Genomic DNA, 201452 nt, shown 5'->3' with positions numbered 1-201452 from the left:
GCGTCCGGGCAGTGACCGCCGCCTCACGAATGCCGTCGATGCGCCGGATCGCCGCTTCGATTTCTCCCGGTTCAATCCGGTAGCCGCGGACTTTCACCTGTCCGTCTGAACGGCCGAGCCATTCGACAAGGCCGTCTTCTGTCCAGCGTGCGATATCGCCCGTCTGATACATGCGCTCTCCCGGATAAAACGGATCATCGAGAAAACGCTCCTCCGTCAGCTCGGGCCGGTTCAGATAGCCGCGGGCCACCCCTGTCCCCGCGATGTACAGCTCTCCTGCCACGCCCGCAGGCTGAATGGTTCCTCCGCTATCTAATACATACAGACGGGCACCCGGAACGGGTTTTCCGATCGGAAGCCTTGTCCGTCCGCTGTCCCGTTTTCGGTCACAGACGTAAAACGCCGCATCAACCGTCGCTTCTGTCGGTCCATAGCCGTGAATAAGCATGGTCTCCGGCAACAGATCGGCAAACCGGGCAGCCGTAAGTGGGGAAAGAGCTTCGCCTCCGGCAAACACGCGTGTCAGTGTTCTGCCGAGGCGTGTTCTTGTTTCCTCAGGCTCCGTTTCCAGCGCGTCTAAAAAGCTGTTGACCATTGCCGGAATAAAATGCGCAGTCGTCACCTTTTCTGAGGCAAACGCTTCAATCATCCGCACAGGATCTTTCTCCCATCCGGCAGGAAGCAGATACACGGAGGCGCCTGACATCGTCCACCAAAACAATTGCCAGATGGAAGCATCGAAAGAAAAGGATGATTTCAGCACGATAATATCCTCTTCCGTTAACGGAAACTGCCCTTGCATCCCTGATAAAAAGGCGGCGGCCTGACGGTGTTCAACAGCTACTCCCTTCGGTGTTCCCGTCGAACCGGACGTATAAATGATATAAGCGAGCGAATCAGCATCCGCTTCTTCAGAGACAGCCCCTGTCTCCGTCTCGCCTGTCAGAGAAGAAAGAGACACTTCTAGCGTTTCTCCGGAAAAACCGGAAACGGATAATCCCGGCTGTGCAAGCAGGAGACAAGCGCCGCAGTCATCGAGCATATAGCGCAGCCTGTCCTCAGGATACTCCGGGTCAAGCGGCACGTAGGCGCCGCCCGCTTTTAACACGGCAAGCACTGAAACCACCATCTCCGGCGAGCGTTCAGCGAGTACGCCGACCATACTTTCTTTGCGGATGCCTTTTTGGCGGAGCCGAACGGCGAGCCTGTCCGTGTACTGATCAAGCTCGGCGTACGTCAGCATACCGCCCGGAAAACGGAGCGCCGGACGATGCGGCGAAAGCTCGGCGCGGCGGGTAAACAGCCCGTGAAGCGTCGGGGCCGGCGGTTCAGCCGTTTCTGTACGGTTAAACGCAGTTAACACCCGTTTCTTTTCTTTTTCATCCGCCATATCAATATGCCGAATCAGCTGGTTTGGATTTCTAACGGCATTTTCAACGATCGTCAGCAAATGAGTTTGAATTCGTTTAATCGATGTTTTAGTAAATAAAGCGGATTGATAATCAAAATTCAGCTCAATCAATCCCGTATCTGTCCGCTCCTTAATTAAAATGGACAGCTCATTTGCCGTATGCCCGCTGAAAAACATCGCCGTTTCATAATCGAAACCTTCTGCCTGACGCCACGCGAGAGGCTGGTATTGCATCGAAATCCCGATGATATTTTGCAGGTCGTGATGAATCTGCCTTAATTCATTGACAAAAAGATTGTAAGGATATTTCTGGTGCCGCATAACAGACAGCTGCTCTTTTCCTACGCTGCGGACAAAGGACAGGAACTCCGCATCAGGATCTGCCGTCATTCTGATCGGCAGTGTGCTGACGAACATGCCGAGCATATCCTTTTCGAGCCTGGAGCCCCGGTTTCCGTAATAAGTACCGATGGCAATATCCTTTTTAGCCGTCAGACGGCTGATGCATATGTATAACGAAGCCATAAACAGAGAGATGATGCTGACATTATGATCTTTGCAAAAACGCCGGATTGATTGTTCTAAGGAGTGGGAAAGAGTGATTGTATCTCTTGAAGCCGCAGTGCTTTGTCTAAGATGAGAGGTTCGTTCCGCCAGTGAAAGGTGTTCCGGAACGGTTCGGTATGTTTCAGTCCAAAATGAACGGTCTTTTTGAAAACGGGAAGACTGTAAGTATTGCTGTTCTTTTTCCATGTAGCTGAGATAGGAAGGGCTTTGGTGTTCGGCCAAATCCTCGCTTCGCATGATTTTTTGGTAGATTTCAATGAGCTGATTGCCAAGCAGATTGAGCGAGATGCCGTCCATAATAATATGGTGAAATTTTGAATAAAGCCAAACTTCTTCGTCTGACATGACAAGCAGAGTAAATTGATACAGCGGTGAATGAAACAGCTTGAACGGAACACGCGTCTGTTTGTCAATCCATGCCTCCCGCTCTGATTGATCAATATGAGTAAAATCAACGGTCTCTAAAGAAATCGGCCGATGCCCGGCCAGATACAGCTGGGGTTCTGAGCCGTCCCCTTCCGTCAGTTGAAACCTGAGCGAATCATTTTGCAAGATAGAGAAATCTAAAGCACGGCGCAATACGTCAAAGTCGATATTCCCCCTGAATTTGACGCACGCCGCGAGATTGCAGATACTTGTGCCCGGCTCGAGCAGCTCTGTAAACCAGACTCTTCTTTGGGCGTGAGTTAAAGAATAAACAGTGTTCTTCAATGGAATCCCTCCATTTCAATTTAAGAGGATAAGAAAGTGAAATAATTACAATTAAAATTCGACAGCATATGACTAAATCATCCATATAGCATTATTTTAAAACATATTTTAGAAATCACAATAAAAAATTAAATTTTCTCTAACATTTTTTAGAATATAGTATATATTCCTCACTTCATTTATTCATTTCTATAATCTTTATACCATGTAAAACGGTATGTATGCACACTGTAAACTGGTTCTTAAACACTATAATAAGGAATAAAATGTATAATTAATTGCACTTTTAAAAAGGTTTTGCCTTCTGAAAAGAAGTTTTACGTTTAAAAATGAAAAATCGGTGTCATGTAAAAAAAAGGAAGTATATTGCCGTATTACTTTTTGAAAAGATTGATTCATAATCGCAATATAATGTTTTACAGACATCAAAAAAAGCCGAATCCTCTAAGGATTCGGCCCTTCTTATTGATTTGCCAGCACGACTGCGATTTTGTCTTCAATGTCTTTTCCGTCATCTTCGTCAAGCAGCCCGTTTTGAAGCACGGAAAAAATAAGCGTATCTCCTGTTTTTGTGTCTGCATAGCCGGCAATCGAACTGACTGATGTTAGTGACCCGGTTTTCGCTTTAATTTTGCCTTCCGCCGGGGTGCCCTTCAGCCGATTACGAAGGGTTCCTCCCGTCATTCTGTCGCTTGCGCCGGCGACAGGGAGCGAACGAAGGAAAGCCGGGTACCACTTTTCTTTCTGAACCGCATACAAAAGCTCTCCGATTTGGCCGGCGGATACGCCGTTAATATGAGAAACGCCGGATCCGTCTCTTGCAATCAATTCATCCGGATTCAGCCCGAACGATTTGAGCTCCGATTTCATCACGTCCAAGCCCTCTTCCCAGCTGCCCTCCCCTTTTTTCACTTTTCCCATTTCCTTGATCAGAATTTCGGCGTGCCCGTTGTTGCTCAGTTTCATAAACGGGATCAATAATTCTGAAAGAGGTATGGATGTACGGAATGTGACAAGCTGGGTGCGGTGCGGCATTCGCCCTGTTCTGACTTTCCCTTTTACAGTTATACCTTGTTTAGTAAGCGCTTGTTTCCATAAATCTAAAGCATAGGACGACGGGTCCCACACTGCCGCCCATTCTTTTGCCTTTGCCGAGCCGGCAGGTATGGTTCCCTTTATCGTAATCACATTGCCACCGTGCTCCCGTTCAACCGTCAATTCTTTCTTTTCATCAGAAGCGACGGTTTTCACTTCATTTTTCACACGAACGATGTCCGTATGGGGGGAAATCGAAATGCGCGGCTTTTTACCAGGCTGTTTCGCCGGACTGATTTCCGCAATCACCGTTCCGGTATCATAATCCTCATTTGGGGAAGCGGTAAGAGCTGATACTTGCGCGCCATAATATTGGCCTTCATCGCTCCACGGAAGATCAACTGAATACCTGGTATCGTCATACCACGAGTCATCCCCGACCAGATCTCCTTTAATGACATGGATGCCCCTGGCTTTGACCTGTTTAGCCATCTTCTCAAAATCAGAAACCAATAGGGTCGGATCACCTTTTCCCCTGAAATAAAGGTTTCCGCGCAACTGTTTTCCTTTTACGGCGCCGTCTGCCCGTACTTCTGTCTTAAAGGTGTAATCTTCTCCGAGAACGGAAAGCGCCGCAGATGCCGTCAGCAGCTTCATCAGTGATGCGGGCCTAAGCCGCATATCTTCCCGGCTGCCGAACAGCACCTCCCCTGTTTTTGCTGACCGGACACTGACGCCCGCTGAAGCCCCCTTTAAAGCAGGCTCTTCATCCAGAATGTGTTCCAGCTCTTTTTGCAAAGTATTTTTTTGTTCAGCCGCCTTAGCCGCATCATCAATATAAGGAACTGCGGCAATGATCAAAAGCAGAATCACCGCGCTCAAGCGTTTCACATATGTTTTCAATGTTATCCCGCCTCTTTCCTATTCTTCGTCATGCAAAATGGTGATCCTGGATGACGCAGCCGCTTCTTCGCCCGGTTTCAGAATCTGAAGCCCTGTCAGTGATGCAGGCTGATTCAGATTAAATGCATCTGTAACGGAAGTATAAGGCTCAAGACTGACAAACCCCTGCTTTCCGTCACCGTTATATACCACCCAATGCTTGAAAGACGTGTCTGCCTGATACAAAACGGATAATTTCTCATCCGGATGATAAATAACAGCTTCGTTATTGCCGCCGTTCCGTCCGGAAGAAAGAAAAACATCGTCAAACTGTTTATTTTTCAAAGACATCCCATGACGGAACGCTTCTTTATCAGGCACATCCAATAAACGGCCCGTCGGCACGAAACGTTCATTTAATTCCCACATGCGGTCAGCCGTCAAAAATAGACGAGAACGCTCTTCATTGAAAACAAAAGTTGAATGATAGCCGAGCCCCCAAGGAAAAGCCTCCGTTCCCTTGTTGATAATCAGCGCCCGCTGCGTAAACACATTGTCTTTTAATGTATAGGTCATCCGGACAATGACATCGTGCGGAAATTGTTTGTGAACACGGGGAATCTTTGAAAGATCAATTTCTGTTTCGACTGTCATTCCATCCCCCTCTTCTTTCGCTGCCGCCGCTTTCCAATGCTGATTGTGAAGAAAGCCGTGAATATGATTATGTTTATCCTCTTCGTTTATCTCAAATTGATACGCGCGGCCGTCAAAACGAAACGTCCCATCCGTAATCCGGTTCGGCGGGAATAAAACGGGAATGCCGTACAGCATCGGTTTTGCGCGGAATTGCTCCGCAGTTTCCGGTTCTCTAAGAAGCCGCATACCGGTTCTTTTATCCCGAAGCGATATGACATTTGATCCCCACTCCGGCACAATGATGCATTCAGCCTGATCAGTCTCCGCTTTAATGGCTGAAACCCCTAAATAAGTCGTATGTTCAATCGTCATAAGCACCTGCCCTTTCCTTGTTTTCTAGCATGTATAGGAATTCCATTTTCTAAACTCATTTTCCTTCTCTAAAAAAACATCGCCCGTATGAACTGAGCGATGTGCGGTAAAACCTTATTGAATCAGCCGGGTAATCTGTTTTTTCTTCCATACAAACCGGTAATATCCGTATTGCAGCAGCAGGCTGACGACAAAAGCCGCCGGATAACCGACCCAAATGCCGAGAATGCCGAGATTTGTATAATGAGAAAGAATAAAGGCCACAGGCACTTCAATTCCCCAAATCGCAAAAATGCTGATAATCGTCGGCCATAACACCGTACCGCTCGCCCGCATTGTCGCTGAAACGATTTGAGCGTGACCGAAAATCAGATAGCTCCAAAGGGTAATCATAATCAGATTGCGGGCAATGTGGAGTGTATCCTGATCGGTTAAAAACAAAGCCAGTATCTGCCGGGAGAAGGTGTAAATCAGCACAATCAACACCCCGCCAATTAAATAATTCAGGCCGATGCCGACTTTGATGACCTGTTTCAGCCGGCCGAATTGATTGGCGCCAATGGATTGGGCGGCAAAAATTGAAACGGCGATACCGAGGCTTACCGCCGGCATCTGCACATAACTCGCTACTTGGTTGACAACCCCGTAAGCAGCCGTCGCGTTTGATCCGTAATGATTGACAAATGAAATGACCGCAATTTCAGAAAGTGACACGAGAATCATATTGATGCTCGACGGAATACCGAGACGGAGTAAAAGCGCAAGCAGCTTTTTGTCCATTTTAAGAGAACGGAGCGCAGTCCGGTCAAATGCCAATGGATGTTTCCTTTTCCGCAAATAAACCATGAGTACGATAAATGTCACGATGTTTGAAATTACGGTTGCATACGCCGAACCGTAAATGCCGAACTTCGGAAGTCCGAAAAGCCCGAGAATCAATAAGGGCAAAAGCCCGATGTTTATGACTGTACTGACGATTAACGTATAAAACGGAGTCTTTGAATCTCCCGTTCCGCGTAAAAATGTCGTATACGCAAAATATAAAAACATCAGCGGCATTGCGCAAAACAAAATGCGCGCATATCGGACACTGACATCTATTACGTTTTCCGGCGTTCCCATCAGCCGCAGAATATCAAGCGTAAACACACTGCCGACAACTGCCAGAACAACACCGATCATAAAGGTAAAAGTCAGTGTAGTGCCGACAATCGCCTTCATCCTCTCTTCGTTTTTCGCGCCGTAAGCCTGCCCGATTAGAATGGAACTTCCCGAACCGATTCCGATCGTAAAGGAGATCAGCAGAAAAAACAGCGGAAAAAAAGACGATACGGCGGCAAGCGCATCGACTCCGAGCCACCTTCCGACAAATACCATTCCGACCAATTGGCCGACAGATTGCAATACATTGCTTAAAAGCAGCGGCACTAAAAACAGTGACATCGATCGCCAGACAGACTGGCCGCGGCCTTCCTCTGTTTCTAAATGATCTTGTACTTCCATATGTAGGACTCCTTTTTTGATTTTCTTCCATTTTATTATTCAGCAGACAGCTTGTAAAAACCTTTTGTTCAATGAAACTCTTTATCTTTTTCTCACGTCTTACATGGAAATAAACCATAAAAATAAAAAGTCCGGAAAATATTTCTGAAAAGGTATTGTAATCTTACCGTAATTATTGTAACATTTGTAACATAAGAGAAAGAGATTGATTGAAGGAGAGATTATATCATGAAAAAATGGCTATTATTCCTCACTACTATTACATTGATTCTGTCATTGGGCACTGCGGCGACCGCAAAAACTTCACCTAATGACCTTACACAAAAACAAGCACTTCAGCTGGCTCTGTCAGCGAGAGAACATTTCTGGAACACAATGAGCGGCGGTGCGCTTAAATCAAACGCAAATTGCACATCTGAACCGTTTGAATATCAAAATCTGCAATATGTATTTATGTGCAAAGACCTCGGAACAAAAGCGAAAGCCGTAAAATATCTGACACCCGCTTTTACAAAGCAAGCGATTGACAAAGGGTTCAAAGATTACCACTTCACTGTAAAAGACGGCAAATTGGCTGTTCCTGTCGGCGACGGAGATAACCTCCTGAATTGGAAAAAAGCAAAAATGACTCTTCTTTCTAAAAAAGGAAGCGCTCAAACATACCGCTTCACTGTACCGACTCTTGACGGTTCTCCGTCAGCAAAACGTGATGTAACATTCGTAAAAGAAAACAACGCTTGGAAAGTCAATCAATTTGATGCTGTCATATAAGAAAAAGCCCGCTTGCTTACAGCGGGCTTTTTTCACATCATTTCCACGAGATTCTTACAAAATATTCAACTCAAAACCCCCTTGTATAACAAAGGGGGTTTTGTTTTACCGACATTATTAAGCTGCACCTATCTCATACAAAAAACGCTCTAGGAGAACGTACAATATACCTCTATATACGTTGATATATAAGCTTTTTTAACAATGCTTGTGCTAAATTTGTGAAAAATATTTTAAGTGTTTTTATCTGTGTGAATTTCGAATTCTTAAAGATATTTATTTTACTCCGAGTTTCAACGTGGTAAAATTTTGAATAACACTTTATCGCGAAAGGATATGAGCATGAAAATCTTTGAAGCAACCACCCTGCTTTCTGCCGCTAAACAACGCGCAAACGAATATAAAGAACTCCGCGGCCAGATGGTTAACCTGAAAAAAGCATTTCAAGGCATGGCTGATCTCGGTGACGGCGATTTCTCTGGCCGGGGCGCAGATAACATCAAAGCCTTTTTCCAGGACCACGCCGGCGTCACAGACAGCTGGCTTGATCTGATCGATATGAAAATCGCATTTCTCACAAGCCTTCCCGGCAAAGTCGAAGACGCAGGCCTTTCCGAATCTCATGTAGAAGAATCTTTTCTGGAGCACGAACTCACCCATGCCCTCAGTAAATCAAAGGCGATTATGGAAGAGCAGAAAAAGGACATGCGCTCCATCCTCGGAGAGATCGAAGACATCATCTCGCTTGATCTGTTTTCAACCGAAAACACGGATCAGAAGCTCTCTTCAGCTGACAAAAAAAGAAGCGAAACCATACATAAGCTCGGCAAGCTTGATCACGATTTAACGAAAGAATACGCAGAAACCGAAGCGAACGAACAGTTCATCCAAGCTGACTTCCAGCAGCTTCAAAACGCCACGGGCAAAGGAAAAAGCGCAACTCCGCTTCATTACAATGCCAAGGCGTACCGTGAAAGCGACATCCATAAGAAAAAAGGCGAGATTGCTAGGCATTCGGATGCTTACCTTACGATTAAGAAAGAAGAAGCAAGAGAACGTGAGGTTGAAAAACTAAAAGAAAGGCTAAACAATTTCGACTATGCGAATGCCGATGAGTTCTACTCAATGGCTAAAACAATCGGCTATGAAAACCTGACAAAAGAACAGCAGCGTTATTTCACTCAAATTGAAAACACGCAAGAACTCACAGACGGTTTCAAAGGGGTTGCAGTCGGCCTTTATGATGTTGGGAAAGATACTGTGTTAGGTCTGAAAGACCTCGCTGTCGGCGCCTGGGACTTTTATCAGCTCTCTGATGAACAAAAGGTTGTTAAAACGATTTCTACCGTATTGAATACTCCGTCTTACGCAAAAATCATATGGACAAACCTAGCCGATTCGTGGAATGATCAAATGGTGAATGGTGATACGTACTCTCGAGCGCACTATGTCTCCTATGCGGTGGGCAGCCTTGTCGGCCTGAAAGGTGTGGGCTCGACGGTTAAAGTATCAAACAAACTCGCAAAAACAGGCTTCTCCAAGGTGGGAAAATTATTGGAGCCTGGCGCTGCAAGCCATGTACACACAGGAATAAAAAACGGAACAGACTATATCAACTCTTTATTGAAAAATAAAAACGAACCTGCCCTTGTTGGAATAGCAAAAGATATTGAAAACACCCATAATGTAAAAAACACCCCGCTTTTAAAGAAAGAAATTCAAAAAAAGCAAGATATGCTGACACAGGCCGCGCCGTTCACACATAAAGATGCCTTTGGAAATACAGTAACAACTAACTTAAAAAATGGTCATTTAAAAAATGATGTGCATCCTATAACAGGTATACCCTATGATAAAGATGGTTTTCCAATATTTGAGTCCGTTGCAGAAGTGAAAATTGATAAGTCATTATATCTTGAAAAAGATACTGTACAGTTTAAAAAAGCAACCGAACTCCTGTTGCAAGAAATCAACAAAAATCCCGAGTTGAAAAATCACTTTACAGAAATGCAGTTGAAGCAAATTTTAAAAGGGAAAAAACCAAAAGGGTTTACGTGGCATCATCATCAAAATGAAGGTATAATGCAGCTAGTTGATTCAGATATACATGGTAAAACAGGTCACACTGGTGGAAGAAACATCTGGGGCGGAGGTTCCGAATACAGATAAAAGGAGAGTAATAACATGGTTGAATGGGATTTCGGAGAACATCCTATCAGTAACGAAGAAATTCAAGAAGTAGAAAATACGCTACAAGTAAAGTTCCCAAAAGATTACTTAGAATATGTCAAAAGTTATTCTGGCGCAACACCAACTCCTGAGACTTTTGATTTTGAAGGAAGAAAAGGGATTGCTTTCGGATACTTACATAGTTTTCATGAGGATAGTGAGTCATACATAATTAACGTTTCTAATCGTTATCGAGACGGCAGAATGCCTGATAAAGTAATTCCTATTGCGGATGATGTGTTTGGTAATGAGATCTGTTTCGATTTTAGAAAGAATCATAGTAATCCCCCTCTTGTTTTTTGGGATCATGAAATTGCATTTGAAAATCCAGAGGGTGCTCTGAGTCATATATGTAATTCGTTTACGGAATTGGTAGATAAGCTCTACGAAGAATAGAAACAAAAAGTCCATATAAACAAAGCCCTTCCCTTTTGAGAAGGGTTTTTTGTTATTTCAATAATATTTCCAGTATTGCTTTTGTCTTCGGTTCGCAATTCCAATCATTATCAAATCCTTTACAAAGCATAGAAATGAATCCTCCTTTGCTTTAAAATGTAAACGTTCGTTTTAAAATAAGAGGGGGATCATATGATTATTCTTGGTATTGTTGCAACATTAGCAACCTTTGTCTTTATTACAGCATTGATTTTTATCTTCTTTGAAAAAACTAAGAAAATAGGTAAACAAATAGCTCCAATAAGCCTTGTTTTGGCTTTATCTCTTTTTTTCATTATGGGTGCGTTGAATCGAGAGTCTCACGAAACCAAAACTGAGGATGTCACTGCTGCCACAGAAAGTACAGAAGAGGAGCCAATGTATTCTGAAGACGAGGAAGACTCTGACGTCCGGAGTGTTGAAGATAACCAAAAAGAATTTAACTTCAGTCCTGAAGAATTTGTACAGACTTTTAATGAAGCGACTCGAGATATTGAAAGTGATGAAGATATTGAATCCTCTGGTCTCAATCGTATTAATAAAGATAATATCGGAGACTTTGAACTTACCGAAGCCAAAGATGGTACAATTTACACCAGAGAACTGAAAACAGAAACTGATAACTCCGGTGGAACTTTCACTTTGGAAGCATGGTATGACGAGAATCATAAATTCTACCGTTTACATTTATCCACTTCTGGTTCAGATAATATGGCTTCTCAAATAGGCCTGGTTAATACACTTACGGTTTTTCATGCTTTAGGAATTGATATTAAGCATGTAAACGATCTTCTAAAAAGCGAGCAAAATACACTTGAGGTATTTGATGGTGACTATCTTGTTACACTAGCTAAAATTCCTCAAATGTCGTTAATTATAAATATTGAACCAAAATAAAAGCCCCTTTTGGGGGCTTTTTCATTATTTCAAAAGCGTTTTACTTAAACCATTTCCCCATATTGTCCAGACACATACCGCCGTTTGCCGTCGTGGATGACTTCCCAATAGCCTTTAGAGTTGTTTGAACCTTTAACAGAACCTGAGATGTTAATTGTCTTGCCGAGACCAATCGTATCCACATTCTTGGCATTTTTACGGTCTGGTTTGTCCATAATAATGGCTGCACTTTTAACACCAACAATTTTAATTTTGCCTACAGACTTAATACCCCCGCTAGTCTTGTTTGAAGGTTTAGCAGGAGCAGATTTTGAAGAGGTTTTCCCTAACTCTGCATCACTCTTGATATATCTTACGTTAACGTAACCGCTGTATGTGGCTTCTTTAGAATTGGTATATTTAATGTAACCCCAACCATTTTGAGTCGATCCTTTTTTATATTGGACAGTCGAACCTTTAGGAAGAGCAAGCACAATAGACGAGTTGGCATTGCGTTGAGTTCTCACATTAAGGCTGTCAGCAACAACTGTATTTTTAATATAAGATTCTTTTGTTTTATCAACAGGAGAATTTACCGTTTTAGACGGGGCGCCGCTGATACCTGCTTTAAAGGAGTCCCATCGATCAAGCAGCTTGCGCGGACAATACTTGCCGGACCAGTGCTGGTGAGGGACCACGTTTGCAAAGGAAATGCCCTGCTCCTTCATGAGCTTTTTGATCAGCCATTGAGCATTTGCCACGGCTTTCTCAAAATCCCCATCGCTATTCTCGCAAATTTCAATGCCGATAGATTTCCGGTTGCCAGTTCCGCGGTTTCCGTCTCCCGCGTGCCATCCGTTTTCATTCAATGGCAGATGCTGATAAATCTCTTTGTCGTCTACTGTAAAGTGCCAGCTGGTGGGTGTTTCCGGATTTTTCTCATAACGGGCGTGCATAGCTGCGCTTGCCCCTTGTGCCGTGTTTGCCGTGTTATGAACTGTGATGTATGCCGGGTTCATTGCGTATCCCGGTCTGTTATTGTGCCCCGTTGGAATAAAGTCTTTAGTGATTTTCACCATGTTTCATCGTCTCCTTTTGAGTAATAAAATAAGCCGCTGAATTTACTCAGCAGCTTTTTCCTCTTTTTCTGTTTTCTGATCGTTGTCGCTTTCAATCACGTGAAGCCGGTCAGTGATGACGGCCGGAATTTTAACACCGATCTGCGCTAAATTCTCTGTGATGGAAAGGCCCTCATTTGCAATATAAAAAAGAACGGTCGCAAAGGTCAGGACGCCGTTCAGATCCATAATCGTATCAATAGCATTCGCCACGATAACCACAAGAAAACTAAGCATCTTACGCACATAGCCGAACCATGCGCTACGGCTCCGAAGCTCCTTGAATTTCCATGCCTTTATCACACCGGTAATGATGTCAATGATGTTCAGCACCAGCATTAAATCAAGATATTTCACCTCCCCAAAAAGATATGCTCTTGCGATCTGTAAGCTCTCAAAATTCATCCACACGTATATTCCCTCCAATTGTTATCACCTCCTTCGAGGCAAAATAAAAAACACCTCTCCGGGTGTTGATCAGTTTGCGGCGCCGCCTAAATCCACACTGACAGGTTGTTTTGTCATCGGATAGGTCAAGCCGGTTATTTGTTTGTATTCATCTTCTGTAATTCTTCCCCACTCAACAAAACGGGCCACGTCTGCATTACTGTAATACTGCGGTCCCCATCCGTAGATGGTTTTAACGCTTTTAAACCAATCCATCATACCCCTTTCCCTCCCTCCGCCAGCATTAGATAAAGATTTGCAATCATTTGCGCTTGTGACTCGGCCAGGCTCTGTGCTTCCGCAAGCTGCGTTGTAACGGCCGCATTCTGAGCTTTCAATTCATCGACGGGAGAAGGAACGCGTCCGCTTTCAATTTGCTTTTCCAAGGATTTTTTCTCTTCCTCTGTGGCCGCCTCCGTCCATATCTTCTCAGCTGGATGATACATCGCCTTTATAAAAGAAGGAGGCTGGATGATTGTGCAATTATCAGGAATTGTATAGTTTCCTTCTTCATCAGGCTCAATCGGAACGGGTTTGGTCAAAATGAAATTTTCATCGTACTCATAAACCTGAATCATGCTGTCCCTCCTTCCTGAAAGCCCACGACCACATCCAGATAGTAGCCTCCGCCCATCTTACTTGAGTCCGCCGGGTCCGGGTATTTTATTTTCAAGTCTCCATCATCATAAATGATCAAATTTGCTGTGCCGCCTGTACCACTTAACGGCACTGTTATAACGGAACCGCCAGCGGGCGCGTATGCCGCGGGGATGGAGCCGAATATGATTTCGGCGTCTGTTTTCACATGCCCCCGTAAGATTAAAAATGACCCCCACTTTGCATACATCGGTGTCCGCGTCCCTGCTGCGGCTCCGTTCTTCAGCATGATATTGGCATATGTGACAGCTCCGTTCCATGTCTTCCGCTCGGCTGCAGATATATGCCTTTCTTGATTGTAGTTATGCGCTTTGAACTGCCGGGTCATGTCATCCCAATAAGCTTGATCTTCGGCCGTAACGTGAATGTCCGTGTTACTTGCATGGATATTGACTTTATCTCGCGCTCCGTCTTCTGTTTCCTTACTGTCCCAAGCTTTCCGATCAGCTGCAGAAACATGCTTTTCTTGATCGTTCGCATGGGCGTCTACTTTCTTTTGCGCGCCGGAGGGGGTTTCCTTGGCATTCCACGCCTTTCTTTCGGCAGCCGCAATATGCTTTTCTTCATTATTCGCATGTTCATTTGTATAAGCCTTGGCCTTTTCCTCTGCAGCATCCGCTTTTTTCTGCGCGCCCTCTTTCGTTTCAATAGCTTCCAGATCGGCAAATTTCTTCTGTAATTCCTCGACAGTCTGACTGATTTCTTCGACGATGTGGTTTATCCCGTCTCTCAGCGTTTCAAAATCATCAATGTAATAATCAGCTGTCGGAACGATGTTCTGATCCTCTAACGTTTTGGCGATAGAGAAAGTAAAAAATGAAGTCGCCAGCGCTTGGCCGTTCGTGTAATATAGTTTGATTTCCGCCTTAACCGTTCCGTAATGCTTGAGTTCTGCATTGGACAACACATATTCCGCTGTGCCGTTTACCTTGTCAGTGATGGTGAGGCTCTTTTTATAAAACGATCCATCATCATACAGTAAGACAATTTTTGCATCTACGGCTGACAGAGGCAACGGTACACCATCCTTTGTAAAAGAAAAAAACAGCTTTGCGCTGCCCGTGTCTTGCGTCATAAATTGTATATTTGTACTCCGGCCATTGATTGGATTTGTATTAATGTTGATCGGCACGCTGCCCGTTTTATACATCGTCGCTTATCCCTCCTTAGTGCTGCGGTGTAACCATCATTTGCGCCATACCGTACCCTTTTTCCGCATCGTACGGGGATTCAAATCTCATCACGGTTCCGTATCCGCCGCTTTCCGCCTTTGTCGCGATGCCGTCAACTGCTGAAACACTGTCACCGACGTTAACGGTATCATCAACGCGCACGAACACTTGACCAATCAATCCAATAATATGCCACTCGTCTCGTTCCTCTCGTGGCTTGTACTCAGCTTCCGGATCATAGTTCGGGTTCTCAGCTGGAATCGTAATGATGTCGTCACCGTCAAATACTTCCCGGTAGATAATGCCGCCAAATTCATCACGAAGAAAACGCTCATTCCAATAGAAGGCAGCTCCGCCAAGCACAACGCCGGCAGTCTTGGAAACGACGCCGAGTATCTTGTCGCCTTCTTGCGCTTTTCGGATTTTGTCGCCCTCTAACGCTACAAGATAAGACGCCTCTATCTTTGCTCCGTCAGCTGATTCAAAATACTCCGCCAAGTCTTTTAAATTCGATACGCTTTCTATTGCGCCCGTGGCCTTGACTGTTCCGCCCTTTGCGTTAAATTCAATTTTTTTGTTGGCTTCGGAGGCTTTACCGTTTCCATGGCCTAAAACCATTGTGTAAGATTTGCTGTTCTTAGTGGCCTTGGAGAACATGACACCCGAGGACGGCCCGTCTCCTGTTGTATGAGAATCGTATGAAAACATGACACCGTTGCGTGAGCCTTCTGAGGAAGAGCCGCCGGCGTTCCCTGCAAGCAGGTTGCGCTCACCTTTCGCGTACGTCGGCCCCGTACACGCAATAATCGCACTGTATTTCGTAAGTGCATGGCCCGAGCCGGAAGCTGCTCGAAATCCTCCCTTGACGTTATTCGGAACGACTGAATGCTTTTCTCCAGCAAGGACAGCCGCATCTTTATAACCGTAAGCTCTGACAAGAAAAATATTGGTCTGAGTGTTCGGAGAGGTGATGCCGGCCGTTCCGCTTGCTACATGTAGAAGGCCATTTAACAAGTTGACATTACGCACGCCGCCCCCTATCGCGATGCCGGTTCTTGCGGAATCATGGATAACAAAATCAGAAATAAATACATCATCGGTCATCTGATCGCCTCCGGTAATATAAATGTCACAATCAGCCTTTTTAAATCCGGTTATATGCAAGTTATTTACTGTTATCTTCCTGCTCTTATACTGGAAGGCAATGATCGACCCGTCTTTGTAGTCATATGTTGGATCGCCAATCGCTTTAAAACCGATTATCTGAACACGCTGGTACGCCGAAACGACAAGGGCTTTCGGAGCTAATCCTTCATAAAGCGAATTATAGACGGGTTCACGGGATGTGCAGTCTACTAACGTCACATCACGAGCCGTCTCGCTCCAAGGGTCTTTTACAAGATGGTGATCAATATGCCGTAAATCAAATGAGCGAACGTCACGAAATGATTCATGACCGCGAATGTGAACGTCACTCGGTGCCGGCCATTCCTTATGAGCTTTTACCTCTACGCCCCGCACATTCCCCTCCGTATAATTATCTATAACCCAGACATGCTTAGAGCCGTCGTCCACTTCAATTCCATTTGAATTGGCTCCGCCTTTACGGTGTGCAGTGCCACGCGGATTCGTCATCACATTGTTTGTGATGAAAACATACTCGCTGTAATGGGTCGTAATGCCGTCGTCACCATACCCCGAGCCGACACACTTGTCGATCCAAATATATTTGCTCCCCGTTGCCGTGTAATCTTTTGCTGTGATGTCATAAGAAGGCGCTGATACATCAAAACAATGTAAGCCGGGATTAATGCCTTCAACACCACGTGCAATGCCAAACTTTACTTGCGCAAAAAGCAGACAGCTTGAATGTACACCACCGGTTGCACTTACGCCGCCCTGGCGATCAGGGTTCCAGTCAAGCGACATACCCTCCACTACGATATTCCGGTTACCTTTCGCATGATCAGCATTTGTGACAACCCACTCACTGGCCGGCGTGTCCTCGTGCAGCTTTAGAGTGGTGACGCCCATGCCCTGGCCGATCAAATACGTCCATGACGGCAGCTTGATGCCCCTTATGACATATTCGCCGGCTGATAGATTGAGCCGCACCTTTCCGTTTCCGATCGCTCTTTTGAATGCTTCTGTGCTGTCTGTCTCCCCGGTAGGGTCGGCCCCGTAGTCGTCTACGTTAACGTTTCTGGTGATTTTACGCAGAAGTTTGTTATATTCCTTATCGAGACGCTCTTTCAGCAATGGGGCAATTTCCCCATCAGCATTAACACGGGCGTCCACTACTTCTTTTACATTTGTTCCATCGGCATTAAGAATGAGATTGCGCACCCGATTATAGAGGCCGTCAATATAAGTTCGTAAGGAAAAGCCTCCGTGATCAATTTGCTCAGATGTATGTGCCGTAGTAGCTTTCTTATGACGTGTAATTTCACTTTCAAGCCCGTTTATGCTACTCTCGATAGCTTCCATATCACCAGATAGCTCATCCTCATAACGAGAGTTTCTAGTGGTATCATAATTTTTTTTCAACCTCAACACTGTATTCACTCTCCTTTTCGACAAAATAAAAAACGCCTATCAAAGCGCTGTCAGTATTTGATCAATATATCGTTTTTGTTCTCTCAGCTTCTTCGCTTGATTCACCGCGATATCTTGTATATCTTTTCTGAAATTGGCAAAAGTCAGCTTCGGGCTGCTGTATGGATTTAGCGGATTGTATTGGATCGTTAAGAGCCGCACATCATCCTCATAAGTCGTTCCGTCTGCTGTGTCGGCTAAAATGTGGACTGTATCGCCTTTCCAGAACGGCTTTTCAATTTTGAGCAATTTTGGTTCGTATACATATTGATAATCTACACTTACAACTGTTTCTGGGTATGGATTCACATGTTTTTTCAGCGCAGAAACCATGCTGCCCGACTTTTTTATAGTTTCGTCTCTGATCGGGTCGGCCCACTTCGGCTTACCTTCCCGCAGGAATTTCTTTTCCTCTGGATGGATATACAAGATTGGCTCAAATACGTATTTCGGTTTTTTGTCATTGCTCTTACTGTCTTTAGACATCGCGCCGTATCCCCATGCACGAGTAGAACAGTTTTGCGAGTTGGTTTTGATACTGATGCCCGGCATATTATAACGAGAGTCAAATGTGAAAGGGATCTCTTTCCCCATTTTCTTATAGACATGAATTTTATAATTATCCACGTCAAGCTCTAACTCATAATCATTTATGAGCTGATCTATTAATTCGGTAGAGTTTTTATCACCAAAATTCTCTTCTTCGGCGGTGGCGAATTTGCTTTGTGGCTCTTCCAGCACATATGAAAAATCAGTACCTTTTAACGCAATGTCAAAGGCCTCTTTTACGGTCAATTTCTTCGTTACTGTATCATCCACTCGATTCTCAGCAAGTAAAACGGTAAATATATGATTGGCCGTGATTGTTTTTGTCAGGACGTTTTTAGCCTGCTTCAAGTCTACATCTGTAATATAGTATTTTTGTTGTTTGAATCTTCTTTCGTCAATGTAAAGAATATTGTCGTTGACCAGTAAATCGAATTCAGTCGCATTGCTCTCTGTTTTGGTAATTGTAAAGGTAAAGCTCTTTTTTCCGGTAGTATCGTCTGTAAGATCAACGATCACGCCTGTTACTTCCACAACGTCATTTCCGTCTTTCGTGGAAACATGCAGCTGAGGAAAGTCCACATCTGACGGCAATTTTTTATTAAGAGGGATGTCGTTACCCGCGTATTCTTTACTCGGAAAGCTCGGTTCCTCTTCCGGGGTCTCCGGGGATTCTGGATCATCAGGCTCGTTCGGCAATTCTGACGCATCGTCATATTGCATCAACTTATACTGTTCAATCATGGTAATTAATTTATTAGCATAGTTGATGTCTGTTGCATAGCCAGCTTTTTGAACGGCTCGGCATGCTTTTTTATAATCCGTTTCCCCTACCACTGCTTTATACCGATCAAGACGATTATATAAGCTTCCCAGATCGGCCAAACTCTCAGCGTATGAAGGGTACTTTCTGAATTTAGCTTGTACCCTCTCAACATTTCCGTATTTGTCCTGCTCGCTGGTCCACATCAACACGTATTTTCCGTTATAGGTCCCTTTTATCCCAAACAAATTGAAAGCTTGTTTGGAAAGGCCGCTCGTGCCGAACCCACTTTCCAGACAGCCTTGAGCAATGACAAGGCTGGCAAGGACATTATATTTTTTCCGTACCTTTTGCGCCCCGGGTACCAGGCTTTTAATAAAGTCAGCCGCAGCCATGTCATCCCTCCTTACTTATAATAAAAACGAGTATCAAATAAAATTTCAAAGTCATTTGAGTTTATAATTTCAAAATCGTTCCATCCTACATCCAGTGTCGGCAGACGGCCGGATGTTTTCAGACGCTTATCCCCGATTACAGTATACTGCCTGATGAATGTGACTTTTTGCGGGCGTTTAAGCTCCTGCTCAATTTTCAATTTTTCCCCGTTCGTTTGGTTCGCAATGGTTACGTTTGTCCCTTTGGCCCACAGAAAGACGTTATAATCATGCTGCAAAGTGTTGACCGCGGCGCCGCCGGGGTTGTAAACGCTGAATCGTTTTTGGTTCTTGAAATGATATTCAAGATCATCTCTCCGAAGGATTCCCATGCCGGGACTCCAGTGCTCTCCATTGAAATTCTGGATGGTAGAAGAGGTATATTTCGACTCGGCAAGCCCCAGAATGTCCGTGAAATCCACTGTAAATGTGGCATGATTTTTCTGTTTGTCCTTAGGGATAGAAAAATTCCCGTCACACGTAACAAGAAATCGACGGTTAGGCAGAAGGTCCGTCGAAATATAATAAGGAAACGGCTGCACTAACAATGAATATAGTTCATGCCGGTTTTGATAAAAGGTTTCGGGAATGATGGAATCAATTAAAAATTCAACCTTGATGCTTCTCTCTTTGTAAACAACGTCCCGAGGGTGCTGCGTTGGCACTAAACCATTTATCCTCTGAAGTGATGATGTTTCTCGTTCAATATTCGGTGAGTCAGGCGTGAAGCTGCGCACCTTAAAACGAGGGAGAATGCGTGATAAGCTTTGTTCTCCCATACCGTTATTAAAATCAATATATAAATCTAGCATTATGATCTGACACCGCCTTTATAGGCATTCTGGTTGTATCGGTCTGCAGCTTTCTGGTCAAGTATCCTGCCATCTCCTTTTTCAAAAGCGATCGTCGCAATTTGTTGGCCGTCCATATGCACCGCAGCCGGATGGATGATAATAGGCTGCTGAGGTATCGCGGCCTGGCCTGCCCCGCCAGACTGTTGCTGTGACAGAAGTGTGATTAGAGCGTCGAGTTTTTGGTTTAAGGCAGGCGTGTCAACTTCATTCCGAACAGTAAGCTCCGACTTCATTGAAATGAGCTGATCAGCAGCCCCCTTTATGTTGAAAGCCATCTGATTTAATTCCTGCTTAAACGAGGTCATCGCGTTCTGTGCCATAAAAGCAGCGCTTTGTTTTACGTTTTTGGCCTTGTCCTCTATCCCTAACGCAAACCCATCAGAAAAGTTGTTTCCTTCCGCTTTTGTTAGTTTGGAGGGAGAATGAGAGTCAATTGACTTTTTTAAGGTCCGCAAGGCGGATTTCCCCAGATTCCATGCCGCACTGAAGAGAGAGCTGTTTTTTGATCCCATTCCATTTATAAAGCCAGTAACAAAATCGGTACCGACACCTTGTGTCTTAACGCTTTTCAGCCCTGTTTTTGCGCTGTTTGCAACACTTTTTCCGGCGCTGTTTGCTGAGCCTTTTTTGCTAAGAACGCCGCTGGCTAATTCAGTTCCGGCCTTTTTACCGCCTCCGCCGTCTGAGGTTTTGGCTAAATTGCTCGTTACCGATGAGCTAAGAGAGCCGGCCGCAGATGTATTGGCGCCTTTGGTAGACGTTAAACCAGCTTTATGCTTATTTCCTTTGTTTTGTCCTGCTGCATTTGCTTGCCCGCCGCCTTTCCTCATCTCGCTTAAAGCAGATTGGAGTATAGACGCCCCCGCTTGTGCATTACCGGGCTTTGTAGAATTGATACCTGTACGAAAGGCATTTCCTTTATTTTGTCCGGCCTGTGCGGGCGTGGCATTATCTGCGGAAAGCGAATTGTTAAGGGCTTGCTGTAAGACCGTTCCCCCACCAATCACTGCTGGTGTGGACTGCTTCAAACCGGCAGAAAAATCCTCAGCAACCTTCTTCCCTGATTGGCTGGCGCTTGTCGGCTTATCTAATTCCCCTTCAACATTGGCAACCATCTGACTTGCTTCTTCACGGGCTTGTTCTTTGGTCATCCCCATACCTTGGTAAAACTCTTCTAAAGCCTGTTGGGTTGTCTCAATCGCTTTTTCTTTGGACTGCCCTAATTTTTGAAGATAGTCTATTTGCCGTGCCGCCCATCGTTCTTGATATGCGGCCTCCTGTTCTTCAGCTTGCGACGCTATTCCCATAGAGTTAGTAGTAAACTCCGTTTGTCTCTCAAGAGCCTTTCCTGTTTCTAAATCAAGGAGTTTCCCATCTCTCGACATTTTAGAAAACAAGGCTCTCGAGTTTTTTTCGTAGACATCGGTATTTTTGGTTAAAGCTGTATTATAGTCAGCTGTGCTTTTGCTCAGTAATGATCTTCTTTGTTCAGCCTCTATATATCCCTGCGCAAATAACTTCTCAATAACATCATTTCTGTATTCCATGTCTTTCTTGGCGGCTTGTTTACCATCGTCATAGACTTTTTTAATGTCGTTGTTGTACTTCTGAGCTTGTTTAAATGAAAGCTGTCCTTGCTGATCCGTTACTACTTTTTGCATTGCTAATGCTTCTTTTTGATTGGCCGCAAATTTACTTGTAGACAATTCAAAATAGGAAACAATGTCATTGAATTGCTTCTTTTGTGAGGCATTCATGTTGGAAGTGACGAGGCCCGTCTCTTTTTGTAGAGCATTTAACTGTTTCAGTTTATTTCTAGCCTCTTGCATATCTTTATCAATTGCGCCAACCATCTTGTCAGTCATCTTTTCGCCGGCTTTTTTTGTTTTCTCATCGGTGTCCGCGTATAGCCCTTTTAAGACAACCAGAGCATCCTTTTTAAGTCCTTCAAGTTCTTGTATCAACTGGTCGCGCATGCTGGCATATGTTTCAACTAATTTAGCTGACATCTTTTGAGCTTCTGAACCAGATACCCGCGTCAATTCAAACAGCTGCAGTTCTGCCTTTTCCCTTAAATCCACATAGGCGGAAGCAGATTTTTGTGTTGCTTTAGAAACGCCATCGCCGTAAAGCAAGGCGGATTCCCGCGCCTCTTCTTGCTGCTTTTTCTGGTTCTTCAATTGCTCAGTGTAAGCGTAAGTAGCAACCGAAATACCGCCAAGCAACGCTGTGCCTCCCACAATCGCAAGGCCGACAGGACCGGTAAACGCCAAAAGCGCTCCTATTCCAGCTGTAAGGGTGGCGACAGCTGTCGTAACCCCTAATACACCTGTTGCCAGAACGGCTGTTTTCGCTATGGTTTGCACGGTGCCGGAATCCAGATTATTAAACATCATAATCAAGTCGCTGCCCTTGTTTGCTAAATCGCCCAGGGCAGGCAAAAGGCTTTCCGTCAGTTTGATTTTTGCCCCTTCAAGTGCTGACTGAAAAGCTACTATGCTTCCGTGTGCATTATCCAGCATCGTATCCGCCATCTTTTTGGCGGCTCCATCTGATTTTTCAAGCGCCTTGGTATTATCCCCCAGAGCCTTTGAACCTTTTTGAAGAAGGACAGCCCAATGTTTATATGCTTCAGCGCCCACAATCGTTTTTAATGCGGCCGCTTGTTGCTCTTTGGTCATGCCTTTCAGACCTTTTTCCATTTCCTCAACGACTTCCGGCATGCTTTTCATGTTTCCGGCTGCATCGAAGAAATCAAAACCTAATTTTTTGACAAGCTTCGAAGCCTTCCCCGTTGGCGAAGCGAGACGGATCAAGGATGTACCAAAAGCCTGCCCTGCAATTGAACCTTGCAGACCTGCGTCACCAAAAGCCATAATGGCGGCCGCTGATTCTTCCATTCCCCAACCAAGAGAATTAGCGTTCGGCGCCAAAAACTTCATGGCTTCGCCCATCTGTTCGACGTTGGTGTTTGCGTTGGCTGCGGCGTAAGCAATGACGTCCGAGGCGTGTCCTGACTCTTTTGCTTTTAGAGCAAAGGCAGACATGATATTTGATGTAATATCCGCGGCTGCACCTAATTCCAGTTGGCCGGCTGCCGCCAGACTGAGCATCCCGGGCATTGCATCATAAATGTCATTAACCTTAAATCCGGCCATTGCCAAAAAACCCTGTGCATCCGCTGCCTGACTTGCTGTAAAGACAGTGGTTGCACCGAGTTCTTTTGCTTGCTCTCTCAATTTCGCGATTTCTGCCGCCGATCCGCCGGAAATGGCCTGGACCTTACTCATTTGCTTTTCAAAGTCAATACCGACCTGAACAGCATCACGTAGGGACAGAGCCAACGCACCAAAGGCGATGCCCGATGTCATAGCTACTGACGAACCAACGGAACGCATTTTTCCGCCAATTGAATCCATTCGTTCGCCCATGATCCGAACGCGGGAGGAAGCTCTTTTCGCTGCCTCCTCTAACGCTTTTATCCTCTGAGTCGTACTATTTAGCGCGTTTTGCGTCTTATTCATTGCGGCAGTAGCATTATTTAAACGGCGGGCGAGGGTTTGCGTTTCTTTTATGTCTTTCCCTTTTTTTATAGCCGCGTCTGCGTAAGCTCTCTCAAGCGCCTTTACTCTGCGTTTATGTGTTTCCAATTGTTGTGTTAATGTTTTTTCGGTTACTTGAGCAGTTTTTAATTCGTTTCCCCACACACCCACTGCCGTACGGTTTTTTTCAAATTCCGACTTCAAATTTTTCATTTGAACAGCACAGGCGCTCATTTCTTTTTTAAACTCAGATGAATTCGAATACAGCCTGACCTTTATGTCTTTGCTCAATCGGGCACCTCCTTATCCGAGAATTTGATCAATATACATAGGTTCATCATTGTTTTTTGCCTTCGTTCGTGCCTTCTCTTGTGATTTTCTCCGAGCCAGTCTTTTCAGATGATAGACAATGTCCATTTCGTCAATTTGATTCTGCGTATATCCTATTTCCTCAAGGGCGTTGTACATATCAAGGACTGACTCAGACAGACTTACTCCCCCGGCTCTTCACCATTGGAAATTTCTCCGCTACTTAAAAGAGCCGTTGCATCTGCAATGTTCCCCAACACATACTGTGCAGCAGCAAAAATTGTCCTTCCTGCTAACCGGGCGTCAATCCCTTCTTCAAACTCATCAGGCGTGAATTTCTGGCCAAAGGTATTACAGACGAATTCAATTTGTTCATCAGTAAAAAGACGTTCAGAATCTTGGGATTCAAAATCATCAGTAATTTTTGCAGCCTTCCGGAACAATAAACCTGTAATATGGTCAGGTGTAACAAATTTTTTATCTTTGCCATCAAGCCGAAGTGTAATAGACAATGCTTCCATGTAAGTTCCTCCTTTTCCATATAAAAAGAGCGCTCTTAGGCGCTCAATGAATTATTTACCAACATCAACGACAGGCGGTTCCTCTTTTGTGATGTCCTTATAGACAACTTGTTTAAACCATGTTTCGGCGTTGATTCCGTTGCCCTCTTCCGCCTTTGCTTCCCATCTTTTCTTTCCTTTTTTCAAATTTGTTAACGGGCTGAATTTTATTTTGACTTGGGTAGGTTGAGGAGAAGGTTTTCCTTCCTCTGTTTTATGTTCAACAGGTACTAATTCTGGTTTTCCTTTCAAGGCCCAATAATAACGGTATCCACCCGTTGAGATTTTGGCGCGGAAACCCAATGCAATTTCAAGAGTCCTGTCATCTGCACTAGAGAAATGAATACCACCTTCAACTGTTTTCCCGAAAATTTTCGCCTGCATATCAAGGGGTAAATCCGCAACTTCCATTTCCCCGTCAATGTCTCCTAAGCTGCTTAACTGTGCAAACGCACCGTTATCTGCATAGAAGGTTTCTGTTTCAGATTTCGGATCAAGTTTCATACTAACTGCGCCTGGCAATTCATCTGGAACCGAAAATTCAAGTTCATCTTTCGTGTCTTTCAATACTTCGGCGATATGAAACATATCCAAGCCGGATAATACTTTCCCCATCTAATTTACCTCCTGATAATAGGTTTTTTTATAACGTCTGGCCTTATGAAAGACCTTTGTGTCTGTTTCGTATAAATCTTGAGAATCATACCGGCTGTAGCCGATTCCCCGCATAAGCCTGTCTATTTCGGCAGCAATCGTTGTTTCTTTGCCGCGGGTGCTCGCTTGAGTGAATATGCTGATCTGATAACGCACCTCAAACGAATAGGCCTTGTTGTCTGCAAAGTCCTCATCAGCGTCTTGAATCTCTGAAAAAACTACTCTTGGAAATGCGCTGACATCATTCGCACCGAGGTTATGAATTCCGCCAGATGCCAGGCCTTTTAATAAGGCACTGGAATTAAGTGTGCTCACCAATTCAATTTTAGGAGAGTAGGTCATTTGATCGGCGCTGTAAGTATTCGCTCCATTAATTCCACAGCAGGCCCCTCCCCTTCTTTCCCGCCTTTTTCTATGAACGGTTGCGGCGGCATTTTTGAAGTTCCCCACTCCAAGAAACTCCCGCGATACGCTACCTTTTTATTCGGACCAACAGCCACAAACCTCACTCCGTCCTTGGATTCTCTGACATTGGAGACTGTGATGTTGTCCTGCATATGAGGTTGTTTTTTATCACTCCGGTTAACATGGGAGCGTTGCCGTTCAGCGATAATTTCACCGCCGGCCTTTAGCGCTACGGGTTCCACCTTTTCGATGTCTCCGCCGATTTTTTCAAAATACTGCGTTAGATCATCTATGCCGTCAAAGCTCATATCAGCCATTGATTCCCACCTCCTGACAAAGAATCTCAAGCTCTTCCCCTTGATCATCCGGATCGTTAGTGTCCAAAATATCAAAAACGCGTTCCGTCTTTTCTTTAGGAACGCGCTTAACAATCCGCATATTCGGTTTTATATCCTTCCGGTAACGCACCGTGATTTTTTTGGGGGTCTTGACTCCCAATGCTCCGGCAATCATAGATTCGCTATTCCCAAGAGAACCAGCCCCCTCCACAGCTCCCCAGACCGTGAATAAGTCCACATAGGTTGCATTCCAGTTACCTTCTTCATCCTGTGTCTCGGTTTTCTTTTGAAAGGTCAGACGGTGCCGGAGTTGGCTGATCTTTTTTCTCATTTTCTAGTTCCTCCACAGATACATAACGCAGCTGCGTCAATATATTTTCAGCAGTAAAAGGGATAGACGAGCCGGTTTTCCCAGACTCATATATCCCTTTGTTTTCATACCAATGTTCAACAAGCATTTGAAGTACCAGCTCAAATTGCGGGTGCCCTTCAATATACCGGCCTATTCCATTGATGATATGACTTTTGGCCGCCGCTATTTGATTCAAGAGCTGGCGATCATCCTCTTCATGCTCGACCTTTAAATAGTTTTTAATAGCCTCTAAATCCATTCAGGACACACCGCCTATTCTGTCGGTTCTTCTTCGGTTCCTTTCAAAGCAGCCAGGTCACTTTCAAGGTTATTCATTTTTTGTTTCAATTCATCAAGCACTTTTGTAATTTCGCTGTTTAGATGCTCCGGCATCACGCTGCCAGTTCCGATGTTTTTACTCCGGACGGATTTTTCTGCAAGCATTTCATACGTAATGCTGCTTTCTTCAATAACGGCCGGATCACCCTTGTCTCCTTTCTCACCTTGCGGGCCTTGCTCGCCAGTATCTCCCTTTGGTCCGGCCGGTCCCGGTTCACCTTGTGGTCCCTGTTCCCCGGGTTCCCCCTTATCGCCTTTTGGTCCTTGCGGGCCGGGTTCCCCCGGTTCTCCTTGAGGACCTTGTTTACCGGTATCGCCTTTGTCTCCTTTCTCACCTTTTTCACCCTGCAGTCCTTTTACAAAAAGCGGATTTTCTTCGCTGTTTTCTTTGAGATAGACCGGCGTTATCGCCTTGCCGTCTTTTCCTTTTTCAGATGAAGTTTTGATTCCATTACTTTCATATAAATAATCTTCAGCCATCTGTAATCATCCTTTTCCTTTTATTTTTTATTCCGTTTTTCCGTCAGACTGAGAACCGGCAAGCTCTTTCAATTTATCTTCTATAGCCTTGAGACGATCTAAAACAGATGAATTTAAGTGTTCTTCCATTACACTGCCGGTGCCGATATTCCTGCTGCGGACCGACTTATCCGCCAACATTTCATTGGTTACGCTTCCGGGTCCTGGTTCAGATTGGTTGCCGCCTAAACTGACCTCTTGTCCATCTTTAATGACCTTGCCCCCGGCAATTTCTAAAATACCGCCGATGACGGTACGATTTCCCCCGTCGGCGGTGTAGTTTTTTGGTATACGCATGGTGCCCCCTCCTTTTACGCGTCATCAAGTGTTAATTGACCATATACAACGGCTTCTGAATCCCACAGCCTTACGTCCTCGCGCTCGATAGCACGTACTTTTGTTGTGTTCGTTTCAAAGGCGCCAGCTCCCACGTCAGTAGAAGCAATAGATTGCTGCTGGCGGTCAAATAAAACGATAGCCTCCTTCAAGTCACCAATAATCATTGGTGCTTTTCCAGAGACTGTCTTTAGGACTTTATTTGAAATAACCACGACACGGCGGCCGAACAGCATTTTGTTTGTTGGTTCACTTGGAATATCCTTCAAGAGATACTTTCCATCTCCGTCTTTCAGTTGATCAAGGTAATCAAATCCGTCTTGGTTCGTCATGATAATAGCTCCGGCAGAGATAGCAGGATCAAGGGTTACGTTAAGTGTCTTCTTAATGTTATCCAGGCCTTTGAATTGAACCTTTTTCAAAGAATCAAGGATTGAAAGAATTAAAGCATTCCGCGTTGTGATTGATTTCTTTACAAACCATCTGGCGACATAAGACATAATAGCCTGGTCGGTATCTTGTAAAAGTGTATTCGATAAAGGCAGGATGCCCGCATAATCAGTAATTTTGTAAGAAAGCTTGGTAAACCTCGGTTGATCTGTCTCTGCAATTTCGTCCATTTCTTCTAAGACGGCAAACGGCGTCATGTCACTGTTTTTCTCAAGCATACGTGTACCTGAACGGGTCGCAACTGGCTCAACTGTTACATATTGTTCAAGCTGTTGCTCTTGTTCCCGTTTCAATTCCTTGATCGTTCTCGAAATATCTTCCGGAATTAAAATGCCGCCGTCTTCTTCATTTTTACCGGACATCGCACGAAACTCTTCACTTTCAAACAGATCGCGCTCTTCCTCCGTTAAGCGTTTGCCGCGGAGGGATTTCATGAAAGCTTGAGTGAACATTTTTTGTCGTTCTTCTTTTGCCCCTGTATCGCCGGCCCTGCCCTCTGGGTTGCGCTCTTGTTCGGGCACAAAGTTTACACCGCCCGGTAAATCCGGGACATCAAGTGAACGTCCCTCGGTCATCAATTCGATTTGATTTTTAAGCTGTTTCACTTCATCAAGCAATGCACGCGCTTCATCGGTATTGCCCTCCTGCAGCGCCTTATCTGCTTGCTGCTTCTTTTCAGTAAACTGTTGTCTTAATGCGATTTCTTTCTTGCTCATTTGCATTGGCATAAAATCATTTCCTCCTTGTTTTCTGAACTAAAAAAGACCTTACTCCGGGAGTACAAGGTCTAATAGTTCCAATTCCATTTTTAACGCTTCATCTGATGAATTACGTCTTTCTTTCAGCTGCTCAACCTTTTCTAAACTGCGGGCACCTACAACCGCCTCAGTATCGCTGTAAGCAGGCGTAGTAACGAGCGAAATGTCAAAAATACGATTGATTTTATTAATTCGTCGCTCGTAAATGTCCTCATCTTCATTGATACGCCATTCATCTGCCTCAGCATCCCCATAATCAAGTGAAAAAGCAAAAGAGCATTGATTGATCACACCGCTCCGGACATTCTTTATTAAATCACGCGCATATGACGTGTCTGAGGGCTTAAATCGGAATTTGAGGCCTATCCCGTCTATTTCTAATTCAAGACGGCCAGTATCCTCGGAAACGGTATTTCTCGCTAAGGGAAAATCTTGCTTATGATTAAAAAGGGCGATGACGTTAGACATGTCAGCTGAGTCAAGGGCCGTTCTGCTGATTATCTCTTTAAACCATCCCAAACGTTCTGACCATTTTTCGAATTTGAGAGCGTACCCTTCGATATATTCACTCTGCCCCTCACCTTCGGAACGTAACTCAATCGGCGTCGTCAAATGCCGAACCTCTTTATCCTTCATTCTTGTTGTCACCCCCCTTCATGGCGCCGCCAGCTTTAAGCCGCTGATATTCTTCCACAAAATCGAGGAACACATAGTTTAAGCTGGAGATATATTTGTCGCCGTTTTCAATAGGGTTGCGCTCAAGTAATTCTCTGATTTCGTCTTTATTCAGCACTCCTGTTTCATGAAGTGTTTTCAAATACTCCGCTTGCGTCTTACTGTCGCCGCGCAGCTCGCTATCTATATTGAATTTCACGTAATGGCCGCTTTTCTGATCGTGATCTAAGAACAATTTAACGTTTAGTTCTTGTTCAAAATTCACAATCCACGGCTGCAGCGTGTTTCTGACATATTCAATGGACTGATGCTCAATATTTGAAAATGTCGCTTTATCTAATTCGTTCAGCTTATGCAACGGCACTTTATAAATCATGGAAATCTGTGCTTTGTTAAACTTCATAGACTCAACAAATTGAGCTTCTTGCAGAGGCATGGAAATAGATTGATATTCCAGTCCGTTATCTATAATGGCGATATTTTCACCTTGATTCACCCGTTTCCACTCTTTGCGCACGTTCTCTTTTGGTTTTTCATCCAGGAACGCCGGAACTTTCAATATCCCCCGAGGAGTTGCCTCGTTCTTGTACAGTTTGGCGTTATACTTTGTGGCAGCCGCTTGCGCCCCGATATGCTCCCGCACAACGCCAATAGGTGATTTACCATGTATTCCGTCAGTCGAAAGCCCTTTAAAATGCAGTACTTCGTAGTCGTATAATTCAACGGCTGTCCCGTTTATCACAGTTTGATACCACAGCATGCCTGTTGTCGGATGAACGTAAGCATTCGTGTAATCAGGGCGCAAGGGAAAGAGCGCTTCCGGGTAACCATGTGGTCCGAATTGAATATAGGAATATGCATTCCCCCAAGTCAGAACATGAGTCATCATGAGCTTTTTCCACGTGAAGGCTGTCATGTAAGGATTCGGCCGAGCATAAACAGCATGCGCGGACATGTGCTCGGGTTTCCGCTCTATGCCGCTGTCCGTTCTTTTATATGTGTGAATCGGCAGTTTGGCAATGTCATCCGATAATACATTGACACATGCAAATATGTCCGGCTGCACAAGTGAGTTGCTTTCACTCACTCTCTCACCGCTTGCTGTTTTCCGGCCGCCGAACATATTTAATAAAATGTTGTTAAAACCATCTTCATGATCTGACGAGCCAGAACGTTTCTCAAACATTCGTTCAAGCAGCATTTATATCACCTCGCTTTCTTTGATATGAGGTACGCATAAAACATTAAAAAGACACCCGTCAGAATAAGACCGATGTTTGTGCTCCATCTATAGACAGCTGTCAGAATAAAGGCGGCTCCCGCCATAAACAGCAGATCATTTATTATCAAGCAGAAAAAAGAAAGCAGGGCTTTCATATACTTGGGGTGAAAAAACCACTTAAAAAAAGCTTTGATCTTTTTCCTGACTTTTTTCATTTTCTCACATCCTAAAAACTGAAATTCCCAGAGCCGAAGTGATTATTTAAATCTACTCTATGGTTTGTGTCATGATACATCGCTCTGGCGTAAGCATTTATAACAGCCGCAATAGGGTCGATTCTCTGCGGTGATTTTGCTTTATCCAGCATGATATTCTCTTGCGGGTCCATTTTCGTAATTGCGTTATTAATTGCCCATGTTAAAACCGGATCATCGCCATGCACGACTTTCCTTTCAAATACCTTTTCTCGAAAGCTTTTTGTTGGTAATGAAAGATGATTGATTCTCTGCGGCAGTTCCACCATTGTATGCCCTTTTGATTCAAGCCGCTGCGCTAAATGAAGAGCATTCCACTTGTCATATGCTGTCTCTTGTAGTCGAAAACGGTTTTTATGAATAAATTCAATAATCCATTGTTCAACTAATTGATAGTCAACTGCTTCGCCAGATGTATAAGTGATAAATCCCATCTCTCTCCACAAATCATATGGCACTTTATCCGTCGCCATTTTTTCTTTGGCTCGGGCTTCAGGCATAAAGGAATGTTGACCGACATAGAAAAAGCCGTCTTGCATGGCCACATATCCAACGGAGGTTAAGTCTGTTGTCATTGATAAATCAAGGCCCAAATAAACGGGCAGTCCTTGCAAATCAGGAATTTCCCCGCTGCAAGCGCGCCATTTTGTCATCTTCATATAACCATTGTCCTTCTGGTCAACCCATCGGTTCATATTTTTGGTGAGGAAACTGCGCATCTTTTCAGGCACTTCAAGAGCCACTTTTAAAGCAGAACGTAATGACTCCATCCCCTCGGGGTATGTTGCCACAATCGGATTCGCCTTGATCCAGTTTGATTCATCTTTTATGTCATCTTCCGGGTCCAGTTCACAGATCATAACAAAATAATCATCATTCTCCGTGTCAATGTCTGGATCAAGAATTTTACTCGTATATTGATATTCCTTAAAGCATGGCCGCTCCATGTTGAAACCCGCTGTCGTAATAACAGCCATTAACGGACTGCGCCGGGCGACCATCCCGCTGTCCAGGACATCGTAAATCTCACTTGTTTCATGTGCGTGGTATTCATCCACAATTCCCAATGATGGGTTTTTACCATCCCCGAGCTTCCGGGCCTCACGGGAAAGAGGCTGGATAATGGAGTTTGTTTTATATTTTTTCACGCGGCCATTAGCAGAGGTGTATTTCCCTTTGAGTATCGGCGCGTGATGCAGCTGCTCAAGAATTGCTTGATATACTTCATCTGATTGTTCGCGGGACCAGCCTGCGATAAATACCCGGTGTTTTTCTTGTGTCGGGAAAATCTCATACGATGCTATTAAAGCTAAAAATTGCGATTTCGCATTTTTACGGGCCAGCTGGATATAAGCTTTCCGGAACCGGCGGGCGCCATTTTCTTTTTTATAGAATCCGTATATATTGGCCGCAATAAAAAGCTGAAAGTCTGTTAATTCAATCGGCTGCCCTGCAAGTATACCTTCGACATGATTAAATTGCTGCGACCATTCATAAAAATCCACCACAGCTTCAGCATCAAAGTAATAAGGGCAGTCATCTTCTGCGAGCCGGTCAACATCTTTAAAAAATCGCTCTACAGCCCATTTTTGCTTTTTGCCTGCCTTAATTTCTCCGGAGCGAATTTTCTCAGCATATGACCAAACCCGCTCAATGAGAATTTCGGCTGTAATCTCTTGCATTACATGCGGCCCCCGAACCGTTCTTCCTCTTTTGACTTCGGTTTCCCATCATCTTTTTTCGGGATAACAAGTTTACAGCGAGAGGAAATGGTCAGCCCTAAATCACTAGAAGCTTGCCGGCATTGTTTGAACAGCTTGTCTTGATTGATAAGCAAATCACTGTATGTCTTGTTCGCTACTTCAAATTTATTTCCGTCATCATCCTCAACTAATGCAGTAATGGGCGTTTCGAGTAAGACTTCGGTCATTTCCAAGTATTGTTTTTGAGCAAACAAAAAACGGGCAAGCGCGTCCACATCTAAATTAGTCATAATTCCGATGTTTTTTAGCTCATCCGCTATCTTTTTAAACTCTCTTTTTAAGTCTTTTGGCAAATATGATGGAGCTTTTACTTTGTCGTTTGGTGCCTTTACTTCCTGTGCTCGACGCTCCTCAATCTCTTGCTTTGTCAAGTTTTTCTTGCCTTTCACCAGTAGCAAGTCAACAGGTTGCCGCGGTCTAGCCATTCCCTCACCTCCTTCCGAATTTTCATTTAGGGAATTTATCAAAATGGGGAGGGGAGCGCGGTCTCCGGCAAACGTCCTCTAGGGATTTAAGGGTGGGGGGTCTCCATCTCCTTCTTCAGCTGGCTCATGGCTGCTTGAATTTCAGTTTGTGCTGCTTCTATTTTCTTAGAATATAGATCAACAGCTGATTCCTTTTTCATGTTACGACGCAAAGCAAACATCTTTCTTATTCTGTGTTGCATTCGTCTGATGTCCTCGTTCGTATAGAAGGATGTATACTCAGCCTTGCAGCGTGGACACTTGATATAATGCTCTTTGATTCCGTTGACGTGCTTCCTGATCTTTGAACAGCCTTTGATAAGCAGTCTGGTCATACATTGATCACACACGCACGCTTGATGTTCTGTTCCCAAATCCTCCATCCTCCTTCGCTGTCTTCCGGCCGTGGCACGGGGCACATAGGGGCTGCCATTTACTTGAATCCCAGAATAGTTTCATGTCTCCTTTATGTGGAACGATATGATCGACAACTGTCGCCGGGGTTCTTCTGCCTTGCATCAAGCAGGCAGCACATAACGGATGCTTGGACAGGTAGCCAGCGCGGGCCTGCCTCCACTTGCTGTTATACCCCCGTTTGGCAGCAGACTCCCTGTATTGATCATAGGCCGGCTTGGTTCGCCTGTGCTGTTCACAGTAGCCCTCTCGCGACAAATTGGGGCAGCCTGGTTCATTGCAAGGCCTCAAAGCTTTCTTCATTCCAATCCCTCCAATCATATTTTCTTTCTAAACTGCGCCCGCACTCAAGCCGTTAACCAACGATTGTCTATCCTGAGATTTACCGGACGCAGTTTACAGAGGACACAAAAACGCCTTCCAAAAGGAAAGCGCAGAATACTAATTATGCCTTAATCCTGTTTATCAAAAGGTTCTCTATCAGGTGACTTCCATGAAGTTTTGAACTTCCCATCTTTCACATCAGTCTCCGTGATGATAACTGATTCTTTAGTATCTTTTCCAACGTGTCGTTTCGCTATTTCAAACAACCGATTACCAATACTATTCGTTTTTTAAAAAAATATTATATGTCTCCACATCAGGTGCATTCCTACGCCCTAGACTTTTCCTCAATTTTGAATAACCTCTGACTATTTCTTGTACCAAAAGTGTTTCTACTTTCACTTTTTCTTTAGTTATTTTATCAAACAAGTCCTTTTCTTCTTGTGTAATGCCATCTTTTTTAGCCTCTTCTAAATATACAAGTACCTTATATTCACCAATTAATCTTAGTAATTCTGATGAAGCGAGTCCCTTGTCCGTTTGTTCAAGTTGCTCTATAAAAAAATCTCTATGTATTATACCTGCTTTTTCTTCATCATCTATTGTAATAATATGAGATATAACTGGGACATCTGGAAATTTTTCATCGTCATCTCCAAGCATTTCTCTAAATGTTTCTTGGCTGCAAATTAATTGATAAAGAGGAGCATAAACACCATTTAAACTTCGTTCGGCCCACTCTCTATCTTTCTGATTACGATATGAATTAGCCCCGGTAACAGCTCCGTATAAAACTCCTAAAGCTCCTAATAAACTAATTAATATGTTCCAATCAAATCCATTGTCTACTAACTCGACTAAAATAGGGTACATCTTCTAAACCTCATTCTTCATAATTTGTATGATAAAAAGCACCCTGTAGGATGCTTTTTTTGTTCAAAGAAATTATTAAAAATCTAATTTACCTGGGTTCTTGTACTTGTTCAGAATTTTTTCGATTGTGTCTGTAGCCACTTGTATTGCTGCGTCTTTATCATTGTAAAAAGTCAGTTCAACTCCAAAAGGCTTTAATTCATCAGAACCCGAATGCAACTTTTTGAGCAAATAAGATGGTACTTCACTCCAAAAAGATTTATTCTCTTCAATGTGAAATGCAAATGCCGCATTTTCCCCAGGCACATCAATAATTTCTATTTCAGCCGCATGTATTCCACGAAAGCGAAATATATAATTTTCTTTTTTATAAACAAGGCTGCCCTTTTCATGTGTATATGGGTAATTACTCATTATGTCACCTCCTCTACTTAACTTATCGACGAAAAAGAATGCGTTTTAATCATTTGCAGAATTTGTCGAACTTTTGTCAGTACAAATACATAGTAAGGTTTAAAGATTCAATTTGAAAAAATACATAAGTAATAAGAGATTTTTTACTTTCGAAATGCTTTTTGTAATTCTTCAATAATTTCATTTTGCTCTTTTTGTTTTCTGTCAACAGCTGTGTTGCCTTGATCGCTTGCAAGGTTCATGATTTTCCTAATTCTTCTATGAGTAAACATTCTTAATATTTTTGAAATCTGCTTAACTGGTTTACTAAACTCCTTCAAATGTTGGTTGTTGAATTGTAAATTAGTTTCTGTTATATGAAAATTATCAAAAAAATCTTGACTTACCAAAATAGCACCAGAGATTTGATCTTCTGTTTCCTTTTTTTCAAAGACTATTTCTAAAACTCCTGTTTTCTCGGGTTCTAGAGTTACTAATGGTTTAGATAAGTAATGTTGATCTCCCTTTTTATTTCCACCTCTTACGGTGATAATTAAAAAGGTTTTTAAAGCTATCCCTTTTCCATAGTTCTTCACTTCAAAAGAAATAGTCACTTTTTGATTCTCGAGTCTCTTTTTTATATTGCTAGCTATTAGACGGGGAGCATCGTTAATTTGAAGATTTTTACGTGTTAAGAAATAACTAGATAAAGATATAAGAGCTGCAAAACTACTTATAATGAGAGGTACTATAGCCAAATTATTCATCCTTTTTTTATTCATTATACATAAAAAAGGAACTAAGAAACAATAACGTCCTCACTATTGAAAAAACAGCCTAATAATGTTGGTTCTAACCTCTCCCAGCTCCATCAGAAGCCGCTCTCACCTCCCACCTATAAAAATCGCCTTCCTATCAGACGACGCTACATGAATATTTAATATATCTTTCTATGAGTGATTAATCTTGCTTTAATATTGTTCTTCTTGGTTTAGAGCCATCCCACGGAGAAACAATACCTTCCTCTTCCAACCGCTCTATAAGTGTTGCAGCATTCACATAACCGATTCGAACTGCCGTTGCAAGATAGACTTATTCCGTTTCCGCATGGATCAAGCATTATCCATTGTTTTACTTCTTCGTAAGACGGCTTTCCAATGCCGCTCAATATTATCCCTACAATAGAAAAAGCGCCCTCCCGATTGGGAAAGCGCCTGCCTGTTTATTACCTATTACCATAATAACTTATTTAAAACAAAATGGTGTGCCGTTATCCTGCCAAGTTTGTGCCATTTCAAGGTCTCCATTCAACATCACCCATCAGCTCTTCCATAGGTGCATTTTCAGACAAACTGAACTTTAGAGTGCTTTTAAGTTCTGACACAAGCTCATATAAATATTCTGCCGACTCCTGATAATCGCCGACTCCTGCATCATAAAAATGGATCTCATCCATTAACCAATGTTTTTTTAAAAAATCATTATACAATTCATATATTTGTTGTATTGTTACTTGCTCATGAATTGTAAAGTACTTTGCCATTGTTTCATTACTCAGACCAACTTCTCTCGGAACTTCTTTTATAAGCTCTTCTTTTTCACTTCTCTCACCAAGTTGATACACAAGAGCCAGTAGCATGGCGTTAATTCTTTTATCGGCCCAGTGACAATAGGTTCTTCTAAACCTTAATTCCTTTTCATTATGTATGTCTTTCTCAATTTGCCTAATTTCTTTTACAAATTCAAAATTTTCTTTAGATAATTTATTGCTATTGATTGTTGCCTGCCAGACTAAAAAACTAAATAATCCAGTAACAGTTATTCCCGCAATTTGAATCCAATTGTCCACGCTCAACTCTAATATTCCCCCTCAAGTATATAGTCTCTTTATCTCATAGTTTACCACATAAATTGACAGAAAAATCAGCTATCCATATTATCCGCGAATTACCCATATGTTATATACTGTGCAACTGCCCGAAGTGCCGTCAGCCCTTGCCATCCGTGTTTTCAAACAATATCCCTAAAATGAATTCCACGTTTGCTTTTTGAAGGGAATCAATAAAAATATGCAGAAAAAAAGACTCATCTTGTTTATGAGATGAGCCTGCTTATATCTTGAATTTCTTCATGGCGTTGTTCATGGCATCCTGATTGATTCCAATGTATCGAAGGGTTGTCCGCTGATCTGAGTGATTAAAAATCTCCTGCAGCATGGCAACGTCTTTTGTTTGCTTGTAAAAATGGTACCCGAATGTTTTCCTCAGCGTGTGCGTGCCTATATCATCTAAATTGACATACTCAGCAGCAGCCCTCAGAATCTTATAAGCCATCGACCGGGAAATGGGCTTGTTGATCCCTTCGCGGCTTTTGAAAAGATATTCGTGATCTTCTTTCCCCTCAATATATGCCTTTAATTCTCTTTGAAGTTCCGGCGTCATTTCAATTCTCTTTTTCTTTTTGGTTTTCTTCTCTATAAGGTTGAAATACGGCCGTTTGGCGTCCCTTACTCTCAGTTCCAATATATCTGATATGCGGAGACCTGAATTTATCCCGGTGACAAATAGCATGTAATTCCGCTCGCTCTGTTCTTTTAAAAACCGTTTGATATAGAAAATGCATTCCGGGTCTCTTATCGGCTGAACAAAATTCATTCCGGCGCGCCCCCGTCCTTATAGACTTCCACGCGAAGGGCAAAGGCCAGCCGGTAAAATGCTTTTGCTTTCGTCCGGTAGTAGCTCCGCTGACTGAGTCTCATCTCTGCATAGACTTCATAATCATACATTTCTTCATTCTGCATATAGAGCATGACAAGTATTTGCCGCTCCTTTTGGGAAAGCCGGTTAACCGCTCTTTGAATTCTCTTTAAAAACCGGTCCCTCTCAATCTCCCAATCCATGCGTTTTAATGCTGCGTCTTCTGTGGAGGAATGAAATTCATTCGAAAAGCTGGGCGGAACAAGGCTGTATGTTGCGGTCAATTTCGGCAAAAAATCCTCAGGCACTTGTAACAAGTACATGCGATATTGTTCGAGCAGCTTTTCTGCTTTCGTTCTCGTTGCTTCTTCGTCAATTTGAGGTATATTCAATCTCAACTGATCCATTTTGTTTTCATTGTTGTTTTTATCTTTTTTATTCATAGCATTTCCCTCCCATTATTATTGCTGTCTAAAAGCTCCACCACGACCTCTTTTATATGTAGGCCTGTTTACACCCATGAGATTCTCCAAATCTCTCTCAGTAAGCTTCTGTGGCTTTTTTTCGATACTCTTGCGTGACGATGGCTGTTTTTCTTTAAAACCAACGTTCTGCGCGGCGTTTTTCATCGCTTTCATACCGTCCCTCCGTTCAAATAAAAAACGGACACCAATCAGAGCACAGTGATTCTGTGCAATGATTGGTGTCCGCAGGCTTTCCCTCTTGGACTTATTTTTTGTTACTACATTCGCTAATACATACGTCGAGTATTTCCTCAATTATAAGGTTTCTTTTTTTATTTGTTACTGAATCAGATATAAAAAACATAAGAACACTTAAGAAAAACAAGACTATAGTTAAAATGTTTGCCACGGTTAGAAACGTTGGATTAATCTCAGCGAAGTCTTTGGGCTTTAGGAATACAAATAATTGTCTATTGTTTATCACAAATAATAACAAAGGTCCTGAAATTATTGCCACTAAAGAGCGAAAAAGCACCTCAATAATATTTCCTGAATTTTTTGTCTTGAAGTATGCCTTTAATAATTTTAGTTTAATTATATCGAGTTTTGCATAAATCAATAATTTTTTATAAATTGTCTCTAAATTTTCTAACAAGTCCTTAACAGGAACCTCCGATAAATCATGAATAAACTCTTTGTCTGTTAAATTCGGTTGGTCTAACCAAAGGTACAAATTATCTCTTCTTACTCTTTGCGGCCTTATTAAACAACAATATATTAAAAACCAAATAATTAGGTAAGCACCTATTACCATTATGTAATAAATAACTTCATATGCTTTCAAATGCCAAGAAATAATTGCTATAATCGTTAGTACTGCTAAAACACAAAGAAATTTTATGAATGTAATTGATATTGATTTTAGTTCTTTTAATATTTCATTCGTCATTGTCTTGGAATCCCTCTGGTTTCAGTTTGCCACTATAATTTAGCGGCTTTAAACACATTTTATGAATCGGGTCCCTAACCTCTTTTATGATTTTTATAAGCCTAGGATTCCTCACGTTCTCAACCAATGTTAAAACATATTCTTTTCCTTTTTCTTCAGCAACAACTCTTTCACGTTCAGATAAATAAAACTGATAATCATTGTTTTTAAACTTGGTACCTTTTACCTCAATGAACTTGTCAGAGCCATCTGGAAAATAAGATTTTATATCATATCCATGACCGTCTTCCCTATTAGAGATCCAATCAACTTTTTGAGCCAATTCATTTCTGCCTTCTCTTATTAAATAATCTTTTTCTTTATGAAAGACAAACTCTTCTGCCGCCTTACCAGTTAATTCATTAGCAATCTCTTTTTCTTTGCGAAGCAACCTGTACTTTTCAACATTTATTACTTTTCTTCTAATCGTTTTTTTCTTTATTAAATTCTCTTGTTCAGTTTCACCTTTATTTTCTTCTAAATAATGTTCATAGACATAATCATAGAAGAGTTCATTTAATATGAATAAATCGTTAAGCAATTGCTCTTCATCAAACGTAAATAGATTAAATTTCTTGTTGATGAGGGCGCTGGCAGCATACTTTTTTGGCCTGGCGGACGTACCCAAATAAAATTCATCCGTATTAAATCCTAGTAACTTTTCATTTGATTGAATCTGTCTAGCAAAGAATTGTTTACCTGCTTTAGCTTGCTCCCTAATTTCAGTTAAGTTAAAGTTTTCAGTGCCAGTTGCTATACTTAAATAAAAATTGTCTCCGCTTTCTGAAAACAATAAAACAATATAAATACCAACTTGAGTCGATACTCTTTTCCCTTTGGTAGTCAATCGATTATCAAGAAAAGCAATCCAGAATGAATCAGAAATCCTCCCAGTACCTGTGGAAGCTTTGATGCTTATATAATCTTGATTCTTGAACTGCTTTTCTTTTAATACCTTCTCAAATGCTTCAGGAATTTCGTTACGAAACAGTTTAAAAAAATCATGTTGTTTATTATCAACTTTGTAATTTTTATATTTATTAAAACCTTTCCAAAAACGGTTTACATCAAATAGGCTAGGTGTAGTTCGCATCATAATAAAATCTCCTTTAACCAGAACTCAACGAGCCTATCATACCATATATTTCTAAACCATTTTATAATTTCCTTTCCAAATTTTCATTTCTTTCCGTCCTTTTTTGAGCAAACCAGCCTATTCAATCATGCTTCTCTCTAAATTTATCAATATCATTAAAATAAGCCACAGCCGTGAATGCAATGATTGCGCCTATTAACGTGATGTTCGTTTTCATGTCCGGCCTGTATTCGTACTGGAAATAAAACCAGGACCCTAACCCCATTAACAGAAAAACTATTCTCAGCGCCATCGAATCCCCCTTATTTGATTTGAAATTTTGCTGATTCAAATGTTCCGATGTAGTTCCGCTTGCCGGAATCAGAGTAGCAGTCCAGCTGAATGACATAGGTTCCCTTTCCGGTCTTATTCCGGATCGTTTTCACGTTGAATGATTTCAGAGGCGTTGCCGTTTTGAAGCTGCCCCGCTGTACCAGATTCGTATCAGTCAGCCCGCCGCCGCTGCGCTTCTTGTATACGCCGGCTGTGTAATAAAGTGTCCTTGATCCTTTTTTCTCGGCTTTCCAGTCCACCGTTGAGGCGCCGCCCGTATATGTCGCAGCATCCGTAAACACCCGGCCGCTGTACCCGGATTCATTTTGCCAGCCGGACCATGCGGCGGAAGCAGACGGCGCAACGGCCGCCGCTCCCGTAAGTAATGCAGCTGATAAAATGATTGATTTGAATAGTTTTTTCATTATTTTCCCCTTCCTAATTCACAAATAATTAACATTTATTTACAAGGATAATCGTTATTTTGCTCGAATTCTTACTGTGTTCCATAAAAAACCAAAGGAGTGTTTAAAATGAATTTCAAAAAGATTGCTGTGACTGCACTATCGATTCCTGTATTAGCTTTTTCAATTAGTGGTATGGCTTCAGCTAAGGAGATAACTCCTCAAAAAAATGAAATGCAAACAACTATATCTCCTGGTCCAATTAAAGCCTATTACGATACTTTTGAAGTGAGAGCTGGGGGTTCTAAACAATTAGATGCAAAATATTTAGGATCAGGATTCGCTTATCATTCAGATAATAGCGCTGTTTTCACAGTAGATACCAATGGACTTGTCCGTGGCAATAAAGCTGGAAATGCATATTTAACTATATTCAAAAATGGATCAGTATACGGTCAGTTACACGTATTTGTCTATTAATTTTCTAATAGAAGAGCATTCTAATATGCTCTTCTATTTTTCCACTTCACCACCTATGCAGCGCCCACAATGCGGGCAGCGGGTATCTGCGCGGATTTCTAAATCAAGTTTTTTATAATCTCAGTCTGGGCAATGATATTCGATCATTTACTATCCGCCCATTCATCAAAGCTGTAGGGGTAATCAACATTTTCAATGAAACCAATCTCCTTCGCCTTCTGACGGATTTTCATACATCCTTCATAGCTGTAAGCCCATATTTCTTTATAATCCCTCAGCTCGCCGCATTTCCCTGTTATGATGAATTTTCTGAAGCTGTTGACCAGTTGCCACATGTTGCCCCCATGCGAAAAGCCGTTTGAACTGCCGTATCCCAATTCATACGGGTAAACATCAGCGCCCGTGTAATCATCAACGAAGAACAGTTTTTTCTTAAATCTGAAATACGCTATGCGATCCTTTGACTTGCGGTAGAATGTACGATGATCAATGCTTGCAATAAGCTTTATCAGATCATTAATATCGTTCATGCGTTTTATTTGCTCTGCTGTTGCCATCCCGTCACCCCATCAATCCCGGCAAGACACAAACAGCGAAGAAGAAAAGCCCCACGCATGCCCCGACCAGCCAGATATTTGTTTTATCCCGTTTAGCGATAATGGTATCGCCGATCATTTTCAGATCGTCAGTTCGAGCGACCAGAGTCGGGATGTAGTCCGGGTGAACCTTTAAAAGCTCGGCCGCCTGCTCGACGGTCATTGCTTCGTCCTTCGTGGCCTTCACGTTCCGTTGAAGTTCTACTTGTAATGGCATCATTATGCCCCCACCTCCCGCGCTTGTGGTAAGTTCACTCTTTGCAGAAATTCAGCCGCAAAGAATCCCGAAAAACCATCTAAGAAAACAACCTTTGCGCCGCTGTGAGAAGTAAATTCATCGCTAGTACAGGACCAAATTCTTCCGTCGTATTTGCTCGCTTCATAGCATGTGTGCATGACAACTAATTCACCTTTTTGAAGTGGTTTTCTCATTCCGCAGCCCCCTCCAATGCTGTTTTGGCAACGGCGCCCCAATCCATATCAATAGCGGGCGGACAGTCTTCAAATTCATTTGTGTATGTCGTGTCATCAGCGTAAAATTCTAATGCGTTTCTATAACGCTTGTTCTCCTCCTGCAGCAACTTAATATCTTCCTGCGCCTGCCGAAACTGAATGACCGTGACTTCCTGTTGGCGCTGGTGCTCCCGATTCATAGCCTGTTGCATGATTAACTCTTCCGCGAGCTTTTCGGCTGCTGCTTCTAAAGAAATTTGCTCAGGTGTACTGGCTGGCGTTTTTGAAAGGGCGCAAATGTAAGAGCCGGTATATAAAACCTCACCTTTTGACAAGTTGATTTTGAATTCTTTCATGCCCGGGCCTCCCGGTCTAAAAGACATGTTTTGCATACAACCCATTGAGCTGAATAATATATTTTTCCGCAGCGTTCACACTTGCGGGCAATTTCGTTTTGATACATTTTCCGTTCCTCCCCCGCAGGGGAAAACCCCTGCTAATTGAATTTATGGCCGATCTCGTAATCACAACGAGCCAGGCCGCCTTTTACTGTTTGAATGATTGTTTTACCGTGTTCGGGTGCCTCAACGACATACGCGGCGTTTTGGTTGCCGTCTAACACGATGACGGACACCTTTCCAGGCTCAATAAATTGAGAAACACTTGTATTTTGATTGAGTGATATATGTTTTGGCTGCATGTTCAAAGCCTCCGTATGGTATAATAAAAGTGTCGAGTTTTTATTTACCATACGGTGGCGGTTGCTTTAGCGGCCGTCCTTACATCCAATAGTTTGACGGGAACAGTTGTATGCCAACCTTTGGTTTTTCCGTCGAAATGATTGGGTGTTTTTTTATATACTCAAGGCGTTCTTCTTCGCTCATCACCCGTGTTGTAACATCGCCGTGCCGACGCAAGTTTTTGTTTTCTGTCATGGTGCTGTCCTCCTATTCTTTGTTCATGCCTTTGATTTGAAGATTATATAAGCGCTCAAGCTCTTCATCTGTCTGGCGGTTTAAAAAATCTCTGCCATAAGAGCCGATAAGCAAAAGCCATTCCATTAAATGCTTTCGTTCTGCCTGTCCCAAACGTCTGCCACTCCCTTCAAAATCAGCATTTGTAAAGCCGCGTTCCGTACCTCCGGGGCGCAGTCTTCATAACGCACGATGACCATAAGTTGCTGGACCGTTGCTTTTTCAAAACGGAAGCTTTTGCTTGTTGCATTCATCTTCTGACGCTTCCTTTCCGAGCAAGCCGGATTCCCGAGGCTCTATGAGGTCTTTCTTTGCCTGGTCGATGATAAGGAATAACGTTTCATCTTCATTCCGTTTCAGCTCTTTTGCTATGTTGAGATATGACTCATTTGCCGCCCATAGCTCCCGGAAACGCCTGATTTCGCTGTCATAAAACATGAAGTTTAGCTCCTGAAAAGGGATATACACCGGGCTTTCTTCAAACAAATAGCGCAGTCGATACATTTTATCTTTCATCGTTTTCTCAGATATTCTTATTCTTTTGTTAGCGCGTAAACCGTTCTTACGGGCGGGCAGGATATTTTTTCTTGCAAAGTCCATGACAAGTAGAATGATTTCGTCCGAATCCCTGTTTAATAATTCCGACATATCAAGAATTGATTTCCCATCATGCCAGTATTGAACGACCTTTTTCAGCTGGACCATTGACCATTCATAATTCATATCCTCCAAAGCCAGCTCGAACGGTTCAGCGTTGACCGCCTGACTCATGCTAAACACTCCCTTTTGTAATTCATATAGCGGTGAACCAATATGAGACGATGCTCGTGCTGTAGATGCTCCAAGACGAGCCAGTTTTCAATGGTCAGGCCGTTTGCCTTAATGATTGCTTTTTGCGCACGCGTCGGACATTTACCACGTCTCACACTGCATTCCCCCTAAAGTTCTGGTAGTCTGCTATTTTTTGATCAAGAACCTTGATAAGCTCGTCTATTTCTTTTTTGCGCTGGTCATCCGTTAATTTGCGTTCAGGGACGATCTGCAACACGCCGGGCATGATTGCCTGTATCAACTGTTTTCACCTCCTTAAAAGGACAGGGCGGGCGCAGTACGGCCTTTTCTTTCCTTCTGCTTCTCTTCGAATTTGACTGTTTCCAAGTGTGCCGTGAGCCGGCTTACGACTTTCTTGTCATAAAGTTTAGTCAGAGCCACGCCGGATAGATTAGTTGTAACGATCGTGAATTTGCCTTGCCGCCCTGTAGAGACGCCGTACCATACGCGATGAATAAAATCATTTGCCGCCCTGTTTTCGTTGTCTGTGTCGCCCACCTCGGCCCCGAGATCGTCAATGACAAGATAATCAACCCTTGTCAGCAGTTCGATCGCAAAAGCTTCGGTAAGCCTTTCAGAGCTGTCCTTGAATGAGTTCTTTATTCGCCTCATAAGGGCGTCACTGTTTACAAACAACGCTGATTTAGCGTATCCTTCTGCGTCCCTCTTGTTCAGCTCTTTAATGGCTGACATAGCGAGATGGCTTTTTCCTGCGTTAGATTCACCCGTTAAGAAGACATTCATGACGGCTCCCGCCTTCACTTGCTTAACAAGCTCCATCATCCGGCGCTTGTTCCGCTCGTCTTCATGGTTATAACTTTGGAATGTCGAGAACGTCGCTTCTTTGAGTGTGGGATCAGCGATTAGTGAATACATAGATAAAACCTTTTGATCCATCCGGCGGCGCCATTCCTCGGTTTCATGCTCAATCTCCTTATTGCGCTGTTCCCGTTCGCACATGGGACACTTTGCAGAGCCATCCCGAAGTTTAATGAGCTGAACTGGATACGGCTTTTCTTCTCCACCGATAATCCGGGTGTGTTTATCGCAGTAAACAGGATTGCCGTGCTCATCAGTATGGAATGTCATCCTCCGAGATATTTCGCCCTGGACTGCGGCCGCTTGTTCCTTTGTAAAATCCTTCATTCGCTGATCCTCCTTTTTGATTTAGGTAAGATTCAAATTTTGTACCGAACAATGTTTCAGGGCGCAAAAATCTATTCATAGCAGGATCATTGAGCCATTCCTCAGTTTTTACTAGAATGACATGTTTAAAATCTTCAAAGCGAAAACCTTCGTTCCAGCGTGCCTTGATGTCTTTTTTTGTTTTTGGTGTAGTAGGTCGGTATCGTTTGCCCGCTACTTTGTTCAGTAAATCAATGATCAGTTTGTAAGGAATCTCGTCCTTTTCGTTTTTGGAAGAAGATGCGTCGTCGGGTTTACCCGACAATATATCTTTTAATTCTTTTTCTTTATCTAATTCTTTATCTATATCTGCACCGTCACGTGACGTCACGCTAACGTCATTCTCTTTTTCTGGTGCAGAAAGCTGCAATTGCTTCTTTCGTTCCCTGTATTGTCTGTTTCTTTCCGCAGCTAATTTCCTTACCCTATCCATACCTTCGACGTTCTGATGTTTCTCCCAATTTGCGATGGAAATAAATTTATTTTCGTCAACTTCAATCATTCCGAATTGTTGAAAGGTGTTGAGGGCCATTCTAACAATTGGCAAAGGCCTGTTGAAAATAGTTGCCAGCATTTCATCTGTATACGGGATATTCTGATTTAGGTAAATGTAACCTGATGCATTGGTCTTACCGGCTTGAGCAAGGAGTTTAACCCAAATAATTAGGATCGTGTCTGACTCTGGCATTTGCTCAATGAGCTTGATTTTTTCATCCTCGAACATCTTGGTACTTAACTTGATCCATTTAACCTCAGACAATAGGATCAACTCCTTCCGCCTTCGTCAAAGGCCATACAGACCGTTTGCCGTTTACAATTACAGAGCCGAGGGTGTTTTGCTGACATTGATCAGACATGCAGGCGCCGCCTTGAGCTTTTAGTTCGGCAATAGCCCTTTCATGAGTATTAACAGACTCACTTATAACTACGTGAATTTGATTATGTAGCCAGATGCGGCTTTCTAAAATCACATGTATTCTCCTTTCGGTTATTTGTTGAAAATCTCAGCAAAGTGTTTATCTAAAAAGGCAGCCATTTTAGAAGCTTGAAAGCTCCAGTTTTGCCCTTTAGCTTGCGGATAAAATACAAAACCCCCGTTTGCTGAATCTAAAAATTTGCGGAACCGACTTGGGTATAAAATGTTTTCTTTAATCCACTCGCTTTTGCGCGCTGTCTTTTTCTCAAGGTCTTTCATGTTCCAATAGACGCCGGACAGTGATTGCTCTCTTAGTTCCTGAAGCTCCACCCTACTGATGAGAATTTTGTCAGCAGGGATCGGAATTGACAGGCTAACATCAAGAAGTTGTTCCAAATTATTTGCCCTCCTCAATATTCCTACAAGAAACTTTTTGATTAAAAAAATATCCTGCAGGTACATTTAGTTTTTTACAGAATTGGTTAATGCTTTTGAAAGTTGGATTTATTTTTCCATTCTCTAACTTATAGATATAGGAGGTAGTAAACCCTGTAAAGTTAGCAAATTCATTGAATGACATGTTTTTTTCTTTGCGAATTTTTTTGATTTTTTCACCAAATAGCATATTGCTGTCCAATGTTTCCCCTCCTTTATTATTCCTACAGGAATATTACAAACTCAATATATCACCTTGCCTATAGCTTTGTAAACCCCTAATTTATGAATTTTTATCCTATCGGAAACAATGCATGTTATAATATTACTACAGTAAAAAACAAAATCTGTTGAGTGGAAAGGTGATTGCTTTCTGATGGAAAAAAATAAGATTATTGGACGGAATATAGCAAAATTAAGAAAGCAAAAAAAGCTTACTCTCCGTCAACTCGCCGATGCAACAGGTGTAACGCAGGGGTATCTCTCGAAACTTGAAGCAGGAGATAAAATAAAAAAGCCTTCTTATGAGAAATTAAACGCAATTGCAAAATATTTTAATGTCGATGTTTCATACTTCGCAACAGACGAAGATGAATTAAATAAAATGAGCGATGAAGAAAAAGAATTAGTATTTGCAAGGAATTTAACTCTTGATGTAATAAAGAAAGCAAACATTATTGATAATGAAGGCAATATAATAACAGAAGATGAAAGAGAATTTATGCTTAACGCCCTAAAGTCTTACCGTGAATCTAAGGCTAAATTCTTGGATGACTTAGCCGAAGATTGATTTTGCTGGTTTTTGTTATTCGGTTTGATAATAGTTAAAAGTTCTTCAAATACAATTGTCATTTTCTTGTTACCTCCGAAAGAACATTTGTTCCTGTATATTATATTTTAAAAAAGAATTAAAAAAAATAGTTTTTAAACAATTTCCTGTTTTCGTTTTTTTTGAAAACAGGAAACTTCCCCAAAAAGCACGAAAGACGTTGCCAACAAAGGCATCGTCTTTTTTTAAGTCTGTATCTACTTTTCAGGGTGTTGATGAAATTATGCGCCTACTATAATCTCGGCTGTTTGGAATTCACCTTCTGCATTTGAATGGTCAAATGAACCATTTATGGCCCCTGCAGTCAGTATACCGAACGCCAAGATCAAGACTATTGACATCTTTTTCATCTAAAACACCTCCTGTTACTAAATATTAAAATTAAATCCTAACTTTATCAAGTATATTTTTGGAAGATTAGAACGAAATTGATCTTTTTGCTGTGAAAAAAAGTAAAGCGATAACAGCAACTTTTCTGATGACTCTTCTCTAATTCCGTCAAAAAGCAGCGCGTAGCTTTTATAAAAATCATGCTGATAAAAAGAACTCAATGAATCCTTTTTCGCTAGTGACTTAGCAAAAGTAGTCACCTGATAATCTTCCGGAATCTCCTTATCCCAAAATGCTTGCAGGATGGCTATTTCTTCTTTATTCTGAACTAATTCTTTTTTTCTGTCTGGAAAAGTGCTGAGCAGTTGAATACACTTCTTATAGTATTCATAAGATAGAAAATAAGATTCGTTCATGTAGGACAACGCTAATATGTACAATGCTGTCAAATTTAAATTAACACTAAGGTTTTTCTCACGAAGAGAGTGAGCAACTTCCCTAGCCTTAAAAACAGCATTATCCTGCTTCAAATACAGATTCACAGAAACCTCTTCTAAACGAGCAGAGAATGCCATTTTTAGAAACGGATCAGATATCATATTGATATTCTTTTGAATCGTTCCAATTTTATCAATTGTTAATTCATACTTTCTGCTTTGGTAATTAGCATACATTTCTAAGACAAGAAGTAGTGTTTTTGTATCATGACAATCTGATTTGAGGTCGTTAAGTTTCTCAATATATTCCGAGCTTCCAAGTGACAATCTGTATTCCAACATGAATTTATAGATTCCAGACCACGAACTGATCTTACCCTCTTTTTTAATTTGCCTATCAATTAAGTTTTCTATAACTGAAAAGAGTCTCTTGGCATAACAATATTCTAATGCTGCAGGATAATTCTTCTTCTTAACTCCGTTTAAACAATATTGCTTTATCAGTTCAGTTTCATTATCCGGGTCAAGATACCTTATGATCTCTCGAACCATCCAAAAGTTTATCTCTTTCCCACTGAGAAACTTACTTAAATAACCTTCACTTATCCCAATTTTTGCAGCAATCATATTCTGCTTTTCATTGGGTGACTTTATCAATTCTTTTATATGAATCCTTATATCTCTAGTTGCTACTGATTCCATATGATCACCTTTTCACCTCAAATTTAACATAATCACAAAGAAAATTTTGTCGAACGATGGCGATAAGATTTAGAATTTTTTGATTTTTTACGTTATAATTTATTCCTCTCAATACTTATTATACCTTATTTTACAATGGTTAACTAAGCGAAAAGCCTTATTTGAAACAATCTTTTAAATAAATTAAGATAGTGCTATCCTATTATTGGAGAATTAAAGTTCCCCCTATAGGAGTGAATGAAATGGCTAGTTTCCTAAAACGCGGTAAAACGTGGCAGTATTGCGTTAGCGCTAAACCCAAGCCCATCAGGAAAGGCGGATTTAAAACTAAGAAGGAAGCTCAAGTGGCTGCCGCAGAGGTTGAAGATAAATTGAGGAAATATAAAACGCCGGGCACAAAAAAAGTCCTCTTTGATGAATACTTTAAAAGTTGGGTAAATGTTTATAGAGCTGATATTGGTGCCATCACTCGTGAAGGTTACTATATTACACTTAGAGAAATTTCAGATAATTTTGCAGGAAGATATATCAATGACATCACTAAACGAGAATATCAAGAGTTTTTAAATAAGTTTGGATCTGAACACGCAAAAGAAACTGTTAGAAAAATAAATACGCACATTAGAGCTTGTGTGCAAGAGGCAATTGAAGAAGGGATTATTCAATTTGATTTTACCCGGAAAGCAAAATTGATTGGAAGCGTGGAATCAAAACGCCCGGAAGAAAAACACTTGAATTATGTTGAAAGTCAAAAGCTTTTAAAAGAATTATATGTGCGCAAGGATCAGTCTATCGGATATTATTTATTAATACTGGCCCTCACTTCAGGAATGCGATTTTCTGAAATGTTGGGATTAACACTCGAGGATTTCAACTTTGAATTAAATGAGATTACAATCAACAAAACCTGGGATTATAAAAAAGGAACGGGTTTTGCTACGACAAAAAATGCGTCTTCAAATAGGACCATTAAAATGGATTCTAATACAATGGATTTATTCAAAAAGTTGTTATCCGAAATGCCTGATAACATACATAATCTTGTATTTTATAGTCCTCGCAGTTCTAGGAAAGTCATCACTAACGAATTTGTCAACAAAATATTGAAAAAGACATTGACGGACTTGAAAATAGAACCAATTTCGATACATGGGTTGAGACATACACATGCCAGCGTGTTACTCTACAAGAGGATTTCAATTTATTATGTCTCAGAGCGTTTAGGACATGCTAAGATAGATACCACGCATAATTATTATTCACATGTAATTAAAGAACTACGTGAAGAAGACACCCAAAACACCCTTGATTTATTTGAAAAAATGCCTGACGTGAAAACATCTGTATAGAAATGTGCAAAAAATGTGCAAAAAAAAATAAAATCACATCGTTTTTCAGCGGGTTCTCACAAAAATAAAAAGCTTGCAAAAACGAAAAAAACCCTTGTGTAACAAGGGTTTTTCTGTTTTACCGCCATTATTAATCTGCACCTATCTTATGCCGAAAACGCTCTAGGAGAGATTCGAACTCCCGACCTGCAGTTTAGGAAACTGCTGCACTATCCGCTGTGCTACTAGAGCCTGCTTCTATTATAGTAACGCTGGCGGCCGTTTTTTTCAAGTCTACAGCCCTCCGAACACTTTATAGGCGGCTCTCGTCGTATCTTCATCTATTCCAATATAACGCATTGTAATAGACGGAGAAGAATGATTCAAAATCCTCTGCAGTTCAGCAATGTCTTTTGTCCTCTGATAAAAATGATAACCGAACGTCTTTCTAAGCGTATGCGTCCCGATTTCCTCCAACCCGCAAGCGGCAGCCGCTTCCTTTAATATTCTGTATGCCTGAATCCGGGATATGGGCTTATTCGTCCGTTTCGATTTAAACAAATAGTCATCTTCTTTCATGTCTTTTGTGTAAGCGTATATGTCGGCCTTTAAAGACTCCAGTATCAGAATTTTTCTTTTCTTTCTCGTTTTGCTTTCGGTTGCCCACACATGGTCTTTGTTCCTTACATCCCTCACGCGAAGCGGCAGAACATCAGAAATCCGCAGTGCGCTGTTCATGCCGAAAATAAATAAAAAATAATCACGATCACTTTTCTTCATTAAATACTGTTTGACTTCCTGGATCTTCTCCAAACTTCGGATCGGCTGTACGATATGCATCAAAAAACCCCTTATAATTAGTAAAGTAACATATTGAGAGTTATGTTACTATTATAGCCGAAACCCGTTGAATGATAAAGGGTAAAGGCTCTTATGTAACATAATATACATAGTGTTACATAAGGTGAATCAGATACACAGTTTCAACAAATTACTCAAAAACATCATTTTCAGCCCGATGACGAGCTTTTAAACAAATCGATACTTAAGGTATTAAAAAATGAAAACAACAGCCTTAAAATGAAATCTGAGCATCCGTTTTTTTGTGAGCAACCGAAAAAATGCAAAAAAAAGACACAATATGAAATTGTGTCCTAGTCTTCATCTTTTACATCAATGTCTTCAGGAAGCGGCTCATTTAAAAACTCTTGAATCATTTCCTTATATTTTTCCAGCTGTTCGAGATGGGTTTGAAATTGTTCCTTGTTGATTAAATATTGCTGCCCGTCATGGACGGCCCTTATTTTATTCGTCAAAACAAGATTGTGCACATATTCTTCAGGAAGACTGGTAAACTCAGCTGTCTCTTTGATCGTTAAATACATGGCTCACGTTCCTTTCATATGTCATGTGAGTGAATTCTGTTTTGTTTATTGTAGCTTATTTTTTGTCTTTATGCTTGTTTCACAGCTTTTTCAGTCCGGTTTCCCATTTAGCCTATTTGCGACTGATTACATTCACACAGAAACCCCAACTTTTTGCACACCGGACTATTCCGTTTGTCACTTGTGAAAACAGCACATTTTACTTACTCTATAATTGTAAGCGGAAAACAAAGGAGGCAGACTATGAAAAAGAAAAAGTTTATGAATCTCTGTTTTATCGTTCTGCTCAGTACTTTGCTCGCGGCCGGAAGCATCCCTTATCACGCTCAGGCTAAGAAACACCCGTTTTCCTATGACGACTACAAACAGGTAGATGTCGGCAAAGACGGCATGGTTGCCACCGCCCATCCTCTCGCTTCACAAATCGGTGCCGACGTGCTGAAAAAAGGCGGCAATGCAGTTGACGCCGCGGTTGCCATTCAATTCGCATTAAACGTAACTGAACCTATGATGTCGGGAATCGGCGGCGGCGGATTTATGATGGTTTATGATGCGAAGACGAAAGACACCACCATTATCGACAGCCGGGAACGCGCACCGGCAGGCGCAACACCGGATATGTTCCTTGACGAAAACGGCAAAGCCATTCCTTTCTCCGAACGCGTTACGAAAGGGACTGCAGTCGGTGTTCCGGGAACATTAAAAGGACTAGAAAAAGCGCTCGACAAATGGGGCACACGCTCCATGAAACAACTCATCACCCCTTCCATTAAACTTGCCTCAAAAGGCTTTCCGATCGATTCGGTTTTAGCTGATGCCATCTCAGATTATAAAGACAAATTATCACACACTGCTGCAAAAGACGTATTTCTTCCGGACGGAGAACCTCTGAAAGAAGGAGACACACTCATCCAAAAAGACTTAGCCAAAACATTTACAGCTATTAAGTACAAAGGCACAAAAGCATTCTATGACGGTGCATTCTCCAAAAAGCTAGCGGAAACAGTGCAGGAATTCGGCGGCTCAATGACAGAAAAAGACATTAAAAACTTCAATGTGACGATTGACGAACCGATCTGGGGAGATTACCAGGGCTATCATATCGCAACTGCTCCTCCTCCAAGCTCGGGCGGTGTTTTCCTGTTGCAAATGCTGAACCTCTTGGATGATTTTAAGCTTTCTCAATATGATATCCGTTCTTGGCAAAAATATCAGCTTCTCGCAGAAACGATGCATTTGGCTTATGCTGACCGCGCCGCATTTGCCGGGGACCCAGAATTCGTCAACGTCCCTCTCAAAGGTCTCTTGAATCCAGATTATATCAATGCCCGCAGACAGCTGATAGATATTGATAAAGTCAATAAAAAACCGAAAGCCGGCGATCCTTGGGCCTATCAGGAAGGTTCTGCAAACTATAAACAAGTGGAGCAGCCGACTGACAAACAAGAAGGCCAAACGACTCACTTCACGGTAACTGATCGCTTCGGCAATGTCGTATCTTATACGACAACAATTGAACAGCTGTTCGGTTCCGGCATTATGGTTCCCGGATACGGCGTTGTGTTGAATAATGAGTTAACAGACTTCGATGCGGTGCCTGGCGGCGCAAATGAAGTGCAGCCGAATAAACGTCCGCTCAGCAGCATGACTCCGACTATTTTATTCAAAAATAACGAACCCGTCCTGACTGTCGGCTCCCCCGGCGGAGCAACGATTATTTCTTCCGTCCTGCAAACGATCCTGAACAAAGTTGAGTACGGCATGGATCTGAAAGCGGCGGTCGAAGAGCCGAGAATTTACACAAACAGCATGACATCCTATCGATATGAAAAAGGAGTGCCGGAAGATGCCCGCACAAAACTGAACGAAATGGGGCATAAATTCGGCAGCAGCCCGGTTGATATCGGTAATGTGCAAAGCATCCTGATCGACCGTGAAAACGGCACCTTCACCGGAGTTGCCGACTCAAGCCGAAACGGAGCCGCAATCGGCGTAAACTTGAAAAAATAACTAGACAAAAAGCCTCGTTTCTCAAGCTGAGAAATGAGGCTTTTGTTTATTCTGCACTGTATTCAGTTGAGGTTTTTTCAGACGTTAATGACGCAAGCGAAAGCACGCCGCACATTGCGATGACAACACCCGCTGATCCGATCCATGTCACTGACGCAAGAGACAGATGAGTGACAACAATGCCCCCGATGCCCGCCCCGGCTGCCATAGCCAGCTGCATCACAGACTGGTTGAGGCCAAGTAATACACCCGATGATTCAGGCTCCATCGTTGCCAAATGATACTGCTGAGCAGGTCCTGATGACCAGGCGGCGAAGGACCAAAAAATAAGCACTGCCGCCGCTCCAAAAGCAGAATGTGTCACAAACGGCAATAACATGAGCATGATAGCATGAAGCGCCATTCCGCCGGTTAATGTCATACGCGCCCCCCATTTGTCTGCGCTGAAACCGCCTGCTTTAGAACCGGCAAGACTTGCAACACCGAAAATAAGCAGCAATGTACTCAGTATTCCGCTGCCGATATGAGTGACGTTCAGTAAATACGGAGAAAGGTACGTATACGCAACCGAATAGCCTCCGAGCCAAAAAAACGTAATGGCCAGCCCGACAGCCACCTTTCGTTTCTTCAAAAGAGAAAATTGCTGAATGAGCGGCACCGGTTTATCTCCTCTTATCTCAGGCAACGCGAAACGTATAATAAGCATGGCAATGATCCCGATTGCCGCAATTCCGGCGAAAACCACTTTCCAGCCGAAAGCTTCAGACACAGTTCTTCCGATCGGAACACCGATAATGAGCGCCGCCGTAAACCCCATAATGACGGTTGCGAGAGAACTTGCCTGTTTTCCCGGGGGAGCGATTTTTGCTGCGATCGTAAGCGCGGTGACCACCACGGTTCCTGCTCCAAGCGCCATAATCACCCGTGCTCCCGCAAATAAGCCGAATCCCTGCACAAGGAAAGAAATGATATTCCCGATAACAAACAGCCCCAGAGCATAGATCATGAGCTTCCTTCTGTCCAGTTTTGCTGTAAGGGCCATCATGACAGGCGTTCCGATTGCATAAACAAGCGAAAAAATCGTAATCAGCTGCCCTGCCGCTGCCACAGTAACTCCCAAGGAACCTGCAATTTTATCAAGCATCCCTGATATCACATATTCAGACGTCCCCACTAAAAAACTGATAATTGCCAAAATGTAAATCTTCCAGGTATTTTGCACCTGACACACTCCTTCATTGATGATTTATATAAAGATATATTGTGATATATCGATATAAAGAGTTGAACAAAAAGAAACAAATCGCAATATGTCGATGTGTAGTCGGAAAAAGAAACTGAATCCCTCTTCTAAAGGATTCAGCCCTACATTTCGCGCTGAAAATAATCGGCCATCGCCTTTATCGCGTCTTCATCTCTTTTATAATAGGTGTATTTGCCAATCCGTTTTGTTTGGATAAGGCCCGCCCGCTGAAGGATGGAAAGATATTGAGAAGCCGTTGACTGTGTCATCTGAAGCTTATCGGTGATCTGGCTGACACACACTCCGATCTCATTCATATCAATGCCATCATGCGGTGCGAAGTGACGGTCCGGCTCTTTCAGCCATTGTAAAATCTCAAGCCGTGACTCATTAGACAACGCTTTAAAAACATCAATAGGTTTCATACGCTTTATTATATCGTGATTTTACGATATGTCAATGTTGTTTTTATTAAATCTCTATTTTTTGTTTTGCCTCTCTTATGATCCGGGAAATAAAATCACTCACATTCTCTTCAAATGTGTCTTCCCGCCCGTATTGCCGTACATGTACAGATTGATGGCGGCACTCTTGATCCCCCACAACCGCAATATACGGTATTTTTTTCATTTGTGCTTCTCTGATTTTATAGCCAAGTTTTTCATCGCGCTGATCGAGCTCAGCCCGGATACCCGCTTTCTTTTAAGAAAAACCAGAACGAAAAAAATTGGCGTACACAGCTGTCCTGTTTTCTCATCTTCCGTTCAGTAATGCTTTTAATCCATTCAGCAGTTCTTCAAACGCCGATGTCAAAAATAAATCACTCCGGTAGATGAATGATATATTCATATCCCGAAACTGTTCAGGAAGCTCATGAAGAAAAAGATTTTTCCTATTTTGAAAATAACGGACGGCTGATGCAGGCAGAAAGGAAACCCCCATCCCCGCCTGCACCGCCCCAATAATGGCTTCCAACGTACCGAATTCAATGATTTTATGTGCGGGTACTGCCTCTTCTTTCAGTATGTTTTTTATTTTGCGGCGGTGCGAACAGCCCGCGGCAAAATACAGAATCGGATCTCGCAACAAGTCTTGCAAACTGCCTTTCCGCTTATTTGAGACCAAGACCAATTCTTCTTGAAATACAGCGACTTGCTCAAGATCTTCGTATTCGACCGGTCCATAAACAAAAGCGCCGTCCAGCTCATAGTGTAAGACGTGCTGCACTAAGGTATGTGTATCACCGGTTGACAGAGACAGCTGTACTTTCGGGTAGCGGCTGCAATACTCCGTGAAAAATTGAGGGAGATGGACGGCTGCCGCCGTTTCAAGAGAACCGATTCGAAGCGGGCCGTTCGGATCGCCTGCCTCTTGCGCCGTTTTTTGCGCCTCATGCAGCAATTGAAGGATTCTGTCAACGTCTTTCAATAAGTTTTCACCTGCGGGCGTCAGCGTCATCCCCCGATTTGTGCGGTAAAAAAGCTGTGTTTGCAATTGCCGTTCCAGCTGCTGAATCCGGTTTGTCACATTTGATTGAACATAATGCAGGCTTTCTGCCGCCTTTGAAATACTTCCTTTGCGGGCGACAGCCTGAAAAATCTTTAAGTCTCCGCTTTCCATGTAAGGGCACCTTCTTGCTATGATTTTTATTGATAGCCGGCTATCAATTTTCATTTATTTACTGCAGCTGATACAGCCTGTAAAATCTTTCTCATCAATCATAAAGGAGAGAAGAATGATGAATGCCCTTATCATACACGAAAATGGCTTTGATTTCAGGCAGGCACCTGACAAAAGGCCGGGAAACGGCGAAGTAAAAATAAAGCTGAAAACAGCCGGATTAAACCATCGTGATTTGTTTTTAATGAAAAACCACGAAACCGGAAACCATGAATTTACTCTCGGTTCAGACGGCGCGGGAATCGTAACCGAAATAGGACACGGCGTCCGGTCTCATTTACTGCATGCAGAAGTCATCATCAACCCGGTGCTGAATTGGAAGACCGTTGAGGACGTACCAGCCGTCCCTGATATTTTAGGCGGTCCGAACGACGGAACATTTTCACCTTATGTCATCGTTCCTGCGGAAAACGCCGTTTTAAAACCCGAACACCTGACTTGGGAGGAAGCGGGCGTGCTGCCGTTATCAGCATTAACCGCTTATCGCGCCTTATTTACCAAAGGACAATTAAAAAAAGGCGAACACCTTATCCTTCCGGGTATCGGAAGCGGCGTGGCAACTTACGCCTTATTAATGGCAAAAGCTATCGGAGCGACAGTCAGCGTCACCTCCCGCAGTGAAAACAAAAAACAAATCGCACTGTCATACGGTGCAGACCGGGCGATTGACAGCTACGGTGACTGGAATGAGGCGCTGAATGGCGAAAAAGCAGATATCATACTTGACGGTGTAGGCCCCGCCTTGTTTCAACACTATCTTGACATTATTAAACCGAATGGCCGGATCGTAACATTCGGCGCCAGTTCAGGCGATCAGCTCGGATTTCCTATTCGCTCGCTGTTTTTTCCGCAGATTCATATTCTCGGTACATCAATGGGAAGCAATGAGGAATTCGCGGATATGCTGGAATTGATAAACCGCTGCGGCATCCGTCCCATTATCGACCGCATGTACCCTCTCAGTGAAGCAGCTGCCGCTTTTAACAGAATGCGGGAAGGACGGCAGTTCGGCAATATCGGCTTTCGTATAGATGTCTAAAAAAGGAGGAGCGGACCCCTCCGTTCCCTTATTTGTTTATTAGCGCTTCCGCTTGAAATTCAATATGTTTTTCTTCATCAATTAAAATCTGCCCGCAAATCGACTGCTCAAGGCTTGCAAATCGTCTCAGTCTGCGGAAGAAAACAATCTCTCCACTCTGTAAAACAAAAATCCATATGTTATCTTCCACGTTACTCTTATATGACCAATAAAGGAAGAATGAGGTTTCATTTCAATACGAAAAACCGGCTGATCCCAGCCGGTTTTATAAATAAACCCCTTTATTTACGGTAAAACAGTGCTCCCCATTAAATAACTGTCGACTTCGCGCGCTGCTTCCCGGCCTTCATTAATCGCCCATACAATCAGGCTTTGGCCCCTTCTCGCATCCCCTGCGGCGAAAACACCGTCAACATTCGTTTTATAATCCCCATATGCCGCCTGAATTTTATGATTTGCCGAATTGACACCGAACTGTTTCAATAATGGCTGTTCTGTCCCTTCAAAACCGATGGCGATGAACACCAGCTGAGCAGGCCATACTTTTTCTGTCCCGGGCAGTTCATGAAATTCATACTTTCCGAATTCGTTTCTGACTTTTTCCATTTGAATGGTGTGAATCTCTTGTAAGCGGCCCTGCTTATCGGCCACCATTTTTGTCGTCTGAATTGAATATTCTCTCGGGTCTTTGCCGAACTTTGCCTGCGCTTCTTCATAAGCGTATTCAAGGGTAAAGACGTGCGGCTGTTCAGGCCACATATTGTCGTTCGTGCGCGTCTGAGGAAGTTTAGGATGTTTCCCGAACTGGTGCACGCTGCGCGCTTTTTGGCGCAGCGCGGTTGCCACGCAGTCAGCTCCTGTGTCTCCTCCGCCGATCACGATGACGTCTTTCCCTTTAGCGTCTATAAATTGTTTGTCTTTGAAGTTGGAATCTAAATAGCTTTTCGTCGCCAGTGTTAAATAGTCCATCGCATAATGGACGCCTTTTGCTTCCCGGCCTTCAATCAGCAGATTGCGCTGCTTTTGGGCGCCTGTGCACAAAATGACGGCATCAAATTGATCTTTCAGCTCATCTGCCGTTATGTCAACGCCGATTTCGGTATTTGTTACAAAATCTATACCTTCCTGCGTCAAAAGCTTAATACGGCGTTCGACGACATTTTTCTCAAGCTTCATGCTCGGAATGCCGTACATCAGCAGGCCGCCGGCTCTGTCTGCACGCTCATAGACTGTTACGGAATGACCGGCTTGATTCAGCTGATCAGCGCTTGCCAGACCTGCCGGGCCTGAACCGACGACAGCGACTTTTTTACCTGTGCGTTTCGCGGGAATTCTCGGCTGAATCCATCCGTTCTCAAAACCTTTGTCAATGATCGTCCGCTCGATGTTTTTAATTGAAACAGCCGGATCTGAAATAGCCAGCGTACAAGATCCTTCACAAGGAGCGGGACAGACCCGCCCTGTGAATTCAGGAAAGTTATTCGTTTTCAGAAGACGCTCCAAGGCTTCTTTCCAGCGCCCCCGATAGACGAGGTCATTCCACTCCGGTATCAGATTATAAATCGGGCAGCCGGACGTAAAACCGTTGATATCAGCGCCGATTTGGCAAAACGGTGTGCCGCAATCCATACACCGCGCCCCCTGCCGCTTTGACGCTTCATCTGAAAATGGAGCCGAATACTCTTTCCAATCCTTTAAGCGAGTGAAAGGGTCCCGCTCAGCCGGTTTTTCTCGTTTTTCTTCCATGAATCCAGTTGGTTTCCCCATGTTCCTCTCCCCTTTCTTACTGTACTACCGCTTGTTTATGATCTTTGGCAGGCGTTTGGAGGACCTTTGTATTGGCTTCAAAAGCATACATAATTGCGTCTTCTTCTGATAAACCCGCCGCTTTTTGTTCTTCGATGCTGAGGAGCATTTGTTTATAGTTTTTCGGAATGACTTTGATAAAGGTTTCTGCGGCTTTTTCCCAATTGTCCAGGAGATCTGCGGCTTTTTTGCTGTTTGTCAGCGCTGCATGCCGTTTGACCATTTCTTGTACTTCTTTGATCTCCGCCTCATCCGTCAGCTTTTCAAATGAAATCATTTCCATATTGCATTTGCGTTTAAATGCTTTGGCATCATCACTCAGGACGTATGCGATACCGCCTGACATTCCCGCCCCGAAGTTTTTGCCAACTTCGCCGAGGACGACAACCCGTCCGCCTGTCATGTATTCACAGCCGTGGTCTCCGATACCTTCTACAACGACATTGACTCCGCTGTTACGGACTGCAAAACGTTCACCGGCGCGCCCGTTAATGTACGCTTCCCCGCTTGTTGCTCCGTAAAATGCGACGTTCCCGATAATAACGTTATCGTGAGTTTCACAATTGAAGTCATCAGGCGCTTTCACGATGATTTTTCCGCCTGAAAGCCCTTTGCCTACGTAGTCATTTGAATCCCCGTTCAAATGAAGCGTCATCCCCTTAGGAACAAATGCCCCGAAACTCTGTCCGGCTGATCCGGTAAAATGAAGTCTGATCGTATCATCCGGCAGGCCTTCCGCTCCGTAGCGTTTAGAAATTTCACTTCCCGTCACGGTTCCGGCTACGCGATTTGTATTATTAATCTTGATTTCAGCTTCCGCTTCCTGACCGGCTTCAATTGCAGCCTGCACCGCCGGAAGAATAACCGTCATATCAAGCGACTCGTCGATTTTATGGTTTTGCGCCGTACGGAAAGTGCGTACGCCTTCAGGCTGGTACAGCAGTGTGGATAAATCAAGCTGGCCCGCTTTCCAATGCGCTTTCGCACGTTCACTGACATGAAGAACGTCTGTCCGTCCGATCATTTCATCAAGCGTCTTAAAGCCTAACTCTGCCATATATTCACGCACTTCTTCTGCGACAAACAGCATGTAATTTACGATATGGTCAGGATCGCCCATGAATTTTTTGCGAAGCTCCGGGTTTTGCGTCGCGACACCTACAGGACATGTATCTAAGTGGCAGGCGCGCATCATAACGCAGCCGAGAACGACAAGCGGCGCTGTAGCAAAGCCGAATTCCTCCGCACCGAGCAAGGCGGCCATTACGACATCTCGGCCTGTCATCAGCTTACCGTCCGTTTCCAATACCACGCGATCCCGTAAACCGTTCAGCATCAGCGTTTGGTGAGCTTCTGCAAGACCAAGCTCCCACGGAAGACCCGTATGTTTAATACTTGTTTTCGGCGACGCGCCCGTTCCGCCATCGTAGCCGCTGATGACGATGACATCCGCAGTGCCTTTTGCCACACCGGCCGCAATCGTGCCGACACCGGCTTTTGACACGAGCTTGACGCTGATTCGCGCGCTTCGATTTGCATTTTTCAAATCATGAATCAGCTGCGCCAAGTCTTCAATTGAATAAATATCATGGTGAGGAGGCGGTGAGATCAGCCCTACACCTGGTGTAGAACCGCGGACATCCGCGACCCAAGGATATACTTTGTTGCCCGGAAGCTGACCGCCTTCTCCCGGCTTCGCCCCTTGCGCCATTTTGATCTGCAATTCATCCGCATTGACGAGATAATGGCTCTTTACGCCGAAACGGCCGGAAGCAATCTGTTTAATCGCACTTCTTCTGTCGTCGCCATTTTCATCCGGAACGAAACGTTTCGGGTCCTCGCCGCCTTCTCCGCTGTTGCTTTTTCCGCCAAGCCTGTTCATCGCTATCGCTAAAGCCTCATGGGCTTCCTTGCTTAATGAACCGAATGACATCGCTCCTGTTTTAAAACGTTTCACGATGGACGCAGCTGATTCAACTTCCTCTAATTTTAAAGGCTTGCGGTCTTCTTTGAAGGCGAACAGATTGCGTAAAAATCCGATTCGTTCTTCATCCGCTGCATGAGAATACTGCTTAAACTGGCTGTAATCATTCTTACGGCACGCCCATTGCAGGGTATGGATGGTTTTCGGATTGAAAGCGTGGTGCTCTCCCCCGTTTCGCCATTGGAATTCACTACCCGGCTCAAGAGTTTGGCTGTAATCATCCTTGTACGCCGCTTGATGGCGCTGTTTCGCTTCTTGCGCAATCGTTTCGATATCGATTCCGCCAAGCTGAGATGCAGTACCGGTAAAGTATTTGGCGATAACGTCTTCACCGATGCCGACCGCTTCAAAAATTTGGGCGCCCCTGTAACTTTGCACAGTTGAAATCCCCATTTTTGACATCACTTTCACGACGCCTTCTGTTACGCTCTTTCCGTATTTGCTGACAGCTTCTTCATACGGAATATCAAGCCGGCCTTCATCGATTTCCTGCTTATACGTAGCGTAAGTCAAATACGGATTGACAGCATCGGCACCATACCCAATGAGAGCCGCAAAGTGATGAACTTCACGCGCTTCCCCGGATTCAACGATAATGCTTGCTTTTGTTCGCAGGCCTTGGCGGATCAAATGCTGATGCAGCGCACTGACGGCCAAGAGCGGCGGAATCGGTGTCAATTCCTTACTCATTGCCCTGTCAGATAAAATCAACAGAGATACGCCTTCCTTGATCGCTTTTTCCGCCTGCTGAAACAAATCCTTCAGGCCTTTTTCTAGGTCATCGGAAAACAGCGCGCGGATGTTCTGGCTCTTAATGTCAGGGTGCACGAGTGTTTTCAGCGCATAAAACTGTTCGTTTGATAATACAGGAGTATACAGTTTAATGCGGCGGGCATTTCTTTCACTTGGATGCAGCAGATCGCCTTCGGCTCCGAGCCATGTCACCGTGGAGGTCACAAGCTGCTCGCGGATCGCGTCAATCGGTGGGTTTGTGACTTGAGCAAACAGCTGTTTAAAGTAATGAAACAGTGATTGGGCGCGATCGGATAAAACGGCGAGCGGCGAATCATTTCCCATAGAGCCGAGCGGGTCCTTGCCTTCTTTAATAACAGGAATTAAATACTTCTGGATATCTTCATACGTATAGCCAAACGCTTTTTGACGGACGAGAAGATCATCGAATTGTTCCTCTTCCCGGATTTCCGGGTCAGGATTCACTTGAACCAATTCTTCTTCAAGCCATTTTTGATAAGGGAATTCATTGGCAATTTCTGTTTTCACTTCTTCATCTGAAATAATCCGGCCTTCCTCTAAGTCAATGAGCAGCATTTTTCCGGGCTCCAGACGTTTTTTATGAAGAATGTTCTCCTGCTCAACTTCAATAACGCCAACCTCGGATGAGAAAATAATATGGTCATCTTTTGTCACATAGTAACGTGCCGGACGCAGGCCGTTACGGTCAAGGATGGCGCCGATTTGTTTTCCGTCCGTAAACGAAATGGCGGTCGGCCCGTCCCACGGCTCCATTAAAGAGCTGTGATATTCATAAAAAGCCCGTTTCGCTTTAGACATGTGAGTGTTTTCCGTCCATGGTTCCGGAATCAGCATCATTGCCGTATGTGCCGGTTTCCGCCCTGCCATCACGAAAAATTCAAACGCATTATCAAGAATGGATGAGTCACTGCCCTCGGCATTTAAAATCGGCAGCACTTTGTGAAGATCGTCTCCGAAGCTTTCTGAAACGAACTGCTGCTCCCTCGCTCTCATCCAATTGATGTTGCCCCGGAGCGTATTGATTTCTCCGTTATGAATCAGATAGCGGTTCGGATGGGCACGTTCCCAAGTAGGAAAGGTATTTGTGCTGAATCTTGAATGCACGAGTGAAAATACAGATACGAAGGTTTCATCCTGCAAATCCAAATAAAAAGCGTCAACCTGCTCAGGCGTTAACAACCCTTTATAAACAATAGTCTGGCTTGACAAGCTTGCGAAGTAAAAATCAAGCTGTTCTTGAACGCCCCAATTTTCCGCCTGCTTCCGGATGACATACAGTTTGCGTTCAAAAGCAAGGCTGTCTTTCAAATCGTTTGCGGCTCCGATAAATACTTGACGCACATATGGGCAAGTACTTTGTGCCACTGTTCCGATTTTTCCGACATTTACAGGGACGGTTCTCCAGCCGAGAACGATCTGTCCTTCCTGCTCAATGAATGCATTCACCTGTTTTTCGATCTTTTTTCTTTCCTCTTCATTTTGCGAGAAAAAGACCATTCCTACCCCGTAACGGCCTTTTTCCGGCAGTCTCATTTCTCCGCACTCTTTCTTAAAAAAAGCATCAGGGATCTGAACCATCAGGCCGGCGCCGTCACCCGTATTCGGATCACTGCCCTGTCCTCCTCTGTGATCCAGCTGGCAAAGCATCTTCAGTCCTTTTTTGACAATGTCATGTGAAGGTTTCCCTTTTAAATGGGCATACAAGCCGATTCCGCATGCATCGTGCTCAAATTCCGGACGGTAGAGACCTTGTGCTTTCGGCATTTGATTGTAAGTCATAATTCCTCTCCCCCGATCAGTTTCCGTTAATTATCGGTCATAAAATCTGACAACTTTAAATTAATTGTAAGTTTTCAAAACAATATAAACAATATATAATTTAGATCAAATACATCTCAAAATGAGATAGATAGGTGTGAACGCAATGGAATTACGCCAGCTTCGGTATTTTATGGAGGTAGCAGAACGGGAACATGTGTCAGAAGCGGCTGATCATCTGCATGTCGCACAATCCGCTATCAGCAGGCAGATTGCAAATCTTGAAGAAGAGCTGAAAGTCACTTTATTTGAACGGGAAGGCAGAAATATTAAATTAACGCCGATCGGCAAACAATTTTTAGAACATGTTAAAACGGCGATGAAAGCAATTGATTACGCGAAGGAACAAATTGATGAATATCTTGATCCGAATCGCGGAACCGTCAAAATAGGATTTCCGACGAGCCTTGCAAGCCAGCTTTTGCCGACGGTGATTTCGGCATTTAAAGAGGAATACCCGAACGTTGAGTTTTTGCTCCGCCAGGGGTCTTATAAGTTTTTAATCGAAGCGGTAAGAAACAGGGATATAGATGCGGCGCTGCTCGGCCCCGTTCCGACGGAATTCCCCGACATAACAGGCAATATCTTATTCACGGAAAAGATTTACGCGCTTGTTCCGCTGCACCATCCGCTTGCCAAACAGAAAAATATTCACTTAATTGATCTGCGCGGCGACCAATTTGTTTTATTTCCTGAAGGGTTTATTCTCCGTAACATGGCGATTGACGCTTGCAGACAGGCCGGCTTTGCGCCGCTTGTATCGACGGAAGGCGAGGATTTAGATGCCATTAAAGGATTAGTCTCCGCGGGGATGGGAGTTACTTTATTACCTGAAAGCACCTTTGCAGAAACCACACCCCGGTTCACGGTCAAAATTCCGATTGAATTTCCTCAAGTGAAGCGTACCGTAGGCATTATTAAACCAAAAGGAAGGGAACTGGCTCCGTCTGCAAATGATTTCTATCATTTTGTCATTCAATTTTTCTCTAAACTTGAACAATATCAATAAAAAACAAACCCGAGCTTCAAAACGAAGCCTCGGGCTTTTTCATATTTTTATAGATCTTTCTCAGCCGATCGGAATGGATAGTTCAACGTGGCAGACAAACGCTTCCGGATCAATGACTGATTGATCGGTCTGTTTGGGCGGCGTTTCTTTAAAAGTCTTCAGCTGGGCTGAGGAATAGTTGACGATGCCGAGTCCGAGCTCTTCTCCCTGCTGATCAAGCAGCCTGACAACCGCTCCGCTGCTGAATCTGCCCTTAATCTGCTCGATGTCCTGCGGTGACAGCTCCATATTTCCGTTCGCGATATCGCGGCTGCTTTCTTTTTCCATCACAATTTCGCCTTCGGGGCCGGAATTAAATGCAAGCCATTGTTCTTTGTGGTTTAACGGCAGGGTTCCTTCCGCTTCAAAATAAGTTCCTTCAGCAGCCTCATCTACCGCTTGAAGCAGAATGTCCGGAATGTTAGCCTGCCCGAGAAAGCCTTTAATACCGGAGGCCATCACAATTTTAAAAGCATCCAGTTTCGAACGCATTCCGCCGGTTCCCATTTCACTCCCGGCATCTCCCGCGCTTGCTTCTATTTCCGGAGTGATGTCACTTACATGTCTGATTCTTTTCGCTTTCGGGTTGCTGCGCGGATTATCATCATATAAACCGTCAATGTCTGATAAAATCACAAGCATGTCGGCATCAATTAAACCTGCCACCTTCGCTGCGAGTGTATCGTTATCTCCGAATTTCAGCCGATTGACTGTGACCGTGTCATTTTCATTAATAATCGGAATAATGCCCCGTTCCAAAAGGACGTTCATCGTATTGCGCACATTATGGTAGCGGTATTCATCGGAAAAGTCGCTTCTTGTAATTAAAATTTGTGATGCGACATAACCGTGCGCTAAAAACAGCTTTGAATAAGCCTCCATTAATAATCCCTGCCCGATGGAAGCGGAAGCCTGTTTTTCAGGGAGGCTTTCCGGTTTCTGAATAAATCCAAGCTTCCGATAACCTGCCGCCACTGCGCCGGAAGATACTAAAATCACTTCATAGCCGCTGTCTTTCAGCTGTGCGATTTGATCCACCAATGCTTCCAGCTTTCTTCTGCTGATTTCCCCGTGCAGGCTCGTCAGTGAGCTGCTGCCGATTTTCACCGCGACTCTTTTGATCTTCGTCCGAGACGTCACTGTATCACTCCTGTTTTTTAACGATTATAGTGCTGCCGTTTTTTCAATTGTTTTGCTGATCTCAATAGAACGTTCGGTCGCGTGTTTAATGGCTTTGGCAATGGCTTCTCCGCCGCCTTCTGACCTGAGCGCATCGAGGCCGGCTTCCGTCGTGCCGTTTGGAGAGGTGATGTTTTCCCGAAGCACATCCGGTTTTTCACCCGTTTCCATCAGCATTTTAGCTGCGCCCAATAACGTTTGCGCGCCGATTTTGCGGGACAGCCGTTTGTCTAAGCCGGCTTCTTCACCTGCTTTTTCAATAAACTCCATTAAATAATAAAAGTACGCCGGTCCGCTGCCTGCGATGCCGGTGAAAATGTCCATCTGATCTTCTTTGATCACGTACACGTCCCCGAGGCATTCCAAAAGGGATACCGCGGTTTTTGCTGAACCGTAAGAGACATGGTCTCCGAAAGCCGCAGCTGTTGCCGATTCGCCGATCATGCTGGATGTGTTCGGCATCACTCTTACAACAGGCTGACGATCATGTAATGATTGTTGTATAAATGAGGTTGTTATGCCTGCCAGAACAGACAGAATAATTTGATGAGGTTGAATACGCCGTTTCAGCGTAGCCAGAGCGATTTCGGCATCCTTCGGCTTCATGGCTAAAATAAAGACATCAATATCTTCGGTTTTCATGCTGTCAAAAGCAATGCCCTGAATTCCGTACTGATGTTCCAATTCAGCGAGTCGCTCTGTATTGCGGCGGTTTGTCACGCAGATGTTTTGGTTGGGAATTTTTTTTGCGCGGACCATGCCTGATATCATTCCTTCAGCCATTGATCCTGCTCCGATAAAAGCAACTTTCTTTTGATCTAAGATCGGTAACATCTCCCTTGTTCGTATTTTGTTCGTATTTTTCACACGTTTTTTATGTTACCACTTCAAGAGTCGATGTCAAGTTTGAAGGTTTTATTGATATGTATTGTTCCGAGCCTGCTATTATGTATAATGAATCACAGAACATACCTTACAAACCTTTTGAGCCCGGGAGGCCGGGTGCGTTCCGGCCTGATTTAAAAATTATCTGAAATGGCTTTTTCAATCAGCTTTTTGCAACGGTCAAGCTCTGTCTTCAGCTGTTTTTTGTAAAGCTTCGCAGCTTCATAGTCTTTAAATTGATAGAGAACGACTTCCTGGAGTTTGGCTCCCTCTTTTTTCACTTTTACTTGTTTTAAAATCCCGTCATCCAAAAGTTCGTGAAGTGAACGGTACACCTCGGTATGGTTCGGCTTAAAACCGATGGGTTTAAATTCCGAACGCAGCACCTCGAGAAGCTTCAGTCCGTAAAGCCGTTCCTGCTCTGTCATTGTAATCATGTAAAGCTTTAAAAAAGCTCTTTGTTTCACTAAAAAACCGGTTGAACTTCTTTTTTCTTCTTTCAATATGTGCGCACCCTTCCTTCTAACAAATTATTCCATGTACTAAATATTCTCTTTATATCCCGTTTTCCCTTTTATCGTTCGGACAGTTTGGTTTGTATAGATTTGTTTTTTGGAGGCGGGGAAAAATAATCTTAATGAACATTTGGTACATAGTTTATTTAGTTTAATTATAGCTGATAGCAGTTTCTTTTTCACTCTTTTTTCTGCAAAAACGGATTTTTATGCCTATTTATTCGGGTTTGCGGAAACAAAAAAGACCCGTCGTGAAGACAGGTCCCCTTTTGTTTAAGGATTCGTTGACCACAAACCGGCAGTTTTGATGAAAATGCGCGGATGTAATTTCAATTGAGCAACCATATATTCTGCAAGATCCTCAGGCTGCATGACTTTTTCCGGATTGCCGTCTGTCAGATTTAATTCAATAGACATGTCGCTGGCAACCGTGCTCGGAGTCATTGCGCTGACACGGATATTGTGTTTTCTGACTTCCTGCATGAGAGATTCAGTCAGACCGAGAACGGCAAATTTAGAAGCGCTGTACGCACTTGTCGCCGCGGCGCCTCTTTGGCCCGCCGTAGAAGAAATATTAATGATATCTCCTGATTTTCTCTCAATCATTTCAGGAAGAACGGCGCGTGTCACGTGGTATACACCCATTACATTAACTTGTATGATGTCTTCCCACTCTTCAGGCGTAAGATCCAAAAATCCGCCGAATTTGCTGATTCCGGCATTGTTAATCAAGATGTCAATCTCACCGAGTTCTTCTTTAATAGAGGAGACGGCTTGTTCAACCTCTTTTTGGTTTTTTACATCGGCAGCAGCGAATGATGCCTTTACACCAAGGGCTTTCACTTCTTCCGCAACCTTTTCGACATTTGCTTCTGTGCGGCCGATTAAACCGATATTGACTCCTTCTTTGGCTAAAGCGATAGCGGCGGCGCGGCCGATTCCTCTGCCCGCACCCGTGATAAGAGCCGTTTTGTTTTGTAAGCTTTCCACGTCTTTCACCCTTTCTGAATGTCCTTATGTACGATTTCACATTATAAGCAGAAAAAAAACAATTAGCAAATAAAATGATTCAACACGATCCGTAAAGGGTATCAACTGAAAAAAAGGGGTGAAAAGCAGATGATCATCATTTTGTATATCAGTGCTGCCGTTGCGGCTGCCGCATTCATTTATGCAGGCGTATCCGCCGTGCGTTTTAAAAGAAATACAGCGCCTGATATAAAGAAGATTAACACCACAGCAGCGTCCATGCAGACGTCCGTTGATGAAATCAAAACAGAAACCGTTCTGTTATCGCAAAAGCAAAAAGAACTGCAGGAAGATTTTCTCACTAAAAAAACAGCCGTGCAAACGACTGCGGCCGAAGTTAAAGGAACGCCTCACGTCCTGAAGATGCTCTGGAACGCCGGTAAAAGTGATGTATGAGCCTGCATGTCATCTGACGTTTTTGATGACACTAAGAGAAACTGGCGGATTCAAGGAGGCATAACATGATTTGCGATCGTGAGCGGCTTGCGCATTTTTTGCAGCAGCTTAAAGCACTATCATATTCGGGAGGGTTTACAAAATCGGATTTACTGACTCCGGCTTTCCATTTAGCCAAGGACGGAGATCTGGATTTGTATTATTCGCCTCATAATGAATATATTAACCCTCATGCAGTCGTTGCCATTTCCGGAATCACACCCGGTTTTTTTCAAATGCAGCTGGCTTACAAAAAAGCGGCACAGCTTTTAAAAGATGGCGAAACGCTTGAAACGATAGCGTATGAAACAAAAAAATCGGCCGGACTTTCCGGTTCAATGAGACAGAACATCATCGAAATGCTTAATGAATGCGGTCTGCCGGCCGCGCTTCACGTTGAGGATTCATCCCGGTTATTTGATTCAAAACGGGAGCTTCTTCATACAACGTCCGTTATCAAACACCCTGTTTTTTATAAACAGAAAAACTATACGGGACATCGGCCGGCAATCAGCAGGTCAGCTCTTCTCAGCCGTTACGCGCTGAAATATTTTCCGGATGAAATAGAAATGATGGAAAAGGACATTCTGCTTATCCCTCTCGGCAAAGCAGCAGAATCAGCCTGCCGCATGCTGAAGAAGAACGGCAGAATGGGTCATGCGTTCATTCTGGAAGGCTTCCCGCATCCGTCCGGAGCAAACGGACATCGTTTCAAACAATTTCACGAAAACAAACAATCGTTACGTGAACAAATTCAGCGCTTTGCCGGGTTTCTTCAGCAGCTGTAAAAAACGCCCCGAATTTTCGGGGCGCTGCTGTTAAGAAGCGTATTCAGGCAATGCTTTATTGTGTTTTACCGTTTTCTCTTCAGGTATTTTGATTTGATTTGTCAAGATTGCACTTACGAAATAGAGCGCTGCGAAAATCCATACAACGCCTTGAGCGCCGACAAGCCCGATGAACGCCCAGGCAAGCGCTGGGCCGACAAATGCCGACAGGCCCGCAGCCAGATTTAACACAGACATGGCAGCACCTTTATCGCTGCCGGCCGCCGTCGGCACGATAGCCCCGATCGGAACGAACCCGGCGAGGAGCCCTCCCCATATAAAACCGACAATGCTGACGAAAAGCAAGTTTCCATGTGATACAACAGGAGCATAATATAATAAAAGAGTAAAAATGCCGCAGCCCACTCCCCCGAACCACATGACAGTCTTTTTCCAGCCGAAGGCATCACCGACTGCGCCGAAGATTAAGTTAAAAACGATATTTCCGAGAAAGATCGTTCCCCAAATTTGAAGCCATACATTTGTAGAAATGCCGTGCTGCGCCATATGCATCGGGAGGAATACCGGAAATCCGTATGTTCCGATGCTGTTAATGATCCGAATGATCCCCCCAGAGAGCACGCGCGGATTTTCAGCAAGGATGGTGATTCCCTTCATTAATTCCTGCGCCTTTTCCCGCTTATCTGCCTTTTTCTTTTCAAAGCGGTCCCTGTTTAAAATCAAAGCAAAAAACGCGCCGAGGCAGACCCAGAAAATTGAACTCCACAGTGTATTCAAATAGCCGAAGGATTTGATGGCCCAGCTTGAATACCAAGCACCGAATACAAACATCCCGCAGCAATATGCAATCCAGAACCAGCCGACCGCCGTACTGAGCCTGTTTTTCGGCGACCGGTAAATCACCCATGTCAAAAATGAATAGGCAAACAGCGGATAACCCAGCCCTTTAATAAAATACGTGACATACATCACCGGCAAATTAAGATTTTCAAATCCGTATGCGATAAACGCGGCTGTTCCGATAACGTAAAACAACAGCCCCATAAGCATCGTCCGCTTTGCGCCGAAGGCTTCGAGGCAGACCCCTGAAAACCAAGACGCCACAGCGAGAGAAATACCGTAAACCGTAAACAGGGATGCTGATTGCTGTACCGTCAAGCCGTTTTCAACTAAAAACGGGCTGAGCCAGCCTTGTTCAAGGCCGTCCCCCATCATAAACAGCACGACCCCTAAAAATCCCCAGGCGAGCTGTTTCGGAATCCCTATCTTATTAAGCATTTTTGTTCCTCCTCAGCAATCTTTCATGTTGTCATCTCATCCCCAAGTCAGGCTTTCACCGCCGGCTGAAAATGAGTAAATAATTTTTGCGTATATTTCCATTCTTCATATAGGAAGAGATCCGTCTGATCCGCTTCCGGCTCAATTACCTTTGTGCGGCTCGAAAGCTCTGCTTTCACACCGAGAGCTTCGTTGCAAATCATCGCCGCTCCCATTGCGGATGCCTGGCTGAACCCCTCTCTCTTATAGATTTTCTTTTGGAGAAGGTTAGCAAGAAACTGCGTCAAAGCATCACTTTGGAAACCGCCGCCGCACACCTTCACATAATCTTGTGAAAAGGAAGCCACCTCTGTTAACGCCTCATAGTTCCATTTGATTGAAAAAGCGATTTCCAGCAGTGCGGCTTTGACAAAATGGGCTCTGCTTAAGTTTTGGGACAGCGGGGCGTCAAAAATAAATCCGCCTTTTGCCAGTGCGTTTTTCTCTGGCGATAAATAGGAGCCTAACGCAGAAATACAAGCATGATCATGTTTCGGCAGACTTGCGATTTCCTGTTCCATGACGCCGTAGGATTCATTCGGATAAAAAATGGATTTTAATTTTTGATAATTGAGTCCTGTTACACCCGGATTCGTTTCAAGGAGCCATTGACCTTCTTCTGTATGGCAATTCAGCCATGCATTCTTTAAACTTTCAGTTCGGGTCTCAGCTGTTATCTTTATAATCGGCGTCGTCGTGCCGGATACGATGACGATATCTCCCGGCTTTGCATCTGCACTTTTGATGGCAAGCTGTGTGTCTCCTCCGCCTGCAATCACAGGCACTCTTTCAGAAAGACCGAGAACCGCCGTTTTCTTAAACGTTAACATTCCGACAACCGTCCCAGATCGGACGAGTGAAGGAAGAATGGCAGAAGGCACACCGAAGATGTTGCATAATGTCTCTGACCACGCCTTTTTCCTTACGTCAAACAGCAGTGTTTCAGCAGCCTGTGACGGTTCATAGCTTAAAATACCGCTCAGCTCAAATGTCACCCAGTCACTGATGCTTGTGATGTACTTCAGTTCTTTACATAAAGACGGCTGTCTAGCTTTTAATCCGACAAGTTTCATGGCGGAAAATAAAGCGCTCGGAAGACGTCCGGTTTGCTGATGCACTTCTTCTTTTGCTTCAATCCCGTCTTCCCATTCACGCCCTCTGTTATCAATGTTGGGCAGACCGAGAAATGCCTTTTTATCTTTATTGATCAGAACAATTCCCTGCCTCTGGCTTGTTGAGGTGATTCCGATTAATGTAATATGAGGGCTTTTGCCAATAACCTTCCTTGCCATAGCGCTGATTTGCTTCCATAACCCTTCCGGTGAGAAATATCGTCCGTCCGGATAAAGCGGATCCGTCACATATTCAATGTCTTCCCTTTCAAGCGCGGTCACTTCGCCTCCGGCAGTCACGACCGCGACTCGCGCATTCCCCGTCCCGATGTCAAATACAAGGTAGCCTTTTTGTTCAGTCATTACAGCCTCCTCCTTCCGGTTCAAGTTCTCTTTTGTTATAAAGTTCACGTATTGAGCAGGTTTGATCTTGTTTCCATTTGAAAAGCGCTTTATTTAAAATCTTCACATGATGATCTTCCACTTCAAATGTTGCGCCCGCTAAATGGGGAGTCGCTAACACATTCGGCAAAGAGATCAATTCATAATCAGAAGATTCAGGCGGTTCGTGATAAAACACGTCAAGGATCGCTCCCTTAATCCGCCGTTCTTTCAGCACCCGCAGCAGCTCTTCCCTGTCTGTAACCGCCGCTCTTGACGTATTGACAAAAACAGCTTCCTGTTTCATCAATTGAAAGTGCCGGGCGCCGATAAGGCCGATGGTTTCTTCTGTGCGCGGCAAGTGAACGGAAACAATATCACTTTCAGAAAATACCCGTTCAATCGTCGTTTTTTCATACTCCCGGTTTTCATGACGGACAAATGGGTCATAGTAAAGCACCTTGCAGTCAAAAGCGGCCAATAGCCGGGCGATTCTCTGTCCGACAGCTCCGAAACCGATAAGGCCGACTGTTTTCCCCGTCAGCTCATTTCCTCTGAATTTGACATAAGCCTGCAAATAATCACCATTCCACTTCCCGTCCTTCAGCCACTGTAGGGAAGAATACGTATGACGCAAAAATGAAATCACATTTCCGATAAACATTTCAGCAACGGCCTGGGCATTGCGGGCCGGTGTAAAGAAAACGGGGATTTTTCTTTTAGTCGCCGCCGCAATATCCACATTAGACGGCATTCCTCTGCAGACACCGATAAAAGCGGAATCCGGCAATATGTCAATAACACGCTCAGACACCTCATCAAGTTCAGTAATAAGCCCCGACGCGTTTGTCTCATGAATCATTCGGATCAATTCATCTTCCCGATAGGCCCGGCCGTGCTTTTTCCACGGCCGGTGCACAGTCCGGCCGAACAGCTCAGTCAGCTCCTTCAGCCCCTCGTCGTGATATGGCGCGGTAATTAAAACCGTCATGGTGCAAAACATCCTTTTCACATTTATTTTTTCATAAAAAAATCTCTTTCCCCGAAGAAGGAAAGAGATTCATATACCGTCTTTATCCGCTTGAAGCGCACAAATATGTATAGATCATTCTTTCCTATCTTTCAAGCATACGCTTGCTGGAATTGGCACAATAAATGTTGCCGAGGTTTCATAGGGCCAGTCCCTCCACCTCTCTGGATAGAAAATAAAATGATGAAATTGTCAGGCTGTTTAAAAGAATAAACTCATCATAGAAAAGTCTTTCCGTGATGTCAACACTTTTTTTCTGAATTGACGTTCGATTTTGAAATGTTATAATGCTTACAATATAAACAAAGAGGAGAAATGGGCTATGAATTCTGCTGCAACACAGCCGAACGGGGTCTTTAAGTCGGTATGCTCACTAGACTGTCCCGATCAATGCGGCTTGCTTGTGACAAAAAAAGACGGAAAAATCGTTAACATTCAGGGAGACCCCGATCACCCGGTCACATCAGGGAATATTTGCAACAAAGTCAGACACATGGCTGAGCGTATTTATGATGAGAAGCGCGTAACCGTTCCGTTAAAACGGATCGGTAAAAAAGGTGAAGCCGCGTTTGCGCCTATTTCCTGGGAGGAAGCGATCAATACGATCAGTGCGCGCTGGAAAGAGCTTATTGCCGAAGAAGGAGCGGAAAGCATTCTTCCGTACAGCTTTTACGGCAATATGGGAAAACTGGCGGCAGAGGGAATGGACCGCCGTTTTTTCCATCGTCTCGGAGCGAGTCATCTCGAACGGACGATTTGCAGCAAAGCCGGATCTGAAGGCTATAACTATACAATGGGTGAAGGAGCGGGTACTGATCCGGAGGAGACCATACATGCGAAGCTCTTTATTTTTTGGGGGATCAATGCCGTCAGCACGAATATGCACCAAGTCATGATTGCCCAAAAAGCCCGGAAAAAAGGGGCTAAAATTGTCGTTATCGATGTACATAAGAACCAAACCGGCCGGCTTGCCGATTGGTTTATTCCCATTCGGCCCGGCACAGATGCCGCACTCGCCCTCGGTATCATGCATGTCTTATTCGACGAAAACCTTCACGATGAAGCATTTCTCACAGAATACACCGAAGGCAGTGACGAATTAAAAGCGCACGTTCAACACTATGATCCGGAAACAGTTTCTGCTATTACAGGCGTTAAAGCCGACGATATCAGACGCCTTGCGAGAATGTACGGAGAAACCTCCCCTTCCCTTATCAGGATCGGAAACGGCATTCAGCACCATGACAATGGCGGAATGATCGTCCGCACAGTTGCCTGTCTACCGGCTGTTACAGGACAGTGGCTCAACACCGGTGGAGGCGCAATCAAGCACAACAGCGCGGTATTAAACTATAACAGACAAGCGCTTCAGCGGCCTGATCTGCTTTACGGCAGGAAGCCACGATCATTTAATATGAACAGGCTCGGAAGCGTTCTGTTAGAAACAAAACCGCCCGTGCGCTCCCTGTTTATTTACGGTACGAATCCCGCGGTGGTTGCGCCGGAAGCGAATAAAGTCAGAAAAGGCCTGCTGCGTGAGGATTTATTTACAGTCGTTCACGATCTGTTTTTAACGGAAACTGCCAAATATGCGGATATCGTGCTCCCTGCTGCATCCGCTTTTGAAAACACGGATTTTTACACGTCTTACTGGCATCATTTTATTCAGCTGCAAAAAGCGGTGATCGAACCCTACGGGGACAGCAAATCGAATACGGAAGTGTTCCGTTTGCTTGCCGGAGCAATGGGATTTACCGAGCAGGAGCTTCAGGATTCCGATGAAGAATTGATCAGACAGGCGCTGGACTTTCCCGACAATCCGTATATCGAGGATATTGATTACGAAGCGCTCTCACGCCATTCCTTCATGAAAGCCAAACGGAAAAAACCGCTTTTTCCGGGAAAGCTCAAGACACCAAGCGGAAGAATTGAATTATATTCGGAAAAGATGAAACAGGACGGTTATCCCGCGCTGCCGACACATATCCCTCTTGAGAGCGATGACGATTTTCCGCTTTTATTTGTCCCGGGACCGAATCATAATTTTTTAAATTCGACATTTTCGAATAATGAAAAACACGTAAAACTGGAAAAAGCGCCAAAGCTTTTTATTCATACAGAGGATGCTGTACGCCGGAACATCGAAGACGGGGAAACCGTTAGAGTTTGGAATCACCGCGGCGAGTGTGAATTAACAGCTTCGGTCGGCGAACAGGTGCTTCCCGGCGTTGCAGTCAGCCAAGGTCTTTGGGCCGATATGGATGATAAAAAACAGCTCGTCAATTCGCTCACGCCCGATCGGCTGGCGGATATGGGCGGAGGCGCTGTTTTCTTCTCCGGAAAGGTGCAGGTGGAAAAGCTCAGCAATCAAAACCGTCCGCAATAAACGCCCGACGGTTTTGCTGAAGGCTGAATCCTTCGGCCGGCTTCACCATATAAAAAATGATAACGTTTATTGGAGGTTTGGATATCATTACCGGCATCGGAATCGCTTTAGCCGGATATTTCATCGGAGACGGATTGAAAAACTTTAAATCACCTGATCCTCATGAACACACTGACCACATTCTCATTAAAGAAAAAGATCTGCACTTCTATATTGGTTATTATTTAGGAGTTACGAAGGAAGAAGCAAAACAAATCGTGCCCGACACCTCTGACATTCCGCATATCACGAGAAACGGAAAGCGGTATGTGCAGAAGAATACATTAAGAGAATGGCTGACTTCCATGCTGGAAAAAGAATAACAGCTGCCTTGAAAAGCGGGAAGAGTTTTTCTCTTCCCGTTCATTAAGATTTGCCGCCCTGCCTCTCTTCAATCCCAAACATACGAAGGATATCGTTCTTACTTAACGAAACATCCCCTTCTTTTGATTTCAAATAAAACCCTTTCATATATAACCGTATGACTTCCTCATATGTAAGCCCATGACGAAGGAGCGCCATTAAACGCCCGTCTTTTTCATCTTGTTTATTGAACCATTCATACTGTTCTGACCAGTTCACTTTCTGCATGTCAAACACCTTCCCACTTTAGATTAATGCCCTTTTCGCATTTATTATACTTATTTCCCCTTCTGTAAACACTCCGACTGCCTGTGACATTTTTAAAACAGCTGTAACCCGCTGCTATTAGTCACCATGTTGACTTATTTTCCACTTCAATGTATATTGCAATTGTCAACATGGTGACGATTTAGATAGGAGATAACTTATGGATATTAAATTATTAATGAAGGAACTGCATGTTATGCAGCAAAGTTACGCATCATTATTTTCGGTTGTCAATAAAGTGCAGGCTCGGGGGGACGAATACTTAGAATTGCTGACTTCCCGACAGCACATGACTCTTATTGCTATTGCCCATTTACCGACGGAAGATACCACACTTATGAATATTGCTAAAAAGCTGGGTACAACAAAACAAACCGCTAACAAATTAATTTCAAGCCTCGCGAAAAAAGGATATGTTCACACTGTGCCAAGCAAACTGGATAAACGTGCAATCAATATTGAGATTACCCCTGAAGGAAAAAAAGCGTTAATTTCCTGTTCAGAAAAATCCACCTATTTTTTAGCGGATATGTTTCATGACTTCACAACTGATGAAATTGAAACATTCTGGAGGCTATTGCAAAAACTTTATCGTTTTGATGGTGAAGAACAGGATGGTTTTGAAGAAAAAGCACATTTGAAAGTTGAAGATCAGGCACAATTCATCTCAGATGACTATGAAGAAAAAATCATGGCTGAATTTTCAAAACGGCGATATGGGAGTGCAGACGATGAATAATATGCTTTATCGAAAAGTAAAAGAAACAGAGGATAAGATGAAGGAAAAATGCTATGAGCTGAAAGATAAAATTGATCAATTTATTTTTCATGCCAAATATAAAATTCATCGCAAACGTAAATTGGACCGAGCCGGCAATTATATATCAATTGCCATTGGACTCTTTATCCTAACTGCCTCATGGCTGACCGCAACACAATGGCTGCTTTGGATAGGCGCGGCGAGTATTTTGAGTAATGCCTGTTTGCTCATTATAAAGCCTGTTAAAAATTGAAAATCTGAAAAAAGCTCTCTATTAGAGAGCTTTCTTTTATTAATCGTCCCAGTCTTCATCTTCTTCCCAGTTTTCTTTCATCTCATGAAGTCTTTCATAAAAGAATTTTATAAAATGGGCAGAATTAAGTTCTTTATAGCCACCGAATTCACTCCAAATAACAACTGGACATTCTCCTTCACTGTTGATTTTATTGGTATCTAAACAATACCCAAAAAAATCAACATGTTCTATGACTACTAAGCCACTTGGCAATCCCCTATATTCATGATATTCCCTGGTTGCTTCTACAACTGAAGCACCGCCAAAATCATAGCCTAATAAATCGATTCCATAAACCCCGCCAGAACCATAGTTTCTAAGAAACCATTTGTAGCTATCTGGCAGCGTGACTTGAAGATCTTGCTCAATTTTTAAAATTTTATCTTCTCCAATCCCACCCGTAAAATCTTTTTCTTTTGCATTATCAGCTATGAATTCTTTTACTTTTAAATAAAAATCCATGGTTTATAACCCCTTATTCTTTCTCATATTGTTTTGCTCTCCACTTCCAATACCTTGTCTTAAAGTTATTGTACTGTTTCTCAAGGTAAACATCATTCCGGAAGCTTTCTCCATTACCTTTAAGGCCATGGATTACGTCGCTATACTTTGTATGTAAACTATTAGGTATCTCAAGCAACGGTCCACTTTCTTCTTGTATGAGGTGATGTAAGTTAATCTGTGTTCCGTCTTTAGCATAAGGAGACTTACCATCTTTCATTAATTCCAGGTTGGTTTTTCCTTTTGGAGTTTTTTGATTAATATCAATGTCCTTTAAGGTATAGACTCTACGGCTTACATCTCTAATTTGTCTTTTAACTTTTACTTTGCCGTCTATTTCAACAGCACCATACTTTTCTTTATTTAACCAAGGAAGGTTTATTTCTTGACCAGTAAACGGCTTTCTCGTTCCATCCGGGATTTTCTTTGCATTGGTCAAAAGTTCATTTTTAAGGTTTTGGCTGTCAACCACATTGTATGGTACGTCACCCGCTAGAGCAAGCTTATACTTAGGATTATACGGAAGCAAATCTGGAAGTTTAACGTCTTTAATTTTCTTCCCTGCCTGTCCTGCCTTGTTTATGACCTTCCCCGCCGCATCAGCTTTGTTAACGGCTCCTGCGCCTTTCGTTCCGACGACAGCCACAGCTGCTGAACCGACCGCATATGTCACCCATCTTGATCTGGAATACGCATCTCCATTTACCATATCCTTTTGATATGATTCCTCAATAGCTGTTGAAATGGCATTATACGTGTTAATTGGATGAGCAACTGCCCCTATGATACCTTCAACAACTTCATCAGGCTTATTGATCAGTTGCCATAAACCGGTTACCGTGTCTTTCCCGACATCATAAAGACCGACGCCGGCTCCTTTTAAAATATCCCAAGTCACTTCTCCGGCTTCTTCCAGCTGTTTTGCTTGTTCAAGCTGAATGACATATTGCTGCTGGGAAGGTTCAAGGTTTTCATAGCCGATCTTCTTCGCAATTTCTAAATATTCATCTGGATCGGTCACACCGTCGGCGAGTTTTTTCTTCAGATCCTTGATTTCCCGCTCTTTCGCTTCTTCCTTTTTAAACGTTAAATATGTGTCTGAGTGTCTTGCAATCTCGTCTTTTTTCTTATGTATGTCGCTTTCTCGGTATGCCTTGGCGTTGTAATAAAGCGGAGTGGCGTTTTTTCCTTGGCCTGTTGCGTTTTGGAGCTGCTGAAAGTCGGCCTGAATGAAATGTTCATTTGCCTCGGTTTCTGCGTATTCTTTCGTTAGATCGTGATCAAGCTTTCCGAGTTTATGTATGGTATCGTTCCTTTTTTTATCTGCTGAATCCAGCTTTTGATCGACATCTTCTGTCGAGAAAACATCAAGATGAATGATATCACTGATTTCATCAAGGATACCTTTCATTTCATTGCGCTGCTCCTGCATGATGGCTTGTGATTTATTCTTCGCATGAATCAGCTCGTGTTCTAAAAATGACTCTTCCACAAACGAATCGGCCAGTCCCGCATCAGCTACTTTTCCAGAAATACTGTTAAGAAACGCAATCTTCATATCGATCAGATCAAGCCAGCTGTCTGTGACACCGGCGTGATCTTGAAAGAATGCTTTAATGTTGTCGGCGCCTTTGCCTGAAAACTCACTGTCATCTAAATCAGCCATTCCCTGAAATGCTTTTCTGAGATTGATAAATTGTTCTCTAATCTGATCGTATTGTTTTGCCCGCTTTTCTGCGGCTGAAATGAACGAGGCTGCTTCAAATACTTTCATTTGCGGCTCCTTTCCGCTTCTTTATTCCTAAATTTTACCACAGGATATAAGATTAGATGAATCTCTTGCATTTGTCGAACTGCTTTATTCAAGATCATAAAATTTCAAAGAAAACCTTACACGAAAGATCGGGGATCGGCAAAACAAAGCCAGATATAACATATATTAAAAAATCTCTTGCATTTCCGCACCCGCCATGCTATATTGATATAGCGATGAGCTGAATTGTGTAAGCCGATGCACATGCCCTTGCGGCACACACGAATGTGGCGTGTGGTGTATCGCCTCAATACGCAAAAGACGTTTGCTTCTGCAAACGTCTTTTTTTATTATCCGATTTTCGTTCCGTTCGGTACTGTCTGCTCTGGCGTAAGCAGGACAACGTCTCCTTTTTCCGGGATGCCGCCGAGAACGAGAACTTCTGACTTAAATCCGGCGATCCGCCGCGGCGGAAAGTTGACAATAGCTGTAACCTGTCTGCCCATCAGATCACCCGGTTCGTACCGTTTTGTAATCTGGGCGCTTGATTGTTTCATGCCGATCTTTTCGCCGAAATCTATTGTCATCTTAATGGCCGGCACCTTTGCTTCCGGGAATACTTCCGCTTTTACGACCGTTCCTATTCTAAGATCAAGCTTGATAAAATCTTCGATGACTGCCATATCAAAAACTCCTTTTTTACAATCATGATACCAAAAAAAGAAGCAGTTTATTTAACCGATTTTCAGGATTATTTATCAGATTGAAAGGTGTTTCGGAAGACGCGCGGCGTTATTCCCTTATGTCTGACAAACCATCTGGTAAAGGAAGACAAATTTTGAAAGCCGACCTCCTGACTGATGTCTGTCAGCCGGCATTTTGTTTCAATAAGCATTTGTTCCGCTTTCTTCATACGGAGCTCAGCAATATAAGCTTGCGGGCTTTTCCCCGTCTGCTTTTTAAACCAGTCGGAATAATACGCCGGGTGGTAATGTTCCATTGCGGCAAGCTCTTTAATTGTAAAAGTCTTTGATAGATTTCGGCGGATATACGCAATTGAATCATTCGTACGGTTTACTTGTATCTTTTCAGCAATATATTCTGCAAGCAGACTCAATGAATGAGCCGACTGCTGCTTTGTCTCTTCTGTCAGCAGAAACCGAATCGAAGTCCAAAAAGGATCAAGCTTATTCAGAACGCCGGGGGCAAATGAACCTTTGAAAAAATATGCCGGTATGTCGAGAACGAGACATTCATTTCGCTCCAAAGAACGGAACCGATGTTCATGCCCGGGCGGAATATACAGCATTTGATCAGGTTTTAATCTGATTTTACGTCTTTCTGTCTCCAGGTCCAGCTGTCCTTCGAGCGGAAAGAGCATTTGGCAGTATGTGTGTGCATGAGAATCAAAAATATGTGAATAGGTGCGCCGCTCACAAATGATATGTTGTAATGAATCCATTTGTCCCTCCTTTTTACATGATGCGTCTTTTTATTTAGTTTACATAATAATATTATTGTTCCCTCTCCTGCAAACCTCTTAGAAAAGCAACAACTGCAAACTCCCGGCTTTCCTTAATTGATTCGGTTAATTCAAATGCACTCTGTTTTCTCAACACGGCAAATCCGTGAAGAAGGCTCCTCAGTCCTCTCGCAGCATGAATCGCAGTGTCAGACTGTGCATATCCGTTAGCAGTCAGCTGCCTGACAACAAGCTCTACAAGCAGGCTTGACAGATTCTCAATCCGCCCGTCTTTTATCTTTTGAAATGTTGCGTCATATAATCCGGGATTGGCTTCGGCGAAATTGATATAGGCATCGGCGAGAGCAAGCAAAGCCGTTTCGCCCGTCAGTCCTTCTGCAGAGGCCGCCATATTTTCATATAACATAGTTAAACCGGAGACAGCCAGCTCTGCTTTAATTCCTTGAAGGCCATTGACAAAATTGTAAAGGGAAGGCGGTTTTACGTTTAAGGACTTTGCAACAGCCGCAAGCGTCACTTCGTTCAGCCCTTTTTCGTCAGCGATGCCTGCTGCGGCTCTCAATATCATGTCAAGGCTCATTCCGACTCTCGGTGACATTATGATCGGCCACCAGGCAGGCTTCGTTCGGCTTCCTCAACAGCCTCAGCCATCATTTCAACGGGATTGCAGAGAACATTTCCATGTCCGGCGGCCAGACTGCTTGGTTGATGAGCGATAAGTGTTCTTGCTGTTTTTACAGCTTCTTCTTTATTCCACGTAGCAAAAGCCGGAAACGGAAATTTCCATTTCAGCTTCCCAGAAACAGCAAGGCCGCCCCGTACTTGAAAGGCATCTCCGACGATCAGCATATCATTTCTCATATCTTTAAAAGCGAGGCTTCCCGGCGTATGACCGGGAGCGGGAATGACAAGTAAAGATCCGATCCGCTCGCCGCCTTTCAGCAGGCGATCAGGTTCGGTCTGAACATTTTTCGGCACTCCCCCCTTTATCGGTGTTTGTGCTTCATGCTCAAATAATGAAGTGTCACCTTTCAGCAAGAAAGAATCCCGCTCAGAAATACAGACGGAAGCATCCGGAAATTCCGCAGCTAATGAGTCAAGCGAACCGATGTGATCCCCGTGCGCGTGGGTGAGTAATATGTCATTCAGCGGCTTCCCAAGCTGCCGCAATGCTTGTTTGATTCCTTTATGACTGTTAGGCAGTCCGGCGTCAATCAGGGTTACTCCTTCTTCTTCTTCAACCAAATAACAATTCACCGGGAAGAGCGCGGGAAAAAAAGTCAGCTGCCAAACGGTTCCGTATTGTAAGATTCTCATCAAGATCCCCCTAAAAACTAATAGTATTAGTTTTATTATAACTAATACCGTTAGTTTATCAAGAGTTTTCTGTTTAAATCCTGAAAAAGGCGCGGGCGCTTCTCTTATGCAAAAAAAAGAAACGTGCATAATGTGATAAAAGATGCTTTCAGCCTGCGAATAAATCAGACTACTAAAACCAGCCGGATAAGCATACACTACTCAACGGAGGGGGAGTTCCACACCATGCATATCACACTTCAAAGCATCTGCCCTGTCTTAATGATTGCCTTTTTTTTGTATAAAAAGGTGAAACGGTCCGTCGGCTTTCAGCCTTTGAAACCCCGCTGGCTTTATACAAGAATGATTTTGTTTTCATTGCTGGCCGCAGCTCTGGCGTTTTTCAGCATCACACACCCGGCTTTATACGGCCATCTTATATTCGGCACTTTTTGCGGCTGGCTTCTGGTCCTGTTTGCTAAACGGAACATTTCTTTTGAAGAACGCCGCGGAAAAATGTATTTTCGCACTCACCTGTGGATTGAACTTATTCTATTAACGTTATTCCTATCGAGATTTGTTTATCGCGTTATTGAAATTTACCGGGTCACAGCGGACTTTACCCATCCGGAGGCATACAGCCAAACGGTCGGGGCCGATCCGCTGACCATCAGTATCTTTTATTTCATCGCAGTGTATTACAGCGGCTTCTCTTTTTATGTTTTAAAAACGAGCAGAGACCAAACCAATAACAGTCAGTACGGCTGACATCCCTGTCTAAAAAGCAGGGATGTTTTTTAATCGTGCCGCGTATGGTGAATCATTTGCTGAAGCACATCTAACACATGTTCATCCTCAGGAGAATAATAGATGGATGTTCCTTCTCTGCGTGATTTGACGAGGCGCAGATTTTTAAGAAAACGCAGCTGATGAGAAACGGTAGACTGCAGCAAATTCAGCTTTTCTGCGATATCATTTACCGCGTGCTCACCCTGTGACAGCAAATGGAGAATTCTGATTCTGGTCGGATCAGACAGCGCCTTAAAAGTCTGGGCAACCAAAAATAAAGTTTCCTCATCTAAATCGACAGCGGGGTCATTTTTGTTTCCGGATTCGTGAAATTCAGTCATATACCTCACCCTTCTTTTCTCAAGTAGCCCAATTATACCAAATGTCAATTGATGCAGATACATCCTGTGCCTGACAAAAGAACCGTTATTTTAAATTTATGTTTCAAATACGGGTTTCCGCTTGGTTTCGCGCATTCATCTGTGTCATAATGAAAAAGTCATAATGCTCCTGAAATTGAGGGTGAAACACAGTGGAGAAAAAGAAAAAAGGCTGTTTCGCTGCTGCGGGTCTTATGATGATATGTGTTTTTGTCATGGTTTCCTTCTTCCTCATTCTGTTATTTTCAAATAATGAATGGCTCAAAAGTCTTCCGTTTGATGTCAAGCCGATCGTCCTTGAACGGCTGACAGATTACAAACCGCTTGTTGAAGACGAGCTGGATGAAAAAGGACTCACCAAATATACATCGCTTGTACTCGGCATGATATATCAGGAGTCAAAAGGAAGAGGAAATGATCCCATGCAGTCTTCAGAATCTCTGGGTTTAAAGCGAAATGAGATTAAAAACCCTCAAACCAGTATCAAACAGGGAATCAAACAATTCACTCTCATGTACCAAACAGGCAAGAAAAAAGGCGTAGACTTGGATACGATTATACAAAGCTACAACATGGGAGCCGGCTATATTGATTTTGTGGCTGAACATGGAGGATCGCATACTGAGGAACTGGCAAAACAATACTCCGAGCAGCAGGTCAAAAAGAATCCGAAACTTTACACTTGCGGAGGGAACAAAGACAATTTCCGTTATCCCTACTGCTATGGTGATTACACGTACGCAGAAAAAGTAAAAGCAAAAACAAAAACCGTTGAACAATCCTTAAATGTAACAACACTTGAAACGCTTGAAGAGTAAAAGGCGCCCTGATGAGGCGCCTTTTTCAATCAATAGAAAAAAGCCGCGCAGAGCACGGCTTTTTTTAATAATACGGTGAGATCATTAAGTATACAATGACACCCGTCAGACTGACATACAGCCAGAGCGGCATCGTCCATCTCGCGATTTTTTTGTGGCGCTCCACTTGCATGCTGAATCCTCTGATCAGCGTAAACAGCGCAAGCGGCACGATAACGGCGGAAAGACAGATGTGCGTAATTAAAATAAAGAAATAAATCCCCCGAATGATGCCGTGGCCGCCGAATAAAGTATTTTCAGCCACAGAGTGGTATACGACATAGCAGATCAAAAACAGCAGAGTCGTCGTAAACGCCGCCAAAATAAAACGTTTATGCGCTTGAATATTTTTTTGCTTAATCATAAAGAGCGCTGCCAGCAAAAAGATAAAAGTAAAGCTGTTAAAAATGGCATTTAACATCGGCAGAATATGAATATTGGCAATGCTGACCTGTCCCGATTTCGGCATAAAAAACAGCACCGCAATTAACCCGTTGATCAGAACGGTCAATGTCAGCACGATACCGGTATAACTTTTAGGTTTGTTTTCTGTCTGATTCATCTTATGACCTCTCTCAATTTTACTGACTATCCAAATGGTATGAGAATTCAGCTTTGATGTCAACGGTTTCGCCCGCTTCGTCAGAAATTAGACAAACTTAAGCCCTAAAAAGACCGGGTGTTTGAGACCCGGCCTTTCGTCATATCATGCTTCCTTCAACAGTTCTTCTATCACCTTATGTTCGTTTTCATTCAACAGATTTTTTGGAATGATCCGATCAATCGGTTTATTCATGTGCTGATCGAGAATATCGGCTGTTTCTTTGTCCCCTGCGATTACGAGACGCTCCCATTGGTGTGAAGCGGCCTTTTGATCAAGGTTTGAAGCCAATCGTTTATACAGCCTGTTTTGGTTTTCTTCGACGTGGGCTTTGGCAGCGTCTTCGTCCATCGACGCGGAGAGGCTTCCGCTTACATCCTGCGGTTTCCACGATTCATTGATGACGTCGTAATGATAATGCTCCACTCCTTCAATTTTTCCGAGTACGGTTTCTATGATCTTCACTTCATTCTGCTGGGTGAGAATAAAAGCCGTGCTCGGAAATTGTTCACGAAGAAGTTCTAATTGATCAAGGACAGCCGTCTCTTCCCAATAAAATCGTGTTTCAACAGGCACCTGCAATTCAATCGTCTCCCAAATACCGCCTTCTCCCGACGCAAAAAATACGAGACTTCGCGGCATCTCTTTACCAAGCTCATCGATATATTGATAGACACGTTCCATGATGCGGACGAGAGATTTTTCTTCTTCCGGATCACTGGCAGACAGATACTCTTTTAATCTCCGAAAACCGGTTTTCAAGGCGATTTTCCACTCTCCCCCCTGCTGATCCGGATTTCTCATATCCGTATTTACATATAAGGAAAGCATTTTATCAGGAGATTCCGTCATTACGTACTTCAATTTGCCGATGAGTGAGTCAATTGCCATTATAGATTCCTCCTTTTTCCGCTGCTCACTGTTCCTTTCCCTATCCGCACCGCCTTAAAAACGTCAATCCACATATAAACGGCAGACTTTTCTAAAAAAGTTTTTGCAAAACCCATTTACAAACCAAGACATCATTTACTACAATGGATACTTGTGTTTAACTAAGACTTTTACGCTGTGAAAGGAGTATGATTTTGTTTACTGCAGAAGAAAGAGATCAGAAAGAGCTGGAAAAAGAGCTTCATAAACTTGAATTTCAGATTTTCAGAATGCGGGAAAATCTGATAGATGTATCAAAAGACGCGCGAGTGCTTGGTATTGATCAATCGAACAATGACGATTGGATCATTGTTTCCTCGATTGATGATGGCCAAACATGTAAGATTATGCTGACTGATTGTGAATCAGCCTACAGGGGAAGAGGCTGTTTTTCACTGATCGCCTCTTATTATGACAATGCCATTCATATCGGGGACATTAAAGGCCCGCCGAACCACGGCTACGGCTCGATCTGCATGAAATTTTTAAAACATATCGCCAGAGAGCAGAATATCCCGAAAGTGACGGGCGACATCGCTAAGCGTGATTGGGATCATGTCGACAGACTCGTTCATTTTTATGAAAAGCATCACTTTGATGTCTGGATTGACAATGATACGCAATCAGGCGGCATTAAATGGGTCGACCTGTAAAAAAATAATAGAGAAACCCTCTTTTATATGGTGTAATAGATTAAACCATATAAGGAGGGTTTTTTTTGTATCCGGAAAAATTGAAAAAAGGTGACGGCATTCGTATTGTGTCTCCGGCCACAAGCATGTCCGTTATGTCAGATGAAAATATAATTGCCGCAAAGTCAAAATTGGAGGAGCTCGGCTTTCGTGTCTCTTTTTCAGAGCATGCGAAAGAAATAAATGAATTTGATTCATCATCCATTGAATCGCGTGTACGGGATCTGCACGAGGCTTTCGCTGACCCTGACATCAAAGCGATTTTGACGACACTCGGCGGGTTCCAATCAAATCAGCTGCTCCGCTATCTTGATTATGAAAACATCAAGCGGCATCCGAAAATCCTTTGCGGCTATTCAGATATTACCGCTCTCGGCCATGCCATATATCAAAAAACCGGCCTTATTACATATTCCGGTCCCCACTTTTCTTCATTTGCCATGAAAAAAGGGCTGGACTATACGATTGACTCTTTCTTGGCCTGCTGTGCTTCTGACAACCCGTATGAGGCAAAGCCTTCATCTGAGTGGAGTAATGATAAATGGTATTTGAACCAGGAGGACAGACGTTTTTATCGGAATCCGGGACCGCTCGTTATTCAACCCGGATATGCGGAAGGAACACTGATCGGAGGAAATCTATGCACGCTGAATCTTCTGCAGGGCACGGAATACTTTCCGGAGATGGAACAAGTGATTCTGTTTATAGAGGATGATCATATGTCGGACATTCATATGTTTGACCGGGATTTGCAGTCACTCATCCACCTTCCCGCTTTTTCAGCCGTGAAAGGAATTGTCATCGGACGTTTCCAGCATGCTTCAAATGTGTCTGAGGAGGCTCTGCGTGCCGTCATCCGTACAAAAGAAGAACTGGCATCCATGCCTGTTATCGCAAATGCTGATTTCGGCCATACCTCCCCTTTGATGACATTCCCGATCGGAGGAACATGCAGGATAGAAGCCGGCTCAGAAGGCGGACGGATATGGATCGATCGGCATTAATACATAAAGACGGGAAAACCGCCCCGTCTTTTTATTTTGACGCCTTATGCCGCGGCGTGCGCGGAGCGATCATAATTCGTCCGCCGGCCGCTGCCGTCACCCATACGGAAGCTCCTTCATAAAAACGGCTGATCTCTTCATTATATACGGCATGTGTCAGTTCACGTTTATCATGCGTTCCGTCTTGGTTTTTTACGTTTAAAATAAGCACAAGCTCGTGCCTGCCATTCTTCATCACGCCAGTACGTCTCACCTTTTCAATAACGGCTGGCCTTCCTCTCCCTCTGTCAAGCGCCTGAAACAGCCTGACAGCAGGCATAGACAGTCCGATAACGAGCACAATGGCGAAAGCGGTGCATATACCTGCATGAAACACCGGTGATTCTGTGAAGGCATTCCATAAACATATAAATTCCGGCTCCATTAGATTCATACATCCCTTCAGATTCCGTTTTCACATCCATTCCTTATTATATTAGAGAAACGCTTTTTCTTTTTCCGCATATAACGATTATATACAGTCAAAAAAGGGAAGAAAAAAAGAACACAAAGCATTTCGCCTTGTGTTCTTCATCTCTATATGAAACTAGTCTAATACTTTAACATTTACTGTTCTGACGCCCCAGTTGTTAGCGTCACTTTTCTTTGCAACAAATACGTCAATTTTATTTCCTTTAATTGCGCCGCCTGTATCTGCTGCTGTTGCCACTCCGTAACCTTCAACATAAACCTTAGAGCCAAGCGGAATGACACTAGGGTCTACCGCGATGACTTTTGCATCAGGGTTTTTGTTTAAGTCAACACCGGTTGCCGTTACACCGGAAATGCCGCCGTCGTTAGCAGAGTAAGCAGTTGCAGTCATTGTCAGCTGCTTTTTAGGCTCTTGTTGGTTTGTATTTGATTGAACAGGCTGCTGTTTTGCTTCGACAGCCTTCGCTTCTTGTTTAGGTTGTTGTTCTTGAACAGGTTCTTGTTTAGGCTGCTCGTTTTTGACAGCTTCTTGTTTCGGCTGTTCTGTCTCGGCAGCTGGTTTTTGTTCAGTTTGCGGCTGGCTGGCTTCTTGAGCCGGCTGTGCAGCCTGAGCCTGACCTTTCACATTTAACGTTGTGCCTGCGTAAATTATATCTGATTGCAAGTTATTCAAGCTTTTCAGATTGCCGACTGATGTTCCGAATTTCTGAGCAATTTTCCAGAGGCTGTCGCCCTGCTTCACTGTGTACTGCCCAGATGTGGTTGTTTCTACTGAAGAAATAGTCAGTTTCTCTCCTTCAATGATTAAATCAGAAGATAACTGATTCCATTCTTTTAAGTCCTTTAGGTTCACTCCGTTTTTTTGCGAGATCCCCCAGAGCGTGTCACCCTTTTGCACCGTGATTTCTTTAGCAGAAGCGTGAGCTCCAAATGCAGTTGTTGAAATTGCTGCAACTGCGACAAAGGACATAATCGTCTTCTTCATAAGTAAATCCTCCCTTGTTAGCTTTTTATTGGCGGCTAACAGGTGATATCGTAACATATGAAAATGTCAGTTCAATAACAAAACGATTTGAATTAGATTACAGTTCCTTTACATGAAACATTTCTCTCGCTTGGTAAGTCTTGCTGAAACCCTGATACAGCAAGGGTTTTCAAGCTTCTGATTTTTCCGGCGCGAATGAAAAACACAATGTGCAAATTTCTAAAAAAACTTTTTTTCACTCTGTTTCTCTTACATAATTTCGGATTTCTTCTAAAAAAACTGCTCCGTATTTCAATCTTTTTTGTTCCCCGACCCCTTTTACGGAAAGAAGATCCTGATCCGTTTTCGGAAGTTTCGCCGACATTTCTTTTAACGTCTGATCTGAGAACACGACAAATGGAGGCACGCCCTGTTCAGCTGCAATCTCTTTGCGGAGACGCCGGAGAAGCTCAAATAATTCATCATTTTCGGTAACGGCGGCGGCCTGTAAGGCTTCTTTTCTCGCGACTGCGCTTTTTCCAAGCAGAACGTCCCTGCCTTTTTGGGTGACCATAAGCGTCGGAAATGTGCCGTCCGCCATTCTGATATATTCATCTGAAATAAGGAATTCGATAAAATCACTGATTTCCGCTGCGGATTGATGCTTCATAATGCCGTAAGTGGACAGGCTGCTGAAGCCGTTTTCCAGCACTTTTTTATTTTTTGACCCGCTAAGCACCTGCGCCACCATCGTTTTTCCGAAGCGCTCATTCATTCTGATGATGCATGACAATACCATCTGCGCTTCTTTTGTGACGTCATGGGCGGTCCTTGTATCAGTGCAATTGCCGCATGCTCCGCAAGCTTCCGCCTCATTCTCGCCGAAATACTTCAGAATAAACCGCTGCAGGCAATCTTCCGTATGGCAGTAATCCACCATCTGTCTCAGTTTTTTGAGATCCTGCTTTTGTTTTTCTTCTCCGGCGGCCGATTGGTCTATTAAAAAACGCTGCACCATAATATCCTGCGGCGAAAATAAGAGCACACACTCGCTGTTAAGACCGTCGCGCCCGGCCCGTCCGGCTTCCTGGTAATAGCTCTCCATATCTTTCGGAATCTGCGCGTGTAAAACGAACCTGATGTTGCTCTTATCGATTCCCATTCCGAAAGCGGACGTAGCTACCATCACTTGTATCTGATCGTTAAGAAACCGCTCCTGCTGGTCTTTTCTGTCATCATCCGCCAATCCGCCGTGATAACGGCCGGCATTGATGCCGCTGCGTTTTAATTTCTCATATAAACGGTCGGTTTCTTTTCTTGTCGCTGTATATATAATGCCGGCTTCGTGTTTATTTTTTTCCAGATACCGCTCGATAAACCGGTCTTTGTTTTCGCCCTTTACTACTTTAAACGTTAAATTCTCTCTGGCAAAACCGGTATATACAGTTTGTTCTTTCTTAATATGAAGCTGCTTACAGATGTCATCATGAACCTCAGGCGTAGCCGTCGCCGTTAATGCGATGATGACGGGCGGTTCTTTTAGTTCATTAAAAAGGATTTCGATATTCCGGTAACTCGGCCTGAAATCATGTCCCCATTGCGATATACAGTGAGCTTCGTCAATGGCGACAAGAGGAACCGTAATATTCTGCAGGATGTGAATGAATTCAGAAGAAGTCAAACGCTCCGGTGTGATGTAAAAGAGCCGGTAAGCCCCTTGCTTCAAACCGGTCAGGCGCTCATGAATGTCACGGCTTGTCTGGGTACTGTTAATATAAGCTGCCGCGATACCCGCTTCTTCAAGCGCGTCGACTTGATCTTTCATTAAGGAAATAAGAGGGGAAATAACGATTGTGGTTCCTTCAAACAGCAGTGCGGGAATCTGATAGCAGATTGATTTTCCGCCCCCCGTCGGCATAATGCAGACCGTGTTTTTTCTCTCCTCTGCAACTGATTGTATCGCCTGCTTTTGGCCCGCGCGAAGACTGTCGTAGCCAAAATAATGCGCCAGAAGGGATTGGGCTTTCTCCAGCATATGTTGTAAAACCTCACTTTGTCTTTGATTCTTTTATTTTATCATACTGATAAAGTACGCTGCTCAAGGGCAATTCAAAATAAAAAGCCATCTCCGCAAGGGAAATGGCTTTCGCTACGTATGCCGTACGCAAGTAAGAAAGTTTTAAACCACCACTCCTCAAAGTGGGTGTTTGCAGAAGCGTTCCTGTCGTCCTCTGCAATGGAGGCATGACATTCCGGCTTCGATATAAAACTCCCTATTACAGCTTAAAGGTTAAAACTTAATTAACAATACGAACAATGTAGCTTCTCTTATATCCTACACCATCAGTCGTATTTTGGCAAGAGGGTTAATTCTTTTACAGAAAACCTTTTTTCTTTGTGAAAAATGCTTTATTCTACATAAAAATTGTTTTTTCGACAAAATATCAATATATCAATATAAGATCAGATCGAAAGCTGCCGCCAGTTTCTTCTATAATAGAAAAAACTCTCACACCCTGTATGGGCGCAAGAGTTAATGGAAATTAGAATTTTGCAGCCAGATCTTTCGCTTCTTGCAGTCCTTTTTCAATGATCGCTTGAGCGTTATCCGGTGCAGCATTATGGCCTTCAACGACAACAGTGTGAAGATCTTGGACACCCCAGAAACCGAGAACGGTTTTCATGAAGTTTAATGACATTTCAAGAGATGCCATCGGTCCTTCAGAATATACGCCGCCGCGTGCGTTTAAGAGCACTACTTTTTTATCTCCCATCAGACCTTTTGGTCCTTCAGGCGTGTATGTGAAAGTAACTCCTGCGCGAGACAGGTAATCAACATAAGTATGAAGCACAGCAGGCACTGTGAAGTTCCAAAGCGGGAATGCAAACACGACTTTGTCAGCTTTGACAAATTGATTTAAGTAAATGTCAGCAGTTGACGCTTGTTTTTTCTCTTCGTCTGTCATTTCAATTCCTTTTGAAGCTTTGAATGTTCCGTTAATCATATCTCTTCCGAGGTAAGGAAGGTTTTCTTTATGAAGATCAAGTTCGATCACTTCATCATTCGGATTGTTTTCTTTATAAGCAGCCAGAAACGCTTCGTATAATTTTACGGATACGCCTTCTTCAGCCGTACGATCACTTGATTTTACAAATAATACTTGAGACATTCTAAATTCCTCCCGGTAATCTTTTAATATTTACTTACAAATAGTATGTTACTTTCTTTTTTATATAAAGTCAATGATTTTATTTCGATTTTGAGATTTTTTATGGAATAAAAAAACAGGTACATATGAATGTACCTGCTGCTATTATTGTGAATCCTGCTCGCGATCCAGGATTTCGTAAGTTTGTGAGCTTTTTTGATCAACGGTTTCTTTATTTGAGAGGTCTTTCACCTGCTCGTGAAATTCCCTTTCATATGACGGAGCGTCTGTTTTCACATCCCCTTCTGTTTCTCGCTGCGCTTCGACGGTCATTCTGGCGTACGGCACGGCTTCAAGTCTTTCATAAGGAATTTCTTTTCCCGTTTTCTCGCAAATCCCGTATGTTCCTTTTTCCATTCGTTCAAGCGCGGCATTCACCTCATCTAAAAGATTCTGATCGACACCGTCCAGCGTCTGATTCGTGACCCTGTCCAAATAAATGCTTCCGTGATCAGCTAAGTGATTATCTACTCCGTTAGACAGTTCTCCTGTGTCTTCGCTCATTGAATGATTTTCTTTTGATTCTCCCTGAAGACTTTCCTTTAAATCGATTAATTTATGATAAAGGCTGTCCTGCTGTTCTTTTGATAATGACATATTCATCATCTCCTTTTTCGTCTGTATTCTTCGCTGCATCTGTTAATACATACCCTAGAAAAAGGAGGCTGAAACAACGGAGGTCAATGCTTTCTCCCCCTGATGGTGACATTGGGTGTCTGCTGCTTTGTCTGTCTTTTTTCTTTCGCAGCATCATTTTGCCGGTTGTCCCGAAATTCTTCAGCGCAGGCTTGTTTAAGCCTATGCTCCGGTGTATGGTAAGTGGCGCCGATATTCAGCATACCGCTCAGCTCTTCTATACTCAGCTTTTCAAAATCAATATTGTATTCAACCTTTTCCACTTTGACATGCTCAATATGGACATATGTTTTTTCCCCTTCAACCGTTTGCGGCTCAAAATGACACTTATCCTGAAGCTCATCAAGCTGTTGTTCCACTTTCTTAAGCCGGTCTAATTCTTCTTCACACACTTTTTTGAAAATCTCTTTCATTATTTTTTTCAAAGAAAATCACTTCTTTCCCCGTCACTCTTGGAAAGTTCTATGCGTCCCGCATTGCGAATATATAAACATGATATACAAAAAGGAGGCGAATCATGATGTTTTTTCCATCCGTTATCAACTTTGAGTATATAAAAATGAACGGAATCAGCGGCGGAGCAGCTTTTAACACCGGCTCTTCCGTTATGGTGAGAAACACAGCAGCCAATAAAAGAAATGAAGGGTACGGTGAACAAAACGGTGATTGCACCGTTGTCGTCATCCCTATCATGAGTATCGATGATTCAGATCTGATAGACGGCACAGCAAACAAGATCAGCCTTCGATAATGATCTGGCTTGCATCCCCCAGATGTTTAGCAATCGATATATATAAAATCCCGTCTTTGAATACCGCCTGCATTCCCTTCGTCCCCTGAGCGGAATGCGGAAGGTCGAGTTTTTTTTCAAAATCGCCGTATTTTCCGGTCTTCTGTTTAAAATCCTGTTCATTAAAAAAGGATTTTCTCGTGCCTTTTACGACGATATATTCTCCGTAGGACAGCAGCTGAACATCTTGTTTCCGGTAGCCGGGCAGATACAGTAAAAATTGGAGCTCATCATGGGTTTCCACAATATCTATAAGAGGAAAAGCATCCTCATTTCTTCTCATTTGCCCATCTCCCTGTTGAAAGGGAAAATGAGAATGGCCGTTTTGAAATGATTTCAGTTGTTCATCATCAAAAACGTTTTTCCAAAAGTCGCCGCCGGACATGTTTTGCGCCATTTCCATCCACTGCTTCATCTTATCGAAATCCATTTTTATCGCCCCCTGTCTAAGCATACGGTCATAACAGCCGGCATACACCTGTATTAAAGGAGGTTTGCCTGTGGTTCAACCAACTCCATATATCAATATTAATATTTTCATGTTGAAAATTAATTCCTTTGAAAATGCTTCAGCGGTGAATGTCGGACAAAATTTACTGGCGGAATGGCAGAATTCTGATAAAAAGAATCAGGGATACGGACAGAACTTCGGAGATGCAAGCGGCTTCATCGGCACGAACGGCAAAGTGGATGACCGGGATCAAATTGATTCTCCATCTACCTTTGAGTCTGCATGCGATAAAATTCCTGCCGGAAAAGGAGGCCCATTATGATGTTTTCGCCGGTTTTGGTAAATGTAGGAGGCTTTAAAGTAAATGCAGTCGACCGCGGTTCTTCCATTACGATCGGCCCGTATCAGCAAATCGATTATTTTTTATCCAATAAGATCAACTACGGATTCGGTGAAGAAAATGGTGATTTGGCGCCGATTTATATCCCCATCAGTTCTATTGCTGATCCGGATCTCATTGATTCGAACTCCGGAAAAACAAGCATTATATAATAAAAAGGCCATCCGCATGCATTCGGATGGCTTTTATGTGATATTTAACTGCATAAGTATTTTGTTAAGATGGCTTGAACCTCAGTCAAGTCCGTTTCTTTTGCAAATTCCAATTCGAAAGTTTTTCCCCTTGTCATTAATACAAGCCCGGTATCGGGATCAAACATCCCCGCTTCTTGAATGGCGAAGCTTTCAATTGTTTTATATGGAAGAAATACGCGCACTTTCTTTTTGGAGAACATTTTATTATCAAAGAAAATCACTCGTTTATTCGTAAAGCATATTTGGTCAACCCGCAGTTTATAAATCGTTTCGATCCGTTCTCCCTCAACGAGCAAAGCCTCCAGCTTTTTTGTGTCGGTTGATCTGCTGACAGAAAAAATTCCCAATGAAGAACCCCACTTTCTGCTTCTATACTATTGTTTTATTACAATCATAAAAAAATAAGTTCTTTATCCCTATATAAGAATACGACATAGACGGCATTTAAACCATTACGAACAGATTACATTTTTAGAACGTTCATCAAAAAAGCCCTTCGCGAAAGGTGCCGCTGTTATGAAGTAGTACGGTTCAGCGAAAGAAAAGGTTTCAAGAAAACGGTATTTTTTTCGAAAAGTCAGTTTTTTATTTTCGCCATAAAAAACCGCGGCTTCTTCAATGCCGCGGTTTTAACAAAACATCAACGATCCGTATCTTCAATTGTTCCTTCTTTATAGGTATCTGAAATTTGTTCCATCGTCGTGTCGGTGCCTTCTTCAGGTTGCACTTGCTGAAGCTGATCTGATGTTTTATTTTGTTTGTCTTGCTCTGTTTTTTTCATTTTGCAGCCACCCTTTATATGTAGTCTTTTTTAGTATGGCTCAGGCAAAATAAATTCATACAGCTTTAAACTTCTTCAAAATACTCTTTGTAGAAGCCTCCGACTTTGTTTGTATTGTCTACAACAAAAATGAATTCTTCTGTTTCATTTTTGACTTCATACTCTTTACCCGGCGTCAGCACATTTTTGACAATGTATTTTTTCGCATCTGTATGTACGCATTTGACCTTTTTGACGCTTTCTTTTGTCTGCCAATTATTATGAATCATTTATAAAACTCCTTTTCTTAATCGATAAGCTTATTGTAGCCGTTTTTTCTTGTGAATTGCAATAACGGTTATCGATTGATTTTACCGGAGATGTTATTATAAAATGACTGTATGCGCTTACTTCGCGCGGACATCAAGATGCTCAAAACAGACCATAAAAAAATTTCGGGAGGTTTGTTACGAATGAGTTCTTTAACGATGCAGATCACAAAAAGGCTGGAAACATTTTTACAGGGTACGAAGAAACTTTATATTGACGGAAAATTTGTTCCGAGCGCTTCAGGATCAACATTTGTCACACCGAATCCGGCAACCGGAGAAACGCTGATGACGCTTTACGAGGCACAGTCAGAAGACATTGACAGTGCAGTGAAAGCGGCACGCAAAGCCTTTGATCACGGCGAATGGCGCACTATGCCGGCCGCTTCCAGAAGCAGGCTGATGTATAAGCTTGCCGATTTAATGGAAGAGCACAAAACGGAACTCGCGCAGCTTGAAACACTTGATAACGGAAAACCGATTAATGAAACAACAAATGGGGATATCCCGCTCGCAATTGAGCATATGCGTTATTATGCCGGGTGGTCTACAAAGATAACCGGACAAACAATTCCGGTCGCCGGCTCATATTTTAATTACACCCGCCATGAGCCTGTCGGCGTCGTGGGACAGATCATCCCTTGGAACTTCCCGCTCCTTATGGCGATGTGGAAAATGGGCGCCGCCCTTGCCACAGGCTGCACAATCGTTTTGAAACCGGCGGAACAGACACCGCTGACCGCCCTCTATTTAGCGGAGTTAATAGATCAGGCGGGCTTCCCTGACGGCGTCATCAATATTGTCCCAGGGTTCGGCGAGACGGCCGGGGAAGCGCTGACCAACCATGACGATGTCGATAAACTCGCTTTTACCGGTTCTACAGAAATCGGCAAAAAAATCATGGAAAAAGCCGCAAAAAAAATTAAACGCGTGACACTGGAGCTTGGCGGAAAGTCACCTAATATCATTTTGCCTGACGCCAATTTGAAGAAAGCCATTCCCGGCGCTTTAAACGGGGTCATGTTTAATCAGGGGCAGGTATGCTGCGCAGGCTCCCGTGTCTTCATTCACAAAGACAAATATGATGAGGTCGTCAGCGAAATGGTTTCATATGCGAAATCGCTTCAGCAAGGCGCCGGCCTTCACCAAGATACACAAATCGGCCCGCTCGTCAGTCAAGAACAGCATGAGCGCGTGCTTTCATATATTGAAAAAGGAAAAGCGGAAGGAGCCAAAGCTGTCGCGGGCGGCAGCTGCCCATTTGAAGAAGGGTATTTTGTCTCCCCGACTGTATTTGCGGATGTGGATGACAGCATGACCATCGCAAAAGAAGAAATTTTCGGCCCTGTTTTAGCCGCCATTCCGTATGATACGGTAGATGAAGTCATTGAGCGGGCGAACCGCTCGGAATACGGCCTGGCAGCCGGACTTTGGACTGAGAATGTGAAAAACGCCCATTACATTGCTGACCGTCTCCAAGCCGGCACCGTTTGGGTCAACTGCTACAATGTTTTCGATGCGGCATCTCCTTTCGGCGGCTATAAGCAATCCGGCCTCGGGCGGGAAATGGGCTCTTACGCGCTGAATAATTATACAGAAGTGAAAAGTGTCTGGATCAATCTGGAAGATTAAATCAAACAAGAAACTGCTGCCTGTCAGCAGTTTCTTTCTTTTGTCATGCCGCCTTTTACATATGAATATATATGCTTCTGAAGGAGTTGAGCGAGTGTGAGCACAATTCATGAAAACGTCAGAAGCCGCCAAAAGAAAACCATCTCCCTATTAAGAGAAACGCAAAATGCGGACGGCTCATGGTCATTTTGTTTTGAAGGACCGATTTTGACAAACGCCTTTCTGATCCTCCTCCTCACTTCTCTTGGAGACAATGATAAAGAACTGATCGCTGAGCTTGCAGAAGGCATTCGCGCTAAACAGCGCCCGGACGGAACTTTTGCCAACTATCCTGATGACCGGAAAGGAAATGTGACCGCCACTGTACAGGGCTATGCCGGCTTGCTGGCTTCCGGTTTATATAGCCGTTCTGAGGCGCATATGATTCAGGCCGAACGCTTTATCATCTCAAATGGCGGCTTGCGCAACGTACACTTTATGACAAAGTGGATGCTTGCGGCAAACGGCCTTTATCCATGGCCCGCGCTGCATCTGCCATTATCTTTCTTAGTCATTCCCCCATCCTTCCCGCTGCATTTTTACCAGTTCAGTACATACGCCCGTATTCATTTTGTACCGATGGCCGTGACGCTTAACAAAAGATTTTCGCTGAAAAATCCCAATGTTCCGTCTCTCGCGCATTTAGATCGGCATATGACTAAAAATCCGTTTACATGGCTTCGTTCCGATCAGGATGAGAACAGAGACCTCTCTTCTCTTTTCGCGCACTGGAAGCGGCTTTTGCAGATTCCTGCCGCTTTTCACCAGCTCGGTCTGCGTACGGCCAAAACGTATATGCTTGACCGGATTGAAGAAGACGGCACATTATACAGCTATGCGAGTGCCACTATTTTTATGGTGTACGGCCTGCTCGCTCTCGGTGTATCGCGCCACTCCCCCGTTATCAGAAAAGCACTTGCCGGCACGAAAGCTTTGCTCACATCTTGCGGCAATATACCGTACCTGGAAAATTCAACGTCGACCGTTTGGGATACGGCGCTTCTCAACTATGCGCTTATAAAAAGCGGTATCTCAGATAACGATCAGATGATAACCAGCGCCGCCCGGTTTCTGCGTGAACGGCAGCAGACGAAAGTCGCTGATTGGGCCGTTCACAACCCGCATGCTGAACCGGGAGGATGGGGTTTTTCAAACATTAATACAAATAATCCTGATTGTGATGACACAGCCGCAGTGCTCAAAGCCATTCCGCGAAAACTTTATCCCGCCTCATGGGAACGCGGACTGAGCTGGCTTTTGTCCATGCAAAACAGTGACGGCGGCTTCTCTGCTTTTGAGAAAAATGTCAATCATCCGCTGGTCCGCCTGCTGCCGCTGGAATCGGCTGAGGAAGCTGCCATCGATCCTTCAACAAGCGACTTAACCGGACGGGTGCTGCACTGTTTAGGAGAAGCGGGGCTTTCTTCTGATCACCCTCAGATTGAAAAAGCCGTCCAATGGCTGATCCGCCATCAAGAAGAGGACGGATCGTGGTACGGCAGATGGGGTGTCTGCTATATTTACGGCACATGGGCGGCGCTGACAGGGATGAAGGCTTGCGGCGTGAGCCAAAACCACCCGGCCGTGAAAAAAGCGATCCGCTGGCTGAAGTCCATTCAAAACGAGGACGGAAGCTGGGGGGAATCCTGTAAAAGCGCAGAAGTCAAAACTTATGTTCCGCTTTCTTACGGGACGCTTGTACAGACGGCTTGGGCGACCGAAGCTTTGTTGCAATACGAAAAAACTCATCATCAAGCCGTCACAAAAGGCATATCTTTTCTTATTGAAAACCGGCATTACGAAGGCGCCGCTTTCAGCTATCCGACCGGAATCGGCCTGCCGAAGCAGTTTTACATCAGGTATCACAGCTACCCGTATGTGTTTTCTTTGCTTGCGCTCAGCACTTTTATGAAAGTGAGTGAAAAGGAGGAAGAAAAATGAAACGGCACGCTTATCAAACCGAGATGCTGAATTGGTGTGAAACCTTGAAGGAACAAGTCATTCAGCAAGGTCGGTTCGATCGCTTCGCGGCACAAATCGACCGGATTTTTCACACCCTTCAGGATGATGGATTAACGGAGGCGGAATGGTACGAACAGGCATCGGCACTTTACCGGGACATTACTGAACCCGAAGAGCCGGATGAGCGCAGAGCTTATGTGCCGATCGGCAAGCATGTCCTCCCTAAACTGCCTTACAGTTATTCCGCACTGGAACCGTATATTTCAAGAGAGATTATGAAACTCCACCACACCAAACACCATCAGAGCTATGTTGACGGTCTGAATAAAGCAGAACTGGAGCTCAAAAAAGCGAGACAGACGAAACAGTACGACTTAGTGGCGCATTGGGAGCGGCAATTGGCGTTTCACGGCGCGGGCCATTATTTGCACAGTATTTTCTGGTTTTCTATGAATCCAAACGGAAAAAGACGGCCGACGGGTACGCTCTTTCAAATGATTGATGTGTCATTCGGAAGCTATTCCGCTTTTAAAGAGCAATTTTCTCAAGCGGCGAAAAAAGTCGAAGGAGTCGGCTGGGCTATCCTAGTCTGGGCGCCGCGCGCCGGGCGGCTGGAGATTTTGGCCGCTGAGAAGCATCAGCTCTACAGCCAGTGGGACGTCATTCCTTTGCTTCCGCTGGATGTGTGGGAACACGCTTATTATTTACAATATAAAAACGACCGCGCGGCTTACGTGGATCAATGGTGGAATGTCGTTGATTGGCGGGAGGCGGAGAAACGGTTCGAACAAGCGCACCGCGTGATATGGCCGCTTTATTAAAAAAGCCCCCGTCTTGAACGGGGGCCTGCTTCTTTTGGTTTAAAAAATACCAAGCACGTGCAGAAAAACGATAATAATGGCTACAGGAGCCAGATAACGGATTAATAGGAGCCAGACTGCAAACCATTTTCGTTTTATACCGGAACCGCTTTTCAGTTCGTCAAACAGCATCTGTTTCGGAATTTTCAGCGGTACGAAAACGGCAATTAAAAGCGCGCCCAGCGGCATTAAGACATTGCTGACCAGAAAATCCGCAGAGTCAAAAATACTGCGGTGAAAAATAGAAATATCACTCAAAATTCCGTACGACAGCGCCGAAGGGACCCCGACAATAAATATAGCAAGTCCCCCTATCCATGCATACCGCTTCCGTTTTGCCGAATCGCCTTTTGACAAAACAGCAACTAAAATTTCAAGCATTGAAAAAGCCGATGTCAGCGTCGCAAATAAAAACAGCAGCAAAAAGGCGAGTAAAAACACGATGCCCAACGGCATTTGGTTAAAGACGGTCGGCAGCACGTTAAATAAAAGCTGCGGGCCTTGATCCGGCTTGAGGCCGAATGCAAACACCGCCGGAAAAATCGCCACTCCCGCCATCACGGCAACAAGGACATTTAATACCGTCACCGATACGGCGGATTGAACAATATTTTCTTCTTTTTCTAAATATGCGCTGTATGTAACCATTACGGACACTCCGACGCTTAACGAGAAAAATGATTGTCCCATCGCATATAAAATGGTATTGGCATCCATCGCGCCAAAATCAGGCATAAAAAAGAATTTTAATCCCTTCGCTGCATCATGCAGCGTAACGGAGCGGATCATTAAAAGAATAAACAGAATAAACAGAGCCGGCATCAGCACCTGGCTTACCTTTTCTATTCCGCTGCTCACCCCTTTTGCCACAACTAAAATCGTCAGCACGATAAACAGCAGCTGGCCGAAAACGGCTGCATAAGGATTTGAAATGGTATCGATAAATAACGTATCAAATCCCGAAGAAAGCGATAAGCCGCCTGTAAAGCCTTTTATAATGTAGATTAATATCCATCCCCCCACTACGCTGTAGAAGGATAATAGAATAAAACACGTAATGATTCCGAGATATCCGATCCAATGCCACTTTTTCCCCGGCGCGAGCGCCTTATAGGATTCAACGGCGTTTTTTTGTGTTTTTCTGCCGATAATAAATTCAGCAAGTAAAAGCGGCAGTCCGATTAAAACAGTAAATAAAATAAAAACAAGCAGAAAAGCGCCGCCTCCGCTGGTTCCCGCTACGTAAGGGAACTTCCATATTGCGCCGAGCCCGATTGCAGAGCCGGCCGTAGCTAAAATAAATCCCAGCTTAGATGACCATTGATTAGCTTCTTTCACTTCAGCACTCCCAATTCATTTCAGTATAAAAATCAATTGTAAGAATATATGTCTGAATAGTCAAGAAGATGTTAGTTTACATAATAATTTTATCGAAAACTTATATTTAATATTGAATTATTCAGAAAATTATTTATAATGGAATACAGAAAAGTCAGTCATATTTTCTGACTGATTGATTGAATGTAAAAGGAGCTGTGTTTATGGAATGGCTGAAAAAAATAAGCGGGTTTGCAGGCCAAACCTTTGGCTTGTGGGTTATCGTCTTTGCCGGTTTAGGATTCGCCTACCCTGATTTGTTTTCTTGGATCAGTTCTTATATGACAATTTTCCTTGGTATTATTATGTTTGGGATGGGGCTTACTCTTCAAGCAGACGATTTTAAAGAATTAATCAGAAAGCCTTGGCATGTGGTGATCGGAGTCGCTTGCCAGTTTACGATTATGCCGCTTACGGCTTTCTGTTTATCAATCGGGCTCCGCCTCCCCGCAGAAATCGCCGCGGGCGTCATTCTGGTCGGATGCTGTCCGGGCGGTACGGCATCAAACGTCATGACGTTTTTGGCGAAAGGCAATACTGCGCTTTCTGTTGCGGTCACCACGATCTCAACATTGCTTGCTCCTATTGTAACGCCGGCACTTATTATGCTGTTTGCGAAAGAGTGGCTCCCCGTTTCTTTCGGTTCACTGTTTGTTTCCATAATGCAAGCCGTGCTTTTGCCGATCGTCCTCGGGGTGATTGTGAAGCTGTTCTTCAAAAAACAGGTCGGACAAGCCGTGCACGCGCTTCCTCTCGTGTCGGTAATCGGCATCGTAGCGATTGTATCCTCTGTCGTCAGCGTAAATCGTGAGCATCTGCTTCAATCAGGACTGCTGATTGTGTCTGTCGTCATCTTACATAACGGAATCGGATATTTGTTAGGATTCCTGACTGCAAAGCTGTTCAAAATGGATTATGCTTCACAAAAAGCGATTGCGATCGAAGTCGGAATGCAAAACTCCGGACTGGGCGCAGCGCTTGCGACAGCGCATTTCTCCCCTTTGTCAGCCGTGCCGAGCGCAATTTTCAGCATATGGCACAATCTGTCGGGGTCTGTTCTTGCCACCTACTGGTCTAAGAAAAAAGAGAAAAACAGCGCCGAAGAAGAAGAAACGGCAAAGATTCCGTTTTCATAACTGAACAAGGATAGGCTGCTGCCGCTCCTATCCTTGTTTATTCTGCAGATCACGAAACAGACGCAAAAGCGCTTTTTTTACATCCCCCTGAAATAAACCTCCATGATAACAAATCAATTGACGGATATCGTAATCGAGCAGCCGCTGCACAGAACGGACCGCATCATCCATATGTAACGTATAGCCGGGATTAGCAAGGTTCAGCTTTCCGTCTTCAATGACGACCGCATCACCTGTGACCATAGTTTTTTCGGCAGGCAGATAAAGACTGATATGGCCGGGTGTATGACCCGGTGTGGCTACAACGCGAATGCCTCCGCACCAAGGCAGCAGCTCGCCGTCAGTAACTGTCCGGTGAACTGGAACCGATTCGACTGATTGAAGCGAGCGGATGAACTGTTTTGCATAAGGCTTTGCATCCTCTGGCAATGAACAAAACGTTGATTCAGCCTGCTCAAGCCGTAAAGATTTTTTAGAGCCGTCAATATACGGCGCTTCACGCTCATGTACTGTCACGCTGACATCCGGATGCAAACGGTATAATGCAGCGAGTGAGCCGATATGGTCTATGTCGTGATGCGTTACAATGATTTTTGTCAATGAATGAAGCGACATTCCATGCCGGGCAGCAGCGTGTTGAAGATGGTTTGTAAAACCGGGATATCCGCAGTCTATTAATATCGTGTCATGTTCGTCTTGCAGAAGAACCGGAGTGATAGAATGCAATTCTTCATTATATTCAAATTCGATCTCAAGCGGATAACAGCTTTTCATATAAATTCTCCCCTTCTCTCAATAAAAAAAGTACACTGCTTGTAAGGGCAGTGTACTTTTTGTCTGTCTCAAATTATCCTTCCAGCAACAGCTGTTCCGGATCTTCAAGCAGGTTTTTAATGGTGACAAGGAATCCGACCGCTTCTTTACCATCTACGATTCTGTGATCGTATGATAAAGCGATGTACATCATCGGACGGTTTTCAGAGCGCTCCGCATCAATCGCTACTGGGCGCAGCTGAATTTTGTGCATACCTAAGATCCCAACCTGAGGGCTGTTTAGGATCGGTGTTGACATAAGCGATCCGAATGTACCTCCGTTTGTGATCGTGAAGGAGCCTCCTTGCAGCTCACCTAATGTTAATTTATTGTTTCGCGCTTTTTTCGCAAGTTCGCCGATCTCTCTTTCAATGCCGGCAAACGTCAGGCGGTCAGCGTCACGCACGACTGGGACGACAAGCCCTTCTTCAGCCGCGACAGCGATACCGATGTCATAGAATTTTTTCACGATCAGCTCATCGCCTTGAATTTCAGCGTTAAGGAGCGGGAATTTTTTCAATGCAGCCACAACGGCTTTTGTAAAGAACGACATGAAACCGAGTTTTACATCGTTTTGCTCAAGGAATTGGTCTTTGCGGCGTTTTCTTAGATTCATAACGGCCGTCATGTCAACTTCGTTAAATGTAGTCAGCATCGCAGAAGTCTGCTGCACTTCAACCAATCGTTTCGCGATCGTCTGTCTGCGGCGGGACATTTTTTGCACTTCGACAGGTTTGTCAAAGCTTTGCTGTGTTTTTTGAGCCTGCTGTTTCGGCTGTGCCGCAGGTTTTGAAGCCGGTTTTTCATAAGCTTCCACATCTTGTTTGCGCACGCGGCCGAGCGGGTCTCCCGTCGGAATTTGTGATAGATCAATTCCTTTTTCCCTTGCCAGCTTGCGTGCAGCCGGAGACGCTACCGTTCTGGCTTTCGCTTCTGATTGTGCTTCCTGGCTGACTTCTTGTGCAGCAGGTTCAGCTTTTGCTTCCTCTTTCGTTTGTTCATTGGCTGGAGCACTTTCTGAAGGGGCGGGTGCAGAACTTTCGCCAGCGCCTTCTGTAATGGTACCGATAATTTCTCCTACTTGGACGGTATCACCCGAATCTTTCAATACCTCTTTTAGAACACCCGATTCTTCTGCTGTCAATTCAACATTTACTTTGTCCGTCTCCAGTTCAAGCAAGTACTCACCCTGTTCTACATAATCACCGGGCTGCTTTAACCATTGGGCTATCGTTCCTTCTGAGATTGATTCTGCTAATTCAGGTACCTTAATTTCCGCCATTTTTTCATTTCCCCCTTAGTTTTTGCGAGTCAAGCTATCAGATACAATGCGTTCCTGTTCTTTTTTGTGGACTGTCGGATCTCCTTCTGCGGGACTGGATCGTCTTCTTCGGCCGATGTATTGGACATTTACTCCTTTTGGCGCGATTTCCGTCAGATACGGGCTGATATAACTCCATGCCCCCATGTTCTGCGGCTCTTCCTGAACCCAAACGATCTCTTGCAGGTTCGGCAGTTTGGCGAAAAGCTCCTTCGTATCTTTTGCCGGGAACGGATACAGCTGTTCGATTCTGGCAATATGAAGCCAATCCTTATTGCCTTCCATTTTGTTGAAGTGATCGCTGATATCAATTGACACTTTTCCGCTTGATAATACGACGCGAGTCACTTTTTCGTAAGCATGGGAAAGTCCGGACTGCTCATAGACAGGCTTGAATCGGCTTTCGCTCAGTTCCTGCACTTCAGATACCGTATTCGGGTTGCGCAGCAGGCTCTTCGGCGTCATGATCACAAGCGGGCGGATTTCCTCACGAAGCAGCATTTTCGCTTGTCTTCTTAAAATATGGAAATACTGAGCCGCACTTGTCAGGTTGGCCACCGTCCAGTTGTTTTCCGCCGCCAGCTGCAGGAACCGCTCGACGCGGCCGCTGGAGTGTTCAGGGCCCTGCCCTTCGTAACCGTGAGGCAGCAGCATGACCAGTCCTGATTTTTGTCCCCATTTTGCCCGTCCTGCAGATATGAATTGATCAAAATAGACTTGAGCCGCATTGGCAAAGTCCCCGTACTGCGCCTCCCACATCACAAGCGTTTCAGGCGAATACACGTTGTATCCATATTCAAAGCCGAGAACCGATCCTTCAGAGAGCGGGCTGTTATGCACCGTAAATGAAGCAGCGCAGTCGTCTAAATGATGGAGGGCAACAAATTCTTCTCCTGTTTCGCTGTCATGCAGCACAAGGTTTCTTTGAGCGAACGTTCCGCGCTCTGAATCCTGTCCGGTCAGCCGGATCGGCGTGCCGTCTTTCAAAATGGAAGCAAACGCAAGCGATTCAGCCAATGACCATTCAACTTTACGGTCATCATCAAACGCTTTTGCACGTCTTTCCAGGATTCTTTTCAGCTTGCCGAACACGTTAAAAGATTCCGGCCAGTTGATAAGTTCGCCGTTCAGCTTGCGGAGAACATCAAAGTCGATGGCTGTGTCAACGTCTGGAAAACCGTTGGACACCGGTTCCGGCAATTCAATTTCCCGTACGGCGTCTTCTTTTTTGGCGGGCACCTTTTTATAGGCGTCTTCAATTCGTTTTGTCACTGACGTTTCGATGTTTTGCGCTTTTTCCTCGCTGATCAGACCTTCACTTACGAGTTTTTCCGCAAAGATCCGCTTGACAGTCGGGTGTTTTCTGACGGCGTCATACAGCATCGGCTGTGTCGTTGACGGCTCATCCATTTCATTGTGGCCGTACCGTCTGTACCCGATTAAATCGATTAAGAAATCTTTATTGAACCGCTTCCGGTATTCAACCGCAAATTTAACGGCTGACAGGCATGCTTCCGGATCATCCGCGTTGACGTGAACGATCGGGATTTCATAGCCCTTCGCCAAATCACTGGCATATTTCGTGGATCGTGATTCATCGCTTTCAGTTGTAAAGCCGATCATATTATTGGCGATGATATGAATGGCCCCGCCGACCTGATAGCCTTTCAGAGAGCTTAAGTTCAGCGTCTCGGCGACAATGCCTTCTCCCGGAAACGCTGCGTCACCGTGAATTAAAATGGCGAGCGATTTTGTTTCGTCTTGAACCGGGTACCCCTTTTGCGTTCTTGTTTCCTGTGCCGCCCGCGTGCTTCCTTCAACAATCGGATTGATGAATTCCAAATGGCTCGGGTTATTTGCAAGCGTAATCCGCGCGCTTTTGGTTTCAGCATCCTGAAGCTGTCTGTCTGCACCGAGGTGGTATTTTACATCGCCCGTCCAGCCGTAGCTGATGCCGGTCGATCCTTCAGACGGCACAAGGTCTTTATTCGGCGCGTGCTGGAATTCTGAGAAAATAATCTCATACGGTTTGCCGAGCACATGCGCAAGCACATTTAAACGGCCTCTGTGCGCCATCCCGATATTGACATTGGTTGTGCCCGCTTTCACAGACTGGGCGATAATGTCGTCAAGGACCGGCACAAGCGCGTCTAATCCCTCAATTGAGAAACGCTTCTGACCGACGAATGTCCGGTGTAAAAATTGTTCAAATCCTTCTACTTCCGTCAGTCTTTCTAAAACGGCTGACAGTTTTTCCGGTGAATTTTTCCGGAACAGTTCTCCGGATTCGACCATTTTTGTAATCCATGCACGCTCTTCGAAATCATGCACATGGTCAAACTCGAAGGAGATGGTTCTTTTATAGGTATTGCGTAAATGCTGGATGGCTTCTAAGCCGTTTGTTATATTGGCAGGTGCGTCCTTACAGATGACAGACGCGGGTATTGCTTTCATTTCTTCTTCTGTAAGCCCGTACTCGGATAACGGAAAGAGCTCGCTCTTTTTCGGATCCTTTCTGAGCGGATTGACGGAAGCGTTCAGATGGCCATAGGTTCGAATATCTTCTGCAAGTTTAACTGCTGCTGCGATCTTTTGAATCAGATCTGCGGTGACGCGTCCCTGTTCCTTTGTTCCCGATGCCTCTTTTATTTGGCTTGGCGGAGCGCCGAGTTCGTCAAACATGTCTTTCAGATCCGGATCAATGCTGTCTGGATCTTCAGCATATTGGTCGTACAGCTCCAGTGCGTAGCCGAGGTTCGGTCCGTAAAAATCTTCCCAATTCATTCTTTGTTTCATATTATTTTGAAACATTTGAATATTACCCCCAACCTAGATAATCAAGTGATCAATTCACTATCTTGAAATAACTTTTGAACGCTGTGCCCAAAATTATGTAATAAAAACGCTTCCAAGGATATTTTACCACTGATTGCGTTTGGATTCTACCTTGATTGTTCACAAAATAGTAAAAAAAACAGATCAATACCGAAAAAATTAAATCATTTTAAAATAAAAAGCGAAAAAGCATAGGAAAAAGCCTATCCTATGCTTTTATGAAGCAGTTTTTTCAAGAGCGGATACAGCACATCGGGCAGCTGATCGACATCCGGAACAAAAATACTGTACTTTCCGTACATATCCTGAATGGTTTTCATCTGTGATTCCTCTATCGCAGTATTGGACAGAAAAACATTTATGACTTCTATCCCTTTTTTTCTCGCTTCGATGACAGCCTCGCTCGTATCGACGATGCCGTTTTGTTCGTATCCGAATGCTGCCGGCTCTCCGTCTGAAAACACGATTAAAAATTTTTGCAACTCACTCCGCCGTATCAGCTGTTTCGTCATTTGTCTGATGGCGTATCCGTCTCTGTTATCTTCTTCAGGCGCAAGCTGCATGATCAGCGGACCCGCCGCCTGCAGCAGCGACTCTTCAAACGAAATGACGGTATTGAAGAAATTCGGCTGGCTCGTTTCGGTCGCTTCGTTTGTATCCTCCCAAAATCCGACGATCTGGTGCGGTACGGACACTGATTTCAAGGCTTCATGAAAAAGAACGATCCCTCTTTTTGTTTCATCCATTTTGTCGAACATGCTGGCCGAACAATCGACAAGCAATGTAAAAACGGCGTCAATGTCTGAAGACGGGTCCTGCTTTTTAAAGAAAAGGCGCGGGTTCCGCTCCGTAAAATAGCGGATCAGTTTGCGATTCAGCCGGCCTGCGTGAAGGTCGGTCCGCGGGAGCGTTTTTTTGTGCTCAAGTGTTTTTTGTATCATCTGCTTCAGGCGTTTTTGATATGATTCTATCGTTTTTGCCTGTTCTTTATAAGACTGCTCCTCTTCAGGAGACGCTTTATGAGGCGTTTGATAAACCGGGAAGGCAAATTTGTTTTCTTTTCCGTCAGCCAGCCCCGCGCCCTCATGTTCATCCTGAATGGATTCAAGCGCTTCCAGTTTGGAGTAATCCTCTCTTTTCGTCTGACGTGCGGAACCTTGAACGGAGCCGAGCGCCTGGTCACCGTCATCGCCTTCTCTGGCCGCGTCTTTCCCAAGATCCGATTTCGCGCCGTGCTCAATATCAAATTGAAGGAAACTTTTTGCCGGCGCTTCGGTTTCCCGGTGCCACGTATTCATTTTCTCTTCAAAGATTTCTTCATCTCCGTCGGAAGACTCAGGTAGCGTGAGATCGTCACTTAACGAAGGCGCTTTTTTTACACTTTCGAATAAAGGCTCTTCAGCCGCTTTTTCGTAATCAAGTTCCGGCAGAAAAAAGTACGTGTTCAGCATATCTTTCTCAAGCACTTCATCAAGGCCTTCCATGAGGTCTTCCGTTATTCTTGCGATTTGTTCCGTAGAATCCGCCTCATACACCCGGATGAGCTGACGTTCAATATACGGTATCATCATATCAATATGTTCATGCATGGAAGGAATGCCTTCAAGCGGAGACTCAGCCGTCAGCTTGACAAACATCGCGCAATACAAAGCGTCGGTGAAAATGCTCCGTTCTAAATTCAATGTCAGCTGCGTCGTGAAATATTTCCTGTACATCTCCCTCCGCTTCTGAAAAACACGTTTCGTTCCCGGCCGTTCTTTTTTGGTCAGCTCTTCAATTCTGATATCCTCAAGCAGCATAAACAGCTGCTTGGCAAAGCTTTGGCGGGTGAAATGCCGGTGAACGTCATTTAAAAACCCCGCAAATTCCCGAAATGAGCTGCTGCGTGTTCCGACAGCGCGCAAATAGACATCGCTTTTCAGGCCGGCTTCCATATCCCCGGCTGATCGGTCTTTCCAAAAGTGGCTCATGTAAATTTTCTTTTCAAAGGGATTGTAGTAAGACTGCACGCCGTATTCCACTTCAACTTCACTGCTTCTGGTCAGTGTTTTGGCCAGGTCAGTCAGCATCATGAACAAAAACGAATCAATCGTGCTGTCGTTAAATTTGATAAACTTCATTGTATATCCCTCATTCGAACAGCGTTTCTGCAATATTTCTGACAGCGGCTTTTTCCCTGTCATCGTCAAGTTTTTCTACGATGCCTCTTTCAATCGCCCGTTTCGGCGGGATGTACGCAGCCAAGTCGCACGTATCAATGAGAGCCCTGATGGACGCCGCTTCTTCTGACACTTGTCCGTTATGCGCTTGTGCGATTAAATCAGAAGACAGCGTCATAAAACGCTCAATTAATTTCTCATCTTTTAAGACAGACTGAGAGGTCAGCACCTGTTTCAGGAGGCTTCCTTTAATATACGGAACATCAATGATGACAAAACGGTTTTTAAGGGCTTCGTTCAGCGGAACGGTGCCGACGTAGCCTTCATTAATCGCGGCGATAACACCGAATCCTTCGCTTGCCTTAATCACTTCTCCTGTAAAGGGATTTGTCATCATTTTTCTGTAATCTAGCACGCCGTTTAGAATCGGAAGGGTTTCAGGCTTTGCCATATTGATTTCGTCAATGTATAAAAAATGTCCCTTGTTCATTGCGGTTGTTACAGGTCCGGGAACGAATTCAATTGTCGCCTGTCCCTGTTCATTTTCAATCGTTTTATAGCCGACAAGCGCTTCTGCATCGAGGTCTACGGAGCAGTTGACGCTGTGCATCGGTTTATGAAAATAGTTCGAAAGCGTTTCCGCCAATTTTGTTTTCCCTGAACCCGTCGGTCCTTTTAATAAGATATTTTTTCCCATTGTCAAAGCAATGACGGCATCGAATACAATCGCTTTATCTTCGGCCTCATAGCCTGATGATCCGATTAAATCCCGGAATTCTTGGGAAACGGGATGATTTTGATAAGCCTGCAGTTTGTTTTGTATATCTTCCGGAAGTGATAGGTGCTGTAATTCTGAAGTCATAGGTGATGTTTCCTTTCCATTTGTATTCCATAACCGAGTATACTAAAAAAGCCCTTGTATACTCAATACAAAAGGGCTCATTCCCTGCGGGCGCTTTTTGTCAGGGGAGCGCAGGCGATTCTGGCTCCGGAATTTCCGCTCGGGTTTGTCAAATAATCGTCCGTATGTTCATGAATGACGAACGCGCTTCCGTCCCGGTCGAGCAGGCTGAGTCTGCTCCCTTCTTTTAATGAAGTTTGCGGCGCGTTCATAATGACATCCACTTTACCGTCAGCCCCCACTTCAAGATTGGGGAGATCCCCGGCGTGATGACCCATCGGATTGTTGAAGCCGTGTTCTTTGTTCAAAGGGTTGAACGGACCGCCGGCTGATTCGAAATCAGGTGCCTGACATGTCCCTTTTTCATAAATATGAAACCCGAGAGAAGTGCCGGGCGGCAGATGCCCCGCTGATATATGAATGTCTGACCCTTCATCATCAGATTCCCTCACTTCGATATATCCGATCGTTTTTCCGTTTTGATTGATGAGTCCGGCATGCTCACGGTATGCAGATGCTTCCAATGCGCGGCTTTCCCCATGTTTTTTGGGCGGAACAGGAGCGGGTCTCCCCCCGCAGCCGCAAAGCGTAATTGATGCGAGCATGAGAAAAAGCAAGAGACGATTCATGCTTCCTCCCCCTTATTTTTTACCCATCAGTCTTGTCAAAACGTAAAAATGGTAAACAAAAAAAGCCCCGAAAGGCTTTTTTTAAAAATAACTGCGCGCTCCTAAATAAGCTTTTTTCCAATACGGATTGCTTAAGTTTGAAATTTCAACCCCGGAGGAGCTTGCGTGAATAAAATCTCCTCCGCCTAAATACATTCCCATATGAGAAGGGCCCGCTTTATATGTCGTAAAGAAGACAAAGTCGCCTGCTGACGGCTGGCTGATATGTTTCATCGTATTCCAATATCCGGCCGTGCTCAGACGGGAAACAGAGCTTACCTTATTTAAAAGGTAATAGATGTAACCGCTGCAATCGAAGCCCGCAGGCGTATTGCCTCCCCAGCGGTAAGGCACGCCGACATGTTTTTTCGCCTCGCCTATCATTCTGTCAATCTTTGACCCTGTCACCGGAGGTTCGGGAGTATTCGGCTTGTTTGGTTTTGCCGGTTTGTTATCCGGCTGCCGCACAGGATCTTCTGTTTTTCCCGTTCCGTTAATCACCAGAACTTGTCCGATTTGAAGCACATCAGTTGTCAATTTATTTTTTTCTCTGATGAGCTGAGCGGTGATGCCGAACCGATTAGCAATTTTCCAGAGGGAATCGCCTGCTTTTACTTTGTAAGTGGATGGCTTCTCAGAAGGATTTGAATGAGATGGCGGTGTTGTGCCGCTGTTTCCGTTATGTGAAGAACCTTTGATCTTTAACACTTGATTCGGATACAGCATGTCTGATGTTAATTGATTCAGCTTTTTCAGTTCGGCGATGGTGATGCCGGTTTGATTGGCGATTTTCCACAGCGAGTCACCCGGCTTCACAGTGTAAGTCCCTGATGCGCCTTTATCAGGCTTTGTCTGTCTGCCGCCTCCGTCCGTGCCGCCGGCAGACCCTTTAATTTTCAGTTTCTGGCCCGGATAGATGACATCTGAACTCAAACGGTTCAGGCTTCTCAGCTCAGAAACGCTCATTTTGTATTTTTTTGCGATCACCCATAACGAGTCTCCGTATGTAACTGTGTAGGCACCCGTGCTTCGTTTTCCCTTTTGCCCCGTTTTATGTGTGCCGCTGCCGTCGGGAATGTGCAGCCGCTGTCCTGGGTGGAGTATCGTTGATTTCAGTTTATTTTCCGCCTGCAGGGCTGAAATACTTGTATGATATTGCCGGGAAAGCTTCCAAAGAGAGTCGCCGCTTTTTACTTGAATGGTTTTTGCTTCAGCGGGATGCACGGCGAAGGTTGAAGTCATTACTGCAGATACAGCCAGTCCGGCTGCGATTTTTTTCTTCATATAACGAAAAACCTCCTATTTATCATTGCTGAAAGGGACGTTCCTTTTCTTTGGACGCCGCCTGTTATGCAGGATTCATTCAGAAGTCGACATTAATTCCGATTCATTTGGCCTTAGATCATCACCAATGCCACACATTTTACATAAATTGAGAACATTTCACAAAAGACTTTGGAATCATTTTCATAACATGGCTTTTTTCCGCGACATTCCACCTTTCTTGTCTGTTTTTCATACAATTCTCTTTACGGCGTGAAAAATCCTCCCGAAAAACAATCAAAAAAAGCCCGCTTCCTTTAAAGGAAGCGGGTGACGGCTGATTACAGAACCCGGGTCTCGGCAGTTTTCACGTCTTCTGCTATCAATTCCGCTGCACGCTGTGCTCCGCCGGCCGCTTTCAGGGATTCTCCGATTTCAGAAGCTTTTGTCTGATATTCAGGATTTTCGCTCAATTCTTTTATTGCTTCAGTGAGCAGTTCCGCTGTTACATCTTCTTTTTTAAACATTTTGCCCGCGCCCGTGTTTTCCACTTGGCTTCCGACGGCGAACTGATCTGCGCCCATCGGAATGACGATCATCGGGGTTTTGTAGTAAAGCCCTTCGCTCGTACTGTTCATTCCGCCGTGAGTGATAAATAAGTCCGCTCTCTTCAGGATCTCAAGCTGCGGAACATAAGGCTTTACAATGACATTCTCAGGAATTTCATCAAGCTCCGCAGGATCAAGATGTTTGCCGATTGACATGACGGCTTTTCCGTTAAAGTTTCTGACCGCTTTTAAGCATTTATTAAACAATTCCTTCTGATTGTTAAAAATCGTGCCCATGGAAATAAACAGGACGTTTTCTCCTTCAAGCTGTTCAAACGGGAAATCTTGAGCCGCCGCCCTTTCGGTTATGGACGGACCGACAAAGAGATAAGAATCGCCAAACTCTTCTTCTTTCGGCTGAAACGCTCTTGAAGTAAATACAACGGTTTTTCTGCCGTCATTTGAGAAAATATCATACGGCGTTTTAATGTCTGCGCTGAATTCTTCATTGAGCCGGCTGACCGCTTCGGTATAAGCCGGATAATGAGATGATTCCTCTGATACAAGGTTTGTATTTGAAAACACTTCTTTAATAAATGCTTCATTCATTGCAAATGTCGTACAAAGTGAATATGCCGGCAGTTTCAGCTGGTTTCTCACGAGCCTTCCTGCCAGAAAATGATGATCATACAGGATGTAGTCGTAGGATTCATCTTTTACTTCCTCAAGAATACGGAGTGCGGCTTTTTTGGAAGTCTCAATCATTAATAGCAAAAACTCGGTAGCGTCCCGCTGTTCATCACCCGTTGCATTTTTTCCGAATTCATCTTTTCGGAAATCTTCATATTCACGGAATTCCGCTCCGCTTGACGCGATTTTGTTCTCATATTCCTTCACGCCGTAATATACGACATGTTCCCCTTTTGCCTTCAGTTCTTTTACGACGCCTAAAGACGGATTGATATGGCCTTCTCCCGGAAAGCCGATCATCAATACATTTGCCATCTTTCCACTCCCTATTCTTTTAAATTTTATGTATATTTAAACGATAACATCAATACAGAAAAAGGTAAAGATGTTCACCTTATTAATATTAAATGGGTACAATATTCCCATTTTCTTATTATTTCGTATGAAGCGCCCGCGGCGAAACAAGCGGATACAGTCCGCCGTCTTTAGCAAAGGACATTTTTCCCGTTTCTTCTGAAACAACGAGCACGAGTGCATCAGTCACGGCCGAAAGTCCCATCGCGGCCCTGTGGCGCGTCCCGTATTTGAGATCGACATGTTTTGTTGTGAGCGGGAGCACATTGGCTGCTGATACAACCCGGTTTTCTCTGACCAATACGGCTCCGTCATGAAGCGGATTGCCGGGATAAAAAATACTCTCAATTAAAGCTGCACTGATCTCGGCATGCAGGCTGGTCCCTTTTTGTATCATTCCGTCCAGCGGATCTGCACGTTCAATCACAATCAGCGCTCCGTGTTTTTCTTCCGCCAGATGCTGCACGGCCCTCGCCAGCTCTGTATAGGAAGGCGTAAAGTGTTCGATATATGACTGCAGGTAAAACGACGAAGCGACAGCCTGCATTTCCTGAAACGTATGTCCCAGTTCATCTAATTCGCAAAGAAGGCATTGGTCTTTTTCATCCAATGTCCGCAGTATCATTCCGGCATCCTCCGTAATTTGTTTCAAATACGTTTGAACGGCAGCGGTAAACGCGCTTTCCGTCATTTGAGTGTGGCGCATGTCACATCAGCTCCTTTCCCTTATTTTCTGCATCGCGCGCATGGATATGCGCCGCTGTGTGCACCATAATCATGAAAGGAGGCGCACATCATATGGAATTCGCACGGCTGATGCAATATATCTGCACCTTTTTAGGGGTCATTTCACTTTCATTCATTTATGCCAAGATGTTTAAAAAGCCGAAACCGGACAAAAAAGAGTAGGCCGGCTTTCATTGCTTTTTATACATAAAATGTTATAATTTCTCTCGTTAAAATAAAGAAACGGGGAACCTAACTTGAGAGAAACGAACACGATCGGCCAAAAGGTCAGACAGCTGTTACATATCTTCATTCCGATTTTAATCACACAGGCGGGCCTTTCCCTGATCACCTTTTTGGATACGGTGATGTCAGGGAAAGTGAGCGCTGCCGATTTAGCCGGGGTTGCAATCGGTTCAAGCCTGTGGACGCCGGTTTATACGGGCCTGGCAGGAATATTAATGGCCGTTACGCCCGTTGTTTCGCAGCTGTTTGGAGCCGGCAGACAAAAGGAAGTGCCGTTTTCCGTCATCCAGGCCGTTTATGTAGCGGCCGTTCTCAGTGCGGCGGTTATCCTGATCGGCTTTTTCACCGTTGATATGATCTTGGGACATTTGGGCCTGGAACCTCGTGTCCGGACGATCGCAAAACACTTTTTAGGCTTTTTATCCCTCGGTATTTTTCCTTTGTTTGTGTACACCGTTTTGCGCTCGTTTATTGACGCACTCGGCAAAACGCGAGTCACAATGCTTATTACGCTTTGCTCATTGCCTATTAATTTTGTTTTAAATTATGTATTTATTTTCGGGAAATTCAACATGCCGGCATTGGGAGGAGTCGGGGCGGGGCTCGCTTCCGCCCTGACTTACTGGTGTATTTGCGCCATCAGCTTTTTTATCGTCTGCAGATTTGAGCCGTTTGCCGGGTACTCTGTATTTCGGAAACTGTACCGTTTTTCTCCGTCTGAATGCAGGAAGCTTTTGAAAATCGGATTGCCTATCGGTTTTGCGGTATTTTTTGAAACGAGCATTTTTGCGGCTGTCACACTGCTTATGAGCCATTTTCAGACGGTGACGATTGCAGCCCACCAAGCGGCAATGAATTTTGCTTCCCTCTTGTATATGCTGCCGCTCAGCGTATCCATGGCCATGACCATTTTAGTCGGATTTGAAGCAGGCGCAAAGCGCTACAGGGATGCCCGGTCATACAGCTATATCGGCATTGTGATGGCCCTTTGTTTTTCTTTATGCACGGCGGCTTTCATTTTGCTGTTCAGACCGCAAATCGCCGGAATGTATACATCAGATCCGGCGGTGCTCATGTTGACGCAGCACTTTTTAATCTATGCGCTGTTTTTCCAGCTTTCTGATGCCGTAGCAGCTCCGATACAAGGCGCTCTGAGAGGATATAAGGATGTCAATTATACACTCGGCGCGGCTTTTGTGTCGTATTGGATTATCGGGCTTCCGGTCGGTTACGCAGTCGGCACTTATACGGGCCTCGGGGCATACGGCTACTGGATCGGGTTAATTGCGGGACTTGCCGCAGGAGCTGTCGGTTTATTCTTCAGACTGCTGAAGCTGCAAACGCGTTATGTAAAAAAAATGATGATTTCATAAAGGAGGAGCAGCAATGCCAAAACATAAACTGCTGTACGATTATTTAACTGAACGGGCGGAGGACATCAGTCAGACATGGTTTGATACCCTTCATGATACGGATCCTGATTCTGTTTATGCTTCTACTGACCCGGCTGTACTCACGAATCTGAAAAAACAAAATCTGGCGTTTAATTATCAGCTCAATCGGATTTTTTCTGAAGAGAAGGAAGTATATACAGCGGCATTGGAAAAGTGGGCGTTTGAAGCCGCACGGGATGAAGAACATTTAAAAACGCCCATCCATTATATTATTCGCGAGTTTATCAGAGTTCGTGATTTGTATGTCGGCCATGTCAAGCAGTTTACCAGACTTCATTCAGACACCTTGACAGAAGAAGATGCCGAAGATATATTCCATACGCTGATTAAATCGTTTGATGTGGTGATTCATATTTTCATAGAGGAAATGTATAAAAACACAAACATTCAGCTTGAAGCGCAAAAAGAATTGATCACCGAGCTGAGCTCGCCGGTAATTGTGCTTTTTGATAATGTCGGACTGCTGCCGCTGATCGGGGATATTGACACGGCAAGAGCCAAAATGATTTTGGAGAATACGCTGCACCAGTGTTCAGAGAAGCGCATCACGCAGCTGTACATTGATTTATCGGGCGTAGCCATGATCGATACGATGGTTGCCCAACAGCTTTTCACCTTAATTGAATCACTCGGAATGCTCGGCGTGAAAGCGACATTATCCGGAATTCGTCCTGAAATCGCCCAAACCGCGGTGCAGCTCGGACTGAGTTTTTCAAATTTATCAATACGGTCTTCGCTTGCGGAAGCGATCGCCTCCGATCTGACACAAAAAAAGGGATAAGGCATTTCAGCCTTATCCCTTTTTTTATCAGTCTTTCCACGGATATGTCCAATACACTTCTTCTTCAAACCATGTCTGAAGAACCGGCTCGTTATTTTTTATTTTTTCTTCCAGCTCTCTCAGCATGCCTTCCGTTTGGGTGCGGTGCGCTTTTAATGCATTCATTTTAATATCGGCAACCTCTTTAATATCAAGAATAACATCAGGCTTGCCGACGGCTTCCTCCCTGTTGCGGGTGATTGCCATGCAAAGCGTGCGCGGGCGGTCCTCTTTTTTCTTTCTGTAAAGCGCTCTGATAACCGCTTCGCCGCATGCATCATGATCCGGATGGACGCCGTGCTCCGGATAGAATGTAACAATCAGACTCGGTTTTACATCGTCGATAATCTCTTCCATCATATCCGCGAGCCACTCGTCATCTTCAAATTCAAGTGTTTTATCACGAAGCCCGAGCATTCTCAGGTCAGTAACGTCCATTGCTTTGCATGCGTCGATCAGCTCTTGTTTTCTTAACAGCGGCAGTGTTTCACGGTTCGCGAAAAAAGGATCTCCCATGTTCCGGCCCATTTCGCCAAGCGTTGCGCATGCATACGTAACGGGAATATCTTTTTGTCTGTGTAAAGCAATCAGCCCTGCCACTCCGTATGATTCATCATCAGGGTGAGGCAGGATGACGAGTACATGTTCTTTCATGATTTTCACCCTTTTCTTTAAACTGTAAACGGCTTTTCGCTGATTTGAAGCGAAATCGCCAATTTTCCGCCCGGCAGATGCCCTGCCATTAACAAGCGGTCTTCGTCATCTACTGTATACTCAGTTAAACCTTCTGCGTAAATCCAGCCCTCTTCTGTTTTCAAACCGACGCGGTACGGGCCGTTTCCTTTGATTTTCGCCTGATGGTACGTCACTTTTGCATTGCGTATATAGGCTACAACCGTCATGTTTTTCTCATTCAGATGCGCTGAATAAGAACCGGTCGTTGTTTCCAAATGGATATATACAGGACGATCGGCATATCGCTCTAAAGAAGTTTGCACATCTTCTTTTATGATCGCTTTCATAGCTGCTCCCCTCTTTCTTCTTTTAAAAATTGCAAACGCTTCGTATGTAGTTCAACCAATTCATATTTCTCAATCGGCCGCAGCCGGGAATCTACAATTCGCTGCACCGCCAGAGCAAACTTTTCCTCGGGTGTCTTCCGGAGCCTCGGATGTGTTCTTTGATCAAGCAGTTCAAGATCAATTGCCTTCTCCGCTTCTTCAAGGGTTGAAGCCGGGAGAGTGCGGTTATTCCACAGTGCCTGATAGGCTTTTGCTATGTCTTTATCAGTGCCCATTGTACAGCTCCTTTACATACTCGTAATGATTATACATAATTTAAGCTATCGCTGGAAAGCGAAAGGCTTAGCGGCTTTTTATCGGCCGCTTCCATTTGATCTGTGAAAAGGTAAACAAAAGCAATGCTGCCCATATACAAATGAAGGTAAACGCTTTTTGCCCGGAAAACGGTTCATGATACACAAATACGCCGAGCATAAGGGTAATGGTCGGCGCTATATATTGCAAAATGCCGACTTGATACAGCGGCAGACGCTTTGCCCCCTCTGCAAACAGCAACAGCGGCAGGGCCGTAAATACGCCTGCGAAAAATAGGAGCGCCCATGTTCCTGCCCCCAAGGACCCGGAAGTGCTCCCGTCAGCTGTATATCCTAAATAAATAAGTGCAGCCGGGGTAATCAAAAGCGTCTCCAGCGTCAGTCCCATCGTGCTGGACATGCGGGTTCTTTTTTTGCATAAGCCGTACAGGCCGAAGCTGAATGCAAGCAGCAATGCGATATAAGGAACCGCGCCATATTGAAACGCAGATATGATCACGGCCGCCCCGGCAATAGAAACGGCTGCTGTTTGCATCTTGTTAAGCTTTTCTTTTAAGAATAGGATGCCCAAAAGAACGGAAACGAGCGGATTAATGTAATACCCGAGACTTGCTTCAAGCAAAAAGCCGTGATTGACGGCCCATATGTACACAAACCAATTAACGGAAATTAAAACGGAAGCGAAAAAAAGCGCCAGCAGGCCCCCTTCCGATTTCAAAAGACGCAGTTCACGCCATCCGGTTTTCCACTTCTTAAGCACAGTTAAAAGCACACACATGAAAACAAATGACCATAAAATCCGGTGAGCTAAAATGTCCAATGCAGGTATTTGTTCAAGAAGTTTCCAATAGACCGGAAACAGCCCCCACATGGCGAAAGAACAAGCGGTATAAATGATTCCTTTTCTTGCGTTATTCCCTTGCACGGCCTTCCCCTACCTTTCTGTAAACAGATTATATTATATCACGGGAAGCTTCCGGCGGGCATATACTATGTTGTCCGTTAAGAAAGGGTGAGATGCCGTGTTTGATTGGAACAAATATTTTCCCTTCCAAAATCAGTTCTCTAAAGAAACGTTTAAAAATGCTGATCCGAAAGATGTCGAGACATATGTCAACCGAGTGATGGAAAGCGTATTCGGCGCCGGTTATGCCGGACAGTTCCCTTTTCGCGATCCCATGTCCAAAAATGCCGAGCCGGTCGAAGCGGAACCGCCCAAGCCGGAAATTGACCTGTTTGAAACATCCGATCATGTTTTTGCGAAAATTCCAGCAGAACAAGAGGAACTCGACCGTATCAGGATTAAGCATACGTCACACAGCCTCGTTGTAGAGAACAGCAGTCTGGGAGAAGGAAAAAAAGAAATCGTCCTTCCGAGCCTCGTCAAACGAAAAGGAACAAAAGCAGTCTATAAAGACGGGATGATTGAAGTTATGTTTTCAAAACAGGAAGACTACAATCTATCGGAAGTGGAGATTTTAAGATAAAAAAACGGCCCGCGAGATGCAGGCCGTTTTTTCTTTAATAAAATGGCGGATAACCGCCGGCTCCCGGCCCGAAACCGCCGTATGGGACGCCTCCGTATCCGTAACCGGCGAACCCGTACGGATAGCGGGGTCTTGTAAAACCTGTGGCAATCACGCCTCCGAGAAGACCGCCTAAAAATCCGCCGAATAAAGGAGCGCCGAACAAAAAAGGACTTCTCGCCGGAAATCCGGCAGGACCGAAATTCCCGCGATACAATGCATGACGAGGGTACATGTTTTTCCTCCTTTATGTCTGCCTATTCTTAAGCGTATTCATAAAATGAGGAAATTGATTGGGCGATTGTAACAACATGTGCCTCTCTCTGATATTGCATTAATGCATAAACATTTTGGTTATAATTTGATTGCATTTTGATTAACTGTTATACTTTTTTACAAGTTGCGACATGATATAAAACCATCAGGGGGAATAAAATATGCCATTACTTCGTTTTGACGTTATTGAAGGCCGGGATGACGCAGCATTAAAAAAATTACTAGATACCGCCCATTACGCCATGGTTAAAGCTTTTGACGTCCCTGTAACGGACCGTTATCAGATCGTTCACCAGCATCGGCCTCATGAGCTTATCATTGAAGATACCGGGCTCGGTTTCAAAAGAAGCAAAGATCTTGTCATCATCAGCATTGTCAGCAAAGCGCGCACCGAACATCAAAAAGAAACATTATATCAACTGATGGCTGATCAGCTTAAAACAGAATGCGGCATATCACCCGAGGACGTCATGATTTCCATTACGGAAAACGGGAACGCCGATTGGAGCTTCGGGCTTGGTGAGGCTCAGTTTTTAACCGGGAAACTGTAAAAGGCCTCCCCGCTTGTACTGAATGATTGCAAACTGAATAAAAGAGGGATGTATGTTGGTTAGTGAGTTGTACCCTTGTTTGATATGCGGATTTAAAGGATTAGAGACAAGTCCCGTTTATAATGGCGAATATCAAAAAACATTTGATATTTGCCCCTGCTGCGGGTTTGAATTCGGCTACAGCGAGGACCATGACGTAAGCTTAGGGTTTATTGTAACGCCTGATCATTTAATTGAAGCAGCATTTCAGTTATACCGGAAACAGTGGATTGAGGGAGGAATGAAACTATTTTCTCCAAATGATGTTCCGGCGGAATGTAAAAATGATCATTTCCTTACATTCGATGCTTTATTAAAGCAATTAAAAGGCTTGAACCTCAATCTGAACAATTTTGATATTAATGGTTTTTATGACGAGTAAACATTATCATTAAGAAAAGGCTGCCTTGGGCAGCCTTTGTTATTCATCACATGTGTCGTTGGCAGATCCCCCGGGCTCGCAAAAACTGTCTGCCCATTTTTGCATTTCCTGAAAAACGGCTTGCAGGGCCAAGCCTTTATCAGTCAGTTTATAAATGACTTTGACAGGTGTTTCAGGCAGCACCTGACGCTCGACGATTTCATTTTGTTCCAGCTCTTTGAGCCGCTCAGCGAGCATTTTCTGGCTGATTGTCGGTATCGTTACGGTCATATCTTTAAATCGTTTCGGCCCGTCCATCAGTACATGGATAATGAGGCCGTTCCAGCGCTTTCCCAAAAGGGAAAAAGCGGATTCCATTTTAGGACACATTGTATATCCCACGTGAGTTCATCCCTTCATCTATGAATTGACAAGTTTTTTGTGATCCATTAAAATTAGTTTCCGAGTTACATTTAGTAAGCTTCTAACTTTTCTATTATGATAACACGTTTATCCGAAGGAGGAAACATGATGACATCCGTATTAGACGTTTTAAAAGAACGCGCATCTGTTAAAGAATACGATAAAGACGCGGTCATTACAAAAGAGGAGTTAACAGAACTCCTTGAAATCACAACGCAAGCGCCTTCCGCCTGGAACCTTCAGCATTGGCATTTTCAAGTCTTTCACAGTGATGAAGCAAAAGCTGCCCTGCTTCCGGTTGCTTTTAATCAAAAACAGATTATTGATTCATCAGCAGTTATTGCCGTATTAGGCGACTTAAAAGCAAATGAAAATGGTGAAGACGTTTATGCTGAACTGGCTGAGCAAGGCAATATCACAGAAGAGATTAAACAAACGCTTTTAGGCCAGATTAACGGTGCATACCAAAATGATCAGTTTGCCCGTGATTCAGCATTTTTAAACGCTTCTTTAGCAGCGATGCAGCTGATGCTTGCCGCTAAAGCAAAAGGCTACGACACTTGCGCGATCGGCGGATTCAATAAAGAGCAATTCGTTAAGGAATTCGACGTGAGCGAGCGTTTCGTGCCCGTCATGCTGATTTCAATCGGTAAAGCCGTTAAGCCGGCGCATAAAAGCAACCGGCTGCCTGTATCTAAAGTGTCAACTTGGCTGTAAGATGAAAGAAACCCTTAGTCCGCTTAAGCAGACTAAGGGTTTTTTATAGGAATCGCTCACTGTACCAGGTTCGTGCCTGCTCTGCTTCCTGCTGTGTGAGCTGATGACCGCCCTCCTGCCATTCAAGAGCGACGGATGCATGAGCATCTGTCAGATACTGATAAAGCTCCTCCGATTCTTCTTTTGTACATAGGGGATCGCGTTTTCCCGCACCGATAAACACAGGCAGACCTTCCATATCAGGCAGCTTCACTCCGCGTATCGGCACCATCGGATGATGCAGAACCGCTCCTTTCAGTACATCTTTATAATGAAACAAAAGACTTGCTGCAATATTGGCGCCGTTTGAATAGCCGGCAGCAATCACGTTTTCTCTGCTGAATCCGTACATTTGCGCCGCTTCCTCAATAAAATTCTTTAATTCTTCCGTCCGTTCAATTAAATCTTTCTCGTCAAATACGCCTTCTTTCAGCCGCTTAAAAAAACGGGGCATGCCGTTTTCCGACACTGATCCTCTGACCCCAAGCAGACTTGCGTTCGGATCGATAAAACGTCCGAGCGACAGAAGATCATGTTCATTTCCTCCCGTTCCGTGCAAAAGCAGCAGAACATTTTCTGACGTTCCCTGTTCAAACACATGTTTCATCATCATTCTCCTTTCTCCATTTTGGGCAGAACAGCTGTAATCTGGCTGCGATGCTCTTCCAGCCATTCCGGAAGCTTCAGCTCTGTTCCGAGATTTTCAAAGGATTCATCCGTCATAAAGCCCGGTTCATCGGTTGCCATTTCAAATAAAATGCCGCCGCTTTCCCTGAAATAGATTGATGTAAAGTAAGACCTGTCAAGAATGTCAGATGAAGCAAGATGAGAATCAGCAAGAATATCCTTCCATTTCGCCTGCTCTTTTTCGCTAGTGCGGAAAGCGACATGATGAACTGTCCCGTAACCGCCGATACCTGTTTCTTTCGGCGCAAGGTCAACATCTATAATATGTCCGATCCGCGCCTCCGATTGCAGCCTGACAATCTGATGTTCTTCTCCTGTCTTTGAATAACCGAAGCGTTCTATGAGAAATTGAATGGTTGCTTCAGGACGGTACGAGTACAGAAGAACACCTCTCATGCCTGTGATCGCTTCTTTTTCGGTAATGCCCGGAGGCGTCCATTCACTCTGTCCGCTTCTTTCATCTTCCATTATGGCAAGCGGCAGGTCTTCTGTATCATTAAAGAGAAGCACTTGTTCAGACAGCATGATCTGTTCTTTTACAGACAAGCCGTTTTCTTCAAGCCGGCGCTTCCAAAACGCGAGTGCTCCTTTCGGCACGGAGAAATAAATTCTTCCGGCCTGCCCTTTTCCCACGGTTCCCGGGCGGCTTCCCTGAAAAGGAAAAAATGTAATAATTGTGCCCGGCTCTCCGTTTTGGTTGCCGAAATAAAAGTGATAAGTGGCCGGGTCGTCAAAATTAACGGTTTTTTTAACGAGCCGCAAACCCAGCACTTCAGTATAAAACCGTAGATTTTCAGCAGGATCTTTTGCAAATGCGGTAACATGGTGCAATCCTTGTGTATTCAATGTATTCACTCCTAAATATCTTGATTTCGAGATATTAACTATTCTAATTTAATATGAATGAAGATGCAACTAAAGTGTTTCAGTTAAAAAAGTAATAGAATTCTTTTTTTTCTGAAAAATATCTTGTGATCTTATCTGACACCTGCTATGATAAGGAGCATTATCAAGTTTCAGGAGGAAAGTAAATGGTCAGAAAAGCACTAATTTTCGTTCTCATCTTAATCCCTTTCAGCCAGCTGGCCCTGCTGTCAGCCGCTAATCGGGTTCATCCGATCATTATCGGGCTGCCTTTTTTTCATTTCTGGCTGCTTTTATGGATCGCAGTCACTCCATTATGTTCGTTTCTTATTTATAGGCTGCAGAAGAAACAAGGAGGACTGGACTGATGCCCGCAAATATAACAGCATTGATCATTACAGCCATCATCGTTTTAACCGTTGTCTGCATCGGCTTTATAGCCGGGAGAGACAAATCATCACGCACTTCTGTTGAGGAATGGTCTGTCGGCGGCAGACGGTTCGGGGGGCTCCTCGTCTGGTTTTTAGTCGGCGCGGATCTTTATACGGCTTATACGTTTTTAGGCTTAACAAGCACAGCCTACACAGGGGGAAGCGTTGCTTTTTTTGCAATCCCGTATTCTGTTTTGGCGTATTTTATCGCTTATTTCTTTCTGCCGAAGCTGTGGAAAGTGGCAAAAATACACAAATTAACGACGCTTGCCGATTATGCCCGTGAGCGTTTTGACAGTAAACTTTTGGCCAGTCTTGTCGCCATTGTCGGCGTTCTCATGCTCATTCCTTATATTTGTCTCCAGCTAAGCGGAATTCAAGATACGCTTCAGGTGGCCGGAACGGGTGTCATTAATGTCAATATGGTCGTCATCATCTCTTTTATTCTTGTAGCGCTGTATACTTTTTTCAGCGGAATTAAAGGGCCGACCTTTACGGCGATTATTAAAGACATTCTGGTATGGGTGATTATGCTGTTTATGGTCGTCTCACTCCCGCTGATCCATTTTCACGGCTGGACGCCGATGATTCACACTCTGGCTGAAAAAGCGCCGCAAATGCTGACTATCCCGGACTCGGGGCCGAAAGGAATTCCTTGGTTTATCACAGCTTCCATCGTATCTGCGCTGGCGCTCTTTATGTGGGCGCATGCGGCAACCGGCGTATTTACGGCAAAAAGCGCAGATGCCGTCCGCAAAAACAGCATGTTTCTGCCGCTTTATAATATTGTTTTGATTCTTGTTATTTTTCTCGGCTTTATCGCGTTTCTTGTCCTGCCGGAAGATACCAATCCGCGGCTCGCTTTATTGAAGCTGATTCAAACGTCTTACGGCGGAGTCGCGCAGGGCTTTGCTTACTCCACGATCGCCCTTGCGTCATTGATTCCCTGCTCTATCATGGCCATCGGAGCATCAAACTTATTTGCGAATAACTTATATCGGGATTTGATTCACCCGAATGTGTCACCAAGCAAGCTGACGATGATCACCCGTTCAATGGTATTTGTCGTCATCGGGCTCGCGCTTTTATTCGGCATGCTGTTCCCGACTGCGCTCGTTACCCTTCAGCTTCTCGGTGTTTCCGGCATGGTTCAGATCTTTCCGGCTATCGCCGTCAGTCTGTTTTGGAAGAATCAAACGAAAGAAGCGACAATTATCGGTCTTCTCGTCGGTCTTATCGTGACATTCACGGTAAATATCACCCAATCCGCCCACGGTATATATGAAGGCTTTTGGGGTTTGACCGCTAACATGGCAGCCGTTATTATCCTTAACCCGTTTTTTGTAAAAAAAGCGGCTTCAAACGCCGTCAAAGACGGTTTATTCAATCAAGCGCCTTCTGATCAACTGAACCAAAAAGGCGCTTAACAGAAAGAAGCCGGCACGTAAATGTGCCGGTTATTTACTTTTTTCACTTCCATTTGTAGGTAGCCACAGTTTTAGCCGGGATGACAGCTTCAAACTGCCGATTTTCTGAAACGACATGGAATTTTTGATCGGCGGATGTCTGGTTGATTACGACTGTCACAATGGATTGATCAGGATTAAGGAACGATACATTCGAGACTGTGTTTTTGGAGCCGTAATTACTTTCTATCCGCTTTGCTCCCCGGTCGATAAATTTTGAAAAGTTGCCTGTCATATGAAAGATCGGGATATTCCAATAGCGGTCAGGGTTTTTAGCATCCTGAATAAACAGCGTCGGGTCCGGGGTGCCTATCCAATGATGCGTCTTGATTTGACTGTCGAGCATCGTCACCCACGCATTGTAGCTCGACGCGCCGTTGCGGAAATACTGCGCGATCCGGTCCGCCCCTGCCGTCCCCCAGACAGACCGCTCCGTTAAGTGAATAGATTGATCAGGATATCTCTTTCCGATTTCCGACATGACGGAAAGGTCACCGTCATAATCGTGAAAAGCGATGCCGTCTGCCGCCCGGTTTCCTTTTTTATCATCTAAAATCGGCGGAATATAGTTCCACGCCCCGCTCGCATTGTGATCATAAATCCAAATTTTCGTGTCAATTACGTGTTTTTTCATTTCTTTTTTTAAGGCCAGTGCCAGTTTGCGCTGCTGAGACGGCGGCATATACATGCTCGGATAGTCGATTTCCAGCAAAGGTTCATTTTGAAGGGTCATGGCATAAATCGGAATTCCCTGCTTTTCGTACGCCTCAATAAATTTGCGGAAGTAAACGGCCAGTTCGCCGATATATTTATCTTTCAGCTTTCCCCGCTTGAGGTTTTCATTCGTTTTCATCCAAGCCGGCGGGCTCCACGGCGAGGCGATGATTTTCAGTTCCGGATTTATCGCCAGCGCTTCCTTGATGGTTGCTGTAATGTGTAAATCAATATCCTTTTGAATCGAGAAATGACGGAGCTTAGGATCTGTTTGGCCTTCAGGCATATCGTCATACGTATAAAATTCCTGTGCCGTAAAATCAGATGTCCCGATCGTTATGCGCATAACGTCCATTCCGATACCATCTTTGGGATCAACCAGTTTTTTCAGCACTTCTTTTCTTTTTGCGGGTGTCATTTTTGATAAGTTATGGATTGTGGATTCTTCCAGGGACGATCCTACGCCTAACACACTTTGATAGCGGCGCGACGGATCAATATACACAGCGGCGGAGTCAGAAGCCTTCTTTTTTGTCAATGTAAGCGGTGTTTGTTCGTCTAAGGCGTATTTCACTTCTAGCGGCCCGTCATACCACGTACGGGAAGCCGGATCTTTTTCAGAACTGAACCACACCCTTACTTTGTTTTTGTCTGAAGCCTTCCGATCAGCCGCATACACTTCGGTTTCCATGCTGCTTGATATGAAAAAGAAAAACATAAGAAAAACCAGCGTCATGTGCAGACCTTTTTTAAAAAACATGAACCACCATCCCTTTCCTTATTTTTATAAGCGATTCTAAATGAAAAGCCGGACAGTCACCTCCTTCCCGCTTAAATGAATGCGTTTTCAAAATTACTGATAAAAAGCAGGCTTCACACGACGGTGAAGCCTTCCCTTTTTACACCTTTAGGATACATATGAACCGTTTGTTTCAATCACTTTTTTATACCATTCAAATGAGTCTTTCTTAAGCCGCCTCATTGAACCGTTGCCTTCATTATCCCGATCAACATAAATCATGCCGTAGCGTTTTTTCATTTCTCCGGTTGTAAATGACACGATATCAATAATTCCCCATGGTGTATAGCCCATTACATCCACACCATCATATGTGATTGCTTTTTTCAAAGCTTTTATATGTGACGATAAATATTCAATTCTTGAAGTGTCATGAATTGAACCGTCCTCTTCTAATGTGTCGATGGCGCCGAATCCGTTTTCCACGATAAATAATGGAATCTGATAGCGGTCGTATAAGCGGTTTAATGTGTACCGTAAACCGGTCGGGTCAATCGCCCAGCCCCAATCACTCGCTGTAATATAAGGATTGTCCACGCCGTTTGGCAATCCTCCGTTTACGACATCCCCGGTATTATCGTTTGATACATCACTTTTTACGGTTGTAGACATGTAATAGCTGAATCCGAGGTAGTCCACTCGGCCGTTTTTCAAAATCTCTTCATCACCGTCTTCAAAGTGTATCTGATAGCCTTCTCTTTCAAATTCTTTTAACGCATAGCTTGGATAATATCCGCGAACCTGCACGTCCGGGAAGAAAAAACGCTGTCTCATCGTTTCTTCAGCCAGCATCACATCATCGGGATGAGATGAGTACGGGTAAATCGGAACATGTGATACCATGGCGCCGATCCTGAACTCGGGATTGATTTTCCTTCCCTTCGAAACAGCCAATGCGCTTGCCAGCAGTTCGTGATGGCCGGCCTGATACATGACTTCTTTTGCGTTTTCGTTTTCTTTGACGGCGACGCCCGAGTTCGTCCATAAAAAGATCGGATTATTCACATCCATCTTATTATTGATTTCGTTAAACGTCATCCAATACTTCACCTTATGTTTATAGCGTTCAAAACACACTTCAGCGAATTTTACAAAAAATCCGACTGTTTTTCTGTTTCTGAAACCGCCGTATTCCCTCGCCAAATGGAGCGGCATCTCAAAATGTGACAACGTGATTACCGGTTCAATCCCATGTTTCAGCAATTCATCAAACACCCGGTCGTAAAAAGCCAATCCTTCCTCATTGGGCTCGGCTTCATCACCTTTAGGAAAAATTCTGCTCCAGCCGATGGACGTTCTTAAACATTTCAGACCCAGCTCGCTGAATAACGCGATGTCTTCTTTATAACGATGATAAAAATCGATCGCTTCATGATTCGGATAAAATTCCCGCTCTTCAATTGTATCTGTTATTTTCCGGGGCACACCATGCGCCCCTGCCGTCATGACGTCCACTACACTCGGCCCCTTGCCGCCTTTATTCCATCCCCCTTCAAATTGGTGGGCGGCGAGAGCGCCTCCCCATAAAAAATCTTTTGGCAATGTCCCCATCGTTTATATCCTCCTTTATTTGACTGCGGCTTGCATGCCGAATAAATGCACTGCAGCCACTTCAAGCATCCGCTTCGCAAGTGTAGAAGAAATCCTGCCTTCATTTTCATATTATACGTTTATATTATAATTGTACCGGTATAATTTATCAATACATAAACAATTATAGTTAATTTACGAAATGGCTTTTAAAAACGATTATGCTATAATTCTGAAAGAAGCGGGACAATAAATGAATGAGGAATGTATATGTTAAAATACCAGCAAATCGCGATAGATATTGAAAAATACATAGAAGAACATCAGCTGCAGCAAGGGGATAAACTGCCTGTGCTGCAAACCTTAATGACCCGGTTTAACGTGAGCAAAAGCACGATCACCAAGTCCTTAGATTTATTAGAAAAAAAGGGGATTGTGTTTCAAGTGAGGGGAAGCGGCATTTTTGTCAGACGGAATAAAAGAAAAGGGTATATCAGTCTGCTTTCTAATCAGGGATTTAAAGAATCACTTGAAGATTTTAATGTCACTTCCAAATTATTAGCGCTGGAAGTGAGAAAACCCACGCCTGAGGCTGCCCAAAATCTGAATATGCCGCCTGACGGCGACGTGTATTATGTCAAGCGAATCCGATATATTGACGGGCTGACATTGTGTATCGAAGAGTCATTTTACAACAAATCGATTATTACGTATTTGAATAAAGAGATCGTGGCAGAATCAATATTTGATTATATTCGAGAAGGTCTCGGGTTAAAGCGCGGTTTTTCAGATTTATATCTGTACGCGGGGATGTTAAATGAGGAAGAAGCGGAGTACTTAGGTCTGTTTACAGGAGCGCCTAAGCTTTGCGTTGAAACGATTTTTCATTTAACCAACGGCCAGCCGTTTGACTACTCAAAAGTCACCTATCACTATGAGCAATCACAGTTTTTCATTCAGGCGAACAGCCACCTTTTTGAACAGGAAACGACATAAGACGGGCTTTTCGCAAACAAAAAACACCCAATGCGCGAGCGGCGCATCGGGTGTTTTTTACTATTTCATATTCTTATTTAATGTTTCAACGGCTTTTTTCATTTGTGTATCGTTGTCCGCAAGCTGTTTTTGCAAATCCGTCATCAATTTTGCCGTTGTGTCTCCCGTTACAATGCCTGTTTGTTTCAGTTTCTCTTTTGCTTGGAATTGTTTAACGGCTTGTTCAAATGCTTTATCATACGTGCCGTTTACATTCACGCTGTACCCCAGCGCTTTCAGCATTTTTTGCGCATTGGTGACGGTGGTTCCGGAATCCCCGTATTTGTATGTTTTTTTCGCATCTAAATACGGCAGGTTCGCATATTCAGGAAGCTTAACCTGATATTGCGGTTTGATGCCTTTTTTATGAATCCACTCTCCGTCCGCTGTCAGCCATTTAGCGATTGTCAGTTTAACGGTAGAACCGTCGCTGTAATCTTTTGCCGTCTGCACGGTTCCTTTTCCGAACGTTTTCTCGCCGATCAGCGGAATGCCCGATGATTCATGCAGCGCAGCCGACATGATTTCCGCGGCGCTCGCGGTGCCGTCATTGACGAGGACGACTGTCGGTTTTGTCACTTTGCGCTCTTTCGTCGCTTTCATGACCTCTTTCGTGCCGTCTTTGTATTCGACCTGCATGATATTTTTCCCTTTATCGATAAACATGTTGCTCATTTTGATGGCTTCATCCATCAGTCCGCCCGGGTTGCCCCTTAAATCGAGAATGTATCCTTTCGCTCCTTGTTTTTCGAGGCTGTCAATGGCTGAATTCAGCTCTTTTGCCGTCGATTCGGAGAAGGATGTGATTTGGATTTCGCCGATGTCTCCTTTTTTCATTTCAGAGTACACCGTTTCAACCGGGATGGTGTCACGTTTGATCGACAGGTTCAGATCGCCGACACCCGCTCTGTGCAGCACAAGCTTGACGTTTGTTCCCTTTTTGCCGCGGATTAATGCGACTGCTTCGTTTACATTAAGGCCTTTAACGCTTTTGCCGTTGACCTTCAAGATCTGGTCATTCGGTTTAACCCCCGCTTTTTCTGCGGGTGACCCTTTAATCGGCGATACGATCAGGATGCTTCCGTCCTTTTCTTCCACTTGTGCGCCGATGCCTTCAAACGAAGCAGAAATTGTTTCTTCAAAAGACTTTCCTTCCTGCGGGTCCATATAAGAAGAATATGGATCATCCAGGGAACTGATCATGCCTTTTATCGCTCCGTCTACTAATTTGCTGTCATCTGTTTTTTGATAGTAATCACTTTTAATCTGCTCGTAGGCTTTATTGAATTTCTCAAATTTGCTGTTCGTCAAAGCAGCCGAGCCTTGTCCGAAAATGGTCGTATTGCCCGTGATAAACAGCGTAAGCGCCGAGGCTGCGACCGCAGTGATCAATATAATAAAAAACAGTTTAAATTGCCGCTTCAAGAAAACACCACCTTTTTATTCTTACATTATTATCATAGACGAACGCTCATTCGTCAACTTCAAACGTGAGGCGCCCTTCTTTCCCGTTTACCCAAACCTATGCTTTTCTCTCAACATATGCTGAGGAAAAAAGGAGGATTCGGCCTTTGAGCAAATATTTAGAAATGCTGTCCTTATTCGGAGTCGGAGGGGCTCACCCCGGCGGGCTCGCTTTTTCCAAAGCCGTTCTCACAAAAGCGGCTCCTCCTCCTGGCGAACCGATTCTTGACGCCGGCTGCGGAACGGGACAGACGGCCGCTTATCTCGGCCACCTGCTGTACCCCGTCACCTGTGTTGATAAGGATCCCCTTATGCTTGAAAAAGCAGCAAAACGATTTGCCGCTGAAGGCTTAACCATTCCGGGCTATTTGGCGGAGCTTGAGCGGCTTCCGTTTGCTGAAAATCAATTTTCCGCCGTTCTTTCCGAATCAGTTCTCACCTTTTCAAATCTTGATTCATCGCTGTCTGAAATCCTGCGGGTCCTTAAACCCGGGGGTATGCTGATCGGCATTGAAGCTGCTTTACAAAAGCCCATGCCGGAAAACGCCATCACGCAGATAAAAGACTTCTACGGTTTTACCGTATTGCAGGATGAAACGGCATGGAAACAGAGATTGCTTCAGCAAGGCTTTCAGAAAGCGGATTTCATTCCCGCTCTCTATGAAAACAATGCGCAGGAGCCGACTACAGAAATGGATTTATCGCCCGTTATTCAGCCGGTTCACTACGATACGCTGACGGCTCATTACGAGCTTATGCAGACGTACCGTGAATATATGGGACACTGCGCTTTTGTCGCTTACAAGTAAAACGGCGATTGTCCTCCTGTTTTCGTCCAACCTTTTTACCGCACTCTATCATAAGCTGACATAGAAAGATAGGTTGGATAGGAGGAGAAAAGATGCAAAACTATTATCATCTTTGCCGGCAGCACCAGGGAAAAGTAGCAAGAATTACAGAACGAAACGGCAGAGTCCACGTCGGAAGAATCGTACGGGTGACTAACAGCAAAGTGTATATCGCCCCTGTCGGCGGCCGTCACAGAGGATACGGGTTCGGCTATTGGGGAGGCTGGGGAGGCTGGGGAGCAGCCTACGGTATCGGCCTTGGTTTGATTACCGGATTTGCGCTTGGAGGTTTACTCTTCTGGTAATAAAGAAAGCCCGCTTTCTATTTTTCAAGCGGGCTTCTTCTTATTACACTTTCTTTACTTCATTAAAATATTCTTCAAGCGTTAATTGATGGTCATGGATGGCTTTTGCCGCTTTTTTGCCTACATAGCGTAAATGCCATGGTTCATACTCATACTTTGTGACATTTTCTTTGCCTTTAGGATAGCGGATGATAAAGCCGTATTCATACGCATGGTCTTTCACCCATTTGCCGTCTGCCGTGTTTCCGAACGCTTCATTCAGCTCATATCCGTTGCTTTTGCTGGAAATGTCCATGGCCAGCCCCGTCTGGTGTTCGCTTTGCCCTGGATATGCGACGGCTTCTTTCGCCTTTTTTTCACCTTTCAGACTGACTTCATTATCGAAAATAACTTTCTGTCTGTCATAAGAGCGGTATCCTGAAACGGCAACCAGGTCATAACCTTCTTTTTTCCCGGCGCTGAATAGTTCCGCCAAAGCATCGGCGGCAGGTTTGCGGATATATCGTTTCTCGATTTTCTCAGTAAAAGAAAATTCGACTTTCGGGATCACGAGATCATTCGGTTTATAATCTCCCGGCAGCGTGTATGTCTTATTCACGAGCGCAAGTGTATTTGTCGGGTTTTGAATGGTCTCAAGCCCGTTCACTTCTTTAATATCATTAAAATATTTGCTCTCCAATACAAAATCGCTGTTTTCTGCCTTCGTTGTTTTTTTGCTTGATGTGTCATCTGATTGTTTTGTTTCAGCTGCTGTTTTTGTGTCCTTGTGGCTGTCGCCGCCTGAAATGCTGCAGCCGGTTCCCACGATTGCGGTTACGCTGAGAGCGGCAGCGAGCGAAAACCATTTAGTGGATTTCTTCATTTTACACTTACCTTTCTTTTTTTGAATCAGGGCGATGCATAAAGAAGAGGGCTGCTTTAATCAGCATAACCCTCATCTCAAGTTTACGATACAGTATGCAGCGCCAGTTTAATCATATCATGAAAAGTCGTTTGACGCTCTTCTGCCGTTGTTTCTTCTCCCGTTAACACGTGATCGCTTACAGTCAGGATAGACAGCGCTTTTTTGCCGTATTTAGCGGCAAGCGTATATAAAGCAGTCGTTTCCATCTCTACGCCGAGAACGCCGTATCTGGCAAGCTTTTCGATTTGGGAGTCTTCATTGTAAAACTGATCGGCGGTGAATACGCTTCCGACCGCTACGGGAAGATTGTTTTTTTGCGCTTCCTGGTACGCTTTATGAAGCAGTTCGAAGTCTGCGCAAGGAGCATAATCTACACTGCCGAAGGCGACACGGTTCATCTGTGAATCCGTTGAAGACGTCATAGCCAAAATCACGTCACGCACCTTCACGTCATTACGGATGGCTCCGCATGAGCCGACTCTGATTAAGTTTTGAACATCATAGCTTTGAATCAGTTCATTCACATAAATAGAGATAGACGGAACACCCATGCCTGTGCCTTGGACTGATACTTTTTTGCCGTTATATGTACCCGTAAATCCGTACATTCCTCTGACTTCATTATAGCATTCCACATTTTCAAGATAAGTTTCCGCAATAAATTTCGCTCGGAGCGGGTCTCCCGGCAAAAGCACTGTATCCGCAATTTGGCCTTTTTCTGCGTTTATATGTACACTCATTTCCTTTTCCTCCTGCCTATTCAAACTCCCACCCATTGTACACTGAATAACGGTAAGAGACAATCATCAGCATGACTAGGGCGATCTTGGGCAGAATATGCGGGATGACAAGCCTAAAGAAAAAGGAGTGAACATAATGGGCAAAAAACAGCGCAACCGGGTGACCGGCCAGAAAAAGAACAATCACGTGCCCGTTTCAGACGTCATTGCAGCTGATGAAGCGCATGGAAAAGAGCATTCCGCCGCTAAACGGAAGCCTTAACACTGTCTTTCCCAGACAATACGGAAGCCGGCTGAAGATTCAGCCGGCCCCGTCTTACCTCGGCTGGACGAGCAGCCGGTTAATTTTGCTCCATCCCGCAGGGTTAAGCCTGTAATAGGTCTTTCCTTTTCTTCCTTCGTCTATGAGTATGACATCTCCGGTCGCTATGAATCTGGCTTGATAGTCGTTTGGGACCGTATCAGGCACATTAAAAACAGAAAATGCCCTTTCCAGTGCGTCTTGATGATTGTCAGCGGCCAACTCTGTCCGATAGACGACCCTGTATCCCTTTTTCTCGCCGTAGCGGGGTGTTTGAAAAATCGTCACATCATAGGCACAAGTCTTTTTTTTAAACACGGGCAGCGATAACAGCATCAAGATCCCTCCCTCTTATTTCTTAATAGTATTAGCGTTTTTTCTCATTTTTCCTGTCTCTATTTTTGTCGAAACGGATGATACTTTTCGTCAAAGAGCGCAAAAAGCGAAACGAGGCAAAGTCCGAGACTGAATCCGGCAAGGACATCCGTCGGAAAATGCGCGCCCAAATAAATTCTGCTGAATCCGATCAGAATGACGAGAACTCCGGTAAAGACGGTGACGGCCCGTTTTCTTTTCGTGAAAAACGGAACATGCTTGATCAAAAAGTAAGCGATGACGGGATACACCACTGCCGAATTCATGGAGTGGCCGCTCGGAAAACTGTATGAGGCTTCATGGACGAGCGGTTCAAAAGCGGGTCTGGCTCTTTCAATCAATTCTTTTATTTTTATGTTTACAATCCGTTCAATGAGAAAGAGAAGCGGCAAAAAAACAACATCCGGCGTTTTTTTGTACATATACAGAGCCGCGCCTGTCAAAAGAAGAAGCGGCAAAAGCACCGCGGTCGTGCCGAGCTCCGTTATCCATAACATCAATTCATTCAGCCAGGCAGCCCTGATCCTGACAGCCGCTTCTATCACACGCTCATCAAAAACCCGGACGGCTTCTATCCGGATCGCTGCTGCGAGCAGAATAAACAATGCGAAAAGACTTACTGGCTTGTACAACGTTTTCCCCCCATGTTTCATTCTCCCGAGCTGATTGAAAAAACCGAAGCTTTTTCACTTCGGTTCCGCAGTTTCAGTCTTCATCAAGCTCTTCGTCTATCATACATTTTTCTAATAAATAATCAAAGGTGATGTCGGCTATTTCGAAGATTTCCTCTTCACTCGGTATGTACCCGCGCATAGCAAGCTGACTGTAAAAATAATCAGCTATTTCTTCTGTGTCAATCACAAGATCTATTTCTTTCATGCAAACACCGCCTCCTTTTTTATGTTTTATGAAAAAACCGTTCAAATTATACCCGAAAGTTCTAAACGTTTTGTCCGCTCATATACTTTTAAAAAACAAGCCCCGGAGGGAGAAAAGATGATGACGAAAATGATGGCTTTATTGGACGGAGATGGATTTGATATCGTATTGGAAAAAGTGCTGAAAGGAATGTCGTTTGTAATCTTTGCCGGCTGTCTGCCCTGGTTTTTATATGTCACCGTCCGTTTTTTTGCCGGCTAGCTGAAATGCTCCCGCAGGCTTTCCAGCACAAAATTCATCATATCTTTATATTCTTCGTCACCGAACAAATGATAAAGAATCTTATAATCGTTATAAATATCAAGCAGCTCATCTACAATCGATACCGCCAGCACATGCAGGGCATCGGGATCATCAGCATCGCCTTCAAACTGAAGAAGAGCAGACGCGACGGTATCCTCGCCGATCTCATGAGATGCTTCCCCAACATAGTGGACAAACAGCAGCTGATGCACAAACTGATCCATTTCATATTTTCTCAGAACCAGCGTGAGATCCTCTTCCTCCGTTTCAAGCCACTCTCCGTCTTTCAGCCGAGTCAGCTCATAAATAATATCCTCCCAGCCATCCTCTAAATATCTCCATATTTCAGTTCTGTGACCGATGACACGGAATAATTCCTTTCCGTAGTCCTTTACATATACGACGTCGCCGATCAGAAATTCATATTCAATATCCAATTTCTCCATATCGACGATCACGCCCTCATAATCTTTATAAAGCTGGATGGACGATTCAAAATAAAGCACTTCATTATGATTGACTTCGTAAAGATAATGTTTATCAATTTGATGAACCTTCGTAATGGTGCCGACGGTTCCGTACATCACGACGACCACGATGTCTCCCACTTGAAATTTCGGTTTATCTGGCTTCATGCTGTCTCCCCCTTGCCGCGGACTGTCATACGCTATCGTATGCCGGCCGCCATAATTTCGCATGGGCATGAAAACCACAGGAAATATCTATTTCTGCACCTGTTCAAAATGTCAAAAACCGCAATATGCTTGTGCGTTTTTTCACTTACCGTAACAGAAGCGTCTGATGACATTCCGCTCTCGATCGACTGAGCAGTAACAATACTGAGACAAAAAGCTTCTATTTTTTATGAGTTTTTGTTTTTTTCTCTATGACGCAAAGGAAAATACCCGGCCCGAAGGCATGTTGACAATATCACCGCCGTGATGTTCAAGATTTGCCGTGAAACACATCATCGAAGGTGTATGGAGATCCAATTCCGGCTGCATATTTGCAATCGCTTGTGTATCATGAAGAACCAAACTCGTTTCGGCTTTCAATGAAGCCACAACTTCAATCCGCTTCAACCTTGTCACATAAAATCCCCTTTTCCGTCCAAACGTCAGTGCCTCATCAGTCTTACCTAATGGATCATTTGATTCCCCTCACTTCATTTAAATGTTTGATTATTTCTCCGTGAAAAGAGGCTCCTTACCCGGGACCCGCCGGCAGCAGGCCTGATCCGGTGAACTCTGCAGCTATACATTCTACTGCCTTATGATACGTGCCGTCAGGAAGATTTGTTTACGTGCTGATCAAAACGGACGCGTTGCGGGATTTGATCATACGGCACCTCATAAGCGAGTGATTTCAACAGAAAAAAACCGCACAATGTGCGGTTTTTCGTCAGGCGTGATGCACCTCGGTCTCATATTTTTCCCAAGCTTCATCAAATGTCGCCATCGTTTCTAAATAGTCGGCGCTCAGTTCTAAATAAGAACTGAGCTCGTGATAATCGCTTGACGTTTTCGGAAAGCCGTGATCTTCGTATGCCTGATTCGCAAACTGGCTGATTGCGTCCTGCGGCTTGGGATGCCTGTATTTCATCAAATAGTGATAAAAGGATTTCATGGGTTTCCCCTCCTGATGACTGTCTTTTGTTGTACTATTATACAATTCAAGTGTGAAATTACAACAAAAGAAGACTAGGAGAAGTCAAAATAATTCCGTTTCAAGATCCGTTCTGTCTCCATCAGCTCTTGATATGTGAGTGTTTCCGGTAATTTTTTTGCATCGACTAAAAAAAGCTGATTTTCGATTTCCGCTATGACCGCTTCCTCCTGATAAGTCATGCCGCAGGAGGAACAGGCGAATGCGGGTGTTTCTGTAATTTCTATGGCCCTCGTACCGTCAGGAAGCTCCCAGTACACAGCCGCCTGACAAGCTGACGCCTTCTGATTGCCGCACCACTCGCATGGCTTCACGGCGACTCACCTCCGACTTCCGATCCTGCTTTTTGCTCTTTCTTTTGCTGTGCAATAAATTTCTTTTCTTTCAATTCATCTCTCTTTTCCCTGCGGTCTTTCAGCGTTTCATGATCAGGGTTTGATGTAAATGTTTTCCTCCTGTCGATCCTCGATACATTTTCCGGTGTGAACGAAACCTCTTTGTCCGCGAAAATGGCGCTCAGTCCGACCGGCTCGTGTTTGGCCATTGTTCCCGGAAAAACAGATTCAAAATAGTCGTCGGCTTGATTCGGGATATAGTTTTCCGGCTCGGGATAAGATGTAATCACCCCTTCGAAGTTTCTGATCACAACTTTCTCCGGACTTTGGGAGAGCAAGTAGTTCGGCTGCAGGGCGATTTTACCGCCTCCGCCCGGGGCGTCGACGACAAAGGTCGGCACGGCAAAGCCCGTTGTGTGGCCCCTCAGTCCTTCAATGATTTCCAGCCCTTTTGACACAGGCGCTCTGAAATGGCCGATTCCCTCTGACAAATCACATTGATAAATATAATACGGACGCACGCGGATTTTCACTAAATCATGCATGAGTTTTTTCATAATCGGCACCGAATCGTTAATGCCTGCTAAAATAACGGCTTGGTTTCCGACCGGAACACCTGCGTTAACGAGCTTTTCACACGCCGCAACCGATTCTTCCGTCAGTTCGATGCTCGTATTAAAATGGGTGTTCAGCCAGACCGGATGATATTTTTTCAAAATCTCACAAAGGTTATCCGTTATCCGCTGCGGAAATACGACGGGCGCTCTTGTTCCGATCCGGATAATTTCAAGGTGGGGAATGTCACGCAGGTTTTTCAAAATATATTCCAGAATCTGATCGTTGATTAAAAGCCCGTCTCCGCCGGAAATCAGGCAGTCACGGATTTCCGGCGTCTCCCGGATGTAAGCGATGGCCGCATCAAGCTGTTTTTTCGGCACCCCCATTCCGATCTGTCCGGAAAAACGCCTTCTGGTGCAATATCGGCAATACATCGAGCATTGATTTGTCACCAGAAAAAGAACGCGGTCGGGATAGCGGTGCGTAAGACCGGGAACCGGTGAATCTTCATCTTCAAACAGCGGATCTTCAAGGTCATATTTCGTTTTGTGCATTTCTTCTGACAGCGGCACGGACTGCATGCGGATCGGACATCTCGGGTTATCGGGATCCATTAAAGAAGCATAATAAGGCGTAATGTTCAGGGGAATGGTCTTTACAGACATCCTTACGCCCTCTTCTTCCTCTTCGGTCAAATGAATGACTTTTTTCAGGTCATCGACGGTTCTTACAGTATGGGTGAGCTGCCACAGCCAATCATTCCACTTGTCTTCCGGCACATCTTTCCACAATTCAATCTCCTTCCAATGACGCTTCGGCTGAAACCATTTGTTTGTCAAACGAATTCCTCCTTATGAATGGCCAAACGTAAAGTCTTGCACCATATATTCATATTTTCGAGCCCTTCTGAAATGCGGCAGTTGTTCACAAGCCTGCCTCTGTAGCCGTATCCCGCATGGTACAAAACGGCATTCATCCCGTAAGACGCTGCACGGGCCAAGGAAAAAAGATGAATGATTCCCCGGCCAGCGAGTTCCTGCTCCAACGCTTTAAACAAGTGTGCTGTTACGGAGTTCCCCCTGTAATCTGACAGAACCGCGCAATCGGTCATTTCAGCGTGCCCCAATACCGGATTGATATCTGCGCTTGCCGCCCCAATGAGACGATCCTGATCGAATGCGGCATAATAGATGGTGTTTTCTCTCATTGTTTTTTTAATATAAAGGGGATTAAAGACAGGAGTCGGATAGGTAAGAAAAACATGTTTATATAAGTGCGTTAAACGGTCTGCATCATCTTCGTCCGCTTTTCTGAACATCAGCGTGCTTTCTGTCTGAGTCAGTCCCCGCCGCGGTGTCTCATATAAACGGTCAACAGTCGAATCTTCTGATACATATGAATCTGACCGTCTCCGTTCCTCTGATAAATAGCGCACCATCATAACAGCCTCATGCCCGTTGTAATACCCGTCTATGACACCCTCAACAATAAAAAGATGCTTGACAAATTCCGGCTCATCGCCGCGCTTGGCAAAGAAAATTACCTTTTGGGCTCCTTCTTGCTTTGCTTCTGCCAAAACGGCCGGAATAAGCGCCGTAATCTGCCCGTCATAACGAATGACTCTGAGCCGCTCATTGAAACGGTCTGCATCAATCTCGGCCGCTCCCTTTTCAGCCCTCAGTTCCTTTATCAGCTCCGTCACCCCCATCTGCCACCCCGCACCATTCCATGATAAAAAGAGAAATAATTTTGACGGCATCGATTAACGCCCGGATTTCAATGTATTCATTCGCCTGATGCGCCGCCTTGACTTCTCCCGGACCGAAGACGATGACCGGCGTCTGTCCCGCGTGCTGCAAAAGCCCTCCGTCCGTTCCCCACGGGGACGCTTCACGAACCGGTTTTGCCCCTTTCATTTTCTCAAAAGAAGATTCCAGAGCGGAAATCAGCGGATGCTCATCCGGGAGATCATTCGGAAGCCATTGAGCCCCAAACCATTCTATTTCCGCCGGGTGGTGTTTAAACCATTCATCTCGGTACTCCAAATCTTTCAGCCAGCTTGCCAGTTCTTCTTTTGCTGCTTCGGGCGTTTCATCCGGCGCTATTCCGCACCTGCCTTCTATCACCACACGGTCAGCTACCGATGATGGCCACGTTCCCCCTTGGACGGTGCCGATATTAATGGGAACCGGAATCGGAACGTCCCGATAAAGCGGGTCTGTGATACGGGCGTTGCGGACGTGTTCAAGCTCTTTAAGGGCTGTGATGACATGCAGGCTTTTTTCAATGGCGCTCACCCCTTCATAGCGGGTGCCGCCGTGTGCGGACAATCCTCTTACCGTAATGCGGAACCACATAGATCCTTGCTGCTTAACAAACAGCTTTAAATTAGTCGGTTCGGGAATAAGCGCCCCGTCAGCCTTGTAGCCCCTCATAACAGCCGCCAGTGTTCCCGCGCCGCCGCACTCTTCATCTACGACACTTTGAAACAGAACATCTCCTTTTAATGTAATCCCGCAGGCTTCAAGCGCTTCTAACGCAAACAAGAGGGCTGTATTGCCGCCTTTCATATCCGTTGAACCGCGGCCGTAAACTTTGCCGTCCTTTTCAACAGCGTTAAACGGTTCATACGTCCATGCGGCGGGATTTCCTTCCGGGACAACATCGATATGTCCGTTCAGTATCAGTGATCTTCCGCCCCCGGCCCCTTTCTTTACGGCTGTGATATTCGGGCTTTCATGGAAGTCTTCACGTTCCGATACAAAATAAGCATGCTCTTTCAAATGTTTGACACTCGGCTCCCACACATCAATATCCATGTCGAACTGTCTCAGTTTTTCTAAAACGACTGCCTGTGCGTTAAATTCATGGCCGAACGTGCTTTTTTCCCCGATCAGCCGTTTCAGCAGGCTTACCGCTTTTGCTGTGTTTTCTTCCGCCCACTCAGTGACTTTCTTTTCTAATTGATCCATGGACAGACCCCCTTTTAAGAAAACATTCTCCCAATCTGATTTCGGCATCCGTTGTTTGAATGACATCGTCTATGGTCGTGCCATTCAGCAGTTCCTCAAGAACAAAAGCCCCATCATCTATGCTGATGACGGCTTTCTCTGTAATGATGAGATCTGCACAGCCCGCTGCTGTAAGCGGCAATGAACAGCTTTCGACCAGCTTCGGCCGGCCTTTCTGATCGGTGTGGCTCATGACGACAACCACTTTTTTCGCGCCTTGGGCAAGCTCCATCGCCCCGCCCATTCCGGGCACTTTTTTCCCCGGCACGAGCCAATTGGCGAGATCACCTGTCCTGCTGACTTGGAGCGCGCCTAAAATGGTAATATCTATCAGCCCTTTTCTGATCATGGCAAAAGACAGAGCTGAATCAAAATAGGAAGCACCCTTAACTGTACTGACAGGAAACCCGGCCGCATTGCATAAAAGCTCATCCTCCTCTCCGCGCTCCGGACTGCCGCCGATCCCAAGGACGCCGTTTTCCGCCTGCAGCATTACCTCCATGCCGGCCGGCAGAAAGTTCGGCACTAAAGAAGGAATGCCGATCCCCAGGTTGACAATCATACCTGAGGTAATTTCACTGGCGGCCCGCCTCGCGATACTCTCTCTTTCCGCTATTCCCAAGCCCATCTCCACTTCACTCCTTCACTTTGCACGACACCCTCCACGAAAACGCCCGGCGTTACAATATGCTCGCTGTCAAGTTCGCCGGCAGGCACAATCTCTGCCGCCTCAGCAAATGTTCTTTCGGCCGCCGCAGCCATCAGAGGGTTCATATTGCGCGCCGTTTTGTCAAACGTCAGATTCCCGAATTCATCAGCAGTATGTGCGGACACAAAAGCGAAATCAGCCGTCAGCGCTTTTTCAACTAAATAGGACTTTCCGTCAATCGTTACGGTTTCTTTGTTTTCACAAACAGTTGCGTTATCAATGCCGATATCAGTTAAAATACCGCCTAGCCCCGCTCCGCCTGCGCGAATCCGTTCAGCAAGCGTCCCTTGCGGCGAAAATTCCACCTCAAGCGCTCCGTCAGTCATTTGTCTGCCCGCGACAGGATTTGAGCCGATATGGGAAGCGATCAGCCTTTTCACCCGCTTATGAACGATAAGCGGGCCGATGCCGATTTCCGGAAATCCGGCATCATTGCAGATGACGGTCAGCTCTTTAACGCCGCTCTCCAAAATCGCTTCGATTAATGACGGAGGTGAACCCACTCCCCCAAAACCGCCGAACATAATGACAGATTCGTCCTTGACATCGGCAATTGCTTCATGAATATCGATTTTTTTATGAAAAATAGACATATCAGCTCAATCCTTCTTCATCATTTTTTCAACTTCTTCTGCGGCCTGGGAAAATAGATCTGACAGCTCATCCAGCTCGGCATATGAAATCGTGAACGGCGGGGCAATGATGACGGCGTCTCCTTCTCCGCTGTCAATGCCGGGCTTTGCAGGGTAGATAAGCAGGCCCCGTTTTTTTGCCGCTTTAATGATTTTTTCGGTGAAGCCCTGTTTTTTCGAAAAAATGTCCTTCGTCGTTTTATCCTTAACGAATTCAACCCCGATCAGGAGGCCTTTACCGCGGACATCCCCGATCACCCCGCTGCGCTCTTTGATTTCTTCTAATTTCCGCTTCAGCATTACGCCTTTTTCCTCTGACTGCCGGAGCAGCTCGTGTTTCTTAACATAGCGAAGCACTTCAAGCGCCGCTCTTGCACAGTATGGGTTGGCACTGTACGTATGTCCGCTCATAATGACCCCGGAGCCCCGCTTGATCGTTTCAATGATGTCATCAGACGCAACGGCTGCCGCTATCGGAGCGTAACCGGCGCCTAACCCTTTTCCGAGCACCGCGATATCAGGTGCGATCCCCCAATGCTCAGAAGCAAGCATCCGCCCTGTTCTCCCGAGCCCCGTCATGACTTCATCCGCGATAAACAAAATACCGTGCCGGCGGCAGACCTCCTCAAGCGCTTCATAATAACCTGCCGGCGGAGTGATGGCTGCCCCGGCTGCTCCGACAATCGGTTCTGCGACAAATCCCGCGATAAATGAGGAACCGATCCGTTGAACAGCCGTTTCCAGTTCAGCCGCCGCAGCTTTCACAAATTCCTCTCCCTGCAGCTCAGAACGATACATATTAGGGGCTGAAACGGCCGGAAACCGTTCGAGCAGCTGGGTGAAGCGATATCTCCGTTCGTAGAACCCCGATAATGAAAGCGCTCCCAAAGTAATGCCGTGGTAACTGCTCCATCTTGATAGGAAGACGGATTTTTGGTATTGCCCTTTTTCCTGCCAATATTGAACAGCCATTTTCATCGCTGTTTCGACTGCCTCTGAGCCGCTGTTTACAAAAAATGACCAATTCAGCCTGCCCGGCAGATGATCGGCCAGAAATAAAGCCAGTTCTTCTGCCGGAGTACTGGTGAATTGCGAGCGATACACAAACGAAACGGAGTCAAGCTGCTCTTTTAAAGCTTGTATAATATCCTCCGTGCCGTGGCCGATATTGCAAGTGACCGCCCCCGATGCTCCGTCAAGATACTTGTTCCCCTCCTGATCATACACATATGATCCCTTTCCGTGACTGACTGACGGATAATTTGCGTCAAGCTCCGGTTTGATTAAATAGCTCCCCATATCTTTCCACCTCAAAAACCCATTTGCTTCATTGTATGAACAGATGAATAACCGCATTCTTATCCTTCAGAAAGTTTTTTGCAGAAAATACCTTTCTGTAAAACAGGCTGCCGGAGATGTCCCGACAGCCTGAAGAGCGTTCTGGAAATTCTATTCCTATTGTTGATTTTATTCTTTGCTCAGCTCATCATCACATCATTTTTGATCTGAATCAGTATAAGCAGAAGGCGGAAAATTCCCGTCTTCTTTACCGTATGGGAATCAATATTTCACACAAATGATGATTCACCTTTTGTAAAGTATACCTTTCAATAATAGGCTGTTCTCTGATTGATAAATTATTTTTTTCGATCTCAGAAAAAACAGTATTCCAAAATCCACTGACTGCCTCTTTTGTGTGATCAAGCAAGAAGACAGCGTACTTCCCTCCGGAAAATGTACCGATCCGGGCTGGTTCAGGCACATGGTCTTGATTGATAACAAGACAAACATCATAACGGCATTTCTCTTTAGGAGTACGATTCGGATGGTCTTGCGGAATTCCTAAAATGACAGAATGATCAAGCAGACCATTCAATTGCGCCCAGTTTTTAAATGACTCCATCAGTTCTTTGTTTTGCTTTTCGCCATACTCTCCGATATTTCGGAAATAAGCAATTCTTGATTCAGGTAATTCTTCAATCGTTATGTTCACATTTTCGCCCCCTTTTCCAGAAGGTAATATGTATTAAAATGTTTTTCAAGCTGATTTTTTCAGCATGGAAATAACAAAAAGCCTGCAGAAAGTGATGTTCTCTGCAGGCTGATTTTCATTATAGGATTTTTTCAGTCTAACAAATAAAAGCCGCACCGACGATGATTAATAAAATAAACAATACCACAATCAGCACAAAAGTGCTGGTTCCGCCTCCGCAGCCGCCGTGCCCGTAACCATAGCCAAAACTGCCGCAACCGTAGCCATATCCGTACATACGCAAATCATCCTTTCTTCTTACGATATACGGCATTGTATGCGGGCCAACTCCCAATTGGTTTATGCGAATGCCCAACTATGTAAGAAAATAATGAAAAATTGTATGCACGCGCCGAAATCTTTTGAAGCCGAGTTTTTCATAAAAGCGGTTTACACCGTCCATCCCGGACGTCACAAGGTATACAGTTTCCATGCCGTTCAGCTTTGCCGCCGCCATCAGCTCATTCATCAATATCGATCCGTAGCCTTTTCGTTGGAATTGATCCAGAATTGCGACTTCTTCTATTTTTGCGGTTTTATCTGCTTTGTTGATGAAAAGCTCTCCGCAGCCGATCGGAATCGTTTGCGAGGCGTCGCTGTAGCACACGACAAGCATAACCGTTCCGTCCTTATACAAAGGATATTTCCGCTCAAGCTTTTGTTCGGCCGCCGCCTCGCCAATGTAAAGGGCATCATAGATGTTCATAATAGACGACCCGTCGGCGAGGCTTTTTTCCGTCCCCCAAGCAGTGAGCGGGTGTCCGGCCTGCAGGTCACCATTTTCCAGTTTCCTTGCAAAAAACAGCTCATCTTCCACTACGCAGCCCTGCTTTACCAGAGTTTGTTTCAGAAGAAGCGGAAACGCGTGCTCCGGAGCCGCTTTCACATGAATATAATTGGCTTGAAGCATGCCCGGAACGGACGAAAAAAACGGCAGCAGTTTGTCTAACGGAAATGTACGGTGCAGCTGAACAAAGTTATGCGAAAAAATCTGCGGCAAAAAAGGGTCCGTATATACACTGAAATGCTCGAACCTCTGAATGCCGGAAGTAAGCTCTATATACTGCTTCTCGGTTTTATCAAATTGATCGGTCATAAAAGCTCTCCTTTTCCTTACACATCCAACTGCATCTCTCAACCTTTTGTTATATTGAGATTTCTCATAATTTCATCGTACACCGGATAGAACGGCATTCCAATTGGTAATTGTTTAATTTGCTGAAAGGAAATGGGTATCGCCTTCTGATTCGCAAAAAAGCGTTTCGCTACGTCATGACTGATCGGATGGAGAACCCCTCTCAAATAAACATAAAATTCCCGTTCAATGCGAAACAGCATTCTCCCGGGCAGATGTTGAATACAGCCCGATGTCCCCCTGCTGATCGGCGGACCGTCCGGAAGCGCTTGTATTTCGCCCCGTTCTAAAGCCGGGATGTCATGCCGTTTAAATCGGTAAAAGCGAAATGCGCTATGATCAACCAGCCTTTTCTCCCCGTCTTCTATAAAATAAACATGAAACTGATCCCTGACGAGCTGAAAATTCGGAATACTGCCGGAGTTCTCTTCCTCATATTGAAATAAAAACGGATCCGGAATGATGACGGTTCGGCCTTCATATAACGTATGCCAGCGCTCGTTTACAGGCTTCCTTTTATTTCGGTCAAGCTGATATACTTTCTGGTCCGTCCCTTTTACAAAAGACCCATCGATCAGGACAGACGGAATCGATTGATACGTGTTCTGAAATGAGTGAGGTGTTTTATAGGTCGTATCCAACACTTCTTTTATCGGCAGAAATGATGTAAATGTGTTGAGCCTGCTCCAAAAAACAGAGTCTCCGTGATTCCAATGCATAACATCTTCGTCCCAAAAGCTGCCGAACTTCTCTTTCACACGCTCAAGCAATGATCTCCGGTGCATCACTGAACAGTGATCAACGAGAAAAGCGGCCTGATCAAGCACCTCTTCAGCAAAACGATAGAAGTGGAATTGTTCTGTTCCGCGCCCGTTTACATGTATCACCTTCTGGCTGGAATAGACGGCATCAAACTCGCTGCATTGATTTAGCGCTTCCGCCATGCGGCTGAGCCTATCCGGATGAAATACGGTGTCGTCTGTCAAATAAGTGATGTATTCGCCTTTAGCCCGTGAAAGCGCATCATTAATCAAAACGGCATACCGGGTCGACTTCAGCCGTTCGGCAGGATTGATAAAACTGTTGTCATAATATATGCGATGATCTTTTATATACGTACTGATGGCAGCCGAGGTTTCTTCATTTGAATGATCATCCATCACAAACAGCTCCCAATTGCTGTAGGTCTGATGCAAAACACTTTCAATCGCCTGTTTCACAAGATCCGGTTTGTTGTAACTCGTTAAGATAATTGAGATCTTCTTTTCCATCCCATCACCCCTTCTGTAAAACGTAAAAAACGGCTCCGAATGAGACAGAGCCTGATATCCGTTATTAAAAAGCACCCCAGCTGACGATGCTTGAAATCGCGACGTTTGATCTCGTATTATTGAGCGGATTTTGAAAAACGGCCAAATCTGACAGTACTTCTTTGACAATTACGTTTTGCAGTGTGCTGCCGTTAATCAGATTGACACGCGATACAGGAACCCCAAGCTCTTTTGCCATTACAAGCTGACGCCGCAAATCTGAATGATCTCCGGACGGCTGACGGGATAACAAAAGAAGAAGAAGCAGTACGAGCTGAAATTCCTCCTCAAAACCCCCGTGTTTTACAGTTTCTTCTGAATCCAAAGTATTCCTCTCCTTCATTTTTTAATCTATACAACGTATGTCATACTCTTACAATCCGCATAGGCAAACAAAGCCTGATTCGAAAATTCAGCTGTTTGATTAAATATTGAAAAAAACACAAGCAAAACGGCATTCGACTTATACCAATCTCTTCAATCAGGAATATGAATAAACGTGAGGTTGAAATTGTTAAAGGAGGTGTATGTCCGCATGAGCGAGGATCGTTTGGAGCTTAAAAAGAACTTATTGAAAACTCTTTTAGCCCCTGTATTTGACAACAGCGCTTTATCTGGCGGCACAGATGGAGGAGATAACGTGAAAAACAGCGTAAAAGAATTATTGGAATCGGCAATTGATGCAAAAGTAGATGAAGCAGCGGCGAAAGACAGTCTCAGCGCACAATCTGTATTGGGAAGCGGTATTTCATTAGCGGCGAGATGGATTTTTGCAAGAATCCAGCCCGGCACTGTCATCAGCATTGTGATGGATTCAGGAGACATGATCGGCCCGGTTCAATTTGTTGCCTTTGACGAAATTCACGGAATCGTTTTTGTTACGCAGGAAAATTCCGTTACACCGGCAGGCTCTGCTACAACATTGCTTGACGTCGACAAAGTTGAAAGTGTCACGTTCACTTCGTAACAGCATATGAACGTTTTATATATCCGTTCAGGATATAAAGGCATATACACGTATTTTGACCGCTGGATCGAGGAAGGCTTTTTACAGTCTTCCGTCCGCTTTTTTTCTGTTTCTGAGTTTGAGGAAGATACCATCCGCAGTATACGGGCATTCAAACCAGACATCAGTCTGATGATGACGGGAGACCGTATTCCGTCTGAATGGCTTCAATGGCTGAAGACAGAACAGATTCCCGTTTATCTATGGATGACGGAGGATCCTTTTTATTTCGATGTGAGCATGACAATCGCCCCTTTCGCCGATGCCGTTTTGACGATAGAACAAAACGCGCTTGATGCTTATCGGCAAATGGGCTTACAGCACGTATATTATGTACCGATCCCCGTTAATCAGCGGCTTTTTAAGAAACAACCTGCTGAAGCCTCTCTTCACACAAATCTGCTTCTGATCGGATACCCGTATCCGAACCGCGTTGAACTGGTGAAAGCAGCGGCAAAGCTTCCGTATACGCTTCGTATTATCGGGAAGGGATGGCGCAGACATCTGCCTAAAAAAATCGCCAGGCAGCAAAATGTGCTCGTAATGGATGAATGGATTGCACCCGAACGTGCCGCATTATATTACAACAGCGCAGACGTGGTCTTAAACCCTCACCGTTCTTATCGGTTTGCGCTCAATCAGAACGGACGCGGCATCGAAAATATCAGTTTAAATACAAGAAGCTTAGACATTGCGGCTTGTCAGGCCTTTCAGCTGACAGACCTTTCTCCCGCGCCCCCGTTTTCATCATTTGTTTCTTACAGCGGGTTTGCAGATTTTGCGGATAAGATCCAATTTTATATGACAAACCCGGGTGAACGTAAACAAATCGCGGCGCTTAATTACCAAGAGACAGTACCAGCGTACACGTATGACCGGCTGCCGGCTGTGCTTTCGGCTATCCGTTCCAAGACTTTCTCATGAAACGCTCTTCACATCAAAAAGCAGCTTGGATAAGCTGCTTTTTTTATGTTTATTTTCCGCTTCTGTCAGTCAGTTTTCTCGGGTCAACCTGTTTATTGACCTGCGGGTGAAAGCCGATTTTATCAGCGATTCTTTCCCATGGCACCATTTTAAAATTTTGATTGGCCTTTTGGCCGTGATCTATATTTTCTCCGTCCTGTGCGATAAAAAGGCCGAACGGATATTCAGGCCCCAGCCCGAAACCCAGAACGTCAATTCCGTCTGTATCGCTTGTGCCGTCTGTTTCAGGCCCGTCTGTTATCTGAAAGTCCGCAACATATTTGTTCTGTCCCTGTCTTTCATAAATCGCGTAGCTGCTGTTCCCCTGGCTTGATGCAAGCAAATAACCTTTCCCGTCAGCAGCGTAGTAAATCGTCAGTCCTTCAATATCAGGGGTTAAATGCCTGCCGTCGGCACGATCGATCACCGTTCCGTTACTGCCGCCGTCCGGCTCAGCGCTGAACTTCCAGATGGCCTCATCTTCTTCTGCGATATAAAGACTGCCGTATTCATCGTCTGCTGCCATCCCTTCTGTCTGAGAATTCATTTTAAACGCCCTTACCTTTTTACCGGATATGTATCCATTTTTATCCGCATTTAATTCGTATTGTTCAAATTCGCCTTCTTTCCCAGTCACCATCGCGTAATATTTTCCTGTTTTTTGACTGTGGTACAAGCTGAAACCGTATACTTCATCAATTGCTGACGCAATCGGGCGGTCTGGGTCCGTAATGCTTTGTAATGTGCCGTTTTTCCCGTCAATGGCGTAAATCTCAATGGTATTCTTTCCTTCAGACCGATTGGATGCCGCCGCAATATCGACTTTTTTTCCGTTCAACGGAAAATCATAGCGGATATCAACATTGTTCAGCTTCCCGGTAGGATAGGAATGAAGCATCTTTCCCTCTAGGCTGTACACGACTAAGCCTGATTTTTTATTGGTTGTGATCAATTTGCTGTTCTGAGGATTCTTGGAGTCCAGCCAAATTGCAGGATCATCAGCTGCATCACCGGCTGTATCAACCGGCTCCGTTTCTGCCGCCGCATTCACGGTAAAATGATAAGGATCAGACAGCTTATGCTTGGCCTGGGAAGAAACCGCACCGCACGTGAGCATCAATCCGGCTGCCGCGGTTAACAAAAGTGTTTTTGAATGATTCATTTTCCATCCTCCTTTTATGAACGTGCACTTTAATTGTAAAATACATACAGGAAGTTCAGTGTTAAGTTTTTGTGAAGATTGTCCGCATGTGAGAATTTATGAAGAGAAAAAATTGACGTGAGCAAATATTCTCGATGAATATTTAGTACATTGTTTTATTTGTAAGTTATATTCTATTAATCGGGTAAAGAGATATGAAAGCACATCAGATTAATGTTTTTCTCTAATTTTTGATTTATTGGTTTCTTTCATTAACTCGCTGAAATTGTTCAACATATGATGCATGGTAGAGAAACGAGAGTTGGAGGATAAGCCATGCCTAAACAGCAAGCAGTAGAGCTACAACCGTTTTTTCACGATAAAACTGTTCTCGTCACAGGCGGGACAGGATCAATCGGAAGCCAAATTGTAAAACGCCTTTTGCTCTTAACCCCTAAAGAAATCATTGTGTTCAGCAAAGATGACAGCAAACAATATGTGATGAAACAAAAATACGCGGATGAACAAAGACTGTCGTTTGTGCTCGGCGATGTTCGTGACTACAGAAGAGTCAACCAAGTGATGAAAGGTGTTGATATTGTCTTTCACACAGCTGCGCTGAAGCAGGTTCCGACATGTGAGGATAATCCCTTTGAAGCCATTCAAACCAACCTTATCGGCGGACAAAATGTCGCAGAAGCCGCTTTGCTGCAAGAAGTGACACATGTGATTAATATCAGTACCGATAAAGCCGTTTCCCCGGTAAACACAATGGGAGCTACGAAGCTGTTGTCCGAGAAGCTGTTTCATCAGGCGAATCATCATGTTCAAAACCGCGGTACGGTATTTTGTTCGGTCCGCTTCGGCAATGTGCTAGGTTCACGCGGTTCCGTTATTCCTATTTTATTTGAGCAGTTGATGGCAGGCGGTCCGCTCACCATTACAGATAAAAACATGACGAGGTTTTTTATGTCGATTGATGATGCCGCAACGCTCACCCTGCAATCTGCGGCGATTACAAAGGGCGGAGAAACGTTTATTTTTAAAATGGAGTCCCTGAGGCTCAAAGAACTGCTTCACGGATTTGAAGAATATGCGTTCCGGCATGGACTGCCGCGGCCAGCCGCTGTTGAAGTGGGAAAACGTCCCGGTGAGAAGCTTCATGAAGAACTGACCTCTCCCCATGAGACGGAATCTTTATATGAATGGGGCAATCTTTACGCGATATTGCCCGACCCCGCCAAACATCCGGAATTTCGGAAGGTCAATCTCCCCAGATATCAATCCGATCAGGCGCCGCTCATCACAAAAGACACAATCGTAAAGATTATTGAACGATTACATGAAGAAAAAAAAACATAGAAAAAAGGCCTGTCTGATAGGCAGGCCTCATTGCTGAGCTCTATTTTTCAAATAAATGCAGGCAGGCTTCATAGCCCTCTTCCTTCAGCTTGTCTTTCGGAATAAACCGGAGTGCCGCAGAGTTAATGCAATAACGGAGACCGCTTGGCCCCGGGCCGTCATTAAATACGTGGCCTAAGTGGGAATCCGCTGTTTTGCTTCTCACTTCCGTCCGGATCATCCCGTGGCTTGTGTCCAGTTTTTCGTCAACCTCTTCTTCCTCAATCGGTTTTGTAAAACTGGGCCAGCCGCAATGAGAATCGAATTTATCCAGAGAAGTAAACAAGGGCTTTCCCGATACGATATCAACATACAGCCCCTCTTCTTGGTGATCCCAGAATTCATTTTGAAACGGCGGTTCCGTTCCGTTATTTTGTGTGACTTCATATTGCATACGGTTTAATGATTTGATTTTTTCTTCTTTATTAAAAGTCATCTTATCTGTCCCTCCAATGCTCATCCAGAAAGCCTTGACGTCCGGAACCTACACGGTAGCGCCCGTAGTGATCAGGATTTTTCTTATAAAAGTGCTGATGATAGCCTTCCGCTTCATAAAAAGGCTCAGCCTTTAAAATGTCTGTCACGATCGGCTTTTTAAATATGCCGCTTTCTTCAAGCTGTTTTTTTGAGGCTTCAGCGATTTGTTTTTGTTCATCATTATGGTAATATATCGCCGCCCGATATGAACTTCCGCGGTCTGCAAACTGGCCGCCTGCATCAGTCGGGTCGATCTGCTGCCAAAACAGCTCGACAAGCTTTTCATACGGATAAATGTCAGGTTGAAATGTGATTTGAACGGCTTCTCTGTGTCCGGTCGTTTCACTGCACACTTCTTCGTAAGTCGGATTCTCAGTATGGCCTCCTGTATAGCCGGACACCACCTTTTCAATTCCGGGCTGTTCGTCAAACGGCTTCACCATGCACCAAAAACAGCCGCCTGCAAATGTGGCGATTTCTTTTTTTTCTGACATACGGGTGCCCTCCTTTGTTCATACGTGGTATTATTATATTATAGCATGTATAAACAGAATAAAAATAATTCTGCTTTCAGGGGAAGCTAAACGAATGCCACGCTGACTACATATTGGAGGTTCATGATTTGAAAGTAAGGACACAAATGATGTATGATATGGAAGCTTTGCTTCGAAAAGTGTTTAAACAAATCAGAAATGAAGTTAATGAAATTCTAGATAAAGAGCTGTCCAGGAACGAATTCACCATTTTGCGGATTCTCAGTGAACAAGGGCCTAAAAAAGTAACGGAATTCGCCCCTATTCTTGAGGTCTCCGCAAGCCACATTACCGCAGTGACCGACGCTTTAGTAGAAAAGGAATGGATCACCCGCATCCGTTCTAAAGAGGACAGGCGAATTATCAGAATCCATATTACGGAAGCCGGGGAGAAAATTGTCGATCATTTCAACCAGAAAAAAACAGAATACTTTTTTAAACGGTTTGACTGCTACTCTGATGAAGAGCTTGCAACGTTAATCAAACTGTTCAGCAAGCTAGACAAAAAGCGCTGACACGAAAAAACACAAATCCCTGAAAGGATCTGTGTTTTTTTTATGAAGACTTATTGTTTCGGATGATAATAGGAAAATTCAATTTCATCCGTGTCGAGATTGATTTTATCCGCTTTTACATACATGCCGTTGTCTAAAGGCATTTCTGACAGACGGATCTCGATGCTTTTATCCCCGGAATGAACGTGCACAAATGACGGGAGTTCATAAAAGCTGTCCATATAATTCAGCACAAAGCTGATCGGCAGGCTTAATTCGCCTAATGAAAACTTCGTCACTTTCAAAATCACATCTCCGTTCTCCTGTACGGACGGTTCAAATGTGACGACCGCGTTAATGGAGGTTGAGAATGCTTTGATTTTACCTGCCACGTGCACATCGTTATTGATGTCCACTTTGTAGTCAAGCTGATTCGATGCCTTCTCTTTTAAGTACGCATTCACAAACCTGGCAAGAGATTCTTTAGAGCTTGTGATATGAAAGCCGTACTCACTTTTTGTCTGATCTTGTATTTTCGCCTGCTCTCCCGGCATAACCAATAATGTCACAATTACCGCGGCGGCAATCACATTGAGTGCGAGAAGAACAAAAAACAGCGATTTCCACTTTTTCATCATTTCACCCTATTCTGCTGGTAACCCTTGTTTTTCAATGATGCCGTATAATCGATCGGCGATGAGTGCATATCCTTTTGCGTTCGGATGAAAATCATCATCCTTTGAAATCCGTCTGCTGCCGCTTTTTTGACTGAACAAGTCTTCAACATTCACCGCGGCGGCGTGGGGATCTTTTTCCAGCTCTTTTGCGGCGATCTTGTTCCAATCCGTCACAACCCCATTAATTTCTTTTAATTCAGGCAGCGTAAACGTGAATGGATTATACATGCTGACATACACCAGCTCTGCGTTTTCATTATATTTGCGGATTTTTGAAACGATCGCCTTGAATCGTTTTTCAAAAGGTTTCTCTTCCTTTTGGAACGGCTGAACCGTCAGCTGCATCATATTCTGGCGGAGCACCTTCATTAAGTCATTGCCGCCGATGGTAAAAAAGATATAGTCGGCGCTCTTTAATGATTTCTGAACTTTTTTATTATCAAGCTTTTCCAGCAGGTCCGACGTTTTGTCGCCCTGCACCGCATAATTTTTAATATCTACCGTTTTCACATGTCCCTTTTTCTTAAGGGACTCCGCTGCCCTGCCGACGTATCCTGAACCGTCAGGATCTCCCACTCCTTCAGTCAATGAATCACCGACCGCAGCTATGACAATATGATCTTTCGTTTTCGGTTCTTCAGCGTCAGAACCGGTGCGCTGGACAGAACATGCTGATAAAAGCAAAGCCAGTCCGGCGATCAATGAGAACATTCGCAGCTTCAATCTGGTTGCTCCTTCCCCGTCTACTAGTGGAAAGTGTAACATGTTTTTTCAGTTTTGAAAATGTCTAATCTGCCAGTTTACTTGAGCTCCTCAGCCGCTCTGACATCTGAGAGGATGTCAGCATACGGAACTTTCTGCACGCCGTCATAATCTTTAAGCACCTTGCCGTCAGGTCCGACTAAATAAAAAGAAGTTTGATGTATGACCTGGTCCTCTCCCTCCGGCTTTTTGACGATTGCTTTAAAGCTGTTCAGCGCAAAATCTTCAATGTCCTTTTGGCTGTAACCGGTCAGAAAATCCCAGTTGCGAAGCGAAAGCGGATATTTGGAAGCAAATGCTTTCAGCTGTTTCGGCTTATCATTTTCAGGATCTACACTGAACGACACAATCCGCACGTCCAGGTTCTCAGCCTTCAGTTTTTTTTGCAGTTCGGTCATGTGGGCCGTCATCGGCGGACAGACTGTATTACAATTTGTAAACATAAAGTCGGCAATCCAGACATGCCCCTTCAGGCTTTTCAGTGACACTGTTTTTCCGTCTTGGTTCTGATATGAAAACGGCTCAATCTGATAGTTCAGCGGGTCTTTTATCGTTTTCCCCCCGCAGGCGCACAAGAGCAGCAAACAAAAGACGGCAGCGAAGATTTTCATTTTTTTCATTTCCATTCCCCCCATGGATAAAACGCTTACAGGATTCATCAAAAAAAAATTCCCGCACCCTCCCCTATCAAAAGGAAGGCGCTAAGGAATATGCACCGTTATGCGTTATGTTTTAAAATCTCTTGGTTGAAAACGGCCTCGTAATCTTTCCACTTCATACGGCGCTTGACATATTGTCGGAATGAATACACTGTTCTCACACTTTGTGAAGCAAAAACCTCTCTCAAATAAAGCTCAAGGTGCTGATGAATTTGAAAAAAATAATGTTCACCTTCCGTGACAACCGGTATTTCTGTCACTTTTACCTGAATCCCGTCCTGTCGTTTGAACTCTAGGCTTTTGAGTAACAAGATATCAATCCTTCTTTTTCGATTGTTTTCTTTTTATTATATACAATCTTAGAAAGCGTGTCTGTCATTTTGCGCGGCCGTTCTAAAAAAAGTCAGATTAACAGGTGAAACAGATCCTGATCTTTATTCACCTCTACGTAATGAAATCCTTTTTGATTCATCCGGGCAATGAGCGCGCCGTAATCTTCCCGATGCTTGAGCTCAATGCCGACCAATGCGGGGCCGCTGCTTTTGTTATTTTTTTTCGTGTATTCAAACCGGGTGATGTCATCATCAGGCCCGAGCACTTCATCAAGGTATTCACGAAGCGCTCCCGCCCTTTGCGGGAAATTAACGATAAAATAATGCTGCAGCCCCTCGTAAATCATGGAGCGTTCCTTCATCTCCTGCATTCTGCCGATGTCGTTATTCCCTCCGCTGACCACGCAGATGACGTTTTTCCCTTTAATCTCTTCCTTGTACAGATCAAGTGCTGACACGGACAATGCACCCGCCGGCTCCGCTACGATGGCGCATTGATTATATAATTCGAGAATCGTGCTGCACACTTTTCCTTCCGGGACAAGCACAACGTCATCGACGACGGTTTCGAGCGTTTGAAAGGTTTCGGCGCCGATTTTTTTTACGGCCGCCCCATCGACAAATTTATCAATTTTCTCAAGTTCAACCACTTGTCCGGCTTTTTTCGATTCAAAATAGGAGGCTGCGCCCTTCGGCTCTACCGCTATGATTTTTGTATCCGGCGAGATGTTTTTCATGTACGTGCCGAGTCCGGACAGGAGTCCTCCTCCCCCTACGCTTGCAAAAAGAAAATGCGGTTCAACGTCAATGTCATTTAAAATTTCGATGGCAGCCGTTCCCTGTCCGGCCATGACATCGGGATCGTCAAACGGATGAATAAACGTGCGGTTTTCTTTTTCACAGCATTCCGCAGAACTCTTATACGCATCATCGAAAGTGTCACCCGTCAATATGATTTCAACAAATTCTTTTCCGAACAGTTCCACTTGGGATACTTTCTGTCTCGGTGTGGTTGACGGCATAAAAATCTTGCCGTGAATGCCGAGGTGTTTGCATGAAAACGCAACCCCCTGCGCATGGTTTCCCGCACTTGCGCATACAATTCCGTTTTCAGTCTGCTCTTTTGAGAGCTGCCTCATTTTATTATAAGCCCCTCTGAGCTTAAATGATCTGACCACCTGCAGGTCTTCCCTTTTCAAATAGATATTGCAGCCATACCTCTCAGAAAGTCTGTCATTCCTCTGCAAAGGCGTATGGATCACAACGTCCTTTACATTTTGGTGCGCTTTTAAAATGTCTTTTACCTGGATGAGAGAGTCTTCTTTAAGCAACGGTTTCATTTACAGAGTCCTTTCTTATTTAAATCCCTATTTAATATGCCATTATAACATGAATATTCAAACAATAAGATAATTATTTTAATTTTGTAAATAAAAATAAATGAACCGATACAAGAGAAAAAGATATTTTCGATCGCACAAACGTGTTATACTTAAACCAATTAGAACCAAAAGGAGCCAATTTATGAGTGTAATTGAACAAACTGATCCTTTTTATCAGCTGGCCGGCGAACATCAAACCTTTTTAGAAGCGAAACGGTTGGCCTCGCAATTTGCCTTATCTGATTTGCCGGTCTTCATAACAGGTGAAGTCGGAACCGGAAAAAAACAAATGGCCAGAGCGATCCATCATAAATCCCGCAGAAACAGCGAACTATTTATTACCGTTCACTGCAGCCAAAACGAAGATCGGCTCGAATATGAACTGTTCAGCGCTGAAGGTGCATTAAACAGGGCCCGCCGCGGAACATTATTCTTATATGAAATCGGAGACATGCCGCTCTCGGTACAGACCCGCCTTCTTTCCGAGCTGGACGCCGGGATTTCCGCCCGCATCATTGCAAGCAGCACGGCGGATCTTGGCGATACCGGCGCAGAAAATACGTTCAGCCAAGATTTATTTTACAGGCTTCACGTGTTATGCCTTCCGCTCCCTGCTTTATCTGAACGAAAAAGCGATATACCGCTTCTTTTGCAGCATATGCTGACAGCCACGGGGCAGCATGTTCATATCGATCCGTCCGTTTATCCGCTGTTTGAGCGGCACACCTTTAACGGCAACATCAGAGAACTTCAAAATGCGGCGTGCTATATGGCCGCGGCAGCATCCGGCAGCACGATTTATCCCGATGATGTCCCGCTGTATATCAAAAACAGCCAGAAAGCGAAAACAGCTAAGAAAAAAGAAAAACGGCTGACATTGATGGAGAAAGAAGAGTTTTTGTTTATTTTGGAATCAATTAAAGACTTAAATACAAAAGGCGAACCCGCCAGCAGACGGAGCATATCCGAATTAAGCGAAAACAGCACAATGACATTATCGCCCCAGCAGGTCAGAAACAGGCTTGATTACTTAGAAAAGATGAACTATGTGACAAAAGGCCGAGGACGCGCAGGAACAAAAATTACATTAGAAGGGTTGAGCTTTTTGCAGTCACTGCAAAAACAAATCCTTTAAAAAGGAGGACATTTGATTGTTCACAATAAAAGAAGAAATCGCAAATGCCGTCACACACGGAATCGGTGTATTGCTGTCGATTCCGGCGCTTATTTTTCTCATTATCTTCGCGGTGAAATACGGCTCGCCGACAGACATCGTCAGCTTTTCAATCTTTGGCGCTTCAATGCTGCTGCTGTATCTCAGCTCGACTCTTTTGCACAGCATTCAGCATAAAAAAACGAAAGACATTCTTGAAATTGTGGATCATTCCGCGATATACGTATTAATAGCCGGAACATATACGCCATTTTTATTAGGACCCCTTAAAGGGGCGCTCGGTCTGACCCTTTTAATTATTGTTTGGTCGCTTGCCATCGGAGGCATCGTGTTTAAAATCTTTTTCGTGAAGCGGTTTATCATTTTTTCAACGCTTGTCTATTTATTGATGGGCTGGCTGATCATCGTCGCCATTAAACCGCTGTACGCTTCGCTGTCAGGCCCCGGTTTCGGCCTTCTTCTTTTCGGCGGCTTATTGTATTCCGCCGGCACAATATTTTATATTTGGAGAAAGGTTCCGTATCATCACGCCATTTGGCACAGTTTTGTTTTAGGCGGCAGCGCCTCGATGTTTTTCTGTATTTTGTTTTATTGCGTCAAAGTTCCCTTTATCTGAAATAAAAAAGCACAGCCTCTCTATAGAGACTGTGCTTTTTTTATGCACGGAGCCGTTTCTGACCGGCCGGATAATAAGCGGGCTTTATATGTAATTCAATGTCAGCCGGTTTCAGCCGTTTCAGTAATCTGCCCCGCAGCAGCCGGTCTGTTCCCGAAGTGCTGACGGGCACAATCGGGAGATCGAAACGAAGTGCCAGTTCCTCCGGGTTGATTTTGCCGTCTTCAGACAGAATCAGACTTTGTCCTTTTTGCAGACGGACTTCCGCCTCCTGAAACACGGCGTCCCGGCTGTCTCCGTCACAAATGACACCCATCAGCCGCAGCCAATTTCCGAGAAACGGCATCCGGAAAGCTTTCTCGCCAGCGATAAAACCAGCCGGCTCTTCAAGATGTCCCGCAAGCAGCAGAAGTTCAGCCGGGCGCAATCTGGGATGCACATACAATACGGGGCCGTCCGGGATCGGCTGATCATGATGAATGCCGATTGCCGATCCCGATACGTCAATGCAGCCTCTCATAAAGGCTTTCGGCCGCTCATATACCAGCCTCATCTGTTTTTGAAAAGAAAGCCGCGGGTCAAGCTCTTTTTGATTGATATATTCCTGAATATTTTTCATGAACATAAATACAACGTACATCACAAGGCAGCCGTAACGAATCAATTCTTATCCCCCTGCTTAAATCAATTCTTTTTCTCGTATACAAGGTACTCATAATCGTAAGGGTTTTTTTCATCTTTTACTCCCTGTTTGCGGGATGTCAATTCCCATTCAGCTTCATTAAATTCCGGAAAAAAACGGTCTCCTTCAAAGACATGGTGAATTTTTGTCATGTAGAGTCTGTCCGCATAAGGAAAGAGCGCATTGTACAGCTGGGCGCCGCCGATCACAAAGCATTCTTCATCCGCCGGGATCAGCTTGAGCACTTCCTCAGCTGAGTCGGCGGTAATACAGCCCGGGAATAAAGATTCGTCCCGTGAGGTTACAACGATGTTACGCCGATTCGGAAGCGGGCGTCCGATTGATTCAAACGTTTTCCGCCCCATTACAATGGTGTGACCCGTTGTCACTTTTTTGAAATATGCGAGGTCATCAGGAAGGTGCCAAGGCAGATCGTTATCTTTTCCGATCAGCCGGTTTTCATCCATCGCAAAAATAAACGAAATCATACGCTGACAGCTCCTTTTATGTGCGGATGCGGGTCATAATCCTCAATGATAAAGTCTTCAAACGTAAAATCAAAAATAGAATCAACATTTCGCGCAAACCGCAGTTTCGGCAGCGGACGGACATCCCTTGTCAGCTGCAAATTCACCTGCTCCACATGGTTTTGGTAAATGTGGACGTCTCCGAATGTATGAACAAACTCACCCGGTTCAAGCCCCGTCACATGCGCGATCATCATTGTTAAAAGCGCATAAGACGCAATATTAAACGGCACGCCGAGAAAGACATCCGCTGAGCGCTGATAAAGCTGGCACGACAGTTTTCCGTCCGCGACATAAAACTGAAACAGGCAGTGGCAAGGCGGAAGCGCCATATGATCAATTTCGCCGACATTCCAGGCGCTGACGATTAAACGTCTGGAATTCGGGTTTGTCTTGATGTCGTGAATCAGCCGGGAGATTTGATCAATGGTCTCGCCGTCCGCTCCGCGCCATGAACGCCATTGAGAACCGTAAACCGGTCCGAGTTCTCCGTTTTCATCCGCCCATTCGTTCCAGATGCGGACTCCGTTTTCCTGAAGGTAGCGGACATTCGTATCTCCTTTTAAAAACCAAAGCAGCTCATGCGCGATGGACTTAAAATGGAGCTTTTTCGTCGTAAGCATCGGGAAACCTTCCTGAAGGTTAAACCGCATTTGGTAGCCGAACGTGCTGATCGTACCCGTTCCCGTACGGTCTCCTTTTTTTTCTCCGTTTTCTAACACATGACGGCACAAATCTTTATATTGTTTCATTTTTTTCATCCTTTTAAAGTAGTCTTTTAGTAGTGTAACACAATAAAAAATCATTTCTGCAAAATTTCTCAGAAATGATTCTTTTATTTCTTCTCGCTATTACACGCTCATCCAGTCAGGCGGCGTATTGCGGTCCCAGTAAATGCTGCCGAGCTCATGATGTGATTGAAATCCGTCTTCAGCGGTATGGTAATGAAAATTAAACCAGTAGCCGTCTTGCGGAGGATGATCCCGGCGGACGTGGAACCTTAAAAGATCTTCACCCGTCAGCCTGTTATACACATGAAAAATTTTTTCAGTTTTTCCGGCCGACGGTTTGCTGGAAATAACCACATCCTGATACGCTTCATCATCTTGAAACTTGGCCAAATGTCCTGTGATCACATCTTCGATTTTCGGCAGAATTTCACTTCTGTAATCATCTTCAATGACCGGAGAGATTTTGCTGCCGAATTTTAAAAATGATTGATTTTCAGCATCACCGAGAAGCTGCTGCTGATACGATTGAAACAGTAATTCAGGCTCCCGCCCTGCCTTCTCTTCTCCCGGCAGGGCGTGTTCATCATAAAAAGCGGTGTAATCATTCTGCTCAAGACTGCTCGACTGTCCTGAAGGCTTGTCTGTCATCAAAGCAGCCGGAGGAGACACGAGTCCGAACGTTACAATGGTAAACAGAACCACAAGGGTCTTTTTCATCCACAATTTCATGACAGATTGTTCCCCTCTGTTTTATTGTCCTCTTTTCCTTTATTTTAGCATAGATGAAAGCGCGGCGTCATGTCCGGCAGCGTATTATCATGCAATATGGGAAATTGGTAACTGTGACCGAGCGGATAAACCGCTTACAATAAGAAGGAGAAAAAGGAGGGGATGAGATGATTAACGCTTTATTTGCGACTGTATCACTTCTCACGCTGCTATATTTTGTCGTTATGGAAATCACTGATTAACGAAAAAGAAGCCCATGATATCATGAGCTCACATGGATAACACCAAAGTGGAAAAGCGCCGTCTTTCTTTTCAGCACCTTGAAGCCGTATCGTTCAAACCGCGGGCTTTTCCAATGGTCTTTAAGCACTACGCATTTTTTCGCCGCCCGGACGGCTTGCGTGATGCACTCTTCGTTAAAACCCTCTTCTGCCAGCGCGCGGAGCGGTGCAATGCCGTCTGACGTTTCAACAGGTTCGTGAAACATCGGGTCAAAATAAATGACATCTACCGATGAATCAGGAAGCTCCCGCAAATAATCGGCGCAGTCGGCATGTTTGACCTGAATGCGTTTCATGGCGGTTTGGAGCTGCTCCATTCCGGTTTCCCACGTTTGAAGTCCTGTTTCTACAAGCAATGAGACAAGCTTGTTTTTCTCCAGGCCGATGACTTGTCCGCTTTTTCCGACTGCCAGGCTTGCCAAAATCGCATCGGATGCCAGGCCGAGCGTACAATCTAAAAAGGAATCCCCTTCGCGTAATCCGGCTGCTTTTAACAACGGCTCGGCTTCCCCTCTCAAAAACCGCTTTGCGCGGAACATCGCTGTATTCGGGTGAAAAAAGAACTTCTCCCCTTGCTTCGTGTAAAGTTCGAACCGTTCCTTTCCGATGACTAAAAGATCGCCAGCCGCTCGTTCCAGCATTTTTTCAATGGGCTGTTTATTGCGGATGCAGTAAGTGTCACCCAGCTTGACACTGAGTGACTGCGCTGTGTGTATCGTATATTCGCTTGGTCTGTAACTCGTTGTGATCATTTTTTTCTCCAAAAAGAAAATGCCCGGAATTCGGGCATTTCAGCAGTGCGCATCGAAGGCATCCGTCAGATTTTTCATAATTTCCTCCATGTCATGCCCTTCGATTTCGTGGCGGGGAATAAAATGAACGACCTCTTTCCCTTTTAACAGCGCCATTGAAGGCGAGGAAGGTTCCTGCCCCGTAAAATATTCACGCATTTTTGCAGTTGCGTCTTTATCTTGACCGGCAAATACGGTAACCGTATGATCAGGCGCTTTTTCATGCTGTAAAACAGCCTGAGTCGCAGCCGGACGGGCAAGACCGGCAGCACAGCCGCACACGGAGTTGACAACGACCAATGTCGTGCCCTCTGCCTGTTCCATAAAGCTTTCTACTTCTTCAGCAGTCGTTAATTCCTGAAAACCCGCACCCGTCAGCTCACGGCGCATCGGCACGACCAGCTGGCGCATATATTCTTCATAAGCCATTGACATAAAAAAGCCCCCTCTAAAATCCTTATATGAAGTCAAGGATACTATAGAGGGGGCCGGAATTCAATTGTTCAGGCCTCTGTTTTATATTTTCATGATTCCGCCTGTATTGGCGCTTGTTACGAGTTTGGAATACCGGGCTAGATATCCTGTTTTTACTTTCGGCTCGAAGCCTTTCCATTCGGCCTTGCGTTTTTCCCATTCTTCTTCAGGCACTTGTACGTCCAAAATCCGTTTTTCTATGTCAACGATGACATGGTCGCCGTTTTCTACGAATGCGAGCGGGCCGCCTTCAGCCGCTTCAGGCGATACGTGCCCGATTGAAAGGCCGCGGGACGCTCCTGAAAAACGGCCGTCTGTAATAAGCGCCACTTTCGGGCCAAGCCCCATTCCGACAATTTGAGACGTCGGAGCGAGCATCTCCGGCATGCCCGGGCCGCCCTTTGGCCCTTCATAACGGATAATGACAACATCTCCTTCTTTTACTTTGCGGTTTATAATGCCTTCAAGCGCGGCTTCCTGGGAATCAAAGACGACAGCGGGCCCTTCATGTCTTGTAATCCCGTCCTGTACGCCGCCTGTTTTGATAATGGCGCCGTCCGGAGCCAGATTCCCAAATAGGACGGCCAAACCGCCTTTTTCGGTAAACGGATTGTCAATCGGATGAATCACGTCATAATCCTTTACTTCATGACCCGCAATTGTTTCTCCGAGTGTGCGGCCTGTTACAGTCAGCGCGTCAAGATGAAGCGCTCCTTCTTTTTTCGCCAATTCATTAAGGGCCGCCGAGACTCCGCCCGCTTCGTGCAGATCCTCAATGAAGACGTCCGAGGCCGGCGCCAATTTCGATATGTGAGGCACTCGTTCAGCCACTTCGTTAATGCGTTCTAAAGAGTACTCAACCTCAGCTTCATTGGCAAGCGCAAGCGTATGAAGCACTGTGTTGGTTGAGCCGCCGAGAGCCATGTCTAACGCAAATGCGTTGTCAATCGCTTTTTCGGTGACAATATCGCGCGGCTTAATGTCTTTTTTGATGGTCTCCATCAATTGGGCCGCTGATTTTCTCACAAACTCTCTTCTCTCCGGTGAAGTTGCTAGAATTGTTCCGTTGCCCGGAAGCGCCAGACCGAGCGCTTCAGACAGACAGTTCATGGAGTTTGCCGTAAACATGCCCGAACAAGATCCGCACGTCGGGCAGCCGAACTGTTCCAGCTCCTGCAGATCGCTTTCACCGATTTTCCCGGCTTGATATGCGCCGACGCCTTCAAATACTGAAGAAAGCGAAATTTTGCGGCCGTCGCTTGTGCGGCCGGCTGCCATCGGCCCCCCGCTGACAAAAATGGTCGGAATATTAATCCGCATAGCCGCCATCAGCATTCCCGGCGTAATTTTGTCGCAGTTCGGAATGCAGACCATTCCGTCAAACCAGTGAGCCGAGACGACCGTTTCAACTGAATCGGCAATGATTTCGCGGCTCGGCAGCGAATATCTCATACCGATATGCCCCATCGCGATTCCGTCATCTACTCCGATCGTGTTAAATTCAAAAGGCACACCGCCCGCTTCCCTGATTGCTTCTTTTACGATTTTTCCAAATTCCTGCAGGTGAACATGCCCGGGAACGATATCGATGTATGAATTACAGACCGCGATAAACGGTTTGCCGAAGTCTTCTTCTTTTACGCCGGCAGCGCGAAGAAGGCTGCGGTGCGGCGCTCTGTCAATTCCCTGTGTGATCATGTTGCTGCGTAATTCTGCCATGGTGATCCCCCTACTGTTTTTAGACTGTGCATTATTTTTAAAATTTTCAGTTTATTCTAGGGCGTGTTCTGCAAATTTTACAGTGTCTTTGCCCTGTCTCGCTTTTCTATTCTTTCTGTATTTCGATAAAAACCCTCCAACAATTAATATTGTACTTACTATATAGAGTTTTGAATCATTTTTCAACAATATTCTAAATAATTTTTATAAAAAGTGAATTCAAATAAAAAAGGTGCATGGCGCACCTTTTTGTTATAACTGTTCTTTTTTTCTGCTTTCAGTCATCTGTTTCCAGACTGAACCTTTCGCCTCTTCTCCGTGCTCAATCCGTTCAATCGCCATTTTGACTTGCAGGCTGACTTCGAATTCCTGATCGTCTTCCGCTGCTTTTAATGCTTCCAGCGCGCTTTCATCGCCGACTTCATATAAAAACATGGCCGCGCGCCAGCGCACTAGCTTACTTGAGTCACTGAGCGATTTCATCATGGCCGGGATGGCGCTCGCATCGCCGAGATCCGATAGACAGTCACCCGCCGTCCTTCTGACCGTCACCGTTTTGTCTTCAAGCGCTTTGTATAACAGCGGAAGCACAGACGGCTTTTCGATCATTCCCAAATAAACGACGGCTTGTCTTCTGATCGAAGTCTTCGGATCATGCAGCGCCTTTTCCAATACTGGTAAATCGTCTTCATCCGGATCCATTTGCTCAAGATGGGCATAGCGCTGTTTCCAGTCTTCATCATCAAGCATCTCCAATGTCACTTTATAAGCTTTCCGCTGCACTGCCGGTTTGGCCTCACCCTTTTGCTGTGCGGCTGCTTCTGTCAGACGTTTGAGCCGCTCATCACTGTAGGCGGCCTGAAGCTCTTCTGTGACATCGTGTCCGATTTCGGTAAAATCCCCGAAGCGCACGCCTTGTTCTTTCCAGGCCCGCTCAAATACGACATTTGAAGCTTCGGAACGCAGCTTTAAAATGGCTTCTTGGAAACGTTCCGGAAGGCCGAAGCGCTCTTCACGTTCGCCGTCCGTCAATTTGACCTGCATCGGGATTCCGCTGAACATTTGTACGAAAACCTTCACTTCACCGAACGATTCCTGTTCAGAACGGCTCTCAGACTGCTCCGTATGTTCCATTCCGAAGGCGGAACGGACCTGAGGCAGAATTTCCTTCCAGTCAAAACGGGCGTTTCTCTCCACAGCCAGGAAATCGGCAACGTGATAAACGCCCTTTACTCCTTCAATGTTTAAAATATCACGTACGACAGCCGGAGCATCATCTGCCTGATCGGGCTTGTAATTGTTGCTTTTCCTTGCCGGAAGCTCTTCAGTCAAAATCACTTTCATCGTGTTCGGACTCGGCGTCGGTTCTATTGATTTAATCTTCATATTGGTCCTCCTATGCGCAATCTGACACTTATTCTAACATAGTCGGCACAAGCGTTCTATTGCGCCGCTTAGCTTTTGCAAATGCCGGCCTCTTTTTGGATACGGGCGGCGAACTGCAAAAGAAATTGATGCCGCTCCTCTGCTAAACCGGCCCCCGCTTTTGTATTCATTAAGCCTTTAAGCTTGATTAATTTATCCTCTATATGGGCCAGCACACTTGTTTGAGTTCCGTACATCGGGTGACCCTTCGCGCCGGCAAACATAAAAGCCCTGCCGATACCCGCTGCGCCGATCGCATCAAGCATGTCTGCATCCTGAACAACTTTCCCCTCCAATGAAAGCGGCCGCTTTTTCAGCAGTTCCCTGTGTCTGAATGACATTCTCGTGATAATATCCGCGATCTCCTGAATGGAGCCAGCCTCGATGTTGAAAGCAGCCAGCCGTTCTGTCACTTCGCCTGCCGTCAGCCTTTCGCTTTTTTCGAGCTTGGCGTCAATCAGATCATGAACCAGCGCGGCCGTCTCAGTGATAAATAAGTCGGCGCCTTCTTCTTTTGCCATATAAACAGAAAGTGTTGCGACCCGGGAAATATGAAGCCAGTCATGGCCCGTCCGTTCATTAATAAGCTTTTCTCTGACCCAATTCCTGACGCTTTCCAGCTGCTCTTTTTCGTTCACCGTATCACCTCTTATCGGGCCAAAAGCCTCTGCACCGTATCTTCAAGCTCTTTTGGGTTGACGTTCGGTGAAAAACGCCCGGTGACTTCACCGTTTCGGTCCACGATAAACTTAGTGAAATTCCATTTGACCGCTTTTGTGCCGAGCATCCCCTTCGCCTGTTCCGTCAGATATGTGAAGAGAGGATGAGCGTCTGCTCCATTGACATCAACTTTCGCAAACATCGGGAATGTGACTCCGTAGTTTTTCACACAGAACTCTTGAATTTCAGCTTCGTTTCCAGGTTCTTGGTTCATGAATTGGTTGCAGGGAAATCCCAATATTTCAAGACCTTCCTCCCGATATGTATCATAGAGCTCCTGAAGCTGCTTGAGCTGGGATGTGAACCCGCATTTGCTTGCTGTATTCACAATGATCATCACCTTGCCTCTGTAAGCCGATAGCGTCATGTCTTTGCCTGTTATGGTCCGTACGTTTATATCGTAAATTGTCATCTGCGGCCCTCCTATTTACATTCTTCATTTATTTTACCTGTTTTACACTGCAAAACAAACGGAAACCGCTTTTTCCTTCCACTTAACGGAAAACGTTTTTTTCGAGGAACCAAACGGCTCTTTACCCGTCATAATAAAGAGCCGCTCCGAATTTATGCCCATTTGCCGCTTTTATCCTTGTCATTATGCGTTAAATGCGGTTTATTACGCCGGGATGGATTGAAAAATCGCTTAAAAATTTCTATAATGAAGAAAATTAACGGGGAATAACGGAGGTGGCATGTTGCCTATTAATATACCAAATCACCTGCCCGCTAAGCAGGTGCTTGAAAGTGAACACATCTTTGTAATGGATGAAAGCCGGGCTTTTCATCAGGATATCCGGCCGCAGAAGATCGTGATTTTAAATCTGATGCCGAAAAAAATCCAAACGGAAACCCAGCTCCTCAGGATGCTTGGGAATTCACCTTTACAAGTTCACTTTACGTTCTTAATTCCGAGCACACATACTCCAAAAAATACGGCAAGGCAGCATCTGGATGAATTTTATACGGATTTTTCCAGCATCCGCCACAAACGGTTTGACGGAATGATTATTACCGGAGCTCCGATTGAGCACCTGCCGTTTGAAGATGTTTCTTACTGGGAAGAATTGAAGGAAATCATGGAATGGAGCAAAACGAATGTCACTTCAACCCTCCATATCTGCTGGGGCGCTCAAGCCGGTTTATACTATCATTACGGCATTGAGAAAGTGGAGCTGCCGAAAAAAATCTTCGGTGTGTTTGAGCATACCGTTCTTAAAAAACATGAGAGATTGGTAAGAGGATTTGACGAGCTATACTATGTGCCCCACTCACGGCATACAGATATTAATACGGAGCAGCTGCAATCGGCTTCGGATCTGGATGTGCTCAGCGTTTCAGAGGAAGCGGGGGTCTGTTTAATCGTTTCAAAAGACGAAAAACAGATTTTCTTAACGGGTCATCCTGAATATGATACCGATACGCTACTTCAGGAGTATGAGAGAGACATAGAGAGAAATCTTTCAAACGTAGAAGCTCCTAAGCACTATTTTGCGCCCGGCGGGAAAGAACCTGTTAACCGCTGGAAAGCTCATGCAACGTTATTGTTTATGAATTGGCTGAATTATTACGTATATCAGGAAACCCCGTATGAATGGGATTAATTTTTGTTTTGAGTGATACGGTGACAAAAATATGATAAAATACTCTTGATTCAGTATGCGTATAACAAAACTTTAAAATAATGGAACATATCAATTAAATTTAGTTTAAATATGTTGCCGCGCTTATTATAAAATGATGCACTTGTGTTATGTTTATCTATAGACAATAACTCCTTACGATGCATGAAGCTTGCTTGTTGTTGATTACATTGAGGTGAATTTACTTGAATACCAATAAAAAAGTATTAATTTTGACTGCAAATTACGGAAACGGGCATGTTCAAGTGGCCAAAACGCTCTACGAACAGTGTCTGCGTCTCGGCTTAGATGTGACGGTTTCCAATTTGTATCAAGAGTCAAATCCGATTGTTTCAGAGGTTACTCAATACCTTTATTTAAAAAGCTTCTCAATCGGGAAACAGTTTTATCGTTTGTTTTATTACGGAGTTGACAAAATCTATAATAAACGCAAATTCAATATTTATTTTAAAATGGGAAATAAACGTTTAGGCCAGCTCGTCGAAGAGCATAAGCCGGACATTATTATCAATACATTTCCGATGATTGTCGTACCGGAATACAGACGGAGAACCGGAAAAGTGATCCCGACGTTCAACGTTATGACCGATTTCTGCCTTCACAAAATCTGGGTTCATGAAAATGTTGATAAATATTATGTCGCCACAGATTACGTGAAGGAAAAACTGATTGAAATCGGCACTCACCCGAACTACGTAAAGATCACGGGCATTCCCATCAGGCCTCAATTCGAGGAATCGATGCCGAAAGAGCCGATTTATAAAAAATACAATCTCTCTCCCGACAAAAAAGTTCTTCTTATTATGGCGGGAGCGCATGGTGTGCTGAAAAACGTAAAAGAACTGTGCGAAAATCTCGTTCATGACGATCAGGTGCAGGTTGTGGTGGTATGCGGCAAAAACAGCTCGCTGAAAGAATCCCTCAGCAGCTTGGAAGGTGACAATGCCGACCGGCTGAAAGTCCTGGGCTATGTAGAAAGAATTGACGAGCTGTTCCGTATTACGGACTGTATGATCACGAAACCGGGCGGCATCACACTGACGGAAGCGACTGCGATCGGAGTACCCGTTATTTTGTACAAACCGGTTCCCGGACAGGAAAAAGAAAATGCCATTTTCTTTGAAGATCGCGGTGCGGCTGTCGTGGTCAACCGCCACGAAGAAATTTTAGAGTCTGTCACCTCCCTTCTCGCGGATGAGGAGAAGCTGAACCGGATGAAGGACAATATTAAAAGCCTTCACCTCCCTAACTCCTCTGAAGTCATTTTGCAGGACATTATAAAAGAATCTGAACTGATGGCCGAAAAGGCGGATATGGCATTATCGTAAGAGAAAAGCACACGGACGATTCGTGTGCTTTTTGTTTTTTTCCGGATAAGCTTTATCACTGGAAAAATAAAGATGAAAAATAGAGAGCGGCCGCTTGACGCCCGCTCCCATATGGTGTATAGTTGAACCATCATTTAACAACGTAAACATACGTACGGTTGAATGATGACAAAATTTTTTTTAGCACGAAGGTGCTACAGTACTAGGAGGAATTAAGCAATATGCAAAACGGTAAAGTAAAATGGTTCAATAACGAAAAAGGATTCGGCTTCATCGAAGTTGAAGGCGGAGACGACGTATTTGTTCACTTCACTGCTATCGAAGGAGACGGATACAAATCATTAGAAGAAGGACAAGAAGTTTCTTTTGAAATTGTCGAAGGTAATCGTGGACCTCAAGCTTCTAATGTTGTAAAACTCTAAACTCAATACATGTTGATCAGATGACACAAATAGAGGAGAGGCGTATGCCTCTCCTATTTGATTGCCGTCTGAATCTCAATTGCGACAAGATTCTGCTTGCAGCGCTGCTCGATTTCTTCAATTTGTTTCTCCATTGACGGCATTCCTTTTTTCGCCATTTCCGCTAAACTTCCCAAATCACCGTATATTTCTTTAAATGTCTGCTGAAGGATTGTTTTTAAATCATTATCATTCACGGCTGGTTTTTCCCTTCTCTCCCAAGATACCCTGAATAATAGTAATTAAGCCCTAATTAATCAGGTTCAATAGTTATATCGGCTCATTTTATATATTTTTTCTATTTTCCGTACATATTTCTAAAAAAAAATCTCCAAACTATTTGCGGAGGTGTTTTTTAATGGACTCTGAATTTTTTCCAAACGGACTGACGGATAAACGCCAGCTTGAATTAGCGGTAGAAACGGCCCAGAAAACAACGGGAGCGGCTACCCGGGGCCAAAATTCAACTTTGGTGGAATCTGCTTACCAGGCGATTCAGGATGCCAGAACGATGTCACAATCCAGTGAACTGCAAGCTCTCGACCAGGATTTTCTGCAAAAGCAGCGAATGCTTCTCGACGATTGCCAGCATCAGCTTGATGAATTCGAAAAATAAAACCGCAGAAGCTGCGGTTTTATTTTTTATTGATTTGTCAGCACCTTGCCGTAGGCTTTCAGCTTCTCCCCCACCGTGCATTGGTTGATACAGAAAGAATGAGCGTGCGTTTTTCCAAACTCTTTGCGGAAATGCTTTTTTACGAAACAGTCTTTGCAATATTCATCCTGAAGCTCTGTCAATTCTTTATAAATGCTTTTTTTATCCAATATCAGTCATCTCCGTTACCTTCTAATGTTATGCGGCTTTCAATTTGCCGGTCCGAGAGAATTTTTCTGGCAAGGTCATCCGCTTCTTGATTTTCCTTTCGGTTTACGGCTTCATATGTCGGTGTCAGCTTTAAGGATTCGAGCAGCGCTTCAATTTTATCCAGCCATTCGTTTTGCGTTTCATCATAACACGGCCAGCTGCCGTCAAGCTGATGCAAAACGACGAGGGAATCCCCTCTTATCGTGATTGAATTTCTGCTTGCGCCAAGTTCCTGCACTTCCTTAAGTGCTTCGTACAAAGCGGCATATTCCGCCTCATTGTTCGTCTGAAGCGTTAAGCTTTTATTTTTCCGTATGCGATGCCGCTTGCCGCCGAGAGAATAATACACGACAATTCCGAGTCCTGCGCGTCCGCTTGTTTTGTCAAAGCCGCCGTCGAAATACACTGTAATGTCGTCAGGTTCGTACGCAAGTTCTTCAGTAAGCTTTTCTAATTCTTTAAGCGTCCAGCTCGCGCCTTTTTCATCCTCAAAATAAATGTCTTTTATATAAGGAAAGCGGCTGACTTCTCTTGCAAGCATGCGCGCTTTCGGAACGGTCAGCCAATCTTCGGAAAAAAACGCGACAGGGCCTGTTCCTTTTGCTTCTATTTCGATATACGGCTTAAGATTCATTGAAATCACCTTACCATTCATTAGTTGACGGGCGTGTGCTATAATCAAACCATTCTCAAATTGAAAGGAAGTCAGCAGGTTTTGTTTAACGATGTGTTATGGATCTTATTTGCGGTCATTCATTTTATCATTGTTCTTCTGTTTTATAAAGGATTTGGCAAAACGGGCCTATTCGTATGGATCGGTTTCGCCACGGTGTGCGCCAACTTGCAGGTTGTCAAAACAGTTGAGCTGTTCGGGCTCACGGCAACACTGGGAAATATCATGTACGGCACCGTTTTCTTCGCAACGGATGTGCTGAACGAAAAATACGGTCCCCGGGAAGCGCGCAAAGCCGTCTGGCTCGGCTTTTCCACTCTGCTCGCTTTAACATGCGCCATGCAGGGGGCTCTTTTATATAAACCGGCTGCGTCAGATATCGCACAGCCTGCCCTTGAGACGATTTTCGGTTTTCTGCCGCGTGTTGCGCTCGGAAGCCTCTTGGCTTTTATTTTCAGCCAAACGATAGATGTTTATGTATATTCAGCCATTCGGAGAATCTTTCCTTCAGACAGGCTTCTCTGGCTCAGAAACAGCGGAAGCACGGCGCTCAGCCAGCTGCTGGATACATTTATCTTCACTGCCGTGGCCTTTATCGGCGTTTATTCCGCGGGCGTATGGTTCAGCATCTTTATTTCGACTTATCTGATTAAATTTGCGGTATCACTCATTTCTGTCCCTTATGCGTATGCGGCAAAACGAATGACACCGAAGGGAGAGTGACGGATGATGCCCGCTGAAATTTACGTGGACGGCGCAAGTGCCGGAAACCCGGGCCCGTCCGGTATCGGTATTTTTATTAAACATGACGGGAAAACAGAATCTTTCTCAATTCCGATCGGCGACCATTCAAATCAGGAAGCTGAATTTCTCGCTTTAATTGAAGGAATGAAGCTGTGTGCCGCCCGCGGATTTGAGTCCGTGTCATTCCGGACGGATTCGGATATCGTGGAGCGGGCCGCGGATCTTGAAGCGGTTAAAAACAAGGCTTTCCAGCCGTTTGTGGATGAAATCGTCCGATTAAAGGCCGGGTTTCCATTGTTTTTTATTAAGTGGATTCCCGGCAGACAAAACCAAACAGCCGATCAGCTCGCAAAAAAAGCGATTCGGCTGAATAAATAACCGGAATGAAATTGCGTCTCACTGTTCATCCTACAAATGAGGTGAACAGCTATGAGAAAAGAAAATAAAGGCCGGCTGACCGGGGGCGTGAATCCTCAGGGAAATATGGAAGGAAATGCGCATAAAGACCCGAAATCAGCCCTTGAAAACAACGCAAAAAAAAGCAATACAAAACGCTAGAGGGATCAGCTGATCTCTCTGGCGTTCAGCTTTTCGAGCATTCTTTCAATTCCTTTTATCTGATGGCGTCTGAGCATTAAAGATGCTTCCTCCATCTTCAATGAAAAAAGTGCTTCTTCGAGCGTACAGACTAACGGCACCTCGCAATGTATTTCAGCAAGCTGCCTTGACAGCTCCAATTCTTTCAAGCTTTGCTGAATTTTCGTTTGCTGGCCCTTCGGCAAGAGAGCGAGGCTTTCTAATAACCGTTCTATGTTTTCGTATTCACGGATCAGCTTGTACGCCGTTTTTTCCCCGATCCCTTTAACGCCGGGATAGTTATCGCTCGTGTCTCCCATCAGCGCCTTAATGTCAATCAGCGCTTTTGGCGGAACCCCCGTTTCTTCTCTGAATATCTCATCTGTATATACCTTATAATTGCCGATACCCTTTTGCAGCAGCGCTACTTGAACTTGTTCATTCAGCAATTGAAGCAGATCTTTATCACCCGTTACAATCGTAATTTCCGCTTCCCCGGCAAATAGGGCAGAAAGCGTACCGATACAGTCATCCGCCTCATAGCCTTTTATGCCGATGTTTAAAAACCCGAGCTCTCGCGCTGCTTCTTTCGCTAAATCAAATTGCGGAATCAGCTCTAGCGGCGGTTCGCTTCTGTTGGCTTTATAATCTTGAAACAAATCATTGCGGTACGTTTTGCTTCCCATATCCCAGCAGCAGACGACATGTGTGGGCTGAAACGTATCAACCGCCGTAATAAGATGCTTTAAAAAACCGTTGACTCCGTTTGTGGGAATTCCGTTTTCATTTATCATAAAATTGCGATGAACGGCCGTCGCGAAAAACGAGCGGAACAAAAGCGCCATACCGTCAACGAGCAGTAATTTATTATTCATATATCGAAACTCCTTTTTATTCAATGTTCCTATTTTACCAAAGAAGGCGGTAAAAAAACAGCATCCCCCCATTTGGAAGATGCTGCCGTCACGTTTACTCACCGTGTCTTTTATTGCTTGCCATCAGCTTTTCAGCTTCACGGCCGGCATAAGAATCAAATTTCTGTCCGAAGCCGTTTTTCTTTTTGGCATTGTTATTCTGCTGAGCATTTCTGTTTCCCAGTTTTGTTCTGCCCATAGTCATATCCCCCTTTAGAGAAGATACGGATAGTATGTACAGCAAGCGCTGATGACACACGCGGCAGGTTCATCCATTACTGTCTGCTGACGAATTCTTTCACCATCTCTTCACTTACGAATCGTCTTTGCGGCACGATGCCCTTTTTCGCCAGCTGGTTCATTTTTGCGGTGATGCCATTGATGGCATCTGTCGTGAACGGTTTATTCTGTCTGCATTTTACAATGGCTTCTTCAATGGCCTGTTCACGCTCATAATCAAGCTGTACAAATGTTTTGACATGCTGATGCTGTTTTGCGGAATGTGCTGAAATTGCTTTATGGACTTCTGACATAAAAGGTTTCATCTCGCTTTTTTCATTTTAGTCTACCACGACTGTTATCTGCCCGCCAACCGGATTTTTAAATTTTCAGCATTTCATCTTTCTTTTTCCATGCTTTTTCGGCTTCGTAAAGGTGTTCAATTTCCCTTGCACTCGTATTTTCCGCAAGACCTTGTAAATAAGTGTCCCGCTGCTCGCGGATCTGGGACAGGCTTTTATCCGCCATGTCTTCTTGCAGACGGCGCACCTGCTCAGTATATCGCTCTGAAAGGCTTTCTTTCTCCTGCTCAAGCCACTTTTCTGTCACTTTTTGCAGGCTGAGCCTGAGCCCTTCCACAAACGCTCTTTTTCCGTTCTGTTCAAAAAACTGCTTCGGCGATTTAACTTCTTTTATGTGATGTGTGAATGCCGAGACGTCAATGACCGGAGCGACTTCTTTCAGCTGAACCGCAAATTCGTTTTCGGCGCTCACATAAATAGAGAAATCTCCGTCTTCCATAAGCTTCTTCTGACAGTTTTCCATCCATTCCTCAGTCATATGGCGCTCAATAAAACCGGTCATCCGGATATCGAGCGTTTTCAGCTCTTGAATATATTCAAAACGGAATTCCTTGAGCGCTTCATTCAGCGCCGCTGATATATTTTGTTTCCAATCACCGTTTTGAAGACCCGGATGGAAGGCGGTTTTCAGCATATCATTCGCATAAAACGTCAGGCGATGTTTAATGTGATAGAGCTGCTCTTCCGTATCTTTCATCACTTTTCGAATGATGACCTCAGACGTACGGCGCTTTGAAATGTCAGCGAGAGCTTTTTCATAGGAAGACTCCAGACGCTGTTTCTTTTTCTCTTTTTCTTCTGCCGACTGGTGAAGAGATTCGTGAAGCTGTTCCACCATATCGCACAATTTGTCCGCCTCTGTTTTCAGCTGGGCGCAGCTGGCCCTCATTACATCTTCCTCAATAAAGTGCTCAAGTCCGGTTCTTACATCAGAGAACCTGTTATAAAAAGCTGCTTTTTTACCCGCAAGCTCTTCTTTACTTGAGACATGATATAATTTCGGCCGGTTAATTCCCTCTTTTGAGAGTTCTGAGCGGACATAGTCTTTGACTGTTTCCAGCTCGCTTTCGGTTTTGGCCAGATCGGCGGCGTTAATGACAAAAAACATTTTGTCCATGCCGAATGATTCTTTGACGAGGCCGAGTTTCTTCAGAAAAGACCTGTCTCCTTTTGAAAAAGAATGCTGATAGTACGTCATATAAAAGAACGCGTCAGCATCTTTTATATATTGAAAGGCAAGTTCCGTATGGCGCTTGTTTATACTGCTTGCTCCCGGCGTATCAACAATGGTGATGCCTTTTTGCGTGAGAGGCGAATCATAATACACGGTGACTTCTTTTACGCAGCAGGCCGTTTTTTCTTCCGCTGCATACGGTTTTAAATCTTCAACCGGCACCGTCAGTGTCAGCCTTTGACGGATCTGTTCTTCATACGAATCAAACGCCTGCAGCATCGTCTGAATCACCGGGATAAGTTCATCCGGAACTTTTCCCTTTTTAATGGCATAATTCCATCTCTCTTTCAGTGAACGTCCCTTTACATCAGCGTCTTTCAGCTCAGTCAGCTGAAGCATTTCAGCGTCCAGATCCTCCTCCGTCTTAAAAACGATCTCCGCAGATTTATGCGGTTTGCCGGCTTGCGGTTTCGTTATTTTGTTGATCGTAGCCGTTGTGGGCGTCGGTGATGACGGAAGCACGTATTCACCGACAAGCGCATTTGCAAATGATGATTTACCGGAACTGAATCCGCCGAATAACGCCAAGGTAAACTGGCGGTTTTCAAGCCGCTCAATCCTGCTTCGAAAGGCTTCTGCCTGTTTTTCTAATATGCTCGAGGATTCAAGAATCCCGGCAAGCTCATAGAACCGATCAGTCTGCTCTTTTATAGGAAGTTCCTTCATCGCATTTTTTTCGGGCTTGTTTACTTCATACTGTACAGTCTCTTTTGGTTTCTCTTTTTGGACGGGCGCTTTTGCAAGGCGTTTTTTTCGCGTATACCAGTCGCCGCTTCCCGTATCACAGGTCAATTCTTCTTCCCACAAAGCGCGGACTCGGGCTGCTTTTTCCAAGGCATTGCGTTCTTCTTTTGCCGATTGCGCGAGCTCATCCCTTATCTGCTTTTCTTTTTCGAGCCGGTTTTTCAAGTTCTCAATGAGCGGTCCGTTTTTTGCCTGAACATAAGCGGTCAGCTCCTCAATGAGTTCCGCTGTTTGTCTTTTGGCTTCCCTTCTGATCATCTCAGCGAGGTCTTTCGTATAAGTTAATACGTATTCAGATGAAAAGGCAGCTCCCTGCTTAATGGCCTGAGCGGTGATATCATCAGAAAGCGGTGTGCGGTACGCCTGAATTTTCCTGATCAGTTCGTCCGAATCCGCTTCATACCGCTTGGCCGCTTTCGTAAATGTGTCGATAATATGCCAATCCGCTTCCCCTTCCGTTCTTTTTTTAATATCGGCAAAAAATTCAGCACGCCTTCTTTCTTTTTCCGAAGCCGTTTTCGCTTTTGAAAAGAATAATCCGGTTTTAAATGAGGGCTGCTGTGATTCAATATAAGCAGATGCAAGCTCCCTCATCTCAAAGGGTGTCAGATTAGCGTTTTGCAATATGTTCTGCACGTCTTTTCTGATGTCTTTCTCTGCTGTTTCAGCCTGTTGAACGGCTTTTTTAAGCTCACCTTCAACAGAACTGACAAGTGCTTCTTGTTTGTCAAACTGCTCTCCGCTGCCGTTTTTATCATCTTTTACGAGCATCTCTGTATGCTCTTTGACTAAGTGTGCAACTTTTCTCTCCGTTAAGGACCATAAATTTGTTTTTGCCTGCTGTTTCAGCTTCTGCAGATGTTTTTTCAGCTGTTCCATGCCGTTTAAAGGATGGTCAGGCTCAGTGACAGACGTAAAGAAAAGCGATTCTTTCGGTATTCCCGCGCTTTCAAGCATGTCTTCCACCTGCCTGCGGTACTCTTCAAACTTCGTTTCAGTTTCATCATGTCTGTCAATTTGGTTGACGATCAGAAATAAATTTGGAATACGGTCTTTGATGGAGCTGAGAAACAGCATATTTTCTTCTGAATGAACGTGATTATAATGAACGACGTAAAATAAAGCGTCAGCCTGATGGAGAACCGAAGCCGCAGATAAAAAATGCGCTTCGTCCGTCGAATCAATTCCCGGTGTGTCGATGTAGGCCGCATGAGGCTCTGACTCCTTAAAGCCGGCATAGACTTCCACCGTCTCAATTTGCTCACCATCTTTACAGAATTGCTGCACTTGTTCTTTATCGTAACTTCCTTTGATCTCTGCATAAGCCCCGTCCGTCGTATGAAGCACGACTTTATCTTCACCGTGCCGGATGACAACGAGGTTGGCGCTTGTAGGAATCGGGCTTGTCGGCAGTATGTCTTCACCGAGCAATGTGTTTAATAAAGAGGACTTTCCGGCCGAATAATGCCCGGTAAACGCGATATAAACCTCTTCATCAGCCGCTTTTTTCATAATGGCCGCGAGCTGATCGGCCCGTTTTTTATCCTGATGATCCAAAAATTGTGCGTATAAGGCACCCGTTCTGCTGAAAATCTCCCTGTTATGGCGTTCTTCTTCTGTCATGTGTCTTTACCCCTTTGTGTCTGTCGCATCAAATGACGTTTTCATTTTTAGAAAGCTCTGAAAAAAACCTCTCCCCCATTTTACACAAGAATGGCTCACTTTTCTTCAGGAAACGCAAAAAAGCCGCCGATATCGGCAGCTGATAAAGAAAAAACACCCGCGGCAGGAAAAACCGCAGATGTTTAAGAAGACATCGATTTATTCGAAACTTTTTTCAATACGAAACCAATTAAAACACTGTATGTACAAACGGCTGCAAATAAAAATAACATTGTCATTTTCGGCACCACCTTGAATGAGAATCATTTTCATATTTACATCTTATCATGAGTGAGAATGATTTTCAATCTCTATTTTGCGGTGTTTTCTTCTAGCGCTTTCTCTTCGGCGCGAATCCTCACGGTGAGCATGCAGGCATTGAGAATCGAAAAGAGAAACAGTGTCCAATACGCTCCGTATAACAGCGGCAGAAAAATAAATTCTAAGATGACGACCGCGTAGTTCGGGTGCTTCATCCACCTGTACGGCCCCTTTCTGACAAGCTCCGCATCCGGCACGACAAGGATTTTCGTATTCCAATACCGCCCTAATGATAATAGCGCCCAATACCTGATCCCTTGTACAAATAAAATAATACATATAATGGCGGCCCACCTTGGAGAAGGCGTTTTTTGAAACGCCGCCACCTCAGCTGTAAGAGAGACAAAAAAGAGCACGTGCATCAGGACGAGAAAGGGATAATGTCCTTCTCCGTATTCGACTGCGCCTTGCTTTTTCACCTTTTGCTCATTGCGCCGGGCCACGATCATCTCCGCAATCCGCTGGGCCGCAAGCAGCATGATAAACAGCCAAAACATTAAGAAGCCCCCTTTTCCCAGCTGAACAGCAAAAGCTCAGACGAAAATCCCGGCCCGAGAGCGCCGATCAGCCCTTTTTCGTTTTCTTTCTGCCGCCCGTGGAGCAACTGTTCTTTTATCACATGAAAAATAGTTGCGGCAGACATGTTCCCGTGTTTTTGCAGCACCTTCCGAGATGCCGCAAGCTGACCGGTGTCCATTGAAAGACTCGTTAAATAGGCGTCAATGACCTTTTTCCCGCCGGGATGGGCAAGAAAGGTTTTAATGTCGTGAGGACTGACGCCATATTCAAATAAAAATTCATCAACATTGTTCTTCAGCCACTGTGAAACCAGGGTGGGAATGTCTCTTGAAAAAATGACTTGAAAACCGCTGTCGGTGAATTCCCAGCCCATCACATCTTCCGCATCCGGCATCATCACCGATTGAGTGGCGAATATCCGCGGAAGAAGCGGCTGTTTGACTTCGTTTCGGTTCGCCTTTTCTCCTCCGATTAGTACTGCGGCAATTCCGTCCGCAAACAGGGAAGTTCCGATTAAGTTGCTTTTTGACTTGTCGTTCGGCTGAAACGTTAAACTGCAGAGTTCAGCCGCGATGACAAGCACGTATGCTTCAGGATACGCGCGGCAGTATTCGTAAGCCCTGGACAGGCCGGCCGCTCCGCCCGCGCATCCTAAACCCCAGATCGGTATCCGTTTTGTTTTCGCAGAAAACGGAAGCCGATTCATCACTTTCGCTTCAATGCTGGGTGTCGAAAGCCCGGTGCTGGAAATAAAAAAGATCGCATCCACTTTTTCATATGGAAAGGGATTTGTTAAACAATCCGGGTTTGTTAAACAATCAAGTGCCGCATCCGCACTATGCTTGACGGTTTCTTCCGTATACAGCCGGTTTTTCTCTGAAAAACCCCGTGCCGTTTTATACCATTCAATCGGCCGGACAAACTGCCTTGATTCAATTTCGCCGTTTTGAAAGGCTTTTAACAGCCGGTCAATATCCTTAAATGAATCGGCAAACATCCCTCTTGCAAAATCCGCCGCCGTTTCTTGCGAGACATGATACTTCGGAATGCTCGTTCCGACCGATAACACATATGCCATGCCCATCACCTCTTTAATAAAAGTTTCCGCTTTTTTCCTGAATGTATGCATAAGTTTGAATCGAGGATTTCACTGACATGCCATTTTAATAGGAAATTGGCCCTTTTGAATAAGAAACCGTTCGACTATACTTGATCCATTCATAAAAAAAGGTTGTGATAAGAATGCTGAAGCCTGTCATTCTTAAAGGGTCACTCGTTCAGTTAGAGCCGCTGGCGATTGATCACACTCAGGCACTCTGTGACGCTGCTTCTGAAAATAGGACGACTTACGATTACACCCATGTTCCTGACGGAATCGAAGAAACAAAGCGTTATATTGAGCGGGCGCTTTCCGATTATGAAAAAAGACTTGCATTGCCTTTTGCAGTACGGAGTCTTGAAACAGACCGAATCGTCGGAAGCACGAGGTTTATGGATGTGGAAGTGCTTACGCGGCCGGCGGATGCAGCTCCGGAAGTGTGTGAGATCGGCAGCACATGGTATGCCTCTGCCGTGCAGCGGACCGGTGTCAATACGGAATGTAAACTTCTGATGCTGACTCATGCGTTTGACGTGTGGCAAGCTGTCAGGGTGACGCTGAAAACCGACGTTCGCAACCAGCGCTCACGGACTGCGATTTTGCGGATCGGAGCCCAATTTGAAGGGATCCGCCGCGCACACATTCAAGCTGTCGACGGCGGCCTCAGAGATACCGCCTACTACTCCATCCTTCGGGAGGAATGGCCTTATATCCAGCAAAACCTTTCTGGCCGGCTCGCAGCATATAACTGAAAAACCTGCCGATATACGGCAGGTTTTTTCACATATTCGGATCATGGACGTATAAATTGAGATCGATCCGTCCGTCTGACGTGACCGCTACCCTCTCAGCTTCAAGAGACAGCTTCTGTACAGAAAACATCTCTTCGTCTCTCAATCCGATTTCGCCCTTTGCATTGATGACTCTGTGCCAAGGAAGACAATGCTTTTTACTCATGGAGTGAAGAATCCTCACAACCTGCCTCGCTCCCCGCGGACTTCCCGCAAGATCGGCAATTTGACCATACGTCATTACTTTCCCTTCAGGAATCTGTTTGATAATGGCTACCGCCCGTTCCGTAAATGTCATGCAACTCCTCATTTCGACTAAAAATGATTTCCCTAGTATCATACAACAGTTTTGACGTCATATGATGATGCCTTACTCTGGAGGCTTAAAATAAGATGGTACGAGTTAATAAAACTCATGGGGGAGAATACTTTTTATATTCACAAAAAGTTAACATAAGTTTATATGGACAAATTTTACATACAGTTATATAATACAGTTGTATCAAATAAAAAAAGGGAGTGTTTTAAATGAAATTTAAAAAAGTTTTAACCGGTTCAGCTCTATCACTTGCTTTACTTGTTTCTGCTGCTCCTGCTTTTGCAGCAAGCCCGACTGCAGATGGCGGGAGTCATAAAACTGCAGCTCCTCAGGCAGTGTTAAAAACTATATACATCAATGCTAATACACGTGGAGAACTTCTTAATGTAACAGTATTTGCTGGAGTTAAATACTATTTAAAAGATGCCAAGCAGAACAGTGATGGCACATGGACTGGTGAATACCAAGGTTGGTTTTAAGATTATCTAAGGGATAAGAGATTTTTCTCTCATCCCTTTTTTCATAGTTGTTTTCCCTACTAACCTCCTAAATACCATGATCAACGAAGAGCGTTGTGCGGCGATTTCAAGCAACCGTATTTCAAGCTCTGTCTCAGCAGCAGACCGTTGTTCCTCAATGCATTTTAGCAGAGTGTCTCAGTATGCATCCTTTTTTGTTCCCAACCATGCCGCTTTTCTTATGACTTAATTGTATTAATTGACAACTCACTCGTATTTCTGGGCAAGGTTCTTCTATTTCATGCCTTACGCACTCCTTATACTCCTTGGTGTGCTTTTCAGCCACCAATATTCACCGCCGCCTCTTGTATTGGAGATTCCGAAATGAATTCACTCTCGCAGAATAGTTTCTCCAGTTAGGAAAACACCTAAAATGAATAAAATTAAATGTAAGGGCAATAATTCTTCGTGAGCAAGTACCCCATAAAACCTCTTACTTGCTCTTTTATTTTTGATAAAACACAATCCAGGGTGATAACATGAAATTTGCTTGGGAAGAATTAATTATAATTGCATTCGGAATGATTTTACTGAGAATTTCAGGGAGAAAATCCATTGCACAAATGACCATTGCACAGACAATGGTGATGATTTCAATCGGTACGATTATCGTTCACCCCATTTTAGAAACCAGTTTATTGAAAACATTAATCGCTGCGTCTATCCTTTTTAGCGCTTTGATTTTAATGGAGTGGTTTCAAGTAAAAGTAAACTGGATTGAATCTTTTTTAACCGGAAAATCTAAATTCGTTATAGAAGACGGCCAACTCAATATAGAAAACTTAAAGAAGCTGAGACTGACAGCAGATCAACTCGAAATGCGTTTAAGGCTTCTTGGCATTTCAAATATAAATACAATTAAATATGCCACTTTAGAAGCTAACGGACAATTAGGCTACGAATTAAAAGATGACTGTAAGCCTTTAACCATCAAAGACCTTAAAAAAGTGATCGATCCAAAATGTCTTAACAAAGAGCCTCAACCTCAAAAAGATGATCAAGCCAATATATTCGAGGAAATCAAAAGTCACCAGACTCAGCACAAGCCAAAAAATCTTGAATAATTCGCTGATTAGTAAAGCCTTTTGTTATTCAAAACCGAAGCCGAATCAGACCGTTAACCGCCGATCAAAAGCGGTTTACAAGAAACAAAAAAAGCATCTGAAGCAGATGCCTTTTTCAATCGATATTGCGACGATGAAAAGAGTCGGTAATCCCCGTATTTTTCGAGAGGTCCTTGTATGCGCCTGAATATGCTTTTCAGCCGCCTATATCCACCGCCGCCCTTAGCCATAATGTTAGTCAGTTTGTTTTTATAAAATCATTGATTAATTGATCAGTCGTTAATATTGTGGCAAATTCATCATGCAACGTGGCCAGAGATATATTGTGAATAGTCTCTGCATCATAATATGTATCATTTTGATCTCTCATTCCGAAGGCTGCTGTTGCATCTGAAATCAGGTATGTATCAAATCCTAAATTACCGCTCATCCTTGTGGTTGTTGAAACACAGTGCGGCGTAGTCAAGCCAGTGATTACGACAGTTGTTATATCATTTGCTTTTAAAAGCTCTTCTAGATTAGTCCCAATAAAGCTGCTGTTTACTTTCTTGGTTATAATGACTTCTTTATCCATAGGTTTAACGATTTCCTTTATAGCAACCCCCTCATTTTTTGGATAAAATAAAGAACCAGGTTTATCAGAAGTATGTTGTATGTATATGACTGTCCATCCTTTTTCTCTCCATAATTTCAGTATTTTGCTGATATTTTCTTCCGCCTTTACGTTATTTCGTTCTCCCCACTTTTTATCATCAAAGGCTTTTTGTACATCCACAATGATTAAAGCTTTTTTCTTTTCTGCCATCAGATAACCTCCTATATTGAAAATTCGTATTTATAACATTTTAAATAAAGTTTTTACTTTTGTACAATTGATTAAATTACTAACACATCTTCCCCGTTGGAAAAGTATTGAAATATCTAAAGTTCACCAGAGGCCAGCAATATTCAACTCTTTTTCTCTATATACTTATCAATATCCTGACATAAGCCCCAACAGTGAATGAAAGGGTTGCCCCTAACTCAATTCACGCTCACAAAATATTAACAAAAAAACCCTTGGTTATTTTTGCATTGCATGTAATAATACAAGTGTATCGAAAAAACAAAGGAGTGTTTAAAATGAAATTGAAAAAAGTTTTAACTGGTTCTGCCTTGTCTCTCGCTTTACTCGTTTCCGCTGCCCCTGCTTTTGCATCTAGCCCTGGTAATACAAATATCGACTCAACTCAAACAAAAATTTCGACACAAGCGACCAAAGATTCTTTTACAATGGATTACCTTCATAGATGGGATATTCCAAATACAACTGTTAAGAATGGTGTTACATATTACCTTAAGAAAGTAGAGATAATCGAAGGGTTCTATCACGCAACTTTTGAAGGATGGATTAATTAAAAGAAGGGGCTTTCCCTTCTTTTACTCTCTTTTGTAAGAATTCGTGCACAAGATACTCGTTCACGTACATATAGTCCGGGACGGTTTTTCGGCGAAATAAGGCGGATGCCGCATCACTCAATTTAGTTTCTTTTCAAACAATGAAACTAATAAAAAAAGAGGATGCCTCACAAAAAGTTCAGCAAACTTTCGGAAGCATCCTCGATCTGGATAAATAAGATGTTATTTTAAAGAAAACAGATAACTAACCCTCTTGAACCCTTGTCACATCAAGGGTTTTTTTCGTTTTAGGAATCATATTATAAATAAGTTGTTCACTTACCGCACACTTTCATAACGTGTTATTTCCCTTTAACTTCAAGCTTTTGAGCACTTTCTAAGCAGAAACACATTCACGCATTTTCATCCTTGAATGTGATTTTTGTTATTTTTGTGTTATTTTTTTCGAAATATAAATCATTAATCATCATACGGCCGATACTTCTTCCGACCAGCTTCCAGTTCTTTTTTTTGTGCCTCAACATGGCTCAGAAGAAATAAACTCACTGTTCCTACTTTCTTAACCGGATTCAATTTCCCAGAGCTCACGAGAGCGCTTAAACGCTGCCTCGTGACACCGAGCAATTCTCCGGTTTCCGCTGCAGTCAGTACTTCTTTTTGAATGAACTGTATCTTTTCATTTTCTGTCATGTCTGTTCTCTCTCCAAATCAGAATAAAACCTTTTAGTATGGTGACGATCGCAGCCATATATAAGATGACAACTGCAATCTTCCCCAATGTTCCAGCTGTTTCAAAATCAATTGCAACAATACCCACTAATATAATAAACAACGTCGTCATATCTAATGTATTGTAGTGCTTTAAATATTTTTTCATATCATCGTGGACGTGATATAATGTAGGAGCAAGGGGATTACTCCCCTTGTCTTACTATGTTTTAGCGCTTCTTGCTTGTCCGGCGGGAGCGCTTTTTTCTGTTCTTCTCTCGCTTCTCGCTTTCCTTCTGCCAAATATCATAAATATTTTTGACAATGGTTACGATTCCAGCGATGATAAGAACTATGTTTCTGATCTCGTCCACTTTAGCACCTCCTTTCGATACTTTTATTATACCAAACCTATTTACAACAGTCAATAGGTTTACGTGAATTAATCTCCTTTATTGAAAATTTTTTATTTATATTTCCGCAAAATAAAAATATGGATAAACATCCTTAATTCCTTTAAAATGGAATCATCGTCTAAATTCAGGGGGATATTATGGGTATATTTCTAAGTTTTATAGGGTTTTTTTTGTTTATTGGGTTTATAGCAGGCTTGATTTTATTTTTCATCAAACGAACAAGAAAACTTGGTAAGTTAACAGCCCCACTTTGTTTTGTGGCATCTATATTCTTTTTCTATTTGGGAGGACAGTTTTCAGACACAAGTTCTAGAAATAGAGACACAGGAACAGAATTAGGTGATAATACGAACATTACATCTTTAGATGAAGAAAAAAATGAAATTTCTTCTAAAGACAAGGAAGTATCTGTGTCAGATGATGATTCTACTGTAGTTCATGAATTAAATTGGTCAGAAAAGCAAAATGATACAACGTTTAAAATCGATCGCATTGGAATCGTTAAAGACGAAATGGAATCCGGTGCTGAAGGAGCTATAGCTGTTCACTTTGTCATTGACAATGGAAGCAAAAAAGATATCTCAACTTTCCCGAACCAAGGTACCCTTCTTACCAATACTAAAGAACAGATAGATGCCAGTTTATCACTCAGTGAAGATATTGGTGGAGAAATTATGTCTGGAGCAAAAAAAGAAGGGTATGTGCTTTATCCAATAAAAAAATTGCAGGATCCCAATGAAATCAAATCAGTCAGAATAAAATGGGATTTTTGGCCGGATAAAGATGTGACTACAAATGTAAAGGATTTTGATATTAATTTAACTTGGTGAGGAATCGTAATGTAATCAGTTATAATGGTCATCATACATAAGAATAAAGTTGAATTATTAAGAAGCCCCTTTCAAAATGAAAGAGGCTTCTTTTTATTCGTTTAACAAAGCAAACCATGCTTTCTGATAAACTTTTTGGCCAAACCCTTTAAATATAGACTTCGTGCTCTTAGACAAACGTTTTCTTGTCTTTTCTTCAGACATGATTTTTATTACCCTGTCTGCCAATTCATTTTGGGTTTTAACAAGATAACCATTTTTCTCGTTCTGTATCATATCTTTAGGGCCGTATTTAATATCATATGACGTTACCGGTGTACCTGCGGCTAAGCTTTCAAGAATGGTTAGTCCAAATCCTTCAGATTTTGAAGTGAGTATTGAACAAGCTGCTTTTTGATAAACCTCAATTTTGTTGTCTGTAAACCCTTTTAATTCAATATTTTTCGTTAAGTTTAATTTTTCAATCAGTTCTTGAAAGTATGTTTCATGCTCACCCGCGCCATAAATTTCGTATTTCGCATCTGGAATAACATCAACTACTTTTTTGAATGCCTTTATAGCTTCCTCTAGACCCTTTTCTTTATGATAGCGGGACAAAGTTACCGCTAGGTGCGGATTAACCTTAGAATTATCCTTCTCAGTGTCAGGTTTACTTATTCCATGTGGAATAACGCGATAATTCAATCGCTCTCCAAACTCGTTTGAAAAGTCATTTTTTTGTTCCTCAGTCAAAAACACAATCTGATCAAATTTATCAGGGTTCTTGAATAAAGCGTTATATTGTTGACTTAATTCAAATTCACCCTTCTCATTTAAATCGTAATGATTAGTGTGCAACACAACAACTTTTCTCACATCAGATAATCTTTTATCCAATAATAAACTAAAATTTTTAGGGTTGTCAGACATGATGATTGGTGATTCAATCTCTTTTGTTCGATTAGCTATCCAATATGCCGCCAGGTCTTCTAGGTTCTTAAATTCTAAAGGCTCGGGATAGAAAAGATTGCAACGGAATATCTCTTCATCTTTAGGCTTTAACCATGTTGTGAGATAACATTTCCCATCCTTTCCGAAATAACGATCTAACTTTGGTTTGTTGCTGAACAAATCCATTTGGCGTTCACGTACTAAATAACCATCCTCGTTATATTCTTCTCTGCGAAGCCTGTGCCTAGCTTCATTCATGTAATCAATATATGCAAGCCGTCCATTGTTATCGAACTTTTTGTACTTTACATACAGACCATCTTTGAAGTAACGAAAAGCATTGTTTGCTTTAAAAACGACGAAGCCTTCTTCTTCTTTATTCGGATCCCCTTTTATACGATGATCTTCTTTACTGTTCTTAGAAGGATCTAGATCATTGAATAAATTATAAACCTTCACTCTTTCATCGAGTTCATTGGTATTATAAAGATTTTGAATGATACTTTTATGATTCTTTTGAAAAAGAATGGTTAGAAATTGAGTTTCTTTATACTCTGAAACGAGTGTATTCGCTCTATGTATTGTTGCTTTGGTCATACCGCCTCTTTTTGTATTTAAGGAATTAAACAAAAAAACCGGACTAACGAGAGACATATTTTATCCCCTTTTCATATTTTTTCACTAGATTATATTACTATAAATGAAATTTTAATGAAATAGTCATATAAAAAGAGAATAATTACAGAAAAACCCTCCTTGTATTAAGAAACTTAAGTCTGGTTTACGACCTATAAATACCGTCAGTAATTAAGCCATTCATCATCTAAAATTCTTACTGCATGTTCTGGCTTTTTAATGAAAGACCATCAGCAAGGTACTGAGTTTTTTTTGTGTAATCAAACAAGACCTTCGAAAGTTCTTAACTTTCACTATATTTAGAGTTATGTTAGAATAAAATAGGAACATACGTTCTGTATTTGTTGAGATTAGTTACTGTATTGTGGAGGATTGATGGTTTGAAAACAATTTTATTATCTGATGGACGAGCCTTAAAATTAACGTTTGAAGAAACGAGAAAACATTTTCTGCCGATGATAAAAAAAACAATAAAACAAACTAATAATAAATTTGTTTTTAACTTTATTGATGAGGAAGATTTTTCTCAAGAGTTAGAAATTGAACTTTGGAAAGCATATGAAGGTTATGATTTCAATTATGGAACGTGTTTCTCAACATATCTACATTACAAATTGAAAAAGGGAGTACGTAATGTATCGTATTCTAGATACACTTTAAAAAATAAAAATAACGGGATTTTATCTATAGACACCTTAGTAAATAACAAAGACCTTAAACTAATTGACATATTGCCAACAATTGATTATTCACTGAGCAATCTTGAATCAAATGAACTTGTTAGAATTCTTCTAGAGAATACACCTCCACAAGATAGAGATGCACTTCAAGTAATACTTGACAGAGAGACTTTTTCTGTTTCAGAATATGCAGCAAAACATCAAATTTCTCGTCAAGCCGCTAACCAAAGAATTATTAAACTTCGAAAACACCTTCAAAAAGTAATTTCTGAAAAATATCTCCTTACAAACGATTGAGCTAACTATTTGCAATCCAAAGATCATTAATTATTTAATGATCTTTTATTTTTCTCTTTCTTTTCATCGTTTTCCTTAGTCTATTCCAAATTCTCTAAGCTATAAGATACATAATCAATACACAGAATTCTAATTTTACATTTACATTTTTAAATTGCGGGATAGAATAGTAGCACTCAAGAAACTAAATAAGGAGAGGAGCTTTTTTATGACTATTTGTATTAACAAAAAAGGGTCAAGCGTTCCGGTCTACTCAAATTACGGATTAACTACATGGGGATCTAAAGTCGGAACAGTTAATTCTAATGAATTATTTGTTTTTTATGGGACGTTTACAGAAGCAAATGGGGCAGTTTCAATCGGTTTTTATTCACCTTCAGGTTGGCGACAAGGATACGTCAAACCAAGTGCTGCCACTGGTGCATTTTTGACAAAAGCTTATATAGCGAAATACGGAACATCTGCCCATGGAGGAATCGCATTTAAAGTCCTTCATCGCCAATCTCGTATTTTTTCTGGCACAAACGTTATTACTACAGTAAAACCAGGCGGTAAGATTATCACTGATGGTTATTCATCTTCTGGATCATCATATCCATACCGATTAAGTATTAAAGGATATATTCACGCTGGAAGCACCAAATACCATAAAGTAACTAATGGCTGGTGTGACACTGATTTAGAAATTGGGAAATCAATGTACAATACAGTTACAATCGACGGTAAGTGGGTATGAAAAAGAAAAAGCTAATTCACTAATCAATATAAAAAGAGGCATAAAAATTCTAACTTATGCCTCTTTTTTATATCTTAATCTAATTTAGGCCCTTTGCTAATCTCGTTACCCCTGTTTTATATTTATATTGCCTCTAAACGTTTGAAATTCATCATCAATGGCATATAACCTCCTCAATTTTTTCTGCTACTTCAATAATACTCCAAGTTTCGCCTTTGTATCTGGTCCGTAAATGCCGTCTTGAGGAAGCCCATACATTGACTGAAAACGTTTCACTGCATTCGCCGTCTTCGGTCCATACGCACCATCAATACCAAAGTTTTTTCCGTTTTTATCCGGATAATAATGAAGAGCCGCTAACGCAGTCTGGATCTGTTTTACAGACTCCCCTCGGGTTAACGGGTTTGTGACTTTAAAAATACCCGCAGGCAGGCTGAATTTTGATTTTTGAGTGGTTTTAGGCTTTGAGGCTTTTACCTTCTTTTTGCCGCCGTTTTTCAGCTCGTTATCGCTTTTGATATAGGAGACATTCACATATCCGTGGAATGTCTGGCCTTTTGAATTGGTGTATTCAACATACCCCCATCCGTTGACAGTTGATCCAAGCTGATATTTTACAACCGTGCCATTCGGCAGGTTAAGCACCATGGAAGAAGAGGCACTCCGTTGTGTACGCAGAACAAGTCCATCACTTGAAACCACCGTGTTTTTGATGAATCTTCCTGTATCTGTATGGGTAACATCTGGATTCGATTCCACAGGCACCGTTACAACCACGCCGGCCATTCGCTTTTTAACACGGGTCTTAAAATCGGTAAACCCTTGAGAGTTGCTTACCCACGGCGCCGGGCAGATTTTATGTGTGATATCGTAATGTCGAACAATGTCATTGATTGGATCGAGTTTATACATTTTGCACAGCTCGGCACAAACTTGTTCTGCGCGGGCAATGGTATCCGGATGGAAAGTGCCGTTCTTTTCAATGCAAAGCTCCACGCCAATAGATAAGAAATTTGCATTCGGTTTCAGCGCCGCGACACCCCGGTAAGGCTGCCCGTTAACGAATTGCTGAACGTCATTCGCATGATAGGCCACCTCATTCAACGGAATGATACAAATAGCCTCTGTACGATCGACAAAGATATGTGCCGATGCAAACGTCTGTTTTTTCACAGACAGATTTCTGTTCTGTGCGGGGAGCGTTTGACCAAAGTACCTGTAATGATTGGCAGCAGGCGCGCCGGGGTTTGCCGTGTAATGCACCACCAGTTTCTTCACGCCGTTGTTTTTGATTCCCGGCCGCGTCCATTTGTTAATATCAATATATTGATTTCTGTATGCTGACATAAAAATCTCTCCTATTCTGTTTTTGAATACAAAAAAGCAGCCGGATTAACCAGCTGCTTGATCGTCTTTTTCTGTTTTCTGATCGTTGTCGTTTTCAATTACATGGAGCCGGTCAGTGATGACGGCCGGAATTTTAACGCCGATCTGTGCCAAGTTTTCCGTGATGGACAGGCCCTCATTTGCGATATAAAAAAGAACGGTTCCAAAGGTCAGAACACCGTTCAAATTTGTTATCGTGTCAATAATGTTGGCGACGATGACCACCATAAAACTGAGCATCTTCCGCACATATCCAAACCACGCGCTGCGGCTCCGGAGCTGCTTCATTTTCCACGCTTTGATAATGCCGGTAATAACATCCAAGATGCTGAGGATCAGAAGCAAGTCAAGGTATTTCACCTCCCCGAAAAGATATGTTCTTGCGATCTGTAAGCTTTCAACATTCAACATCACTTGTATTCCCTCCATTGTCAATCACCTCCTTCGAGGCAAAATAAAAACACCTCTAGGGTGTTTATTAGCTCCCTGTCCCGCCCACATCCACACTGATTGGCTGTTCTGTAGCGGGATAGGTTAAACCAGTGATTTGTTTATATTGCTCTTCAGTAATTCTGTTCAATTCAACAAAACGGGCGACATTCGCGTTTGTATAATAATTCCGGCCCCAGCCATAAATGGTCTTGATATTTGTAAACCAATCCATTATGCTTTTCCTCCCTCTGCCAACATAAGAAGCAAGTCAGCCAATATTCTTGACTGTTCCTCGGCTGCGCTTTGAGCTTCTGCCAACTGCTCCATAATGACAGCATTCTGCTGTTTTAAAATATCAACAGCCGTTGGTCCTTGAACATTTTTTGCGTGCTCTAATATAGAATTCTTTTCCTCTCGTGTAGCCGATTCTATCCATATCTGTTTGCTAGGATCGAATTTCGCCTTAAAAAATGAAGGTGGTTGAATTAGCGTGCAATTTTCAGGAATAATATAATTTCCTTGCTCATCTACTTCGCTAATAATAGAAGGTCCGATAAAAATAAAATCTTCTCCATACTTGTATGCTTGAATCATGTTGCAGTTCCTCCAGTTTGTAGCGGCACAGATACATCTATATAAAAACCATCTAATCTATTTGAATCAAGTGGCGTTGGATATTTAATCTTTAAGTCACCATCATCGTATACAATCAAATTTGCCGTTCCCCCTGTTCCGCTTAGAGCAACCGAAACGACAGCCCCTCCTATCGGCGTGTACTCAACTGGTATTGACCCAAAAATAATTTCTGCATCTACCCTTACGTGACCTCGTAATAACAACAAAGAACCCGATTTTGCATATATTGGCGTGCGTGTCCCCACGGTAGCACCGTTTTTCAGCGTAATATTTTGCCACACAGGATTTTCAAAATCATTATTTGTAATGAGCCGTTTCCATCCTTTAAAAACACCGTTAGTATGAACCGTAGCATGCCATAAAGTGTTATCATAGCTACGCCAAGCTATGATAGACTTTCTTCCGGAATCGCCTTCGATAACATCATAGTTAAACCATGAGCTATCATTCACAACAGGATTGTTTTTAACTGATGTGCCATTCGCATAATAATAACCTGAACTTAACGCTAGAACGTCTGTCTCATTTACTAATTGTGTTCGTTTTCCGTCATCCTTTGTCAACTTCGTCATCTGGCCGCCATTCCACTTGTCTTTTTCAGTTTTTGTTACGTGAATGTCCGTTTTATCGGCATGAACATCGACTTTTGACTGCGCCCCTTCCACTGACTCAAACTCACGCCATGACGTCCAAGAATCCGAGCCTGAGATTTTATTACGCATAAACTTTCGGCGGCCTGACGACGTTGAGTCGCTGCTGCTATAGGACGTATATTCCTGATATGCATACGTTCCGTAGTTGTGGACGAATAGATACCCGTTATTATTCACGGGCGCATTTAATGCTGTCGTGACACTGCTCATATAGTATAAGCCTGTATCCGTTACAGTATTGAAATCAGCACCGCTTAGATACTTCGCCAGCCCATTATCTTCCGTTAATTTAAAGAGCTGTCCTGCATTCCATTTATCCTTTTCAACTTTTGATGTATGTCTTTCTCCGTTGTTATCGTGTTGTCGAAAAGCATAGTAATCAGCCTGTTTGATATTATCGACTTTATCAAGTCCAACTTGTGCCGCAGTAACCTGGTGCGGATTTGAAGTGTCAGAGGTGTGTTTGTCAAAATCCTCTTTCTTTGCTTGTACGTCATTTGTTACGGCAGATAGCCCTATCTGCGCTTTTGTTACTCCATGTGGGTTACTTTTATCCTTTGAATGCTTATCAAGATTCACCTGAACAGCGTCAGCCTTTTCTTGCGAGCCCTTTTTCGTTTCAACAGCTTCGAGATCGGCAAATTTCTCCCGTAATTCCTCAACGGTTTGACTGATTTCTTCAACAGTTTGGTTTACCCCGTCTCTCAGCGTTTCAAAGTCGTCAATGTAGTAGTCAGCTGTCGGAACGATGTTCTGATCTTCTAACGTTTTAGCGATAGAAAAGGTGAAAAATGAAGTTACCAGGGATTGTCCGTTTGTATAATATAGTTTGATTTCGGCCTTAACGGTTCCGTAATGCGTCAGTTCCTCATCAGACAAAATGTATTCAGCTGTACCATTAACTTTGTCTATAAGCGTAAGACTCTTTTTATAAAATGATCCGTCAGCATATAGCAGAACGATTTTTGCATCCAATGCTGACAAAGGCAACGGTACGCCATCCTTCACAAAAGAAAAGGACAGCTTGGCGCTGCCCGTATCTTGCGTCATAAATTGTATGTTAGTGGTTCGGCCGTTTGACCGTCCGGCATTAATATCGAATGACACGCTCCCCGTTTTATACATCTTTGATTCCTCCCTTAATGCTGCGGCGTAACTAGCATCTGCGCTACCCCGTAACCTTTTTTCACATCGAACGGAATTTTGATTTTCATAACAGTTCCGTATCCGGCGCTTTCCGCCTTTGTTGCAACACCATTGATGGCAGAAACACTATCGCCGACTGTTACTGTTTCGTCGATCCTAACGAAGACTTGACCGATCAAACCGATTACATGCCACTCGTCCCTTTCCTCTCTTGGTTTGTATTCCGCTTCAGGCTTATAATTCGGATTTACAACAGGGATCTGAAGAATCTCATTTCCATCATTCACCTCACGATAAACCAGTCCGCCAAATTCATCGCGAAGATAACGATCATTCCAATAAAACGATGCTCCACCGAGCACAACGCCGGCTGTTTTTGAAACAACGCCAAGAATCTTGTCCCCTACATGAGCTTTACGAATCTTATCGCCTTCTAACGCAACAAGATAAGATGCCTCAATCTTTGAGCCGTCGGCAGATTCAAAATACTCCGCTAAGTCCTTTAAATTAGACACACTTTCAATAGCGCCTGTAGCTCGAACAGTCCCATTTTTAGCATTAAGTTCAATCTTTTTATTCGCTTCTGATGCGCTGCCATCACCGTGCCCCATCGCAAGGGAATAAGATTTACTATTCTTTGTAGCCTTTGAAAACATAACGCCGGAAGAAGCTCCGTCTCCGGTCGTATGCGAATCGTACGAAAACATTACACCATTTCGTGATCCTTCTGTAGATGCTCCACCTGCGTTACCAGCAATCAGATTTCGTTCACCCTTTGCAATTGTTGATCCGGTATTTGCAATGATAGCACTGTACTTCGTAAGTGGATGCCCGGAAGATGTTGCTGCGCGGAAACCGCCTTTGACGTTATTAGGAACGACAGAGTGCTTTTGGTCACCTAATACTGCCGCGTTTCTATAGCCATAAGCCCTTACTGCAAGGATGTTCGTTTGAGTATTCGGCGATGTAATGCCAGCTATACCATTCGAGCCATGCAGTAAACCATTAACTAAATTTACATTGTATACGCCGCCTCCTATTCCGATCCCGTTAGGTGCTGATTCATGGCTTACAAAATCGGAAATGAAGACATCATCTGTTCGTTGATCGCCGCCAACAATCCGAATGTCATATTCAGCAGTATTAAATCCAGTTACTTGAAGATTGGTAACGTTTATCTTTCGACTTTTATATTGAAATGCAATAACTGAATCTCCTTTATAGTTGTATGTCGGATCCCCAATCGCTGTAAAACCAATGATTTTCACTCTCTGATATGCCGAAACAACTAGCGCCTTTGGAGCTAGTCCTTCATAAAGCGAATTGAACCTTGGTTCTCTTGACGTGCAGTCTACTAACGTCACATCACGTGCAGTCTCACTCCACGGATCCGTCGCTAAATGGTGCCCAATGTGTCGCAAATCAAATGATCGGACGTCCCGAAAGGATTCATGACCTCGAATATGGACGTTACAAGGTGCCGGCCATTCTGCATGAGCCTTAACTTCTACCCCGCGGACGTTACCTTCAGTATAGTTATCAATCACCCATATATGCTTAGAACCATCATCTACTTCAATACCGTTTGAATTGGCCCCGCCTTTACGATGTGCCTTCCCGGTAGGGTTTGTCATAACATTATGTGTAATGAAAACGTATTCGCTGTAGTGTGTGGTAATGCCATCGTCACCATAACCAGAGCCAACACAGCGGTCAATCCAAATATACTTACTGCCAGTTGCGGTATAATTTTCAGCAGTTATATCATATGTCGGTGCAGTTATATCGAAGCAATGCAACCCCGGATTAATACCCTCAACTTCACGGATGATACCGAACTTGACTTGCGCAAATGTCAAGCAGCTTGAATGTATCCCGCCAGTCGCTCCTACACCGCCTTGACGTTCCGGATTCCAATCAAGAGACATACCTTCAACAACGATATTCCGGTTCCCTAACGTATGATCAGCATTTGTAACAACCCACTCGCTGGCGGGTGTATCTTCATGGAGCTTAAGTGTAGTGACACCCATACCTTGACCAATCATATATGTCCAAGATGGAAGTTTGACTCCTTTAACAACATATGTGCCGGCTGATAGCATGAGGCGAACCTTACCAGTACCAATTGCCCTTTTAAACGCTTCTGAACTATCGGTTTCTCCGGTTGGATCAGCACCGAAGTCATCTACATTGACGGTTCGTTTAATCTTTTGGAGAAGCTTGTTATACTCTTTATCTAGCCGCTCCTTGAGCAATGGAGTTATATTTCCTTCAGCATCAACCCGTGCATCCACAACTTCTTTTACATTTGTTCCATCAGCATTTAAAATCAGGTTGCGCATCCGGTTATATAGACCATCGATATATGAGCGTAAAGAAAAGCCGCCATGGTCAATTTGCTCCGACGAGTGGGCTTTATTGCTCTTTTTATGGCTGTTTATCTCGTTTTCAAGACTATTCAATCCGTTTTCAACGGTCTCAGCATCTGCTTTTTGTTCAGCAATATACCTTGCGTTTCTAGTGGTGTCATAATCCTTGATTAACTTGAATCCCAATGTGTCACTCTCCTTTCAAGACAAAATAAAAAACACTCTTAAAAAGAGCGCTTCTAAATCATCATTCTCAGTTTTTGTACATAACGCTTTTGATCTTTTAATCGCTTTTCTTGCTCCATCCGGATATCCTGAATATCTTTACGGAAATTAGCAAAGTTCAATGTTGGCTTTGCATATGGATTTAAGGGCTTATATTGAATGGAAAGCAGCCGGACATCGTCTTCATAGGTTACGCCATAAACTGTATCAGCCAACACATGAAGTGTGTCTCCTTTCCAAAAATCATCTTGTATGTCAAGAAGCTTTGGCTCATAGATGTATTCATAATCCACTTCGATCTCCATTTTCGGGTAAGGATTCACGTATTTTTTAAGCGCCTCCATCATGCTGGACTCTTTTTTATAGCGCTCGTCGCGCAGTGGCTCAGCCCACCGCGGCATGCCATCAAGCAGGAACTTATTTTCGTCAGGGTGCTTGTAAAGGACCGGCTCAAAGACGTACTCCGTTTTTTTGCTGTCGGTGCTGCTGTTTTCCTTTATTGCTCCGTATCCCCGTGCTCGGGTAGAGCAGCCGTCTGTCGATGTTTTAATTTTAATGCCGGGCATATTATAACGAGAGTCGAGAGTGTGATTGATACGCTTTCCCATCTTTTTATAAACGTATATCTTGTAATTATCCACATCAAGCTCTAAGCCGTAGTCTTCCACAATTTCGCTTATCAGCTCATTCGCGAACTTATCACCAAAATTCTCCTGCTCCACACTTTTAAATTCACTTTCCTTGTCTTTGAAAATGTAAGAGAATTTCGTCCCCTTCAATGTGAAATCAAGCATTTTTCGTACAGTCAGTGTGCCGCTGATCGTCGCTTCTACATAATGGTTATTCAAAACAGCAACGAAAACATGGCTTGCAGAAACTTTCTTGCTGAGTGTTTTTTCCTGATCAACCTCAACCATCGTAATAAAGTATTTTTGATGGTTGAATTTTTTTTCGTCCAAATAAAGGATATTGTCATTTATGAGCAAATCATATTCAATGCCATTATCAGCAGTCCGAGTGATCGTAAACTCAATATCTTTTTTTCCGGTGGTGTCATCTAATAGATCCGGATCGGCACCAATGACTTCGACCACTTGATTTCCGTCTTGGCTGGAAACATGCAGTTGAGGGAAATAAACGTCTTTCGGCAAATTTTGATTCAGCGTAATGTCTTTACCATCATATTCTTTACTTGGTATGTCTGGCTCAGGATCTGGTGTACTCGGATTACTCGGTTCGTCTGGTACTCCCTCGGTTGTATCATATTTCGTTAATTTATAGGTGAAAATGAGGCTGTTCAATTTTGTTGCGTAATTTGGGTCGGTAGCATACCCGGCTTTGACGAGAGCCGCAGTTGCTTTCTGATAGTCTGTTTCCCCGACGACAGCTTTATAATGGTTTTTGTCCCAGCTAAGGCCATTTAAGTACAGGTTCGCCAAGTCTTGTATAGATTCTTTCCATGAAGGGTATTTCCTGAATTTAGCCGGAACTTGTACATTTTCTCCGTTGATAACTTCCCATGTCTGCATAATGACATATTGGCCGTTGTATTCGCCCTTCATACCGAAAAGATTATGCCCTTTTGTCGCCAATTCACTTGTGCCCCAAGCGCTTTCTAAGCATCCTTGCGCAATGATCAGTGATGCGAGAATACAGTGCTTTTTATATATTTGCTGGGCGTCGCCGGCAATCTCTTTAATAAAATCTGTATTCGCCATATATACCGCCTGCCTTACAAGTAGTAAAACCGTGTGTCAAATTCTATGACAAAATCATCGGCATTTTGAATTTCAAACTCATTCCAGCCAATTTCGAGATTCGGCAGACGTCCAGATGTTTTTATCGGTTTATTATTGAGCAGCGCGTATTGCTTTAAAAATGATACCTGCTGTGACTTCTTCAACTCTTTTTCAATCGTTAATTTCTCGCCATTAGTATGATTGATTAGCGTTACATTCTTCCCCTTGGCGTTCAATAGGACGTTATACGCGTGATCTAATGGATTGATTTGGACGTCTCCGGAATTAAAGACAGAGAAACGTTTCTGATTCTTAAAATAATAGGCCAGGTTGTCATCTGATTGCAGGTTCATACCGATGTTCCAGTTCTCTCCTGACTGAGTCTGCGCTGTTTTGGTTGAATGTTTAGATTCTGCCATTCCGGTAATATTGGTAAACTCGACCGAAAAAACAGTATGTGTTTTCTCCTTTTCTTTGGGGATGCTGAAATTCCCATCACACGTGACAAGGAAACGGCGATTCGGCCATAAGTCAGTAGAAATATAATAGGCAAATGGCTTTACCAATAAAGCATAGAGCTGATGCCTAAGCATGTAAAAATTACTGTGAATTTTCGAATTCAAATATATTTCTACAGTGACTTTTCTTGATGAGTAGGTCACATCACGTGGATGCTGTGCTGAGATAACACCATGACGCCGCGGGATCATAATTGTTTCCCGATTGATAGCCGGCGCCTCCGCCAAAAAACTCAACACTTCAAATTGAGGGAGCAAGCTGTCAAGGCTCTGCTCCCCCAATCCGTTATCAAAATCCAAATATAGTTTTACCAAGCCGGCTTACCCCCGTTTCTATATTGTTTTCTTCTATATCGGTCAGCACTCGTTTGGTCTACTCGAGCACCGTCAATATAGGTATTGTTATCTTTTAAGACCAGTTGTTGCAGTAGCTGAATGTTCTGCTGGAGAGCGTCGATCTGCTGCCCCATCATACTGATTTGCCTCTCTTGATTCTCCACGACCCGAGTCATATCAATATTGAGGCTTTTATCATTTTCAGGCTGTGCCGCGGATACTTTTTGAAGCAATAGCAATGCCTTTGAGATCATCCCTTCTTGCAGTGAAGGCAGTACGCCAAGCTCACGTCCAACCCGCGCCCACAATCCGATATTCCTTTCGCGGTATGCAGGATCTTTCGTAATGGTGGTTTCATCGTATCCTCTTTCGTTGAGGACAGCGAGCTTGGAGCCGCCGCGCCCCGGAGAAGTACCGCCCTTTGCATACCCCACATACGGGCCGCCGCGCGCCATTGATTTCAAGCCGGGATGATTTGATATATCTCCATATCGCCCTTTGATGTAATTAATGGCCGCCAGAATGTTGTCCACCGGATTAAGTATGTTGTTATGACCCGGAAATGCGTTAGAAGAAAACGTACTCGGAATGGTCTGCATTAACCCCCTTGACGGATTTCCTGCTCTTGCATTGGAATCTGTAAGGTTAATGGCATTCGGATTACCTCCTGACTCTTTCATGGCAACCGTGATTAAGCCGGGAATCCATGAAAACGGGACACCAGCGATGCCGACGGCTTCCGTTACCCATTTTTGCACCTGAGCAGACCCTGTTGCGCCTTTGTAGGCATCGGCCGTAAAAAATCCCACATCCGGCAAGACCCCTTTTAAGAATTGAAGGGCACCGCTTTTTAGCGTTTTGAGAATACCAGTCCCTAATCCATCTATACCGGTTCCTGTTTTAAACGGGATCATGCCTTTGAAAATGCTGCTGATTATCTTTTGCGGTCCTTTGATAATCATATCCATAACGTCAGAGGCGACGTCCTTCGTTTTGCCAATGACATTCTTGCCGACAGAGACAGCGCCTTTCACCAGCTTTTTCGACCCCTCA

Annotated in this window: 233 protein-coding genes, 1 tRNA gene, 1 other RNA gene, 2 pseudogenes and 1 riboswitch (1 of these 238 only partly in view); of the genes and pseudogenes, 61 read left to right on the top strand and 176 right to left on the bottom strand. The window is 44.0% G+C overall.

The features are described from left to right. The 4 genes from BXO87_RS16160 to BXO87_RS16140 form a co-directional block, all read right to left on the bottom strand. Positions 1-2689, bottom strand: a 2689-nt coding sequence (locus BXO87_RS16160) for a non-ribosomal peptide synthetase (protein ID WP_139337732.1), incomplete at its 3' end; no start/stop codon positions are given. Positions 2690-3151: 462 nt separating this feature from the next. Further along, entirely contained in the window at positions 3152-4627 is a 1476-nt protein-coding gene (dacB, locus tag BXO87_RS16150; protein WP_038458240.1) for a D-alanyl-D-alanine carboxypeptidase/D-alanyl-D-alanine endopeptidase, read from the bottom strand. An 18-nt stretch (positions 4628-4645) separates the two neighbouring features. Beyond that, positions 4646-5614: an aldose 1-epimerase gene (locus tag BXO87_RS16145; RefSeq protein WP_014418075.1), complete on the bottom strand. Its 969-nt coding sequence runs from the start codon at positions 5612-5614 to the stop codon at positions 4646-4648. Positions 5615-5728: 114 nt separating this feature from the next. Further along, positions 5729-7117, bottom strand: coding sequence for an MATE family efflux transporter (locus BXO87_RS16140; protein ID WP_038458243.1), 1389 nt, complete (start codon positions 7115-7117; stop codon positions 5729-5731). 228 nt (positions 7118-7345) lie between these two features. Between BXO87_RS16140 and BXO87_RS16135 the strand changes: the two genes are divergently transcribed. From BXO87_RS16135 to BXO87_RS16120, 4 genes are all read left to right on the top strand, one after another. Then, entirely contained in the window at positions 7346-7888 is a 543-nt protein-coding gene (locus BXO87_RS16135; RefSeq protein WP_038458246.1) for an IseA DL-endopeptidase inhibitor family protein, read from the top strand. 342 nt (positions 7889-8230) lie between these two features. Further along, positions 8231-10057 carry a T7SS effector LXG polymorphic toxin gene (locus tag BXO87_RS16130; protein WP_038458249.1) on the top strand — a complete coding sequence of 609 codons (1827 nt, stop codon included), beginning with the start codon at positions 8231-8233 and terminating at the stop codon, positions 10055-10057. A 15-nt stretch (positions 10058-10072) separates the two neighbouring features. After that, the gene (locus tag BXO87_RS16125) at positions 10073-10513 is read left to right on the top strand and encodes an SMI1/KNR4 family protein (RefSeq protein WP_024085400.1); all 441 of its coding nucleotides are present in this window, start codon (positions 10073-10075) and stop codon (positions 10511-10513) included. Positions 10514-10705: 192 nt separating this feature from the next. Further along, on the top strand, positions 10706-11449 hold the full coding sequence (locus BXO87_RS16120) for a hypothetical protein (RefSeq protein ID WP_024085401.1): 744 nt from the start codon (positions 10706-10708) through the stop codon (positions 11447-11449). Between the two features lie 44 nt (positions 11450-11493). Here the strand turns inward: BXO87_RS16120 and BXO87_RS16115 are convergent, their stop codons facing one another. From BXO87_RS16115 to BXO87_RS15945, 36 genes are all read right to left on the bottom strand, one after another. Next, positions 11494-12507 (bottom strand): N-acetylmuramoyl-L-alanine amidase, encoded by a 1014-nt coding sequence (locus tag BXO87_RS16115; RefSeq protein WP_024085402.1) that lies wholly within the window; start codon positions 12505-12507, stop codon positions 11494-11496. Positions 12508-12549: 42 nt separating this feature from the next. Then, the gene (locus BXO87_RS16110) at positions 12550-12972 is read right to left on the bottom strand and encodes a phage holin family protein (RefSeq protein WP_024085403.1); all 423 of its coding nucleotides are present in this window, start codon (positions 12970-12972) and stop codon (positions 12550-12552) included. Between the two features lie 51 nt (positions 12973-13023). Next, the gene (locus BXO87_RS16105; RefSeq protein ID WP_038458253.1) at positions 13024-13212 is read right to left on the bottom strand and encodes an XkdX family protein; all 189 of its coding nucleotides are present in this window, start codon (positions 13210-13212) and stop codon (positions 13024-13026) included. Continuing rightward, a complete protein-coding gene (locus BXO87_RS16100; protein ID WP_015968232.1) occupies positions 13209-13571 on the bottom strand; it encodes a hypothetical protein in 363 nt (120 codons plus the stop codon). The genes BXO87_RS16105 and BXO87_RS16100 overlap by 4 nt, the downstream gene beginning before the upstream one ends. Further along, the gene (locus BXO87_RS16095) at positions 13568-14800 is read right to left on the bottom strand and encodes a phage baseplate upper protein (protein ID WP_038458260.1); all 1233 of its coding nucleotides are present in this window, start codon (positions 14798-14800) and stop codon (positions 13568-13570) included. Before BXO87_RS16095 ends, BXO87_RS16100 begins: the two co-directional genes overlap by 4 nt. Positions 14801-14816: 16 nt before the next feature. Next, the gene (locus tag BXO87_RS16090) at positions 14817-17309 is read right to left on the bottom strand and encodes a peptidase G2 autoproteolytic cleavage domain-containing protein (protein ID WP_236824408.1); all 2493 of its coding nucleotides are present in this window, start codon (positions 17307-17309) and stop codon (positions 14817-14819) included. Between the two features lie 108 nt (positions 17310-17417). After that, positions 17418-19121: a phage tail spike protein gene (locus tag BXO87_RS16085; RefSeq protein WP_024085407.1), complete on the bottom strand. Its 1704-nt coding sequence runs from the start codon at positions 19119-19121 to the stop codon at positions 17418-17420. Between the two features lie 11 nt (positions 19122-19132). After that, positions 19133-19972: a phage tail domain-containing protein gene (locus BXO87_RS16080; protein ID WP_024085408.1), complete on the bottom strand. Its 840-nt coding sequence runs from the start codon at positions 19970-19972 to the stop codon at positions 19133-19135. After that, entirely contained in the window at positions 19972-23847 is a 3876-nt protein-coding gene (locus tag BXO87_RS16075) for a phage tail tape measure protein (RefSeq protein WP_038458265.1), read from the bottom strand. The genes BXO87_RS16080 and BXO87_RS16075 overlap by 1 nt, the downstream gene beginning before the upstream one ends. A gap of 200 nt (positions 23848-24047) precedes the next feature. Next, the gene (gpG, locus tag BXO87_RS16070) at positions 24048-24386 is read right to left on the bottom strand and encodes a phage tail assembly chaperone G (RefSeq protein ID WP_015968224.1); all 339 of its coding nucleotides are present in this window, start codon (positions 24384-24386) and stop codon (positions 24048-24050) included. A gap of 51 nt (positions 24387-24437) precedes the next feature. Continuing rightward, positions 24438-25040: a major tail protein gene (locus BXO87_RS16065; protein WP_038458268.1), complete on the bottom strand. Its 603-nt coding sequence runs from the start codon at positions 25038-25040 to the stop codon at positions 24438-24440. Further along, positions 25041-25421, bottom strand: a complete 381-nt coding sequence (gene gp17, locus BXO87_RS16060) for a tail completion protein gp17 (RefSeq protein WP_024085411.1) — start codon at positions 25419-25421, stop codon at positions 25041-25043. It abuts the gene before it with no gap. After that, a complete protein-coding gene (locus BXO87_RS16055; RefSeq protein WP_024085412.1) occupies positions 25418-25801 on the bottom strand; it encodes an HK97-gp10 family putative phage morphogenesis protein in 384 nt (127 codons plus the stop codon). Before BXO87_RS16055 ends, gp17 begins: the two co-directional genes overlap by 4 nt. After that, positions 25794-26153, bottom strand: coding sequence for a phage head closure protein (locus tag BXO87_RS16050; RefSeq protein WP_032858691.1), 360 nt, complete (start codon positions 26151-26153; stop codon positions 25794-25796). Before BXO87_RS16050 ends, BXO87_RS16055 begins: the two co-directional genes overlap by 8 nt. Then, complete coding sequence (locus BXO87_RS16045) at positions 26086-26433, bottom strand: head-tail connector protein (protein ID WP_024085414.1); 348 nt, start codon at positions 26431-26433, stop codon at positions 26086-26088. Before BXO87_RS16045 ends, BXO87_RS16050 begins: the two co-directional genes overlap by 68 nt. 14 nt (positions 26434-26447) lie before the next feature. Beyond that, positions 26448-26993, bottom strand: a complete 546-nt coding sequence (locus BXO87_RS16040; RefSeq protein WP_024085415.1) for a collagen-like domain-containing protein — start codon at positions 26991-26993, stop codon at positions 26448-26450. Between the two features lie 27 nt (positions 26994-27020). Next, positions 27021-27329, bottom strand: a complete 309-nt coding sequence (locus BXO87_RS16035) for a hypothetical protein (RefSeq protein WP_038458271.1) — start codon at positions 27327-27329, stop codon at positions 27021-27023. 14 nt (positions 27330-27343) lie between these two features. After that, positions 27344-28546: a phage major capsid protein gene (locus BXO87_RS16030; RefSeq protein ID WP_038458274.1), complete on the bottom strand. Its 1203-nt coding sequence runs from the start codon at positions 28544-28546 to the stop codon at positions 27344-27346. A gap of 39 nt (positions 28547-28585) precedes the next feature. Continuing rightward, entirely contained in the window at positions 28586-29212 is a 627-nt protein-coding gene (locus tag BXO87_RS16025) for an HK97 family phage prohead protease (RefSeq protein ID WP_024085418.1), read from the bottom strand. Then, positions 29202-30452, bottom strand: a complete 1251-nt coding sequence (locus BXO87_RS16020) for a phage portal protein (RefSeq protein ID WP_024085419.1) — start codon at positions 30450-30452, stop codon at positions 29202-29204. Before BXO87_RS16020 ends, BXO87_RS16025 begins: the two co-directional genes overlap by 11 nt. A gap of 247 nt (positions 30453-30699) precedes the next feature. Then, entirely contained in the window at positions 30700-32409 is a 1710-nt protein-coding gene (locus BXO87_RS16010) for a terminase large subunit (protein ID WP_038458280.1), read from the bottom strand. Then, a complete protein-coding gene (locus tag BXO87_RS16005) occupies positions 32409-32915 on the bottom strand; it encodes a phage terminase small subunit P27 family (RefSeq protein ID WP_015968210.1) in 507 nt (168 codons plus the stop codon). Before BXO87_RS16005 ends, BXO87_RS16010 begins: the two co-directional genes overlap by 1 nt. A gap of 86 nt (positions 32916-33001) precedes the next feature. Beyond that, positions 33002-33337: a transglycosylase gene (locus BXO87_RS16000; RefSeq protein WP_236824409.1), complete on the bottom strand. Its 336-nt coding sequence runs from the start codon at positions 33335-33337 to the stop codon at positions 33002-33004. After that, a complete protein-coding gene (locus BXO87_RS15995; RefSeq protein ID WP_038458286.1) occupies positions 33297-33671 on the bottom strand; it encodes an HNH endonuclease signature motif containing protein in 375 nt (124 codons plus the stop codon). Before BXO87_RS15995 ends, BXO87_RS16000 begins: the two co-directional genes overlap by 41 nt. Before the next feature lie 300 nt (positions 33672-33971). After that, positions 33972-34565 (bottom strand): hypothetical protein, encoded by a 594-nt coding sequence (locus tag BXO87_RS15990; RefSeq protein ID WP_038458289.1) that lies wholly within the window; start codon positions 34563-34565, stop codon positions 33972-33974. A gap of 75 nt (positions 34566-34640) precedes the next feature. Continuing rightward, positions 34641-34979 (bottom strand): hypothetical protein, encoded by a 339-nt coding sequence (locus BXO87_RS15985; protein WP_038458292.1) that lies wholly within the window; start codon positions 34977-34979, stop codon positions 34641-34643. Between the two features lie 143 nt (positions 34980-35122). Beyond that, the gene (locus BXO87_RS15980; protein ID WP_038458295.1) at positions 35123-35716 is read right to left on the bottom strand and encodes a hypothetical protein; all 594 of its coding nucleotides are present in this window, start codon (positions 35714-35716) and stop codon (positions 35123-35125) included. A gap of 202 nt (positions 35717-35918) precedes the next feature. Continuing rightward, a complete protein-coding gene (locus tag BXO87_RS21295) occupies positions 35919-36026 on the bottom strand; it encodes a DNA translocase FtsK (protein WP_373926079.1) in 108 nt (35 codons plus the stop codon). A 226-nt stretch (positions 36027-36252) separates the two neighbouring features. Continuing rightward, positions 36253-36813, bottom strand: a complete 561-nt coding sequence (locus BXO87_RS15970) for a hypothetical protein (protein ID WP_038458298.1) — start codon at positions 36811-36813, stop codon at positions 36253-36255. 256 nt (positions 36814-37069) lie between these two features. Beyond that, entirely contained in the window at positions 37070-37612 is a 543-nt protein-coding gene (locus BXO87_RS15965) for a tyrosine-type recombinase/integrase (RefSeq protein WP_038458303.1), read from the bottom strand. Beyond that, a complete protein-coding gene (locus BXO87_RS15960) occupies positions 37609-38061 on the bottom strand; it encodes an ArpU family phage packaging/lysis transcriptional regulator (RefSeq protein WP_038460747.1) in 453 nt (150 codons plus the stop codon). Before BXO87_RS15960 ends, BXO87_RS15965 begins: the two co-directional genes overlap by 4 nt. A 54-nt stretch (positions 38062-38115) precedes the next feature. After that, the gene (locus tag BXO87_RS20885; protein WP_157662608.1) at positions 38116-38292 is read right to left on the bottom strand and encodes a hypothetical protein; all 177 of its coding nucleotides are present in this window, start codon (positions 38290-38292) and stop codon (positions 38116-38118) included. A gap of 91 nt (positions 38293-38383) precedes the next feature. Beyond that, entirely contained in the window at positions 38384-39067 is a 684-nt protein-coding gene (locus tag BXO87_RS15955; protein WP_014305154.1) for a hypothetical protein, read from the bottom strand. Next, positions 39057-40202: an MrcB family domain-containing protein gene (locus tag BXO87_RS15950; protein WP_038458307.1), complete on the bottom strand. Its 1146-nt coding sequence runs from the start codon at positions 40200-40202 to the stop codon at positions 39057-39059. Before BXO87_RS15950 ends, BXO87_RS15955 begins: the two co-directional genes overlap by 11 nt. Positions 40203-40323: 121 nt before the next feature. Beyond that, positions 40324-40494 carry a hypothetical protein gene (locus BXO87_RS20880; protein WP_172804206.1) on the bottom strand — a complete coding sequence of 57 codons (171 nt, stop codon included), beginning with the start codon at positions 40492-40494 and terminating at the stop codon, positions 40324-40326. Positions 40495-40504: 10 nt separating this feature from the next. Continuing rightward, on the bottom strand, positions 40505-40939 hold the full coding sequence (locus tag BXO87_RS15945) for a hypothetical protein (protein WP_017417492.1): 435 nt from the start codon (positions 40937-40939) through the stop codon (positions 40505-40507). 108 nt (positions 40940-41047) lie between these two features. Between BXO87_RS15945 and BXO87_RS15940 the strand changes: the two genes are divergently transcribed. Then, positions 41048-41398 carry an Ig-like domain-containing protein gene (locus tag BXO87_RS15940; RefSeq protein WP_017417491.1) on the top strand — a complete coding sequence of 117 codons (351 nt, stop codon included), beginning with the start codon at positions 41048-41050 and terminating at the stop codon, positions 41396-41398. Positions 41399-41541: 143 nt separating this feature from the next. Here BXO87_RS15940 and BXO87_RS15935 read toward each other — a convergent pair whose 3' ends face one another. The 14 genes from BXO87_RS15935 to BXO87_RS15885 form a co-directional block, all read right to left on the bottom strand. Beyond that, the gene (locus BXO87_RS15935) at positions 41542-41955 is read right to left on the bottom strand and encodes a hypothetical protein (RefSeq protein WP_038458311.1); all 414 of its coding nucleotides are present in this window, start codon (positions 41953-41955) and stop codon (positions 41542-41544) included. 4 nt (positions 41956-41959) lie between these two features. Then, entirely contained in the window at positions 41960-42214 is a 255-nt protein-coding gene (locus BXO87_RS15930) for a hypothetical protein (RefSeq protein ID WP_038458314.1), read from the bottom strand. Further along, positions 42214-42426, bottom strand: a complete 213-nt coding sequence (locus tag BXO87_RS15925; protein WP_038458317.1) for a hypothetical protein — start codon at positions 42424-42426, stop codon at positions 42214-42216. Before BXO87_RS15925 ends, BXO87_RS15930 begins: the two co-directional genes overlap by 1 nt. After that, positions 42423-42803: a hypothetical protein gene (locus BXO87_RS15920; protein WP_024085435.1), complete on the bottom strand. Its 381-nt coding sequence runs from the start codon at positions 42801-42803 to the stop codon at positions 42423-42425. The genes BXO87_RS15925 and BXO87_RS15920 overlap by 4 nt, the downstream gene beginning before the upstream one ends. Positions 42804-42943: 140 nt before the next feature. Continuing rightward, positions 42944-43147, bottom strand: coding sequence for an XtrA/YqaO family protein (locus BXO87_RS15915; protein ID WP_024085436.1), 204 nt, complete (start codon positions 43145-43147; stop codon positions 42944-42946). A gap of 79 nt (positions 43148-43226) precedes the next feature. Next, complete coding sequence (locus BXO87_RS20875) at positions 43227-43382, bottom strand: hypothetical protein (RefSeq protein ID WP_024085437.1); 156 nt, start codon at positions 43380-43382, stop codon at positions 43227-43229. 12 nt (positions 43383-43394) lie between these two features. Next, positions 43395-43535 (bottom strand): BH0509 family protein, encoded by a 141-nt coding sequence (locus BXO87_RS20610; RefSeq protein WP_015387918.1) that lies wholly within the window; start codon positions 43533-43535, stop codon positions 43395-43397. Between the two features lie 108 nt (positions 43536-43643). After that, positions 43644-44192, bottom strand: a complete 549-nt coding sequence (locus BXO87_RS15910; RefSeq protein ID WP_038458320.1) for a hypothetical protein — start codon at positions 44190-44192, stop codon at positions 43644-43646. Next, entirely contained in the window at positions 44189-44347 is a 159-nt protein-coding gene (locus tag BXO87_RS20870; RefSeq protein WP_176212112.1) for a DUF6906 family protein, read from the bottom strand. The genes BXO87_RS15910 and BXO87_RS20870 overlap by 4 nt, the downstream gene beginning before the upstream one ends. Next, positions 44344-44493 (bottom strand): hypothetical protein, encoded by a 150-nt coding sequence (locus tag BXO87_RS20730; protein ID WP_024085441.1) that lies wholly within the window; start codon positions 44491-44493, stop codon positions 44344-44346. Before BXO87_RS20730 ends, BXO87_RS20870 begins: the two co-directional genes overlap by 4 nt. Before the next feature lie 14 nt (positions 44494-44507). Then, entirely contained in the window at positions 44508-45341 is an 834-nt protein-coding gene (locus tag BXO87_RS15905) for an ATP-binding protein (protein ID WP_038458325.1), read from the bottom strand. Continuing rightward, positions 45325-46197, bottom strand: a complete 873-nt coding sequence (locus BXO87_RS15900; RefSeq protein ID WP_038458327.1) for a phage replisome organizer N-terminal domain-containing protein — start codon at positions 46195-46197, stop codon at positions 45325-45327. Before BXO87_RS15900 ends, BXO87_RS15905 begins: the two co-directional genes overlap by 17 nt. 228 nt (positions 46198-46425) lie before the next feature. Further along, positions 46426-46749: a DUF771 domain-containing protein gene (locus BXO87_RS15890; protein ID WP_038458333.1), complete on the bottom strand. Its 324-nt coding sequence runs from the start codon at positions 46747-46749 to the stop codon at positions 46426-46428. A gap of 1 nt (position 46750) precedes the next feature. Next, on the bottom strand, positions 46751-46990 hold the full coding sequence (locus BXO87_RS15885; protein ID WP_051590111.1) for a helix-turn-helix domain-containing protein: 240 nt from the start codon (positions 46988-46990) through the stop codon (positions 46751-46753). A 174-nt stretch (positions 46991-47164) separates the two neighbouring features. Between BXO87_RS15885 and BXO87_RS15880 the strand changes: the two genes are divergently transcribed. Beyond that, positions 47165-47578 carry a helix-turn-helix domain-containing protein gene (locus tag BXO87_RS15880; RefSeq protein ID WP_038458336.1) on the top strand — a complete coding sequence of 138 codons (414 nt, stop codon included), beginning with the start codon at positions 47165-47167 and terminating at the stop codon, positions 47576-47578. Between the two features lie 260 nt (positions 47579-47838). Here BXO87_RS15880 and BXO87_RS21170 read toward each other — a convergent pair whose 3' ends face one another. Together BXO87_RS21170 and BXO87_RS15875 are read right to left on the bottom strand one after the other, a co-directional pair. After that, a complete protein-coding gene (locus BXO87_RS21170; protein ID WP_257720513.1) occupies positions 47839-47967 on the bottom strand; it encodes a hypothetical protein in 129 nt (42 codons plus the stop codon). Positions 47968-47985: 18 nt separating this feature from the next. After that, positions 47986-49086: an AimR family lysis-lysogeny pheromone receptor gene (locus BXO87_RS15875; RefSeq protein WP_038458339.1), complete on the bottom strand. Its 1101-nt coding sequence runs from the start codon at positions 49084-49086 to the stop codon at positions 47986-47988. A 242-nt stretch (positions 49087-49328) separates the two neighbouring features. On the opposite strand from BXO87_RS15875, the gene BXO87_RS15870 reads away from it, so the two are divergent. Beyond that, positions 49329-50435, top strand: a complete 1107-nt coding sequence (locus BXO87_RS15870; protein ID WP_038458342.1) for a site-specific integrase — start codon at positions 49329-49331, stop codon at positions 50433-50435. A 158-nt stretch (positions 50436-50593) separates the two neighbouring features. Here the strand turns inward: BXO87_RS15870 and BXO87_RS15865 are convergent. The 3 genes from BXO87_RS15865 to BXO87_RS15855 all read right to left on the bottom strand — a co-directional run bounded on the left by BXO87_RS15865 (position 50594) and on the right by BXO87_RS15855 (position 51799). Beyond that, positions 50594-50666, bottom strand: a tRNA-Arg gene (locus BXO87_RS15865). 42 nt (positions 50667-50708) lie between these two features. Continuing rightward, entirely contained in the window at positions 50709-51254 is a 546-nt protein-coding gene (locus BXO87_RS15860) for a site-specific integrase (protein ID WP_003153850.1), read from the bottom strand. 314 nt (positions 51255-51568) lie between these two features. Continuing rightward, positions 51569-51799, bottom strand: a complete 231-nt coding sequence (locus BXO87_RS15855; protein WP_003153848.1) for an excisionase family DNA-binding protein — start codon at positions 51797-51799, stop codon at positions 51569-51571. Positions 51800-52042: 243 nt separating this feature from the next. Between BXO87_RS15855 and ggt the strand changes: the two genes are divergently transcribed. Next, positions 52043-53809, top strand: coding sequence for a gamma-glutamyltransferase (ggt, locus tag BXO87_RS15850; RefSeq protein WP_038458344.1), 1767 nt, complete (start codon positions 52043-52045; stop codon positions 53807-53809). A gap of 46 nt (positions 53810-53855) precedes the next feature. Here the strand turns inward: ggt and BXO87_RS15845 are convergent, their stop codons facing one another. From BXO87_RS15845 to BXO87_RS15830, 4 genes and pseudogenes are all read right to left on the bottom strand, one after another. Then, positions 53856-55031, bottom strand: coding sequence for an MFS transporter (locus tag BXO87_RS15845; RefSeq protein WP_038458346.1), 1176 nt, complete (start codon positions 55029-55031; stop codon positions 53856-53858). Positions 55032-55174: 143 nt separating this feature from the next. Beyond that, entirely contained in the window at positions 55175-55477 is a 303-nt protein-coding gene (locus BXO87_RS15840) for an ArsR/SmtB family transcription factor (RefSeq protein ID WP_003153841.1), read from the bottom strand. A gap of 46 nt (positions 55478-55523) precedes the next feature. Then, a pseudogene (locus BXO87_RS15835) lies at positions 55524-55754 on the bottom strand (His/Gly/Thr/Pro-type tRNA ligase C-terminal domain-containing protein); the annotation flags it as partial. Between the two features lie 51 nt (positions 55755-55805). Continuing rightward, complete coding sequence (locus tag BXO87_RS15830) at positions 55806-56672, bottom strand: LysR family transcriptional regulator (protein WP_038458352.1); 867 nt, start codon at positions 56670-56672, stop codon at positions 55806-55808. Positions 56673-56790: 118 nt separating this feature from the next. Between BXO87_RS15830 and BXO87_RS15825 the strand changes: the two genes are divergently transcribed. Then, the gene (locus BXO87_RS15825) at positions 56791-57771 is read left to right on the top strand and encodes a zinc-binding dehydrogenase (RefSeq protein WP_038458354.1); all 981 of its coding nucleotides are present in this window, start codon (positions 56791-56793) and stop codon (positions 57769-57771) included. 285 nt (positions 57772-58056) lie between these two features. On the opposite strand, the gene gltD is transcribed toward BXO87_RS15825, so the two are convergent. Then, on the bottom strand, positions 58057-59538 hold the full coding sequence (gltD, locus tag BXO87_RS15820) for a glutamate synthase small subunit (protein ID WP_038458357.1): 1482 nt from the start codon (positions 59536-59538) through the stop codon (positions 58057-58059). A gap of 16 nt (positions 59539-59554) precedes the next feature. Then, positions 59555-64114, bottom strand: coding sequence for a glutamate synthase large subunit (gene gltB, locus BXO87_RS15815; protein ID WP_038458360.1), 4560 nt, complete (start codon positions 64112-64114; stop codon positions 59555-59557). A 145-nt stretch (positions 64115-64259) separates the two neighbouring features. Here gltB and gltC point away from each other — a divergent pair, with 145 nt between their 5' ends. Next, entirely contained in the window at positions 64260-65162 is a 903-nt protein-coding gene (gene gltC / locus BXO87_RS15810) for a glutamate biosynthesis transcriptional regulator GltC (RefSeq protein WP_003153836.1), read from the top strand. A gap of 60 nt (positions 65163-65222) precedes the next feature. On the opposite strand, the gene proB is transcribed toward gltC, so the two are convergent. From proB to BXO87_RS15790, 4 genes are all read right to left on the bottom strand, one after another. Further along, positions 65223-66341, bottom strand: coding sequence for a glutamate 5-kinase (gene proB, locus BXO87_RS15805; RefSeq protein ID WP_038458363.1), 1119 nt, complete (start codon positions 66339-66341; stop codon positions 65223-65225). A gap of 24 nt (positions 66342-66365) precedes the next feature. Further along, a complete protein-coding gene (gene proC, locus BXO87_RS15800) occupies positions 66366-67214 on the bottom strand; it encodes a pyrroline-5-carboxylate reductase (protein WP_069955906.1) in 849 nt (282 codons plus the stop codon). A gap of 185 nt (positions 67215-67399) precedes the next feature. Continuing rightward, a complete protein-coding gene (gene rtp / locus BXO87_RS15795; protein WP_003153833.1) occupies positions 67400-67768 on the bottom strand; it encodes a replication termination protein in 369 nt (122 codons plus the stop codon). 285 nt (positions 67769-68053) lie between these two features. Continuing rightward, positions 68054-68770, bottom strand: a complete 717-nt coding sequence (locus BXO87_RS15790) for a 3-ketoacyl-ACP reductase (RefSeq protein WP_007407344.1) — start codon at positions 68768-68770, stop codon at positions 68054-68056. A 129-nt stretch (positions 68771-68899) separates the two neighbouring features. Between BXO87_RS15790 and BXO87_RS15785 the strand changes: the two genes are divergently transcribed. Continuing rightward, entirely contained in the window at positions 68900-69205 is a 306-nt protein-coding gene (locus tag BXO87_RS15785; protein ID WP_038458366.1) for a DUF948 domain-containing protein, read from the top strand. A 65-nt stretch (positions 69206-69270) separates the two neighbouring features. Continuing rightward, positions 69271-70032, top strand: coding sequence for a hypothetical protein (locus BXO87_RS15780; RefSeq protein WP_038458369.1), 762 nt, complete (start codon positions 69271-69273; stop codon positions 70030-70032). 30 nt (positions 70033-70062) lie between these two features. Here the strand turns inward: BXO87_RS15780 and BXO87_RS15775 are convergent, their stop codons facing one another. The 3 genes from BXO87_RS15775 to BXO87_RS15765 are packed head-to-tail and all read right to left on the bottom strand — an operon-like array spanning position 70063 to position 73833. Beyond that, entirely contained in the window at positions 70063-71310 is a 1248-nt protein-coding gene (locus tag BXO87_RS15775; RefSeq protein WP_038458373.1) for an RbtT/DalT/CsbX family MFS transporter, read from the bottom strand. Positions 71311-71357: 47 nt separating this feature from the next. Then, on the bottom strand, positions 71358-72824 hold the full coding sequence (locus BXO87_RS15770) for an FGGY-family carbohydrate kinase (RefSeq protein WP_038458376.1): 1467 nt from the start codon (positions 72822-72824) through the stop codon (positions 71358-71360). Further along, positions 72817-73833: a 2-hydroxyacid dehydrogenase gene (locus BXO87_RS15765; protein WP_038458378.1), complete on the bottom strand. Its 1017-nt coding sequence runs from the start codon at positions 73831-73833 to the stop codon at positions 72817-72819. The genes BXO87_RS15770 and BXO87_RS15765 overlap by 8 nt, the downstream gene beginning before the upstream one ends. Before the next feature lie 121 nt (positions 73834-73954). Continuing rightward, positions 73955-74047: riboswitch (SAM riboswitch) on the bottom strand. Positions 74048-74194: 147 nt separating this feature from the next. On the opposite strand from BXO87_RS15765, the gene BXO87_RS15760 reads away from it, so the two are divergent. Both BXO87_RS15760 and BXO87_RS15755 read left to right on the top strand, forming a co-directional pair. Next, positions 74195-76258: a molybdopterin oxidoreductase family protein gene (locus BXO87_RS15760; RefSeq protein WP_038458381.1), complete on the top strand. Its 2064-nt coding sequence runs from the start codon at positions 74195-74197 to the stop codon at positions 76256-76258. A 77-nt stretch (positions 76259-76335) separates the two neighbouring features. Beyond that, positions 76336-76620 carry a hypothetical protein gene (locus tag BXO87_RS15755; RefSeq protein ID WP_014418096.1) on the top strand — a complete coding sequence of 95 codons (285 nt, stop codon included), beginning with the start codon at positions 76336-76338 and terminating at the stop codon, positions 76618-76620. Positions 76621-76663: 43 nt separating this feature from the next. Here the strand turns inward: BXO87_RS15755 and BXO87_RS15750 are convergent, their stop codons facing one another. Then, positions 76664-76888, bottom strand: a complete 225-nt coding sequence (locus tag BXO87_RS15750) for a hypothetical protein (RefSeq protein WP_038458384.1) — start codon at positions 76886-76888, stop codon at positions 76664-76666. 199 nt (positions 76889-77087) lie between these two features. Between BXO87_RS15750 and BXO87_RS15745 the strand changes: the two genes are divergently transcribed. Next, positions 77088-77666 carry a MarR family winged helix-turn-helix transcriptional regulator gene (locus tag BXO87_RS15745; RefSeq protein ID WP_038458387.1) on the top strand — a complete coding sequence of 193 codons (579 nt, stop codon included), beginning with the start codon at positions 77088-77090 and terminating at the stop codon, positions 77664-77666. Further along, on the top strand, positions 77659-77940 hold the full coding sequence (locus tag BXO87_RS15740; protein WP_038458390.1) for a hypothetical protein: 282 nt from the start codon (positions 77659-77661) through the stop codon (positions 77938-77940). Before BXO87_RS15745 ends, BXO87_RS15740 begins: the two co-directional genes overlap by 8 nt. A gap of 39 nt (positions 77941-77979) precedes the next feature. Here the strand turns inward: BXO87_RS15740 and BXO87_RS15735 are convergent, their stop codons facing one another. The 6 genes from BXO87_RS15735 to BXO87_RS15710 all read right to left on the bottom strand — a co-directional run bounded on the left by BXO87_RS15735 (position 77980) and on the right by BXO87_RS15710 (position 83036). Then, complete coding sequence (locus tag BXO87_RS15735; RefSeq protein ID WP_038458393.1) at positions 77980-78444, bottom strand: SMI1/KNR4 family protein; 465 nt, start codon at positions 78442-78444, stop codon at positions 77980-77982. A gap of 13 nt (positions 78445-78457) precedes the next feature. Beyond that, positions 78458-80257 carry a T7SS effector LXG polymorphic toxin gene (locus BXO87_RS15730; protein ID WP_038458395.1) on the bottom strand — a complete coding sequence of 600 codons (1800 nt, stop codon included), beginning with the start codon at positions 80255-80257 and terminating at the stop codon, positions 78458-78460. Between the two features lie 329 nt (positions 80258-80586). Then, entirely contained in the window at positions 80587-80919 is a 333-nt protein-coding gene (gene csaA, locus BXO87_RS15725; protein WP_032866230.1) for a chaperone CsaA, read from the bottom strand. A 68-nt stretch (positions 80920-80987) separates the two neighbouring features. Beyond that, positions 80988-81698, bottom strand: a complete 711-nt coding sequence (locus BXO87_RS15720; RefSeq protein WP_061046692.1) for an AraC family transcriptional regulator — start codon at positions 81696-81698, stop codon at positions 80988-80990. Between the two features lie 52 nt (positions 81699-81750). Continuing rightward, positions 81751-82317 (bottom strand): TetR/AcrR family transcriptional regulator, encoded by a 567-nt coding sequence (locus tag BXO87_RS15715; RefSeq protein WP_007407996.1) that lies wholly within the window; start codon positions 82315-82317, stop codon positions 81751-81753. Then, entirely contained in the window at positions 82317-83036 is a 720-nt protein-coding gene (locus BXO87_RS15710; RefSeq protein ID WP_020955928.1) for an MBL fold metallo-hydrolase, read from the bottom strand. Before BXO87_RS15710 ends, BXO87_RS15715 begins: the two co-directional genes overlap by 1 nt. A 225-nt stretch (positions 83037-83261) precedes the next feature. Between BXO87_RS15710 and BXO87_RS15705 the strand changes: the two genes are divergently transcribed. Beyond that, positions 83262-83783 carry a CcdC protein domain-containing protein gene (locus BXO87_RS15705; protein WP_007407994.1) on the top strand — a complete coding sequence of 174 codons (522 nt, stop codon included), beginning with the start codon at positions 83262-83264 and terminating at the stop codon, positions 83781-83783. A 29-nt stretch (positions 83784-83812) separates the two neighbouring features. Here the strand turns inward: BXO87_RS15705 and czrA are convergent, their stop codons facing one another. Next, positions 83813-84145 carry a Zn(II)-responsive metalloregulatory transcriptional repressor CzrA gene (czrA, locus tag BXO87_RS15700; protein WP_012117736.1) on the bottom strand — a complete coding sequence of 111 codons (333 nt, stop codon included), beginning with the start codon at positions 84143-84145 and terminating at the stop codon, positions 83813-83815. Positions 84146-84336: 191 nt separating this feature from the next. Between czrA and BXO87_RS15695 the strand changes: the two genes are divergently transcribed. Then, positions 84337-85002 (top strand): lysozyme family protein, encoded by a 666-nt coding sequence (locus BXO87_RS15695; protein WP_003153802.1) that lies wholly within the window; start codon positions 84337-84339, stop codon positions 85000-85002. 64 nt (positions 85003-85066) lie between these two features. Here the strand turns inward: BXO87_RS15695 and BXO87_RS15690 are convergent, their stop codons facing one another. Both BXO87_RS15690 and BXO87_RS15685 read right to left on the bottom strand, forming a co-directional pair. Continuing rightward, entirely contained in the window at positions 85067-85603 is a 537-nt protein-coding gene (locus BXO87_RS15690) for a DUF420 domain-containing protein (protein WP_007407990.1), read from the bottom strand. 144 nt (positions 85604-85747) lie between these two features. After that, positions 85748-86533, bottom strand: a complete 786-nt coding sequence (locus BXO87_RS15685; RefSeq protein WP_007407989.1) for a VLRF1 family aeRF1-type release factor — start codon at positions 86531-86533, stop codon at positions 85748-85750. Positions 86534-86721: 188 nt separating this feature from the next. Between BXO87_RS15685 and BXO87_RS15680 the strand changes: the two genes are divergently transcribed. After that, on the top strand, positions 86722-87225 hold the full coding sequence (locus BXO87_RS15680) for an N-acetyltransferase (RefSeq protein WP_014418107.1): 504 nt from the start codon (positions 86722-86724) through the stop codon (positions 87223-87225). Between the two features lie 65 nt (positions 87226-87290). After that, positions 87291-88268 carry a S66 family peptidase gene (locus tag BXO87_RS15675; RefSeq protein ID WP_076851392.1) on the top strand — a complete coding sequence of 326 codons (978 nt, stop codon included), beginning with the start codon at positions 87291-87293 and terminating at the stop codon, positions 88266-88268. Positions 88269-88299: 31 nt separating this feature from the next. Here the strand turns inward: BXO87_RS15675 and BXO87_RS15670 are convergent, their stop codons facing one another. From BXO87_RS15670 to gerPC, 7 genes are all read right to left on the bottom strand, one after another. Next, a complete protein-coding gene (locus tag BXO87_RS15670; protein WP_007407986.1) occupies positions 88300-88692 on the bottom strand; it encodes a hypothetical protein in 393 nt (130 codons plus the stop codon). A 162-nt stretch (positions 88693-88854) separates the two neighbouring features. Beyond that, the gene (locus tag BXO87_RS15665; RefSeq protein ID WP_007407985.1) at positions 88855-89724 is read right to left on the bottom strand and encodes a 3D domain-containing protein; all 870 of its coding nucleotides are present in this window, start codon (positions 89722-89724) and stop codon (positions 88855-88857) included. 235 nt (positions 89725-89959) lie between these two features. Further along, positions 89960-91738, bottom strand: coding sequence for a DNA helicase RecQ (recQ, locus tag BXO87_RS15660; RefSeq protein WP_061046687.1), 1779 nt, complete (start codon positions 91736-91738; stop codon positions 89960-89962). Between the two features lie 107 nt (positions 91739-91845). Then, positions 91846-92031, bottom strand: a non-coding RNA gene (gene ssrS, locus BXO87_RS15655) — 6S RNA. 215 nt (positions 92032-92246) lie between these two features. Further along, positions 92247-92873, bottom strand: coding sequence for an FMN-dependent NADH-azoreductase (locus BXO87_RS15650; RefSeq protein ID WP_038458424.1), 627 nt, complete (start codon positions 92871-92873; stop codon positions 92247-92249). Between the two features lie 144 nt (positions 92874-93017). Then, complete coding sequence (locus tag BXO87_RS15645) at positions 93018-93509, bottom strand: TraR/DksA family transcriptional regulator (protein ID WP_015417624.1); 492 nt, start codon at positions 93507-93509, stop codon at positions 93018-93020. An 83-nt stretch (positions 93510-93592) separates the two neighbouring features. Continuing rightward, entirely contained in the window at positions 93593-93973 is a 381-nt protein-coding gene (gerPC, locus tag BXO87_RS15640) for a spore germination protein GerPC (protein ID WP_076851391.1), read from the bottom strand. A 92-nt stretch (positions 93974-94065) separates the two neighbouring features. On the opposite strand from gerPC, the gene BXO87_RS15635 reads away from it, so the two are divergent. Then, entirely contained in the window at positions 94066-94299 is a 234-nt protein-coding gene (locus tag BXO87_RS15635; RefSeq protein WP_014418113.1) for a hypothetical protein, read from the top strand. Here BXO87_RS15635 and BXO87_RS15630 read toward each other — a convergent pair. Further along, positions 94286-94768 carry an Hsp20/alpha crystallin family protein gene (locus BXO87_RS15630; protein WP_003153787.1) on the bottom strand — a complete coding sequence of 161 codons (483 nt, stop codon included), beginning with the start codon at positions 94766-94768 and terminating at the stop codon, positions 94286-94288. The genes BXO87_RS15635 and BXO87_RS15630 overlap by 14 nt on opposite strands. A 70-nt stretch (positions 94769-94838) precedes the next feature. Between BXO87_RS15630 and BXO87_RS15625 the strand changes: the two genes are divergently transcribed. Together BXO87_RS15625 and BXO87_RS15620 are read left to right on the top strand one after the other, a co-directional pair. Beyond that, positions 94839-95111 carry a hypothetical protein gene (locus BXO87_RS15625; RefSeq protein WP_003153786.1) on the top strand — a complete coding sequence of 91 codons (273 nt, stop codon included), beginning with the start codon at positions 94839-94841 and terminating at the stop codon, positions 95109-95111. Further along, the gene (locus BXO87_RS15620) at positions 95108-95341 is read left to right on the top strand and encodes a hypothetical protein (protein ID WP_003153785.1); all 234 of its coding nucleotides are present in this window, start codon (positions 95108-95110) and stop codon (positions 95339-95341) included. Before BXO87_RS15625 ends, BXO87_RS15620 begins: the two co-directional genes overlap by 4 nt. A gap of 44 nt (positions 95342-95385) precedes the next feature. Here the strand turns inward: BXO87_RS15620 and BXO87_RS15615 are convergent, their stop codons facing one another. The 3 genes from BXO87_RS15615 to BXO87_RS15605 all read right to left on the bottom strand — a co-directional run bounded on the left by BXO87_RS15615 (position 95386) and on the right by BXO87_RS15605 (position 96433). Beyond that, a complete protein-coding gene (locus tag BXO87_RS15615; RefSeq protein WP_003153783.1) occupies positions 95386-95730 on the bottom strand; it encodes a PH domain-containing protein in 345 nt (114 codons plus the stop codon). A 293-nt stretch (positions 95731-96023) separates the two neighbouring features. Next, positions 96024-96164: a DUF4025 domain-containing protein gene (locus tag BXO87_RS20605; protein WP_003153781.1), complete on the bottom strand. Its 141-nt coding sequence runs from the start codon at positions 96162-96164 to the stop codon at positions 96024-96026. Between the two features lie 65 nt (positions 96165-96229). Then, entirely contained in the window at positions 96230-96433 is a 204-nt protein-coding gene (locus BXO87_RS15605) for a DUF6501 family protein (RefSeq protein ID WP_007407979.1), read from the bottom strand. A 183-nt stretch (positions 96434-96616) separates the two neighbouring features. Between BXO87_RS15605 and BXO87_RS15600 the strand changes: the two genes are divergently transcribed. From BXO87_RS15600 to BXO87_RS15590, 3 genes are all read left to right on the top strand, one after another. Beyond that, positions 96617-98104, top strand: coding sequence for an aldehyde dehydrogenase family protein (locus BXO87_RS15600; RefSeq protein WP_024085472.1), 1488 nt, complete (start codon positions 96617-96619; stop codon positions 98102-98104). 96 nt (positions 98105-98200) lie between these two features. Continuing rightward, entirely contained in the window at positions 98201-100084 is a 1884-nt protein-coding gene (locus BXO87_RS15595; RefSeq protein ID WP_038458429.1) for a terpene cyclase/mutase family protein, read from the top strand. Continuing rightward, positions 100081-100926 (top strand): superoxide dismutase, encoded by an 846-nt coding sequence (locus BXO87_RS15590; RefSeq protein WP_038458432.1) that lies wholly within the window; start codon positions 100081-100083, stop codon positions 100924-100926. The genes BXO87_RS15595 and BXO87_RS15590 overlap by 4 nt, the downstream gene beginning before the upstream one ends. A 39-nt stretch (positions 100927-100965) precedes the next feature. On the opposite strand, the gene BXO87_RS15585 is transcribed toward BXO87_RS15590, so the two are convergent. Further along, complete coding sequence (locus BXO87_RS15585; RefSeq protein WP_038458435.1) at positions 100966-102303, bottom strand: sodium-dependent transporter; 1338 nt, start codon at positions 102301-102303, stop codon at positions 100966-100968. Positions 102304-102506: 203 nt separating this feature from the next. Between BXO87_RS15585 and BXO87_RS15580 the strand changes: the two genes are divergently transcribed. Next, positions 102507-103478 carry a bile acid:sodium symporter family transporter gene (locus tag BXO87_RS15580; protein WP_007611964.1) on the top strand — a complete coding sequence of 324 codons (972 nt, stop codon included), beginning with the start codon at positions 102507-102509 and terminating at the stop codon, positions 103476-103478. Positions 103479-103505: 27 nt separating this feature from the next. Here BXO87_RS15580 and BXO87_RS15575 read toward each other — a convergent pair whose 3' ends face one another. The 9 genes from BXO87_RS15575 to cdaS all read right to left on the bottom strand — a co-directional run bounded on the left by BXO87_RS15575 (position 103506) and on the right by cdaS (position 115736). Then, the gene (locus tag BXO87_RS15575) at positions 103506-104252 is read right to left on the bottom strand and encodes an MBL fold metallo-hydrolase (protein ID WP_038458438.1); all 747 of its coding nucleotides are present in this window, start codon (positions 104250-104252) and stop codon (positions 103506-103508) included. A 73-nt stretch (positions 104253-104325) separates the two neighbouring features. Next, a complete protein-coding gene (gene odhB, locus BXO87_RS15570; RefSeq protein ID WP_038458441.1) occupies positions 104326-105573 on the bottom strand; it encodes a 2-oxoglutarate dehydrogenase complex dihydrolipoyllysine-residue succinyltransferase in 1248 nt (415 codons plus the stop codon). Between the two features lie 15 nt (positions 105574-105588). Beyond that, entirely contained in the window at positions 105589-108423 is a 2835-nt protein-coding gene (gene sucA / locus BXO87_RS15565; RefSeq protein WP_038458444.1) for a 2-oxoglutarate dehydrogenase E1 component, read from the bottom strand. A 227-nt stretch (positions 108424-108650) separates the two neighbouring features. Beyond that, a complete protein-coding gene (locus tag BXO87_RS15560; protein ID WP_076851390.1) occupies positions 108651-110567 on the bottom strand; it encodes a vWA domain-containing protein in 1917 nt (638 codons plus the stop codon). A gap of 10 nt (positions 110568-110577) precedes the next feature. Continuing rightward, the gene (locus tag BXO87_RS15555) at positions 110578-111468 is read right to left on the bottom strand and encodes an AAA family ATPase (protein ID WP_032869968.1); all 891 of its coding nucleotides are present in this window, start codon (positions 111466-111468) and stop codon (positions 110578-110580) included. Between the two features lie 77 nt (positions 111469-111545). After that, a complete protein-coding gene (locus tag BXO87_RS15550) occupies positions 111546-112136 on the bottom strand; it encodes a superoxide dismutase family protein (RefSeq protein WP_007407968.1) in 591 nt (196 codons plus the stop codon). A gap of 81 nt (positions 112137-112217) precedes the next feature. Then, positions 112218-113459, bottom strand: a complete 1242-nt coding sequence (locus BXO87_RS15545; RefSeq protein ID WP_076851389.1) for a C40 family peptidase — start codon at positions 113457-113459, stop codon at positions 112218-112220. A gap of 320 nt (positions 113460-113779) precedes the next feature. After that, positions 113780-114991, bottom strand: coding sequence for a macrolide family glycosyltransferase (locus BXO87_RS15540; protein ID WP_076851388.1), 1212 nt, complete (start codon positions 114989-114991; stop codon positions 113780-113782). 118 nt (positions 114992-115109) lie between these two features. Further along, a complete protein-coding gene (gene cdaS / locus BXO87_RS15535) occupies positions 115110-115736 on the bottom strand; it encodes a sporulation-specific diadenylate cyclase CdaS (RefSeq protein WP_007407964.1) in 627 nt (208 codons plus the stop codon). A gap of 277 nt (positions 115737-116013) precedes the next feature. Here cdaS and BXO87_RS15530 point away from each other — a divergent pair, with 277 nt between their 5' ends. Next, complete coding sequence (locus BXO87_RS15530; RefSeq protein ID WP_076851387.1) at positions 116014-117375, top strand: MATE family efflux transporter; 1362 nt, start codon at positions 116014-116016, stop codon at positions 117373-117375. A gap of 13 nt (positions 117376-117388) precedes the next feature. Next, positions 117389-118237 (top strand): STAS domain-containing protein, encoded by an 849-nt coding sequence (locus tag BXO87_RS15525; RefSeq protein WP_007611979.1) that lies wholly within the window; start codon positions 117389-117391, stop codon positions 118235-118237. A gap of 27 nt (positions 118238-118264) precedes the next feature. Here the strand turns inward: BXO87_RS15525 and bshB2 are convergent, their stop codons facing one another. The 4 genes from bshB2 to rarD all read right to left on the bottom strand — a co-directional run bounded on the left by bshB2 (position 118265) and on the right by rarD (position 120537). Beyond that, on the bottom strand, positions 118265-118930 hold the full coding sequence (bshB2, locus tag BXO87_RS15520) for a bacillithiol biosynthesis deacetylase BshB2 (protein ID WP_007407961.1): 666 nt from the start codon (positions 118928-118930) through the stop codon (positions 118265-118267). Positions 118931-118947: 17 nt separating this feature from the next. Continuing rightward, complete coding sequence (locus BXO87_RS15515; protein WP_007611980.1) at positions 118948-119298, bottom strand: YojF family protein; 351 nt, start codon at positions 119296-119298, stop codon at positions 118948-118950. Next, positions 119295-119573, bottom strand: coding sequence for a hypothetical protein (locus BXO87_RS15510; protein WP_007611981.1), 279 nt, complete (start codon positions 119571-119573; stop codon positions 119295-119297). Before BXO87_RS15510 ends, BXO87_RS15515 begins: the two co-directional genes overlap by 4 nt. Positions 119574-119640: 67 nt before the next feature. Then, entirely contained in the window at positions 119641-120537 is an 897-nt protein-coding gene (rarD, locus tag BXO87_RS15505) for an EamA family transporter RarD (protein WP_029326150.1), read from the bottom strand. 97 nt (positions 120538-120634) lie between these two features. Between rarD and BXO87_RS15500 the strand changes: the two genes are divergently transcribed. Continuing rightward, entirely contained in the window at positions 120635-121099 is a 465-nt protein-coding gene (locus tag BXO87_RS15500; protein ID WP_012117757.1) for a hypothetical protein, read from the top strand. 34 nt (positions 121100-121133) lie between these two features. Here BXO87_RS15500 and BXO87_RS15495 read toward each other — a convergent pair whose 3' ends face one another. Beyond that, positions 121134-121373: a hypothetical protein gene (locus BXO87_RS15495; protein ID WP_003153736.1), complete on the bottom strand. Its 240-nt coding sequence runs from the start codon at positions 121371-121373 to the stop codon at positions 121134-121136. Positions 121374-121575: 202 nt separating this feature from the next. On the opposite strand from BXO87_RS15495, the gene BXO87_RS15490 reads away from it, so the two are divergent. Together BXO87_RS15490 and BXO87_RS15485 are read left to right on the top strand one after the other, a co-directional pair. After that, positions 121576-121965 (top strand): tautomerase family protein, encoded by a 390-nt coding sequence (locus BXO87_RS15490; protein ID WP_003153733.1) that lies wholly within the window; start codon positions 121576-121578, stop codon positions 121963-121965. 52 nt (positions 121966-122017) lie between these two features. Then, entirely contained in the window at positions 122018-122386 is a 369-nt protein-coding gene (locus BXO87_RS15485) for a hypothetical protein (RefSeq protein ID WP_012117758.1), read from the top strand. Positions 122387-122425: 39 nt separating this feature from the next. Here the strand turns inward: BXO87_RS15485 and yodB are convergent, their stop codons facing one another. Then, complete coding sequence (yodB, locus tag BXO87_RS15480; RefSeq protein WP_038458455.1) at positions 122426-122767, bottom strand: transcriptional regulator YodB; 342 nt, start codon at positions 122765-122767, stop codon at positions 122426-122428. 129 nt (positions 122768-122896) lie between these two features. On the opposite strand from yodB, the gene BXO87_RS15475 reads away from it, so the two are divergent. After that, on the top strand, positions 122897-123505 hold the full coding sequence (locus BXO87_RS15475; protein WP_003153727.1) for a nitroreductase family protein: 609 nt from the start codon (positions 122897-122899) through the stop codon (positions 123503-123505). Positions 123506-123548: 43 nt separating this feature from the next. Here BXO87_RS15475 and BXO87_RS15470 read toward each other — a convergent pair whose 3' ends face one another. Further along, entirely contained in the window at positions 123549-124151 is a 603-nt protein-coding gene (locus tag BXO87_RS15470; RefSeq protein ID WP_032873391.1) for an alpha/beta hydrolase, read from the bottom strand. 2 nt (positions 124152-124153) lie between these two features. Continuing rightward, positions 124154-125077 (bottom strand): ring-cleaving dioxygenase, encoded by a 924-nt coding sequence (locus tag BXO87_RS15465; RefSeq protein WP_038458457.1) that lies wholly within the window; start codon positions 125075-125077, stop codon positions 124154-124156. Positions 125078-125262: 185 nt separating this feature from the next. Here BXO87_RS15465 and BXO87_RS15460 point away from each other — a divergent pair, with 185 nt between their 5' ends. Then, positions 125263-125463 carry a DUF3311 domain-containing protein gene (locus BXO87_RS15460; protein WP_007612000.1) on the top strand — a complete coding sequence of 67 codons (201 nt, stop codon included), beginning with the start codon at positions 125263-125265 and terminating at the stop codon, positions 125461-125463. After that, a complete protein-coding gene (locus tag BXO87_RS15455; RefSeq protein ID WP_032873386.1) occupies positions 125463-126953 on the top strand; it encodes a sodium:solute symporter family protein in 1491 nt (496 codons plus the stop codon). The genes BXO87_RS15460 and BXO87_RS15455 overlap by 1 nt, the downstream gene beginning before the upstream one ends. Before the next feature lie 43 nt (positions 126954-126996). On the opposite strand, the gene BXO87_RS15450 is transcribed toward BXO87_RS15455, so the two are convergent. Continuing rightward, positions 126997-128466: a glycoside hydrolase family 30 protein gene (locus BXO87_RS15450; RefSeq protein ID WP_038458460.1), complete on the bottom strand. Its 1470-nt coding sequence runs from the start codon at positions 128464-128466 to the stop codon at positions 126997-126999. A gap of 147 nt (positions 128467-128613) precedes the next feature. Continuing rightward, positions 128614-130056: a 6-phospho-beta-glucosidase BglA gene (gene bglA / locus BXO87_RS15445; RefSeq protein ID WP_038458463.1), complete on the bottom strand. Its 1443-nt coding sequence runs from the start codon at positions 130054-130056 to the stop codon at positions 128614-128616. 249 nt (positions 130057-130305) lie between these two features. On the opposite strand from bglA, the gene BXO87_RS15440 reads away from it, so the two are divergent. Next, complete coding sequence (locus BXO87_RS15440; RefSeq protein WP_014418133.1) at positions 130306-131031, top strand: GntR family transcriptional regulator; 726 nt, start codon at positions 130306-130308, stop codon at positions 131029-131031. Positions 131032-131091: 60 nt separating this feature from the next. Here BXO87_RS15440 and ctpA read toward each other — a convergent pair whose 3' ends face one another. Then, on the bottom strand, positions 131092-132495 hold the full coding sequence (ctpA, locus tag BXO87_RS15435) for a carboxy-terminal processing protease CtpA (protein ID WP_038458466.1): 1404 nt from the start codon (positions 132493-132495) through the stop codon (positions 131092-131094). Between the two features lie 146 nt (positions 132496-132641). Here ctpA and BXO87_RS15430 point away from each other — a divergent pair, with 146 nt between their 5' ends. Together BXO87_RS15430 and BXO87_RS15425 are read left to right on the top strand one after the other, a co-directional pair. Next, entirely contained in the window at positions 132642-133343 is a 702-nt protein-coding gene (locus BXO87_RS15430) for a class I SAM-dependent methyltransferase (protein WP_032873377.1), read from the top strand. Positions 133344-133435: 92 nt separating this feature from the next. After that, positions 133436-133687, top strand: a complete 252-nt coding sequence (locus BXO87_RS15425) for a hypothetical protein (protein WP_007612011.1) — start codon at positions 133436-133438, stop codon at positions 133685-133687. Positions 133688-133730: 43 nt separating this feature from the next. On the opposite strand, the gene BXO87_RS15420 is transcribed toward BXO87_RS15425, so the two are convergent. Together BXO87_RS15420 and deoD are read right to left on the bottom strand one after the other, a co-directional pair. Next, the gene (locus BXO87_RS15420; RefSeq protein WP_007407945.1) at positions 133731-134549 is read right to left on the bottom strand and encodes a M15 family metallopeptidase; all 819 of its coding nucleotides are present in this window, start codon (positions 134547-134549) and stop codon (positions 133731-133733) included. Between the two features lie 83 nt (positions 134550-134632). After that, positions 134633-135331, bottom strand: coding sequence for a purine-nucleoside phosphorylase (deoD, locus tag BXO87_RS15415; RefSeq protein WP_003153702.1), 699 nt, complete (start codon positions 135329-135331; stop codon positions 134633-134635). A gap of 136 nt (positions 135332-135467) precedes the next feature. Between deoD and BXO87_RS20600 the strand changes: the two genes are divergently transcribed. Further along, complete coding sequence (locus tag BXO87_RS20600) at positions 135468-135593, top strand: hypothetical protein (protein WP_003153701.1); 126 nt, start codon at positions 135468-135470, stop codon at positions 135591-135593. A 54-nt stretch (positions 135594-135647) separates the two neighbouring features. Here BXO87_RS20600 and BXO87_RS15410 read toward each other — a convergent pair whose 3' ends face one another. The 3 genes from BXO87_RS15410 to BXO87_RS15400 all read right to left on the bottom strand — a co-directional run bounded on the left by BXO87_RS15410 (position 135648) and on the right by BXO87_RS15400 (position 136886). Beyond that, positions 135648-135968, bottom strand: a complete 321-nt coding sequence (locus tag BXO87_RS15410; protein ID WP_003153700.1) for a YodL domain-containing protein — start codon at positions 135966-135968, stop codon at positions 135648-135650. Between the two features lie 59 nt (positions 135969-136027). Further along, complete coding sequence (locus tag BXO87_RS15405) at positions 136028-136639, bottom strand: phosphatase PAP2 family protein (RefSeq protein WP_038458469.1); 612 nt, start codon at positions 136637-136639, stop codon at positions 136028-136030. Positions 136640-136712: 73 nt separating this feature from the next. Further along, positions 136713-136886, bottom strand: coding sequence for a YozD family protein (locus BXO87_RS15400; protein WP_003153696.1), 174 nt, complete (start codon positions 136884-136886; stop codon positions 136713-136715). A 117-nt stretch (positions 136887-137003) separates the two neighbouring features. Between BXO87_RS15400 and BXO87_RS20865 the strand changes: the two genes are divergently transcribed. Then, positions 137004-137147 (top strand): hypothetical protein, encoded by a 144-nt coding sequence (locus tag BXO87_RS20865; protein ID WP_012117771.1) that lies wholly within the window; start codon positions 137004-137006, stop codon positions 137145-137147. Here BXO87_RS20865 and BXO87_RS15395 read toward each other — a convergent pair. From BXO87_RS15395 to cgeC, 15 genes are all read right to left on the bottom strand, one after another. Then, complete coding sequence (locus BXO87_RS15395) at positions 137144-137824, bottom strand: hypothetical protein (RefSeq protein WP_003153690.1); 681 nt, start codon at positions 137822-137824, stop codon at positions 137144-137146. The two genes, BXO87_RS20865 and BXO87_RS15395, sit on opposite strands and share 4 nt — an antisense overlap. 249 nt (positions 137825-138073) lie before the next feature. Then, a complete protein-coding gene (locus tag BXO87_RS15390; RefSeq protein WP_038458472.1) occupies positions 138074-138280 on the bottom strand; it encodes a VOC family protein in 207 nt (68 codons plus the stop codon). A gap of 310 nt (positions 138281-138590) precedes the next feature. Beyond that, entirely contained in the window at positions 138591-138815 is a 225-nt protein-coding gene (locus BXO87_RS15385) for a YozE family protein (RefSeq protein ID WP_007407941.1), read from the bottom strand. A 74-nt stretch (positions 138816-138889) separates the two neighbouring features. Beyond that, positions 138890-139168 carry a YokU family protein gene (locus tag BXO87_RS15380; RefSeq protein WP_020955949.1) on the bottom strand — a complete coding sequence of 93 codons (279 nt, stop codon included), beginning with the start codon at positions 139166-139168 and terminating at the stop codon, positions 138890-138892. After that, a complete protein-coding gene (gene kamA, locus BXO87_RS15375; RefSeq protein ID WP_007612018.1) occupies positions 139165-140586 on the bottom strand; it encodes a lysine 2,3-aminomutase in 1422 nt (473 codons plus the stop codon). Before kamA ends, BXO87_RS15380 begins: the two co-directional genes overlap by 4 nt. After that, positions 140583-141455: a putative beta-lysine N-acetyltransferase gene (gene ablB, locus BXO87_RS15370; RefSeq protein ID WP_038458796.1), complete on the bottom strand. Its 873-nt coding sequence runs from the start codon at positions 141453-141455 to the stop codon at positions 140583-140585. Before ablB ends, kamA begins: the two co-directional genes overlap by 4 nt. Next, positions 141418-142725 (bottom strand): peptidase, encoded by a 1308-nt coding sequence (locus BXO87_RS15365; protein WP_108655009.1) that lies wholly within the window; start codon positions 142723-142725, stop codon positions 141418-141420. Before BXO87_RS15365 ends, ablB begins: the two co-directional genes overlap by 38 nt. Beyond that, positions 142691-143386: a 3-oxoacid CoA-transferase subunit B gene (locus BXO87_RS15360; RefSeq protein WP_007612023.1), complete on the bottom strand. Its 696-nt coding sequence runs from the start codon at positions 143384-143386 to the stop codon at positions 142691-142693. Before BXO87_RS15360 ends, BXO87_RS15365 begins: the two co-directional genes overlap by 35 nt. Then, positions 143371-144060: a CoA transferase subunit A gene (locus tag BXO87_RS15355; RefSeq protein ID WP_012117777.1), complete on the bottom strand. Its 690-nt coding sequence runs from the start codon at positions 144058-144060 to the stop codon at positions 143371-143373. The genes BXO87_RS15360 and BXO87_RS15355 overlap by 16 nt, the downstream gene beginning before the upstream one ends. A gap of 6 nt (positions 144061-144066) precedes the next feature. Then, a complete protein-coding gene (locus BXO87_RS15350) occupies positions 144067-145398 on the bottom strand; it encodes an aspartate aminotransferase family protein (protein WP_038458800.1) in 1332 nt (443 codons plus the stop codon). Between the two features lie 247 nt (positions 145399-145645). Next, on the bottom strand, positions 145646-146092 hold the full coding sequence (locus tag BXO87_RS15345) for an AraC family transcriptional regulator (RefSeq protein ID WP_038458803.1): 447 nt from the start codon (positions 146090-146092) through the stop codon (positions 145646-145648). Between the two features lie 136 nt (positions 146093-146228). Next, positions 146229-146369, bottom strand: coding sequence for a YjcZ family sporulation protein (locus tag BXO87_RS15340; protein WP_007612029.1), 141 nt, complete (start codon positions 146367-146369; stop codon positions 146229-146231). A gap of 78 nt (positions 146370-146447) precedes the next feature. After that, positions 146448-147227 carry a GNAT family N-acetyltransferase gene (locus BXO87_RS15335; RefSeq protein WP_038458805.1) on the bottom strand — a complete coding sequence of 260 codons (780 nt, stop codon included), beginning with the start codon at positions 147225-147227 and terminating at the stop codon, positions 146448-146450. 38 nt (positions 147228-147265) lie between these two features. Beyond that, positions 147266-148537: a glycosyltransferase family 2 protein gene (locus BXO87_RS15330; RefSeq protein WP_038458808.1), complete on the bottom strand. Its 1272-nt coding sequence runs from the start codon at positions 148535-148537 to the stop codon at positions 147266-147268. 64 nt (positions 148538-148601) lie between these two features. After that, entirely contained in the window at positions 148602-148901 is a 300-nt protein-coding gene (gene cgeC / locus BXO87_RS15325; protein WP_007407929.1) for a spore maturation protein CgeC, read from the bottom strand. 210 nt (positions 148902-149111) lie between these two features. Here cgeC and BXO87_RS15320 point away from each other — a divergent pair, with 210 nt between their 5' ends. Both BXO87_RS15320 and BXO87_RS15315 read left to right on the top strand, forming a co-directional pair. Further along, positions 149112-149543 (top strand): hypothetical protein, encoded by a 432-nt coding sequence (locus tag BXO87_RS15320; protein ID WP_029326144.1) that lies wholly within the window; start codon positions 149112-149114, stop codon positions 149541-149543. Between the two features lie 6 nt (positions 149544-149549). Then, a complete protein-coding gene (locus BXO87_RS15315; protein ID WP_032873360.1) occupies positions 149550-150506 on the top strand; it encodes a CgeB family protein in 957 nt (318 codons plus the stop codon). 49 nt (positions 150507-150555) lie between these two features. Here BXO87_RS15315 and phyC read toward each other — a convergent pair whose 3' ends face one another. After that, a complete protein-coding gene (gene phyC, locus BXO87_RS15310; RefSeq protein ID WP_038458813.1) occupies positions 150556-151707 on the bottom strand; it encodes a 3-phytase in 1152 nt (383 codons plus the stop codon). A gap of 315 nt (positions 151708-152022) precedes the next feature. Between phyC and BXO87_RS15305 the strand changes: the two genes are divergently transcribed. After that, on the top strand, positions 152023-153048 hold the full coding sequence (locus BXO87_RS15305) for an SDR family NAD(P)-dependent oxidoreductase (protein WP_038458816.1): 1026 nt from the start codon (positions 152023-152025) through the stop codon (positions 153046-153048). A 40-nt stretch (positions 153049-153088) separates the two neighbouring features. Here BXO87_RS15305 and msrB read toward each other — a convergent pair whose 3' ends face one another. Then, positions 153089-153523 (bottom strand): peptide-methionine (R)-S-oxide reductase MsrB, encoded by a 435-nt coding sequence (gene msrB, locus BXO87_RS15300; RefSeq protein WP_038458822.1) that lies wholly within the window; start codon positions 153521-153523, stop codon positions 153089-153091. Position 153524: 1 nt separating this feature from the next. Further along, entirely contained in the window at positions 153525-154058 is a 534-nt protein-coding gene (gene msrA, locus BXO87_RS15295; protein WP_003153641.1) for a peptide-methionine (S)-S-oxide reductase MsrA, read from the bottom strand. Positions 154059-154186: 128 nt separating this feature from the next. Here msrA and BXO87_RS15290 point away from each other — a divergent pair, with 128 nt between their 5' ends. Continuing rightward, the gene (locus BXO87_RS15290; protein ID WP_003153639.1) at positions 154187-154612 is read left to right on the top strand and encodes a MarR family transcriptional regulator; all 426 of its coding nucleotides are present in this window, start codon (positions 154187-154189) and stop codon (positions 154610-154612) included. Positions 154613-154662: 50 nt separating this feature from the next. On the opposite strand, the gene BXO87_RS15285 is transcribed toward BXO87_RS15290, so the two are convergent. The 5 genes from BXO87_RS15285 to ilvA form a co-directional block, all read right to left on the bottom strand. Further along, a complete protein-coding gene (locus BXO87_RS15285; RefSeq protein ID WP_017417998.1) occupies positions 154663-155226 on the bottom strand; it encodes a YpmS family protein in 564 nt (187 codons plus the stop codon). Between the two features lie 9 nt (positions 155227-155235). Continuing rightward, the gene (locus tag BXO87_RS15280; RefSeq protein ID WP_003153635.1) at positions 155236-155991 is read right to left on the bottom strand and encodes an SGNH/GDSL hydrolase family protein; all 756 of its coding nucleotides are present in this window, start codon (positions 155989-155991) and stop codon (positions 155236-155238) included. Positions 155992-156068: 77 nt separating this feature from the next. Then, on the bottom strand, positions 156069-156650 hold the full coding sequence (locus BXO87_RS15275) for an SCO family protein (protein WP_038458824.1): 582 nt from the start codon (positions 156648-156650) through the stop codon (positions 156069-156071). A 98-nt stretch (positions 156651-156748) separates the two neighbouring features. After that, the gene (locus tag BXO87_RS15270; RefSeq protein ID WP_007409532.1) at positions 156749-157000 is read right to left on the bottom strand and encodes a DUF2535 family protein; all 252 of its coding nucleotides are present in this window, start codon (positions 156998-157000) and stop codon (positions 156749-156751) included. 92 nt (positions 157001-157092) lie between these two features. Beyond that, positions 157093-158361 carry a threonine ammonia-lyase IlvA gene (gene ilvA / locus BXO87_RS15265; RefSeq protein WP_014418155.1) on the bottom strand — a complete coding sequence of 423 codons (1269 nt, stop codon included), beginning with the start codon at positions 158359-158361 and terminating at the stop codon, positions 157093-157095. A 184-nt stretch (positions 158362-158545) separates the two neighbouring features. On the opposite strand from ilvA, the gene BXO87_RS15260 reads away from it, so the two are divergent. Both BXO87_RS15260 and trhA read left to right on the top strand, forming a co-directional pair. Then, a complete protein-coding gene (locus tag BXO87_RS15260; protein ID WP_038458827.1) occupies positions 158546-159538 on the top strand; it encodes a sigma-54-dependent transcriptional regulator in 993 nt (330 codons plus the stop codon). A 16-nt stretch (positions 159539-159554) separates the two neighbouring features. Then, positions 159555-160193 (top strand): PAQR family membrane homeostasis protein TrhA, encoded by a 639-nt coding sequence (gene trhA / locus BXO87_RS15255; protein WP_007612091.1) that lies wholly within the window; start codon positions 159555-159557, stop codon positions 160191-160193. 40 nt (positions 160194-160233) lie between these two features. Here trhA and BXO87_RS15250 read toward each other — a convergent pair whose 3' ends face one another. The 10 genes from BXO87_RS15250 to BXO87_RS15205 form a co-directional block, all read right to left on the bottom strand. Beyond that, entirely contained in the window at positions 160234-160857 is a 624-nt protein-coding gene (locus tag BXO87_RS15250; RefSeq protein WP_038458830.1) for a lysophospholipid acyltransferase family protein, read from the bottom strand. A gap of 20 nt (positions 160858-160877) precedes the next feature. Continuing rightward, positions 160878-161363 (bottom strand): dihydrofolate reductase, encoded by a 486-nt coding sequence (locus tag BXO87_RS15245; protein ID WP_038458833.1) that lies wholly within the window; start codon positions 161361-161363, stop codon positions 160878-160880. Then, positions 161360-162154, bottom strand: a complete 795-nt coding sequence (locus BXO87_RS15240; RefSeq protein ID WP_003153622.1) for a thymidylate synthase — start codon at positions 162152-162154, stop codon at positions 161360-161362. Before BXO87_RS15240 ends, BXO87_RS15245 begins: the two co-directional genes overlap by 4 nt. Positions 162155-162253: 99 nt before the next feature. Then, a complete protein-coding gene (locus BXO87_RS15235; RefSeq protein ID WP_007409526.1) occupies positions 162254-162862 on the bottom strand; it encodes a YpjP family protein in 609 nt (202 codons plus the stop codon). Between the two features lie 262 nt (positions 162863-163124). Continuing rightward, positions 163125-163895 (bottom strand): class I SAM-dependent methyltransferase, encoded by a 771-nt coding sequence (locus tag BXO87_RS15230; RefSeq protein ID WP_038458836.1) that lies wholly within the window; start codon positions 163893-163895, stop codon positions 163125-163127. 39 nt (positions 163896-163934) lie between these two features. Continuing rightward, positions 163935-164369, bottom strand: coding sequence for a BrxA/BrxB family bacilliredoxin (locus BXO87_RS15225; RefSeq protein ID WP_003153619.1), 435 nt, complete (start codon positions 164367-164369; stop codon positions 163935-163937). An 81-nt stretch (positions 164370-164450) separates the two neighbouring features. Then, positions 164451-166127 (bottom strand): dihydroxy-acid dehydratase, encoded by a 1677-nt coding sequence (ilvD, locus tag BXO87_RS15220; RefSeq protein ID WP_038458839.1) that lies wholly within the window; start codon positions 166125-166127, stop codon positions 164451-164453. Between the two features lie 252 nt (positions 166128-166379). Then, positions 166380-167513, bottom strand: a complete 1134-nt coding sequence (locus BXO87_RS15215; RefSeq protein WP_076851386.1) for a conserved virulence factor C family protein — start codon at positions 167511-167513, stop codon at positions 166380-166382. 68 nt (positions 167514-167581) lie between these two features. Continuing rightward, positions 167582-168190, bottom strand: a complete 609-nt coding sequence (locus tag BXO87_RS15210; protein ID WP_038458845.1) for an HD domain-containing protein — start codon at positions 168188-168190, stop codon at positions 167582-167584. An 11-nt stretch (positions 168191-168201) separates the two neighbouring features. After that, positions 168202-168684 (bottom strand): glutathione peroxidase, encoded by a 483-nt coding sequence (locus BXO87_RS15205; RefSeq protein ID WP_038458847.1) that lies wholly within the window; start codon positions 168682-168684, stop codon positions 168202-168204. Positions 168685-168967: 283 nt separating this feature from the next. Here BXO87_RS15205 and metA point away from each other — a divergent pair, with 283 nt between their 5' ends. The 4 genes and pseudogenes from metA (at position 168968) to cspD (ending at position 171662) form a co-directional block, all read left to right on the top strand. After that, entirely contained in the window at positions 168968-169873 is a 906-nt protein-coding gene (gene metA / locus BXO87_RS15200) for a homoserine O-acetyltransferase MetA (protein ID WP_003153608.1), read from the top strand. Between the two features lie 224 nt (positions 169874-170097). Beyond that, positions 170098-171240, top strand: coding sequence for a diglucosyl diacylglycerol synthase (locus BXO87_RS15195; protein WP_038458849.1), 1143 nt, complete (start codon positions 170098-170100; stop codon positions 171238-171240). 94 nt (positions 171241-171334) lie between these two features. After that, a pseudogene (locus BXO87_RS20595) lies at positions 171335-171446 on the top strand (hypothetical protein); the annotation flags it as partial. A 15-nt stretch (positions 171447-171461) separates the two neighbouring features. Further along, complete coding sequence (gene cspD / locus BXO87_RS15190; RefSeq protein WP_003230776.1) at positions 171462-171662, top strand: cold-shock protein CspD; 201 nt, start codon at positions 171462-171464, stop codon at positions 171660-171662. A gap of 53 nt (positions 171663-171715) precedes the next feature. Here cspD and BXO87_RS15185 read toward each other — a convergent pair whose 3' ends face one another. Beyond that, positions 171716-171898, bottom strand: a complete 183-nt coding sequence (locus BXO87_RS15185; protein WP_003153585.1) for a hypothetical protein — start codon at positions 171896-171898, stop codon at positions 171716-171718. A gap of 161 nt (positions 171899-172059) precedes the next feature. Here BXO87_RS15185 and BXO87_RS15180 point away from each other — a divergent pair, with 161 nt between their 5' ends. Next, the gene (locus tag BXO87_RS15180; RefSeq protein WP_007409519.1) at positions 172060-172317 is read left to right on the top strand and encodes a DUF2564 family protein; all 258 of its coding nucleotides are present in this window, start codon (positions 172060-172062) and stop codon (positions 172315-172317) included. Positions 172318-172343: 26 nt separating this feature from the next. On the opposite strand, the gene BXO87_RS15175 is transcribed toward BXO87_RS15180, so the two are convergent. Together BXO87_RS15175 and BXO87_RS15170 are read right to left on the bottom strand one after the other, a co-directional pair. Beyond that, a complete protein-coding gene (locus BXO87_RS15175; RefSeq protein WP_003153581.1) occupies positions 172344-172526 on the bottom strand; it encodes a zinc-finger domain-containing protein in 183 nt (60 codons plus the stop codon). 2 nt (positions 172527-172528) lie between these two features. Beyond that, positions 172529-173200, bottom strand: coding sequence for a ribonuclease H family protein (locus tag BXO87_RS15170; RefSeq protein ID WP_024085518.1), 672 nt, complete (start codon positions 173198-173200; stop codon positions 172529-172531). Between the two features lie 81 nt (positions 173201-173281). On the opposite strand from BXO87_RS15170, the gene BXO87_RS15165 reads away from it, so the two are divergent. From BXO87_RS15165 to sspL, 3 genes are read left to right on the top strand one after another with little or no spacing between them, the layout of a single operon-like run. Beyond that, on the top strand, positions 173282-173962 hold the full coding sequence (locus BXO87_RS15165; RefSeq protein WP_003153578.1) for a queuosine precursor transporter: 681 nt from the start codon (positions 173282-173284) through the stop codon (positions 173960-173962). A gap of 6 nt (positions 173963-173968) precedes the next feature. Continuing rightward, on the top strand, positions 173969-174361 hold the full coding sequence (locus BXO87_RS15160; RefSeq protein ID WP_031378992.1) for a reverse transcriptase-like protein: 393 nt from the start codon (positions 173969-173971) through the stop codon (positions 174359-174361). Positions 174362-174412: 51 nt separating this feature from the next. Next, positions 174413-174541 (top strand): small, acid-soluble spore protein L, encoded by a 129-nt coding sequence (sspL, locus tag BXO87_RS15155; protein ID WP_003153575.1) that lies wholly within the window; start codon positions 174413-174415, stop codon positions 174539-174541. Between the two features lie 5 nt (positions 174542-174546). On the opposite strand, the gene BXO87_RS15150 is transcribed toward sspL, so the two are convergent. From BXO87_RS15150 to BXO87_RS15130, 7 genes are all read right to left on the bottom strand, one after another. Next, on the bottom strand, positions 174547-175434 hold the full coding sequence (locus tag BXO87_RS15150) for a 5'-3' exonuclease (RefSeq protein ID WP_070082003.1): 888 nt from the start codon (positions 175432-175434) through the stop codon (positions 174547-174549). 94 nt (positions 175435-175528) lie between these two features. Beyond that, on the bottom strand, positions 175529-175672 hold the full coding sequence (locus tag BXO87_RS20590; protein ID WP_003153570.1) for a hypothetical protein: 144 nt from the start codon (positions 175670-175672) through the stop codon (positions 175529-175531). Positions 175673-175748: 76 nt separating this feature from the next. Beyond that, positions 175749-176006, bottom strand: coding sequence for a YpbS family protein (locus BXO87_RS15145; protein WP_012117818.1), 258 nt, complete (start codon positions 176004-176006; stop codon positions 175749-175751). 67 nt (positions 176007-176073) lie between these two features. Next, on the bottom strand, positions 176074-179655 hold the full coding sequence (dynA, locus tag BXO87_RS15140; protein ID WP_076851385.1) for a dynamin GTPase: 3582 nt from the start codon (positions 179653-179655) through the stop codon (positions 176074-176076). Positions 179656-179837: 182 nt separating this feature from the next. Next, entirely contained in the window at positions 179838-179933 is a 96-nt protein-coding gene (gene fbpC, locus BXO87_RS20585; protein ID WP_025284905.1) for a Fur-regulated basic protein FbpC, read from the bottom strand. Positions 179934-180005: 72 nt separating this feature from the next. Beyond that, positions 180006-180512, bottom strand: coding sequence for an isoprenylcysteine carboxyl methyltransferase family protein (locus BXO87_RS15135; protein ID WP_020955972.1), 507 nt, complete (start codon positions 180510-180512; stop codon positions 180006-180008). Further along, the gene (locus tag BXO87_RS15130) at positions 180512-181612 is read right to left on the bottom strand and encodes a type III polyketide synthase (RefSeq protein WP_038458854.1); all 1101 of its coding nucleotides are present in this window, start codon (positions 181610-181612) and stop codon (positions 180512-180514) included. The genes BXO87_RS15135 and BXO87_RS15130 overlap by 1 nt, the downstream gene beginning before the upstream one ends. A 164-nt stretch (positions 181613-181776) precedes the next feature. Here BXO87_RS15130 and BXO87_RS15125 point away from each other — a divergent pair, with 164 nt between their 5' ends. Then, complete coding sequence (locus BXO87_RS15125) at positions 181777-182385, top strand: GNAT family N-acetyltransferase (protein ID WP_038458857.1); 609 nt, start codon at positions 181777-181779, stop codon at positions 182383-182385. A 28-nt stretch (positions 182386-182413) separates the two neighbouring features. Here BXO87_RS15125 and BXO87_RS15120 read toward each other — a convergent pair whose 3' ends face one another. Continuing rightward, the gene (locus BXO87_RS15120; protein WP_038458859.1) at positions 182414-182722 is read right to left on the bottom strand and encodes an MGMT family protein; all 309 of its coding nucleotides are present in this window, start codon (positions 182720-182722) and stop codon (positions 182414-182416) included. A 230-nt stretch (positions 182723-182952) separates the two neighbouring features. On the opposite strand from BXO87_RS15120, the gene BXO87_RS15115 reads away from it, so the two are divergent. Together BXO87_RS15115 and BXO87_RS15110 are read left to right on the top strand one after the other, a co-directional pair. Continuing rightward, positions 182953-183222 (top strand): hypothetical protein, encoded by a 270-nt coding sequence (locus BXO87_RS15115; protein ID WP_007409508.1) that lies wholly within the window; start codon positions 182953-182955, stop codon positions 183220-183222. A gap of 518 nt (positions 183223-183740) precedes the next feature. Next, positions 183741-184325 (top strand): DUF421 domain-containing protein, encoded by a 585-nt coding sequence (locus BXO87_RS15110; protein WP_038458861.1) that lies wholly within the window; start codon positions 183741-183743, stop codon positions 184323-184325. Positions 184326-184563: 238 nt separating this feature from the next. Here BXO87_RS15110 and BXO87_RS15105 read toward each other — a convergent pair whose 3' ends face one another. After that, positions 184564-185130 carry a cysteine hydrolase family protein gene (locus BXO87_RS15105; protein WP_007612138.1) on the bottom strand — a complete coding sequence of 189 codons (567 nt, stop codon included), beginning with the start codon at positions 185128-185130 and terminating at the stop codon, positions 184564-184566. 317 nt (positions 185131-185447) lie between these two features. On the opposite strand from BXO87_RS15105, the gene BXO87_RS15100 reads away from it, so the two are divergent. Then, the gene (locus tag BXO87_RS15100) at positions 185448-185723 is read left to right on the top strand and encodes a hypothetical protein (protein WP_038458863.1); all 276 of its coding nucleotides are present in this window, start codon (positions 185448-185450) and stop codon (positions 185721-185723) included. Between the two features lie 459 nt (positions 185724-186182). Here BXO87_RS15100 and BXO87_RS15095 read toward each other — a convergent pair whose 3' ends face one another. Continuing rightward, positions 186183-186413: a MerR family transcriptional regulator gene (locus tag BXO87_RS15095; RefSeq protein WP_032863647.1), complete on the bottom strand. Its 231-nt coding sequence runs from the start codon at positions 186411-186413 to the stop codon at positions 186183-186185. A 248-nt stretch (positions 186414-186661) separates the two neighbouring features. After that, a complete protein-coding gene (locus BXO87_RS20860) occupies positions 186662-186805 on the bottom strand; it encodes a hypothetical protein (RefSeq protein WP_162918044.1) in 144 nt (47 codons plus the stop codon). 179 nt (positions 186806-186984) lie between these two features. Here BXO87_RS20860 and BXO87_RS15085 point away from each other — a divergent pair, with 179 nt between their 5' ends. Next, positions 186985-187677, top strand: a complete 693-nt coding sequence (locus BXO87_RS15085) for a hypothetical protein (RefSeq protein WP_038458865.1) — start codon at positions 186985-186987, stop codon at positions 187675-187677. A gap of 93 nt (positions 187678-187770) precedes the next feature. Here the strand turns inward: BXO87_RS15085 and BXO87_RS15080 are convergent, their stop codons facing one another. Next, the gene (locus BXO87_RS15080) at positions 187771-189261 is read right to left on the bottom strand and encodes a glycosyltransferase (RefSeq protein ID WP_038458867.1); all 1491 of its coding nucleotides are present in this window, start codon (positions 189259-189261) and stop codon (positions 187771-187773) included. A 362-nt stretch (positions 189262-189623) separates the two neighbouring features. Here BXO87_RS15080 and BXO87_RS15075 point away from each other — a divergent pair, with 362 nt between their 5' ends. Both BXO87_RS15075 and BXO87_RS15070 read left to right on the top strand, forming a co-directional pair. Beyond that, on the top strand, positions 189624-190220 hold the full coding sequence (locus BXO87_RS15075) for a sigma-70 family RNA polymerase sigma factor (protein WP_038458869.1): 597 nt from the start codon (positions 189624-189626) through the stop codon (positions 190218-190220). A 208-nt stretch (positions 190221-190428) separates the two neighbouring features. After that, positions 190429-190956, top strand: coding sequence for a hypothetical protein (locus BXO87_RS15070; RefSeq protein ID WP_038458871.1), 528 nt, complete (start codon positions 190429-190431; stop codon positions 190954-190956). A gap of 186 nt (positions 190957-191142) precedes the next feature. Here BXO87_RS15070 and BXO87_RS15065 read toward each other — a convergent pair whose 3' ends face one another. The 9 genes in view from BXO87_RS15065 to BXO87_RS15025 are tightly spaced (at most 53 nt apart) and all read right to left on the bottom strand, a layout consistent with a single transcriptional unit that may run on beyond the window. After that, on the bottom strand, positions 191143-192303 hold the full coding sequence (locus BXO87_RS15065) for an N-acetylmuramoyl-L-alanine amidase (protein WP_038458873.1): 1161 nt from the start codon (positions 192301-192303) through the stop codon (positions 191143-191145). A 45-nt stretch (positions 192304-192348) separates the two neighbouring features. Then, positions 192349-192771, bottom strand: a complete 423-nt coding sequence (locus tag BXO87_RS15060; protein ID WP_038458874.1) for a phage holin family protein — start codon at positions 192769-192771, stop codon at positions 192349-192351. 49 nt (positions 192772-192820) lie between these two features. After that, positions 192821-193006, bottom strand: coding sequence for an XkdX family protein (locus tag BXO87_RS15055; protein ID WP_032863638.1), 186 nt, complete (start codon positions 193004-193006; stop codon positions 192821-192823). Then, positions 193006-193368: a hypothetical protein gene (locus tag BXO87_RS15050; protein WP_025852565.1), complete on the bottom strand. Its 363-nt coding sequence runs from the start codon at positions 193366-193368 to the stop codon at positions 193006-193008. The genes BXO87_RS15055 and BXO87_RS15050 overlap by 1 nt, the downstream gene beginning before the upstream one ends. Then, on the bottom strand, positions 193365-195188 hold the full coding sequence (locus BXO87_RS15045; protein ID WP_038458878.1) for a BppU family phage baseplate upper protein: 1824 nt from the start codon (positions 195186-195188) through the stop codon (positions 193365-193367). Before BXO87_RS15045 ends, BXO87_RS15050 begins: the two co-directional genes overlap by 4 nt. Before the next feature lie 14 nt (positions 195189-195202). Next, the gene (locus tag BXO87_RS15040) at positions 195203-197767 is read right to left on the bottom strand and encodes a peptidase G2 autoproteolytic cleavage domain-containing protein (RefSeq protein WP_038458880.1); all 2565 of its coding nucleotides are present in this window, start codon (positions 197765-197767) and stop codon (positions 195203-195205) included. A gap of 53 nt (positions 197768-197820) precedes the next feature. Continuing rightward, on the bottom strand, positions 197821-199524 hold the full coding sequence (locus tag BXO87_RS15035) for a phage tail spike protein (RefSeq protein ID WP_038458882.1): 1704 nt from the start codon (positions 199522-199524) through the stop codon (positions 197821-197823). Between the two features lie 14 nt (positions 199525-199538). Further along, entirely contained in the window at positions 199539-200378 is an 840-nt protein-coding gene (locus BXO87_RS15030) for a phage tail family protein (RefSeq protein ID WP_038458884.1), read from the bottom strand. Next, positions 200372-201452, bottom strand: partial view of a phage tail tape measure protein gene (locus BXO87_RS15025; protein ID WP_038458886.1) — the 3' portion only. It continues 3407 nt past the right edge of the window; 1081 of the gene's 4488 nt are visible here — the last part of the coding sequence; its start codon lies off the right edge, out of view; its stop codon occupies positions 200372-200374. Before BXO87_RS15025 ends, BXO87_RS15030 begins: the two co-directional genes overlap by 7 nt.

Origin of the sequence: Bacillus sp. GZB (assembly GCF_001975995.1) — a bacterium.
In the GTDB taxonomy this organism is placed as follows: domain Bacteria; phylum Bacillota; class Bacilli; order Bacillales; family Bacillaceae; genus Bacillus; species Bacillus velezensis.
The sequence above is the reverse complement of the archived record's forward strand: the minus strand, read 5'-3'. Positions and strand labels throughout refer to the sequence as shown.

Coding starts and splice junctions, on each gene's coding strand:
- BXO87_RS15960 (WP_038460747.1), bottom strand. CDS start 38,061: ATGGATCAGTTGAGATTGAATATACCTCAAATTGACGAAGAAGCAACG.
- BXO87_RS15340 (WP_007612029.1), bottom strand. CDS start 146,369: ATGTACGGATATGGCTACGGTTGCGGCAGTTTTGGCTATGGTTACGGG.
- BXO87_RS15135 (WP_020955972.1), bottom strand. CDS start 180,512: ATGTTTTGGCTGTTTATCATGCTGCTTGCGGCCCAGCGGATTGCGGAG.
- cdaS (WP_007407964.1), bottom strand. CDS start 115,736: ATGCGCCACACTCAAATGACGGAAAGCGCGTTTACCGCTGCCGTTCAA.
- BXO87_RS15105 (WP_007612138.1), bottom strand. CDS start 185,130: ATGGCAGAAAAGAAAAAAGCTTTAATCATTGTGGATGTACAAAAAGCC.
- phyC (WP_038458813.1), bottom strand. CDS start 151,707: ATGAATCATTCAAAAACACTTTTGTTAACCGCGGCAGCCGGATTGATG.
- BXO87_RS15955 (WP_014305154.1), bottom strand. CDS start 39,067: ATGACGAATGAAATATTAAAAGAACTAAAATCAATATCAATTACATTC.
- BXO87_RS15910 (WP_038458320.1), bottom strand. CDS start 44,192: ATGAGTCAGGCGGTCAACGCTGAACCGTTCGAGCTGGCTTTGGAGGAT.
- gltD (WP_038458357.1), bottom strand. CDS start 59,538: ATGGGGAAACCAACTGGATTCATGGAAGAAAAACGAGAAAAACCGGCT.
- BXO87_RS20605 (WP_003153781.1), bottom strand. CDS start 96,164: ATGAAAAAAACAGAGCAAGACAAACAAAATAAAACATCAGATCAGCTT.
- BXO87_RS15630 (WP_003153787.1), bottom strand. CDS start 94,768: ATGGATTTCGATAAGATGAAGCAGTGGATGGAAATGGCGCAAAACATG.
- czrA (WP_012117736.1), bottom strand. CDS start 84,145: ATGACTGAATTTCACGAATCCGGAAACAAAAATGACCCCGCTGTCGAT.
- BXO87_RS20875 (WP_024085437.1), bottom strand. CDS start 43,382: ATGACAGAAAACAAAAACTTGCGTCGGCACGGCGATGTTACAACACGG.
- BXO87_RS15425 (WP_007612011.1), top strand. CDS start 133,436: ATGCAAAACTATTATCATCTTTGCCGGCAGCACCAGGGAAAAGTAGCA.
- BXO87_RS15605 (WP_007407979.1), bottom strand. CDS start 96,433: ATGATTCATAATAATTGGCAGACAAAAGAAAGCGTCAAAAAGGTCAAA.
- deoD (WP_003153702.1), bottom strand. CDS start 135,331: ATGAGTGTACATATAAACGCAGAAAAAGGCCAAATTGCGGATACAGTG.
- gltC (WP_003153836.1), top strand. CDS start 64,260: ATGGAATTACGCCAGCTTCGGTATTTTATGGAGGTAGCAGAACGGGAA.
- csaA (WP_032866230.1), bottom strand. CDS start 80,919: ATGGCAGTCATCGAAGATTTTATCAAGCTTGATCTTAGAATAGGAACG.
- BXO87_RS15455 (WP_032873386.1), top strand. CDS start 125,463: ATGCCCGCAAATATAACAGCATTGATCATTACAGCCATCATCGTTTTA.
- BXO87_RS15720 (WP_061046692.1), bottom strand. CDS start 81,698: ATGGATTCATTACAACATATCATTTGTGAGCGGCGCACCTATTCACAT.
- bglA (WP_038458463.1), bottom strand. CDS start 130,056: ATGGGGACATTGCCAAAAGATTTTTTATGGGGAGGCGCTCTCGCCGCC.
- BXO87_RS15070 (WP_038458871.1), top strand. CDS start 190,429: ATGACTATTTGTATTAACAAAAAAGGGTCAAGCGTTCCGGTCTACTCA.
- BXO87_RS15540 (WP_076851388.1), bottom strand. CDS start 114,991: ATGGCAAATGTATTGATGATCGGCTTTCCGGGAGAAGGCCATATCAAT.
- BXO87_RS15620 (WP_003153785.1), top strand. CDS start 95,108: ATGATGTTTTCGCCGGTTTTGGTAAATGTAGGAGGCTTTAAAGTAAAT.
- BXO87_RS16130 (WP_038458249.1), top strand. CDS start 8,231: ATGAAAATCTTTGAAGCAACCACCCTGCTTTCTGCCGCTAAACAACGC.
- BXO87_RS15635 (WP_014418113.1), top strand. CDS start 94,066: ATGATGTTTTTTCCATCCGTTATCAACTTTGAGTATATAAAAATGAAC.
- BXO87_RS15580 (WP_007611964.1), top strand. CDS start 102,507: ATGGAATGGCTGAAAAAAATAAGCGGGTTTGCAGGCCAAACCTTTGGC.
- BXO87_RS15260 (WP_038458827.1), top strand. CDS start 158,546: ATGAGTGTAATTGAACAAACTGATCCTTTTTATCAGCTGGCCGGCGAA.
- BXO87_RS15160 (WP_031378992.1), top strand. CDS start 173,969: ATGCCCGCTGAAATTTACGTGGACGGCGCAAGTGCCGGAAACCCGGGC.
- BXO87_RS15235 (WP_007409526.1), bottom strand. CDS start 162,862: ATGAAATTGTGGATGAAAAAGACCCTTGTGGTTCTGTTTACCATTGTA.
- BXO87_RS15355 (WP_012117777.1), bottom strand. CDS start 144,060: ATGTCTATTTTTCATAAAAAAATCGATATTCATGAAGCAATTGCCGAT.
- cspD (WP_003230776.1), top strand. CDS start 171,462: ATGCAAAACGGTAAAGTAAAATGGTTCAATAACGAAAAAGGATTCGGC.
- BXO87_RS15925 (WP_038458317.1), bottom strand. CDS start 42,426: ATGAGAAAACCACTTCAAAAAGGTGAATTAGTTGTCATGCACACATGC.
- BXO87_RS20600 (WP_003153701.1), top strand. CDS start 135,468: ATGGGCAAAAAACAGCGCAACCGGGTGACCGGCCAGAAAAAGAACAAT.
- BXO87_RS15285 (WP_017417998.1), bottom strand. CDS start 155,226: ATGAAAAAGTGGAAATCGCTGTTTTTTGTTCTTCTCGCACTCAATGTG.
- BXO87_RS15225 (WP_003153619.1), bottom strand. CDS start 164,369: ATGTCAATGGCTTATGAAGAATATATGCGCCAGCTGGTCGTGCCGATG.
- BXO87_RS15510 (WP_007611981.1), bottom strand. CDS start 119,573: ATGGGCACTGATAAAGACATAGCAAAAGCCTATCAGGCACTGTGGAAT.
- BXO87_RS15760 (WP_038458381.1), top strand. CDS start 74,195: ATGAATTCTGCTGCAACACAGCCGAACGGGGTCTTTAAGTCGGTATGC.
- recQ (WP_061046687.1), bottom strand. CDS start 91,738: ATGCTGGAGAAAGCCCAATCCCTTCTGGCGCATTATTTTGGCTACGAC.
- BXO87_RS15080 (WP_038458867.1), bottom strand. CDS start 189,261: ATGTCTCTCGTTAGTCCGGTTTTTTTGTTTAATTCCTTAAATACAAAA.
- BXO87_RS15110 (WP_038458861.1), top strand. CDS start 183,741: ATGAAATTTGCTTGGGAAGAATTAATTATAATTGCATTCGGAATGATT.
- BXO87_RS15600 (WP_024085472.1), top strand. CDS start 96,617: ATGAGTTCTTTAACGATGCAGATCACAAAAAGGCTGGAAACATTTTTA.
- BXO87_RS15350 (WP_038458800.1), bottom strand. CDS start 145,398: ATGGGGAGCTATTTAATCAAACCGGAGCTTGACGCAAATTATCCGTCA.
- BXO87_RS15840 (WP_003153841.1), bottom strand. CDS start 55,477: ATGAAACCTATTGATGTTTTTAAAGCGTTGTCTAATGAGTCACGGCTT.
- BXO87_RS15935 (WP_038458311.1), bottom strand. CDS start 41,955: ATGGCAACAGCAGAGCAAATAAAACGCATGAACGATATTAATGATCTG.
- BXO87_RS16030 (WP_038458274.1), bottom strand. CDS start 28,546: ATGCCAATGCAAATGAGCAAGAAAGAAATCGCATTAAGACAACAGTTT.
- BXO87_RS15880 (WP_038458336.1), top strand. CDS start 47,165: ATGGAAAAAAATAAGATTATTGGACGGAATATAGCAAAATTAAGAAAG.
- BXO87_RS15060 (WP_038458874.1), bottom strand. CDS start 192,771: ATGGAGGGAATACAAGTGATGTTGAATGTTGAAAGCTTACAGATCGCA.
- BXO87_RS15475 (WP_003153727.1), top strand. CDS start 122,897: ATGACATCCGTATTAGACGTTTTAAAAGAACGCGCATCTGTTAAAGAA.
- BXO87_RS15860 (WP_003153850.1), bottom strand. CDS start 51,254: ATGCATATCGTACAGCCGATCCGAAGTTTGGAGAAGATCCAGGAAGTC.
- BXO87_RS15050 (WP_025852565.1), bottom strand. CDS start 193,368: ATGATTCAAGCATACAAGTATGGAGAAGATTTTATTTTTATCGGACCT.
- BXO87_RS15385 (WP_007407941.1), bottom strand. CDS start 138,815: ATGAAATCCTTTTATCACTATTTGATGAAATACAGGCATCCCAAGCCG.
- BXO87_RS16145 (WP_014418075.1), bottom strand. CDS start 5,614: ATGACGATTGAACATACGACTTATTTAGGGGTTTCAGCCATTAAAGCG.
- gpG (WP_015968224.1), bottom strand. CDS start 24,386: ATGGAAGCATTGTCTATTACACTTCGGCTTGATGGCAAAGATAAAAAA.
- BXO87_RS15120 (WP_038458859.1), bottom strand. CDS start 182,722: ATGACATTTACGGAACGGGCGGTAGCCATTATCAAACAGATTCCTGAA.
- BXO87_RS16125 (WP_024085400.1), top strand. CDS start 10,073: ATGGTTGAATGGGATTTCGGAGAACATCCTATCAGTAACGAAGAAATT.
- BXO87_RS15320 (WP_029326144.1), top strand. CDS start 149,112: ATGAGCGAGGATCGTTTGGAGCTTAAAAAGAACTTATTGAAAACTCTT.
- BXO87_RS16085 (WP_024085407.1), bottom strand. CDS start 19,121: ATGGCTGCGGCTGACTTTATTAAAAGCCTGGTACCCGGGGCGCAAAAG.
- BXO87_RS15485 (WP_012117758.1), top strand. CDS start 122,018: ATGTTGGTTAGTGAGTTGTACCCTTGTTTGATATGCGGATTTAAAGGA.
- BXO87_RS15770 (WP_038458376.1), bottom strand. CDS start 72,824: ATGACTGAACAAAAAGGCTACCTTGTATTTGACATCGGGACGGGGAAT.
- BXO87_RS15515 (WP_007611980.1), bottom strand. CDS start 119,298: ATGAAAGCGATCATAAAAGAAGATGTGCAAACTTCTTTAGAGCGATAT.
- BXO87_RS16010 (WP_038458280.1), bottom strand. CDS start 32,409: ATGCAAGAGATTACAGCCGAAATTCTCATTGAGCGGGTTTGGTCATAT.
- BXO87_RS15750 (WP_038458384.1), bottom strand. CDS start 76,888: ATGCAGAAAGTGAACTGGTCAGAACAGTATGAATGGTTCAATAAACAA.
- BXO87_RS15115 (WP_007409508.1), top strand. CDS start 182,953: ATGAAATTTAAAAAAGTTTTAACCGGTTCAGCTCTATCACTTGCTTTA.
- BXO87_RS16045 (WP_024085414.1), bottom strand. CDS start 26,433: ATGGATTTAGAGGCTATTAAAAACTATTTAAAGGTCGAGCATGAAGAG.
- BXO87_RS15055 (WP_032863638.1), bottom strand. CDS start 193,006: ATGGATTGGTTTACAAATATCAAGACCATTTATGGCTGGGGCCGGAAT.
- ilvA (WP_014418155.1), bottom strand. CDS start 158,361: ATGAAACCGTTGCTTAAAGAAGACTCTCTCATCCAGGTAAAAGACATT.
- BXO87_RS15440 (WP_014418133.1), top strand. CDS start 130,306: ATGTTAAAATACCAGCAAATCGCGATAGATATTGAAAAATACATAGAA.
- BXO87_RS15930 (WP_038458314.1), bottom strand. CDS start 42,214: ATGATGCCATTACAAGTAGAACTTCAACGGAACGTGAAGGCCACGAAG.
- BXO87_RS16095 (WP_038458260.1), bottom strand. CDS start 14,800: ATGTATAAAACGGGCAGCGTGCCGATCAACATTAATACAAATCCAATC.
- BXO87_RS15410 (WP_003153700.1), bottom strand. CDS start 135,968: ATGCTGTTATCGCTGCCCGTGTTTAAAAAAAAGACTTGTGCCTATGAT.
- proC (WP_069955906.1), bottom strand. CDS start 67,214: ATGTTACCGATCTTAGATCAAAAGAAAGTTGCTTTTATCGGAGCAGGA.
- BXO87_RS16020 (WP_024085419.1), bottom strand. CDS start 30,452: ATGCTGCTTGAACGAATGTTTGAGAAACGTTCTGGCTCGTCAGATCAT.
- BXO87_RS16025 (WP_024085418.1), bottom strand. CDS start 29,212: ATGAAGGATAAAGAGGTTCGGCATTTGACGACGCCGATTGAGTTACGT.
- sspL (WP_003153575.1), top strand. CDS start 174,413: ATGAGAAAAGAAAATAAAGGCCGGCTGACCGGGGGCGTGAATCCTCAG.
- BXO87_RS16135 (WP_038458246.1), top strand. CDS start 7,346: ATGAAAAAATGGCTATTATTCCTCACTACTATTACATTGATTCTGTCA.
- BXO87_RS15525 (WP_007611979.1), top strand. CDS start 117,389: ATGCCAAAACATAAACTGCTGTACGATTATTTAACTGAACGGGCGGAG.
- fbpC (WP_025284905.1), bottom strand. CDS start 179,933: ATGACAATGTTATTTTTATTTGCAGCCGTTTGTACATACAGTGTTTTA.
- BXO87_RS20865 (WP_012117771.1), top strand. CDS start 137,004: ATGATGACGAAAATGATGGCTTTATTGGACGGAGATGGATTTGATATC.
- BXO87_RS15045 (WP_038458878.1), bottom strand. CDS start 195,188: ATGTATAAAACGGGGAGCGTGTCATTCGATATTAATGCCGGACGGTCA.
- ggt (WP_038458344.1), top strand. CDS start 52,043: ATGAAAAAGAAAAAGTTTATGAATCTCTGTTTTATCGTTCTGCTCAGT.
- BXO87_RS16000 (WP_236824409.1), bottom strand. CDS start 33,337: ATGGAGGATTTGGGAACAGAACATCAAGCGTGCGTGTGTGATCAATGT.
- BXO87_RS15710 (WP_020955928.1), bottom strand. CDS start 83,036: ATGAGAATCTTACAATACGGAACCGTTTGGCAGCTGACTTTTTTTCCC.
- BXO87_RS16005 (WP_015968210.1), bottom strand. CDS start 32,915: ATGGCTAGACCGCGGCAACCTGTTGACTTGCTACTGGTGAAAGGCAAG.
- BXO87_RS15450 (WP_038458460.1), bottom strand. CDS start 128,466: ATGTTTTTTAAAAAAGGTCTGCACATGACGCTGGTTTTTCTTATGTTT.
- BXO87_RS20590 (WP_003153570.1), bottom strand. CDS start 175,672: ATGGGCAGAACAAAACTGGGAAACAGAAATGCTCAGCAGAATAACAAT.
- BXO87_RS16050 (WP_032858691.1), bottom strand. CDS start 26,153: ATGAGAAAAAAGATCAGCCAACTCCGGCACCGTCTGACCTTTCAAAAG.
- BXO87_RS15085 (WP_038458865.1), top strand. CDS start 186,985: ATGGGTATATTTCTAAGTTTTATAGGGTTTTTTTTGTTTATTGGGTTT.
- BXO87_RS15400 (WP_003153696.1), bottom strand. CDS start 136,886: ATGAAAGAAATAGATCTTGTGATTGACACAGAAGAAATAGCTGATTAT.
- BXO87_RS16035 (WP_038458271.1), bottom strand. CDS start 27,329: ATGCGTATACCAAAAAACTACACCGCCGACGGGGGAAATCGTACCGTC.
- BXO87_RS15215 (WP_076851386.1), bottom strand. CDS start 167,513: ATGAAGATTAAATCAATAGAACCGACGCCGAGTCCGAACACGATGAAA.
- BXO87_RS15305 (WP_038458816.1), top strand. CDS start 152,023: ATGCCTAAACAGCAAGCAGTAGAGCTACAACCGTTTTTTCACGATAAA.
- BXO87_RS15785 (WP_038458366.1), top strand. CDS start 68,900: ATGATCATCATTTTGTATATCAGTGCTGCCGTTGCGGCTGCCGCATTC.
- BXO87_RS15915 (WP_024085436.1), bottom strand. CDS start 43,147: ATGCAGCCAAAACATATATCACTCAATCAAAATACAAGTGTTTCTCAA.
- BXO87_RS15180 (WP_007409519.1), top strand. CDS start 172,060: ATGGACTCTGAATTTTTTCCAAACGGACTGACGGATAAACGCCAGCTT.
- BXO87_RS15490 (WP_003153733.1), top strand. CDS start 121,576: ATGCCATTACTTCGTTTTGACGTTATTGAAGGCCGGGATGACGCAGCA.
- BXO87_RS15240 (WP_003153622.1), bottom strand. CDS start 162,154: ATGAAACAATATAAAGATTTGTGCCGTCATGTGTTAGAAAACGGAGAA.
- sucA (WP_038458444.1), bottom strand. CDS start 108,423: ATGTTTCAAAATAATATGAAACAAAGAATGAATTGGGAAGATTTTTAC.
- BXO87_RS15990 (WP_038458289.1), bottom strand. CDS start 34,565: ATGTACCCTATTTTAGTCGAGTTAGTAGACAATGGATTTGATTGGAAC.
- BXO87_RS15130 (WP_038458854.1), bottom strand. CDS start 181,612: ATGGCATATGTGTTATCGGTCGGAACGAGCATTCCGAAGTATCATGTC.
- BXO87_RS15335 (WP_038458805.1), bottom strand. CDS start 147,227: ATGACCGATCAATTTGATAAAACCGAGAAGCAGTATATAGAGCTTACT.
- BXO87_RS15095 (WP_032863647.1), bottom strand. CDS start 186,413: ATGACAGAAAATGAAAAGATACAGTTCATTCAAAAAGAAGTACTGACT.
- BXO87_RS15680 (WP_014418107.1), top strand. CDS start 86,722: ATGATTTTGTTTACTGCAGAAGAAAGAGATCAGAAAGAGCTGGAAAAA.
- BXO87_RS15985 (WP_038458292.1), bottom strand. CDS start 34,979: ATGAGTAATTACCCATATACACATGAAAAGGGCAGCCTTGTTTATAAA.
- BXO87_RS15685 (WP_007407989.1), bottom strand. CDS start 86,533: ATGGCAATTGACTCACTCATCGGCAAATTGAAGTACGTAATGACGGAA.
- BXO87_RS15460 (WP_007612000.1), top strand. CDS start 125,263: ATGGTCAGAAAAGCACTAATTTTCGTTCTCATCTTAATCCCTTTCAGC.
- BXO87_RS15035 (WP_038458882.1), bottom strand. CDS start 199,524: ATGGCGAATACAGATTTTATTAAAGAGATTGCCGGCGACGCCCAGCAA.
- BXO87_RS15330 (WP_038458808.1), bottom strand. CDS start 148,537: ATGGAAAAGAAGATCTCAATTATCTTAACGAGTTACAACAAACCGGAT.
- BXO87_RS15945 (WP_017417492.1), bottom strand. CDS start 40,939: ATGAAAAAACTATTCAAATCAATCATTTTATCAGCTGCATTACTTACG.
- BXO87_RS15590 (WP_038458432.1), top strand. CDS start 100,081: ATGAAACGGCACGCTTATCAAACCGAGATGCTGAATTGGTGTGAAACC.
- BXO87_RS15575 (WP_038458438.1), bottom strand. CDS start 104,252: ATGAAAAGCTGTTATCCGCTTGAGATCGAATTTGAATATAATGAAGAA.
- BXO87_RS16055 (WP_024085412.1), bottom strand. CDS start 25,801: ATGGCTGATATGAGCTTTGACGGCATAGATGATCTAACGCAGTATTTT.
- BXO87_RS21170 (WP_257720513.1), bottom strand. CDS start 47,967: ATGAAAAAGATGTCAATAGTCTTGATCTTGGCGTTCGGTATACTGACT.
- BXO87_RS16140 (WP_038458243.1), bottom strand. CDS start 7,117: ATGGAAGTACAAGATCATTTAGAAACAGAGGAAGGCCGCGGCCAGTCT.
- BXO87_RS15545 (WP_076851389.1), bottom strand. CDS start 113,459: ATGAAGAAAAAAATCGCAGCCGGACTGGCTGTATCTGCAGTAATGACT.
- ilvD (WP_038458839.1), bottom strand. CDS start 166,127: ATGGCAGAATTACGCAGCAACATGATCACACAGGGAATTGACAGAGCG.
- BXO87_RS15420 (WP_007407945.1), bottom strand. CDS start 134,549: ATGAAGAAATCCACTAAATGGTTTTCGCTCGCTGCCGCTCTCAGCGTA.
- BXO87_RS15765 (WP_038458378.1), bottom strand. CDS start 73,833: ATGACGGTTTTAATTACCGCGCCATATCACGACGAGGGGCTGAAGGAG.
- odhB (WP_038458441.1), bottom strand. CDS start 105,573: ATGGCGGAAATTAAGGTACCTGAATTAGCAGAATCAATCTCAGAAGGA.
- BXO87_RS15735 (WP_038458393.1), bottom strand. CDS start 78,444: ATGGATTTTTATTTAAAAGTAAAAGAATTCATAGCTGATAATGCAAAA.
- BXO87_RS15560 (WP_076851390.1), bottom strand. CDS start 110,567: ATGAAGTTTATCAAATTTAACGACAGCACGATTGATTCGTTTTTGTTC.
- BXO87_RS15690 (WP_007407990.1), bottom strand. CDS start 85,603: ATGAATCAGACAGAAAACAAACCTAAAAGTTATACCGGTATCGTGCTG.
- dynA (WP_076851385.1), bottom strand. CDS start 179,655: ATGACAGAAGAAGAACGCCATAACAGGGAGATTTTCAGCAGAACGGGT.
- BXO87_RS15870 (WP_038458342.1), top strand. CDS start 49,329: ATGGCTAGTTTCCTAAAACGCGGTAAAACGTGGCAGTATTGCGTTAGC.
- BXO87_RS20880 (WP_172804206.1), bottom strand. CDS start 40,494: ATGGCGCTGAGAATAGTTTTTCTGTTAATGGGGTTAGGGTCCTGGTTT.
- BXO87_RS15670 (WP_007407986.1), bottom strand. CDS start 88,692: ATGGAGCCGGAATTTATATGTTTATGGAATGCCTTCACAGAATCACCG.
- BXO87_RS16115 (WP_024085402.1), bottom strand. CDS start 12,507: ATGGTGAAAATCACTAAAGACTTTATTCCAACGGGGCACAATAACAGA.
- BXO87_RS15245 (WP_038458833.1), bottom strand. CDS start 161,363: ATGATTTCGTTTATTTTTGCGATGGATGAAAACCGGCTGATCGGAAAA.
- BXO87_RS15940 (WP_017417491.1), top strand. CDS start 41,048: ATGAATTTCAAAAAGATTGCTGTGACTGCACTATCGATTCCTGTATTA.
- BXO87_RS15705 (WP_007407994.1), top strand. CDS start 83,262: ATGCATATCACACTTCAAAGCATCTGCCCTGTCTTAATGATTGCCTTT.
- bshB2 (WP_007407961.1), bottom strand. CDS start 118,930: ATGAAAGAACATGTACTCGTCATCCTGCCTCACCCTGATGATGAATCA.
- BXO87_RS15065 (WP_038458873.1), bottom strand. CDS start 192,303: ATGTCAGCATACAGAAATCAATATATTGATATTAACAAATGGACGCGG.
- BXO87_RS15150 (WP_070082003.1), bottom strand. CDS start 175,434: ATGAATAATAAATTACTGCTCGTTGACGGTATGGCGCTTTTGTTCCGC.
- BXO87_RS15100 (WP_038458863.1), top strand. CDS start 185,448: ATGAAATTGAAAAAAGTTTTAACTGGTTCTGCCTTGTCTCTCGCTTTA.
- BXO87_RS15775 (WP_038458373.1), bottom strand. CDS start 71,310: ATGCTTAATAAGATAGGGATTCCGAAACAGCTCGCCTGGGGATTTTTA.
- BXO87_RS15205 (WP_038458847.1), bottom strand. CDS start 168,684: ATGACAATTTACGATATAAACGTACGGACCATAACAGGCAAAGACATG.
- BXO87_RS20885 (WP_157662608.1), bottom strand. CDS start 38,292: ATGAAAGCGATGAAAAACGCCGCGCAGAACGTTGGTTTTAAAGAAAAA.
- gp17 (WP_024085411.1), bottom strand. CDS start 25,421: ATGACCTACTCTCCTAAAATTGAATTGGTGAGCACACTTAATTCCAGT.
- BXO87_RS15905 (WP_038458325.1), bottom strand. CDS start 45,341: ATGACATTCCATACTGATGAGCACGGCAATCCTGTTTACTGCGATAAA.
- BXO87_RS15275 (WP_038458824.1), bottom strand. CDS start 156,650: ATGAAAAAAATGAAAATCTTCGCTGCCGTCTTTTGTTTGCTGCTCTTG.
- BXO87_RS15555 (WP_032869968.1), bottom strand. CDS start 111,468: ATGACTTCAGAATTACAGCACCTATCACTTCCGGAAGATATACAAAAC.
- BXO87_RS15965 (WP_038458303.1), bottom strand. CDS start 37,612: ATGAATTTTGTTCAGCCGATAAGAGACCCGGAATGCATTTTCTATATC.
- BXO87_RS15315 (WP_032873360.1), top strand. CDS start 149,550: ATGAACGTTTTATATATCCGTTCAGGATATAAAGGCATATACACGTAT.
- BXO87_RS16100 (WP_015968232.1), bottom strand. CDS start 13,571: ATGATTCAGGTTTATGAGTACGATGAAAATTTCATTTTGACCAAACCC.
- gltB (WP_038458360.1), bottom strand. CDS start 64,114: ATGACTTACAATCAAATGCCGAAAGCACAAGGTCTCTACCGTCCGGAA.
- BXO87_RS15855 (WP_003153848.1), bottom strand. CDS start 51,799: ATGTATTTAACGATCAAAGAGACAGCTGAGTTTACCAGTCTTCCTGAA.
- BXO87_RS15830 (WP_038458352.1), bottom strand. CDS start 56,672: ATGGAAAGCGGAGACTTAAAGATTTTTCAGGCTGTCGCCCGCAAAGGA.
- BXO87_RS16120 (WP_024085401.1), top strand. CDS start 10,706: ATGATTATTCTTGGTATTGTTGCAACATTAGCAACCTTTGTCTTTATT.
- BXO87_RS15780 (WP_038458369.1), top strand. CDS start 69,271: ATGATTTGCGATCGTGAGCGGCTTGCGCATTTTTTGCAGCAGCTTAAA.
- BXO87_RS15875 (WP_038458339.1), bottom strand. CDS start 49,086: ATGGAATCAGTAGCAACTAGAGATATAAGGATTCATATAAAAGAATTG.
- BXO87_RS15360 (WP_007612023.1), bottom strand. CDS start 143,386: ATGGGCTTGGGAATAGCGGAAAGAGAGAGTATCGCGAGGCGGGCCGCC.
- msrB (WP_038458822.1), bottom strand. CDS start 153,523: ATGACTTTTAATAAAGAAGAAAAAATCAAATCATTAAACCGTATGCAA.
- BXO87_RS15395 (WP_003153690.1), bottom strand. CDS start 137,824: ATGAAGCCAGATAAACCGAAATTTCAAGTGGGAGACATCGTGGTCGTC.
- BXO87_RS15650 (WP_038458424.1), bottom strand. CDS start 92,873: ATGTCTCAAGTATTATTTGTAAAATCAAGTGATCGTACGGCTGAAGAA.
- BXO87_RS15230 (WP_038458836.1), bottom strand. CDS start 163,895: ATGATCACAACGAGTTACAGACCAAGCGAATATACGATACACACAGCG.
- BXO87_RS15495 (WP_003153736.1), bottom strand. CDS start 121,373: ATGTACCCTCGTCATGCATTGTATCGCGGGAATTTCGGTCCTGCCGGA.
- msrA (WP_003153641.1), bottom strand. CDS start 154,058: ATGTCAGAAAAAAAAGAAATCGCCACATTTGCAGGCGGCTGTTTTTGG.
- BXO87_RS15995 (WP_038458286.1), bottom strand. CDS start 33,671: ATGAAGAAAGCTTTGAGGCCTTGCAATGAACCAGGCTGCCCCAATTTG.
- BXO87_RS15745 (WP_038458387.1), top strand. CDS start 77,088: ATGGATATTAAATTATTAATGAAGGAACTGCATGTTATGCAGCAAAGT.
- BXO87_RS15715 (WP_007407996.1), bottom strand. CDS start 82,317: ATGTCACCGAGAGTCGGAATGAGCCTTGACATGATATTGAGAGCCGCA.
- BXO87_RS16080 (WP_024085408.1), bottom strand. CDS start 19,972: ATGCTAGATTTATATATTGATTTTAATAACGGTATGGGAGAACAAAGC.
- BXO87_RS15920 (WP_024085435.1), bottom strand. CDS start 42,803: ATGAAAGAATTCAAAATCAACTTGTCAAAAGGTGAGGTTTTATATACC.
- BXO87_RS16090 (WP_236824408.1), bottom strand. CDS start 17,309: ATGGAAGCTATCGAGAGTAGCATAAACGGGCTTGAAAGTGAAATTACA.
- BXO87_RS16040 (WP_024085415.1), bottom strand. CDS start 26,993: ATGGCTGAAGATTATTTATATGAAAGTAATGGAATCAAAACTTCATCT.
- BXO87_RS15665 (WP_007407985.1), bottom strand. CDS start 89,724: ATGAAGAAGACGATTATGTCCTTTGTCGCAGTTGCAGCAATTTCAACA.
- BXO87_RS15550 (WP_007407968.1), bottom strand. CDS start 112,136: ATGAATCGTCTCTTGCTTTTTCTCATGCTCGCATCAATTACGCTTTGC.
- ablB (WP_038458796.1), bottom strand. CDS start 141,455: ATGGGGGTGACGGAGCTGATAAAGGAACTGAGGGCTGAAAAGGGAGCG.
- BXO87_RS15825 (WP_038458354.1), top strand. CDS start 56,791: ATGAATGCCCTTATCATACACGAAAATGGCTTTGATTTCAGGCAGGCA.
- BXO87_RS15645 (WP_015417624.1), bottom strand. CDS start 93,509: ATGTCATTATCAAAAGAACAGCAGGACAGCCTTTATCATAAATTAATC.
- BXO87_RS15950 (WP_038458307.1), bottom strand. CDS start 40,202: ATGATGCGAACTACACCTAGCCTATTTGATGTAAACCGTTTTTGGAAA.
- BXO87_RS16105 (WP_038458253.1), bottom strand. CDS start 13,212: ATGATGGATTGGTTTAAAAGCGTTAAAACCATCTACGGATGGGGACCG.
- BXO87_RS15125 (WP_038458857.1), top strand. CDS start 181,777: ATGCTGAAGCCTGTCATTCTTAAAGGGTCACTCGTTCAGTTAGAGCCG.
- BXO87_RS15730 (WP_038458395.1), bottom strand. CDS start 80,257: ATGAAAGTATTTGAAGCAGCCTCGTTCATTTCAGCCGCAGAAAAGCGG.
- BXO87_RS15740 (WP_038458390.1), top strand. CDS start 77,659: ATGAATAATATGCTTTATCGAAAAGTAAAAGAAACAGAGGATAAGATG.
- BXO87_RS15170 (WP_024085518.1), bottom strand. CDS start 173,200: ATGAATCTTAAGCCGTATATCGAAATAGAAGCAAAAGGAACAGGCCCT.
- BXO87_RS16065 (WP_038458268.1), bottom strand. CDS start 25,040: ATGGGGAAAGTATTATCCGGCTTGGATATGTTTCATATCGCCGAAGTA.
- BXO87_RS15145 (WP_012117818.1), bottom strand. CDS start 176,006: ATGTCAGAAGTCCATAAAGCAATTTCAGCACATTCCGCAAAACAGCAT.
- BXO87_RS15470 (WP_032873391.1), bottom strand. CDS start 124,151: ATGAAACATGTGTTTGAACAGGGAACGTCAGAAAATGTTCTGCTGCTT.